234 protein-coding genes, 3 tRNA genes, 1 other RNA gene, 3 pseudogenes and 3 riboswitches (1 of these 244 running past the window's edge) are annotated in these 224,462 nt (G+C 46.6%); of the genes and pseudogenes, 206 read left to right on the top strand and 35 right to left on the bottom strand.

Translation table 11 applies throughout. The annotated features are described in order from the left end of the window. A protein-coding gene (cshA, locus tag KJS57_RS10820; RefSeq protein ID WP_211021081.1) for a degradosome RNA helicase CshA crosses the window boundary here: on the top strand, positions 1–604 show its 3' end. Its footprint begins 974 nt before the window's first position; 604 of the gene's 1,578 nt are visible here — the last part of the coding sequence; the start codon falls outside the window, past its left edge; the stop codon is at positions 602–604. Between the two features lie 73 nt (positions 605–677). Here the strand turns inward: cshA and KJS57_RS10825 are convergent, their stop codons facing one another. Then, a complete protein-coding gene (locus KJS57_RS10825) occupies positions 678–782 on the bottom strand; it encodes a sporulation protein YjcZ (RefSeq protein WP_211021082.1) in 105 nt (34 codons plus the stop codon). Between the two features lie 179 nt (positions 783–961). Here KJS57_RS10825 and KJS57_RS10830 point away from each other — a divergent pair, with 179 nt between their 5' ends. The 3 genes from KJS57_RS10830 (at position 962) to KJS57_RS10840 (ending at position 2,620) form a co-directional block, all read left to right on the top strand. Further along, positions 962–1,762: a YesL family protein gene (locus KJS57_RS10830; protein WP_211021083.1), complete on the top strand. Its 801-nt coding sequence runs from the start codon at positions 962–964 to the stop codon at positions 1,760–1,762. A 79-nt stretch (positions 1,763–1,841) separates the two neighbouring features. Beyond that, positions 1,842–2,032, top strand: a non-coding RNA gene (gene ssrS, locus KJS57_RS10835) — 6S RNA. 195 nt (positions 2,033–2,227) lie between these two features. After that, positions 2,228–2,620, top strand: a complete 393-nt coding sequence (locus KJS57_RS10840; RefSeq protein WP_211021084.1) for a DUF1499 domain-containing protein — start codon at positions 2,228–2,230, stop codon at positions 2,618–2,620. A 92-nt stretch (positions 2,621–2,712) separates the two neighbouring features. Here KJS57_RS10840 and tpx read toward each other — a convergent pair whose 3' ends face one another. Then, positions 2,713–3,234, bottom strand: coding sequence for a thiol peroxidase (tpx, locus tag KJS57_RS10845; RefSeq protein ID WP_213654794.1), 522 nt, complete (start codon positions 3,232–3,234; stop codon positions 2,713–2,715). Between the two features lie 109 nt (positions 3,235–3,343). Here tpx and KJS57_RS10850 point away from each other — a divergent pair, with 109 nt between their 5' ends. Beyond that, entirely contained in the window at positions 3,344–3,958 is a 615-nt protein-coding gene (locus tag KJS57_RS10850) for a rhomboid family intramembrane serine protease (protein WP_213654795.1), read from the top strand. Positions 3,959–4,071: 113 nt separating this feature from the next. Beyond that, positions 4,072–4,983 (top strand): glutamate biosynthesis transcriptional regulator GltC, encoded by a 912-nt coding sequence (gene gltC, locus KJS57_RS10855; protein WP_211021087.1) that lies wholly within the window; start codon positions 4,072–4,074, stop codon positions 4,981–4,983. Between the two features lie 90 nt (positions 4,984–5,073). Here the strand turns inward: gltC and KJS57_RS10860 are convergent, their stop codons facing one another. Together KJS57_RS10860 and KJS57_RS10865 are read right to left on the bottom strand one after the other, a co-directional pair. Next, positions 5,074–5,754 carry a zinc metallopeptidase gene (locus KJS57_RS10860; protein ID WP_213654796.1) on the bottom strand — a complete coding sequence of 227 codons (681 nt, stop codon included), beginning with the start codon at positions 5,752–5,754 and terminating at the stop codon, positions 5,074–5,076. A gap of 45 nt (positions 5,755–5,799) precedes the next feature. Further along, positions 5,800–6,231: a MerR family transcriptional regulator gene (locus KJS57_RS10865; protein ID WP_213654969.1), complete on the bottom strand. Its 432-nt coding sequence runs from the start codon at positions 6,229–6,231 to the stop codon at positions 5,800–5,802. 327 nt (positions 6,232–6,558) lie between these two features. Between KJS57_RS10865 and KJS57_RS10870 the strand changes: the two genes are divergently transcribed. The 3 genes from KJS57_RS10870 to KJS57_RS10880 are packed head-to-tail and all read left to right on the top strand — an operon-like array spanning position 6,559 to position 9,879. After that, entirely contained in the window at positions 6,559–8,010 is a 1,452-nt protein-coding gene (locus tag KJS57_RS10870) for an ammonium transporter (RefSeq protein WP_211021090.1), read from the top strand. Between the two features lie 46 nt (positions 8,011–8,056). Next, entirely contained in the window at positions 8,057–9,148 is a 1,092-nt protein-coding gene (locus KJS57_RS10875; RefSeq protein WP_213654797.1) for a DUF294 nucleotidyltransferase-like domain-containing protein, read from the top strand. Beyond that, complete coding sequence (locus tag KJS57_RS10880) at positions 9,145–9,879, top strand: exonuclease domain-containing protein (protein WP_213654970.1); 735 nt, start codon at positions 9,145–9,147, stop codon at positions 9,877–9,879. The genes KJS57_RS10875 and KJS57_RS10880 overlap by 4 nt, the downstream gene beginning before the upstream one ends. Here the strand turns inward: KJS57_RS10880 and KJS57_RS10885 are convergent. Then, a complete protein-coding gene (locus KJS57_RS10885; RefSeq protein ID WP_213654798.1) occupies positions 9,866–10,363 on the bottom strand; it encodes a M67 family metallopeptidase in 498 nt (165 codons plus the stop codon). The two genes, KJS57_RS10880 and KJS57_RS10885, sit on opposite strands and share 14 nt — an antisense overlap. Positions 10,364–10,479: 116 nt before the next feature. Here KJS57_RS10885 and KJS57_RS10890 point away from each other — a divergent pair, with 116 nt between their 5' ends. Continuing rightward, complete coding sequence (locus tag KJS57_RS10890; protein WP_213654799.1) at positions 10,480–11,070, top strand: TlpA family protein disulfide reductase; 591 nt, start codon at positions 10,480–10,482, stop codon at positions 11,068–11,070. Positions 11,071–11,137: 67 nt separating this feature from the next. Here the strand turns inward: KJS57_RS10890 and cimA are convergent, their stop codons facing one another. Further along, a complete protein-coding gene (cimA, locus tag KJS57_RS10895) occupies positions 11,138–12,757 on the bottom strand; it encodes a citramalate synthase (protein ID WP_211021094.1) in 1,620 nt (539 codons plus the stop codon). Positions 12,758–12,975: 218 nt separating this feature from the next. Here cimA and KJS57_RS10900 point away from each other — a divergent pair, with 218 nt between their 5' ends. The 3 genes from KJS57_RS10900 to KJS57_RS10910 all read left to right on the top strand — a co-directional run bounded on the left by KJS57_RS10900 (position 12,976) and on the right by KJS57_RS10910 (position 16,309). After that, positions 12,976–14,295, top strand: coding sequence for a DNA polymerase IV (locus KJS57_RS10900; RefSeq protein WP_213654971.1), 1,320 nt, complete (start codon positions 12,976–12,978; stop codon positions 14,293–14,295). Between the two features lie 115 nt (positions 14,296–14,410). Next, positions 14,411–14,653 carry a ferredoxin gene (locus KJS57_RS10905; RefSeq protein WP_211021095.1) on the top strand — a complete coding sequence of 81 codons (243 nt, stop codon included), beginning with the start codon at positions 14,411–14,413 and terminating at the stop codon, positions 14,651–14,653. Positions 14,654–14,851: 198 nt separating this feature from the next. Beyond that, entirely contained in the window at positions 14,852–16,309 is a 1,458-nt protein-coding gene (locus KJS57_RS10910) for a L,D-transpeptidase family protein (protein ID WP_213654800.1), read from the top strand. Here KJS57_RS10910 and KJS57_RS10915 read toward each other — a convergent pair. After that, entirely contained in the window at positions 16,306–16,443 is a 138-nt protein-coding gene (locus tag KJS57_RS10915) for a hypothetical protein (protein ID WP_211021096.1), read from the bottom strand. The genes KJS57_RS10910 and KJS57_RS10915 overlap by 4 nt on opposite strands. A 183-nt stretch (positions 16,444–16,626) precedes the next feature. Here KJS57_RS10915 and KJS57_RS10920 point away from each other — a divergent pair, with 183 nt between their 5' ends. From KJS57_RS10920 to KJS57_RS10940, 5 genes are all read left to right on the top strand, one after another. Continuing rightward, positions 16,627–17,721, top strand: a complete 1,095-nt coding sequence (locus KJS57_RS10920) for a quinone-dependent dihydroorotate dehydrogenase (RefSeq protein WP_213654801.1) — start codon at positions 16,627–16,629, stop codon at positions 17,719–17,721. Between the two features lie 27 nt (positions 17,722–17,748). After that, entirely contained in the window at positions 17,749–18,564 is an 816-nt protein-coding gene (gene yjbM, locus KJS57_RS10925) for a GTP diphosphokinase (RefSeq protein ID WP_211021098.1), read from the top strand. Then, complete coding sequence (locus tag KJS57_RS10930) at positions 18,554–19,027, top strand: DUF309 domain-containing protein (protein ID WP_213654802.1); 474 nt, start codon at positions 18,554–18,556, stop codon at positions 19,025–19,027. Before yjbM ends, KJS57_RS10930 begins: the two co-directional genes overlap by 11 nt. Before the next feature lie 100 nt (positions 19,028–19,127). After that, positions 19,128–19,898, top strand: coding sequence for a pseudouridine synthase (locus KJS57_RS10935; RefSeq protein WP_211021100.1), 771 nt, complete (start codon positions 19,128–19,130; stop codon positions 19,896–19,898). Between the two features lie 53 nt (positions 19,899–19,951). Further along, positions 19,952–20,764 carry a Cof-type HAD-IIB family hydrolase gene (locus KJS57_RS10940; protein WP_213654803.1) on the top strand — a complete coding sequence of 271 codons (813 nt, stop codon included), beginning with the start codon at positions 19,952–19,954 and terminating at the stop codon, positions 20,762–20,764. A gap of 77 nt (positions 20,765–20,841) precedes the next feature. Here KJS57_RS10940 and KJS57_RS10945 read toward each other — a convergent pair whose 3' ends face one another. Then, a complete protein-coding gene (locus tag KJS57_RS10945; RefSeq protein WP_213654804.1) occupies positions 20,842–20,934 on the bottom strand; it encodes a YjcZ family sporulation protein in 93 nt (30 codons plus the stop codon). 265 nt (positions 20,935–21,199) lie between these two features. On the opposite strand from KJS57_RS10945, the gene KJS57_RS10950 reads away from it, so the two are divergent. After that, positions 21,200–22,423, top strand: coding sequence for a copper amine oxidase N-terminal domain-containing protein (locus KJS57_RS10950; protein ID WP_213654805.1), 1,224 nt, complete (start codon positions 21,200–21,202; stop codon positions 22,421–22,423). 100 nt (positions 22,424–22,523) lie between these two features. Here KJS57_RS10950 and KJS57_RS10955 read toward each other — a convergent pair whose 3' ends face one another. Continuing rightward, on the bottom strand, positions 22,524–23,969 hold the full coding sequence (locus KJS57_RS10955; protein ID WP_213654806.1) for an RsmB/NOP family class I SAM-dependent RNA methyltransferase: 1,446 nt from the start codon (positions 23,967–23,969) through the stop codon (positions 22,524–22,526). Between the two features lie 341 nt (positions 23,970–24,310). On the opposite strand from KJS57_RS10955, the gene KJS57_RS10960 reads away from it, so the two are divergent. From KJS57_RS10960 to KJS57_RS10970, 3 genes are read left to right on the top strand one after another with little or no spacing between them, the layout of a single operon-like run. Continuing rightward, positions 24,311–25,435, top strand: a complete 1,125-nt coding sequence (locus KJS57_RS10960; protein WP_213654807.1) for a glycosyltransferase family 4 protein — start codon at positions 24,311–24,313, stop codon at positions 25,433–25,435. A gap of 13 nt (positions 25,436–25,448) precedes the next feature. Then, complete coding sequence (locus tag KJS57_RS10965) at positions 25,449–26,765, top strand: metallophosphoesterase family protein (RefSeq protein WP_213654808.1); 1,317 nt, start codon at positions 25,449–25,451, stop codon at positions 26,763–26,765. After that, a complete protein-coding gene (locus KJS57_RS10970; RefSeq protein ID WP_213654809.1) occupies positions 26,765–29,971 on the top strand; it encodes an AAA family ATPase in 3,207 nt (1,068 codons plus the stop codon). Before KJS57_RS10965 ends, KJS57_RS10970 begins: the two co-directional genes overlap by 1 nt. A gap of 32 nt (positions 29,972–30,003) precedes the next feature. Here the strand turns inward: KJS57_RS10970 and KJS57_RS10975 are convergent, their stop codons facing one another. Continuing rightward, positions 30,004–31,044: a YkvI family membrane protein gene (locus tag KJS57_RS10975; protein ID WP_213654810.1), complete on the bottom strand. Its 1,041-nt coding sequence runs from the start codon at positions 31,042–31,044 to the stop codon at positions 30,004–30,006. Positions 31,045–31,147: 103 nt separating this feature from the next. On the opposite strand from KJS57_RS10975, the gene KJS57_RS10980 reads away from it, so the two are divergent. The 4 genes from KJS57_RS10980 (at position 31,148) to KJS57_RS10995 (ending at position 32,948) form a co-directional block, all read left to right on the top strand. After that, positions 31,148–31,720, top strand: coding sequence for a xanthine phosphoribosyltransferase (locus tag KJS57_RS10980; protein ID WP_211021109.1), 573 nt, complete (start codon positions 31,148–31,150; stop codon positions 31,718–31,720). Between the two features lie 103 nt (positions 31,721–31,823). Beyond that, positions 31,824–32,156: a hypothetical protein gene (locus KJS57_RS10985; RefSeq protein WP_211021110.1), complete on the top strand. Its 333-nt coding sequence runs from the start codon at positions 31,824–31,826 to the stop codon at positions 32,154–32,156. A gap of 161 nt (positions 32,157–32,317) precedes the next feature. Continuing rightward, on the top strand, positions 32,318–32,533 hold the full coding sequence (locus KJS57_RS10990) for a hypothetical protein (RefSeq protein ID WP_211021111.1): 216 nt from the start codon (positions 32,318–32,320) through the stop codon (positions 32,531–32,533). A 70-nt stretch (positions 32,534–32,603) separates the two neighbouring features. Beyond that, positions 32,604–32,948 (top strand): carboxymuconolactone decarboxylase family protein, encoded by a 345-nt coding sequence (locus KJS57_RS10995; protein WP_211021112.1) that lies wholly within the window; start codon positions 32,604–32,606, stop codon positions 32,946–32,948. Between the two features lie 138 nt (positions 32,949–33,086). Here the strand turns inward: KJS57_RS10995 and KJS57_RS11000 are convergent, their stop codons facing one another. Continuing rightward, positions 33,087–33,467 (bottom strand): YhjD family protein, encoded by a 381-nt coding sequence (locus tag KJS57_RS11000; protein WP_213654811.1) that lies wholly within the window; start codon positions 33,465–33,467, stop codon positions 33,087–33,089. Positions 33,468–33,644: 177 nt separating this feature from the next. Here KJS57_RS11000 and KJS57_RS11005 point away from each other — a divergent pair. From KJS57_RS11005 to KJS57_RS26840, 3 genes and pseudogenes are all read left to right on the top strand, one after another. Further along, positions 33,645–33,731, top strand: a tRNA-Leu gene (locus KJS57_RS11005). Positions 33,732–34,315: 584 nt separating this feature from the next. Next, a pseudogene (locus KJS57_RS26835) lies at positions 34,316–35,344 on the top strand (alpha-amylase family glycosyl hydrolase); the annotation flags it as partial. After that, complete coding sequence (locus KJS57_RS26840; RefSeq protein WP_505870896.1) at positions 35,327–37,540, top strand: carbohydrate binding domain-containing protein; 2,214 nt, start codon at positions 35,327–35,329, stop codon at positions 37,538–37,540. The pseudogene KJS57_RS26835 and the gene KJS57_RS26840, both read left to right, overlap by 18 nt. Before the next feature lie 32 nt (positions 37,541–37,572). On the opposite strand, the gene KJS57_RS11015 is transcribed toward KJS57_RS26840, so the two are convergent. Both KJS57_RS11015 and KJS57_RS11020 read right to left on the bottom strand, forming a co-directional pair. After that, positions 37,573–38,601, bottom strand: a complete 1,029-nt coding sequence (locus KJS57_RS11015; protein WP_213654812.1) for a LacI family DNA-binding transcriptional regulator — start codon at positions 38,599–38,601, stop codon at positions 37,573–37,575. A 216-nt stretch (positions 38,602–38,817) separates the two neighbouring features. Continuing rightward, complete coding sequence (locus KJS57_RS11020) at positions 38,818–40,008, bottom strand: ROK family protein (RefSeq protein WP_213654813.1); 1,191 nt, start codon at positions 40,006–40,008, stop codon at positions 38,818–38,820. 274 nt (positions 40,009–40,282) lie between these two features. On the opposite strand from KJS57_RS11020, the gene KJS57_RS11025 reads away from it, so the two are divergent. Continuing rightward, the gene (locus KJS57_RS11025) at positions 40,283–40,918 is read left to right on the top strand and encodes a chromate transporter (protein ID WP_211021115.1); all 636 of its coding nucleotides are present in this window, start codon (positions 40,283–40,285) and stop codon (positions 40,916–40,918) included. Between the two features lie 14 nt (positions 40,919–40,932). After that, positions 40,933–41,466, top strand: coding sequence for a chromate transporter (locus tag KJS57_RS11030; protein ID WP_211021116.1), 534 nt, complete (start codon positions 40,933–40,935; stop codon positions 41,464–41,466). A gap of 105 nt (positions 41,467–41,571) precedes the next feature. Here the strand turns inward: KJS57_RS11030 and KJS57_RS11035 are convergent, their stop codons facing one another. Then, positions 41,572–43,110 (bottom strand): sulfatase family protein, encoded by a 1,539-nt coding sequence (locus KJS57_RS11035; RefSeq protein WP_213654814.1) that lies wholly within the window; start codon positions 43,108–43,110, stop codon positions 41,572–41,574. Between the two features lie 103 nt (positions 43,111–43,213). Between KJS57_RS11035 and KJS57_RS11040 the strand changes: the two genes are divergently transcribed. The 18 genes from KJS57_RS11040 (at position 43,214) to KJS57_RS11125 (ending at position 65,379) form a co-directional block, all read left to right on the top strand. Continuing rightward, a complete protein-coding gene (locus KJS57_RS11040) occupies positions 43,214–44,092 on the top strand; it encodes a helix-turn-helix transcriptional regulator (RefSeq protein ID WP_306434217.1) in 879 nt (292 codons plus the stop codon). 72 nt (positions 44,093–44,164) lie between these two features. Then, entirely contained in the window at positions 44,165–45,958 is a 1,794-nt protein-coding gene (locus KJS57_RS11045) for a sensor histidine kinase (protein WP_213654815.1), read from the top strand. Positions 45,959–45,961: 3 nt separating this feature from the next. Further along, positions 45,962–47,572 (top strand): response regulator transcription factor, encoded by a 1,611-nt coding sequence (locus KJS57_RS11050; RefSeq protein ID WP_213654816.1) that lies wholly within the window; start codon positions 45,962–45,964, stop codon positions 47,570–47,572. A gap of 122 nt (positions 47,573–47,694) precedes the next feature. Further along, the gene (locus KJS57_RS11055) at positions 47,695–49,281 is read left to right on the top strand and encodes an extracellular solute-binding protein (RefSeq protein WP_211021119.1); all 1,587 of its coding nucleotides are present in this window, start codon (positions 47,695–47,697) and stop codon (positions 49,279–49,281) included. Positions 49,282–49,314: 33 nt separating this feature from the next. Beyond that, positions 49,315–50,274: an ABC transporter permease gene (locus KJS57_RS11060; protein WP_213654817.1), complete on the top strand. Its 960-nt coding sequence runs from the start codon at positions 49,315–49,317 to the stop codon at positions 50,272–50,274. Positions 50,275–50,292: 18 nt separating this feature from the next. Then, on the top strand, positions 50,293–51,189 hold the full coding sequence (locus KJS57_RS11065) for a carbohydrate ABC transporter permease (RefSeq protein ID WP_211021121.1): 897 nt from the start codon (positions 50,293–50,295) through the stop codon (positions 51,187–51,189). A 26-nt stretch (positions 51,190–51,215) separates the two neighbouring features. Continuing rightward, positions 51,216–53,228, top strand: coding sequence for an alpha-L-arabinofuranosidase family protein (locus KJS57_RS11070; RefSeq protein ID WP_211021122.1), 2,013 nt, complete (start codon positions 51,216–51,218; stop codon positions 53,226–53,228). 17 nt (positions 53,229–53,245) lie between these two features. Beyond that, positions 53,246–55,012 carry a glycoside hydrolase family 2 protein gene (locus KJS57_RS11075; protein ID WP_213654818.1) on the top strand — a complete coding sequence of 589 codons (1,767 nt, stop codon included), beginning with the start codon at positions 53,246–53,248 and terminating at the stop codon, positions 55,010–55,012. 259 nt (positions 55,013–55,271) lie between these two features. Further along, positions 55,272–56,882 (top strand): ABC transporter substrate-binding protein, encoded by a 1,611-nt coding sequence (locus KJS57_RS11080; protein WP_213654819.1) that lies wholly within the window; start codon positions 55,272–55,274, stop codon positions 56,880–56,882. Beyond that, positions 56,879–57,874 (top strand): ABC transporter permease, encoded by a 996-nt coding sequence (locus KJS57_RS11085; RefSeq protein WP_244861489.1) that lies wholly within the window; start codon positions 56,879–56,881, stop codon positions 57,872–57,874. The genes KJS57_RS11080 and KJS57_RS11085 overlap by 4 nt, the downstream gene beginning before the upstream one ends. Then, positions 57,871–58,737, top strand: a complete 867-nt coding sequence (locus tag KJS57_RS11090; protein ID WP_244861490.1) for an ABC transporter permease — start codon at positions 57,871–57,873, stop codon at positions 58,735–58,737. Before KJS57_RS11085 ends, KJS57_RS11090 begins: the two co-directional genes overlap by 4 nt. After that, positions 58,737–59,501, top strand: coding sequence for an ABC transporter ATP-binding protein (locus tag KJS57_RS11095; RefSeq protein ID WP_213654820.1), 765 nt, complete (start codon positions 58,737–58,739; stop codon positions 59,499–59,501). Before KJS57_RS11090 ends, KJS57_RS11095 begins: the two co-directional genes overlap by 1 nt. Then, on the top strand, positions 59,492–60,268 hold the full coding sequence (locus KJS57_RS11100; RefSeq protein ID WP_213654821.1) for an ABC transporter ATP-binding protein: 777 nt from the start codon (positions 59,492–59,494) through the stop codon (positions 60,266–60,268). The genes KJS57_RS11095 and KJS57_RS11100 overlap by 10 nt, the downstream gene beginning before the upstream one ends. Further along, positions 60,265–61,335: an aminotransferase class V-fold PLP-dependent enzyme gene (locus KJS57_RS11105; RefSeq protein ID WP_213654822.1), complete on the top strand. Its 1,071-nt coding sequence runs from the start codon at positions 60,265–60,267 to the stop codon at positions 61,333–61,335. Before KJS57_RS11100 ends, KJS57_RS11105 begins: the two co-directional genes overlap by 4 nt. Then, positions 61,325–62,464: an amidohydrolase family protein gene (locus KJS57_RS11110; protein ID WP_213654823.1), complete on the top strand. Its 1,140-nt coding sequence runs from the start codon at positions 61,325–61,327 to the stop codon at positions 62,462–62,464. The genes KJS57_RS11105 and KJS57_RS11110 overlap by 11 nt, the downstream gene beginning before the upstream one ends. Before the next feature lie 375 nt (positions 62,465–62,839). Then, complete coding sequence (locus KJS57_RS11115) at positions 62,840–63,223, top strand: MerR family transcriptional regulator (protein WP_213654824.1); 384 nt, start codon at positions 62,840–62,842, stop codon at positions 63,221–63,223. A gap of 73 nt (positions 63,224–63,296) precedes the next feature. After that, complete coding sequence (locus KJS57_RS11120; RefSeq protein ID WP_244861502.1) at positions 63,297–64,244, top strand: aldo/keto reductase; 948 nt, start codon at positions 63,297–63,299, stop codon at positions 64,242–64,244. A gap of 106 nt (positions 64,245–64,350) precedes the next feature. After that, positions 64,351–65,379, top strand: coding sequence for an L-rhamnose/proton symporter RhaT (locus KJS57_RS11125; protein WP_213654826.1), 1,029 nt, complete (start codon positions 64,351–64,353; stop codon positions 65,377–65,379). Positions 65,380–65,471: 92 nt separating this feature from the next. On the opposite strand, the gene KJS57_RS11130 is transcribed toward KJS57_RS11125, so the two are convergent. Next, the gene (locus tag KJS57_RS11130) at positions 65,472–67,823 is read right to left on the bottom strand and encodes a helix-turn-helix domain-containing protein (RefSeq protein WP_213654827.1); all 2,352 of its coding nucleotides are present in this window, start codon (positions 67,821–67,823) and stop codon (positions 65,472–65,474) included. 186 nt (positions 67,824–68,009) lie between these two features. Here KJS57_RS11130 and KJS57_RS11135 point away from each other — a divergent pair, with 186 nt between their 5' ends. The 8 genes from KJS57_RS11135 to KJS57_RS11170 all read left to right on the top strand — a co-directional run bounded on the left by KJS57_RS11135 (position 68,010) and on the right by KJS57_RS11170 (position 77,023). Beyond that, positions 68,010–69,524, top strand: a complete 1,515-nt coding sequence (locus KJS57_RS11135) for an extracellular solute-binding protein (protein ID WP_213654828.1) — start codon at positions 68,010–68,012, stop codon at positions 69,522–69,524. Positions 69,525–69,722: 198 nt separating this feature from the next. After that, positions 69,723–71,273, top strand: coding sequence for an extracellular solute-binding protein (locus KJS57_RS11140; protein ID WP_213654829.1), 1,551 nt, complete (start codon positions 69,723–69,725; stop codon positions 71,271–71,273). A 110-nt stretch (positions 71,274–71,383) separates the two neighbouring features. Continuing rightward, on the top strand, positions 71,384–72,352 hold the full coding sequence (locus KJS57_RS11145) for an ABC transporter permease (protein WP_213654830.1): 969 nt from the start codon (positions 71,384–71,386) through the stop codon (positions 72,350–72,352). 19 nt (positions 72,353–72,371) lie between these two features. Continuing rightward, positions 72,372–73,247 (top strand): carbohydrate ABC transporter permease, encoded by an 876-nt coding sequence (locus KJS57_RS11150; protein WP_211021135.1) that lies wholly within the window; start codon positions 72,372–72,374, stop codon positions 73,245–73,247. Positions 73,248–73,313: 66 nt separating this feature from the next. Then, positions 73,314–74,408, top strand: a complete 1,095-nt coding sequence (locus tag KJS57_RS11155) for a glycoside hydrolase family 88/105 protein (protein ID WP_280520377.1) — start codon at positions 73,314–73,316, stop codon at positions 74,406–74,408. A 12-nt stretch (positions 74,409–74,420) separates the two neighbouring features. Next, positions 74,421–75,794: a glycoside hydrolase family 28 protein gene (locus KJS57_RS11160; protein ID WP_213654831.1), complete on the top strand. Its 1,374-nt coding sequence runs from the start codon at positions 74,421–74,423 to the stop codon at positions 75,792–75,794. Positions 75,795–75,836: 42 nt separating this feature from the next. Continuing rightward, entirely contained in the window at positions 75,837–76,820 is a 984-nt protein-coding gene (locus KJS57_RS11165) for a pectinesterase family protein (protein WP_213654832.1), read from the top strand. 119 nt (positions 76,821–76,939) lie between these two features. Then, positions 76,940–77,023, top strand: a tRNA-Leu gene (locus KJS57_RS11170). Positions 77,024–77,095: 72 nt separating this feature from the next. Here the strand turns inward: KJS57_RS11170 and KJS57_RS11175 are convergent. The 3 genes from KJS57_RS11175 to KJS57_RS11185 are packed head-to-tail and all read right to left on the bottom strand — an operon-like array spanning position 77,096 to position 79,361. After that, positions 77,096–77,683, bottom strand: a complete 588-nt coding sequence (locus KJS57_RS11175; protein WP_213654833.1) for a stalk domain-containing protein — start codon at positions 77,681–77,683, stop codon at positions 77,096–77,098. A 17-nt stretch (positions 77,684–77,700) separates the two neighbouring features. Then, positions 77,701–78,984 (bottom strand): M56 family metallopeptidase, encoded by a 1,284-nt coding sequence (locus KJS57_RS11180; protein ID WP_213654834.1) that lies wholly within the window; start codon positions 78,982–78,984, stop codon positions 77,701–77,703. Further along, positions 78,981–79,361, bottom strand: coding sequence for a BlaI/MecI/CopY family transcriptional regulator (locus tag KJS57_RS11185; RefSeq protein WP_211021139.1), 381 nt, complete (start codon positions 79,359–79,361; stop codon positions 78,981–78,983). Before KJS57_RS11185 ends, KJS57_RS11180 begins: the two co-directional genes overlap by 4 nt. A gap of 237 nt (positions 79,362–79,598) precedes the next feature. Between KJS57_RS11185 and KJS57_RS11190 the strand changes: the two genes are divergently transcribed. Next, positions 79,599–81,218 (top strand): glycoside hydrolase family 5 protein, encoded by a 1,620-nt coding sequence (locus KJS57_RS11190; protein WP_213654835.1) that lies wholly within the window; start codon positions 79,599–79,601, stop codon positions 81,216–81,218. A 105-nt stretch (positions 81,219–81,323) separates the two neighbouring features. After that, positions 81,324–81,410, top strand: a tRNA-Leu gene (locus tag KJS57_RS11195). 61 nt (positions 81,411–81,471) lie between these two features. Here KJS57_RS11195 and KJS57_RS11200 read toward each other — a convergent pair. Continuing rightward, the gene (locus tag KJS57_RS11200; protein ID WP_213654836.1) at positions 81,472–81,942 is read right to left on the bottom strand and encodes a hypothetical protein; all 471 of its coding nucleotides are present in this window, start codon (positions 81,940–81,942) and stop codon (positions 81,472–81,474) included. 213 nt (positions 81,943–82,155) lie between these two features. Here KJS57_RS11200 and KJS57_RS11205 point away from each other — a divergent pair, with 213 nt between their 5' ends. Continuing rightward, positions 82,156–82,668: a putative ABC transporter permease gene (locus tag KJS57_RS11205; protein ID WP_244861491.1), complete on the top strand. Its 513-nt coding sequence runs from the start codon at positions 82,156–82,158 to the stop codon at positions 82,666–82,668. Positions 82,669–82,701: 33 nt separating this feature from the next. Further along, on the top strand, positions 82,702–83,613 hold the full coding sequence (locus KJS57_RS11210) for a divergent polysaccharide deacetylase family protein (protein WP_213654838.1): 912 nt from the start codon (positions 82,702–82,704) through the stop codon (positions 83,611–83,613). Here KJS57_RS11210 and KJS57_RS11215 read toward each other — a convergent pair. Then, the gene (locus tag KJS57_RS11215) at positions 83,600–84,250 is read right to left on the bottom strand and encodes an N-acetylmuramoyl-L-alanine amidase family protein (protein WP_244861503.1); all 651 of its coding nucleotides are present in this window, start codon (positions 84,248–84,250) and stop codon (positions 83,600–83,602) included. The genes KJS57_RS11210 and KJS57_RS11215 overlap by 14 nt on opposite strands. Before the next feature lie 210 nt (positions 84,251–84,460). Here KJS57_RS11215 and KJS57_RS11220 point away from each other — a divergent pair, with 210 nt between their 5' ends. Beyond that, the gene (locus KJS57_RS11220; protein WP_211021145.1) at positions 84,461–84,691 is read left to right on the top strand and encodes a YqzE family protein; all 231 of its coding nucleotides are present in this window, start codon (positions 84,461–84,463) and stop codon (positions 84,689–84,691) included. Between the two features lie 32 nt (positions 84,692–84,723). Here KJS57_RS11220 and KJS57_RS11225 read toward each other — a convergent pair whose 3' ends face one another. From KJS57_RS11225 to KJS57_RS11235, 3 genes are all read right to left on the bottom strand, one after another. After that, complete coding sequence (locus KJS57_RS11225; protein WP_213654840.1) at positions 84,724–85,698, bottom strand: hypothetical protein; 975 nt, start codon at positions 85,696–85,698, stop codon at positions 84,724–84,726. 162 nt (positions 85,699–85,860) lie between these two features. Further along, positions 85,861–86,826, bottom strand: a complete 966-nt coding sequence (locus KJS57_RS11230; protein ID WP_213654841.1) for a YqhG family protein — start codon at positions 86,824–86,826, stop codon at positions 85,861–85,863. After that, positions 86,823–88,604: a DEAD/DEAH box helicase gene (locus KJS57_RS11235; RefSeq protein ID WP_213654842.1), complete on the bottom strand. Its 1,782-nt coding sequence runs from the start codon at positions 88,602–88,604 to the stop codon at positions 86,823–86,825. Before KJS57_RS11235 ends, KJS57_RS11230 begins: the two co-directional genes overlap by 4 nt. Positions 88,605–89,395: 791 nt before the next feature. Here KJS57_RS11235 and KJS57_RS11240 point away from each other — a divergent pair. From KJS57_RS11240 to KJS57_RS11335, 20 genes are all read left to right on the top strand, one after another. After that, positions 89,396–92,017 carry an adenosylcobalamin-dependent ribonucleoside-diphosphate reductase gene (locus KJS57_RS11240; protein WP_213654843.1) on the top strand — a complete coding sequence of 874 codons (2,622 nt, stop codon included), beginning with the start codon at positions 89,396–89,398 and terminating at the stop codon, positions 92,015–92,017. Between the two features lie 98 nt (positions 92,018–92,115). Beyond that, entirely contained in the window at positions 92,116–92,421 is a 306-nt protein-coding gene (locus tag KJS57_RS11245) for a hypothetical protein (protein ID WP_213654844.1), read from the top strand. A 12-nt stretch (positions 92,422–92,433) separates the two neighbouring features. Further along, a complete protein-coding gene (locus tag KJS57_RS11250; protein ID WP_213654845.1) occupies positions 92,434–93,357 on the top strand; it encodes a tyrosine-type recombinase/integrase in 924 nt (307 codons plus the stop codon). A 711-nt stretch (positions 93,358–94,068) separates the two neighbouring features. Continuing rightward, a complete protein-coding gene (locus KJS57_RS11255) occupies positions 94,069–94,593 on the top strand; it encodes a hypothetical protein (protein ID WP_213654846.1) in 525 nt (174 codons plus the stop codon). Positions 94,594–94,843: 250 nt separating this feature from the next. Then, positions 94,844–95,044, top strand: a complete 201-nt coding sequence (locus KJS57_RS11260; protein ID WP_213654847.1) for a hypothetical protein — start codon at positions 94,844–94,846, stop codon at positions 95,042–95,044. Continuing rightward, positions 95,034–95,840, top strand: coding sequence for a hypothetical protein (locus tag KJS57_RS11265; protein ID WP_213654848.1), 807 nt, complete (start codon positions 95,034–95,036; stop codon positions 95,838–95,840). The genes KJS57_RS11260 and KJS57_RS11265 overlap by 11 nt, the downstream gene beginning before the upstream one ends. A gap of 260 nt (positions 95,841–96,100) precedes the next feature. Beyond that, complete coding sequence (locus tag KJS57_RS11270; RefSeq protein WP_213654849.1) at positions 96,101–96,436, top strand: DUF3024 domain-containing protein; 336 nt, start codon at positions 96,101–96,103, stop codon at positions 96,434–96,436. A gap of 237 nt (positions 96,437–96,673) precedes the next feature. Further along, a complete protein-coding gene (locus tag KJS57_RS11275) occupies positions 96,674–97,075 on the top strand; it encodes a GNAT family N-acetyltransferase (protein WP_213654850.1) in 402 nt (133 codons plus the stop codon). 252 nt (positions 97,076–97,327) lie between these two features. Continuing rightward, entirely contained in the window at positions 97,328–97,828 is a 501-nt protein-coding gene (locus tag KJS57_RS11280; protein WP_213654851.1) for a GNAT family N-acetyltransferase, read from the top strand. Positions 97,829–97,997: 169 nt separating this feature from the next. Further along, a complete protein-coding gene (locus tag KJS57_RS11285; RefSeq protein ID WP_213654852.1) occupies positions 97,998–98,492 on the top strand; it encodes an NUDIX hydrolase in 495 nt (164 codons plus the stop codon). Positions 98,493–98,728: 236 nt separating this feature from the next. After that, entirely contained in the window at positions 98,729–99,103 is a 375-nt protein-coding gene (locus KJS57_RS11290; RefSeq protein WP_213654853.1) for a hypothetical protein, read from the top strand. Between the two features lie 234 nt (positions 99,104–99,337). Continuing rightward, a complete protein-coding gene (locus KJS57_RS11295) occupies positions 99,338–100,045 on the top strand; it encodes a hypothetical protein (protein WP_213654854.1) in 708 nt (235 codons plus the stop codon). A 220-nt stretch (positions 100,046–100,265) separates the two neighbouring features. Beyond that, on the top strand, positions 100,266–100,742 hold the full coding sequence (locus KJS57_RS11300) for a hypothetical protein (protein ID WP_213654855.1): 477 nt from the start codon (positions 100,266–100,268) through the stop codon (positions 100,740–100,742). Positions 100,743–100,938: 196 nt separating this feature from the next. Then, positions 100,939–101,817, top strand: a complete 879-nt coding sequence (locus KJS57_RS11305) for a hypothetical protein (protein WP_213654856.1) — start codon at positions 100,939–100,941, stop codon at positions 101,815–101,817. A gap of 198 nt (positions 101,818–102,015) precedes the next feature. Beyond that, entirely contained in the window at positions 102,016–102,555 is a 540-nt protein-coding gene (locus tag KJS57_RS11310; RefSeq protein WP_213654857.1) for an SF0329 family protein, read from the top strand. 221 nt (positions 102,556–102,776) lie between these two features. Further along, positions 102,777–103,232, top strand: coding sequence for an NUDIX domain-containing protein (locus KJS57_RS11315; RefSeq protein WP_213654858.1), 456 nt, complete (start codon positions 102,777–102,779; stop codon positions 103,230–103,232). Between the two features lie 215 nt (positions 103,233–103,447). Then, positions 103,448–104,101 (top strand): DUF4279 domain-containing protein, encoded by a 654-nt coding sequence (locus tag KJS57_RS11320; RefSeq protein ID WP_213654859.1) that lies wholly within the window; start codon positions 103,448–103,450, stop codon positions 104,099–104,101. Between the two features lie 172 nt (positions 104,102–104,273). Continuing rightward, positions 104,274–104,768, top strand: a complete 495-nt coding sequence (locus KJS57_RS11325; protein ID WP_213654860.1) for an NUDIX hydrolase — start codon at positions 104,274–104,276, stop codon at positions 104,766–104,768. Between the two features lie 246 nt (positions 104,769–105,014). Continuing rightward, positions 105,015–105,599, top strand: coding sequence for a GNAT family N-acetyltransferase (locus tag KJS57_RS11330; protein WP_213654861.1), 585 nt, complete (start codon positions 105,015–105,017; stop codon positions 105,597–105,599). A 207-nt stretch (positions 105,600–105,806) separates the two neighbouring features. Beyond that, complete coding sequence (locus tag KJS57_RS11335) at positions 105,807–106,178, top strand: hypothetical protein (RefSeq protein WP_244861492.1); 372 nt, start codon at positions 105,807–105,809, stop codon at positions 106,176–106,178. 243 nt (positions 106,179–106,421) lie between these two features. Here the strand turns inward: KJS57_RS11335 and KJS57_RS26795 are convergent, their stop codons facing one another. Beyond that, complete coding sequence (locus tag KJS57_RS26795) at positions 106,422–106,685, bottom strand: type II toxin-antitoxin system RelE family toxin (RefSeq protein ID WP_213654862.1); 264 nt, start codon at positions 106,683–106,685, stop codon at positions 106,422–106,424. Next, positions 106,669–106,905: a hypothetical protein gene (locus KJS57_RS11345; RefSeq protein ID WP_213654863.1), complete on the bottom strand. Its 237-nt coding sequence runs from the start codon at positions 106,903–106,905 to the stop codon at positions 106,669–106,671. Before KJS57_RS11345 ends, KJS57_RS26795 begins: the two co-directional genes overlap by 17 nt. A 396-nt stretch (positions 106,906–107,301) precedes the next feature. Here KJS57_RS11345 and KJS57_RS11350 point away from each other — a divergent pair, with 396 nt between their 5' ends. The 7 genes from KJS57_RS11350 to KJS57_RS11380 all read left to right on the top strand — a co-directional run bounded on the left by KJS57_RS11350 (position 107,302) and on the right by KJS57_RS11380 (position 112,240). Then, the gene (locus KJS57_RS11350; protein ID WP_244861504.1) at positions 107,302–107,589 is read left to right on the top strand and encodes a retropepsin-like aspartic protease family protein; all 288 of its coding nucleotides are present in this window, start codon (positions 107,302–107,304) and stop codon (positions 107,587–107,589) included. Between the two features lie 353 nt (positions 107,590–107,942). After that, complete coding sequence (locus tag KJS57_RS11355) at positions 107,943–108,857, top strand: phosphotransferase (RefSeq protein ID WP_213654864.1); 915 nt, start codon at positions 107,943–107,945, stop codon at positions 108,855–108,857. 158 nt (positions 108,858–109,015) lie between these two features. Further along, positions 109,016–109,432: a GNAT family N-acetyltransferase gene (locus tag KJS57_RS11360; protein WP_213654865.1), complete on the top strand. Its 417-nt coding sequence runs from the start codon at positions 109,016–109,018 to the stop codon at positions 109,430–109,432. A 423-nt stretch (positions 109,433–109,855) separates the two neighbouring features. Continuing rightward, entirely contained in the window at positions 109,856–110,449 is a 594-nt protein-coding gene (locus KJS57_RS11365) for an NUDIX domain-containing protein (protein WP_213654866.1), read from the top strand. A gap of 248 nt (positions 110,450–110,697) precedes the next feature. Beyond that, positions 110,698–111,213 carry a GNAT family N-acetyltransferase gene (locus tag KJS57_RS11370; protein WP_213654867.1) on the top strand — a complete coding sequence of 172 codons (516 nt, stop codon included), beginning with the start codon at positions 110,698–110,700 and terminating at the stop codon, positions 111,211–111,213. A gap of 107 nt (positions 111,214–111,320) precedes the next feature. Then, a complete protein-coding gene (locus KJS57_RS11375) occupies positions 111,321–111,815 on the top strand; it encodes a DUF4362 domain-containing protein (protein ID WP_213654868.1) in 495 nt (164 codons plus the stop codon). Between the two features lie 260 nt (positions 111,816–112,075). After that, positions 112,076–112,240 (top strand): hypothetical protein, encoded by a 165-nt coding sequence (locus KJS57_RS11380; protein ID WP_211021160.1) that lies wholly within the window; start codon positions 112,076–112,078, stop codon positions 112,238–112,240. Positions 112,241–112,644: 404 nt separating this feature from the next. On the opposite strand, the gene KJS57_RS11385 is transcribed toward KJS57_RS11380, so the two are convergent. Then, positions 112,645–113,577, bottom strand: a complete 933-nt coding sequence (locus KJS57_RS11385) for a helix-turn-helix transcriptional regulator (protein ID WP_213654869.1) — start codon at positions 113,575–113,577, stop codon at positions 112,645–112,647. A gap of 118 nt (positions 113,578–113,695) precedes the next feature. Between KJS57_RS11385 and KJS57_RS11390 the strand changes: the two genes are divergently transcribed. From KJS57_RS11390 to KJS57_RS11405, 4 genes are all read left to right on the top strand, one after another. Beyond that, a complete protein-coding gene (locus KJS57_RS11390) occupies positions 113,696–114,187 on the top strand; it encodes a cysteine hydrolase family protein (protein WP_213654870.1) in 492 nt (163 codons plus the stop codon). A gap of 281 nt (positions 114,188–114,468) precedes the next feature. Next, positions 114,469–115,251, top strand: coding sequence for a nucleoside phosphorylase (locus KJS57_RS11395; protein WP_213654871.1), 783 nt, complete (start codon positions 114,469–114,471; stop codon positions 115,249–115,251). A 554-nt stretch (positions 115,252–115,805) separates the two neighbouring features. Beyond that, positions 115,806–116,285, top strand: coding sequence for a DinB family protein (locus tag KJS57_RS11400; protein WP_213654977.1), 480 nt, complete (start codon positions 115,806–115,808; stop codon positions 116,283–116,285). A gap of 21 nt (positions 116,286–116,306) precedes the next feature. Beyond that, a complete protein-coding gene (locus tag KJS57_RS11405) occupies positions 116,307–117,185 on the top strand; it encodes a phosphotransferase (RefSeq protein ID WP_213654872.1) in 879 nt (292 codons plus the stop codon). A gap of 232 nt (positions 117,186–117,417) precedes the next feature. Here the strand turns inward: KJS57_RS11405 and KJS57_RS11410 are convergent, their stop codons facing one another. Then, complete coding sequence (locus KJS57_RS11410; protein WP_213654873.1) at positions 117,418–118,977, bottom strand: histidine kinase N-terminal 7TM domain-containing diguanylate cyclase; 1,560 nt, start codon at positions 118,975–118,977, stop codon at positions 117,418–117,420. 288 nt (positions 118,978–119,265) lie between these two features. Here KJS57_RS11410 and KJS57_RS11415 point away from each other — a divergent pair, with 288 nt between their 5' ends. From KJS57_RS11415 to KJS57_RS11600, 38 genes and pseudogenes are all read left to right on the top strand, one after another. Beyond that, positions 119,266–121,341 (top strand): BglG family transcription antiterminator, encoded by a 2,076-nt coding sequence (locus KJS57_RS11415; RefSeq protein ID WP_213654874.1) that lies wholly within the window; start codon positions 119,266–119,268, stop codon positions 121,339–121,341. Further along, positions 121,338–121,631, top strand: a complete 294-nt coding sequence (locus KJS57_RS11420; protein ID WP_213654875.1) for a PTS sugar transporter subunit IIB — start codon at positions 121,338–121,340, stop codon at positions 121,629–121,631. The genes KJS57_RS11415 and KJS57_RS11420 overlap by 4 nt, the downstream gene beginning before the upstream one ends. A 61-nt stretch (positions 121,632–121,692) precedes the next feature. Next, positions 121,693–122,958: a PTS ascorbate transporter subunit IIC gene (gene ulaA, locus KJS57_RS11425; RefSeq protein WP_213654876.1), complete on the top strand. Its 1,266-nt coding sequence runs from the start codon at positions 121,693–121,695 to the stop codon at positions 122,956–122,958. A gap of 201 nt (positions 122,959–123,159) precedes the next feature. Beyond that, positions 123,160–124,233, top strand: a complete 1,074-nt coding sequence (locus tag KJS57_RS11430) for an ABC transporter substrate-binding protein (protein WP_213654877.1) — start codon at positions 123,160–123,162, stop codon at positions 124,231–124,233. 33 nt (positions 124,234–124,266) lie between these two features. Then, positions 124,267–125,922, top strand: coding sequence for an ABC transporter permease (locus tag KJS57_RS11435; RefSeq protein ID WP_213654878.1), 1,656 nt, complete (start codon positions 124,267–124,269; stop codon positions 125,920–125,922). Between the two features lie 34 nt (positions 125,923–125,956). Beyond that, positions 125,957–127,018, top strand: coding sequence for an ABC transporter ATP-binding protein (locus tag KJS57_RS11440; protein ID WP_213654879.1), 1,062 nt, complete (start codon positions 125,957–125,959; stop codon positions 127,016–127,018). Between the two features lie 51 nt (positions 127,019–127,069). Then, the gene (locus KJS57_RS11445; protein ID WP_213654880.1) at positions 127,070–128,086 is read left to right on the top strand and encodes an ABC transporter substrate-binding protein; all 1,017 of its coding nucleotides are present in this window, start codon (positions 127,070–127,072) and stop codon (positions 128,084–128,086) included. 388 nt (positions 128,087–128,474) lie between these two features. Further along, positions 128,475–128,981 (top strand): nucleoside deaminase, encoded by a 507-nt coding sequence (locus tag KJS57_RS11450; protein ID WP_211021172.1) that lies wholly within the window; start codon positions 128,475–128,477, stop codon positions 128,979–128,981. Between the two features lie 83 nt (positions 128,982–129,064). Continuing rightward, positions 129,065–129,640, top strand: a complete 576-nt coding sequence (locus KJS57_RS11455; RefSeq protein WP_211021173.1) for a histidine phosphatase family protein — start codon at positions 129,065–129,067, stop codon at positions 129,638–129,640. 16 nt (positions 129,641–129,656) lie between these two features. Next, positions 129,657–130,232 carry a dihydrofolate reductase family protein gene (locus tag KJS57_RS11460; protein WP_213654882.1) on the top strand — a complete coding sequence of 192 codons (576 nt, stop codon included), beginning with the start codon at positions 129,657–129,659 and terminating at the stop codon, positions 130,230–130,232. An 86-nt stretch (positions 130,233–130,318) separates the two neighbouring features. Continuing rightward, a complete protein-coding gene (locus KJS57_RS11465) occupies positions 130,319–130,801 on the top strand; it encodes a GNAT family N-acetyltransferase (RefSeq protein WP_213654883.1) in 483 nt (160 codons plus the stop codon). Between the two features lie 62 nt (positions 130,802–130,863). After that, entirely contained in the window at positions 130,864–131,280 is a 417-nt protein-coding gene (locus KJS57_RS11470; protein WP_213654884.1) for an NUDIX hydrolase, read from the top strand. A gap of 61 nt (positions 131,281–131,341) precedes the next feature. Continuing rightward, complete coding sequence (locus tag KJS57_RS11475) at positions 131,342–131,887, top strand: nucleoside/nucleotide kinase family protein (protein WP_213654885.1); 546 nt, start codon at positions 131,342–131,344, stop codon at positions 131,885–131,887. Positions 131,888–131,904: 17 nt separating this feature from the next. Beyond that, positions 131,905–132,267 carry an avidin-fold protein gene (locus KJS57_RS11480; protein ID WP_244861493.1) on the top strand — a complete coding sequence of 121 codons (363 nt, stop codon included), beginning with the start codon at positions 131,905–131,907 and terminating at the stop codon, positions 132,265–132,267. Next, positions 132,242–133,783 (top strand): serine hydrolase domain-containing protein, encoded by a 1,542-nt coding sequence (locus tag KJS57_RS11485; RefSeq protein WP_213654886.1) that lies wholly within the window; start codon positions 132,242–132,244, stop codon positions 133,781–133,783. The genes KJS57_RS11480 and KJS57_RS11485 overlap by 26 nt, the downstream gene beginning before the upstream one ends. Then, on the top strand, positions 133,780–134,280 hold the full coding sequence (locus tag KJS57_RS11490; RefSeq protein ID WP_213654887.1) for a GNAT family N-acetyltransferase: 501 nt from the start codon (positions 133,780–133,782) through the stop codon (positions 134,278–134,280). Before KJS57_RS11485 ends, KJS57_RS11490 begins: the two co-directional genes overlap by 4 nt. Before the next feature lie 26 nt (positions 134,281–134,306). Further along, positions 134,307–135,242, top strand: a complete 936-nt coding sequence (locus KJS57_RS11495) for a P-loop NTPase family protein (RefSeq protein WP_213654888.1) — start codon at positions 134,307–134,309, stop codon at positions 135,240–135,242. A gap of 491 nt (positions 135,243–135,733) precedes the next feature. Then, positions 135,734–136,330, top strand: coding sequence for a chloramphenicol phosphotransferase CPT family protein (locus KJS57_RS11500; protein WP_213654889.1), 597 nt, complete (start codon positions 135,734–135,736; stop codon positions 136,328–136,330). A gap of 31 nt (positions 136,331–136,361) precedes the next feature. Further along, positions 136,362–136,676 carry a hypothetical protein gene (locus KJS57_RS11505; protein WP_213654890.1) on the top strand — a complete coding sequence of 105 codons (315 nt, stop codon included), beginning with the start codon at positions 136,362–136,364 and terminating at the stop codon, positions 136,674–136,676. 201 nt (positions 136,677–136,877) lie between these two features. Continuing rightward, positions 136,878–137,684, top strand: a complete 807-nt coding sequence (locus KJS57_RS11510; RefSeq protein WP_213654891.1) for a P-loop NTPase family protein — start codon at positions 136,878–136,880, stop codon at positions 137,682–137,684. A 427-nt stretch (positions 137,685–138,111) separates the two neighbouring features. Further along, positions 138,112–138,654: pseudogene (locus KJS57_RS11515) on the top strand (helicase). Positions 138,655–138,919: 265 nt separating this feature from the next. Then, a complete protein-coding gene (locus KJS57_RS11520) occupies positions 138,920–139,231 on the top strand; it encodes a hypothetical protein (RefSeq protein ID WP_213654892.1) in 312 nt (103 codons plus the stop codon). 197 nt (positions 139,232–139,428) lie between these two features. Then, a complete protein-coding gene (yqeK, locus tag KJS57_RS11525; RefSeq protein WP_213654893.1) occupies positions 139,429–140,052 on the top strand; it encodes a bis(5'-nucleosyl)-tetraphosphatase (symmetrical) YqeK in 624 nt (207 codons plus the stop codon). A gap of 68 nt (positions 140,053–140,120) precedes the next feature. Then, a complete protein-coding gene (locus tag KJS57_RS11530) occupies positions 140,121–140,705 on the top strand; it encodes a hypothetical protein (protein WP_244861494.1) in 585 nt (194 codons plus the stop codon). A 65-nt stretch (positions 140,706–140,770) separates the two neighbouring features. Continuing rightward, positions 140,771–141,079, top strand: a complete 309-nt coding sequence (locus KJS57_RS11535; protein ID WP_213654894.1) for a hypothetical protein — start codon at positions 140,771–140,773, stop codon at positions 141,077–141,079. A 93-nt stretch (positions 141,080–141,172) separates the two neighbouring features. Further along, positions 141,173–141,919 carry a CPBP family intramembrane glutamic endopeptidase gene (locus KJS57_RS11540; protein WP_213654895.1) on the top strand — a complete coding sequence of 249 codons (747 nt, stop codon included), beginning with the start codon at positions 141,173–141,175 and terminating at the stop codon, positions 141,917–141,919. 135 nt (positions 141,920–142,054) lie between these two features. Further along, on the top strand, positions 142,055–142,330 hold the full coding sequence (locus tag KJS57_RS11545) for a hypothetical protein (RefSeq protein ID WP_211021186.1): 276 nt from the start codon (positions 142,055–142,057) through the stop codon (positions 142,328–142,330). Positions 142,331–142,406: 76 nt separating this feature from the next. Next, positions 142,407–142,877: a hypothetical protein gene (locus tag KJS57_RS11550; RefSeq protein ID WP_213654896.1), complete on the top strand. Its 471-nt coding sequence runs from the start codon at positions 142,407–142,409 to the stop codon at positions 142,875–142,877. Positions 142,878–142,906: 29 nt separating this feature from the next. Then, entirely contained in the window at positions 142,907–143,407 is a 501-nt protein-coding gene (locus tag KJS57_RS11555; protein ID WP_373316819.1) for a GNAT family N-acetyltransferase, read from the top strand. A gap of 38 nt (positions 143,408–143,445) precedes the next feature. Next, entirely contained in the window at positions 143,446–143,898 is a 453-nt protein-coding gene (locus tag KJS57_RS11560) for a hypothetical protein (RefSeq protein WP_213654897.1), read from the top strand. Positions 143,899–143,928: 30 nt separating this feature from the next. Beyond that, positions 143,929–144,315, top strand: coding sequence for a hypothetical protein (locus tag KJS57_RS11565; protein WP_213654898.1), 387 nt, complete (start codon positions 143,929–143,931; stop codon positions 144,313–144,315). 54 nt (positions 144,316–144,369) lie between these two features. After that, positions 144,370–144,795 (top strand): DUF6678 family protein, encoded by a 426-nt coding sequence (locus KJS57_RS11570; RefSeq protein WP_213654899.1) that lies wholly within the window; start codon positions 144,370–144,372, stop codon positions 144,793–144,795. A gap of 86 nt (positions 144,796–144,881) precedes the next feature. Beyond that, positions 144,882–145,409 (top strand): YfiT family bacillithiol transferase, encoded by a 528-nt coding sequence (locus tag KJS57_RS11575; protein ID WP_213654900.1) that lies wholly within the window; start codon positions 144,882–144,884, stop codon positions 145,407–145,409. A 41-nt stretch (positions 145,410–145,450) separates the two neighbouring features. Then, the gene (locus KJS57_RS11580; protein ID WP_213654901.1) at positions 145,451–145,870 is read left to right on the top strand and encodes an HIT family protein; all 420 of its coding nucleotides are present in this window, start codon (positions 145,451–145,453) and stop codon (positions 145,868–145,870) included. A gap of 97 nt (positions 145,871–145,967) precedes the next feature. Continuing rightward, positions 145,968–146,495, top strand: coding sequence for a shikimate kinase (locus KJS57_RS11585; RefSeq protein ID WP_211021193.1), 528 nt, complete (start codon positions 145,968–145,970; stop codon positions 146,493–146,495). A gap of 37 nt (positions 146,496–146,532) precedes the next feature. Further along, the gene (locus KJS57_RS11590; protein WP_213654902.1) at positions 146,533–146,724 is read left to right on the top strand and encodes a S26 family signal peptidase; all 192 of its coding nucleotides are present in this window, start codon (positions 146,533–146,535) and stop codon (positions 146,722–146,724) included. Positions 146,725–146,746: 22 nt separating this feature from the next. Further along, positions 146,747–147,349 carry a DUF5071 domain-containing protein gene (locus tag KJS57_RS11595; RefSeq protein ID WP_213654903.1) on the top strand — a complete coding sequence of 201 codons (603 nt, stop codon included), beginning with the start codon at positions 146,747–146,749 and terminating at the stop codon, positions 147,347–147,349. 363 nt (positions 147,350–147,712) lie between these two features. Beyond that, positions 147,713–148,237, top strand: coding sequence for an NUDIX domain-containing protein (locus KJS57_RS11600; RefSeq protein WP_213654904.1), 525 nt, complete (start codon positions 147,713–147,715; stop codon positions 148,235–148,237). A 136-nt stretch (positions 148,238–148,373) separates the two neighbouring features. Here KJS57_RS11600 and KJS57_RS11605 read toward each other — a convergent pair whose 3' ends face one another. Further along, on the bottom strand, positions 148,374–148,955 hold the full coding sequence (locus tag KJS57_RS11605) for a hypothetical protein (protein WP_213654905.1): 582 nt from the start codon (positions 148,953–148,955) through the stop codon (positions 148,374–148,376). A gap of 310 nt (positions 148,956–149,265) precedes the next feature. Between KJS57_RS11605 and KJS57_RS11610 the strand changes: the two genes are divergently transcribed. The 35 genes from KJS57_RS11610 to KJS57_RS11780 all read left to right on the top strand — a co-directional run bounded on the left by KJS57_RS11610 (position 149,266) and on the right by KJS57_RS11780 (position 174,518). After that, positions 149,266–149,961: a YjjG family noncanonical pyrimidine nucleotidase gene (locus KJS57_RS11610; protein WP_213654906.1), complete on the top strand. Its 696-nt coding sequence runs from the start codon at positions 149,266–149,268 to the stop codon at positions 149,959–149,961. Between the two features lie 152 nt (positions 149,962–150,113). Next, on the top strand, positions 150,114–150,599 hold the full coding sequence (locus KJS57_RS11615) for a hypothetical protein (RefSeq protein ID WP_213654907.1): 486 nt from the start codon (positions 150,114–150,116) through the stop codon (positions 150,597–150,599). 32 nt (positions 150,600–150,631) lie between these two features. Next, positions 150,632–151,414 carry a Cof-type HAD-IIB family hydrolase gene (locus KJS57_RS11620; RefSeq protein WP_213654908.1) on the top strand — a complete coding sequence of 261 codons (783 nt, stop codon included), beginning with the start codon at positions 150,632–150,634 and terminating at the stop codon, positions 151,412–151,414. 11 nt (positions 151,415–151,425) lie between these two features. Further along, positions 151,426–151,884, top strand: coding sequence for a GNAT family N-acetyltransferase (locus KJS57_RS11625; RefSeq protein ID WP_213654909.1), 459 nt, complete (start codon positions 151,426–151,428; stop codon positions 151,882–151,884). 61 nt (positions 151,885–151,945) lie between these two features. Further along, a complete protein-coding gene (locus tag KJS57_RS11630; RefSeq protein ID WP_213654910.1) occupies positions 151,946–152,380 on the top strand; it encodes a YhfM domain-containing protein in 435 nt (144 codons plus the stop codon). Positions 152,381–152,489: 109 nt separating this feature from the next. Further along, positions 152,490–152,960, top strand: coding sequence for a P-loop nucleotide/nucleoside kinase family protein (locus KJS57_RS11635; protein WP_373316821.1), 471 nt, complete (start codon positions 152,490–152,492; stop codon positions 152,958–152,960). A 209-nt stretch (positions 152,961–153,169) separates the two neighbouring features. Beyond that, positions 153,170–154,489, top strand: coding sequence for a uracil/xanthine transporter (locus KJS57_RS11640; RefSeq protein WP_213654912.1), 1,320 nt, complete (start codon positions 153,170–153,172; stop codon positions 154,487–154,489). A 131-nt stretch (positions 154,490–154,620) separates the two neighbouring features. Then, positions 154,621–155,106 carry a tetratricopeptide repeat protein gene (locus tag KJS57_RS11645; protein ID WP_213654913.1) on the top strand — a complete coding sequence of 162 codons (486 nt, stop codon included), beginning with the start codon at positions 154,621–154,623 and terminating at the stop codon, positions 155,104–155,106. A 65-nt stretch (positions 155,107–155,171) separates the two neighbouring features. Then, positions 155,172–155,636 carry a GNAT family N-acetyltransferase gene (locus KJS57_RS11650; protein ID WP_213654914.1) on the top strand — a complete coding sequence of 155 codons (465 nt, stop codon included), beginning with the start codon at positions 155,172–155,174 and terminating at the stop codon, positions 155,634–155,636. A gap of 36 nt (positions 155,637–155,672) precedes the next feature. Next, complete coding sequence (locus KJS57_RS11655) at positions 155,673–156,593, top strand: AraC family transcriptional regulator (RefSeq protein ID WP_213654915.1); 921 nt, start codon at positions 155,673–155,675, stop codon at positions 156,591–156,593. Positions 156,594–156,721: 128 nt separating this feature from the next. Continuing rightward, on the top strand, positions 156,722–157,612 hold the full coding sequence (locus tag KJS57_RS11660) for a PhzF family phenazine biosynthesis protein (RefSeq protein ID WP_213654916.1): 891 nt from the start codon (positions 156,722–156,724) through the stop codon (positions 157,610–157,612). A gap of 423 nt (positions 157,613–158,035) precedes the next feature. After that, on the top strand, positions 158,036–158,500 hold the full coding sequence (locus KJS57_RS11665) for a VOC family protein (RefSeq protein ID WP_213654917.1): 465 nt from the start codon (positions 158,036–158,038) through the stop codon (positions 158,498–158,500). A 17-nt stretch (positions 158,501–158,517) separates the two neighbouring features. Continuing rightward, on the top strand, positions 158,518–159,012 hold the full coding sequence (locus tag KJS57_RS11670) for a DinB family protein (protein WP_213654918.1): 495 nt from the start codon (positions 158,518–158,520) through the stop codon (positions 159,010–159,012). Then, complete coding sequence (locus KJS57_RS11675; RefSeq protein WP_213654919.1) at positions 159,002–160,027, top strand: DUF4339 domain-containing protein; 1,026 nt, start codon at positions 159,002–159,004, stop codon at positions 160,025–160,027. The genes KJS57_RS11670 and KJS57_RS11675 overlap by 11 nt, the downstream gene beginning before the upstream one ends. Before the next feature lie 19 nt (positions 160,028–160,046). Beyond that, positions 160,047–160,547 (top strand): NUDIX domain-containing protein, encoded by a 501-nt coding sequence (locus tag KJS57_RS11680; protein ID WP_244861496.1) that lies wholly within the window; start codon positions 160,047–160,049, stop codon positions 160,545–160,547. Positions 160,548–160,833: 286 nt separating this feature from the next. Further along, positions 160,834–161,538 carry a response regulator transcription factor gene (locus KJS57_RS11685; protein WP_213654920.1) on the top strand — a complete coding sequence of 235 codons (705 nt, stop codon included), beginning with the start codon at positions 160,834–160,836 and terminating at the stop codon, positions 161,536–161,538. After that, the gene (locus KJS57_RS11690; RefSeq protein WP_213654921.1) at positions 161,535–162,518 is read left to right on the top strand and encodes a sensor histidine kinase; all 984 of its coding nucleotides are present in this window, start codon (positions 161,535–161,537) and stop codon (positions 162,516–162,518) included. Before KJS57_RS11685 ends, KJS57_RS11690 begins: the two co-directional genes overlap by 4 nt. Before the next feature lie 206 nt (positions 162,519–162,724). Continuing rightward, positions 162,725–163,495 (top strand): ABC transporter ATP-binding protein, encoded by a 771-nt coding sequence (locus KJS57_RS11695; protein ID WP_211021217.1) that lies wholly within the window; start codon positions 162,725–162,727, stop codon positions 163,493–163,495. Continuing rightward, entirely contained in the window at positions 163,470–165,404 is a 1,935-nt protein-coding gene (locus tag KJS57_RS11700; RefSeq protein ID WP_213654922.1) for an ABC transporter permease, read from the top strand. Before KJS57_RS11695 ends, KJS57_RS11700 begins: the two co-directional genes overlap by 26 nt. An 82-nt stretch (positions 165,405–165,486) precedes the next feature. Next, positions 165,487–165,783 carry a DUF418 domain-containing protein gene (locus KJS57_RS11705; RefSeq protein WP_211021219.1) on the top strand — a complete coding sequence of 99 codons (297 nt, stop codon included), beginning with the start codon at positions 165,487–165,489 and terminating at the stop codon, positions 165,781–165,783. 100 nt (positions 165,784–165,883) lie between these two features. Further along, positions 165,884–166,087 (top strand): zinc ribbon domain-containing protein, encoded by a 204-nt coding sequence (locus KJS57_RS11710; protein ID WP_213654923.1) that lies wholly within the window; start codon positions 165,884–165,886, stop codon positions 166,085–166,087. A gap of 178 nt (positions 166,088–166,265) precedes the next feature. Then, entirely contained in the window at positions 166,266–166,817 is a 552-nt protein-coding gene (locus KJS57_RS11715) for a histidine phosphatase family protein (RefSeq protein WP_306434218.1), read from the top strand. 16 nt (positions 166,818–166,833) lie between these two features. Continuing rightward, positions 166,834–167,289, top strand: coding sequence for a GNAT family N-acetyltransferase (locus tag KJS57_RS11720; protein WP_244861497.1), 456 nt, complete (start codon positions 166,834–166,836; stop codon positions 167,287–167,289). Positions 167,290–167,337: 48 nt separating this feature from the next. After that, on the top strand, positions 167,338–167,859 hold the full coding sequence (locus KJS57_RS11725; RefSeq protein WP_213654924.1) for a DinB family protein: 522 nt from the start codon (positions 167,338–167,340) through the stop codon (positions 167,857–167,859). Positions 167,860–167,898: 39 nt separating this feature from the next. Continuing rightward, complete coding sequence (locus KJS57_RS11730; RefSeq protein ID WP_213654925.1) at positions 167,899–168,516, top strand: nucleotidyltransferase family protein; 618 nt, start codon at positions 167,899–167,901, stop codon at positions 168,514–168,516. A gap of 26 nt (positions 168,517–168,542) precedes the next feature. Continuing rightward, complete coding sequence (locus tag KJS57_RS11735; RefSeq protein ID WP_213654926.1) at positions 168,543–169,049, top strand: GNAT family N-acetyltransferase; 507 nt, start codon at positions 168,543–168,545, stop codon at positions 169,047–169,049. Positions 169,050–169,074: 25 nt separating this feature from the next. Then, positions 169,075–169,503, top strand: a complete 429-nt coding sequence (locus tag KJS57_RS11740) for a DUF1801 domain-containing protein (RefSeq protein ID WP_211021224.1) — start codon at positions 169,075–169,077, stop codon at positions 169,501–169,503. Further along, positions 169,504–170,133 carry a pyridoxamine 5'-phosphate oxidase family protein gene (locus KJS57_RS11745; protein WP_211021225.1) on the top strand — a complete coding sequence of 210 codons (630 nt, stop codon included), beginning with the start codon at positions 169,504–169,506 and terminating at the stop codon, positions 170,131–170,133. Between the two features lie 97 nt (positions 170,134–170,230). Further along, on the top strand, positions 170,231–170,449 hold the full coding sequence (locus tag KJS57_RS11750; protein WP_213654927.1) for a DUF3221 domain-containing protein: 219 nt from the start codon (positions 170,231–170,233) through the stop codon (positions 170,447–170,449). Positions 170,450–170,555: 106 nt separating this feature from the next. Further along, positions 170,556–171,047: a GNAT family N-acetyltransferase gene (locus KJS57_RS11755; protein WP_213654928.1), complete on the top strand. Its 492-nt coding sequence runs from the start codon at positions 170,556–170,558 to the stop codon at positions 171,045–171,047. Continuing rightward, a complete protein-coding gene (locus tag KJS57_RS11760) occupies positions 171,044–171,706 on the top strand; it encodes an HAD family hydrolase (RefSeq protein ID WP_213654929.1) in 663 nt (220 codons plus the stop codon). Before KJS57_RS11755 ends, KJS57_RS11760 begins: the two co-directional genes overlap by 4 nt. A 476-nt stretch (positions 171,707–172,182) precedes the next feature. Continuing rightward, positions 172,183–172,617, top strand: coding sequence for a GNAT family N-acetyltransferase (locus KJS57_RS11765; protein ID WP_213654930.1), 435 nt, complete (start codon positions 172,183–172,185; stop codon positions 172,615–172,617). 38 nt (positions 172,618–172,655) lie between these two features. Further along, a complete protein-coding gene (locus tag KJS57_RS11770; RefSeq protein ID WP_213654931.1) occupies positions 172,656–173,039 on the top strand; it encodes a nuclear transport factor 2 family protein in 384 nt (127 codons plus the stop codon). Positions 173,040–173,056: 17 nt separating this feature from the next. Further along, positions 173,057–173,641, top strand: a complete 585-nt coding sequence (locus KJS57_RS11775; RefSeq protein WP_213654932.1) for an HD domain-containing protein — start codon at positions 173,057–173,059, stop codon at positions 173,639–173,641. Between the two features lie 58 nt (positions 173,642–173,699). After that, positions 173,700–174,518: a hypothetical protein gene (locus KJS57_RS11780; RefSeq protein WP_244861498.1), complete on the top strand. Its 819-nt coding sequence runs from the start codon at positions 173,700–173,702 to the stop codon at positions 174,516–174,518. A gap of 73 nt (positions 174,519–174,591) precedes the next feature. Here KJS57_RS11780 and KJS57_RS11785 read toward each other — a convergent pair whose 3' ends face one another. Beyond that, positions 174,592–174,987 carry a RidA family protein gene (locus KJS57_RS11785; RefSeq protein WP_213654933.1) on the bottom strand — a complete coding sequence of 132 codons (396 nt, stop codon included), beginning with the start codon at positions 174,985–174,987 and terminating at the stop codon, positions 174,592–174,594. Between the two features lie 111 nt (positions 174,988–175,098). Here KJS57_RS11785 and KJS57_RS11790 point away from each other — a divergent pair, with 111 nt between their 5' ends. From KJS57_RS11790 to KJS57_RS11800, 3 genes are all read left to right on the top strand, one after another. After that, positions 175,099–175,434 (top strand): winged helix-turn-helix transcriptional regulator, encoded by a 336-nt coding sequence (locus tag KJS57_RS11790; RefSeq protein WP_247681692.1) that lies wholly within the window; start codon positions 175,099–175,101, stop codon positions 175,432–175,434. An 82-nt stretch (positions 175,435–175,516) separates the two neighbouring features. Beyond that, positions 175,517–176,098 (top strand): hypothetical protein, encoded by a 582-nt coding sequence (locus KJS57_RS11795; RefSeq protein WP_213654934.1) that lies wholly within the window; start codon positions 175,517–175,519, stop codon positions 176,096–176,098. Next, positions 176,095–176,397: a DUF5316 domain-containing protein gene (locus KJS57_RS11800; protein WP_213654935.1), complete on the top strand. Its 303-nt coding sequence runs from the start codon at positions 176,095–176,097 to the stop codon at positions 176,395–176,397. Before KJS57_RS11795 ends, KJS57_RS11800 begins: the two co-directional genes overlap by 4 nt. Before the next feature lie 4 nt (positions 176,398–176,401). On the opposite strand, the gene KJS57_RS11805 is transcribed toward KJS57_RS11800, so the two are convergent. Then, positions 176,402–177,109, bottom strand: coding sequence for a M50 family metallopeptidase (locus KJS57_RS11805; protein ID WP_213654936.1), 708 nt, complete (start codon positions 177,107–177,109; stop codon positions 176,402–176,404). 162 nt (positions 177,110–177,271) lie between these two features. Here KJS57_RS11805 and KJS57_RS11810 point away from each other — a divergent pair, with 162 nt between their 5' ends. The 28 genes from KJS57_RS11810 (at position 177,272) to cysK (ending at position 201,912) form a co-directional block, all read left to right on the top strand. Continuing rightward, positions 177,272–179,032: a TerB N-terminal domain-containing protein gene (locus KJS57_RS11810; RefSeq protein ID WP_213654937.1), complete on the top strand. Its 1,761-nt coding sequence runs from the start codon at positions 177,272–177,274 to the stop codon at positions 179,030–179,032. A 39-nt stretch (positions 179,033–179,071) separates the two neighbouring features. Then, positions 179,072–180,412: an ATP-binding protein gene (locus KJS57_RS11815; RefSeq protein WP_213654938.1), complete on the top strand. Its 1,341-nt coding sequence runs from the start codon at positions 179,072–179,074 to the stop codon at positions 180,410–180,412. Continuing rightward, complete coding sequence (locus KJS57_RS11820) at positions 180,409–182,736, top strand: DEAD/DEAH box helicase (RefSeq protein WP_244861499.1); 2,328 nt, start codon at positions 180,409–180,411, stop codon at positions 182,734–182,736. The genes KJS57_RS11815 and KJS57_RS11820 overlap by 4 nt, the downstream gene beginning before the upstream one ends. After that, positions 182,720–183,367 carry a pentapeptide repeat-containing protein gene (locus tag KJS57_RS11825; protein WP_211021240.1) on the top strand — a complete coding sequence of 216 codons (648 nt, stop codon included), beginning with the start codon at positions 182,720–182,722 and terminating at the stop codon, positions 183,365–183,367. The genes KJS57_RS11820 and KJS57_RS11825 overlap by 17 nt, the downstream gene beginning before the upstream one ends. Positions 183,368–183,615: 248 nt before the next feature. Further along, positions 183,616–185,658 (top strand): alpha/beta hydrolase fold domain-containing protein, encoded by a 2,043-nt coding sequence (locus tag KJS57_RS11830; RefSeq protein ID WP_213654939.1) that lies wholly within the window; start codon positions 183,616–183,618, stop codon positions 185,656–185,658. A gap of 234 nt (positions 185,659–185,892) precedes the next feature. Beyond that, positions 185,893–186,171, top strand: a complete 279-nt coding sequence (locus KJS57_RS11835) for a hypothetical protein (protein ID WP_211021242.1) — start codon at positions 185,893–185,895, stop codon at positions 186,169–186,171. A gap of 29 nt (positions 186,172–186,200) precedes the next feature. Continuing rightward, positions 186,201–186,710, top strand: coding sequence for a hypothetical protein (locus KJS57_RS11840; RefSeq protein WP_213654940.1), 510 nt, complete (start codon positions 186,201–186,203; stop codon positions 186,708–186,710). 57 nt (positions 186,711–186,767) lie between these two features. Then, positions 186,768–187,268: a GNAT family N-acetyltransferase gene (locus KJS57_RS11845; protein ID WP_244861500.1), complete on the top strand. Its 501-nt coding sequence runs from the start codon at positions 186,768–186,770 to the stop codon at positions 187,266–187,268. Positions 187,269–187,579: 311 nt separating this feature from the next. Next, positions 187,580–187,903: a hypothetical protein gene (locus tag KJS57_RS11850; protein WP_213654941.1), complete on the top strand. Its 324-nt coding sequence runs from the start codon at positions 187,580–187,582 to the stop codon at positions 187,901–187,903. A gap of 18 nt (positions 187,904–187,921) precedes the next feature. Next, the gene (locus tag KJS57_RS11855) at positions 187,922–188,287 is read left to right on the top strand and encodes a DUF4180 domain-containing protein (protein WP_211021245.1); all 366 of its coding nucleotides are present in this window, start codon (positions 187,922–187,924) and stop codon (positions 188,285–188,287) included. Positions 188,288–188,335: 48 nt separating this feature from the next. Further along, a complete protein-coding gene (locus KJS57_RS11860; RefSeq protein ID WP_213654942.1) occupies positions 188,336–189,226 on the top strand; it encodes a TIGR01777 family oxidoreductase in 891 nt (296 codons plus the stop codon). A gap of 22 nt (positions 189,227–189,248) precedes the next feature. After that, positions 189,249–189,809, top strand: coding sequence for an ATP-binding protein (locus KJS57_RS11865; RefSeq protein ID WP_213654943.1), 561 nt, complete (start codon positions 189,249–189,251; stop codon positions 189,807–189,809). A 96-nt stretch (positions 189,810–189,905) separates the two neighbouring features. Further along, positions 189,906–190,460, top strand: coding sequence for a GNAT family N-acetyltransferase (locus KJS57_RS11870; RefSeq protein ID WP_213654944.1), 555 nt, complete (start codon positions 189,906–189,908; stop codon positions 190,458–190,460). Positions 190,461–190,464: 4 nt separating this feature from the next. Further along, positions 190,465–191,163 (top strand): HAD family hydrolase, encoded by a 699-nt coding sequence (locus KJS57_RS11875; protein WP_213654945.1) that lies wholly within the window; start codon positions 190,465–190,467, stop codon positions 191,161–191,163. Positions 191,164–191,179: 16 nt separating this feature from the next. Then, positions 191,180–191,635 (top strand): NUDIX domain-containing protein, encoded by a 456-nt coding sequence (locus KJS57_RS11880; RefSeq protein ID WP_213654946.1) that lies wholly within the window; start codon positions 191,180–191,182, stop codon positions 191,633–191,635. Positions 191,636–191,973: 338 nt separating this feature from the next. Further along, entirely contained in the window at positions 191,974–192,750 is a 777-nt protein-coding gene (locus KJS57_RS11885; protein ID WP_213654947.1) for a class I SAM-dependent methyltransferase, read from the top strand. Positions 192,751–192,769: 19 nt separating this feature from the next. Beyond that, the gene (locus KJS57_RS11890; RefSeq protein WP_213654948.1) at positions 192,770–193,369 is read left to right on the top strand and encodes a GNAT family N-acetyltransferase; all 600 of its coding nucleotides are present in this window, start codon (positions 192,770–192,772) and stop codon (positions 193,367–193,369) included. Positions 193,370–193,392: 23 nt separating this feature from the next. Next, positions 193,393–193,734: a hypothetical protein gene (locus KJS57_RS11895; RefSeq protein ID WP_213654949.1), complete on the top strand. Its 342-nt coding sequence runs from the start codon at positions 193,393–193,395 to the stop codon at positions 193,732–193,734. Between the two features lie 37 nt (positions 193,735–193,771). After that, positions 193,772–194,275, top strand: a complete 504-nt coding sequence (locus tag KJS57_RS11900) for a hypothetical protein (RefSeq protein WP_213654950.1) — start codon at positions 193,772–193,774, stop codon at positions 194,273–194,275. 238 nt (positions 194,276–194,513) lie between these two features. Further along, positions 194,514–195,035, top strand: a complete 522-nt coding sequence (locus KJS57_RS11905) for a GNAT family N-acetyltransferase (RefSeq protein ID WP_213654951.1) — start codon at positions 194,514–194,516, stop codon at positions 195,033–195,035. A 26-nt stretch (positions 195,036–195,061) separates the two neighbouring features. Continuing rightward, on the top strand, positions 195,062–195,625 hold the full coding sequence (locus tag KJS57_RS11910; RefSeq protein ID WP_213654952.1) for a GNAT family N-acetyltransferase: 564 nt from the start codon (positions 195,062–195,064) through the stop codon (positions 195,623–195,625). 56 nt (positions 195,626–195,681) lie between these two features. Further along, entirely contained in the window at positions 195,682–196,263 is a 582-nt protein-coding gene (locus KJS57_RS11915; RefSeq protein WP_213654953.1) for a DJ-1/PfpI family protein, read from the top strand. 36 nt (positions 196,264–196,299) lie between these two features. Then, a complete protein-coding gene (locus tag KJS57_RS11920; protein ID WP_213654954.1) occupies positions 196,300–196,869 on the top strand; it encodes a histidine phosphatase family protein in 570 nt (189 codons plus the stop codon). Then, positions 196,866–197,696 carry a class I SAM-dependent methyltransferase gene (locus KJS57_RS11925; protein WP_213654955.1) on the top strand — a complete coding sequence of 277 codons (831 nt, stop codon included), beginning with the start codon at positions 196,866–196,868 and terminating at the stop codon, positions 197,694–197,696. The genes KJS57_RS11920 and KJS57_RS11925 overlap by 4 nt, the downstream gene beginning before the upstream one ends. Further along, a complete protein-coding gene (yqeK, locus tag KJS57_RS11930) occupies positions 197,696–198,811 on the top strand; it encodes a bis(5'-nucleosyl)-tetraphosphatase (symmetrical) YqeK (RefSeq protein ID WP_213654956.1) in 1,116 nt (371 codons plus the stop codon). The genes KJS57_RS11925 and yqeK (KJS57_RS11930) overlap by 1 nt, the downstream gene beginning before the upstream one ends. 29 nt (positions 198,812–198,840) lie before the next feature. After that, positions 198,841–199,455 carry an NUDIX hydrolase gene (locus KJS57_RS11935; protein WP_213654957.1) on the top strand — a complete coding sequence of 205 codons (615 nt, stop codon included), beginning with the start codon at positions 198,841–198,843 and terminating at the stop codon, positions 199,453–199,455. A 42-nt stretch (positions 199,456–199,497) separates the two neighbouring features. Continuing rightward, positions 199,498–200,871: a DUF4269 domain-containing protein gene (locus KJS57_RS11940; RefSeq protein ID WP_213654958.1), complete on the top strand. Its 1,374-nt coding sequence runs from the start codon at positions 199,498–199,500 to the stop codon at positions 200,869–200,871. Between the two features lie 105 nt (positions 200,872–200,976). Then, entirely contained in the window at positions 200,977–201,912 is a 936-nt protein-coding gene (gene cysK / locus KJS57_RS11945; RefSeq protein WP_211021265.1) for a cysteine synthase A, read from the top strand. Positions 201,913–201,965: 53 nt separating this feature from the next. Here cysK and KJS57_RS11950 read toward each other — a convergent pair whose 3' ends face one another. Beyond that, the gene (locus tag KJS57_RS11950) at positions 201,966–202,802 is read right to left on the bottom strand and encodes a helix-turn-helix transcriptional regulator (protein ID WP_213654959.1); all 837 of its coding nucleotides are present in this window, start codon (positions 202,800–202,802) and stop codon (positions 201,966–201,968) included. A 192-nt stretch (positions 202,803–202,994) separates the two neighbouring features. On the opposite strand from KJS57_RS11950, the gene fabF reads away from it, so the two are divergent. Further along, positions 202,995–204,233 (top strand): beta-ketoacyl-ACP synthase II, encoded by a 1,239-nt coding sequence (gene fabF, locus KJS57_RS11955; protein WP_213654960.1) that lies wholly within the window; start codon positions 202,995–202,997, stop codon positions 204,231–204,233. Positions 204,234–204,315: 82 nt separating this feature from the next. On the opposite strand, the gene KJS57_RS11960 is transcribed toward fabF, so the two are convergent. Further along, positions 204,316–205,218, bottom strand: coding sequence for an AraC family transcriptional regulator (locus KJS57_RS11960; RefSeq protein ID WP_213654961.1), 903 nt, complete (start codon positions 205,216–205,218; stop codon positions 204,316–204,318). Positions 205,219–205,380: 162 nt separating this feature from the next. On the opposite strand from KJS57_RS11960, the gene KJS57_RS11965 reads away from it, so the two are divergent. The 3 genes from KJS57_RS11965 (at position 205,381) to KJS57_RS11975 (ending at position 213,865) form a co-directional block, all read left to right on the top strand. Beyond that, positions 205,381–207,159, top strand: coding sequence for an ABC transporter ATP-binding protein (locus KJS57_RS11965; protein WP_211021269.1), 1,779 nt, complete (start codon positions 205,381–205,383; stop codon positions 207,157–207,159). Positions 207,160–207,275: 116 nt separating this feature from the next. Continuing rightward, positions 207,276–208,367 carry a DUF4349 domain-containing protein gene (locus KJS57_RS11970; RefSeq protein ID WP_213654962.1) on the top strand — a complete coding sequence of 364 codons (1,092 nt, stop codon included), beginning with the start codon at positions 207,276–207,278 and terminating at the stop codon, positions 208,365–208,367. 248 nt (positions 208,368–208,615) lie between these two features. Then, a riboswitch (cyclic di-GMP riboswitch) is annotated at positions 208,616–208,704 on the top strand. A 151-nt stretch (positions 208,705–208,855) separates the two neighbouring features. After that, positions 208,856–213,865 carry a MucBP domain-containing protein gene (locus KJS57_RS11975; protein WP_213654963.1) on the top strand — a complete coding sequence of 1,670 codons (5,010 nt, stop codon included), beginning with the start codon at positions 208,856–208,858 and terminating at the stop codon, positions 213,863–213,865. A gap of 55 nt (positions 213,866–213,920) precedes the next feature. Here the strand turns inward: KJS57_RS11975 and KJS57_RS11980 are convergent, their stop codons facing one another. Together KJS57_RS11980 and KJS57_RS11985 are read right to left on the bottom strand one after the other, a co-directional pair. Next, entirely contained in the window at positions 213,921–214,574 is a 654-nt protein-coding gene (locus tag KJS57_RS11980; protein WP_213654964.1) for an anthrax toxin lethal factor-related metalloendopeptidase, read from the bottom strand. A 91-nt stretch (positions 214,575–214,665) separates the two neighbouring features. After that, positions 214,666–214,753: riboswitch (cyclic di-GMP riboswitch) on the bottom strand. A gap of 86 nt (positions 214,754–214,839) precedes the next feature. Continuing rightward, positions 214,840–214,928, bottom strand: a riboswitch (cyclic di-GMP riboswitch). A 320-nt stretch (positions 214,929–215,248) separates the two neighbouring features. Continuing rightward, positions 215,249–215,683: pseudogene (locus KJS57_RS11985) on the bottom strand (transposase); the annotation flags it as partial. A gap of 25 nt (positions 215,684–215,708) precedes the next feature. On the opposite strand from KJS57_RS11985, the gene KJS57_RS11990 reads away from it, so the two are divergent. From KJS57_RS11990 to KJS57_RS12010, 5 genes are all read left to right on the top strand, one after another. Continuing rightward, positions 215,709–217,031, top strand: a complete 1,323-nt coding sequence (locus tag KJS57_RS11990; RefSeq protein WP_444544264.1) for a DUF7601 domain-containing protein — start codon at positions 215,709–215,711, stop codon at positions 217,029–217,031. A 102-nt stretch (positions 217,032–217,133) separates the two neighbouring features. After that, complete coding sequence (gene srtB / locus KJS57_RS11995; RefSeq protein ID WP_213654965.1) at positions 217,134–217,934, top strand: class B sortase; 801 nt, start codon at positions 217,134–217,136, stop codon at positions 217,932–217,934. Between the two features lie 243 nt (positions 217,935–218,177). After that, on the top strand, positions 218,178–221,315 hold the full coding sequence (locus tag KJS57_RS12000) for a hybrid sensor histidine kinase/response regulator (RefSeq protein ID WP_244861501.1): 3,138 nt from the start codon (positions 218,178–218,180) through the stop codon (positions 221,313–221,315). A gap of 38 nt (positions 221,316–221,353) precedes the next feature. Then, positions 221,354–221,983 carry a GGDEF domain-containing protein gene (locus tag KJS57_RS12005; protein WP_213654966.1) on the top strand — a complete coding sequence of 210 codons (630 nt, stop codon included), beginning with the start codon at positions 221,354–221,356 and terminating at the stop codon, positions 221,981–221,983. Between the two features lie 116 nt (positions 221,984–222,099). Continuing rightward, entirely contained in the window at positions 222,100–224,289 is a 2,190-nt protein-coding gene (locus KJS57_RS12010; RefSeq protein WP_213654967.1) for an alpha-galactosidase, read from the top strand. A gap of 88 nt (positions 224,290–224,377) precedes the next feature. Here the strand turns inward: KJS57_RS12010 and KJS57_RS12015 are convergent. After that, positions 224,378–224,462: IS3 family transposase (locus KJS57_RS12015; RefSeq protein WP_211020181.1), on the bottom strand; the 85-nt coding region annotated here is incomplete at its 5' end.

Consider the following 224,462-nt stretch of genomic DNA (forward strand, 5'->3'; position numbering starts at 1 on the left):
TCACCGGATAGGCAGAACCGGACGCGCAGGTAAAGAAGGCGCAGCATGGTCTTTCGTAACGCCGCGTGAAATTGACCACCTGCACTTTATCGAGCGAATCACCCGTCATAAAATTGCCCGCAAACCGTTGCCGAGCATCGCGGAAGCGATTGAAGGCAAGCAACGGATTACCGCGGAACGTATTCTTGAGCTGGTAGAAGCCGGCGAATTGAACGAATACAAAGGTATCGCCATTCAGCTCCTGGAGCAATATGATTCGGTGAACCTGCTGTCTGCAGCCTTCAAGCTGATTACCGGCGAGAAGAACGACAAGGCGAACATTGAGCTTACTCCAGAAGAACCGATCCGCGTAAAACGCCGGAATCCGGATATCCGCTCCAGCGGACGGAAACCGTCTGGCTACGGCAATCGCAGTGGCGGCAGCGGTTATCGCGGTAATAACCGCGATGGCGGAAGTCGCGGCGGATACGGCAGCGGCAAAGGCGGTTACAGCAAGGACGGAGGACGCGATTCTTACCGTTCTTCCGATCGCAAGCCTCGCCCTTCGAACCAAAGCGGAGACCGCAGACCGGTTAAGCGCGACGACAGCTCGTTCGACAAATAAGACCGGGTTTATGAAATAAATCATTGGCAAAGAAGACGAAGCGGGGCTTCGTCTTCTTTGCTTTTTATTTCAATTAATACAGAATCGTCCGGCTGACGATGACAAGCAGAATAAACAAGACCAAAATCGTACCCGTGGATGTCCACAAACCTCCATATCCTCCACCAACTTGGGACATGAGATTACCTCCTTTGAAATTGTGGATGATTGAATTTACTTAATATAGTATGGCTGAGAGGGCGGACCAGACTAGACGCTGACCTATATCAGACAAAATAGGCGCTGGATAGTGATGAAGCAATCGTGCTATAGTAATACTTATAGACAAACTTATCATTTGCGGAGGGAGATCTTTACTTGGAATCTAAAGGTTTAATGGGCGGATTTTATAAAATTACGGAATGGATCATGAGAATATCGGGAAGTAACCTGTTGTGGTTGGTATGTTCCCTGCCTTTCTTGTTTTTCACGTTTGTGGCGTTCTTTACGCCAGGTGCGGATGCCGATTTTACACGACTTAATTTGTGGATTATGGCGATTTTGGCACCGTTTACATTTTTTCCTGCCACGTCGGCTCTGTTTTCGGTAGTACGGAAATGGGTGATGGGGGAAGCGGATGTAAGTATCATCAAGACGTATTTCAAAGGATACAAAGAGAATTATAAGCAAAGCATGCTAGGCGGTATTTTCTATACTTTGCTCACCGTTATTATGGTTGTCGATTATGAAATGTACATGAAGCAGTTTAACAACCTGCAATTTATCGGGATTGTTATCCTGGTTTTCCTGGTACTGCTGCTTGTTTCTTTGTTCCACTTTTTCTCTATGGTGGCTCACTATTATTTAAAGGTGACCCAACTAATCAAAAACGCGATTTTATTGACGATCCTCAAACCGTTCAGAATGTTGTCGACGGTGATTTGTACGGGGGTTTTGGTCTTCCTGACCATAAGATTCCCATGGCTGATCTTTTTCGGATTAGCGAGTCTTACCGCGCTTGTCGCTTTCTTTAACTTCTATGCTGCATATAATAAGGTTCAGGAGAAAGTGGAGAAAATGCGTGCAGCCGAAGATTCGGGCAATGAAGGCAGCACCGATGCGGATGACGACGAATCGCCGCTTGAACTTCCTTCCGGCGGAGAAAAGGAAAAAGATTAAGTGTAACCGGATTGAAAATTGGATGGAATTTCCTTGCTCGTCAAGTTTACATTCAGCTTACAAAGTTCTATAATAGGTTTACGTCCTGCGATGTACGTTTCGGTTCTATGTTGTTTTGAACCAATGACAAAGTCTCGGGAGACTTACATTGCGTCATAGCTGAAAGGCCCTATCCATGTTGATGAGGGGACTTCTAATATGTCGCTGCGGTCACCCACCTGCTAATGCAGGTTCGAGACAATGTAACCGGACGGCATAGGCGGGTCTCTTTTATTAAAAATGCGGCACTTTGAAGACTTTGGGAATATCCGGTCTTTGAAGTGCTTTTTTGTGTATAAGTGAGTGATCTCTTCCCTTTTGTTTGTTACTGAACAATGATAAACTATAGTTATAGAGAAAGTTTATAAAAACCATTATGAAATCGCATTCTTGGTTGTGTCAGTAGGATAAAGGAGGAAGAACAGGTTGTCATTAAAAAGAACATTAACCGGCATATTCCGCAGTCAGGAAGGAACGAGCGACCGCGCCAAAGTGCCCGAATTGAAAACAAGATATTACCAATTATCGAAAGATAAGATTTGGGAGGAAGTATCCTCGACTTTAAAGAAAGTTCCCGGTTATAAAGTGCTGCACGAGGTCCCGTCCGTTGGAGAGATTACGTTGGAAAAACGCAGCGGCTTCGGGCGGACGATGGATATCACGGTTTCGATCGTTTCCACCGGACCAATGCGCAGTGCGGTCGATATTTATTCGGCTACGCGCGGAAGTTTCGGCGACTTGGGGGCCAACTACCGCAACATTATCCACTTGTTCACCATGCTCGATAAGAAGCTGTCATCGTACAAGGTTAAGTCTTAGGAACGGTTGTATGAGAAAAGCGAGCAGGGAGGGGTTCCCTCCTTACTCGCTTTTCGTTTATCGCAATTATTTATATTACTTGTTCGAGGTGATTAAGACAGCAATTCTTTTACGGCGGCTACCGGCTTTTCGTAATCCGGATGCTCGGACATTTCCTTCAGCACTTCGACATAACGGATTTTGTTGTCTTGATCGACAACGAAAACAGCACGTTGGTCAAGCGCGAATTCTTTGATGAGAACGCCGTAAGACTTCCCGAAGGAATTCTCTTTATAATCGGACAAAGTGACAACACGGTCTACGCCTGCAGCACCGCACCAACGGGCTTGGGCGAAAGGAAGATCGGCGCTGACGGTCAAGATCACTACGTTATCGCCTAGGTCTGCGGCTTCTTGGTTGAAGCGGCGAGTTTGCGCGTCGCATACGCCTGTATCCAGGGAGGGCACGACACTGATCAGCTTGATTTTGCCCGCGAAATCCTGCAGGGTAACTTCTTCGAGCAGGTTCTTATTCAACCGGAAATCCGGCGCGGTGTCGCCTACTTTGAGTTCCGGACCCACCAAGGTAATGGGGTTGCCTTTGAATGTTGCCACGCTTGCGCGTTCTTGTGTCATTTGATTCTCCTCCTAAACATGAGATAATGGGATATTCAGTCTTCATTATAGACGTTTTAAAAAGTGATTGTCCAACTTTAGGAAATCCAGCACGAAAAGGAATGGTAAGATGATATTTATCCGCTATGAAAATTGGAAAAGTTATCTCCGTTATTACCCGGTGACCGTACTGATTTTGGCCGCCAACCTGGTTATGTTCTTGCTCGTTATGTTTAACGGAGGTTCGGATAATCCCTATACCCAGCTAAAATACGGGGCGCTCACCAATGTCGAGCCCTATGCAAGCGAATATTGGAGACTTCTGGGATCGATGTTTTTGCATCATGACTTTGGCCACCTGTTCTCCAACAGCTTCGCCATACTGGTATTCGCTCCGCCTCTGGAGCGGCTGTTGGGCCATTGGCGTTATGCGCTGCTATACATCGGCAGCGGCCTTGTCGGTAATCTCATCAGTCTTGAGGTTTATCAGCGCTCAATGGACATCCACCTCTCCGTAGGGGCTTCAGGAGCCGTGTATGGGGTGTACGGCGCATTTTTGTACATCGCACTGCTTCAGCGTCAGCTTATGGACGAAAGCTCGCGAAAAACGTTGTACAGCTTGCTGATCATCGGTGTCGTTTTCTCCGTTATTGTGCCGCAGGTGAACTGGATGGCTCATTTTGGAGGTCTGATCGGAGGCTTCTTCCTGTACGGAATCATCATCAGAGTATTAAAACGGCGTTGAACCCGGAAGGGGTCCATGGTACATTAGAAATGGAAATGGAATGTAAGCCCTTTTATAAATCTCAGCCCTAGTTCGGATTTTATCAGCAGATGCGAAATGGAGCGATCAGATTCGTGGAATTAAGACAATTGCAATATTTTTTGAAAGTGGCAAGGAAAGAGCACGTCACTCAAGCGGCTGAAGAGCTGCATGTGGCCCAATCGGCGGTAAGCCGGCAAATTCACCAACTAGAGCAAGAGCTTGGCGTCAATCTGTTTATGCAAAAAGGAAGAAACCTGCAGCTGACTGCCGTCGGACAGTTGTTCTGCAGCCGGGTCGAGACCATCCTTAAGGATCTGGACCGTGCCGTAAATGAAGTCCATGAATTTCTGGATCCGGAACAGGGAGAGATCCGGCTCGGATTCCCCAACAGTCTTGGGATTCATATCATTCCAAGCGTGGTAGCGGAATTCCGGAAGCTGTATCCTAATGTCAAATTCCGCTTCAGACAAGGGACCTACCCGACATTGATTCGTGACGTCGTGTCTGGCGAGGTGGACTTGGCGTTCATCTCGCCATTTCCGGAAAATCATGATCAAGTAGTAGGAAACGTGGTGCTGACGGAGGATTTGGTCGCGATTATGCCGCCAAGCCACCCGCTGGCCGGAGAGCAAAGCATCAAATTGAATCAATTGAAGGACGATAAGTTTATTTTATTCAGCAAAGGTTATTCGCTTCGACCTATCGTATGGCAGGCTTGCTTGGAGGCCGGATTTACGCCTAAGATAGCTTTTGAGGGCGAAGAAACAGACACCATCCGGGGCTTGGTTGCCGCCGGGATGGGGGTAAGCCTGCTGCCGGAGATGGCCTTGTTCCAGAGCTTTTCCCTCCAGCCTAGCAGGGTCCGCATCTCGGATCCGAAGGTAACCCGAACGGTCGGACTGATTCACCGGGCGGATGAGAAGCTGCCGCTGGTCGCCCAGTCGTTTAGAGTGTTTCTTCTTGAATATTTTGGACTTCAAATCGATACTCCGCCGAGTCAATGAGACCGGCGGTTTTTTTTCGCGAAGATAGTAAACCGGGCTCAACGCCAAAAAAAGCTCCTCCCAGTATAGCTGGGAGGAGCTTTTTGCACTTTAATCGCGGTTACCGACAAAAATGAGAACGTAACGGAGCAGTTCCAGCAAGGAAATCAGAGCAGCCGCTACGTAAGTCAGAGCCGCGGAATTAAGCACTTTGGCTACGCCGCGCTCTTCTTCGTGAGTGACAAAGCCTTGCTGAAGCATGATCTTGCGTGCGCGGTTGCTGGCATTGAATTCGACAGGCAGCGTAACCAGTTGAAACAGGACGGCTGCCGAGAAGAAGATGATGCCCAGACCGACTAAATTGAAAAATCCGAACAAGAAACCGGCCAAGATCAGAAAAGGAGCTACCCCGGACGCAAAATTCACGAAGGGGAACATTCTGTGGCGCAGGACCAGCATCGGATACGCTTCTTTGTGCTGGATGGCGTGCCCGACTTCATGGCAGGCTACGGCAACGGCTGAGATCGAGTTTTCGTAATAAACCGGCTCCGATAAACGGACGACCCGTTTGATCGGATCGTAATGGTCGGATAGCGTACCGCGTACGGGTTCGATCGGAACATCCCATAGACCGTGGGAATCGAGCATGCGTCTTGCTGCATCGTGGCCGGTCAATCCATACATATTCGGTACTTTCGCCCACTTCTTAAAGGTTCCGGAGACCCGGAATTGAGCCCATAACGACAATCCGAAAGCCAACAATATGGGGATGAGCATTAAGTTAGAGTACATGATGAATTCCTCCATAGTCAGATAAGTAAGTTCAGGAAAATCGGTTTAACTGAATGGTCCGTGATTCAATATAATCCGAAGCGCCTCGATACAGGCGAGGCTTTGCGGCATCAGGTTTGAAAATGCCCGGCGTGCCTGCCCCGGCTTCAGACTGGAAATCAGCGGCTCAAGTTCCTTAACTTCGCGTTCAAGCTGCTGCATATGGATTTCGAGCGAATTTAACTTCTCGGTCACATGCTCCTCGGGTGTGACTTTGTTCCATTGCTCCAGCTTTTCGCGAATTTCCTCGAGTGAGTATTTTTCCTGCTTCATCTGATTAATACGGTCCAAACGCAACAAGGTTTCAGAACTGTATAAACGGTAGTTTTTTTGTGTCCGTTTCTCAGCTGAGATCAGCCCAAGCTTGGTGTAGTAGTCGATGGTACGTTCGCTGACATCTGCGGCTTTCGCCAGTTCCCCAATCCGGTAAAGTTTCATTAACTCCAATAGGATCACCTCTCTCCAACGTTTTATCCTTTATAGGAGCGATAAAGCATTCCGTCAAAATGCAATATCTTTGTATAAAATATGATAACTGAACAGCAACTATACAGTCAAACGTCACGCTTTATATTTATTAGTAACTTAAATAAATGTTCATAAATACATAACATATCATGTAAGTTTATTTACACTTTGTGTAAGGTAATTTGCACTTTATGGTATTTTACGAAAAAATGCATTGTAATTTCTGATTAATCGGTCTTATAATCACCTTAACATTTTATTTTGTGTTAGAAAATATGACATTAGGGAGTGGGTTTCATGAAAAAGAAATGGTTGTTCGGATTGTTTAGTGCTATCGCAGCGTTTGCATTTCCTGTATCTGCTTTTGCGGCTGAAGGAGAAATAACCGCGCCCGTGCTCGAAATCGGATTGAATTCCTTGTTCGTATTCGTAGCGGCTATGCTGGTGTTTTTTATGCAAGCTGGCTTTGCACTTTTGGAGGCGGGAACCGTTCGGATGAAAAATGCCGGGCATGTTGCCGGCAAGACGGTACTGACGCTGGGCATTTCCGTCATTGTCTGGTGGGCTGTCGGCTTCGGCTTTGCTTTCGGGGACGGAAACAGTTTCCTGGGAACCACGGGATTTTTGTTCGGCGGGGATCAAGCTATCGGGTCGTTTGGCGTATTCTCTGAAATTGGCGTTCCCTTAAATCTGATGTTTCTTTTCCAAATGGCCTTTGCGGCCGTATCCCTAGCGATTGCTTGCGGCGGTATGGCTGAACGTGCGAAGCTCAGTGTCTACATTATTTTCGGCGCACTGTTCCTTACGATTATTTATCCGATTGTTGCTCACTGGGTATGGGGCGGAGGTTGGCTTGGTTCGCTGGGCATGCAGGACTATGCCGGATCGACGGTTGTCCATCTTACCGGTGCTACGGCAGCGCTCGCAGCTACGATTCTGTTGAAACCCCGGCTAGGAAAATACAATAAGGACGGAAAACCGAACAGTATTCCGGGTCATAATCAAGTGCTGACGGTACTTGGGGTAATTATTCTTTGGATTGGGTGGTTTGGCTTTAACCCGGGTAGTGCTCTGACACCGCTTGGCGACGGATTCTTCGGTTACGTCCTGATGACAACAAACCTCGCGGCAGCAGCGGGGGCGGTAGCAGCTCTTCTTATTTCTTGGGCAGTCATGGGAAAATCCGATATTCCGAGTATGCTTAACGGCGTCCTGGCCGCACTTGTTGCGATTACCGGTTCTTGCGCTTTTGTTGAAGCCTGGGCCTCTATCGTGATCGGTGCAGTAGCCGGGGTACTGACCTTCTTTACGGCAAGATGGTTTGAACGCGCAGGGCTGGACGATCCGATCTATGCCTTCTCCGTACACGGCATTGCCGGGGTATGGGGAGCGATTTCCACTGGTTTGTTCGCTACTCCCGAGCTGGCCGACAAAACCGGAGTAGGTACGGCAGGATTGTTTTATGGCGGCGGCTTAGGACAATTGGGAGTACAGCTCCTGGGGGTTATCGGTACATTCGCATTTGTCCTCGCTATTTCGTTCCTTCTGCTTGGCGGCATGAAGTGGCTGATGGGTCTGCGAGTTACTGAGGAAGAAGAAATGATGGGTCTGGATATCAGTGAGCATGGAACTTATGGATATCCGGAGCAAATGAACATTCTAAATCAACCTGTGTCCGCAGTGCCTGGGACGGGTACGAAAACCGTAACCGACGGGCCGAGAATCGTGAAAAGCGATACGGCTTTGTAATGGGGATTCCCCTTTTGTTAAAAAAGTGAAGAAAGGGAGTCGGCCCATGAGTTACGAAACGGCGGCAGATCATGTCAGCTTTCAAACGATCCGGTCGGCTTCCACTCCGGAATTGCTCCGGTCGGCGCGCTTGGAGGAGCAGTTAAGTCTTTTTGGCAGATTTTCATCTACTAAGATCGAAGAGTGGAACCGGAATGCGGGAGAACTTCAAGATGCCGTAATGTCACAGGCCGCAATTTTATGTCAGCGGCAGCTCATTGAGGAGGGCTTCGGCTCTCCTCCCGCCGCTTATGCGTTTGTTGCCTACGGCAGTGCCGGCAGAAATGAACAAACATTGTGGAGCGACCAGGACAATGGCTTGATTATTGGAAAAGGAGATGGACCGGAGGTAAAAGCCTATTTTGACCGCTTCGGAGTGCGGTTATCACAGTTGCTCGAACAAGCCGGATACCCGCCTTGCCCGGGCAATGTAATGACATCAAATCCTTTATGGAGAAAATCAACTGAGGATTGGATCAGGCAGCTTGAAAGCTGGAGAGAGCAGCTGGGCTGGGAGCAGGTCCGTTACCTGATGATCGCGGCCGATATGCGCCATATTTCCGGCGACTCGAAGCTCACGGGGGAATTGAGGCGGACGACGCATGAGATTTTCGAACAGGATTCCGGTCCTGAAGGGAATTTGGCGGCAGCCGTGCTGCGCAATACCATTCGCCACAAAGCCGCTCTCAATGTGCTGGGCCAGGTGATTACGGAGCAAACCGGCGATCACGCCGGGGATTTCGATGTAAAATACGGGCTCTACCTGCCGCTGGTGAATGCGGTTCGGTACTTGGCCGTAGAATACGGGATCAGCGCATCATCGACGCAGGAGCGGTTGGCCAGGCTGATTAAGCTGGAGGTTGCGCCTTACCGGTGGCTGGAGTCTTGTCAGAACGCATTTTATACCGCACTCAGGTTCAGATCGATGACTTCTTATCTGGAAGAAGACGGTACGCTCTCGGAAACCGGATATTTGCCCCAGTCGATGCTCAAGCAAAAAGAGATCCGACGCGAACTGCGTGAAGCGCTCGGTACGGTAAAGTTGATGTACCGAACCTTACAACGGCAGCAACGATACGCGGAAAGGAAATGGCTATGAAGGAACCGATGAAGGGGAATGGCGGGTTTTGGGATGTCTTGAAAGGCGGAGGGTTGTCCCCGCGGATCGCGTCCATGCTCGGAGCGCCCAGTGCCCAACAGATTGCGTTTGTACGCTCGCTGACCAAGGGACAGCGCCGCCCGGAGACGCTTCACATTCCATTAAGCCAGTTGAGGACAGCGGTATTTGATCTGGAGACGACCGGGTTTCATTATCATTACGGGGACGAGATATTATCATTCGGAGCCGTTAAGGTCGATGGGGAGCAAAGCACGGGAGAATATTATTATTCGCTGTGCAAGCCGGCTTGCAATGTTCCGCAGCGCATTGTTGAACTGACGGGGATTACGCCCGAGATGGTCCAGGACGCGCCGCCCTTGCTTCAAGCCTTGCGGGAATTCATGGCGTTTGTTGATGATCGGGTGCTGATCGCTCATGGGAGCGCTCATGACAAAGCCTTCTTGGATGTGGCGCTTTGGAAAACTACGAAGGCGCATCTTGGCCACAGGGTATTGGACACGATGATGATCGCGCAAAAGCTGGAACCGGGGCGAAAGGTTTCTTCGCTAGATGAGTGGCTCCAAGCGTATGACATTCCGGTCACGCAGCGCCACCATGCGCTGGAGGATGCCAAAATGACCGCCGGATTGTGGAAGGCCATGATCGGGCGTCTGAAGGATCGAAACGTCATCACCTTGGGCGATCTTTACGGATTTCTCAGTAAGACATAATCAGATTCTCCAGAAAGTACGATCCGTTACTCCTTCTGGCAATCGAATAGGCGTTAAGGAGGAAGCCGTCCGGGGTACCGGGCGGCATTTCGTCTTGAATCGCTCCGCCGTTCGCCGGAAATTTGCTTCCGATGAGATACAGCGAGAGCAGACCGCCAAAATGCTGAAGTCCTTCCATATCTGAAATGGAAGGGAGCGGAGGCGATGTCGGATGACTATGAAAAATTCCGATTAAACCGGAAGTGTAGCAGCAGCGAACCCATTCGGCCGGGTCAAATGTGAAGGTGTGTCGTGGATTCTCCGCCATATTCGTAAGAGGCATATAACTGTCGACCGTAATCACTTCAGGGGAGAGGCGGCCAAATAACGCTCCGCAGGCCTCGTCGGGATCGCGGTCAAGACCATCCTTTGCCAGAAGAACCCGGATTGATTCAGGAAGTTCCAATATGCGATTACGGGGCTCAACATCTTTGAAATCATGCATCGGACAATCTCCTTTATTCAATCAATTGTAACTATTCGAGAAATCGGGGTACAATAGTTAGGTAACTGCAAATGACAGCAGTATATATACCACGATAACATAAAGGAAGTTGTAAAATGAACCGGAATAGATGGATTTTGGCCGCACTGCTCGTATTGCTGATTGCGGCAGTATACGATAATTACGGCAATGAACTAAAGACGCTGTTGGGATTTGAGAACAAATCGGCTCCCGCTGCCGGGGAAGAGCAATCCGTCAGTGCGCTGGTCGCTAAAAATGCTCTGAAGCCGGGAACGAAGGCCCCGAAGTTTTCGCTGGTCGGGCTGGACGGACAAACCTATGAGGTTGGAGGGAAGCGGGACAAACCACTCTTAGTCAATTTTTGGGCTTCCTGGTGCGACCCCTGCAAGGAAGAAGCTCCCGACTTGGTTAAGATGGCCGACAAATTCAGTGATCAGCTTGATGTGTATGCGGTCAATGTCACGTTCTATGACAAGCTGGAGGATGCCAAGGGGTTTGTTGAAAATTATGGGTACAAGTTCCCGGTCCTGCTGGATGAGAAGGAAGAACTGTACCGGAAATATAACGGCATCGCTTTTCCGACCAATGTGTTGATCGACGCGGACGGAACCATCCGGGATGTCATCGTCGGCACGCTTTCTCCGGAGGAGCTGGAAGCAAAAATAAAAAAGCTGCTGAATGTTTAGCGGAGTAGACGCAGATATAAAAAAACGTCAGGGATAAAGGCGAGGGCCTTCCCTGACGTTTTTGTTATTAATGATTTACTAAACCCCGCGTTGACGATTGGATTTCTGTATAATCCTCGCGCTTCGTCTGTCCGATCAGGGCGTAACGAAGGCTGTCGACGAGCGCTTCCCAGCTGGCTTCAATCACATTGCCTGAGACGCCCACCGTGCTCCATGAGTTTTCGAAATTTCTGGATTCAATAAGTACGCGGACCTTGGAAGCAGTGGCATCCTTGTCATCCAGTACGCGAACTTTATAATCCGACAAATGTATTTCCTGCAAGCCGGGGTAATAAGTAATAAGCGCTTTGCGAAGCGCATTATCAAGCGCGTTGACCGGGCCGTTTCCTTCGGCGGCCGTATAGATGCTTGCCCCGTCGATTTTCAGCTTGACGAAGGCTTCGGAAATAACCGGTCTTCCCGCAGACTTCTCCACCAGCATTTTAAAAGATTCAAAGACAAACAATTCCTTGAGGTCGCCGTTCGCTTCCCGGAGCAGAAGTTCCAGCGAAGCGTCCGCACCTTCGAATTGGTATCCCTGATGCTCAAGGTCTTTGATTTTTGAAATGACGGCACGGGTACTCTCGTTCTCTGGATCGAACGGAATGCCCATTTCCTGAGCTTTGGACAAGATATTGCTCTGTCCGGCGAGCTCCGAGACAAGAACCCGCTGGCGGTTCCCGACGATTTCGGGAACGATATGCTCGTACGTGCGGGAGTCGCGCAGGATAGCGGATACATGGATGCCGCCTTTGTGAGCAAATGCTGCGGTCCCGACATACGGTTGATTAATCGGCATGTACACATTGGCAATCTCGCTGACATAGCGGGCCGTGTTGGTCAACTGCTTAAGCTGTTCGGGTTCAAGCACTTCATACCCCATTTTAAGCTGGAGATTGGGGATAATAGAGCATAGGTTGGCGTTCCCGCAGCGTTCGCCGTAGCCGTTCATTGTCCCTTGAATTTGCTCCGCACCCGCACGCACGGCGCTAATAGCGTTGGCCACCGCGAGCTCGCAGTCGTTGTGGGTGTGGATGCCAAGACGGGAAGTGGTAACCTGGCCGGCAAGGACGCTGACGATATCATGGACTTCATGCGGCATAGTTCCGCCATTGGTATCGCACATCGTCAGCCAATCGGCCCCGGCCTCTTCCGCTTTGCGCATCACCGCAAGCGCGTACTCGGGATTGTTCTTGTAGCCGTCGAAAAAGTGCTCGGCATCAAAGATGACTTCCATGCCCTGACGTTTCAAATACGCAATGGAATCGTAAATCATCGCCAGGTTCTCTTCCAGTGTTGTCTGGAGAGCCGTGTAGACGTGGAAGTCCCAGGATTTGCCGACCAGTGTCGTCGCTTGGACGCCGGCTTCGAGCATACGCTTCAAATTGGCGTCATGTTCAGCCACGCTGTCCTTTCGGCGGGTGCTTCCAAAGGCCGTAATCTTGGCGGACAGGTTAAGTTCCTGAACGCGCTTGAAAAATTCGATATCTTTGCTGTTGCTTCCCGGGATGCCGCCTTCGATATAATGGACACCCAGCTGATCCAGCTTCTTGGCTATCTTCAACTTATCGTCGGCAGAAAGGCTGATGCCTTCGCCTTGGGTACCGTCACGCAATGTTGTGTCGAAGATGGATAAAGCCTTTGACATGTTGGATGTCTCCCCCTTTTGGATGTCCTCAAATAGAAGCTCCGATTTGGTATAATTTCTTATTATAACATCTGTCTTTAAAATGTAACACGGTTTTTAGTGGATGTTCAATAATCGGAGCGGTGGCATGATGGACGGGTTAAATCGAGCGGGTTATGCGGGATATTGTCCAGGCCTTGTTGACCGGCATTTGGAATAAAGAGTATGCTGGAAGAACAATGTTAAAAGAGGGGACGGTCTTGAAAGTGCCTGGCAATATCGATGAATACTATCCCGCCCGCGGCCGGGTTGTGCTGCATGTCGATATGAACGCATTTTATTGCTCCGTACATGAAGCTGAGGAGCCCGAGAAATACCGCAATCGGCCGACAGCAGTAGCGGGCAGCGTGGAGCTGCGCAAGGGCGTAATCGTAACGTGCTCGTATACAGCCCGGAAGCGTGGCATTTCCACGGGCATGACGGTAAGCCAAGGATTGAAGAAATGTCCCGACCTGATTGTGATCCAGCCGAATTTCCATTTGTACCGGAGATACTCCAGGGCGTTCATGGATATTGCTTACGGGTATACACCCTTGATGCAAGCCGTTTCGATCGATGAATGCTATTTGGATATTACCGGGTCGAAGCAGTTCGGTACTCCACTGGATATCGCGCAAGAAATTCAATCCAGAATTGCCCTTGAGCTAGGACTTCCCTGCTCCATCGGGATCGCTCCCAATAAGCTCCTTGCCAAAATGGCCTCCGATATGAAGAAGCCGAACGGGATTACGGTTTTGCGGATCCGAGACGTCCCCGCGCTATTATGGGATAAACCCTGCAATGAGTTGTTCGGTATCGGGAGCAAAACGGCGGAGAAGCTCAAACGGATGAGGATCTTCACGATCGGTCAGCTTGCGGCAGCCGACGAACGGCAGCTTGTCGAGAAATTTGGCGTAACCGGCCATTGGATGAAGCAGGCGGCCCATGGACTCGATGATTCTCCTGTGATGGAAGACCGCGAGAAGAACAAATCGATCGGCCATACGACGACCCTGCCGCAGGATATCCGAAATTTGGACGAGATCCAGCGGGTATTTCTCAATTTGGCGGATCAGGTAACCCGCCGGCTGCGGCGGCAGAAGATGATGGCGCAAACGGTTCAAATTACGATCCGTACGCCGGATATGAAGACGATCACGCGCTCGCAAACTCTGGAAACGGTCATTGACCGGGCAGAGGAGGTATACCGTGAAGCCTGCAAGCTGTACCAGCGGCATTGGAACGGGGAGAAGCCGGTCCGCTTGCTTGGAATTACGCTGCAAAACCTGGTGATGAAAGAGGAATCTGCTCTGCAGCTTGATCTGTTTGATTATGAGGAGCAGCCCCGTAAAGAATCGTTGACGAAAACCATGGATTTGTTGCGTGATAAATTTGGCGAGAATGCGGTTTTGACCGCGGGAATGCTGACGAACGATCCTTCCGCGCTAATCCGGAACCATAAAATTCGCGGGACGTCGCTCCAGACTGACTTCTTGCGGAAGCCGCAGGACGAATCCTGATTTTCGATTGGTATAATACGGAATTTGAATTGAAATTGCTTTCACTTTATATTATATTGAACTTGGTGACAAACTAAGAACCGGACTTGTACCGTTTATTCAGGAGGCAGAAGAGATGGCTAAATATACTTGGGTTGAAAAAGATACTTGCATCGCTTGCGGCGCATGCGGCGCTACGGCACCCGACATCTACGATTACGACGATGAGGGTCTGGCCGAAGTCATTTACAACAGTGACGCTAACCGAGGCGTAACCGAAATTCCAGACGATTTGTTTGATGATCTGCAGGATGCTTGCGATGGATGCCCGACCGACTCCATCAAGATTGCGGACACTCCTTTCAATAAAGAAGGCTAATTCTCGTCGGCAAATCAAGTTTCCCAAGAAGGCCCCCGCGTTTAAAGCGGGGGCCTTCTTTTTATGATGCTGGCTTTTTAGGTCCTAAGTCGTGATTTTCACTCCGCTGGCTTCATAACTTTGCAACGGCCATTTCTTTGCCGATATAGTTAATAGTGGAAGTAGTAGATTACAATTTTGTCCATGTGGAGGATGACGATGAGCCATTCGGGTTATCTCAAGAAATACGTGGAGAATCACCCTAAAAATAAAATGGCCTGGTATCTGTTGGGAAAGGAATACGAAGCGACCGGCCAAGAAGGCAAAGCGCATTATTGTTACATACAGGCGGGAAGTGTATATGAGGCCTTTGAATCCAGCAAGCTACCGGCCGACCTTTGGAAGGAATACCAGGAGAACCTGCTGCGAGAATCCAGACGTAAGGAAAAACATATTCAGTTGCTGAGAAAAACCGGGTTGGCCTTCGTGCTGCTCTTATTAATCTGGTTGCCTTCCGCGTATGCTCCGGGACATATCATGTCAGCGGGAGGTGCCGTAGATAAACTGGAGGAAGAAGCCGAACCTTTGAGCCAGGATTCCGTCACGCCTTTGAATAGTAAACCGGCAGGGCAATCACAATTGGACAAACCTCCGGCAAAGCTTGCTTATACGGCGGAAACTTATTTCGGCGAAGCCGGGGACAAGCACAAGGCATTGGGAAATGTTTTTGAGGACGGTAAGGCTGAGGAGGCCCTGGAGACCGCGGTGCTTGGAATGAAACGGTCCGGAAAGTGGGCGGTATGGTCCGAAGACATGCCTGTCGTTTACGGGTTGACCCAAAGCCCGGCAAGCGGCATGTTGGAGGTTCAGTCCTACGACGCTAAAGCCTGCGATTGCGAGCCGCCGGATGTATCCAGGCTCCAGAAGGACGCCCCAGCATGGATCGCCCGCCAGGAGTCATTGGCGGTTCTTGCTTCGGCCATACAGCAGTTCAAGCAATCGGAAGGCAAATGGCCTGAAAACCTGAAGGGGTTGACGGGAACTTTTCCGAATAACTGGATTGCAGGCAGCGACCCAATCATGCAGGAAGCGTTCGAGCCGATGCTGGGAATGCTTAAGAAGCAGAGCGTAAACGGGGATAAGGATGTAAGTACTGCCGGCGGTGGTCAAGCGGGAGAAGCTGCGGGAAAACCGCTGAACGGGTATTGGAGTTCGGGGGAAGAACCGTTCTTCACGAAACCGCTGGAGGCAATTGTGGACTCGAAGACCCATACTTTGGCGGTTGTAAGCGGAAATATTATCATTAGAAGTTATAAGGTAGGTCTCGGGGGAGACAAGACGCCGGAAGGAAGTTTCCGAATTTCGGATAAAGTCGTGAATCCGAACGGCCGGGATGACGGCGAATTCGGGAGTCGCGGCATGCAACTTTCGGACACGAATTATGCGATTCATGGGACGAATGAGCCGGATAGCATTGGCAAGGATCAGTCCCTGGGCTGTGTCCGGATGTCGAAGAAGGATGTGGAGGAACTGTTTGATCTGCTTCCAAGGGGTTCGAAAGTAACGATTGGAAAGGGGATTCTTCCGAAGCTGGAATTGGTTCCCGAAGAGCGTTTTGCCCTTAGTGACCGCCAGGATCAGACCAATCCCCATCGTACATACCACTGGCTGGATTAAAGCTGCGCGATCACGATGACGGCGGCAACCACGATAATCAGAGCGGCGATGACCGAGCTTGTCCAGATGAGCGCCTTTTTGTTGACTTCATCCTTCTTTTGCTGCAGTGTTGGAGGTTTGCGTTTCGTTGACATCGGTTAATCCCCTTCCTTAAATTACAGAAGTATATTCTTCATTGTAATGGCTTTCATAACAAATTTCCATATTCATGTTTCCGCATTTTCGGCAGAGATAAACTTTTCTTTTGCGCCGGAAACCGCTAAACTGGATATGGAGTTTTTTTGTGAGGACAGAAATGATCGGAGTGAAATGAAACAGTGTTGTATCGCCATTTGGGGAAACCTATATTTTTTAAATTGGATCCGGAAAAAGCCCATCATCTTGTGATCGGCGGTCTACATACAGCGGCTAAAGTCCCGGGCATGGTTCCGCTGATGCGCGGCATGTACGGAACCTCAAAGGCGCCGGAATTGTCTACGGAATTGTTCGGCGTTCCTTTTCCTTCCCCTGTAGGACTTGCGGCAGGGCTTGATAAAAATGCCGATGCGGTGGAAGGCTTCTCCGCGATCGGATTCGGTTTTATGGAAGTGGGGACGGTTACGCCCAAAGCCCAGCCGGGCAACGAGCAGCCACGGTTGTTCCGGCTTCCGCCGGAGGAGGCTTTAATCAACCGCATGGGCTTCAACAACCGCGGAGCGGAAGGGATGGCGGAGCGGCTTGCAGCACTAAAATCAAGGCCGATTCCGGTTGCGGTCAATATTGGGAAGAATAAGATCACCCCGAATGAAGACGCGCATCTGGACTATAAGCATTGTATCTCTGTGTTATATCCTTACGCCGACTTTTTTGTGGTGAACATCAGTTCACCGAATACCCCGGACTTGCGTAATCTGCAGCATGGGAACGAGTTGTCGGTTCTTCTGGAAGCGGTAAAGGAAGAAATGGCGATCCAGGCCAAGCGTCATGGAAAGAGTAAGGCCGTGCTCGTAAAAATCGCTCCCGATGTTAGCGATGACGAGTTGGAATTTATGGTCGCTACGATTCAAAAGAGCGGAGTATCCGGCTTGATCGCGACGAACACGACGATTTCCCGCGAGGGCTTGACCCACGCGAACGCAAAGGAAACCGGTGGCCTCAGCGGGAAGCCGCTGCGCGAAAGGTCGACCGACATCATTTCACGGGTTTACCGCCAGACCGGAGGCAAGCTGCCGATTATTGGATCGGGCGGCATATTCACCGCGGCCGACGCGTACGAGAAAATCCGTGCCGGCGCCAGTCTGGTGGAAATATATACAGCTTTGATTTATGAAGGACCTGAAATTAACCGCAAACTGCATCGCGGGCTGCGGGAACTGCTGAGACGGGACGGCTTCGCCCATATATCCGAAGCGGTCGGGGCCGACCATCGCTAACGGCAGAGAAGACAGGAGGCACACGCAATGGACAATAGAGATTGGGGAACTTTTTTGCTTCCTTACGAGCAAACGGTTGAGGAACTGAAGGTTAAATTCAAAACGATGCGGTCCGAGTTGAAGAAGCGTGAGGAATACGCTCCGATTGAATTTGTGACCGGCAGGGTCAAGAAGATTTCAAGCATTCTCGATAAGGCTAAAAGATTGGACGTCTCGATGGACGATCTGGAGACGGGGATCGAGGATATCGCGGGTATTCGGATCATGTGCCAGTTCGTGGAGGACATCCGCCGCGTAGCGCAATATATCCGACTGCGCAAGGATCTGACCGTACTGTATGAGAAAGATTACATTACGAATTACAAGGAAAGCGGATATCGCAGCTTCCATATGATCGTGGAATACCCGGTACAGACGGCGCTCGGCCAAAAAAACGTGCTCGCCGAAATCCAAATCCGGACACTGGCGATGAATTTCTGGGCGACGATTGAACATTCCCTGAACTATAAATTTAAAGAGAGTCTGCCAGATGAGATGAGGAAGCGTCTGAAGAAAGCTGCCGAGGCGGCGAATGTGCTGGATAATGAAATGTCCAGCATCCGTCAGGAGATTCTGATCGCGCAGAAGAGCTTCGAGGACAATTCGAATATCGTCTCCCAGTTGCTTGCGGCGATCCATCAGTTGTATTTTTACCATCTCGTTTCCGAAGCGATCGATGCGCAGGAGCGGTTTGACCGCTTGTGGCAAAACCATGATATGGAAGGGATGAAGGATCTGCTCGCCGGGGTCAAAGGCTTGATCAAGGCTTCCAAAAAAGTGGAGGAGCCCGGAGATGAGCTATGAGCCGCTGTACGTGGCTTACCTGATCTATTTTAATCGGGACCGGGATTATTTCGAGTGCCATGAGGTGCTGGAAGAACTCTGGCTTAAGCTGGACAGGGAGCCGCTGTATAAAGGGCTGCTTCAGGTAGCGGTCGGTTTGTATCATTTCCGGAACGGTAACGTCACGGGCGGGAGAAAGATGCTGCGCTCCGCAACGGAACGGCTTGCGCCGTATCCCGCAGACGCGCTTGGGATCGATCTTGGCCGCTTAAGAAGCGAGGCGGAGGTCTATGCGGGCAGGCTGGAGAATTATGACCGGGAGCCGTTTGATTATTATGACCTGAGCATCGAGTTGCGGGACCCCATTCTGATCCAGGCGGTAGAGCAAGCGTCTCAGCATATCGCGCCGAATATTCCGCAGCAGCGCGGCCCCCGCCGGGGAGCCAAGCATGAAGCGCGTGAAGCGAATAAACAACGGAATTGATTCGTGCGGAATCGGAAAGATGCAGCTACTCCCCAGGAGCGGCTGCATTTTGCATGTTTATGTTACAATACATCTGTTGGCTGGAGGTGGAACTAAGTCTATGAGTGAAGGAAAAAAGACGCAACGCATCGATAAGATCCTCGGTAATTTGGGATACGGTTCCCGCTCCGACATTAAGAAAATGGTGAAGCAGGGAAGAATTTCGCTCAATGGGACCGTGGTCAAAGACAGCGGAATCCAGAGCAACCCGAACACGGATGTGATCGAGGTTGACGGAGAGAAGATTTTTTACCGGGAATTTGTCTATATTATGCTGCACAAACCGCCGGGTGTAATCTCGGCGACCGAGGACTTGCGCGAGAGAACGGTATTGGACTTGCTGCCTGTGGATTTTCGGGTGTTTTCGCCCTTCCCCGTCGGACGGTTAGATAAGGATACCGAAGGGTTGCTGCTCCTGACGAACGACGGGCAGCTCGCACATGATTTGCTCTCTCCGAGAAAGCATGTACCCAAAACGTATTTAGCCGACTGTGTAGGCCGGATCGGGGATCGTGAAGCCGAATTGTTCGCCGCAGGCGTTGAACTGGACGACGGATATGTAACGCTGCCGGCCCGGATGGAAGTGGCGGAGCATGGCACCTATGAGGATGGTCAGGCAAGAACGCGAATCTTCCTCACGATCTCGGAGGGGAAATTCCATCAGGTCAAACGGATGCTTGAGGCTGTTGGCTCGAAGGTCACCTATCTGAAGCGGATATCGATGGGCCCGCTCTTGCTGGATGAAGAGCTGCCGATCGGTGAATTCCGCGAGTTGACCGGGCAGGAATTGGAGTCGCTGCGTTCCTATAAAAATAAACAGAACATGATTTGAGCGGCGTGACAGGGGGTGCCCTGCGCTGGGATCATGCACGAAGGAGTTTAGAGATGAAATACAAACTGATTGCTCTGGATGTCGACGGTACTCTTTTGAATGATGATCATGAACTGTCGCCGGGAACGGCGGAAACGATCAAGCGGATTGCGGAGCAAGGGACGGAATTTGTGCTTTGCACCGGGCGCGCTCCGGTCAACTCGATTCCTTTTATGCGGGAAATGGGCTTAAAAGGGTATGTAATAACCCATAACGGAGCTGCAACCGTTGATGTGCAAACCGAGGAGATCGTGCATGAATTCGCCTTGGACCCTAAAGGGCTGGATCGGTATATTGATTATTGCCGCGAGAAAGGCGTGCATTATGACGTCAACACCACATTTTCTTTGTATGTACAGGGGGCGTCGGGTCTCAGCAAGGAAGCGCTCGATATGTACCATCTTTATATGATGGAACCGAAGGATCTTCCGGAATGGGCCGATTTCAAGGAACCGATCGTGAAAATGACGATTACGGCGGAAATGCAGCAACTGGATGCGATACATGCGGACTGGAATCTTTGGCCTCAGGAGTTTAACGTTTTACGGAGCGGCGACTTTTTTATCGATATCATGCATAAAGAAGCGTCAAAGGGCGCAGCTCTGAAAAAACTGGCCGAAAAACGCGGCATCCCGGCGGAAGAAGTGATGGCGATCGGCAATTATTACAACGATTTAACGATGTTGACCTTTGCCGGACTCGGCGTGGCTATGGATAATTCCCCGCTCGAGGTTAAAGCGGCGGCAAATGCAGTTACGGCATCCAACAATGAAGAAGGGGTCAAGCTGGCCTTGGAAAAATATTGCTTTGAGGAGTCCGTTAAATAATCAGCGATAGCCGGTAACTAAAAAAAGACCGCCGAGCCATAAGCTCCGCGGTTTTTCAATCTCAGGTGGTCTGTGCGTTACAGGACCCAAGCGCGGGAAACGATAACCAGCAAAATGAAAAGCACCAGAATAGCTCCTGTCGAAGTGAAGCCGCCGTGAATTTCACCCATTGTTATTCCTCCCCTATTTTACGGTTTAATCCCGTCGTTTGGCGGGATATTGTATTGTATGCAAAGCGTGGTAGACGGTATGGACAGAAGTCCTCTTTGTTACGGAATTAGGATATGGCCTTGCCTCCTGTCCCTCTAATTGCCTAATTGGCTCACTGTCATTCAAGAAAATTGGAGGTTTCCGGAACTTCTTGCGAGGTTGAAACGTCATATTAATGTGTGTATGGGTAGGGTTTCCTAATTTTCATAATGGAGGTATTGCTCGATGGTATTCAAATCAAAAATTCACGCTATGGTGTCCATTGCCGCCCTGGCCGTCACGATCGCCGGTTCGCTTCCGTTCTCATCTCCGGCGTCGGCAAGCGGTTCTCTTGCTCAAGTCTCAAGCGGGATAAAGGTCACTATGAACGGCGATGAATTTCAGCCGAATTCTGCTCCCTACATCAAAAAAGGCACGGTTTATTTGCCATTGCGGGATATTGGAGAGCTGCTCGGGAGCGTTGTATTCTGGAACTCCTCTTCCAAAACAGTGACGATGACTTATCCGGAGTTGACGGTTAAACTGAATTACGGCTCAGAGAAAGCGACTGTGAACGGCAAAGCGAAAACCTTGACGGCGCCGCTCGGTTTGGTCAATGGAAGGATTTATGTTCCGCTGCGCTTTTTGTCCGAAGCGACCGGAGCTGATGTTAAATGGAATGCCAAGACACAAACGGTAAGCATTTCCCAATCGAATGAAATCGTGAAGGGGATTGGGGTCAACAGCAACATTTGGTTGAAGCGGGGAACCGGAGAACTTTATATTGCCCACCCATATGAACAAGCCCCGGTTAAGGTCGGAAAAGTGGATGCGGATTTCAAGGAATTGATATCGCTGAATATGTTTATGACAAGCAATGGAAATATGCTGTTGACGATTATGGATAATCACGGAGAGCCTCATATCAATTACGACGTATATGGAGTTCTCGTGCGTAACAACGCCATCGTGAGCCAAAAGAAAGCAAGCTATTTCCAGCGTTATGAAGAAAATGAGATTTACTATCAATATTTGGACGAGGCAAAGAATGAGTATGTTGAGCGTACTTTGCTGACGGACGGCAGGACGCTGAGCGTGTTCGATTCCGAAGGCAAAGAGGTTGAGAAATATGATCTGCCTACCTTGGCCGGCAAAGATGAGAACTATGCGGTTCTGGGAGCGGGCAAGGATTATCTGGTCGTCAGGCCGAACCGAAGTGGATTTGTTACGGTTATTGACCTGAAAAACAACACGAAGGTGGAAATGTACGATAAGGTGTTGACAGGCGATGATCTGGACTACGCCCGGAACAATGATGTCCCTTACCATGGAGATATCCTGGGGTATCTGGGCGAAGATACTTCGACCGGAAACCTTCTGTTCAGTTACGACAGTCCGTTCGACAATAAGCCGATTAAAGTGTTTACTTATAACCTGAAAACCGGGAAAACGGGTACCCATTCCGAATGACATATGTATAGCGGTATTAAATTCAAATAAAAATGACGGTGCAGAGATGATAAATCTTCGCGCCGTCATTTTTATGTTGAGAATGCGATTCAAAGCCGATTTATCCGGGCCACCGCAGGCCTTTGGGCAGGTGATTTTTGAGCTGGCCACCGCTCGCCTTGCCCCAGCCGAGCGGGAAGCACTCCCCGCCGCAGGCGATGGCGACCAGGCACCAGCCGCGCAAATCTTCAGGTACGGGGAGCGTTTCCCCGTGGAGATAGGCGGTGACGGAAGGTGAGTCCGCCGCGAGTGTCCAGACGCGGACGGCATCGTCACCGGCGGCGCTTGACGCCATGGCCAGTGCGTGTGCGGGCATAAACCGGCCCTTGTGATACTCGCCGAGCTGGAGACCGGCACGCGGAATCTTTAGGCCGGTGAGACGCTCCGCATTCAAGGCGAGCCCCTCGCTGCGGGGCAGCAGGTACAGCGCTTCGCCGAACAGGATCGGCTCGCCGTCCGCGGCGAAGCCGGGAAGCTCGTCCGCGGCAAAGGCGCGGAACGCGTCCAAGGCGGCAGCGGTATCGCGGCCGCCGGCGGACTTGCCGCCTTGTCCGGCGCGATGGCGGCTGCCTGCACGCTCGGAACGCTTCTTGCTGTCCTTGTCTCGCCCAGGCTCCGCCTGCAGCGAGTTCTCGGCCACCGCCCCGTCGGCGGTTCGTTCCAGCAAGGCAACATAATGGCCTTCGCCTTCCTGGAGATGCGGCCAAATTCGTTTCTCGGCGCTCAGCTTGAGGAAGGGATACTCCGTCAGTAAACGGGAGATCGTGTCTTCATTTTCGCGCCGGTTGAAGGTGCAGGTGGAATAAGCCAGCTTGCCGCCCGGCTTCAGCATGGCGACCGCGTCACGCAGGATATCCCATTGACGCGCGGCGCATAGCTCCACTGCGTCCGGAGACCATTCTTCTACGGCATCAGGGTCTTTGCGGAACATACCCTCTCCGGAGCATGGGGCATCCAGCATAATGCGGTCGAACGTGAGCGGAAAGCGGGAGGAAAGCTCTGCCGGGGTTGCGTTGGTAACCACGGTTCCTCGGATCCCCATGCGTTCCACATTCTCGGCGAGAATCCGTGCGCGCTGCGGATGGATTTCATTGCTGATCAGCAGCCCTTCGCCCTTCATTTTGGCGGCGATTTGCGTTGTTTTACCGCCGGGGGCGGCCGCCAGGTCCAATATGGTTTCACCGGGCTGAGGATTTAACAGTTCAACGGCCGACATGGCCGAGGGCTCCTGAATATAATAAAGTCCGGCCGCATGATACGGATGCTTGCCTGGGCGGTTGTTGCCCTCATAATAGTAGCCCGAATCGCACCACGGCACAGGACGAAGCCCGAACAGCTCCGATATTTCTCCGGCTGCGGCCGAATCGGGGCTCAGTTTCAAGGTGTTGAGGCGAAGCCCGTAGGTCCGCTGAGCTTCGTAACTGTGGAAAAACGACTTACTATCGGCTTCCCCCAGCATAGCTGAGACCTGGGCGCGAAATGCGTCAGGCAGGGTTGGCTTGGTCATCGGCGATATGCTCCTTTTTACAGGTTGTTCAAAAAGTCATCTTTCCAGGACGAAGCAGATCATGAAGCGGATTCGACGTCGAATCTTGAATTCAGCCGGGCCTTCCGTTGCTCACGTACCTAATGTACGCTCCGCTACTCAGTCCCTATCTTCTTCCAACCTTCTCGGTCCTGGAAACCTGACTTTTTGAACTTGATCTTTTACAAGAAATGTTACTTTCGCAGTTTAACATAACCTTTTTTATTCTCAAAAGGGGAATGGATGTTCCGTCCTGCCTATGGCATAATGGAGAAGCAAGCGGTTCATCCGCAAACTAGAAAGAGAAGCAAAGGAGAACCCTTATGAAATTGCTGCAAGCTTTGTTTTTTCCTCCGGAACAGCCGGGGGGCGTATCGTCGATGATTCCTTATCTGCAAGAGCGATTCAAGGCTCCCCATTGGGAGATGGAGCTGTTCTCGCTGCCCAAGCGGATTCGCTCCAAAGGCAGCGGCCCCGTGGAATTTCAAACGTTCGATTGGCATGAATTTGAAGAGAGCCCGATCGTGCAAAAATATGTTCAAACGTACCGTGATTATCTCTGGTGGACGAGGCTGCGGCTTCAACGCTCCTATGATCTGATCCATGCCCATCACCCGATCGCGGGTTTGGCGATGAAAGAGGTTTTTCCGGAAACGCCGGTGATTCAGAGCATTCATTCCAGCTATGAGCGGGAATTGATTCTGAACGGACGGATAGAGGAGAACGGCCTCGAACACCGGTTTCTTACTTCCCTATATAAAGAGATGGAGCACAAAACTGACAGAATGTATACGGTCTCCCGCTCTTTTCGCGATTATTTAAGTCCCTATGTGACTCAGCCTGAAAATATTGGCATTATCCCGAACGGTTTCGATGAGAAACGGTTCAAACCGGTGCCGCATGAGAATGAAGTCGCACAATTGGTTACTGTGTGCCGTCTCGTCCCTGCAAAAGGGCTCGATATCCTGCTGCAGGCTTGTTCCGAGCTCAAGTCGAGAGGGCTGAATTATGTCCTGCATATTATCGGCGACGGTCCGATCCGCAAGGAACTGGAAGAATTGGCCCAACGGCTCGGCATTTATGATGAGACGATTTTTTATGGATATACGCTGCATCCCGAAGAATTTATGCCCTTTTTCGATATATTTGTGCTTCCTTCCCGCGCGGAGGCGTTCGGGTCGGTATTTGCGGAGGCTGCGCTTTGCTCGCTGGCCCTCGTAGGCTCTGAGGTCGGCGGGATTGCGGAGCAAATCGTAGACGGCTCGAACGGGCTGCTGGTACCGCCTGAGGATCCCATCCGTTTGGCAGACGCACTGGAGAAGGTCATCGTCGATCCCGCCTATCGCTATGAGTTGGCCCGGTCGGGATCGGATTATGCGAAAAACCATTATTCCCTGAATCGGGTAGTTCACGAGCTGAAAAAACTGTATTTGCAATTTGACCGATGAAAGAGTGAATTATATGCCAGCATTTCGATTTATCCATGCGGCCGATCTGCATCTGGACACCCCGTTCTCGGGAATGACCGGGTTGCCGGACCGGCTGCGCAGCCATCTTCGGGAGTCCACCTTCGCCGCGCTCGGCGATTTGGTGGACCTTGCCGTGTCCGAAGCGGCGGATTTCCTGGTGGTCAGCGGCGATATATATGATGCGTCGGATTCCTCGCTCCGGGCCCAACTGCGGCTTAAGGAAGCATGGGATAAGTTAGAGCGGCACGGAATTCCGGTGTACATCATCCATGGGAACCACGATCCGCTAAGCAGCAGCCGGATGCGCCTCTCCAGCCCGTCTAATGTGACGGTCTTCGGAGGCAGCCGGCCTGAAAGCGTTACGGCACGACGGCGCAGCGACGGACAACCTGTCGCGGTGGTCAGCGGGATATCCTATCCGACGGCATCGGTAACGGAGAATACATCGCTTCTGTTTCGGCGGGATCCCGATTCCGCTCTCTTTCATATTGCGCTTCTGCATGCCAACGTGGACGGACAGGAAGGCCACGATGCCTATTCCCCTTGTTCGCTGAAGGATTTGCGGGACTCTGGCTATGATTACTGGGCGCTTGGGCATATTCACAAGCGTCAGGTACTTAGTATGTCCCCGTGGGTTGTATACCCAGGCAATCTGCAGGGCCGAAGTTTAAAAGAAACCGGGCCGAAGGGCTGTTATATCGTGGATGTCCCGGAGGACGGGAAAGCCGTTCTCCATTTCCGCGAGCTGGACCATGTCCGGTGGACCGAACTGGAAGTGCCGATCGGAGATCTGCCCACGGAAGAGGCCTGGAAGGAGCGGGTGGAAGAACTGCTGGAGGACTCGAGGGATCCGGCGGGCGGCAAAACCGGTATTATCCGGTTTACGTTTACCGGACGCGGACCGCTGCATCATATGCTCCAATCAGGCCGGGAATGCGCTGATTTGCTGCTGGAGCTGCAGCGCCGGGAGAGCATGCGGATGGAGGACGATCCGTCGACCGCTCTACAAGGTGTGGTGTGGCCCGTCGGTTTTAAGGTAAAGACGGGCGTGGATTTTGACAGGAGCCAATTGGTCCAGGAGGACAGCTTCCTCGGCGAACTGCTGAGGCTGGCGGACGAGGCCGAGAAGAAGCCGGAACTGAGGGATTCACTGGTGGATTCCGCGCTTGCGCCTCTCCAGGAGCACCGTTATTTGCGCGGACTGATGAAATCGCTGGGTTCCGAGGAGCGGCTGGATTTGTTGCAGCGGGCCCAGGAGCTGGCCTCCTCCCTGCTGACCGAAGAGGGACCTAAGGGAGGGAACGCCTGATGCGATTGGAGAAGCTGCAAGTTAGCGGATTTGGCCATTTGCATGGCCTTCAGGTGGAGCTCGGTGGTCCGGTAACCGTGCTATACGGCCCGAACGAAGCCGGGAAGAGCACGCTGCTGGGCTTTGTCCGGGCCATGCTATTTGGTATCCCCTCGCGGACGTACGGACCGCAACGGTATGAACCGGTCGGCGGTGGAACGCACGGCGGGATGCTTGCCGTTTCCGGCGACGACGGAACGCGCTGGCTGATCGAGCGCTACGCCCAGCCACCGGAAGGGGCCGGCCTATCGGGCGCACGGGGGGACCGGCTGCGGATTACCCGCACCGGCGCGGACGGGCAGCTCCTTGAGCTGTCTCAGGAGGAGATGCAGCGCGAGCTGCTTGGCGGCATGTCCAAGGAAATGTTCCGCCAGCTGTTCGCGGTCTCCCTTACGGAGCTGCAAGAGGTGTCGGCGCTTCAATCGGAGGAGATGAGCCGCTTCCTGTTCCACGCGGGGATCGGCGGAGGCGCCGCCGTCCTGCGCGGCGAGAAGAAGCTTGTCCAGGAAATGGACAAGCTGTACCGGCCGCGGGGACGGAACCAGGAGATAGCGCAGATCCTGCAAGCCGTGGAACGGCTCGAGCGCCAGGCCGGCGCGGCCAAATCGCTGCTTCCGCGCTATCAGGAGGTGCTCCGGGAGCTGGAGGAGGTTGACGCCGGTTTAGCAACGGTCGAAGCGGCACTGTCCGAACGCGGACGGGCGGCTTCTCTCCTGAAGAAGGCGGCCTCCAGCGGGCCGGATTGGATCAGGCTGGAGGCGCTGCGGGCCGAGCTGGACGGGCTGCCGGAGCGCAGTCCTTTTCCGGAGCAGGGGCTGTCCCGCTGGCAGAGTCTGCAGGAGGAGAAAGAACGCCTGCGGCTCGAGTCAGGCGAGTTGAGAAGGAGAATCGCCGCGCTGCAAGGCGAGGAGAATGCTCTCGCTTTGCAGCCGGATGTGCTTAAACGGGAGGCCGGGCTTCGCGCTTTGGCCGGTCGGCTGCCCTCGTATGAGAGCGGGCTGCAGGACCTCGTCGGGCTCCGAGCGGAAGCGGAGCAGATGCAGGCCAAGCTGGATCAGGTTTTGCGGAGCATTCATGCCGACTGGACCGCGGAGCGGCTGCGGGCTTTTGCGGGAACCGTTGGTGAGCGGGAGACGGTGCGGCAGTATATGAGCCGTTTTCATGCTTATGACAAGGAAATGGACATGCTTCAAAATGAGCGGTACAAGCTCGAACGCGAAGCGGCTGGTCTGAAGTCCGCGTATATTCAGGCTGCGCAGCGGCTTGAGGAGAGCAGGGAGGCCGGACGCCGTCAGTTTGCGGACTTAGTCCCGGCGGAGCGATTGCAGATCCGTGAGTTGTGGAACGAGATCAGCGTGCTGCTTGACCGGTGGCGGGCAGCAGCGGCTTCCCGGCAGGAGGACCGGCGAGCGGCGGAAGCGGAGCAGGCTGCGCAAGCGCGAGTTCGTTCCCTGTACGGCCGGCTACTGGCCGGGACGGCTATCCTGACGATATTGCTCCCCGCTGCGCTGTGGTTCACGACGAAATCCGGCTGGAGCGCTTTGCTCGGCGGAATTGTCCTCTTGGGCTTCGATGTGTATCTGGCATCCGGTTTATTGTCGGGAAGCCGGAATCAAGCGGATGGCAGGAGAATGCGTCGCCGCAGCATTCACGGCGAGGCGCCCCTATCGTCCTCACCGGATGAGCGGAGACTGCGGGAGCTGTTGCCCCGGCTTATCACGCACCCTCTGTCGGCTGCGGGGCGTGTAGATGCCGGCTGGGTCGACGTCGAGCCTCAGGCATTGGAAGAGGAGGAACGCGGGCTCCGCAAGCTGATGGAGAATTGGCAGCTGTGGGATCAGCGGCATGAAGCTTTGGAAACGGCAGCCGAGGATTGCCTGTTTAAGGCGGAAGGAAAAGCGCGGGAACTGGAAGGATTGGAGCGAGAAATGTCTCGAAGGGAATCCCATCTTGCCGGGCTCTCGCAGGAATGGGAAGAATGGCTGCAGGAGCGGCATTTACACGGCGAGCTGTCCCCGGAGGCGGCGCTGGATGTGTTCCGGCTCGCCGAGCAAGGCCGGGATTGGCTCGGACGGCTGGATGCTCTGTCCCTCAAGATGACCGCTTTGCAGGAAGCGGCCGATGCATTCGAAAGGGATTGCCGGGAATGGACCGGAGATCGGAATGGATCCCCTGTCTGGAACGCTTCCTCCGAGCTGCGCAGAGCTCTGGCAGAGCTGGAAATTCAGCTTGACTTGAAGGCAAGGCGCGAGCGGCTTGCGGACAAGCGAATCCCTTTGGAAGAGGAGCTTGGACGAAACATGGATCGGCAGGAAGCGGTTCAGGCCGCCGAGCGCCACCTGCTCGAGGAAAGTGGAGCGGCAGATGGAGAAGCATATTTGCGCTACGGGGCCGAAGCGGAGCGAAAGCAGCAACTTCAGTCCGAGCTGCGACAAGCGGAGCTTGTGCTGTTCAGTTCGATGAGTGAGCCTCAGCGGGTTGAATTGGAGGAGTTGCTGCGCGGTCAGGAGGAGGAAATACTGACACGGTCCGCGGAAGCGGCTAGGATGAAGCTCGAGGAAGCAGAAGCCGAGCGTAGGCAGCTGCAAGAACGGCGAGGCCGGCTGCTGCAAGAGCAAGAGAGCCTGGAGGCAAGGGGCCTTCAGGAGGATCTGCAGCAGCAGCTAGCGGAACAGCAGGCCGCGCTGGACGGGGCGGTTGACCGCTATGCGGTCATGGCGGTATGCAACGAGTTGATTACGCGGGTCCGCAAAATTTACGAGGAAGAGCGCCAGCCTCAGGTTCTTCAAGCCGCGTCAGCCTATTTGGCGGAAATGACCGGCGGGACCTACCGGCGCATCCTTATGAAGATGGGAAGCCAGGAATTGATGGCGGAACACCGGGATCATGGCCCGATCAGCAGCTCGTACTTAAGCCGCGGCACGGCCGAACAATTGTATCTGGCCATGAGGCTGGCTCTCTCTGGAGCTGTGTCCGGCCAAGCCGCGATGCCCGTCCTGCTTGACGATTTGTTCGTGAATTTCGATGCGGCACGCATGGAAGGCACCTTGTCGGTGCTGAAGCGAATTTCGGAGCGGCACCAAGTGATCATGATGACATGCCATGCTCATGTGGTTGATAGCGTTAAAGCCCAGTTTCCGGGAGCGCAGATCATTGAGATGTCTTAATCCGCGTAAAGAGCGCATTGTGCGGCCGGATGCTACGACCTATCGTTTGGCCGATACAATCCTAACATGACCGCCCAGAGCAGGCTGAACAAACCAAACGCGGGATAGAGGATAGACAAGAGCGCGCTGAATCCGAACTGGCTTGTCAGATAGCAGATGATCAGAATACTGATGGAGATCAGTTTCGGAGAGATTTTCAGGCGTTGCTTCAATTGGAGGGTTACCCCGTATACATCGGCGACGAACGTACTGAAGATCTCCATAAAAATGAGAACGATATAAATGAGCTGAATGACGGTGCCTAGCTGTTGGGCGATGCTGCCCATTGGAATTTCGAACTGGACGATGCCGGGCATGTAGGCCGAGAGGGCGAAATGTCCCGCCATCAGCATAAACCCGACGCCCGCACCGCCGAGAATGCCGCCCCAAACGATGGTTCTGCGGCTCTCCGTATGGCTGCCGATCGGGACCAGCACGGCTTGGGCCATCGACAAATTAAAGGCGGTATACATCAGCGGTGAGGCCCAGGCGGCGAGCAAAGGAGCATCTGTGGTAATGGTGAAGAACCGCGACGCCCCCGGGGAGCCCGCGGTATTGAAAATGATGGCCAGCGACAAGGTCAGCATCATGGGAACGACGATGGAATTCAGCTTCATAACGCCCCCGATGCCTCGTCCAAGCAACAGATAGGTACAAATGAGCGTGATCCACAAGCCGATCTGATAATGCATTCCGAAATGCTCCATAAATACCGATCCGGCTCCAGCCAGCATCACGCTGTTGACGCCGATCAGAACAACCATGGTAAACAGGCTTAGACTTTGGCCGATCCGGTCGCCGAATAGCTTGCGGTTGAGATCCTCATACGATTCCGCTTTGATTTGTCTCGCCAGCAGCATCATTTTGGTGCCCAGCCAAATGAACAGAACCGTTGACAGGAGGATGGTCAAGGCCGCCCATTTGCCGTATCGGGTAAAAAACTGGAGTATTTCCTGGCCTGTAGCAAAGCCGGCGCCGACGACGGTGCCGATATAAGTGAAAGCGATTTGCATAACTTTTACGGCATTTTTCATGGTTTTCCCCCCGGCCGATGTGCTATATATAGTACAAGGTATGTTGTCCGGGAACGGGACATGACTCAAACTCTAAATGAGATCTAGTTCGGGAGGAAATGGAATGGAGAAATTGAAACAAGCAATCGTGGAGCAGGGCGTGGTCGTATCGGATCAGGTATTGAAGCTGGATGCGCTGCTGAATCACCAGGTCGATCCGGCGCTGACGATGGAAATGGGCAAACAATTTGCGGAACGGTTCCGGGATGACGGCGTAACCCGGGTAGTTACGGTTGAATCCTCAGGAATTGCCGTCGCTTTTGCTACGGCCTATGAGCTTGGGGTGCCGCTGGTATTTGCCCGCCGCAAAAAAACGCTGCTCGCTGAACCGGACATGCTATGCGAACGGGTTCCTTCGTTTACGAAGGGCATCGTGACGGATATATTGATTTCCCGGGAATTTATTTCGCCGGATGACCGGATTCTGTTCATCGACGACATTATCGCAAATGGAGATGCAGCCAGAGGTCTCGTGAAAATCATTGAACGTTCCGGAGCAACGTTGGTCGGCGCAGGTATCGTGGTCGAAAAATGCTTCCAGCTCGGTGCGAATGCGTTGCGCGAGCAGGGAGTGCGTTTGGAGTCGCTCGCTAAAATCGCTTCGCTTGAGGGCGGAGACATCATTTTCGCGGACTAGAACGAAAACATGAAAATTAATTGGTTCCAATTTTGCAACAGTTCTTTGCAGGCCTCTTTTTTTTCGTTATAATGAGGATTACTAGGGAGAGGAGGCTTACAAAATGGGGAATGAATCTGTAGTGAACGCGGAATTTTTTATTTCAAAATTGTCCGAAGCCAAGGTGACTTTCGAGCGTGCCCTGGATTGCAAACATACGGAATTTGATGACCTTTATCCCTATATGCTTGAGCATCCCCAGTTCTTCTGGTATAAGCGCTACGTGGCCTGGTCACAACTGCTGACGATCGCGGGGCTGTGCGAGGAACTCGGTGTTGCCTGGAAAGAGGAGTTCAGTCCGCAGCAGGTTGTTTACTTGCAGCAACGGGTCATGTCCGCGAAAGTGCTTGATTTCTGGTTTGAGAAGAACGACAGCAAGGAGCATGCTCAGCGTTAAGGGTGTATCACAATTAGCCGCAGGCTGGTCGGTCGGTTCTTGATGAGACTAAGTGATGCCGGATAGAAAGTATGGAATATTCAAGGACTCCGTCAGTTTGCTGCGGAGTCTTTTTTTGTTAAGATAATGAATGTAAGTTTCTTATAAGGCGGTGATTTGCAATGATTTCCGATGAAGAGTTGAATGAATATAGATTGTCCGGGGAAAAGGTGCGCGTTGTGAGGGACGCGATCCCCGAGAACGATATCCGGGGCATTGTCGTCGCGTGGGATGAAACTCATGTATTGATTCGAAGACCGAACCGGAACGTAGTCAAGCTGGACCGGAGCTATAGCTACCGTCCTTCCCGGGAACCGAGGGTTTTGCCGGAGGAATAGCATATTTTTGGCATGGCGGGACAACGTAAGGTAGGAAGTTAATCTCCTGCAGAAAGGAAGCTAATACCTTATGTCACTCGTCAACGACAAAATCAAGGCTTATAAAGATCAGATCAGTCATTACGGAGAAGCGGTTCCCGGTGCGACGGAGGCTTACCATGCCTTTACCGGAGAAAGCTTTGGCGACGGAGTGCTGGATGCAAAGACGAAGCAACTCATTGCCCTAGGCATTGCGTTGTCCACCAACAATGAAGTGTGCACGTATTATCACGCCTCTGAAGCCAAATCCAAAGGAGCGTCCGAAGCGGAGCTTCTGGAGACGGTAGCCGTCGCCTCGGCGGCACTGGCCGGAAATGCTTTGTCTCAGGGCGTGATCCGGGTTCAGGAAGCCTTGGGGGAAACTCCGATTAACTAGCGCCGTGGCAAGATACTAGTGTGTTTACCCAAGGAAACCGTAATGAAAATATAAAAATTACCGGTTCAAGGTGCCCCTGCAGATGAAAGTATTGGTCTGTAGGGGTGTTTTTTTACGATCAGAACGACGACTTGTTGATCACATTGGAAGAGGAACCCCAGCGCTTCCTAAATAGGCTCGGATCCGGAAAGAAGTTTCCCTCTGGAGAGCCTGCCACGATATTTTCATGTGACCCCGATATTCTCTGCAGAGATATTCGGCTTCAACCCCTTGATCGTCCTGGTGTAGTCCGATTAATGTGATTCCGAGTTGTTGGAGCTCCGCCCCAATCTCTTCCTGAATCAAACATGCGCGTTGTTCTGCGATATGGATCATATCTGTATAAAGTTCTGGATTCCTCAAAGCGCTGCATTCTTTTAAAACACGGGCATCACGCTGCAAAATACGACGGGTGATTAGGAGTAGAATTACGCTTCGAATTAGCACCAATTCTTCGTCCGTTATGCCGGGAACCTTCATTTGAACACCACCTTTGTATACATATCATATTTATAAGGGGAACTTGTGTTCCTATTTTAACCCGATTCCCATGAGATTAAAAGTGCTTGAACTAAATTTCTGTTGACTCGCAATAACCGGCGTGGTATATTATATCTTGTCGCTGCGGAAAACACTTTCCTGCAAGTCAGACAACATGCGGTCGTGGCGGAATTGGCAGACGCGCACGGTTCAGGTCCGTGTGGGCTAACCCCCGTGGAGGTTCGAGTCCTCTCGACCGCACCATACATAACATGCTAAACTCCAGAGAAATCTGGAGTTTTTTTGTTTTTCTTCCGCAAGAACGGGCAGGTGAGTTGCCTCTTTTTTTGAAGGAAATGTCTCGACGGATCAAGATATTTATGACATTTACGGAGCGCTGGACGACAAGATCAGAGGAGAAGTTTGGAAAAAGCTTTTAATAATCCATATATTGACAACAACGCAAAATCATGATATTTTCTTGTTGGAAAACCGGTTTCCCTTTGTGGTGAAATTATATGAACCTGGAAGGAGCTGAGCGGAAGCGTAAGGTTCGCGAAAGGAATAAAATCGGCAAGCCGGAGTTCGCAGCCGGACAAACAGTAGCATACAACAGTGGCAGGTTGGCAGATAAGAGTAACGGGAAGAGAGACGAACTACCTTTTGTAAGCGCTTTATAAATCAAAGGAGGGATTAAATTGATGATTAATAAGCGTCGCTTAACTCAAATCTTTATGGTCGCCATCATGTTCCTGTCGATTACCGTGAATGCGTTCATTGTTGCACCGAAACAAGCGCACGCCGCAAGTATTGGCACCGTGGATGAGAACGACACCATCTATCAAATCATGGTGGACAGGTTCCACGACGGTGATAAGTCGAACAATGCCACGGGAACTGCCATCCGGTATGCCGAGAACGGCGAGGAAGATTTCCGCTACATGAAGGGCGGGGATTGGCAGGGAGTTATTGATAAGCTTCCGTATATTCACAACATGGGCTATACGGCAATCTGGATTTCTCCTGTCGCCGAGCCGCAGATGACGAACCGGGACAATAACGGGACCGGCCGCAACACAGCTTATCACGGTTACAACGTGAAGGATCCCAACGCCGCGAATCCATACTTCGGTACGAAGGAAAAGCTGAAGGAACTCGTGGACAGCGCCCACGCGCTCGGCATCAAGGTCATCATCGACGTCGTGCCGAACCATGTCGGAGATTACATGCTCGGAACGCAAGCTTACTATGACATTCCGAGCCTGCAGCCGGCGGCTCCATTCAATAATCCTTCCTGGTATCATCACAACGGGGATATCAACTGGTCGCTCGTTGACGGCAACTACACGCAATGGGCCCAGGACTACATGGAGAATCACGACTTGGCCGGACTCGACGATATTGACTTCGACGTGCCTGCGGCCAAATCCGCCATCTTTAGTTCGATTAAAGGCTGGTTCGATTATACGGGAGCCGACGGAGCCCGCGTGGATGCGGCGAAGCTGATCAAGCCGACGGACATCGGCGAACTGCAGAACCTGCTCGGCGTGAATACGTTCGGGGAAAATTTCGACGGCAACGCGGAATTCGTCTCGCGCTGGGTAGGCCAGAACAAAGAATGGGGAATGCTCGACTTCCCGCTGTTCTTCTCGGTTCTGAACAGCTTTGCTTACGGTCAGTCTTTTGAATCCAACATCAAGAGCACATTGGCTCAGGACTCATACTATAACGGCAACGCCAATCATATGGTAACGTTCATCGACAACCACGACCGTAACCGGTTCTTAACCGAAGCGGGAGGAAGCGTCGAAAAATTACAAAACGCGCTGACCTTTATCTTTACGGTACGCGGTGTACCAGTGGTCTTCCAAGGCACCGAGCAGAACAAGGGGAACGGCAACGGCTCCATTATTACCGGAGGCATCGCCGATACGTGGAACCGCTGGTCGATGGTGAAGCGCGACGCCAACGGCAATGTCATTCAAGACTATTTCAACGAAAATACGAGCACCTATAAATATGTGGCGAAGCTAAATCAGATTCGCAAAAATTACGAGGCTCTGCGCAAAGGCACCCAGCGTGAAATGTGGTCGGCTCAGAACTTGTATGCTTTCTCCCGCCGCATGGATAACGGTGCCAACACGGGTCAAGAAGTCATTTCCGTCTTCAGTAACGCTTCCAGCGGTACGCAGACGGTGACGATCCCGCTTCGCGCCGAAAGCACGCTTGCTGTCGGAACTGTGCTGGTGAATCAGCTCAATACTTCCGACACGGTAACCGTGGCCTCCGGGGGAGTGACGGGCAAGCAGATTACGGTCAGCATCGGAGCCAACTCGTCCAAAATATATGCGAAGGCGCAATCGGATACGACAGCTCCGACAGTGCCGGGTAATGTCACGGCAACCGTTCAAAGCTCTACTAGCGTGAAGCTAACCTGGACGGCATCGAGCGACAATGTCGGGGTTACCGGCTATGAAGTTTACCGGGACGGCGTCAAGGTCGGAACGGCGAACGGCACTTCTTATATCGATAGCGGCCTGTCGGTAAATACGACATACTCCTATACGGTAAAGGCTTATGATGCGGCGGGCAACAAGTCCGTAGCCAGCTCGCCACCGGCAACGGTTAAGACGGGAGCACCGGACACGGAGGCGCCGAGCGTGCCGCAGAACGTGAGCGCTACTGCATCTTCGTCTTCTTCAGCAACCATTACATGGAGCGCGTCGAGTGACAATGTCGCCGTCACAGGCTATGAAGTTTACAGAAATGGGGTCAAGGTTGGAACTACGGCTACAACTTCTTATACGGATACGGGGCTAGCGGCAAGTACGTCTTACTCCTATACGGTGAAGGCTTACGATGCGGCGGGCAACTTGTCGGCGTTCAGTGCAGCAGCGCTTGTTACGACGGCAGCAGGCAATAATGTGACGATCTATTATAAACAAGGCTTTACGACACCGTATATTCATTATCGTCCGGCAGGAGGAACATGGACGACGGCTCCGGGCGTACCGATCCCAGCCTCAGAATATGCGGGCTATAACAAAATCACGATCAACATCGGTACGGCTACCCAGTTGGAAGCCTGCTTCAATAATGGCGCCGGAACGTGGGACAGCAACAATTCGCAAAACTATCTTTTCGGCGTGGGCACATGGACATACACCCCGACCGGCCATATCACAGCGGGAGGGCCAATCGTTGATGGGAACGCCCCGAGCGTGCCGCAAAACGTGAGCGCGACGGCATCCGGTACTTCAGCAACCGTAACGTGGACGGCGTCAACGGACGACGTGGCGGTGACCGGATACGAAGTGTACCGCAACGGAACGAAGGTCGGAACTACGGCTACAACAAGCTATAGTGATACTGGCTTGGCTGGAAACACAACTTACAATTACACGGTGAAGGCCTACGATGCGGCGGGTAATGTATCTGCTGAGAGCGCGGCCGCTACCGTCACGACTCAAGCGGGGAATACGGCTACGATCTACTACAAGAACGATTCGTTCTCCTCCAAATACATTCATTACAAACTGGACGGATCTACGACCTGGACGACGGCACCGGGCGTGCAAATGAGTTCTTCACCGTTCGCCGGCTACAGCGTCGCCGCGATTGATCTTGGCTCAGCTACGGGATTGACGGCAGCGTTCAATAACGGAGCGGGCTCGTGGGACAATAATGGAGGAAATAATTATCACTTTGGAAGCGGACCGTCGAGCCTGGTGAACGGGAATTTGAGCCCGGGCGAACCGCAAGCGGACAGTGTGACGTTCCGGGTATCAGTACCGACGAACACACCGATTGACAGTCCGGTGTATATCTCCGGCAGCTTTAACAGCTGGAATGCGGCCGATCCTGCATATCAGTTGACGAAGGAGAGCGACGGAACTTATAGCATTACGTTGAACTGGCCGACGGGGACGGCGGTTCAATACAAATTTACAAGGGGCTCATGGACAAGCGTAGAAGTTGGAGCCAATGGGGCTGACGTCAATAATCGGACGCTGAGCCCGTCCGGAGGCGCGCAGACCATCCCGGTTACCGTCGCTCGTTGGAAGGATTTATAGTAATAAAGGAAAGAAAGAGCCGGACAGGAGTCTCACTCCAGTCCGGCTTTTCTTTTGAGGGTTGATTCCCTTATATTAAGTTTTGGTTGAAGAAGTAAGGAAGGATAAGGAAGGTCAGGTTGGTTCATTACTTCGATCAGCATTCTGCCCGCCGTAGCGCCCAACTGGAATGTATCGATAAAAAGGCTTGTAAGCGGCGGATTCGTATGCGGCGAGAACGGGTAATCGTCAAAAGTCGCGATACCGATTTCACCGGGGATGGCTATACCCGCTTGTTGAATTGCCTTTAGCGCCCCAAAGGCGGAGTAATTGTTCATGCACACGAGCGAGTCCGGCGGATGATCGCTTCTTAGCAATTCCAGTACGGCTTGATAGCCGTGATTCTCATCGGCTACACCGTGAATGGTGCGGTCTTCCCGATACGGTATTCCGGCTTCCAGCAGGGCTTGCCTGTATCCTTGGTGGCGTTTGGTGAAGATTCTCTCTAACGGTTCCCCTCCGATAAAAGCGATGTCGCGATAGCCTTCATCAAGTAAATGACCGGTAAGCATCCGGCCCCCTTCGGCATTATCATAGTCCGCCCATGGTACAGGAAAGGAATGAAATTCACCGATCGTCACGAAAGGGAAGTCGAGGCTGTTCAATGTCTTGACCATATCTTCGCTCATAATAGCATTGTTAGCAATCAATCCGTCGATGCGGCCGCTACGGACAAGCCGGTTTATTACGTTACGTTCCGGGTCGTCCTGCTGCATATTGGCAATCGTCAATTCGTACTTCATCGGGCCGATGACGCTCTCGATACCGGATATGATATTAAGGAAGAACGGGTTCATATACTCGCTCTCCCGGGCCATATCAATGAGCATCCCTATATTATGACTACTCCGCTTAGCCAAGCGCGTTGCGATGCTGCTGGGTGTGTAGTTCATTTGCTCCATGATCTCCCGTACTCTGGTTTTGGTCTCCTTGGAGATCTTCGGAGAATCGTTAAGTACTTTCGATACGGTGGATTTCGCTACGTTGGCTGCCTTTGCAATATCTTGGATCGTAACTTTCATGAGCATTCCTCCCGGCATTAGGTTAGGGAAACCGGTTTCACAACAAAACATAAAAATTGAACCCGTTTAACCACAATATACCATATCCTGCATGGAACGACCATGAAGTTTCTCATGAAAGACATTTCCGTCCATGCTCAAGCGCCAACCTGGCAGGGCAAGCAGCCGGGTGTATGCACTGCTCGGCTTACCAGTCCAAGTAAATCCTTGATGACCCTAGTTTCCTTCCCATGACTGAAGAATCATAATGGCCGCTCCGGTGGCTACTGCCTCATCGGTAAGCACGCCCTGAGTAAAGATCGGGCTGTATTCCGGAAAGTGGTAAATGTTCTTCTTGGCGACCTCCAGCGAGACATCCAAGACCAGTTGATGCGCGCTGACGAGAGGCCCTCCTAAAATCACGTACTCCGGATGCAGGGCATTAATCAGGTTAGCCAGTCCAATCCCCAAGTAAGCTGCCGTTTCCTTAAATTGTTCCGTGACCAGAAGATCGCCTTGCGAAAGGGCGTCGACCAAGGTGGCAAAGTTGACCTGTTCCGGAGAAAGGCCGGACAGCAGGCTGCTGCGTCCTATTTTTAACTGCGTGCGGACACGCTCCTCAAGGGACGGTACCGACACGAATGCTTCCAATGCCCCGTAGTTGCCTTTGCCGCTAAGTCTTGGCCCGTTAGCCTGAATGATCATTTGGCCGACCGCCCCTTCGGTATCGACAGCACCCCGAAGAATTTGCCCGCCTGACATCATGGCCGAACGAATGGTAACCCCTGCGTGGACGTAGAGGGCGTGCTGGATGTTTTCGGTCCGGAGCGCCCAATGTTCACCGATTAGGGCCGTGTTTGCACCATTGTCGAGTTTGGCCGGAATCCCCAGCGACTCCCCCAGCATTTCGCAAATCGGGACGTTTGTCCAGGATGGAGCCGGGAACAATTCCGGTTCAAGAATGATTCCGTTCTTTTGATCCAGCGGGCCAACCGCGCCGATTCCTATGCCTAGAACGTCGCTAGTCGAAATTCCGTGCTCGGAGAGAAATCCCCGGGCTCCATTCGTGACATGTGAAACTAGCCGCTCGGGCGTCATAGTGCCGTCCATTTTCCAGCGGGTCACGGATATGGTATTGAGGTGCATGTCATATAAGCCGAGCGTGGAGTAAATGCGGGATATTTCCAAACCGAATATATAACGGTATTTCGGATTGGTCTGGAAAAGAATCGGCTTTCTCCCGCCGGTGGAACTGCCCAGTCCGGAGACAACGATCAAACCTTGTGAGGACATTTCATCCAGCAGGCGGGTCATGCTGCTGCTGGTCAAAGAAAAATGAGTCAACAAATCGGCCTTGGAGACGGTCCCGAGATAGGAAATCCGATCGTAAACCTGTTTTTTTATCGAAGAATTGGAATGAGGCATCATATGTACTTTCTCCATTTCCAAGTTAATTAGTCGGGATATCACAAGTATAACGGCATCAATAAGTTATTTCCAGCTAATATCATCAGAATAGTCGACATAATATCAAAATGGAATTTTCTCGGGCTAAAATCTATATTATATAGACCTATTATGAGGTTTTATCGGATTATTTACAATTGTAGGCTAAAACTTTAATCCAAAATGAAATTAATGTGCTATAATGCTAATAGCTTCTTATAGATGAGCATAACGAGACAATAGAGGGTGAAATGGGATGAACCATACGGTTACCCGGCAAATGAAACTAATCTTTAATATTTTTGGTGTCTTTCTGAAAATCGGTCCTTCCACTTTTGGGGGAGGATATGCGATGATCGCCACGATCGAACAGGAGATCGTTTGTAAGAGGCGATGGATGGATGAAAAGGAAATGGGAGACATGGTGTCCGTCTCGGGCTCAGCTCCCGGGGGAGTTGCGGTGAACTGCGCCGCATTTATCGGCTATCGTCTCGGAGGTGTACTGGGGGCGGTGGCTGCTGTAACGGCGATAACGCTGCCTACTTTTTTCATTGTTTTTCTGCTAAGTTTTCTTAGTGTCATTTTTAAAGATAACGCAAAGGTGGAAGCCGCGCTGAAAGGCATTCATGCCGCGGTCATTTCTTTAATTATTTTAGCAGCCTTCAAGATGTGGAAATCATCCGTTCTGGATACCGCCACGCTGATCATTGCGGCCTCTGCGGTAATTCTTCTGTTATTTACGGGAATTCATTCTTTCTATCTAATCCTTGGCGGTCCGATTGCCGGGATAGCTATCGTCTTGTTCAAGCGAAGTAAAGGGATGTTCGTAAAAACGGAAAAGGAGCAGACCGAAGAGAAACGGGAGTTGCATTTCCCGGAATACTACATCTGAAGGGTGATCATCGCATGTTGTGGCAGTTGTTTTTGGTTTTTATCAAGGTTGGGCTCATTTCGTTCGGAGGCGGCTATGCGGTAATGACGCTAATTCAGCGGGAGGTGGCAGGTAAAGGTTGGGTGGAGGCCGGAGAGTTTCAGGAGATCGTATCTTTGGCGGGAATGGCACCCGGCTCCATTGCGACGAATACCGCCACATTGATCGGATACTCGCAAAGCGGTTTTTTGGGGGCCGTGGCGGCCACGGTCGGCATCATTTTGCCATCTTTAATTATCGTAATTATTTTAACGGCTTCCTTCATAAGATTGCAGAACAATGATTTGGTCAAATCGTCGTTTTACGGATTGCGTCCGGTTGTGACGGGGTTAATTATTTACGCCGCGATCCACTTCGGTCTTAGCGGGCGGAGCGAATCTCTGTTGAGCTGGTCTATGGCCGGGACGCTGCTGATCTGTGCCGGGTGCCTCACCTTGGTGACCAAATACAAGGTCCATCCCTTTGGCGTAATTTTGCTGGCCGCTGTGGCAGGTATCGTTATTTTTTAAAAAAGCGTGAGCGTAGGGTCTCCACCCTTACACTCACGCTTTTTGCATTCAAATAGGTTTCCCGGCTTCCACTCGACTTCCACTCAGACGAAACAACCGGTGACATCACGCATGATGAATTCTCGGCATAGGCAACGGTTCTTTGCCGAGTTCGGCCCAAATGTATTTAAGCAGCAGCTCGCTTTTCAAGGATTCACATCCCGGTTCGCTCCATAAGTTATGAAGCTCTGCCGGGTCTTTCTGAAGATCGAAAATTTCCCCATAAGTCTGATTGTAGTAAACCGTAATTTTATACCGATTATCGACGTACGTCTTTTGATGAATTGTCGACGGCTCATGCCTGAATTCGCAAATAGCGTGGTCTCTCGCCAGTTCCTTGCTGCCAAGCCATACGTCTTTTTGGTCGACGCCGGTCATGGACGATGGAATCGGGAGATTGCAAAACGATAAGAAGGTCGGCGCCAAATCCACCAAGGACTGGATTGCGTTTGAGACTTTGCCGGCGGGTACCTGGTCAGGATAGCGGACGATAAACGGCAGCTTGATCAAGTCCTCATAATGGAATCCGCCCTTGGCCTGGAGACCGTGCTGACCGAAGAAGTGGCCATGATCGGTCGTGAAGACGACGAGCGTATTGTCGGACAGCCCCAGTTCATCCAGCTTATCGAGGATTTTGCCGATATATTTGTCCATCATGCTGATCATTCCGTAATAAACGGCGACCAGCTTCTTCTTGTCATATTCGGTTAATCTCGCTTTTTTTCCGTATTCGTAATAATGATGGGAACGGTAGCCGTGAATACCGAACCCCGTCTCCATCAGATGGGAGAAATCCGGATTCTCTTCCTGCGTTAAGCCAAAATGCGGAGGATTCTTGTCGTGCTCTCCAGGCACCAGGGCAGGAATGGTCAGGTTATCCGGATCGTACATCCTATCCCAAGGCTCAGGCACCAAATATTCGGGATGAGGATCGAAGAAGCTGGCCCATAAGAAGAAGGGCTCTCCGGATTTCTTATGCTCCTCAAGACGTGCATTGCTCCGCTCGGCGATCCAGGTGTTGTAGTGGTATTTCTCGGGGATCGGCCATTTGTACGTTTGCGCCGGGTCCATCGTTCCGGTTGGCGGAAGGAAATAATCCCTCCAATTGGTGCAGCCCTGTTCCTCCATCCATAGCGCGTAATGCTGGCCGATATGGGCTTCATTCGTATGGTTGCGGGCAAGCTCCACATGGTCGAAGCCATAGAAAGGCTCATTGAATCCCTTCCAATAATCCAAATCCTGCAAAATCGGATAAGCTTCCTTCGAAGGATATTCCGGCGTGGATTTCAATGGCTGGAAATGAGCTTTGCCGATCAGAGAGGTCTTGTACCCCGCTTCGCTGAAATCCTCTCCGACGGTATGACGGTCCTCCAGAAGCTTCGTCCCCAGCGTCCATGCTCCGTGCTGGCTCGGATACATCCCTGTAACGATGGAGGACCGGCTCGGGGTACAGGTCGGATTCGGGCAATAGGCCCTTCCGAATGTCGTTCCTTGCCGGGCCAGCCGATCCAAGTTCGGCGTGGATATTTCGGGATTGAACGCACCGATCGTATTCCAATGCTGTTGATCGCTTGTGATTAGTAAAATGTTAGGTCTACTGGACAATTTCAATCGCCTCCTATTATGATAATATTGTAATGTAAACGATTTATAAATAGCTTAGTGTTAGATTGAAATTGTCATTTTGTTATATTTAAGGAGGGGGATTATGTCTCAGGCGGTATGGAATGTGCAGGAATATGATTACGAATACGCCGAGTTTATCTATTACACGCCCGGAGATTTGGATCGGGAGGGACAGCTATGGCCTGTTCGAGCGGGCCGTAGTCTCGCTAAGCCTAATTACAAGGTGGGTCCGAAAAGAATTGAATGCTACAGCCTTCATTTTGTACTGGAAGGGAAGATCAGCTTCGAATATGAGGATCAGCAGGTGGAATTGCAGAAGGATGATTTGTTCTGCCTTTTCCCGGGACAGACTTACCATTACTATTTGCTTCCTTCGGAACAGCCTTTGCGTATGAACTGGCTGGCTCTGGACGGAGGCCGGGTCATGCCCCTGCTGAAGCTTGCCGGAATTACACCGGATCGGCCGTTTGTAAACGACAAAATGACGCCGCCGCTTAAGGATGCATTGGACCGCATGCTCGGCGCGATGGCGCGATTCGAGCGGTGGAATCCGGCGGTTTCACTGGAGCTCCAGGGATTGGCCTGCGAATTGTTGGCCGGTCTGATGACGGAATCGCCCGCTATACATGCTTCGGAACCTTCCGGCTGGATTCGCGAATGCATGGATTTTATGGAGCTTCACGCTACCGAGGGGATATCGGTTCAGCAGGTCGCGGCGTTTGCCGGCGTTCATCGTTCCTATTTTTCCTCTGCTTTTACCAATCAGGTCGGTGTCTCCCCGCAAAAATATATTCAGAACATCCGCATGGAGAAGGCCAGGCGACTGTTGGTCGAAACCGATGCGAGCGTGACGGAAATCGCTTTATCGCTCGGTTATCCGAACCTGTATACGTTCACGCGGGCGTTCAAGTCCTTTTACAAGAAGCCGCCGCTATACGTTCGTTCGGCCAGCAGCGGCTGAAGAGTGAATCGCTTTTTTGACAGCGCTTACTTTATGTGATTTTCCCTGAGACTTTATAAAGGAGGAGCTAACTTGAAATTGTCATCTCTATTCAACAAGATTTCGCCGAAGCTTGGCATTCAGGGGAAAATATTTCTTGCCTTCGGGCTGCTCAGCCTTCTCTCCATCGTGACCATTGCCTCGATTGTCTACATGAACATGCGCGAGACGATCAAGCATAACGCCGTCACTTCTGTCGCGGACAGTATCCGCCAAGCCGATGAATCGCTCAACCTCATGCTGGAGGAGATCGATCGTCTGAACACGGTCGCAGTTACGAACAAGAACACGGTGATCGATACGGTGCTAAGCCCCAGTGAAGAAATCAGCTACGAATGGTTTCAGGAGCAGAAGAGGCTTACCGAGTTTCTATCGGGACTGTTCTCTTACAAGCCTTATATATCCCGGATAGCGGTTATCGGATTAAACGGCAAAGTATTCTTTACGGGCAGTCCGTGGATCGACCGCAGTTTTCTGGACACGAAGACGATGGAATTCATGTTGAGCAACGGAGAACGCCATGCCTATTTCAAGCAAAAAGGCACCTCGGACGCCATTTCCGTCGGGCGGGTCATTCGGTATAACCGGGAGACGATCGGCGTGGTGATGGTGGATTTGAAGTATGATTTCATCCGCAATACGTACGGCGTGAAACCGACTGCCGACAGCATCCTCTATGTCCTGGACGAACAAGGGGAGCTTGTGTACCAGTCCGATTCCGCCCCGTCCTCGGTCTCGCCGCAAATGCAGCAAGTCATTGATGGGAATGCGGGAACGTTCCAAGGAGCTAAGGAGCAAAAGATCGATGGAAAATCCTATATCGTCGTAACCCAACGCTCCGAGCATACCGGCTGGGTTACCCGGGCGCTTGTCCCCCTTGACTCACTGCTGAGCGAGTCCGTCCGAATCCGTAACCTGATGATCGAGGTCTCGGTCATTGTCTTCGCCGTGGTTCTGCTCGGGTCGCTGCAAATGTCTTCGCGTACGACCCTGCAAATCAGGCGGTTAAAAACGATGATGATGCGGGTCAAGGACGGAAATCTGTCTTTTCCGAAAACGGAAATCAAAACGAAGGACGAGATCGGCGATCTGTACCGGGTGTTCATTAGCATGATCGATGATTTAAAGCGTTTGATGCAGGACATCCGGATCAGCGAGCAGGCGAAGCACGAGGCGGAGCTGACGGCGCTGCAGGCGCAGATCCGCCCCCATTTTCTCTACAATTCGCTTAATACGATCAAGTACCTGGCCCATTTGAACGGAGTACCGAATATCGAAGAGGTATCCGGCTCCTTAATCGAACTCATGCGAAGCGTGCTTGGCAATTCCAACGAGTTCCTGACAGTCAGGGAGGAGCTGGATTATGTGAACTGTTATGTCTCCATCGTGAAGTATAAGTACATGGAACCGATTCCTGTCCATATCGAGGTTGAGGATGACGCTTTACTGGAATGCCGGGTATTGAAGCTAATGCTTCAGCCGATCGTGGAAAATGCGATCCAGCACGGAATAGGCTTGGCCGCGAAGGGCGGATTCATTCTCATCCGGGTGTACGGGGAAAGAAGGGACTTAATGATTGAAATTGTGGATAACGGGCCGGGAATATCCAAGGAGAAAATCGATTCCATTCTGGGGGATGCCGGCAAGAATGAGAGCCCGTCCCGCTTTAGCGGCATGGGTGTGCGCAACGTGCATGAAAGAATCCGGATCATGTACGGGGAGCCCTACGGAATTCAGCTGTTCAGTGAAGAAGGGCTGTACACCAAGGTTGTAATCCGGTTCCCTCAAATAGATCAGGTCCAACAATCTCCAAGGGAGGCGAGCTAGCAGATGCTTCAAGTAATGTTAGTAGATGACGAACCGCTGGTGCATCACCATTTGGGGGCGATGTCGGATTGGAAGAGCCATGGTTTTGAATTAAGCGGTGAAGCGTACAGCGGGTCTATGGCTCTTCAGGCTATGGAACAATCGCAGCCGGATATTGCCATCATTGATGTAAACATGCCCGGCATGAACGGAGTGGAGCTTCAGCGGACGATCCGGGAACATTATCCGGCCGTAAAGACGATTATGCTCAGCAGCTATGATGACTATGATTATGTGCGCGAATGCCTTAGAAACGGAGCCGTCGATTACTTGCTCAAACACCGCCTGGATGAACAATCCCTGATCACCATTCTGAAAAAAGCGGAGCAGGAGCTGCAGGAAGAAGCCAAGCAGCTTGGTTCCAGGGTGGCAGGCGGAGAAGCGGACGAGGGGAAAGGGATGGAATCTGTGCGCGAATCGGTAGCTCAGATGCTTATCGGCGTGCCGGGCGCTGCGCAAACGCTGGAGGAGGACATCCGGCAGAGTCGGCTATTTGCCAATTCGGTGCGGTTTGCGGCAGCCGCGGTCCAAATCGTCCCGTTCCGGCTTCTGACAGAATCGCGCAGCGATATGCAGATCAACCGTCTGGTCCGCCAAGCCGTGGAACTCGTACAGCAGAGTCTTGGAGATCCCGCTGAGCGGATGGCGGTATATGTGGAGAACGGCCGCCTGGGCGTGGTGTTTGCCTTCAAGGAGCGCAGCGAACAAGCCGCCGCCAGTGAAGCTGCAAGGCTCATGAGCAATGTCAGCCATTCGCTGGAGCTGTTCCTGAATTTGAAATGTATTTATGCAGTCGGGCATATTTGCGGCAGTATGTCCAAGCTCGAAGCCAGTTACCGCGGGGCGGAGCGGTCCATCGATGCGTCCTCCTCCTCCTTGAAGGAGGAGGACCGCGGTTCAAGCAGCCCGCGTCTTTCGTTGACCATTGAGGAACAGAAGCAGCTTCTTCTATCTATTGAAAGACTTGATAAGGAAGAGGTACATCGGTTGATCTCCGCCGTCTTTACCTCCATTCGGAAGCTGCCGCTTCATTCGCAAAGCGTCCAGATGGTCGTCAGCGAATTACTCTCGATCGGAGAGAAGACCGTGCCTATGGACGATGCCGCGGCGGTCGGATTACCTTCCCGGGAAGAGTTGGAGAATATCGGAAGCATGGCGGAAATCGAACAATGGCTCCTTACTTACTTTGAGAGCTTACTGGACCGGCTTCGCGAGCGTCAGGCATCCGGTCCATATTCAAGGCATGTCTCCCAAGCGATCATGCTCATTCTGGAACGGTATCAAAGCTACATTACGCTGGAGCTGGCAGCGGGGGCAATCGGGCTGAATACTTCTTATTTGAGCCGGATTTTCAAGGAAGAGACCCGGATGACCTTCTCCGAATATGTGAATCGGGTTCGCATTGACGCAAGCTGCAAGCTGCTGGAGAGCGGGCGGTTTACAGTTAAACAAATCAGCAGCCAGGTAGGCTTCACCACATATAACTACTTTTTCAAAGTGTTCAAGGAATCCACCGGCATGACGCCGCATGCTTATATGAGCCGGCCGGCCCGGGTGAGTAAATCCGTAAAATAAGTATAGTAAATAGTCAAATATGTAGAATTTGCAGTTCGAGCGGCTGAACTATAATGGGAACACATCAAAGGAAACGCTTACAACACGAGGCAAGGAACTAGATGAAGGAGGTCGTATTCGTAATGCAAAGACAATGGAGAAGAACGGCGATGAGCTTGATGATTATTGCCGCTCTGGCGCTCGGGGGCTGCAGCTCGGGCAACAATGGCAACAATGGCAACAAAGCTGCTGAGCCATCCAAGGGGACGGGAAATCAGACGGTAAGTAAAGATGGGTTCCCGATTGTACAGGAGCCGGTGAAGCTGAAAATGTTCACCCGGATCGCTCCGGTCAACGGACCTTTCAAGGAGATGCCGGTATTTCAGGATTACGAAAAAATGAGCAACGTCCAGATGGAATTCATTGAAGCGCCGACAGACGGATTCCCGGAGAAGAAAAACTTGCTCTTCGCATCCAATGAGTTGCCTGACATCATGTACCGCTCGAATATTACTCCATTGGAAGCCGTGCGTTACGGAGCCGGCGGGCAACTGATTCCATTGGAAGATTTGATTAAGGACTATGCACCGAATCTTAACAAACTGATGGAAGAGTATCCTGAAATTCGCGCATCGATCACTACGCCAGAAGGTCACATTTATACGATTCCCGGCATTGTTACGCTGGATTCGGCCCGGACAGACAAGAGATGGATTAATACGGCCTGGCTGGAAAAGTTGAACCTGAAGGTGCCCGAAACTCTTGATGAGTTGTATGATGTGCTGGTTGCTTTCCGCGATCAGGATCCGAACGGAAACGGACAGAAGGATGAAATTCCTATGACCTCTCGTGTGGTTGGACTTCCTATTGTGGCTGCTTTCAGCGGATCGTTCGGTCTTGACCTTCAATTCGGCTATAACGTCAACATTGCAGACGACAAGGTCGAAATCTGGATGGGAAGCGAGCGCAACAAAGAACTGCTTATGTACCTGAACAAGCTGTATGCGGAAAATCTGCTGGATCATGAAGTATTCTCTCAAACCGAAGCCCAATATTTGGCGAAACAAGGTTCCGGCAATACAGGGATATTCTTTGACCAGACGAATAATAACTTCCTGCCGATTTCCGATCAATATACCGGTATCGCACCGTTTGAAGGACCGCATGGCGATCGACTGCAAAGCCAAAACGCTCCGGTTCCGCGCGACCAAGGTGCATTTGCCATCACTTCGGTCAATAAATATCCTGAAGTGTCCATGCGTTGGATCGACTATTTCTTTAGCGACGAAGGCTCGACCCTGCTTAGATTCGGCCGGGAAGGCGAGCACTACGAGCTGGTAGATGGAATTCCAACCTACAAGCCTGAGTTCTCGACGGCTGAGACTCAACCGAAGCTTACGCCATATGCCGGCGGAGGCGCGCCTCACCTGATCAGTGAATACGTCGGTTCGTACATCAATCCTCCGCAAGTTCAGGAAGCGCAAAAGGCGCTGGACCCGTACATGCCGAAAATCCGTTATGCGGCTCCGATGTTTGACGAAGCAACAGCTCAAAAGGTGAATATGCTCCGCAATGATATCGACAAGTATTATGAAGAACAAAGCACAAAATTCATTGCAGGTTCATTGAGCTTCGACAAGTGGGATGAATTCCAGTCCACTTTGAAAAAGATGAACATTGAAGAGCTTCAGCAAATTTATCAAGACGCATATGACAAGATGGCTAAATAAGGCAGATCCTCTATGGGATAGGAGTGGATGTTCATGAAGAACGCAGAAATCCATGAGACTGCCGCGGCGCCCCAGTTCCGACCGGAACGGGGCAGCCGCCTTATCCGGCAGATCGCCAAGAGATACGATTTGTATCTCATGCTGCTTTTGCCGATCGCATGGTATTTGCTGTTTCATTACGGCCCGCTTTACGGGCTGCAGATTGCATTTAAAAATTTCGCCCCGGGCAAGGGAATCCTTGGCAGTAGTTGGGTGGGGCTCGAGCATTTCAAGCGTTTTTTCGATTCTTACTATTTCGGGCGATTGCTCTGGAACACACTGTCCATCAATCTGATTTCTTTACTGGTTGCTTTCCCGATCCCGATTATGCTGGCATTACTCATTAACGAGATTCGCAGCAAAACATACAGCAAATTGCTGCAAAACATTACCTACATCCCGCACTTTATTTCGGTTGTAGTTATCGTAGGAATTTTAACCGTGTTCCTCTCGCCTACCGGCCCGATCAATACACTGATTCAGGCTTTGGGAGGATCGCCGACCCGCTTCATGGAATCGGCAGGCTGGTTCAAGACGATTTTTATCGGCTCGAACATTTGGCAAAACATGGGCTGGCAATCGATCATTTACATCGCGGGGCTTAGCGGTATCAATCCGCAGCTGTACGAAGCGGCCAAGATGGACGGAGCTTCCCGCATGCGGCGCATTTGGCACGTCTCTCTGCCAGGGATCGTTCCTGTCATCGTCATTTTGCTCATTCTGGACATCGGCCAATTCATGAACATCGGCTTCGAGAAAATATTACTCATGCAAAACAACTTGAACCTCGAAGCGAGCGACGTCATTTCCACCTTCGTGTACACCACCGGGATTTTGAAGGGAGAATACAGTTACACCGCTGCAATTGGGCTATTCAACTCCTTGATTAACCTGACGCTGCTGCTGATGGTGAACCGGTTCGCACGGAAAACGTCGGAGACGAGCCTTTGGTAATGGAGGAGGAGACGAATAATGCCTAAAGAAGCAATCGTGAAAGGTCCATCGGATGAACGCTGGTTCGATGTTCTCGTATATTTCATCGCAGCGGTGATTATTATCATCGTGCTCTATCCTTTGGTATTTGTAGTCAGCGCTTCGTTCAGCGACCCGGCGAGGGTGTTGAACGGGGAGGTGTGGCTGCTTCCGAAGGGAATCACACTGGATGCCTACAATAACATTTTGCACAACGACAAGATCTGGATTGGTTACCGGAATTCGATCTTTTACACCGTCGTCGGTACGCTGATCAATATTACTATGACACTGTTGGCGGCTTACCCTTTATCAAGACCGGATTTACCGGGGCGTAAGGGACTCATGCTAATTATTACACTAACTATGTTCTTCAGCGGTGGCTTGATTCCGAGTTACCTGCTCGTCAAAAACCTGGGTATGGTCGATACAATGTGGGCACTCATTATTCCCGGGGCCATCTCCACGTACAATCTGATCGTTATGAGAACGTATTTCCAATCCAGCATCCCTTGGGAGCTGCAGGAGGCGGCCCATATCGACGGCTGCTCCAACTGGCGGCTACTGATCAGCATTATTCTGCCGCTGTCGAAGCCGATTTTGGCGGTCATGGTTCTGTTCTATGCGGTCGGCCACTGGAACTCCTTCTTTAATGCGCTGATTTATATCCGCACGGAAGATCTGTATCCACTTCAATTGGTGCTGCGGGAAATCTTGATGATCAGCCAGTCTGCGGGCGTGGACGGCGGCAACGTCGGAATGGAGGAGAAGATTCTTCTTTCCGAGAGCATTAAATATGCGGTTATTATCGTATCCAGTCTGCCGGTACTGATTATGTATCCTTTCGTGCAGCGTCATTTTGTTAAGGGCGTCATGATCGGATCGATTAAAGGATAATGGCAAATGGCAATGGAGGGTGAAAATTGAACAATAAAGCGACGATTACAATCGATTGCAGCCGGGTAAGCGAACATACGATCAATCCATACTTATTCGGTCATTTCGTGGAGGATATACGCGATCATATGGAGGCCATGCTGGCCTTTCCGTTGAAAGACATGGATTTTGAGAGCGAGGCGGATAGCAAGACGGAGGTGTCGGGAAGCTGGTATGCCTTTACGAACGGACGGAATACCAAGTACGCGCTGGAGGCATCCGCACCGAAGCATTCGGGACGCGCCCAGCGGGTCCACATTCTGAGCGATGATGAGGCCTATGCAGGGATAGCTCAGAAGACTGCATTCAAAGGGCCGATGAAATATACGGTCAAGCTGGTGGCCAGAGCCTCGATCGAGCTTAACTATGTGATCGTTGAGGCTGTGGATCGGCTCAGCCAGGAGCGGCTGGGGTTGGAGCGCATCGAGCTGAATAGCCACAATTGGCAAGAGTATGAAGCGGTGCTGGCGGTCAGCCGGGACTGCGCTGATGCGGAGTTCCGGGTATACGTGCCGGCTGAACATCCGAGATGGCGAGACAGTGTATCTACCGGCATGCTGTGGATCGATCACGTGTCCCTCCTCCCCGAGGATCATATCGGACTCGTGAAGCGGGAAGTCGTTGAAATGTCGAGAGATTTGAATGCCGGCATGATGAGGTTAGCCGGTAACTATATTAGCGCCTACCACTTCGAGCATGGCATCGGACCTGTGCTTGAGCGCCCTGTCATGTTCAATGAGGCATGGGGAGGATGGACCAGTAAATACTTCGGGACGGATGAGTTCATCCATTTCTGCCGGGAGTTGAACGTAGAACCGCTGATTTGCGTGAATGACGGCTCGGGCACTCCGGAGGAAGCTGCGCAGTGGATTGAATATTGCAACGGCGGCATCGACACGCCGATGGGGGCGAAGCGTGCCGCGAACGGACATCCTGAACCGTACGACGTCAAGTATTGGGAAATCGGCAACGAGGTATGGGGAGCCTGGCAGGTAGGGACCTGTACGGGCGAGCAGTTCGCACGGCGAACCTTATCCTTCATCGAAGCGATGAAAGCGGCGGATCCTTCGATTGTGATTCTTGCCTGCGGACATACCGATCAGGCCTGGAACAAGGCGGTGCTGGACATCGCGGGGGAAAGAATCGACTATCTGACCCTGCATTTGTATCACGGCTACAATCGTTTTGCGATGGACCGGAGTACGCCTGCGGAGGAGCGCTATAAAGCAATCACGGCCTTCCCGGAATGGACGCGGCTCAACATTGAAGAGACACGGGAACAAATCCTCGCCAACCCGAAGCACTGCCATGTGAAGCTGGCGATTACTGAATACAATACGATGTACTATCCGAATAATGTCCGAAAAGGATTGCCGGATGAGCATACGCTGGGCGCGGCGGTCGCTAACGCCGCCAATCTTAACGAAATGCTGCGTTCAAGCGATTTAGTACACATCGGCAGCTTTTCCGATCTGGTGAACGGATGGCTCGGGGGCTGCATCCGGGTAGGCGATTATTATGCCGATCAATACTGCGGGAAAGCTCCCGGCTGGAGCGGGCATCCGCTCAAGGTATACGGAACGCCTACTTACGAAGTTATGAAGCTGTACGCGGGACGTGATATTTCCAGCATGCTTCCGGCAAAGGTAGAGGGCGGCACCTTCGCTGTTCAATCCAACAAACCGGCACCGATTGATTTGGACGCCTTGCCGGATCTGGATGTCGCTGCATGCACAAATAAAGACAGAAGCACGATCACTTTGTTTATCGTCAACCGGAGTCTGCAAGAGGTAAGGGCTGCTTTGGATCTTGGAGAGCTTCAAGCCGCTAAAGACACTGTGCTTTATGAAATCACTGGAGAATCCGAGTGGGATATTAATTCCGTCTTTGCCCCGGATTACATCTCCTGCAAGTCCAACTCCATTCCGTTCGAAGTCTGGAAGGCGGGTTATCCATTGCGTCCGGCATCGGTCTATGCACTGGAGATTAGAACTAAATAACTTTCTGGAGGAGCAAGATGACAACCAAGGGCTATATCAAAGATTATCCAAGACCCCAATTCGTGCGCGACAAATGGATGAACCTGAACGGCGAATGGGACTTCCGCTTCGACGACGATAACGTCGGGGAAATCGAAAAATGGCAGGAACAGCTGGCAGGAAGTCATAAGATTACTGTTCCATTTACGTATGAAACCCAGGCCAGCGGTATCGGTACCCCGGAATTTCATTCGCGGGTATGGTACAGCAAGAACGTGTCGATTCCGAAGGAAGCGGAAGGAAAACGGGTAATCCTGCATTTTCAGGCCGTGGATTATATCGCCAAGGTATGGGTAAACGGTGTGCTTGCCGGCAGCCATCAAGGGGCCTATGCATCATTTTCCTTCGATATTACGCCTTACCTGATATTTGGCGAGGATAACATTATCACGTTAAAAGCGGAGGACAGCGACGACTGCACCCAGCCACGGGGCAAGCAGCGGTGGACGAAGGACAATTTCGAATGCTTCTATGTACAGACCACCGGCATTTGGCAGACGGTATGGCTGGAATATGTGGATGAGCAGCGGCTTGATAGGGTGAAAATTACACCTGATCTCGATCATGCCAGAGTAGCCTTCGATTACCGGGTACACGGCCTGGAAACGGCAAAGGGAACCTTAAGACTGGAAGCCATCGTGACGATGAAGGACCGCCATGTAAAGACGGTAAGCCTGGTGATCGACCGGCCTCGCCAGAGCGTGGAAGTGGACCTGGTGCATGAAGTGAACGGTCCTTGGAAAAGAATCTTTTGGTCGCCGCAACAGCCGAATCTCTATGATGTAGAATTTGTGTTGTATCACGATGATATCGTAGTGGATCGCGTACTATCCTATTTCGGAATGAGAAAGGTATCCATCGAAAAGGGCAAGGTACTTCTCAACAATGTACCGATCTATCAAAGACTGATGCTGGACCAGGGTTACTGGACAGAGAGCCATTTGACGCCGCCGAGCGAGGAAGCGCTTATAGCCGACATCGACTATATGCTGGAAATGGGATATAACGGCGTACGCAAGCACATGAAGGTTGAAGATGCCCGCTTCCTGTACTGGTGCGACGTTAAGGGCCTCCTGGTATGGTCGGAAATGGCCGCAACGTTCGAATTTCATGATGATGCGGTGGAGAACTTCACCAAAGAATGGTTGGAAATACTTCATCAGCAATATAACCATCCGAGCATTATCACCTGGGTGCCGTTCAATGAGTCCTGGGGAATTCCGTACATTCTGCATGATCAAAGACAGCAGAAATTTACGGAGAGCATTTACCATCTCACCAAGTCGTATGACCCTTACCGTCCGGTCATTACGAATGACGGTTGGGAGCACACGGTCTCCGATATTATAACTTTGCACGACTATGTGGAGACCGGGGAGAAATTCCTGAAGCGGTATGCAGGTAACAAGGATGCAATCGTCAACAAGGAGATCACCTGCAATCAATGGAAGTACGCGCTCGCCGACGGCTACGAGTATAAAGGCCAGCCGATCATGATCACCGAATTCGGCGGGATCGCTTTCCAGTCGGATAAAGGCTGGGGCTACGGGCATCAGGTACAGACGGATGAAGAGTTCCTTGAGCGCTTTGACGGCTTAGTACAGGCGATCAAGAGTGTGGATTATATTTGCGGATTCTGCTACACCCAGCTTACCGATGTTCAGCAGGAAATCAACGGCCTTCTGACGGAGGACCGCAAGCCGAAATTCCCGCTCGCCAAGATCAAGGAGATTAACTTGAAATAACTCGCAATTGAAGAGAAAGAGCCGAAACTGATAATTTCAGTTTGGGCTCTTTTTTTGTGCAAGACGAATGATGTAAAGAGAGACGCAGTCAGAATTTGATTGCTGATGAAATGGGAAAGCGGATACAATTCCTGCATTGGATAAAATTAGTCAAATCCTTGTTGCAGCGCGGATTTTTTTGTTTGACAGATCTAAGTAATTCACCCATAATACAATTCATACTAAATTTATCCGCTTTATTGGAATAGGGGGAGTAAGCATGTTGAAGTTAAAAGGGTCTTTTAAAAAATCGGCTTGGATTGGCGCATTATCAGTTCTTATTTTGGTTCTGGTTGCCGGCTGCTCCGGTTCCAACAATAAACCCGCTGAAAATAACGGCGCTCAAAGTCAAAGCACTAATCAGAACGCGGAAGCGGGCAAGCCTGCAGTAGGAGGTACCTTCGTTTACGGGCGGCCTGCTGCGGTAACATCGCTCGACCTACATAACCAGATCACGGCAAACAACGCTTTTGCCATTGATAAAGTATTCGAATCACTGGTCTCTTTCAACAGCGAAGGGGAAATCGTAGATTGGCTGGCCGAGTCTCACAACATCAGCGAGGATGGCTTGAAATATACGTTCGTGCTGCGCGAAGGCTTGAAATTTTCAAACGGTAACGAAGTTACGGCGGAGGATGCCGTATTCTCTCTGGAGCGGCATTTGAAGGTAGGGGGACCATTAGCGATTGCGGCAAAAGTGGATTCCGTCAAAGCTACGGATAACCGCACGCTTGAAATTGTTCTCCAGGAGCCGTATACGCCTTTCATTTCCGAGCTGTCCAACTTCTCTAACGGGATTATCCCGAAAGATTTCGGGGGGGTTTCCGAAGAAGAATTTTTCAAAAATCCAGTGGGTACAGGGCCGTTCGTGGTTGAAAAGTGGGACCCGGCAGGCGATCTGACATTTGTTAAGAATTCGAATTATTGGCAGGAAGGGAAGCCGTACATCGACAAGCTTGTTTACAAGCTGATCGAAGATGACAGTCAGGCGATTAACCAGCTCAAGGCGGGAGAAGTGAACGGAATTGAATCCTTGGCGCTGCAAAACGCGAATGAGATCAAGCAAGGTCCCGATACAGCTGTCGTTACTAACGGAAGCTGGGTGACGGAGCAACTGTTCTTCAATACCCTGGATAAGCATTTTTCCGACGTGCATGTTCGCCGCGCTTTAGCGCTGGCTATCGACCGTGAAGGTTTGACCAATGCGCTGACCTTCGGTTATGCAAAGCCTGCAATTTCCTTGCTGCCGACAGCAATCCCGTACAACTCACACGATCAGGTCAAAGCGCTTGATTTTAATATCGATGCCGCCAAGGAGGAGCTTGCCAAATCCGCCTTCCCTGACGGTTTCAGCACCAAATTGCTGGTCGCTTCCGGCAACAGCACAAGAGCTCAAGAGGCGCAAATTATTCAGGCAGCGGGCAAGGAGATCGGGATTAATATCGAAATTGAATCGATTGAACTCGCTACGTTCCGCGAAAGATTCTTTGCTTACGATTTCTCGGCCATGCTGAACAGCGGCCAAGCCGATGCTCCGGAAGCGAATTCGATCATCGCTTTCCAAACCGATCCGGAAGGCTTCAGCAAATCGTACTGGACGCATTATACCAATGACGAAGTGACCAAGCTGCTGCGCGAAGGACAGAAGTCGCAGGACGGACCGGAACGGGCCGAAATTTATTCCAAGCTGCTTCAAACCTTGGCGGACGAAGTGCCTTACATTCCGCTTTTCTATCCGGATATTTTGAAAGGCGTGTCTTCTTCCGTGGATGGCATCGTTGTTTTGCCGAACGGCAGTATCCGCTTCGAAGAAGTTCAATTTAAAAAATGATGAAACTAAGCAAAACGTTTAGTGCATCGGCCGGAATCAAATCCAGGGGATCCTCCCTTTGGCTGGTGATAGTTCTGGTAAGAGCGCTGGTCGTCATTCTCTGCGTGACTACAGCTGTGTTTTTCTTGATCCGAATTGTCCCTGGGGACCCCGCGAAAATGATCCTGGGCGAATACAGTACACCCGAGGCGCTCGAGAGCATGCATCATGCTCTCGGGCTCGACCTCTCTTTAGGGGAGCAGTTCCTCCGATTTCTCAAGATTCTGTTTACGCAAGGGGATACGGGGAATTCCATCATCTCGGGAACCTCCACAAGGGAGCTGATTGCGGACCGGGCGCCAGTTACCTTGCTGCTTATCGGATTGGCCAGTGTTTTTGCGATCATCATCGCCCTTTTGCTGGCTACGCTTGCGGCTACGAATAAAGATAAGCTGCCGGACCATTTGATCCGTATTTTTCCAACAATTACTTTAGGTATGCCCGTTTTTTGGGTTGGTTTGCTTCTAATTTTACTGTTTAGCGTCAGGTTGGGTTGGTTTCCCGTCGGAGGGGTCAAAGAAGGCTGGGTCGGTACCGTGCATAGCCTCGCGCTTCCGGCGATCACCGTAGCTTTTTCGCAAATTCCCACCCTGGTTCGTTCGTTACGAGCTCAAATGCTGGATGTATTGGAATCCGATTTCGTGGTCACGTTGAAGGCGGCCCGTATTCCAAGAGCGATCATTCTGTTCAAGCATGTGATGCGGAATGCGGCGCTTCCTACGCTGATGCTGTTCGGGGTAAATCTGTCGTACCTGATCGGAGGTACCTTAGTCGTTGAACAAGTATTCGGCATCAAGGGAATCGGCAGCTTGCTGTTCTCCTCCATTGCCAAGCGGGATTTCCCGGTCATCCAAGGAATAGCGCTTTATTGTGCGATCTCTGTCGTGATCATCAGCCTCCTCGTTGAAATCATTTCCTGGTGGCTTGATCCCAGAACGAAAGGAAAATCATGAAACAGATGAGAATAGACCCCAGGTTGAATAGATACGGGAATAGGACAAGTATTTTCGGCAGAATTTGGAGCACTCCGACCCTGCTGGTGGGAACCTTTATGTTTGCGGTGCTTGTCCTCCTGGCCGTATTCATTCCGTTTATAAGTCCTTATCAGCCTTCCGAGCAAAACCTGAGCGCTTTTTTGCAGCCCCCGTCCGCCAAACATTGGATGGGGACGGACCAATTGGGACGCGATCTGTTTACGAGACTGATTTATGCGGCCCGGACGGATTTGAAAATCATGGTTCTGGCCGAGATCATTCCGTTTTGTACCGGCCTATTTCTGGGCATGGTTGCCGGGTATTACGGGAAATGGCTTGATACCGTCATTACGCTGCTCACGGATACGTTTATCGCGTTTCCGTTTTATTTGATCGTTATCATCGTTGCTTTTGCCAGCGGGGCAGGGGAACGCGGCATTTATATCACTTTTATACTCGTAGGCTGGATCGTGTTTGCCCGGGTAACTCGCGGGCTTACCGCCTCGTTTCGCCAGCAGGAATGGGTAGCGTCCGCTCAAACGCTGGGGCTGCCCGGCATAAGAATTATTTTGCGCCATATTCTGCCGAATGTATTGCCGCAAGCGATCGTGGTCCTCATGACCGATATGGTCGGGCTGCTGGTAGCGATTGTGACGCTAGGGTATCTTGGCATCGGGATTACGCCGCCAACGCCGGATTGGGGAACGATGATTTCCGACGGGCAGTCTTTTATCACCACGGCCTGGTGGCTCTCTGCAGTTCCGGGTTTCGCGGTGGTGTATACGGGAATTGCGTTGTCCCTTGTAGGTGACGGTTTGGCGGATCTATGGAGGAAAAAATAATGTCTTACAATATCATTCTGGAAGTAGAGGATCTGTCGCTGGAGACAAAGCAGCATCATAGATTGGTGAACCGGGTCAGCTTTGCGCTGGGCAAAGGCGAGACTATAGGCTTGGTGGGCGAATCGGGATCCGGGAAATCGTTGACACTGCGTGCGATTCTCGGACTTCTTCCGCGCGGTGTGGAGAAAGTGGACGGAACTATCAAAAGCGATGAGCGCACCGCCATGGTCTTTCAGGATCCCCGAGGGGCGCTCGACCCGCTTTGTCCGGTCGTGAAGCAGCTTTCTGAAGTTGTACGTTTCAGGCAACAGGTAAGCAAAAAAGCGGCTCGCGAAATTGCGCTTGAGCTGCTCGAAAGGCTCGGGCTGCCGGATTCTCTAAAGACGGCCGACCGGTATCCGAGCCAGCTTTCGGGCGGACAATGCCAGCGCGTGGTCATCGCGATTGCACTGGCATGTAAGCCGAGCATTCTGCTCTGCGACGAGCCTACGACGGCGCTTGACGTCACCGTTCAGAAACAAATCATAGAGACGATTTCAGCTTTGCAAAAGGAACTGGGCTTTGCCATGGTATTTGTTACGCATAACCTTGCGGTAGCTGCGGCCATGTGTTCCAAACTGTGCGTGATGAAGAACGGGGAGATTGTGGAACAGGGAGATACCCTTGACCTTCTGCAAAACCCGCAGGATCCCTATACGCAAATGTTGATCAACTCGGTGCTTCCCGTGCCGGAGCTGGAAGGGAGCGAGCGGATATGGAATTAGCTCTCCAGGTGAAAAATGTTTCAGTCCATTATGGCGGGTTTACAGCCCTGGATGATATCAGTTTGGATTTGCAGCAGCATAAAGTGCTGGGGCTTGTCGGAGAGTCGGGCTCGGGCAAATCCACGCTCGCCCGGGTGATTGCCGGGTTAATCACACCCGATGGCGGCGAGATTACTCTGAATTCGCAGCCCTTGCTCAAGAAGAGAAGCCGCGCTCAGCGCAAACAAATTCAGATGATCTTCCAGAACCCGGATGCTTCACTGAATCCAAAGCATTCGGTCCGGCAAATTCTGTCCGAGGCGTTATTGTTTCACCGAATCGTGGACCGCGCCCAGGTCGAAAAGAGATGCAAAGAGCTTCTGGCCAAGGTTCATATTGAAGAAAGCGGGTTGGACCGGTTTCCCCATGAATTTTCCGGTGGCCAGCGACAACGGATTGCGATCGCTCGCGCTTTGAGCGTGGAGCCGAGCCTGCTGATTGCGGACGAACCGACAAGTGCCCTCGATGTCTCGGTGCAACGAAGCGTACTGGAGCTGTTCGGCAAGCTTAAGGAGGAATTGAATCTGACCATGCTGTTCATTTCCCATGACTTGGGAGTCATCCATGAGATTAGCGATACGGTTGCGGTAATGCGTCAGGGACGGCTGGTGGAGCTGAATCCCAAGGACCGGTTCTTCGCCAACCCTGAATCGGAATATAGTCTCGAACTATTATCTGCAGTGCCGAGAATGCCGAAACCAAGCACTCCAGGAGGTTTAACAACATGAGCCAACAATATGCGGGATATGTACCGTTGTCCTTATCCGAATATGAAATACTTAACGTTTTGTTTTCCCGGCTGTTGTCCACAAAGCATGCTCCGGTAATCATTCCCGGGGAGGCGATCCTGGGCATAGAAGCGGTGGCTGCCGGGATCTCGGCTCCGGGCCGTACGATTTTGAATGTAGTGACGGGGCCTTACGGTAGCTTGTTCGGGACATGGCTGGAACGCGGCGGAGCAACGGTCGCCGAAGTGAGAGTCCCTTTTGATGAAGTGGTGACGGTAAAAGAAATTCATGAAGCAATCGACCGGTTCCGTCCGGTCGCGATTTCTTTTGTCCATGCGGAAGTGGTTACGGGGGGATCCAATCCGGCCCGGGAGATCTTAAAGCTTGCCCGGGACTATGATCTCGTAACGGTGATGGACTCGGTTTCGGCTGTCGGGGGAGAGAGCCTGCCGGTGGATGAATGGACAGCCGATTTCGTAGCGATCGGTGCGCAAAAGGCGTTGGCCGGTCCCAATGGCGTTAGCGCCGTAAGCGTCTCCCCGCGAGGCTGGGAGTTTCTTGAATCCAACAAGAACGCGCCGCGCAACTCCATCCTGTCTTTACTGGATTTGAAGCCGGTCAAAGACGGTGCGGCACCGCTTCGAGTTCCTCCCAACATCCCTGCCCTGGAGGCCAGAGCTTTGACTGCTGCTTTGTTGCTTGTCGAAGAGGAGGGGCTGGAACAGGTGATCAAGCGTCATGAGCTTGCCGCGGCATCAACCCTGGAAGGTATTAAGGCATTGGGAATCGAGCCTTGGCAAAAGAATAGCAGACATTATTCAACGCTTACTACGACGGTAAGAATCTCCGGGGATAAAAGCTTGCTGATCGACCGTCCTATCGGGATCGTAGCTCCTGGAGACGGCGAATTATTCGGGCAACTGCTGCGAATTAACCACTTCGGGGCGAACGCTTGCCGCCGGAGCGTTGAAGAGGCTATCAAGACACTTGCGCAGTTGTTAAACCGGGAGCCGGATCAGGCGATTGAAGCGATTTTGCAGGTTTGGGGGGAGAAGCATGAACAATAATAGTTCCCAAGCTCAATCATTTAATCGAGTTTATATTGCGGGTATTCAGGGAAGACGCTTCGATATTTCTATCCGGGACGGACGGTTCCATTCGATTGCCGAATCGGGTCCGGTTCCTGACGAGGGAGCCGTTCCAGCCCAAGACTTGTGGATTAGCCCGGGAATCATCGATCTCCATACCCATTTGGCATGGACCGATTTCGATCATGCCGATCAATTGAAACGCGGCGGTCAGGAAATCGAAGAGATGCAGGCTCGAGCCTTTGAAGCTACCCTTCGCACCGGCGTGACCACGGCGAGGGATGCGGGCGGGCTGTTGCCCGGCACGGCTCAACACCTGGTTGAGACTTATCAGGTGCCGTTGCGGGTTCAAACCAGCAGTGAGATGCTTGGAGCCGCGGACGCCAAGGGTACTCACCATTTGGAGCGGCGTCTGAAGCAGATTTACGATAGCGGTGCGGGCTGGGTCAAGATTATGGCCACCGGCGGCCTTGGGGCACCGACGGAAAAGGTGCTGGATCCGGTGTTTTCGGAGGAAGAGTTCTCCTTCATTGTGTGCCATGCTCATAAACATGGCAAAAGGGTGCTGGTTCATACCTGGGGCGGTGTGACCGTGGACTGGTCCGTCGATGCCGGCGTGGAGTCGATTGAACACGGCATGTTCCTGACGGAGGACCAAGCCGGAAGACTGGCCGAATCCGGTGTAGCCTTTGTGCCGACGACGTCGATATACAGGATTGCCGCCGATCCCAAGGGTGTATTGGCTTTGAATCCGGTCATTTGTGACCGGGCCGCCCGCGCCGCCGAAGCTCATCCTAATGCGATTGCCTATGCCAGGAGAGCCGGTGTGCAAATCGGGTTCGGAACGGATTATGCGACGCCAGCGCTTCATGGCTATAATTTGCAGGAGCTCGACACCCTGATGGATTACGGATTAACCCGCGCGGAAGCCTGGCAGTCAGCCACCGGAAATGCGGCCGAAATTTTGGGTTGGGGTGGCCGATTGGGACGCATTGCTGAAGGATATATAGCGGATGCCGTAATTTTCGATGCGGATCCGTTTTTGGCGGATAATGCAAATAGCCTTCGTAAACATATCGTTACCGTCCTTACCGGATCAAAGGAGTAGTATATAAGATGAATAAAGAATGAGATGCAGGCAAGGGAGTAAAATGATTCCGAAGAAAACGACATGGTCGCATTTGGTTCCGGATTTCAACCGATTCAGATTCTATAAGATCATGAAATCTGGAACCAACAGCGATCGCAGGAACATTTTACGTACTTGCCACACATCCATTTCAATAGTTCATCTTATATCGCAAGATTTACAGATGGAATTGGGGAAAATAGGTTAAGCATGAGAGCCGGACTGTTAAATCAGCCCTGGCTCTTTTTGCATTGAGCATGGGAGTGACTCTGCACAGCTTCAAGCTATTGACTTGGAGTGCACTCTAAGTTGTACATTAGTTGCATTAGAAGGATTTGGAAAGGAGATCCATAGATGACGGATAAGGATTTGACGATTCAACAGGTCGCAGGCCTGACGGGATTGAGTGTGCATACGCTTCGCTATTATGAAAAAATCGGACTGATGGATCCGATCCGACGGGCGAAAAACGGACATCGAGCCTATCATATGGACGATATGGAATGGATCCGGTTGATCGTTCGTTTACGCTCCACCGGAATGCCGATCGTAGAAATGCAGCGCTTTGCGGATATGATGCGGATGGGGGATGCGGGTATTAGCCGGCGGAGAGCGCTCCTTGAGGAGCACGAACAAAAGCTGATGTTACAGGCGAAGGAACTGGAGGATACGCTGGTGGTTTTGCGTGACAAGATCGCTTATTACCGGGCTTGGGAAAGCGGAGAACATTCGGGTTAGAGTCGGTGTTTTCTGGACTATCTGACGGACCGGATTCAAATTTAATGTTAAGGGGATGTTTTCAGTGCAGCAGATGAAATTAGGTGCCACAAGTCTAAGAGTCAGTGCATTGGCTTTAGGATGTTTAAATTTCGGATCCCGGACTAGTCAGCGCGACTCTTATCGTCTGTTGGATCAATATGTGGATGCGGGAGGGTCTTTCCTGGACACGGCGAACAATTACGCTTTTTGGAATGAAGGATGTATAGGCGGGGAAAGCGAGTTGTTATTGAGCCGATGGATGAAAGAACGCGGCAACCGTGATCAAATGTTTATAGCGACGAAGACGGGAGCCAAGCCTGCGTATCCCGGAGCGGTGTTCGAGAATATGGAAGGTTTGGGCCGGAAGGCGATTGAAGCCGCCATCGATGAAAGCCTGCGGCGGCTTGGCACGGATTATGTGGATTTGTATTACGCTCACATTGACGATACATCCACCCCGCTCGAAGAGACGCTTGAGGCTTTGGACGAACTTGTTCGGAAGGGAAAGGTAAGGGCGATCGGCTGCAGTAACTACTCTCTCTCACGGTTGAAAGAGGCTCAAAGAATCAGCGAAGCGGGGAATTTGACCCCATACTCCTGTGTTCAGCAGCGCTATACCTATCTGCAGCCTCGACGCGATGCCGATTTCGGCATTCAAGTCAGCGCCGACGAGGAACTGCTGACTTATTGCCGGAACCGGGGCGATCTTTCCCTCTTGGCGTATTCCCCATTGCTAAACGGCGCGTATACGAGGAAAGATGTGTCCATCCCGGAATCGTATGGAGGATCGGAATCGTTATCCAGATTACAGATGTTAAAAGAGGTCGCCGCCGAAACCGGAGGGACGATGAATCAAATCGTTCTGGCCTGGATGTTGCATAGCGATCCGGCAGTAATTCCGGTCATTGCGGCCAGCACTCCGGAGCAGCTCGGAGAGAATTTGGGCTCACTGGATATCAAGTTGAGCAGGGAACAGTTAGAACGATTAAATCAAGCCTAAACAGAGATATTTTTTACGTTGTCATTTTCCCGTTTCCTCATTATAGTTAGTTTATTGCGCTTACATAGATTCGGCACCTTAGATGAGGGCCATGGGGAGAGAGAACATGATTTACGGGTTTTTGTTGTTATTGGTAGCTTGTTTTTTTCAAGGAAGCTTCGGGCTCGGGATGAAGAAATATCAGCCTTTTTCCTGGGAAGCGTTTTGGGTGGTCTTCTCGGTCATCGGTATTTTGCTGATTCCGATCGGTTGGACATGGCTGGAAGTGCCGGAATTTATGACATATGTGCGGGAGACTCCGCCGCAAGTTCTGTGGTTGGCTTCATTTTGCGGTCTGCTGTGGGGGATCAGCTCGATCCTGTTTGGCAAAGCGGTGGACTCGATCGGGGTATCTCTCACCTATGGCGTGAATATGGGGATATCCGCTTCGGCGGGCTCGTTAATTCCTTTGCTTATCTTCGGAAATATTCCGGTAGCCCGTTCCTTTATTCTGCTGCTGGCCGGAATGATGATCATGCTGGTCGGGGTGGTTGTCATTACGAAGGCGGGGCTTGATAAAGAAAAAAGCCTCAAGAAGCAATTGCAGCAGGGACAAAAGAGTGGAGCCAAAGCAAGTGATAAGCCGTTGTCCAAGGGACTGATTATGGCTTCCATTGCCGGGTTGGGTTCGGCAGCGATGAACATCGGGTTTTCTTACGCCAACCAGACACTGGACATTGCGGCCGGGCACGGCGTATCCGAGATGAGCGCCAGCCTGATTCCCTGGGTAATTACGTTGTCCGGCGGTTTCGTAGCCAATTTCGTATATGCGTTTATTATGCTGATCAAAAACCGGACCTACCGCGATTATATTGCACCGGGGTCGGGCAAGGCTTATGCCAAAGCGATCGTTACCTCTTTTGTGTGGTTTTTTGCCCTTGGATTTTATGCAAAAGCTACGGTGATGCTTGGGCCGATCGGCTCCAGCGTCGGTTGGCTGGCCTTTAACGGTCTGGCTTTGATCGTTAGCAATGCATGGGGGCTCAAAGACGGGGAGTGGAAGGGATTTGCCAAGCCGAAAAAACTGTTGTTGGCGGGTAACGTGATCCTGATCGCTTCCTGGATCGTGGTGGGCATCGCCAATGGATTGGCATAACTCGAGCTTCGGAGATTAGAATGCAAAATGACGATGCAGGGATTATTCCACAGCATCGTCATTTTTTTATTGCTCATAAGTCTTATCCAATATCATCCTTGCGCCGAAGTGCCCGGCTTCTGATTTGATTTGGAGGCGGTGTGGCTGTCCCGGTATTGGCCTGGCGTCATGCCTTCCTGTTTGCGGAAGGAACGGATAAAGTTCTGCGAGTTGTTGTACCGCAATTTCGCCGCGATATCCTTAATCGGCATATCGGTCTCTTCCAACCACTTTTTGGCCATTTTGAACCGGTACATCGTGAGGTATTCGCTGAAATAATACTGGGTCTCCTTCTTAAAAATGCTGCTGATATAGTTGGCGTTGTAATGCAAGCGGGATGCGCATTCCTCGAGTGTCAGGTCGGTATCGTAACCATGCTGCACCAGATCGATGATTTTCTCGGAAATGTTATGGTATTGCGCGTTTTGCCTGCTGTTGAATATTTTGATCATCGGGTAAATAACCATGCTCCAGAACCAGTCTTCGATCTCCGCGACGGTATGAAGCTCCAACAGCTCTTCATATAAAGATCCGTTCGCATGGTAAATTTGATTCATGCTGATCCCCGATTCCTGCATCATAATCAGTAAATTGTTCAGCAGGCGTGTCAGCGGAATTTGATATTCCTGCGGCGTAAGCTCCTGGGCAAAGATCGTAGTAAAGAGTTGGGATACCAGTTCTTTCGCTTTTTCGGTTTCCGCCAGTTTGATGGCGTCCATTAGATCGTTCTCTTTATGACTCGGATAATTCAAATTCAGATAGTGCTTGCCGGAGTTTATGTTCTCGTATTGGATGATGACGCCCTTGCCGAGCTTGATCCGGTATTTCAACGCTTCAAGACCTTCCCTGTAAGCGATCGATATCTTATGTAAGGATTGGAATGGAAGGCTTAGACCGATGCTGACCTGAAGCTTCAGGCAGCGGTTGATTTCCTGTTGCAGCATCTCCGTCAAAGAATACAAGCGCTGGTGAAAAGCCACGGCATCGTCATCTTCGCTTCCGAGCAATACGACAATGACCTGGTCCATAATGACGGGGGCCAGACGGTGATCGGGCTCGACCAGTTCTTCGATCATATTGTGGGCGGCAAACAGCAACAGATTCAAATCCTTCTTCTCATAGTCGGTGTCGTCGGAGAAATCGATGGCCAAAGTAATGACTGCCATGGTGTTCCATTTTTCGATCTGATTCCGGTAACCGAATTGCTCCAAATTTTCGAGCAGCTCGCGCTTTCTGTAATTTCCCTGAAAAGCCTGGATCAGCGAAAAAGTGCGGACCTGCCGGATATGCTGGCGGATTTCTTTTTCAAGCTGAGATTTGGATTGGAACAGATGATGCATCTGTTCTCCGATCATTTGAAATTCGCTCACATGTCTTGATTTGAAGTCGGTCTTGCGCTGCCCGATCTGGTTCAGCAGTCTTTCAATCGGGGTGTACATCCGCCGGGAACCGATCCAGGCCAGCAGAATAGAGAGCACCAGCATCAGCAGGCAGACCATCGCGGTATAAATACCGATCTTATTGGATTCCTTCGTCAGGCTGTCGATGGAAGTCACGGATAAATACACCCAACCGTTCAACTGGGAACGTAAATAGGTGACCGAATAATCCTCTTTATTCATCTGTGTCTCGAATTGTCCGGAGGGCCTTGCATCATCGGAAATCAGGGAGACTCCCGAAAATCCGCTCTCCTCGATAGGCTTGCCGATCAGCTCAAGATCAGGATGAAGCAGGATGCGGTTCTTCTCGTCAATGACGATGATGTTATCCAGCGGCGGGGCATCCGAATTAATTACGTCCTGCAGACTGCAGGCGGGAATATTGGCCATGGCGAGTCCGTATTTATGGAGCTTGGAGGTCGGCAGCTTCTTTATAAGACTGATACTGTAGCTGCACTTTGCGCCATTCATGCTTTCCTCGCTGTAAAACCATGAAGAAGGGTTTAAAACCCATGAGGTGTTGTCGGAAATATTAAGCAAATTGGTCAGCTGCGCATGATCCTTGTATTCATTCAGCCTGTACAGTCCCGAATTTTTGACCATCCAGTTCTGCTGCTGGTTGAGCAAGATGACGTCCTCCAGTTTTGTATCGAAAGACTGCATGTTGCGGATTTCGTTTCTCAATTCATTATATAAAATGAAATCGTTTTCATTTAAAGGGCTGTTAAGGGCTCTTTTTAACACGCTGGAGTTGACGACCTGGTTTAATGTTTGATTGACAGTGGTCAGCTTTCGCTCTACATTTGTATTGATTTGTGAGATCAGTTCCATTTTATTTTGATTTACGTTTTTTTGGATTTCTCTGGATGAGGTCAGATACGAAAAGGAACCGATGAACAGCACGGGGAGCGTGCTGATGACAAAGGTAAATATGGTTAGTTTGCTTAAGAAGCTTAATGGTCTCAATGATCTCAGCACCTTACCTTTTGTAAAAGTAATCATCTTATCTTAGTGTATTCAACTTGTCAGATAATAACAATAATCATCTTCCCGCGCGATAATCATTTCATCGACTCATGGCTTTAGATGGTTAATTCTTCCGATAACTGAATGTATGATGGAGAGAACAAGAATTGTAGGAGGAACGTAAGCATGTCCAGAGCATCCAAGGGAATAAGGGCTCTTCATTATTGCTGTATTCTGATCCTTGTTTCATTCGCCCCACTAAGCGCCTGCAGCAGCCGCGATACACTCCATACCGGTTCCGGCGAACCGCGTCCGTACATCACCATTCTGGCGCCGCTTCATTTTCCTCAGCAGCCTTCCAAGAAAATTATGAGCGAGATCGAAAGCTTGACCGGGGTGCAGCTTGATATCCGTTGGGTTCCCGAGGGCGTTTATACCGATAAAATGAACACCGGATTGACGACCAATTCCTTGGCGAAGGTCACGTTCGTGAAATTTTCAGACTACAATCTGGTGAAGAACGCGATTCGTTCGGATGCTTTTTGGGAAATCGGTCCTTATCTCCAGAATTACGGCAATTTAAAAGGCCTGGACAACTCCATTCTTGACCAGACCGCGGTTGACGGCAAAATCTACGGATTATATACCGAACGGCCCTCTTCCAGGCAGGGCGTAATTATTCGCAAGGATTGGCTGGATCACCTTCAATTAAAAGAACCGGGTACTCTGGAAGAGCTGTACGAGGTGATGAGGCAATTTACTTATCAAGATCCTGACGGAAACGGAAAGCAGGACACGATCGGAGTCGTGGACCGCAATGATCTCGTGTACGGAGTATTCAAGACGCTGAGTTCTTATTTTGGAACCCCGAACAATTGGAAGATTGAGAATAACCGGCTGATTCCCGACTTTATGACGGATGAATACATAGACACGATGAATTTTATGAGAAAATTGTACGTCGAAGGGATCATTAACAAGGATTTTGCGCTAACGAGCAAGGAAATCCAGCGGGACAGGTTTATTCATGGCGAGGCGGGAGTGTATATCGGCAGTATGACCGACGTTCAACGGCTATCGATTGAAGCCCAGGCGTTAAACCCGAAGGCCGAATTTACGCTGGTCAACCGCATTCAAGGTCCTGAAGGCTTCAAGGTATGGTCGATCCCGAACTATAATGGACTGTTCCTTTTCTCCAAGAAGGCGATTCCGACGGAGCAGGAACTGAAGCAGGTACTTGGTTTTTTTGACCGGACGATGGATAAAGATGTCGCCAATCTAATGATGTACGGGGTTGAAGGAAGACATTACGAGCTCGCAAACGGAAAAGTCATCCTTCCGGAAGAGACTTCACAGCTGCGGGTGAATGAAGTGAACCCGTTATACTCCCTTATGATCGCGGATATTGGAAATACAAACATTATGCAAGTGGCCCAAAAAGAGCAGTTGACCGATCTGGCTGATCAATTGAGCAAGGACAATGAGCAATTCGTGGTTGACGACCCTACGGTACAGCTCAGTTCCCCGACATTTGACGAGAAGAATGTAGAGCTGTCTTCTATGATTGCCGATGCCACATATAACTACATCCTGGGTAAAATCGATACCGATGGCTTCAAGGATGTGATTGAGCGTTGGAAGAACAGCGGCGGGGATCAGATTATGGAGGAATATAATGAAGCGCTGGCAAGTGAACATTGATTGATGAGTTTAACGGAATGGAATCCGTCGTGCAGATGCACGGCGGATTTTTTGCATTCCGAGAGATTATCACGATAATCATTTATCCAGATTGCTGAACTGAAGGGCGTTTATGAGTAAATGATTGTATTCGTAATCCGGCGGAGCAGGTAGTGTGGACCTTGTAATCAATCCAAGTCAAATGGAGGTCAAAATGGTATGAAGAAACGATCTTTCACCATCTTGCTGACTGCGCTGCTCACATTCAGTGTTATGCTCGCCGGCTGCTCGGGCGGTAACAACAGCAATAAAGCGACAGGCGATCCTGCTCCTACTCAAACGGCTAAAGCGGAGGACAAAACTCCAGCTGCGGAAGAACCGACCGCAATTACGATCATGCTTCCATTGAATACGTCGGAAACACCGCCGGACACGATCAAGAAGGAAATCGAGAAATTGACGAACACGAAATTGACTTATCAATTTTTCCCTGCGGATTCTTATGAAGAAAAGCTGAATACCGCATTTGCCACCGGATCTTTGCCTCAGGTCACCTATTTAAAAAATCAGAGCACCTTCGTGCAGATGAAAGAGGCGATCAAGGACGGCCAATTTTGGGAGATCGGACCCTACTTAAGCGAGTATCCGAACCTGAACAAGCTGAAGCCTGAAATTTTAAACAATACCAAGGTGGAAGGCAAGCCGTACTCGCTATACATCGGCAGACCGCTCGCCCGCCAAGGCATGATTTACCGCAAAGATTGGGCGGACAAATTGGGGTTGAAAGCGCCGGCCAATGTGGATGAATTGTTTGCGATGGCAAAAGCGTTCACCGAACAGGATCCGGACGGGAACGGACAGAAGGACACAACGGGAATTGCCGACCGGAATGAATTGGTATACGGCGCTTTCAAAACTGTATCCTCGTGGTTCGGCACGCCGAACACCTGGGGAACCAAGGATGGGCAGTTGCAGCCGGAGTTCACGTTCCCGCAGTATATCGATACGATGGATTTCTTTAAAGAGCTGCGCAGCGGGGGTTACATGAACCAGGATTTCGCGGCTACGAGCAAGACGGATGCCGTAAATATGTTTACCAGCGGCAAGGCCGGGATGTATATCGGCGGTTCCATGCAGGATATCGATTCGCTGAATAAGGACTTGATCAAAAACTTCCCGGACGCCGTTCTGGATACGCACAGTATGGTTGCCGGACCGGACGGGAAGTTTGCCCAATGGATGATTCCGGGATACAACAATCTCGTCTTGTTCCCGAAATCCGCGGTGAAGGACGAAGCCGAACTGAAGAAAATTCTTGCCTTCTTTGACAAGATGATGACTCCGGAACTGGCCAATATGATGTTCTGGGGCATTGAGGGTACGCACTACACGGTAGTAGAAGGAAAGGCGAAGGTTGGGGACAACAAGGAATTGATCGAGCGCGAAGTGAAGCCGTTCAAAGACAGCGTCATCGGCGAGTCCGAGACAAACGGCATGTACGAGAGTTACAACACGCTGCCCGGCAGAATTCATGCCGAAGAGCTGCTCAAGGAAAATGTGAAGGTAGGCGTTCCTGATCCGACGGCCGCTTTGGACTCGGCGACTTATACGGAAAAAGGCGTGGAGCTTCAACAACTCATTACGGACGCCACTTACAAGTATATGTATGGCCAGATTGACAAAGCAGCTTTCGAGAAAGCGGTTGAGGATTGGAAGAGCCGGGGCGGATCGAAAATTATCGAGGAATACAACGCCGCTGCCGCAAAGTAGCACGGTAACCGAAAAGGCTATTGGAGATGTTCATTCAATAGCCTTTTCCATTCATATTCCTTGGTTAATGGCCAGGTTTTCGCAATTTTGAAGCAGAGAGGAAGAGACTCATGCAGGAAGCCACCGCTCCGTCCAGTACAACTCCGAAATTTCAGCCTAAAAAACAGAAGCGAAACAGTGAATTAAAAAAACGGCTGTGGAGGAACAAATGGCTCTATGTCATGCTGCTGCCGGGAGTCCTTTATTTTATTATTTTCAAATATTTGCCCATGTACGGACTCGTCATCTCCTTTCAGGACTACAAGCCTTATCAAGGGATCACGGGCAGCGAATGGGTAGGCATGGAGCATTTCAAACGGCTGTTTGCCGAGCCGGAGTTCTTCAATATTCTTAAAAACACCCTGATCTTGTTCGGACTCAATCTGTTTATATATTTTCCCGTTCCGATCATCCTCGCTCTGATGTTGAATGAGCTGCGCGGCCATTTTTTCAAGAGACTGTTTCAGACGCTCGTTTATTTGCCGCACTTTATGTCCTGGGTCATCATCGTATCGATCACCTATGTCATGGTCACGATGGACGGGGGAATTATCAACGAATTACTTGTCTATTTCGGATTTAACAAAATCAATTTCCTGCTCAGTCCAGGCTGGTTCCGGCCGATGTATATCCTTCAGGTTATCTGGAGAGAAGCGGGCTGGGGGACGATTATTTATCTCGCTTCGATTGCGGCGATCGATCCGGGACTTTACGAAGCCGCTCGCATGGACGGTGCCGGTCGGCTGCGGCAAGTCTGGCATATTACACTTCCGGCCATCCGGGGCGTTATTATCACGCTGTTTATTTTGAAAATCGGTCATGTCCTGGATCTAGGATTTGAACACGTATATCTGCTGCTGAACTCGATGAACCGCGAAGTGGCGGAAATTATCGATACTTACGTGTACACCGCAGGTTTGAGGCAGGGACAATACAGCTATAGTACGGCGATCGGATTCTTTAAATCCGTGATCGGTCTGATTATGGTCATGCTGGTCAATCGAATCTCCAAGAAAATGGGAGAAGAAGGCGTTTATTGAGATTGCGGGAGGAATTGCAATGGTAGAAGACAGATCCATAAGCGGCAGAATCTATGCCGCGATCAACTTTACGCTGCTTGCCATTATCGCATTGATTACGGTGCTTCCTTTTATCCACGTCGTGGCGGGCTCGTTTACGACGAATGCGGAGCTGGCGGCCAATAAATTCGTCCTGATTCCGAAAGTTTGGAGCTTGGATGCTTACAAGTTTATTTTCTCGACAAATACGATTTTTAGAGCCATGGGTGTATCCATCGGCGTTACTCTCATCGGCACGCTGTTCAGCATGCTGGTGACCGCCCTGATGGCCTACGGCCTTTCCCGAAAAGATTTGGATGGACGTAAAGCCGTCAACTTTCTCGTTGTATTCACCATGCTGTTTAACGGCGGGCTGATTCCGACCTTTCTGGTCGTAAAGGAACTGGGACTCATCGATTCGTACGCGGCCCTGATCCTTCCGTCGGCCATCAGCGCGTTTAATATGATCATCCTCAAAAATTTTTTCCAGAACATCCCCGAAGGCCTTGAAGAGTCCGCCAAAATCGACGGCTGCAATGACTTCGGCATCCTGTTTAGGATCGTCTTGCCGCTGTCGATGCCCGCGATCGCCACGATCTCGCTGTTTTATGCGGTCACGTACTGGAATACCTATCTGACGGCGATTTTGTACCTGAACGATAGTATTAGATGGCCGATTCAGGTGCTGTTGAGACAAATCGTCGTTCTGGCCAGCGGTCTCGATCACAGCTCGACGCTGGACGGTACGGTGCCTCCGCCCGATCAGACGATCAAAATGGCTGTTATCGTCGTAGCCACCCTTCCGATTCTCATGGTTTACCCGTATTTGCAGAAGCATTTTGCCAAAGGAGCCATGCTGGGATCGATGAAGGGATAACGCGGTATGCAGCCTGCGGTATAAGGAGACTAGATACGTGAGCCTACAATTGGAAGGAGCTTAGAAATGACTATTCCTCGTCCGGGCACACCGGTGGAATGGGCCAAGAAGGCCTGCGATTCTTTAATGGACACATATGCGGCGGGCGGACTGCCCCCCGCGCACCGCTGGCACTATCATCAAGGCGTGTTTCTATGCGGGATGGAACTGTTATGGGAGGTTGTTCAGGAGGACCGTTATCTGGATTATATCCAGGAATACGTTGATGATCTGGTGGATGAACAAGGCAATTTCTATTTCGCCAGAGATGAGCTGGATGCGATTCAGGCAGGTCTTCTCCTGTTCAGGCTGTATGAGCGAAGCGGGAAATCCAAGTACCGGATCGCCGCGGATAAACTGCGGAACCTGCTCCTGACGCTCAACAAAACCTCTGAGGGCGGATATTGGCACAAGGATAAGTACCCGTATCAAATGTGGCTGGATGGGCTGTATATGGCGGGGGTATTTACACTGAAGTATGCCAATGTCTTCGGGGAAGAAGGCCTGCGCGACAATGTGCTGCTTCAGGAACAGCTTATGCGAAAGCATATGAAGGATGAAGCTACGGGTTTACTGTATCATGCCTGGGACGAAAGCCGCCGGATGCCTTGGGCGAATCCGCAGACGGGGTGCTCTCCGGAATTCTGGAGCCGCTCCTTGGGGTGGTACGGCCTCGCCTTATCCCAGTTCCTTGATCTGCTGCCAACGGACCATGCCGGACGGGAAGAGCTGGCGGGGGCGCTGCAAGACTTCGTGGGTTCGCTGGTCCGCTATCAGGATGACGCCAGCGGGCTCTGGTACCAAGTCGTCGATAAAGGAAGCCGCCCGGAAAACTGGCTCGAGACATCCGGTTCCTGCTTGTTCGTCTACACGATCGCCAAGGCGGTGAAGCTGGGAATCGCCGGGGAGGAAGCATGGACCGCCGCCAAGAAAGGGTATCAGGGTCTGGTTTCGGTGATTGAATGGGATGAACGGGGACGACTGGTTCTCCCTGACATTTGCATCGGCACATCGGCAGGCGATTACGAGAATTATGTGACCCGGCCCAAGGTGAAAAATGATTTGCACGGGGTTGGAGCTTTCGTGATGGCCTGCGTGGAAATGGAATCCTTATACAGATAGGAGGAAGAGACGGTGCAGGTGTATAACATTATTGATTTCGGTGCGCTTAAGGACAGCGGCGTCCCCGCCACGGAGGCCATCGCGGCAGCGATTGAAGCGGCGAGCTGGGCCGGGGGCGGTACAGTTTTTGTGCCGGCGGGATTTTTTTTGACAGGGTCTATCCGGATGAAAAGCCATATTGAGCTTCGGCTCGGCCCCGGAGCCGTCCTGTCATTCAGCACAAGTCCCGAGGATTATCCGGTTGTGGAATCGAGATGGGAAGGCGTAAAGCGCCCGGTCCATGCTTCTTGCATTTACGGAGAGGACCTGGAGCAGGTATCAGTGACGGGAAGCGGTTGTCTGAACGGAAACGGACAGCTTTGGTGGGAGAAGTACCGCGACCGTCCCGAGGAGCTTACATATCCGAGGCCGAAGCTGATCAGCTTTGACCGCTGCAAGCGGGTAACGATCCGGGATGTGATGCTCGTCAATTCCCCAAGCTGGACGGTGAACCCGATCGCCTGCCGCGATGTAACGATCGACAATCTTTCGATATACAATCCGCCGGATTCCCCCAATACGGACGGCATCAATCCGGAGTCGTGCAGCAATGTGAGGATCAGTAACTGCCATATCGATGTGGGGGATGATTGTATTGCGATAAAGGCGGGTACCGAGGATACTGCGGAGAGAATTCCGTGCGAAAATATTACGATTACGAACTGTACGATGATTCACGGGCACGGTGCGGTCGTACTCGGCAGCGAAATGAGCGGGGATATCCGCAATGTGACGATCAGCAATTGCGTCTTTAAGCAGACGGACCGGGGCATCCGTTTGAAGTCCCGGCGCGGGCGCGGGGGAACGGTCGAGGATATCCGGATCAGCAACATCGTGATGGAGGATGTCATTTGCCCGTTCATCATGAATCTCTATTATTTCTGCGGGCCTCGCGGCAAGGATAAGTATGTTTGGGATAAGAATCCTTATCCGGTCACGGAAGAGACCCCGCAGTTCAGACGTATTCATTTTGCCAATATTACAGCGAGGCGTGTTCATGCGGCCGCCGGGTTCATTTACGGTCTGGCGGAGCGTTACGTATCGGAGATCACGTTCGATTGCATCGACATCTCCATGGCCGAGAATGCGGTTCCCGGCCGTCCGGCGATGATGGCGGGAATACAGGACATGAATAACCGCGGCTTCTACCTGGGTAATGTGAGGGATATCCGGTTCCGGCAGGTGACGATCGAAAATCATGAAGGCCCTGCCTTTTACATCGAGAACGGCGAGCAAGTTGAGGTGGAGCAGTGCCGATCCAGGAACACGCGAAGACCCGAAAGACTGGTGGAACAGGTCACGCTCGGTCCTTTGGAACTGAGCTTTGCCGAGCAACAAGGCGAGTAAAATCATATTTCACAGTTTATCCGGAAAGGACCGTTGCGAAGAATGCTGGTAGGGAAACAATCCTTTTGCGATTATCATTCTGTTCAGGCAGCGGTTGACGCGCTGGAACGGTCTGGTTCCGCGAAACCGGAAACTTTGTTTATTTTAGCGGGCCGTTATGAGGAAGCCGTGACAATATACCGTTCCGATCTTCGCATTGTGGGGATCGGGAATGTCGAGATTACGATGAACCGTTATGCTAAAGAACGGGATGAGCATGGCGAAGAAATCGGAACCTTTGCGACTCCGACTTTATTTTTGGGAGGCAGCCGCCTTGTTCTCGACAATCTGGTGATTGTCAATACGGCAGGGCAAGGGCCGGACATCGGCCAGGCGGTCGCAGTATATGCCCATTGCGATCAAACGGTGTTCAGGAATTGTTCCTTCAAGGGACATCAGGATACCCTGTTCACGGGACCGTTACCGCCCGCTCCCCGGGAACGCCAGTCCTTCGGCGGAATTCCGCTCCGTGAGCACCATGCTCATTATCGCCAGTATTACATGAATTGTTATATTGAAGGAACAGTCGATTTTATATTTGGCGGAGCCACCGCTTATTTCGAAGGCTGCCAGATTCACAGCCTGAACCATGCAGGCGAGGGCGGAGGGTATATTACAGCAGCTTCCACCCCGAAAGGGCAAGAGCATGGCTATGTGTTTGATGCCTGTTACTTGACTGCGGAACCGGGAGTGTCGGGGGTATATCTGGGACGTCCGTGGCGGGAATTCGCCAAGACCGCATTCCTCCATTGCCGGATGGGCGGGCATATCCACCCTCTTGGTTGGGATAACTGGAACGATCCCGCCAATGAGGCCACCGTTAGCTACAAGGAATACGTACGGAAGGATGCCGCAATTGTACGACAGGAACGTGTACCGTGGGCGGAATGCTCGGAGACCGGCCACGAAGAGGAACGGTTCCGGAAGGAGATTGTATTTGCAGGAACGGATTTCTGGAAGCTTATAAACTGCGTTACAGATTCATAGTAGGAGAAGGCTTTAAATATGGGCTAGTTTCAAAAGAGATTCATTTTGCTTGTTGACTCGCTATAAAAAAGGTGATAATATATATTTCGTTGCTGCAAAACATTGCATCGGCGAAATTTGCGGTCGTGGCGGAATTGGCAGACGCGCACGGTTCAGGTCCGTGTGGGCTAACCCCCGTGGAGGTTCGAGTCCTCTCGACCGCATCCCTTCATTAAAAACAGGTTTCTGATCTGCTAATTTCAGCAGAACAGAAACCTTTTTGCTGTTTAAAATACTTAATCCGGTACCGTAAACGTTGCTGTTCTGGTTGCGTTATTCCAATCGACTTTAACCCCAAGTACTTCAGCAAGCTGTCTAATGGGTAAGAAAGTTACCCCGTTTTTTACCGTAGGCACGGCATCTTCCAAATTCACCTTCTTACCGTCAACCCACATTTCCGATTTTCCTACATGCAAAATGATGCTTTTTTGATCATGTTTTAATGTGATCTGCTGGTTCTTTTGATCCCAGTCCACTTCAAACCCGAATCCGTCGGCAAGCGCTCGAAGCGGGATCATCGTCCGCCCGTTATCACTAAACGGCTCGGCTCCGCTTCCGGCATAGACATTAAGATACTTGCCATTCAAGAGAACTAACACACGATTGTTTTTAGCTTCCTTACATGAGGAAATATCAAGGTTCACCTTTTTGCCGTCTTTAATAATTCCAAGCTCGCCGGCTTCTCCGTCACGGTTATCGTAGCACGTAAGAGCAGGCTCGACATCCGACCAAAAGAATTCTTCAGCGGCATGCGCTACATTCCCGCCGAACAGCGCAATCAGCAAACTAAAGGTAGATATTAATTTCCATCTTGTTTTAAACAAATATATCATCCCCGGATTTAATTCTTATTTGTTTTTTGAAGCTTCAAATGATAACGCTCGTTAAGTGCATCCAAGTTTTTTTGCGGGAGTTCCTCGATATATCCTTGCGGAACCGTAATTCCCTTTTCAATATGTTTTGTAACCCGGTCCACGATTTCTCCCGTGGTTAATTTCTTTGGTGCGCGGCTATCTTTTGATTTCCCTGGCACCAGATTTCCGTCTTTGTCAAAAGATTGAGTGGTTCCGTCCGGGTTTTGCACGGTAACATTGGCACCGGCAACTACTTGTTTGTCGGTTGGGATTTTGGAAGCTGATCCAGCGGCATAAGCAGCAGCTCCGCCTCCGCCAACCAAGGCGATCGCCACAACGAGCGACAACAGGAACACCGGTTTTTTCATCTTTTTCTCATTCATAAGATGGGTGAGCCTCCTTTTCATATGTTTTTTCGGGTTGCACAGACTGCTTGTGCAAATAACGTTCCTTCTCATAACCCCATATTCCAGCATAGATAATAAAGTTTCACCGTAGGTTCTTCTGCCCGCCGCATCCATGTGCCGAACGACCTGTTCATCACAGGAGAGTTCACAATACATGGAAACCTGTTTGTTCATTGCATAGGAGGCCGGATTGAACCAATGTATTGCATTTGTAGCAAAAACAATCAGCTTTACAAACAAATCTCCGCGTTTTAAGTGAACGAGCTCATGGGAGAGGATCATAGCAAGCTTGTTTTCCTCAATAGGGACATCAGGCAATACAACTATCGGATTCCACAGCCCGATAATGAACGGGGTGGGGGCATGCGGGCTTACAATTACTTGTACAGGGCATTGTACATCGTTATTGGCCCGGCTTCCTCGCAAGATGGAATGCTTAAATGCATGGTACCGTTGGATGTTTACAACTGTAAATGCAAGGGCTCCCACCACCCAAATGACCGTCGCGATGAGCGTAAATTCTTTTGAGCTGCTGATACGGATCAGATTGTCAAATAGTTGGGTGATCCATAACCGGACGTGGGCCGCAGTTTGCTCTACGGTTGAGACTTGAGCATATGTCTCCGCAATCGCTCCCGATCCCGGAATAGGGTTAGCTTCTCTATGAGCGGGGGCCATAAATGAGAGAAGTCTGCTGATGATCTCAGAACCGCCAAGCAGGAAAAATACGGGAACCAAGCCGGTGTAATAATGCCAGGACTGAGAAAAATATTTCCGCGTAACGGGAGTCAGCATATTCTGTATCATCCAGAGGATCGTACCAACAAATGACGCCAGGAGGAGGAACGTTATAAAGTCTGTCATTGTTCTTCATCCTTGCGGGCAAACCAATCCTTCAGTTCCGCAATGTCTTCCTGATTCAGTTCATCGTCATCTACCAGAGCGGCAATAAAGTTCTTTGCTTTCCCGTTGTACAGACGGCTGAGGAAGGAGCGGGTTTCGTACTTCTTGTACTCGTCAAACGTTAATGCCGGATTGTAATAATTCGTCTTGCCATTTAAAGATTTGGTTAAAAATCCTTTCTCGATCAGCCGGTTCAAAATGGTCGATAACGTGGATGTCTTCCAGTCTTTGCTTTTGAAAATATCCAGAAGCTGGTTCACCGTTACGGCAGTGGACAGGTTCCAAATCACCTCCATGACTTCCAATTCGGTCTCGGACAACCTTCCTAATTTGTTCATTGGGTGCGCACCTCAATTTCTTCTTACTGCGACAACTTGTCGTAGTTTGAATATACGACAAGTTGTCGCAGGTGTCAATGCCTTCATTTCCGGGAAGGTGACCAAGGTTCTACCCGCAACCCAAAGGGCCGGAATTTCGGATTATAGGCTCCAAATGTCGGGACCGCCGCTTGTCTTAAATTGATAATGCTATAATGGTCGCGACATAATCGGTTCAGCCGGGGAGGAGAAAAACTCATGTTTGAAAAATGTGATCGTTCGCGGGTCAAAGGCTTCTTGCGGGCGGAAGGAAAAAAGGTAGTGAACGAAGACGGCGAGGAAATCGTCCTAACAGGCTGGGGATTAGGGAACTGGCTGTTGTGCGAAGGATATATGTGGTTGTCCCACAACAGCCGGTTCGATCGCCCGCGTCGAATTGAAGCGGTGATCCGCGAACTGGCGGGAAATGAATATGCAGAATATTTTTGGAAGCGGTTTCGTGATGATTACGTTACCCGAGAGGATATCCGGCTCATGGCTGAGCAGGGATATAATTCGGTACGCATCCCGATCGGATGGCGGGTTTTGATGGAAGACGAGCCCGGCATCCATTGGAAGGAAGATGGCTTCCAATTGATCGACCGCTGTCTGGATTGGTGTGAGGAGTTTGGAATTTACGCCTTCCTGGACTTGCACGGTGCACCCGGCGGTCAGACCGGAGCGAATATCGATGATTCGGTCGATGATTTCCCCCGGCTGCTGACCGATGAGGATAGCTGGAACAAAGGGATCGAGCTATGGAAGGAGCTTGCCCGGAGGTACCGCGACCGCTGGATCGTGGGCGGCTATGATCTGCTGAACGAGCCCGTTCGCCCGGGAATTATGGAAGGAAAGCATGAGCACTATCTCGTACGAAAATTGGTGGCTTTTTATGAGGAGGCCATCGCCGCGATCCGCGAGATCGATTCCAGGCATATGCTGTCGGTGGAGGGGCATCATTGGGCCACGAATACGGCTGTATTCTATAAGCCATACGACCCTAACATGGTCATTCATTTCCACCGTTACGCCTGTATGCCCGGCAAAGAGGCGTATGACGAATATCTGGAGCTGTCCGAATCCCTGAATCAGCCGCTATGGCTGGGAGAAACGGGGGAAAACGATCTGGAATGGTTTGCCGCGATGTATCCGCTGGCCGTGTCGCTCGGGATCGGTTATAATTTATGGCCATGGAAGAAGATGGAGCGTCCGAACTCCCCTTACACCGTAAATAAGCCTGAAGGCTGGGATGAATTCCTTGCCTATACGGAAGGCGGGCCGCGGCCGGACTATGAACGGACCAAACAGATTCTGGACGGTTACCTCGAAAATATCAAGGTGGAGAACTGCACCGCTCATCCGGCGGTTACGGCTTCAGCCTTCCGGCTGCCCGGCTGCCGCGTACGTGGGACGGATTTCGACGAGCTTCCGGGTAAAGGAATATCCTTTAGCGGCAAGCGCCAGGAAGGTAATCTCTATAAGTATCGGGCCGCTACCGGCATGGGAATACTTCCGATTTCCGACGAGCCTCAAACGAAAAGGTTCGGCTTTGACAGCGGGTGGAAAAACCTCGCGCTCGAACTAACCGCGGACGAGTTCGCTACTTATAGTTTTTGCTCCATCGAACAAGATAACACGGTCACATTGGAACTGATTTGCAAAGAAGAGGCGCTGGTTACCGTATTGCAGGACGGGGTGGAGACATTTAAGGCTAAGCTGTCCCCGAGCGATGAAATATCCACGGTGGTTATTACCGAGCTGGTTCCGGCAGCCGATGCAAACATCACGGTGAAGGTTCAGAGCGGCATAATCGAACTGCACTCCTTAAGGTTTGACTAAACCTGCAAAGGTAGATGAAGATAAAAATTAGTTGACTCTTTTTATTCCGCGTGATATTTTATATCTTGTCGCTGCGGAAAACATTTCCGCGGATAACGACGCCAAGCGGTCGTGGCGGAATTGGCAGACGCGCACGGTTCAGGTCCGTGTGGGCTAACCCCCGTGGAGGTTCGAGTCCTCTCGACCGCACCATATTTTAATAAACAAAGGCTCGCATTCTGCTCTTAAGCAGGCTGCGAGCCTTTCTTGTGTTTTATGATTTTGAAGCATGAATGTCCGCATACACCCTCCAGCTGTTTATAAAGTGGCCGACGGCGAAGAGAAGCGCGGGAATAACGAACAGATAAGATTTCATCCAAAATCCGAGAAGCATGAAGTAAAGGATCGGGAACAGGGCCATCGGAATGGGAATAGGACCTAAAGGCTTATACAGCAATGCGAATGAATTTCCGCCCGCGAAATAACGGATCCAGCAAGCGTAGTAGATGAGCAGGCAGATTCCCATGAGAACAGGAATGGAATTCATGGGCTGCTCCGCGATAAGATTGCCGAACAGCAGAGGCATCGCAAAACAGGATATTTGGCCGACCCGTTCCAGAAACGTGATAATGAGAGGCGCGGGTGAAAGGGATTTGGGCATATTTTGTGGTCCGCGGAACAAAAATAGAAGATTCGGCAGCATGACCAGTAACGAGATCAGGATTCCGATGAGGTGAAGTCCCATCTTCAGCTGCTCCTTTCCATATACTACATATTCTTTAGTCATCTTATCATCATATCGAGTTTTAAAATGAGGCAAAAAAAGGAAAGTTTCCGACTCGTAATTCCATGGGATTCGGGAGCCAGTCTTTACTACGCGCATAATCGGACAGGAGATAGTCATAATAGGAAAGACGTTTGCTGGATAACTTTATGGAAAGGCGGAGGTGATACGTCGGTGACGGAATCGCTTTTTTATTTTCTGGCCTACTCGGTTAGCGGTTGGATTCTGGAAAATGTATATAGCCTGGCAACGAGGGGCGTATTCTGGAAGGAAGGATTTATGAAAGGGCCCTACAAGCCAATGTACGGTTTTGCTCCTTTACTGCTGCTTTATTTCGCTGGGGAGGATCCAAATCCGCTCCTGATGCTTGTGTTGTGTTTTGTCGTCCCGACGGCGGTTGAATATGCAAGCGGGATTCTGCTTCAAGGTCTGTTCGGACGCCAGTGGTGGGACTACTCCAATAATCGGTGGCAGCTGCAAGGGCATATTTGCCTCCGGTTTTCTCTCTACTGGGGAGTGCTGTCCCTGGGATTGATCACCTTTATACATCCTTTTATGGAAAAAGTGTATGAAGGCCTGAGTCCGGCTTGGGAAACTGCTGGTCCGTTGCTGCTGTTTCTATTTCTGGCCGATTTGGCTTGGACGAGCACGGCTCGGCGCAGGGATTGGAAGCAAAGCCTCGTTTAGAAAGAAGCTGACTATAAAAAAAGGGGAGTGTTTATGAAAGCCAGTAAAAAAAATATTGTAAAACGAATCGGCTTGCTATTGTGCTTGCTGCTATTAAACCCGATAGGCGGGATTACGAACGTTCAAGCGGACCAGTCTGTCTTATTCGCCCCTCCTGCTCCATCCACCCCATCCGCCCCACTTTCGCAAGACGGTCGTACTCAGGACCCCGTTTCGAAGAAAGATTCTGAACGACGGCTGGCGATCATTATCGATGATCTGGGCAATTCAATGGGCGGTACGGAGGAGATTCTGAATCTGCCGGTAAAAGTAACCGTCGCCGTCATGCCGTTTATGAGGTCGACGGAGCAGGATGCAAGAAGGGCGCATGAGCTCGGGCACGATGTTCTGATCCATATGCCGATGGAGCCGAAGCAGGGCAAACCTGAGTGGCTCGGGCCGGGCGCGATTCTGTCGGCTATGACGGATGAAGAGGTCCGGAAGAAGGTGGAGGAAGCCATTGACAATGTTCCTTTTGCGAAAGGAATCAATAATCATATGGGCTCCAAAATAACGGGGGATGACCGGATCATGGCGGTTATTCTTCAGGTCTGTCGGGAGCGGGGCCTGTTTTTTGTCGACAGTAAAACGAATTATTGGTCGGTTACATCGCAAATCAGCGAAAAAATGGGGATGCCGCGGCTGTCCAATGATATATTCCTCGATGACGTCCACAATACGCGCCATATTGCCGGCCAACTGCGTAAGATTCAGGATCTCTTGGATCAGAAAGGGAAATGCGTGGCAATCGGACATGTCGGGGTGAAGGGGACCATTACGGCAGCGACCCTAAAGCAGTACATTCCTGAATTTCAAGCCCGAGGAGTAAAGTTCATCGGGATTTCGGAATTAGCGAAGGAGCAAAAAGGCCCCGGAGCACCGGGGCGGGGAGTTACATCACCGTAAAATATTCGGCGATGCCTGCGTAAATCGCTTCAGCAATTTTTTGTTGACCGCGCGTGCTGATCAGCATGGCGCGGTCTTCGGCATTACTGATGAATCCGGTTTCTACGATGACGGCCGGCGAATCGACATGCTTAAGTAAATAAAACGGCTTGCCCAGTTCGGGTTGGGTGAATCTATTCAAATCATAAAGATCTTCCAATGCGTGCTGAAGAGAGCTCGCCAGCAGCGCGCTGCGCGCTTCATCCTGGTGAAGGACCAGCGGCCCCCGTTTAGCTTTGTTTCTCCCCCAGTTCACATGCAGGCTCACGACGATCGAGGAGGGCACCTGCTCGCTGAGTTCTTTGCGTTGAGCCAAATCCCTTATATGCCTTGATCGGCTGTTCAGCCAGCGGTTATCATCGCTTAGCGCATAGTCTCCGGTCCGGTTCAGGATGGTTCTGTATCCGTGGCTTCTCAGGATCATATACAACCGGCGGCTGATGGCTAAGTTGATGTCTTTTTCAAGAATATCGCCATAGGAGGTTCCCCCGTCAATGCCTCCGTGACCCGCATCGATCAAGATGACCGGCTCCGGAAAGGCGTGGCGGAATTCATTGTTCCCGTCTTCCGCAAACGCCTTAACGGGATTCCCCGCCATGGTCAAAGCCATGATCACGGAGGCGAAAAGAACCCCAACTGTTTTTATTTGCATTCATATCACCCTTTACGGCTTCATAATCTGCACTTTCTTATCCGTCCATAGCTTGAGCCGATCATAGAAAAAACATGCATTCGTGTTTGGTGTTTATGAAGCGTGATTACGGTGCACAATACGAATAGAACTTAAGTGTCAAAAGGAGGCGGCAGCATGGCCAAAGGCGATGAACTGGTAAAATATATTACGGAGCGGGTCGTGGATTATGTCGAGACGCCCAAGGAGGTGCGGCGGGAGCGTTCGAAAGGAAGGGAACCCTGGGCAAACAGGTGGTTCGGGATGATTCCGTTCTCGATATCACTCTGGATCGGGCAGATTCCGCGGAAACGTAAAAAGGACAAGAGGGCATCGCATTTGATGCAGCATACAAAAGGCAGCCGGTAGGTATAACTACATCGGCTGCCTTTTGTTATCTATTAATCCGTGTATGCGACAAATTTGCCGCTTTGTTTCAATGCGTCAAGAGCGATCCATCGCTGGGCGGTGTCAGAGCCTGTGAGCACATAAATGGCGTCTTCGCCGGAAGATTGAGACTCAGCGCTCCATTTTTGATAGCCGATGATAGGTAAAGGAATGGAATAAGTACGTTCCTGGCCGTTGGTGACAAAGACAAGGCGCTTGTAGTTAGCGAGGAGTTCCTCAAACCGGTCTGCTCCGGTCTGGATCGGTTCCCCGGCCATCCATAAGATGTTGTCGTACGGGTCAAAGAGATCGGCGTGACGGGTAGTCGCCGCTACGGCCAGCGACTTCTGGTCGCTTCCGGCTGCCGAAGAAGGCGGCACATAGCTTGCGGCCTGTTTGTTCCAGCTTTGCAGGCTCTCCGGAAGCTGTTCCCCGGTGAGGGCATCAATGAAATGGACAGGGCCGGACTTACCTGCGGCCCGGACCATCCACTCCGCCAGAACCGGCCCCGCATAAACCGGCGTGACGGTAGGGAGAGACTTTGTCTTCTTGGCTAAGCCGAGCCCGGCGAGTCCGGATTCCAGCGTCGGCTTCGCATAAAGCGAGTTTTCCCCCAAACCGTACTCGACCAGCTTATAGTCGCCATCCGGGGTAGCGGAGATAATGAGATACCCCAAGGGAGCGCTGCTCGTGGAGGTGCCGCTGCTTAATGTAACAAGCCAGCTATGCGTCCCGGGGCCAAGCGGCTCGATGATCTGCTTCGCTGCGCTCCAGCCTGTAAATGGAGCGTTTGCCGACAATTGCTTTATAGTATCGGCCGCAAACCGCCGCAGCGGCTCGGGAGCCGGCGCATCCGGGTTGACTGTCGCCGCGGCGGATGCATAGGAGATCACGGTAGGCTGGCCTGAGACTTGAAATGCCCCGAGCCAGATGATGCCCGCGCAAAGTATTATTTTGGCGAACCGGTGAGTCTTTGTAAGGTGGGTCATGTTTATATCACCTGCACTTCATTGAATTTAAGGAAGAGGCTTATGCTTCAGATGTCATGACATAGGGCTGCTTGTCCATCCATTGTAGCCAAGCAGGGCTGAAAAGGATGCTGCAATCTGTCGCGTGCACAAGCCTTCGTCAACTTCTATTTTTGAACTTTTTTAGCGAGAACGGTCAATGTCTGTACCCAGCGGCGAACGCAGGTGAAAGATGCCGCTGCCAAGGGCGGATACGACAATTCTCGGCTCGTATTGCCAGCGTATTTCTCCCCGCCTGGATTCGTACTGTTCCATGACGGCCTGTTTGCGTTCTTCATCGGGATCTTGAAGAAGATCCTTATAATATGCATCGATCAAGGCCAGCTCTTCGTTTAAGCGCTCTCGTGCTTCATCGGCCCAAGTGGTATCGCAAGCTTGCACTTTCTCGTTAATGGTTTGCTCCACCAACTGCCGTCCCTGATCCAGTGACAGGCGGGTCGGTGAAATGTGCATATTCTCCGGCATCCGGGGAACCAGGATTTTACCGTCTACTCTGGTATGAAACTCTGTGTCTATTTGCCCGGTACGCAAGGATACTCCGATAAAGTGCAGCTCCTCTCGCTTCATATCGCAGCTGAACTCAACCTTGAGGCGCACGCCGAGCCACGGCTCGTACGCCGCCGGGAGCAAGGTCGACCGCTGCCTGGGCCCGGGATCTTCAAACAGGTAGACGCTGCGTCCTCCTTGCCTCGCTGCGGCAAAGATCTGTTTGAGCCGTGGGCTGCCGAAATGCATCTCCTCCCGCTGAATCCGGCCCGGCCCGAGAATAGGGAGCGGCCGCACCGCGCCGAAATGACGGCCGAGGATCGTATCCTCTTGCGGCGACGGCTCTCGCTGCGATGATGCCTTTTGATCTTCAAGCTGTTTATGCCGCTCGGCGTCAAAAATGAAGGAGAAGGTCATCGTCTCCGGCTCGACGCCCGTTCGTTCAATAAATCCCCAATAATAAGGACGGTTCGTCAGATCCTTGTCGGCGCGGGGAGAGAGCTTCACCGTGACATGGTACGGCGACTTTTCGAGAAACTGGCACTCCGTCGTCTCCAAATACGTCAGTACATACTGGCGAATTTGATCCTGCGTCATCGTCATGCTTCATCCACCTCCAGAAGCTGCTGCAACCGGGAATTTTGTGCCGAATTCTCGCCGCTCTCATCCAGTTCGGTACGGATCGAGTGCAGCGATTGGCCCAAAGAATCGACCCGGCTGGCGATTTCGTCGTTACTGCCGGATTCCAGCAATATTTTGTAGAGGCTTTTTTCCAGGGAGTCGCTCTTCTCAAACCGCTCCAGAATGACATCGAGCTGGCCGATGACCATTTCGAACATATTGATTTTTTCATGCAAAAGATTCAGGATATGCTCTTCGATCGTTCCTTTGGTTGAAAGGTTGTAAATCTGAACGTCATTCTGCTGGCCCAGCCGGTGCACACGGCCGATCCGCTGCTCAACCCTCATCGGGTTCCACGGCAAATCAAAATTGATCATCTGATGGCAAAATTGCAGGTTGATTCCTTCCCCGCCGGCTTCGGTTGCAATCATAACCTGGGCGCGGCCGCGGAACAGATCCATCATCCAGTCTTTTTTGCCCCGGTTCATCCCTCCGCGGTAAGGCACTGCGGTCATATTCCGGTCCCGAAAATAATTCAGTAAGTATTCCTGGGTGGCGCGGTATTCGGTGAATACGATTACCTTGTCATCCATGCCGCGGATGAGCTCCATCGCTTTCTCGGCTTTGCTGTTGGCCTTAATCGTCTTGATGATGCCGACGAGGTCCCATATTTTATCGCGCAGCGGCGAATCCGGCGCCAGTTTCTTCGATAAATTGACGAGGGTCACGAACACCGCGTCCCGGCTGCTGCATACTTCCCGCTGCAAAGTAACGAGCGAGAGCATGCTGTTCAAGTCGCCGCCGGCTGCATGATATTGGTCTTTGACAAAGGAAGTGACGCCGTCGTATAATTTCATTTCTTCGGGTGAAAGCTCGACATGAATATTTTTGACGATGCGTTTGGTGAACTCCAGTTCACCGTCGCCGCGCCGGTTGCGGATCATAATTTTAGCTAGCTCGCCTTTGAGCTGGCTTTCGTTTTTTGGAATTCGTTTATCGAATACAAAGTTGGATGCAAAATCGTTTTGCCCGCCCAATTGTCCCGGTTTGAGCAGGGTAATCAGGTTAAACAGCTCGCTCAGGTCGTTCTGGACCGGGGTGGCGGTGAGAAGCAGGCAATATTTTTTTCGCAGCTTCAACATGAATTGGTAATTGGTCGTCTTCTTGTTCTTTAGCTTGTGCGCTTCGTCCACGATGACCATATCGTATTCGTTGCCGAGCAGTATCTCCTTATGCGGATCGCGCTTGGCGGTATCCATCGATGCTACGACGACGTCATTTTGCCAGGAGTATTCTTTTTTTTGGGCTACTGCCGGGATGGCGAATTTCTGATTCAGCTCCCGAACCCATTGCAGTACCAGGGATGCGGGAACAAGGATAAGAACTTTGCGGACAAGGCCGCGCACGATGTACTCTTTCAGGATCAGTCCGGCTTCAATGGTCTTGCCCAGTCCGACTTCATCGGCAAGGATGGCGCGCCCGCGCATTTCGAACAGCACCTTTCGGGCCGTCTCGGTTTGGTGCGGCAGCGGGGTGACTTGCTCTTCGGGCAGGTGCTTCAGGCACAGCATGTCTTCGAAGCTCGTAACGAGCGAAGCCGCTTCGGCCTGCCCGGCGAGGTTGAACAGCTTCCAATCGTCCCACGGGCCGCCCTTGTTCAGTTTGGCTTCCAGGTCATCGTACCAGCTGCGGTCGAATTGGACCGGAACGGCGGGGAGCTTGGCGGAATTACCGGCGGAGCCTGGGGGATGCGGATTCAAGATGTAAAACCTCCCTTGTGCGTGACGGCCTGGCGGCCATCAGCCTTTTCTTGGTGCAATATTAAGTCTCTTGCAGAGATAGGTGTAGTATGGACGAAAAAGAGTAACTTCATAACCTGTACGGAATGCAGAAGTAGGGACGTTTATACAGAGCAGAGATAGGGATGTTAGTCATAATCGGGGCGTTTAGGTCACGGAATCCCAAGGGAGCGCTTGGGGCGCGGAGTTGGAAATTTTTTCAGCGGGTTTCATAGAAGGAAGTCGAAAAAAAGAGCAATTCGGAGCAAAATGATGATCGATTGGGCTTGACCCATTTTTATGGCTAAAATTTCATCCTTCGTTGCTGTGACAACGAGATATTGTATAGTATAATGGTATTCGCACACAATATGTTGTGATTTTTACATATTATATACCGTTTCTAATGTGTGCGTTCCGGTTATAGGTTGGTAGGGAAAAGCCCAGAAATCGCGTTATTATGGCCGATTTGAGGGAGGGCCCGTCAACCGGTGACCGATATTTTTTTGTGATTTGGCTGGAAATGGCGAACACTAGGTGAAGCCGATACATTTATAGCGTGTGTTTCCGAAGCGGGTTTGATTCGAAGACTGTTTCTGAAGCCTGCGCTCAAGAAAACTTAGGCGTATGCTTCCGAAGCAAGTTTTGTTTCGAAGCTTGTTCCGAAAGCATATGCTCAACAAAACTTAAGCGTATGCTTCCGAAGCAAGTTTTGTTTTCGAAGCTTGTTCCGAAAGCATATGCTCAACAAAACTTTTAGGAGGGTGTTTTCTTTGAAAACCGAGCAAAAACAGCGCCTGGAAGGGCTAAGCGAGAAAATCTTTTTGGACCGTTATGCATGGAAAGATGCTGATCCAAGTCATGCCAAGGTCGGCGACGTGGTTCTGGTCCTGACGAAAGATGATCCGAAATTCCCGACCAAGGAAGTCGGCGAAATCGTTGCCCGCGAAGGCCGTACCGTTACGGTTAAGACACGCAAGGGCGAGTTGGTCCAGTCCGATGTAGAGAAGCTGACGCTGAATATTGAGAAAACCCCTGAAGAAATGTGGGACCGGCTCGCCGGCGCAATGGCTTCGGTAGAAGCAACACCGGAGCTGCAAGCGGAGTGGGCCGAGAAGTTCCGTTATATATTGGATGACTGGAAGCTGGTACCGGGCGGACGGATTGCAGCCGGGGCCGGGGCAAGCGATGAGCTGACCCTGTTCAACTGCTATGTCATCCCGTCGCCAAAAGACAGCCGCGGCGGCATTATGGAAACTCTGTCCGAGATGACGGAAATTATGGCTCGCGGCGGCGGTGTAGGTATTAACCTGAGCTCGCTGCGTCCGCGCCGTGCCGTGGTTAAAGGCGTAAACGGCTCGTCCAGCGGTGCCGTAAGCTGGGGCGGTCTGTTCAGCTACACGACCGGTTTGATCGAACAAGGCGGAAGCCGCCGCGGCGCGCTGATGCTGATGATCAACGATTGGCATCCGGACCTGCTTGATTTTATCACCGTCAAACAAACGATGGGCCAAGTCACCAACGCCAACCTGTCGGTTTGCGTCAGCAACGACTTCATGAAGGCCGTTAAGGAAGACCTGGATTGGGATTTGGTATTCCCGGACACGACGGAAGAGAATTACAACGAAATTTGGGACGGGGATCTCGATAAATGGAAAGCCGCAGGTCGCAGAGTGGTCCATTTTAAGACCGTCAAGGCCCGCGATGTTTGGCACACGATCATGGAATCGGCATGGAAATCGGCCGAGCCGGGCGTTGTATTCATGGAGTACTACAACCAAATGTCCAACAGCTGGTATTTTAACCCGATCATTTGTACGAATCCGTGCGGTGAGCAAGGACTGCCGGCTTGGGGCGTCTGCAATCTGTCTGCGATGAACTTGTCCAAGTTCTATGATGAAGAAAACCATGATGTGGCATGGGACGAATTGGCTACTACGACCCGTTATTCGGTCCGGTTCCTGGACAACGTCATTAACAAAACGCCATATCATTTCGAAGAAAACGAGAAAAACCAGAAGAACGAGCGCCGCGTAGGTCTCGGTACGATGGGCTTGGCCGAATTGATGATCAAACTGAACATACGTTACGGCAGTCCGGAATCGCTGGTCTTCCTTGATAAATTGTATGGATTCATCGCGAAGGAAGCTTACCTGGCTTCAGCGGATATCGCGGAAGAAAAGGGTTCGTTCCCGGCATTTGAAGCGGATAAATATTTGCAAAGCGGATTTATGAAGGTTATGACGGAAGTGTATCCTGAAGTAGGCGAAGCCGTCCGTGAAAAAGGGGTCCGCAACGTTACGATCATCACCCAGGCGCCAACCGGCAGCACTGGGACGATGGTAGGAACCTCGACAGGCATCGAGCCGTACTTTGCATTCAAATATTACCGTCAGAGCCGTCTCGGCTTCGACGAGCAATTCGTTCCGATCGCTCAAGAGTGGATCGATGCGCATCCTGGCGAATCGCTGCCTGACTATTTTATTACAGCGATGGATTTGTCGGCGGAGGATCATATCCGCGTTCAGGCTGCGATCCAGCGTTGGGTCGACAGCTCGATCTCCAAAACGGCGAACTGTCCTTCGGACTTCACGATCGAAGAGACGAAACGTCTGTACGAGCTGGCGTTCGATCTCGGCTGCAAAGGCGTAACGATCTACCGCGACGGCAGCCGCGACGTGCAAGTGCTTCAAACGGAGAAGAAGGAAGACAAAGCCGAGGCAAAAGAGACGGTATCGGCTGATAACGAAGCGGCATCGGCGGCGGAAAAGCAATCGCTTGACGGCTTGAATCAAACGCTTGCGGTCACTCCGGAAGCTGAGAAAACGCCGGTCGTCGACAAGCAGTACAAAAAACGTCCACAAGTGCTTCACGGCGCAACGTACAAAATCAATACGCCATTCGGCATGGCTTATATTACGATTAACGATCTGAACGGCATTCCGAGCGAGATCTTCCTGAATGTAGGTAAAGCCGGATCCGACGTGTTCGCCATGGCGGAAGCCTTGGGCCGCGTCTGCTCCTTGTTCCTCCGTTACGGAGATCATGGACAGAAGGTAGAGCTGCTCATCAAGCACTTGAAAGGCATCGGAGGCTCCGGCGCGATCGGCTTCGGTCCGAACCGTGTGGAATCCATTGCCGACGCGGTAGCGAAAGCACTGGAAACCCATGTGCAAAACGGTCCTTATGATGACCACGATCCGGCTCCAGTAGCTGCAACCGTAGCACATCATGATGAGCATGCAGAAGCCAGCAGTTCGGCGGGCGGCCACGACCACAACCATGGGGCTGTTGCCACTTCCCGTGACCTGTGCCCATCCTGCGGATCCGCTTCGCTGATCAACATCGAGGGCTGCAAAACCTGCAGCAACTGTGGATACAGCAAGTGCTCGTAAGCTGCGGCTTATAATGAAGAAACAGAAAAATTAAATAAACAGAGATAGATAAAACAGATAGAGAAACAAAAGTTGAGATAACGAAAAAGGTTAGAAATATGATACCGGGTTATAAAGAGAATAAGTTACTTCCAAAAGAATTGGAGACTACTGCTTTGGCAGTGGTCTCCTTTTTTGTTTTACGAAACGAAGGTGTGAGAAGGTGGAAGACAAAGGGGATCCGTGAAGCGGGTTTTGTTGAAGTAGAAAGTGAGGGGGATGCGTGGCTCAGAGTTAGAGTGCCCTATATTTCGGAATGGATTGTTCAAATTCGCAAAGTACCTGGACGGAAATGGGATGGTTCGAAAAAATGCTGGATGATCTCTGCGGATGAAAAGATTGTGATCATACTATGTTCTGTTTAAAAAGAGATTCCGGTGAAAATCAGTGATTCCAAGTTGTATAAGGAATTTCCGTTATTCAGTACTTTATGTGGACCGGAGGATTACCATGCCAAACAATTGCTGAATCAGTTATTGCTAAGAAAAGGCTACAGCATGAAGACGCGTAAAGCTTATCGTGGTCATGCAGAACGATTTTTGCGACAATCTATAGTTTCCGTTAATGAAGTGAGTCGTGAGCATTTGAATAAGTACCTATTGGAATTGATTGAGACAGGACACTCAAATTCGTATATTAATCAAGCAATAAGCGCATTGCGTTTTTTGTTTAAGAACACGCTGAAACGTTACGATCTTCCAAAACATTGGATTCGCCCAAAAGGTAACAAAACACTTCCTTCCGTGTTATCTGAACAAGAAGTATTATCCTTGCTTGATTCGCTCGCCAATCCTAAACACCGACTATTGCTCACCCTCGCCTACTCCTCCGGTCTTCGCGTAAGCGAAGTGGTCCGATTACGAAGGGAAGACCTCGATTTTTCACGTAACTTGATTCATATTCGGCAAGCCAAAGGAGGCAAAGACCGTTACACTTTGCTCTCCAATACAGTGATCGATTTATTGCAGACTTACATGATGACCCATGCGGTGATCGACTACCTTTTTCCTGGCGTACAGTCTGGTTCCCACTTGTCCGAACGGGCAGCACAAGCTGTCTTCGATCGAGCTAAACATAAGGCAGGAATTCTGAAAAAGGCATCCATCCACACTTTACGGCATTCTTTTGCAACTCATTTATTAGAAGGCGGTACGGATCTTAGGCATATCCAGGAACTCCTAGGCCATGCTGACGTAAAAACGACCCAGATCTACACCCACGTAAGCAAAAAGGACCTAGCTCATATTCGCAGTCCTCTCGATCCCATTATGGAAAACCCACCCGAACGGAAGAAGGAGTAGCGGAGTTATGCGTCTAATATACTTATCAAGGATATAAAGTGAAATCGTGGATATAGCCGAATTAGGCAGATGGGTGAATTCGGGGAAAGGGAGTTATAAGAAATCCGGGGGAAGGACATTTGTTATTGCTTAGGATATTTCAAAGAAGTAGATTTGAAGTGACATGTTACTAGGTTTTATCGAGGATGCAAATTTGAAATGACATGGTATTGAAGCGTTTCGAAGAAGTAGATTTGAAGTGACGTTTTACTTAGGCATCTCGAAGAAGTAGATTTGAAGTGACGTTTTATTGAGGTATTTCGAAGAGGTAGTTTTGAAGTGACGTTTTACTGAGGCATTTCGAAGAGGTAGATTTGAAGTGACGTTTTATTGAGGTATTTCGAAGAGGTAGATTTGAAGTGACGTTTTACTGAGGCATTTCGAGGAAGTAAATTTGAAGTGATATTTTTGCTTGGGTTTATCGGTGAAGTGAATTAAAGAATTAGTGAGAATATTCAGTGAAGCCCCGGACATCTCATAACACCACATTCCTACTGCGGGCATTCGCCCTTGATCGCCAAGGGGGATTTCAGAGAAGTCAATTCAGGCGATACATTCAACCAGCTAAGTCTGACGACCCGTTCCCTATGGTCACTTTAGCTGCTTGAACGTCAGGAATGCCAAACGTTATCGGAAAGATATGCAAATGATATTAGAAAGTATGGTGATTCAATGAAGCAGATTAAAGGAATTGTAGATAGCACTGCGATTGCTTATTTTTTGTCATACAAATGTTTAATAGATAAGCACATTGAGGTATGCGATTTTTATAGTGACTTTTATTCAGCATATTTTGTACCAGCAATTACTACAGCAGCTTTTTCGTGTGAATTAGCATTGAAAAACATCATAGAGAAAGAAATAGGTAAATCTAAATCAGGTCATGATTTAAATAAGCTATTCTCACAATTAAAACAAGATACACAAAGAATAATTATAGATCGCACTGTTAGTGCATATAACTTGAAATCAAAAATACTGAAAGTTACTAGTGTAATTTCAGAATCGGATTTTATTAATTTGCTATTGAATCATAAAGACACATTTGCTATTTGGAGATATTTCTACGAGAAAGATAAGTTATCCAGCTTAGATCTAGACTTTTTAGAAGCGTTTTTGTTCTCAGTTAACGGTGTACAAGAGGATTATAAAGATTATGTTATTCATCAATTAAATTTACGGAATCTCAAATCATAGTAAAAGATATATTGTAGTAGATTCAAAGAGGGCATATCCATCCGATAACAACATATCTATGCTGCGGGACTTTCGTCCCTTGGTCTGCCAGAGGTTTTTCGAAGAAGAGGAATCAGGCAGACAACCCTGCGAGGCTAAGTGGCTACGCCACCCGGCAGCAAGCTGCCTTAAGCCTCTCGGGTTCGTAGATACACAAACGTTATAAGAAATTGGCGCGAGATTATTTAAAACATATTTTGGAGGTTAATTCATGGAAGCTATTATTGATTTACTTAACCCATCAACTACCACAGGATCTCTGCTAATTGGTATTATTTCAGGCTTGATTTCTGGATTAATTCTGGGATTTTTTACAGGAAAGAAGTATGAATCTAATAAATTCACTACGAAAGGAAATCAAAGTCCAATAATTCATAGTTCAGATATAAAGGTGAACACACATGACAAATAAATACAGCACTTCAGGTGATCGAAGCCCAATTATGGAGAATTGTAATATTACTGTTTACAATCAGTTAAAATTTGAAACTGTTATTGCAAGAAAAAATGAGTTGTATATTCCTTTAATTGAAGAAAGTTTTAAGTTGATTGACAAATGTAAGAGTGGGGACTTATTTTCCAGATTAGAGATTTCATTTATGAAAGAAATATTGCAGAAGCAGTACAAATATAGAGTAGACGATATACTATTATCTAAATTGAATGATATAGATAGTCTAGTAAATTCGTTTAATAAAATCGATGTAATTAATATTTGTGGCAATATCGTTGTAGATTTATTTACTAAGGGTTTTATTCAACTATACGGTGACATTATAGATGGTGAAGCTCCGATTTATTACGATGGAGAAATTGTTCATTATGAAACTGTATTTCCAGAAGAATATGAGAACATCAGGATGATAGCATACGATAAAAGATTAGTTATGGGTGTAGTGCAGCAATCAGATGACTATGTCATATACGAGGATGAATTTTATAACAGGTCGTTGGTGACAATGTTAGAATTTGCTTTGGCTGATAGAAATAAGAGATATAGTTCTAGTAGAACTCCAATAATTGATTGGGCGGGAGCACCCGAATATTACATAGCGTCATTATGTAACTTTGATGAAGAATATTCAAAAAACAAAGAAATAATCAAAAAAAGAGATATTCTTAAGGATATTTCTGTTTTATGTAAAGACATATCATCCTTAATTGATCAAAAACTTAAAGACATATTTGAAAGATATGAGAAGGAATAAGGGATTTGGTTGTATTTCATAGAAGGCGCCAACATCTTATAACACTGTATTCACGCGGCGGGCCTACCGGCCCTAGGTCCGCAGTGGCATTTCGGGGAAGTGAAAGCAGCGGACAACCCTGCACTGGCAAAGTTCGTCGGACCCGGGGCTCTGCCCCTTAAGCCAGTGAGGGTTCGTGAATACAAGAACGTTAACTGAAATCATTGCGGACAAAGACAGAAGAAGAAAAACAAGAAAGAGAAAACGATGGAGTGATCATTATGGCCTTCGATGCTTTTACTAAGAAAAGACTTAAAAAAATATTAAATAACTACATAGAACAGAAGATCCCCGAACATCTGAAAACAGAATATAAGATATTGTATAAGTTTCGAGGTGAAACAATTACTCTTTCACAAGATAGACCTTCATATAGACCTGGGCATCGAGTCGAATTGTCGGTTGCTCAATTCAGATATGTATATAGCAAATGGGAAGTATATTGGAAAGACAGTAGGGATAAGTGGCATTTCGTAGAAGACATTAAACCGATAGATGACTTTGCAAAACAGTTGAATACTATTGATAGAAATGAATATGGATATCTGTGGATGTAGCTCGAAGAGGGCAATGACATCAGTTAACACAGTATTCACGCGGCGGGGCTATCGCCCCTTGGTCCGCTCGAGGATTTTCGAGGGAGTGGGATCAGGCGGACAACCCTGCACTGGCTAAGTCTTCGACACGGCGGACCGATCGCTGCGCTTAATCGGTCGGCAGCTTAAGTCAGTGAGGGTTCCTGAATACGACAACGTTATCTGAAACTTCCGCTTGGGATGAGAGAGGGTAAATCAATGAAGATCACATATAGTGAATGCAAAGAGATTTCTAGAGAACAGCTACAAAACTTGTTTAAATCTCTCGATTGGAAATCAGGCGACTTTCCAGATGAATTACAAGAAGTAATGAAGAATTCACACTCTGTGGTAACGGCTTGGTACCAAGGTGAATTAATTGGATTGGTGAACGCATTATCTGACGGCGTGATGACAGTTTATTTTCATTACATGCTTGTACATCCAAATTATCAGAATAAGGGCATAGGTAAGAACATATTAGAAATGATTTTAAGTAGATATGAAGGCTACAAGAATAAATTGCTAATTTCTTACGAGAATGCTGAATCATTTTATAGGAAAGCTGGATTTAAACCTGAAGAAGGAACGATTGCAATGTTTATAACTGACATGGTCTAATTCAAAAGCGGTGTGTGAGTAATTCGAGGATGGCGGAAGCATCCGATAACAATATGTTCACGCATCGGGGCATACGCCCCTCGGTCCCAGAAGATAAGTCGAAGAAGTGATTGCTTGGCCACATCCGCACCGACTAACTGCGCAAGCGCAGCCGCCCTACGGGCTTAAGTCGGTGGGACGTCGTGAACACGGAAACGTTAGGCGAAATACTTGAGGATACGAATTAAAAGCAAATACACAGGAGTTGAATAAATGATCGAAACCGAGAGGCTTGTTTTTCGAAAGTATACTACTAATGATTTGGCTTTGCTTTTTGGTATGACTAACGATCCGGATGTTATGAGATATATAAGACATGGTAGGCCTTGGACTAAGGAGGAGACAATTGAAAGTTTGAATCGTTTTATAGGTTGGAATGAAGACGGAATTGGCTTGCAGCTCGCATTCAGCAAGGAAGATGGAAAATTAATTGGACATTCTGGACTTATCCCCCAAACCGTAGAAGGAAACCAGGAAATTGAAGTTGGTTACTGGGTGATTAAGGAAGCATGGGGTAAGGGATATGGATTTGAACAAGCAAAAGCTTGGAAAGAATATGGATTAAGCCAATTGGGACTATCTAGATTAGTGTCCCTCATACATCATGGGAATATCAGATCGATGAAAGTTGCGGAGAAGAACGGGATGAAACACGAGAAGGATATTGATTTTAATAATAAGAATATAGCCTTATTTTCAATAGATATTTTATAAGTGAGTTTATTCGAAGAGGTCAGGTACATCGCCTAACAATATGTTCTCGCATCGGGGGACAAGCCCCCTCGGTCCCGGAAGGAAAGTCGAAGAAGCGATTGCCGGGACACATCCGCACCACCTAACCGCATCGCAGCCGGTCCTACGGACCTTAGGTTGGTGGGACGTCGTGAACACGGAAACGTTAGGCGAAATCGTCAAAAATCTCATTACTAACACTAGAAAGTTGGTTTCGAAGATGAGCATACAGATTAAATGCGTTGCAGGAGTAATTATGCTAGACGGAATGAATAAAGTGTTACTACAAAGAAGAGGGGATGATTACAACTGGTGTATACCTGGTGGTGGAATGGATCTAGGAGAGACAGTTGAAGAGACTGCAAAACGAGAGGTTTACGAAGAGACAGGACTCGTTATTGATGAGATGAAGCTATTTAATGTGTATTCTGGTGAAAGTCAGCATCATATATATCCTGATGGAAATGAATTTTATTTTGTGAATGTCGTTTATGTAAGCAGAGCATATAAGGGAGAGGTATTAATAGATGGGGAGGAAACAAAGGAGTTAAAATATTTTGATATATACGAACTTCCTCAAACTCTTTCAAAGACGAATGTACCTGTTTTTGAAGATTTAAGAAGAAGATTAAGTGAAATTAAGTAATACATATTACATACATGATTATTCAATGAAGTTGACGACATCGCCTAACACCACATTCCTACTGCGGGCATTCGCCCTTGATCGCCAAGAGGGATAACAGAGAAGTTAGTTCAGGCGATACATTCAACCAGCTAAGTCTGACGACCCGTTCCCTGCGGTCACTTAAGCTGCTTGAACGTCAGGAATGCCAAACGTTATACGAAATACTCGAAGAGCGATACTAAAGGAAGTGAAAAATGAAAAGTAGAGTTCTTTTTTTATTAATAGTAATGTTTCTCTTAGCAGGATGCTCACAAGACAAAGCGATAACCTTGAAGGGTAATTGGATAGCCGAATATGCCGATCAAAAAGTTCAAACAAATGAAGAACTAAGTCAATTCAACTATTTGGAAGTGAACTCCAACAGTATTAATATGAAGAACTTTATATATCAGATTCATGATAACAATTCTACAAGAGTATTTAATGATATTGATAAGGAAGTGAAGTATGAACTGAAAGAAGCTAACCAAATTGAAATAGGAAATAAGCAATATGAAATTGTAATTAAGAAAAATACTATGATAATTAAAAACGAAAATATTGAAGTTCATTATATAAAAGAAGAATAAAAGAATGTAGTTGAAGTTATTTCAGGGAGTCGAGTACATCGCATAACACCGTATTCACGCTGCGGGACTTCCGTCCCTTGGTTGTCAGATGTATAATCATGGTAGATACAGCAGACAACAAACGACCCAGCCTAAGATAAGAGCTATCTAAGGCTGGGTCGTTTCGTGAATACAAGAACGTTATCCGAAATACTCGAAAATTCTAAGTAAAATAAATAATCTAAGGAGAATATTATGAAAGAAGTAATTGTAGGGCATGGCGGAGACTATTTGTCATTTAAAGAAATTGATTTTTCAATTATTGCTAATGATTTCAGATTCCTTCCATTTTACAGAGATGATTTATTTCTTGGAATGCAAGCAATGAATATTGGTATTATTGATCCCAACATTACTCAATATGAATATATTTTATTGGAAACGTATATTGAGAAAGAGAAAACTCCATCATTCGAAGCCATGACTGTAGGGGCATTCTCCCAGATGTGGATATTCGCATTGTATGAAATTCTACGCTTATGGCGAGATAGAAGGTATGAATTTAGTAAGCTCTTTAAAAACGGTGGTATAGAGTTAAAGTTAAAGAAATTAAGTACCGATGATGAAATGAACATAACTTTACTTGATAGAAGGAAACAATTAGAGAAATATGGAGAGGATCAGTCATTCAGGAATGAGATTGAATATTGTTGGGAGCAGTTAGAACCCGTATACCGAATGGTTGAGTTATTTAGAATGAATATGGCCAAACATGCAGCACCTGGAAAGAGTAATGCTATTCCAATGGCGCCAGGATATGGGCGGATTAACATGCTGTGTGGTGCATTGGATTATGAATTAATTATAGATAGAAATAGTTATGAATTGTTAAATCGAAGAGATGTTGCAGATAATTTAAGAAATGTACTACTAAATATTAGAGCAAACAAAAAAACTCCTTAGTCTATTCGAGATGTCGAGTGCTTCGGATAACAACGTATTCACGCTGCGGAACTGACGTTCCTTGGTCTGCAGAGGCAATGGCATAGAAGTAAATTCAGCAGACAACCCTGCACTGGCTAAGTCCATCGGACCCGGGGCTACGCCCCTTAAGCCAGTTAGGGTTCGTGAATACAAAACGTTATATGAAAGATAGGCAAATACAATAATGAAGGAGTTAATAATGGAACCCCAATTAAAAGAAATTGCTGAAAAAACATTAAAATTTCTTTGTGTTGGATCTCAAGTAGAAGGAATCAAATTCTACGGAACGCAATTATTGTTTTCGGAAACAGATTCCAATAAAGATAGGATAGATGGGCAAATATATTTAAATATAGAGAGTCGCTTCGTGCTAAGCAAGTCAGAAAAATTTGAGTTTCCAATAAGAGAAGAAGAAGTACCTGATTTAGATTGGATTGAGGGGTATAAATTATTGTGTGAGTTAAGATTGAAGAAAGTATCTAATGTAACTTTAGGTGAAGATATACCTCATTTATTTATAAGTTTCGAATCAGGTGAAATACTTTCTGTGTATGGTCATCATGACAAATATGAGCCTTGGCAACTGGGGGTTTGGGGTAATTCAAATATAGATGAACACTGGGAAGTGATAGTTGTACCTGGTGATGAGATCGCAATATTTGCACCAAATATATGAGAGTAACTCAAGAAGGCCTATCCTTCATATAACACAGTATTCACGCAGCGGGGCTATCACCCCTTGGTTGTCAGATGTATAATCATGGGAGTAGCTCAGACAACAAATGACCCAGCCTAAGATAAGAGCTATCTAAGGCTGGGTCGTTTCGTGAATACAAGAACGTTATATGAAATAATACGAAAAGAGGATAACAATGAAAGAAGAGAAATATTTTTCAGAACTTGATAGGAAAATTAAGAATTTGCCGAAGCCAAAAATAGTGCCAGCAATCTGTTGTTGGTCCGATTTATTGGGTTTTGGAGGAAAATTCACAGAAAACAATTGGATTCTTGGTGAGAGACAATGGAGTGAGGTTATAAATCGTTTAGTGAATGTTCAAACAATATTAGCAAGGTTTTTACAGCCTGGCTACGAGTATTCATTGGTTCTTAATGATGGAATTGTAAGAAGTTATTTAATGGATAATGGTATAGATCATATACAAATGTTGAGTTTATGGCTTCGAAGTTGTGTTTTTTTCCACAATGAAGTATTGGAAAGTGAAAGAAAAAATAAATTACCTGGACTTAGAACAATAATTGCTGCCGGGGATAGGGCCATACATAACTGGGATGATATCAAATTTAGTGATTATGTGTATAACTATTCAAAGGTGCACCCTAGTGGGTTAAGTTCTTTTGAAAGAAGCGGAAATAATCCAACAATTATGATTAATCCTAGTCCATTACAAATGAACACTGCCTTTTCTAAAGCATTTATACTAGATGAAGCGGGATCAAAAAGCGGCGTGGGTGGTGCAAGTTTTTACCTGGATGAATCTTTTTTAAAATTATTAATGTATTTATCGCAAGAAGTGGACCATTGCGAAGGATATATTTGGGATGAGTATAATGATAAAGTTGTGTTTGCTATTCCAATAAAAGGTTACGGGCATTTATATCACTTAGGTTTTGAATTGGAACTGCCCGAAATAAATATTGATTTAAATGCATTAAAAACAAAAGTATATAAAGTTGTCTCGTTTTTTCCACATGATGAAGATCCAAAGGAATTTAAAATTGAAATATTTTGATAGTTAGTGCCTAGATGTCATGTTACTTCATATAACAAAGCATCTTCGCTGCGGGGCATTAGCCCCTTGGTTGTCAGATGTTTAATCATGGAAGTAAATCAGACAACACACGACCCGGCCTAAGATAAGAGCTATCTATGGCCGGGTCGCGTCGCAGATGCGGAAACGTTAGGCGAAACTTCCTTAAGGAGCAATATAATGATTATTCGATGGAGTAGGATGAAAAAACAACTTGAATCACGACTTTGTGATTCATTAAAAGGGAGAGTCTCGTATAATAACACCCGCTATCGAGGGACACATGACCAGGAAGGAAGGGCCTGGGTAACTTTTGATAATGTGATAATACATGATTTCTGCACGATTAATAGGGAGTACAAATTTAATACGTTAGCTTATAATATTAGGTCCGAAAATGATTGTCTTGATTATCGTAAACCTGAACAAAAGGACGGATATTGGAAGGCATACAGAGAAGCAGATCAAGAAATGATAAATCAAGGCATCTATTCTCAGTACGAGTTTTATAATGCTGTTCAAGACTATTTAAACCTTTCAATTGAGGATGGGATCTCAAGTGAGGATCCTATCATAAGAGCTATTTCAATGTTTGATTATCGTTTTGGGAGGAGAAGACTTTTGGAGATAGAGGCCGACACGGATTTTGTCGTTAATAAATTCTTAAAAATAAGATTAGAGGCTGAGGGATTATTCAAAGATGAAGGAAGCTTCGCCTAACAATGTGTTCACGCTTCGGGGCATACGCCCCTCGGTCGCCAGAGGATTTTCGGAGAAGTTGATTCAGGCGACACATCCATTCACCCAACCGCATCGCGGCCGACCGAGATCGTGCTAGACGCACGACTCGTGCAGCTTAGGGTGAACGGACGTCGTGAACACGGAAACGTTATATGAAACTAGCGCAAAATTAAATATTCAACCAGTGAGGGAAATCAAAGATGAGAATTATAGTGACGGGCGGAGCTATCATAAGAGATCACCAAAATAGAATATTGTTACAGAGAAGATCCGATTATGGTGATTGGGGTCTTCCAGGTGGTGGGATGAACGCAGGTGAATCCGTTGAGGAAACAATGATTCGTGAAGTGTTTGAAGAAACAGGATTAGAAATAAAGGAATATGATTTATATACCGTTTATAGTGGCCCGCGCATGAAGTATAGGTATCCCGATGGTAATGAAGTTATTTTTGTAATGTTCATATTTAACGTTAAAGCAGATATTGAAGGGGGAATTCTTGAGGATAAAACACTTATTTATCATGATGAAAACCATGAATCTTTAAAGCTTGAATTTAAACCCCTTGAAGAAATAGATATTGAAGAAATAAGTATAGTACAAAGACCTATATTTGAAGATTTGAAAAACGATATAAAAACAATATTAAGAACGTAATGTTGGAATAAGCAAGGAAGGCACTAGCTTCATATAACACAGTATTCACGCTACGGGGCTATCGCCCCTTGGTTGTCAGATGTATAATCATGGAAGAAGCTCAGACAACAAACGCCTCAGACTAAGATAAGAGCTATCTAAGTCTGGGGCGTTTCGTGAATACAACAACGTTATCGGAAATCGTCTTAGAGAGTTTTATTTTAGGAGGTTCGAAGGTGATTGAAAAATTAAAGATCGTTGCCTTAAAGGAAATAGAAGAACAAACTTTTGAACTAACTAAATCCTATCTAACTGTAAATAAACTGGTATACAAGAATAATGAACCTCAAATTGACGACGTAATTGTTAATGAGGAAGAAGGTACAGCAGCTGTATATTTTCCTATTGAGAATGAAGAATATTACTTTGTTATTTATTTAGACATTTCGCCTCAAATCAGGGTGCGGTTTATGGGTATGAGTGCCGGAAGTCGAGTATATTTCTCTGTTTCGTCTGAAGATATTGAGTTAGAAAAACTGGTTGATGAGATCGACATAATGCCAATACGCACTTGGCAAAAGGGCACTAAAATTCCTAATCTAAAAATTGATAGATTCTATGAAGATAGTGGATTTATCTTGGAATATGATAGTAGGAGAACCGGAGAAGTAGAAGATAAATTGTTAAATATACTTGATAAGTTAGAATGCTTAAACCTTATTTCAATCGTTAAATCAGATAATATCAATCGAGTTCTTCAGGTTGTTTATTATGGATATAAAGATGAAATGTGGGGAATAAACCTTAATCCAATAATTATTAAGAAATTATCAATGCTTAATACATACTTAGATATAGATTTATATGCTAGTGGACCTAATTTGGAGTAATTCAATGAAGAAAGACGACATCCGATAACATCATATCCACGCATCGGAGCCTGACGGCTCCTCGGTCCGCCCGAAGGGGAGTAGGCAGGGAGATGGAATCAGGCGGACACATCCGCACCGACTAACCGCATTGCGGCCGGCTCCTGGCGGAGCCTTAAGTCGGTGGGACGTCGTGGATACAGGAACGTTAGGCGAAATCGTCAAAAATCTCATTACTAACACTAGAAAGTTGGTATCGAAGATGAGCATACAGATTAAATGCGTTGCAGGAGTAATTATGCTAGACGGAATGAATAAAGTGTTACTACAAAGAAGAGGGGATGATAACAACTGGTGTATACCTGGTGGTGGAATGGATCTAGGAGAGACAGTTGAAGAGACTGCAAAACGAGAGGTTTACGAAGAGACAGGACTCGTTATTGATGAGATGAAGCTATTTAATGTGTATTCTGGTGAAAGTCAGCATCATATATATCCTGATGGAAATGAATTTTATTTTGTGAATGTCGTTTATGTAAGCAGAGCATATAAGGGAGAGGTATTAATAGATGGGGAGGAAACAAAGGAGTTAAAATATTTTGATATATACGAACTTCCTCAAACCCTTTCAAAGACGAATGTACCTGTTTTTGAAGATTTAAGAAGAAGATTAAGTGAAATTAAGTAATACATATTACATACATGATTATTCAATGAAGTTGACGACATCGCCTAACACCACATTCCTACTGCGGGCATTCGCCCTTGATCGCCAAGAGGGATAACAGAGAAGTTAGTTCAGGCGATACATTCAACCAGCTAAGTCTGACGACCCGTTCCCTGCGGTCACTTAAGCTGCTTGAACGTCAGGAATGCCAAACGTTATGCGAAACCAACGAGATATTTAAACAATAATACTACTGGAGGGATCTCAATGAAAGATATCATGCTCAATAATTATTTCTGGCAAGATGGAGTAATTAGATTACGTGCAGTACAACTTGAGGACTGGGAAGAGCATTATTACAATCGTTTTGATACACCAGCACGAAGGCTAGTTGATTATCAAGTAGAATTACCTCCAACAAAGCTTGAAGCTAAAAATTTTGCAGAGGAATTCGTAGATTTTACAAATAAACATGTCAGGATCATGTTCACAATTGAAAATTTAAGTGGCGATAATTTAGGAGGAATCAACCTAAGTGGCATTGATGAAAGAAATGGTACCTTTGGTATTGGTATTCAGATTAATCAGGACCGCAGAGGTAATGGTTATGGAGCTAGGGCAATGAGAATTGTATTAAGATACGCATTTTTCGAACGAAGGCTTCATAAGTTTAATGTCTCTGTTCTTGAAGGCAACGATGCTTCTTCGAAGATGATGAGGAAATTAGGATGTAAACAAGAAGGTGTACGTCGACAAGTTGTCTATACTAGTGGCCGGTATCATAATGAAATTTTATATGGAATGACTAGAGAAGAATTTGAGGAAGCGGAAGGCAAAGATATACTTAGCTAATTCAGAGAAGTCGTTGGCATCGCATAACACCATATTAACGTTGCAGGGCTTTCACCCTTGTGTTGTCAGGATGTATAATCATGGAAGAAGCTCAGACAACAAACGTCCCAGCCTAAGATATAAGAGCTATCTAAGGCTGGGGCGTTTCGTGAATATAAGAACGTTAGGCGAAACCGCCAAGTAGATAAATATGAGAGGTGAATTAGTTTGAAAAACAAAAGAATTCTTTTGTGTTTTATACTTCTATTTATTATGATTTCAGGATGTAGATCTCAAGAAAGTCCAAGCTCTGAGGGGAGTTCAGCCGACTGGGCATATTACTTTGTTGTCTGGAACGGGGACATATATGAAGTGCTAAATGAAGAAGTAAATAATAGTGAAATTGAGGAAGCGATAGGGGAAGTTAAACAGTACTCTGATTATGAGGGCATTTACTCAGATGGATTTTCAAATAAATATCAGGTAGGAACAAAACTATATAAAATTAAGGGACTAGAAACATCAGAGAATATTGCAATTGAAACAAAAGAAGGACATTATATAAAAGCTAAAGGCAAAGGAAAATACAACAGTAAATAAGTAATGTGGGTATATTCAAGGCGGCATCGCCTAACACCGTATCTACGCTGTGGGCTACGCCCTTGGTTCGCAAGAAATGTAGGCATAGTAGTGGACTCTGCGAACAACCCTGCGAGGGTAAGTCCGTCGGACCCGGTCGCATATGCTCCCTTAAGCTTCTCGGGTTCATAGATACAAGAACGTTATACGCAATTACTCGAAAGACAAAAATAACCCATAATAGATCCAAGATCAAAGTAAGGGTTATTTGTACACATCGCCTCTTGGTCCTACCGTAACTACAAATACAACCAAGATATCGTCTTTAATTGTGTATAAGATTCGATAAGTTCCTACTCTTAAGCGGTAAAGGTTAGGTCTACCTTGCATCTTTTTTATATCAAGTTCAGGATGCCTGGGATTCTCTGTGAGTATTGTCAAGTGGTTCAGAATTCTAATTTTGGTTGGCTTGTCTAGTTTGCGAAGATACTTCTCTGAATCTGTACTTAACTCAATTTTGTAATTCATGCTTGATATCCTTTAGGCTGATGGTTCGTCCCGCCTTAAATTCTAACTCCGCCTTATCAATAGCCTTCAGGTCGTCTTCAGTAAGTTCCTCATCATCGTAAGGGATATGAGCATCAAGCGGGTTACTTAGGAGACGTTTTAAGAAATCAGTGACTAGCGGAATGTCTTTGTCAGATAATTGCTGTATTAAATTTGCAAGTTCTTTCTTAGAAACAGCCATGTAGACAGCTCCTTTCAATACGAATGTACCCAAAGAAAATCAGGGATATACATTTATAATAACATAATTAGGTGCGGGGGTTAATTCGAAGATGCGAGTAACTGCGTATAACACCATATTCACGCGTCGGGCATTCGCCCTCGGTTGCTGGGGTGGATTTCGGGGAAGCTGGATCAGGCGACTACCCTGCACTGGCTAAGTCCGTCGGACCCGGCGCATTCGCACCTTAAGCCAGTGAGGGTTCGTGTCAAATCAAGAATTTGTGATCCATCTTCGCCGGGACCCATTAATAAGAGTGAGACGTAGTAGTAATGAAAATTAACTATGATGGACAGTTAATTACGACGTCGCTTACCGTTACATTCAGAGGAAGAGTGTTTTAAGATAGATGATGTGATGATAGATACAGGGTCCTCACATACTATAATTAGTCCTGATATTTTGGAGGAAATAGGTGTGATCTACGAAACAGGGGATTTTATATATGAAGCATACGGGATTGGGGGAAGCGTTCCTTTCTATACAAAAATTATGGACAGGGTTGAGATAGGTAAAAGAAGCATTGAAAATATAGAAATAGATGTTGGTATACTGCCGAAGGACCATAAAGGGTTGCTCGGATTGGATATTCTTAAACAACACAGCTTTATTATTGACTTGAAAACATTAGAATTACGAACTTAACCAATAGAATGAATGACATTAATAAGAGGAATCGGAGAAGTCGCCGACATCATATAACAATACATCTACGCTGCGGGGCATTCGCCCCTTGGTTGTTAGGTGTGACAGCATAGAAGAATATTCAGACAACACACGACCCGACCTAAGATAAGAGTTATCTAAGGTCGGGTCGCGTCGTGGATACGGAATGTTATAAGAAATCAGCGTAAAAACTTGAAAGAACAAAAGACAAGCCCTTAAATAATTAAACTAGCGGGCGGGATAATAGTGATTAAACCCATGGTATGATGTGGTAAATGGGTCAAGGTCAGGTGAGTAGATTTTCTATTTTGCAAGGGAGTCGATAAAGGGATATGGGAAGTTCGAATCAATGGGATGCAGAATGGGAAGTATCAGAAGAATTGGCGAATAAATTAATAAGCAATCAATTCCCGCAGTTAGCTTCAAAAAGCGTACAAAAACTAGGTCATGGCTGGGATAATACGGTTTATCTTGTCGGGACCGAATATGTATTTAGATTTCCAAGAAGAAAAGTTGCAATTAATTCTTTAAGGATGGAAGGGAAGATACTGCCTAAGCTTAAAGACTATTGTTCGATTGCATATTCGATACCGTTATTTTTTGGTGTTGGGGATTATGGCTATCCAGCACCCTTCCTAGGCTACCCTTATTTATCCGGAGAGTTTCCAATCGGATTAACTGACAAGCAACGTGCGCTTTCAGCAAGAACGCTCGCGATATTTCTTAAAAGCTTACATGCATTCCCTGTGCAAATTGCTCAAAAAAATGGAGTTCAACATGATCATAGAAATCTGACTGATATTGCAATGCGTAAAGAAAAGATGCATAAATTCCTTTCCGACATTGCCCTTCATTTTAGTGAAGAGGAGTATCGTGCATTATCGAATTATTTGGAACAGCTTAGAACTGAAAAAGTGAAGCGAAAGTATACGTTCCTTCATGGAGACCTTCATTTTAAAAATATGCTGGTAGATGAGAAAGGAAAAGTTTCGGGGATTATCGACTGGGGGGATATCAACATAGGACATCCTGCTTGTGACTTGAATGTTGTATATAGCTTTTTACCCCCGGATGCGCGTACAAACTTTTTCAAAGTATATGGGGAAGTTGATGAAGAAACGAAGATTTTAGCTCGATTGATTGCCGTATATATCCCCATTTTAATCATGATGCAAGCAATTGATCATAATGATGAGAGGTTAATTGATGAAGCAAAGGCGAACATAAATCGTGCTCTCTCTGATTAAGATATTACGGGAGTTCGTGAATATACGAGGAACGTTATGTACAATTACTGCAAACCTAAAGAAAGAAATAAGTGAAATATATATTACAACAATGAAATGTAAAGCAAATTACTAAGATTAGAATGGATGATAAATAATTATTAGGGTGGGTGAAATCCTTGAGTATTGTTTTTAACGACTCAATTAAAGATTTACCATCCGACCAGTTGCATGGACTATTTATGTCGGTCGGCTGGTCAGACGGTAGGGAAACTATTGAAATGCTGAAGTGTTTTAATTTACCGTTTAAAAATTCAACTTTAGTAATCTCTGCATGGAATGATGATAGATTAATTGGTTTTGTAAGAGTACTGAGTGATAAAATTTTCAGATCAATAATTTATGATTTGGCTATTGATCCGGAATTTCAAGACCAAGGAATAGGACGTGAATTAATAAAGCGATGTGTTGAACATTTTCCGGATTCGGAATGGTTGGTTCAAACAACAGAAAAGATCTCTGGTTATTATGAAAAGATAGGATTCAAAAGACAAAATGATGTTTTTTTGAGTATTCCTTCTAAGTGGTTTGAATAACATCGACTAAGGATGAAAAAGAGTAGTTTAAGAGAGAGGCATTAACTAGTTTCCGCCTTATTTCTGAGCAATCTAGTCCCGTAAGCAGAAAACATTGATGATGATGTGGTTGCCGGGACCACTGTGCCTGATTGGTAGGATGCTTAAGTGCGTATTTTTTTATAAGGAAGTGTAAGAAGAGTAATAAATAAACCTGGCTAGATTATTCGAAGAAGGCAGTAACTGCAGATAACACAGTATTCACGCTGCTGGCCTAATTGCCCTTGGTCTCCAAGAGGCATTTCGTAGAAGCGGATTCAGCAGACAACCCTGCGAGACTAAGTGGCGGTGCCACCCGGCCTTAAGGCCTTAAGCCTCTCGGGTTCGTGAATACAAAACGTTATAGGAAATTATCGCTAACAATATATTTTGAAGGGGGTTTCTATGAAGACATTAGACTACATTTCCGCTAATGCTGAAGTTGGAGTTGGTTTAGAACTACGTTTAAGAACAGGTCAGTATGTTTTCTTTTTACCAGGGAAAAGGCATATGAGGGACGAGGCAATCAATGAAGTATTTTATGCGGGAATCGGAGGGCATCTAGAGCCAGGGGAGGACTTATTAGAATGTGGAAAGCGGGAAGCTCAAGAAGAAATTGGGCTGTCAATTGAATATGAAGGCAGTAAAAGTACGGTATATATTGATTCAAATAAAAATATCCGAACGATCGAAGTTGATGATTCGATAAAACCGTTGGCAATATTCGAGATGATTCATCCCGACGGCAGTCCCAAACCGGGGGGAATATACCATATTGTAGTTTTTAAAGCTCTAATTGATATTGAGCCACATAGATTTCAATTCGAAGAGGTTTCTGGATTGATTTTACTCAATAAAGAACAAATGCTAAACGGGAATCGGAGAGCCACTATACAACAGTTATTAGACGAAGGCGCTAAAGTAATAGGCTCTAACATCAGCATGGGAACAGTCATATATCCGATTGGGACAGCAGAAGCGTTGACACTTATTAGGTGAAATAATTTGAATAAATGATCGAAGAAGGCGATAACATCCCATAACACCGTATTCACGCCGTGTTGCTAACGCTCCTTGATTCACCCGAAGTGGAATGCTGGAAGTCGATCAGGCGAATACCCTGAGAGGCTAAGTCTTCGACCCGGAGCTGACGCGCCTTAAGCCTCTTGGGTTCGTGAATACAAGAACGTTAGGAGAAATTAATGCAGTGTTAATAAAATCGAATGATACATGAATGGAGTTTTGAAATGATAATAAGAACTGAAAATGAGCGGGATCTCAAGGAAGTGTTTGACTTAAACTTTCAAGCTTTTGGAAATAGAGAAGATGAATCGAAATTAGTTGAAAGAGTAAGAGAGTCTGAAGGATTTATACCCGAATTATCACTTGTGGCGGAAATGAATAATAAAATTGTTGGTCATTTATTATTAAGTAAAGCAAAAATAGAAGATCAAAATGAAGAACATACTGTAATCGTGTTAGCCCCAATAGCAGTGAAGCCAGATCTACAAAAACAAGGAATTGGAAGTAGTTTGATTAAAGAGGGTATAAAGAGATGTAAGGAATTAGGATACGACCTTATATTATTGATAGGACACCCTAGTTATTATCCACGCTTAGGATTTCAACCTGCAAGAAAATTTGAACTTGAATTGAAACAATTTGAAGTACCTGATGAAGTATTTATGGTTTGTGAAGTTAGGGAAGGGGCACTTCATAAAATCAAAGGAGAGTTGAAATATCCTAAAGCCTTTTTTAGTTGATTCGAAGATGGCATTAGCATCACCTAACATAGTATTCATGCGGCGGGACGGCTGGGACAACCCGCAATACAGTTATTTATTATTCTTTTTTTGGTGGTGAAAAAGATATGAACCGAATTATATTTTTGATGACCATATTAATACTTCTGTCATCTTGTAGTTCGCAACCTAACCTAAATGAACCTAAATCCCAACATACTGATTTATCATATCCTGAAGCAGAGAAGAGAGGTTATGTTGTTGCTGGACCATCAGGAGTAGCGAATGTTGACTTGTTAGAAAACTTCTTTCAAGATTACCAGAACAAAAAAACTAACAAAGTAACAATTGCTCGTTACACTGATGAAGGGGATCCGATTTATGTGGATCTTGTTTATGATGGGAAGAAGATATTGTTTACTTACGACAATACCTGGGATGCATTTGGTGGAGGACAGAGAATTAGGAAAACAAGTTGTACTAACTTAGGGAAAAGAACTGGTTCTCGGGGGGACCAGTATGGAACGGAATACTTTTTAACTTCATGCAAAGATGATATTGGATTCAGTGATGAAGATAATAAGGAATATTACATACTATTTATAGAAGAAGTCAAGAAATAATGTAGTGTATACATTTCAAAGAAGGCGGTAACATCATCTAACACTGTGTTCACGTATCGGGCCGGCTTCGCCGTCCCTCGGTCGCCAGATGGATTCAGAGGAACTGATTCTGGCGACACATCCGCACCAGCCAACCGCATCGCGGCCAGTCACTTCGTTCCTTTAGGGTGGTGGGACGTCGTGAACACGGAACCGTTATGCAATACCCCTGAAATACTGATTGAGAAGAGCGAATCAAATTAATGAAGGGAGAGTTTGTAGTGGAATTTGTTTTTCCAGTATTAATTGGACTAGCCTTTCTTTTTACACTTGTAAGAATTGAAATTAATACTAAGAAAAAACTAGATAACGATGAACGAATAATTGAGCGGCTTGATTTGATCATAAATGAGTTTAGAAAAACAAAAAACTCTGAAGATAATTGAGATAAGTTGGAAGTTTTTTGTGAATATAGGTCTAGATTCTTTTGGTTTTTTTCTTCCTGAACGAATGCCAATAAGACAAAGAAAATAATGCTATGATGTATGGTTTCGAAGAGGTCATCGGCATCGCATAACACCGTATTCACTCTAGAGGTCTATCGCCCTTTGGTTGCCAGTTGTCTAATCGTGGAAGAAGCTCAAACAACAAACGCCCCAGCCTAAGATATATCTAAGGCTGGGGCGTTTCGTGAATACAACAACGTTATACGCAAACCTAGCAAGAACAAGTTAAAGACAGAACCGGAACAACCGGAACAACCGGAACAACTCTTTGAGCAGTTTGAAGGTGTTTCACTGAATGAAAAGGGCAAGGCAACTCGTTTGTCTTTTTTGTCTTATTCCATGTATTAACTTTCGTATATGGTAGCTATGTCATGTATTCTACGCTTCACTTCTGTGCGGATATGTAACGGCTCTAAACACTCGCATTTATCCCCAAAACTGAAAAGAATATTGTAGTAGTATTCGTTCTCTATGAAAGGAAAACTAACAATGTAATGCTCAGCACCGTCTGGTGAAAAGTGTTCATAAGTGCAATAATCAAGTACCCTGTCCATGACAGATTTATGAATACGAATTTTGATTTTTGTTTGCATAGTTGCCAAAATTTCAGTGAAATCTAACTGCGGTTTTTGATAATCTCGTGGCGTAAACGATTCCTCTTGTATTTGTAGGTTTGATGTGCGGGATAGCCTGAATAAGCGAAAATCATTTCTTTTATGGCAATACCCTTGCCAATACCAATGACTACTTTTCAATACAAGCTGATACGGCTCGGCTGTTCGTGCGGTTTGATTTCCGTAGCGGTCTGCATATTCAAACGAAAGTAGCTTGCTTTCCTGTAAAGCTGTTTTGATAATTTCTAAATACGGTTGTATGTTCCTGTTGCCCATCCACAGACTTAAATCTATATATATTTGATTTGCTTTTAATTCAATGTCTTTCGCTCTGTCGGCGGGGATAAAACTCTTGACTTTCGCAAGGGCGTTTACCAGTTCATCACCCCGGATCATGTTGGAAAGACTGGAAAGTCCCATCAAGATAGCGGAAAGGTCGGCAGTCGAAAAAACCTTTCTATCCATCTTGTATTTTTGCATGATTTCAAAGCCGCCGCCCACTCCCGATGTTGAACGAACAGGAATACCCGCCATGTTGATAGTGTCTATGTCGCGGTAGATTGTGCGGGGTGAAACTTCAAACATATCTGCTAACTCCTGTGCGCCTATACGCTTTTTATCTAGGAGTATCATAATAATGCTAACAAGCCTGTCAACTTTCATCTGATAGCCGCCTTCCAAAGTCTCTTGTTGGCATTATGAATTGTTGCCATACTGTTGTCAACAATTGCAAAGTACAATAAAAAAAGAAAACAAATCAACTATCAGGAGGAAACACACTATGCAGAATAAAGCCTTAGTAATAATCGATATTCAAAATGACATAACTAAGAATTACAAGGATGTTATTGGCAATATCAATAAAGCTATTGATTGGGCAGTCAATAATAATATTCATGTTATTTATATAAGGCATGAAAATTTATCAGCCGGCACAAGGACTTTTAAACCCAATACATATGGGTCTGAATTAGCTTCAGACTTGAAAATAGTATCAAAAAATGTTTTTACAAAATTCAAAGGAAACGCATTAAGCTGTGAAGAATTTACAGACTATATTAGTGAAAATGAAATATGTGATTTCTACATAGCAGGAGCAGATGCTGTTGCTTGTGTTAAATCAACCTGTTACAACTTACGCAAAGCAAATTATGGCGTTACTGTGCTATCAGATAGCGTTACTAGTTATGATAAAAGGAAAATTGACGAAATGCTACGTTATTATGAAAGTAAGGGTAGTAAAATTATTTGTTTGAATGACCTATTAATTTAAGCTCTTTCCATATTAATTGCATAGCGCGGCGGGCGGTTTATCGCCCGCCGCTTTCTCATTTATCGGTGGTCAATGTCGTGCGACCTGCGTGGTTGCTGTTCGCACTGTTCCTGTCGTATGATACTGTAAACGCTTTTAGCCTGCATATTGTCTTGTCAGGCTACAATCTATTGTTTGGGGAAAATATCCAGACGCTGCGACAACGTTTTTTTTTCTGCTAAGGACCTAGTAGCCGCAAAGAAATAATAAAAAAATTTAAATTACTTTGGAGGTAAGTGGAGATGGAGAGCAAAAAAATTGATAGCAAAGAATTCCCGATATTGGAATTTGATGAAACACGTGTTGCAATAATAGAGGCAACTAATTTTATCCAACCAAAAGAAGAATTTGAATACTGTGTAATAACTTTTTTTAGAGATGTAATTGAAAAAATGAAAACGGAGGAAAAGTTGAAAGAAGTTGCGTGTTTACATTGCGAGACGGTAGATTTGCCAATATATGAAGCATATTATCAAGGAAAAAAAGTACATATTACTTTGGGGTATTTAGGAGCTGCAGGTTCAGCAGGATTCTTAGAAGAACTGATAGCCTATGGTTTTCAGAAATTTATAGTTTGTGGTGGTGCAGGTGTATTAAAAAAAGACATTGCTGTTGGGCATGTAATAGTACCAGTTTCTGCAGTGAGAGATGAAGGTGTCTCATACCATTACATTAAGCCATCAAGAGAAATTGAATGTAATCTAGACGTATTAAAAATCATAGAGGACGATTTTAATATACATAATATTAGGTATATAAAGGCAAAAACTTGGACGACCGATTCATTTTATAGAGAGACTAAAGAAAAGGTTGAGTTACGGAAAGCAGAAGGGTGTGTAACTGTAGAAATGGAAGCAGCAGCATTTATGGCTGTTTCACAATTTAGAAATGTAAAATTAGGTATTATCTTGTATGGCGGTGATGATTTAAGTGGTGTCGAATGGGACAGTCGAAGTTGGAATAGCAGATCAGAAATAAGAGAAAACCTTGTAGAAATATCATTACGTATATGTTGTTCTTTATAATGAAACCACCCGATAGCAAAGGAATGATTATATGATCCATGATGAAGAAATTAAAGAACCAATTAGAATTATAGTAGGGGCATCTAGAATAATGAATTAGGTTTTGTGCCACTCATTGTAGATGCAGTAAAGGAATAGTACGAGTAGTTGGAACAATGATGAACCAATAGAAAAACTAAATTCAAACAGTTATATGATTCTAAAACAATTAGAATATGTAAGGAATTGGTGAGCGACTAATCATAGTAGCCTGTGACATCATATAACGCCTTATTCACGCTTTAGAGCTACCGCCCCTTGGTTGTCAGATGTATAATCATGAAAGCAGCTCAGACAACAAACGACCCAGCCCAAGATAAGAGCTATCTAAGGCTGGGTCATTTCGTGAATACAAGAACGTTTTGCGAAACTTCCGAAGAGCTGATGTGAAAGCATTCTAAAAGGAGCATTTATATAAATATTATTCAGATTAGTTTGGGAGCTAAACTAAAGAGCAGGAGAACACAATTATCGTGAATAGTATGATCATCAACGAAGTTTTAGGGGGCTACTGCATGTTAAAATTATTCAAGTATAACTGGAAAATTCGCAGAGATTGGTTTGATTGGTGTGAAACTGTGAGTGAGGAAGAATTGCTAAAAAAACGCACCGGCGGTATTGGATACATCCTTCCCACGCTATATCATGTTGTGGCAGTCGAGTATGGATGGATATGCGGTGGAATACAAGGAAAAGCGATTGATATCCCTCCATTCAAGGAAGTGGCCAGCTTACAGCAGGTAAAAGATTTTTCCGCCCGTTGTCACAAGGAACTTGCTCCATTTGTGTATGATTGGGATGACAGCTTGGAAGACTGCATAATGATAGATATCACGGATGAAGGGGAGAGAGAGCCCCATAAATACGGTGAAGTTATGCGGCATGTGATAGCACACGAGATTCACCACAGCGGCCAATTATCTATATGGTCACGAGAGATTGGAAAGAAACCGGTTAATGCAAATTTGATTGGCAGAGGGTTATTCGATATTTAACGTAAAGTAAGGGAGCCTACAATGATTGAGCCAACTATCGAATCAATTAATTTTCTATTTCAGAAACATAAAATTAATGATCAGATTGTAAGTTTTCAAAGACTATCAGGAACAACCTCAGGATTAGTTTTAAGATTAGAATCAAAGAATGAATATAAATATATCTTAAAGTTTGATAATCCAAGCCAAATTGGATTAGTTGAACAACTGCTTCATACCTATGAGCACTCAGTATTATTGCCAAAAGTCCTTTTTTCAGCCGAAGACAGTTCGTATTTTGTTTATACATTTCTTGATGGAACAACTCATATTAATCGTGGTCCAAAGAGTAGTTGGTTGAAAATATTGATAATGGAATTACTCAATAAATACGTGGAACATAAAGAAACAAGTACATGGGGAAGGATAGAATACCCACGAAAGACATGGAACGAATTTAATGAAATAAGTATTGATGAAGCAAGGATGAATCTGAGGAATGTATTATCAACAGAAGACTATAATTACGTTAAATTAAAAGCTAGCAAACTATTTTTTGATGATTCAAAGCAAGGAAACAAATATTTGCTACACGGTGATACTGGAGTTCATAACTTCGTCTATAATAATGAAACATTAATTGGTGTGATTGATCCATCACTAATGGTGGGACCCATCGTATATGATTTTCTATATGCATTTTGTTCTTCGCCGGACGATATTAATTCTGACACATTGTTTGCCGCAGCGGATTTACTTGAACATGGAAATATTGAAAGAACGAGATTGATTGAGGAAACTTTGATCCAGCTTTATTGTCGAATAGGGCTTAGTGTGCGTCATCATCCGAATGATTTAAAGGAATATATACAGGCATGGGAATATTGGAAACAATTATGTATAGATGTTGGTACGTCGTGAACACGGAGACGTTAGCTGAGAAAGGGAGAAAGGAGTAAGATCATGAAAACCATATATGAATCTAAAGTCTATAAAGGGACTAAGCAATCATCAATATATGCTGATATTTATTACCCTGGAACTCAAACTCCAGTAATCTATGATTTGAGTTATAGAGGACGAAAAAGGACACTGAACTGAAGTCAGTGTCCTTTTAGTTGATTCTTTATTATTGTGAATGAGTAGATGAGTTCTATGTAATGGTCGATGTGGCTTTTTCAGTAAAAACCTGTACTTGATTTCGACCAGCTCTTTTGGCAGCATAAAGTGCTTCATCAGCTTTTCGAAGAAGTTGATAGATTGTTTCCTCCATAGCTCCTGTCGTTTCAGATACTCCAAAACTGGAGGTAACCTGTACAACTTGTTCATTATTAACTAGAGGCTTTTGTTCGATGCAAAATCTTAGATGATTAGCGAAATTCTCCCCTTCTACTAGGGTATAACCAGTTAAAGCGAGTACAAATTCTTCACCGCCATATCTAGCAAATAGCATATGTTCTCTCAGCTCAGCCTTACATATTTGAGCCACATGTACTAGTACTTGATCTCCGATTTGATGTCCATAAGTGTCATTCACTTGTTTGAAATAATCAATATCAAATAGAATAATCGTAAAGGATGCTTTTGCTGTCATTAAACTTTGCTCACTTTGTTGAAAAAAGGCACGACGATTGAATAATTGTGTTAGCTCATCATAATAGGCTTGGTGCTCTAACTTTTGTTGTAAAGTATGTAGCGCAGTTATATCCGTAAATATAATTAGAAAGCCAGAGTTACTATTTGATTGCTGAAGTTTCGAAATACGTAGTTGATAAACAAAACTAGCTTGATGAATCGTAGTATTCAATTTATCTGATATCGTATCTAGTTGAACAGGAAATGGTTGACCCGTTAGCATATACCAAACTTGATCAAAAGGTTTCCCTATCATGGATTGATCCAATTTACTAAACATATCTTTACATGCTTGATTATCTTCGATTAATTGATAGCTACCATTAAGTACAAAAACACCATCACTCATATTATTAAAAATGGTATCCTTCGCAATTGGCATAATGGATAACATTCGAGAAGAAGTAATAGACCAGAGGTACAAAGCAGAAGAGAACCATAAAACCATGGGTACAGGATCGATACCATCGGGTGTCACTCCAATGAATAATAAAAATGCAGTCACTATTGGAAGCAATTGACCACAGATGAGGGCCAATAATTGAGGTTTATATACACTAACCGTTTCCTTCCAGCGTGAACACAACAATAATAACGCAGCTAACATACAGCAACAAATGTAAATATTATGTACAGCAAACCATGTTCCACGTTCAATCTCACTAAATGGAACTCCAAGCACCGAATGTATATCATATACTCTATAGTAAAAATGATGGTATTTATTTGTTACATTGATTATTAAAGTTAGAAGAGGAAATGCAAGTAAAGCGATGGTTCTTTTTCTCTCTAATTTGTAACCTAAATACTGCATGACAAACAATAACCCTAACGGAGGGAAAAATGGCAACCCTAAATACTGTACAATATTCCAAAATCTAAGCTGTTCTAATGATGTGGATGTTAAGCTAAAGGCATAACCCAAGCAATAAATCAAGGAAGTTAATGTATACCACATGAACAATTTCGATATATTCGTATAATAATGTCTCTTCCAATATGTATAGGCTAGTATAGACAAGTTCAATACAACCGAAGTGCAAACTAATGTTACATATGCCTCTACTTTCGGTTCCAATAGTGCTACCCTCTTTTCATATCATTTGTCTATATCATATTAACATTTTTATTAAAAAAGTTAATGTATTCCTTGAATTATGTACAGATTTCACCGGGCGCTCGGATGAACGGCCGTTTTTTTTCGCGCTTGCTCTATATCTAGCTTTTTAAATATGCAATAATTATATATATTGAACTACTTGACCCTTTCATCCATTCAATAGTTCATCCTATATAGTTATGATAGCGCATACAAATTTACTAAATACTCGGGTGATCATAGATGATATCAAGCAGGCAACAGCGAATGGTCAAGCATCTGATGGAGAGCGACAAGTACATTCCGCTGCAGCAGATGGCCGATGAATACGGGATCTCTCTGCGGACGGTGCGGGCGGATTTGCTGCAGTTGGAAGAATGGCTACGGGAACGCGGTGTGAGCCTGGTGCGAGACCGCTCCGCCGGCGTTTCTCTGCGGCTTGCGACCGGGCAATCGGAACAGCTGGCTCTCCAGATGGGAGAGCGGCCGGATTACATGGATGCCGAACAGAGGGTCAGCCTGCTTATGAAGCAGCTGCTCCAGGAGACGAGCTTGTCCGTAAAGACGGTCATGGAAGAGCTTAAGGTCAGCAAGAATACACTGTTGCAGGATTTGAACGAAATCAGGGAGCGACTGACCGGCTGGGATTTGACCCTGATCAGAGACCGCGGGCAGCTGCATATCGAAGGCTCGGAGAAGCGGAAGCGAAGGGCCTATTTGCATCTGCTGCGGTCGGAAATTACGGACGACAAGCTGCTCCGATATATTCTAGATCAACGGGGAGCGAATTACTCTCCTATGACGCCGTGGAAGGACTGGTTCGAAGCCGACGATGCGGCGATGCTGTTCGACACGATTCAGCGGCTTGAGGAGAAAATGGGCGTGCAATTTACGGATGCCGGTTACTCCACGCTGATTCTGCATTTGCTGATGGCGATGGAGCGGCTGAGGGGCACGCATTCGATCGAGATGGACCGCGAATCGCTGTCCGAGCTACAGGACCATGAGGCGTATGAACTCGTCAAGACCGAGGTCGTCCCTCGAATTGAGCGGCATTTCCAAGTGAAGCTGCCCGCCACGGAGATCGGGTATATCACGCAGCATATTCTGGGCGCACAGAAGCAGAGCCTTCCGGCAGAGGACCTCGTTATTGCCGATCTCGCCAAGCAGATCATTGTGCGCACCGAGCAAGAGCTCGGTCGGCCGCTGCAAATGATCGACCAGATCGTTCAAGGGCTCGTAATTCATCTGAAGCCGGCGATTTATCGGGCCAAATTCGGACTGCAGTCCAAGAACCCGCTCATGGAACAGCTCGAAGCCCAGTACGGCTCGCTCTTGAATGTGCTGGAGCGGATTGTCAACGAGGTGATGGCTTCTTGGTCCGTCACGTTCGATCGGGACGAAGTCGGCTATATCATGTTCCATATCGGCAGCGGGCTCATTCCGCCGAAGGCTCCGACGCGCAAGCGCGTAGCGATCGTGTGCGGCTCGGGGCTCGGCACCTCCGCGATGCTGAAGCGGCGGGTTGCGGCGATTTTTACGCAGGTAGATATTGTAGGCACTTATTCGTATAAGGAATCGGCGGAGATTACGTTACAGACAGCGGATGCCATCCTAAGCACGATGGAGATCAGCCATGCCCTGCAGGTGCCGTGGATGAAAGTATCGCCGCTGCTGAACCAGGATGATCAAAAGCAGATCACGAGCTTTCTGGGCGTATCGCCTTCGGGCGAATCGGCGGCGGCTGCGGCGGCGGCGCAGGCGGTGAACGATATTTTTCAGGTAGTCGAAAGAAACGCGCATATCCACAACCGGAACCGGCTGCTGGAAGAACTGCTGCATTTGTTCCAAGGCGGCAGCCGATTAGAGGAACTCCGCGAAGAAGATTACGGCCTGACCGCACTGCTGGCCCCGGAATCGATCTCGCTCGGATCGGAGGGTATGCCTTGGGAGAACGCGGTGCGCGAGGGGAACCGGCTGCTTATGCAGCAAGGCGTCACGGACATCAGTTATGGAGAGAAGCTGATTGAGATCATCTCCACCAACAATCATCCGTTCATCATCCGTGCGGGCGTGGCTTTTCCTCACGTATACATGCCGGAGTGCGTGAAGCGCACGGGCTTCAGCATCATGACCTTTCAAGAGGAATTGGCCTTCGGGCCGTCCGGTCAGCCGGTCTGGTTTGTCATCACGCTGGCTGCGGTGGACAAGGAGCGGCATGTTGCCGCGCTCGGCACGCTGCTGGATGCGCTGAACGATGATGCGTTCATGGCGGAACTTAAGAGTTCGCGCGACGGTCGGGAGATTTGGCAGAGACTGCGGGAGAAGGAGGGCTTCGAATGAAAAGAATCATCGTAGCTTGCAACAGCGGGCTCGGCACCAGCCTGATGATTCGGCTGAACGTGGAGGCACTCCTGAAAGAGTGGGGTCTCAAGGCCTGGGTCGAGCATACTGACATTTCGTCGGTCGACACCTTTGATGCCGATCTGATCATCGGCTCCAATTATATTATGGAATCGCTTCAACTGATCAGCAGGGTCGAGATCATCGGCCTGGACGATATTACGGACCGGCAATATTTGAAAGCGAAGCTGCTGGACAGCGAAACGTTCAGACAGTGGCTGGCCGGTTAGGCTTGTTAGAGTCATTGAGCGGATTACGAATATAACTTACAGACAAAAGCGGGGGTTGCCCATGAACGCAACGCAATTGGTCAGCAAGGGTTTGCTTGGGGAGCCTGCCCTGCTGCTCGGGTTAATCGCGTTTCTCGGATTGCTGCTGCAGAAGCAGCCGTTCCAGCGGTTGATCCACGGCACGATCAAGACGATGCTCGGCTACACGCTGCTTCAGATCGGTGCGAACGCCGCCGGCTCGTCTCTATCCAATTTATCGGCGGTGATCCAGAAGGGATTTCAAATCATCGGGATCATTCCGCATAACGAGACGATTACGGCCCTCGCACAGATTAATTACGGCGAGGAGATCGCGCTCATTATGCTGGCTGGGATGATCGTCCACTTGATGATCGCCCGTTTTACGCGGATCAAATATATTTTTCTAACGGGACACCATATGCTGTTCATGGCTTCGCTCCTCGCGGGAGTGCTCGTGTCGATGTCGATGCCGCTATGGAAGGTGGCCATTGCCGGAGGGATCGTCTTGGCTTTGTGCATGTCCTTTGCGCCCATGATCTCTCAGCCATATATTCGGCGGGTAACGGGAAACAATGACTTTGCGGTGGGACATTTCAACAGTATCGGCTATGTGCTGAGCGGGTTCGTCGCTTCCTGGTTCAAAAAGGGACCGGAGCCGCCGGAGTCGAAGGGGCTGCAGAAGCTGCGCTCTTTTTTTCAGGATCATATGGTTGTCATTACGGTGTTTACCTTCGTGCTGTTCCTCTTCTCCGGGTTGTTCATTTCCCCCGGGGGGATCGAAGAGATGTTCTCGGGACGGCATATTCTCGTCGTGTCCTTGATACAGGCGACCTGGTTCGCAGGGGGCTGCTACGTTATCTTGGCAGGGGTGCGCATGCTGTTGTCCGAAATCGTGCCCGCCTTCAAAGGAATTGCCGACCGGGTCGTACCGGGCGCGATTCCTGCGCTGGATTGCCCGGTGCTGTTTAAATTTTCGCCGTTCGCCGCGATGATCGGATTCCTGCTCAGTTTCACCGGTGGCTTGGCGGCGATGGTCGTGCTGCTGCAGGTGCAGTATACCGTCATTATTCCTGGAGTCATCCCGCATTTCTTCGCTGGCGGCGCGGCGGGCGTTATCGCTTATCAAATCGGCGGCCGCAAAGGGCTGATCGTATCCTCCTTGATCCACGGATTCATCATTACGATTCTGCCGGCATTCCTCATTCCGCTGCTGACGAACCTCGGATATTTGCGCGCGACTTTTGCCGACAGCGATTTCTCGGTTATCGGGGTGCTAGTGCATCAGCTGTTCAGCTGGTTTCAATAACGCCGGTACCCGTCCCGGAAAACATATGCTACACCTCAAAAACAATAGTAGTACGAGAGCCTGATCTCATCCTCATCAGAGGGTGAAATCGGGCTGTTTTGTGTGTCTGTTTTATTGCCGTGAGAAGTGGCAGAGACTTGGACTCACAGGTTTGTAAGCGCAACCAATATAATTAAGCCATAAACACGGGGGATATAACAGATGGGAAAGAAAAAATGGATCAGCTCAATCTCCGCTTTAACGATGGCCGCGTTGCTGTTTACGGGCTGCGGATCTTCGGGCGGCAACACGGCTGCACCAGCAGCTAACGGAGGCGGGGATGCCGCTCCGGCGAAGCCGCAAGGCAAGCTGACCGTATACATCGGTTTCCAGGAAGATCACGCGGTCGCGGCGATCAAGAAGTTCACCGAGGACACGGGCATTGAAGCCAGCATGATCCGGATGTCGGCAGGCGAGATCCTCGCCAAGGTCCGGGCGGAGAAGGATAACCCGCAGGCGGACGTCTGGTACGGCGGACCGGCCGACACCTTCGTGCAAGCGACTTCGGAAGGACTGCTTCAGCCGTACAAGTCGCCGGTTGCAGAGAAGATCGATGCGAAGTATAAAGATGCGGACGGCAATTGGACAGGCGTCTATGTCGGCGCGGTCGGCTTTGCTTCCAATAAAGAATTTTTGGCCAAAAAAGGCGTAGAAGCCCCGAAGACATGGGAAGATCTGCTGAACCCGGCGTTTAAAGGCGAAATCGTCATGGCGGACCCGGCTTCCTCCGGAACCGCGTACACCGCAATGTACACGGTGCTGAAAGTAATGGGCAGCGAAGAGAAGGGCTTCGAATACCTCAAGAAGCTGCATCCGCAGGTTCAGCAGTATACGACGAGCGGCGCCGCACCGGGCCGGATGGTCGGTATGGGCGAAGCCGGCGTAGGCATTCTGTTCGCGCACGACATTATCAAGTACCAGGAAGAAGGCTTTAGCAGCCTTGAAATGACGATCCCAGAGGACGGAACAGGCTATGAGACCGGCTCGATCGGCATTATCAAGAACACGAAGAACGAAGAGCTGGCGCAAAAATTTGTAGACTGGGCACTGTCCCCGGCCGCTCAAGAGCTGGGTAAAACCGTAGGCAGCTTCCAGAACCTGACGAACCCGGATGCGGTCGGACCTGAGCAAGCCGTTAATCTGTCTGAAATTAATACGATCGATTACGACGTCGTTGAAGCCGGTAAAGAGCGTCAGCGCCTGATCGACAAATGGAGTGCCGAAGTTAAGAAATAATATCAGTTTGAACTCAGAGAGGAGAGAGCTTGAATGAGCGCCATGTTCAAGAGATTCAAGCGCGAGCCGCTCCTGCCGATTCTCATCGTGTTGGTCATGCTCTGCTTACTCGTTTTTATCGTCTATCCGCTATTCCAAATTGCAAAATCCAGCTTCGTCGGGTCCACCGGCGAAGTTGGCTTACAAGGATATCAGCGGGTGCTGTCCGGGGGCGGATTATTCCACGCCCTGGTCAACTCCCTCGTGCTGGCCGTCCTGACGGCGACGTTGTCCACCGTGATTGCGTATGTTTTTGCATATACGTTCGCTTATGTAAAAGTACCGTTCAAAAAGCTCTTTAACGGCATTGCCATTCTGCCGGTCATTTCACCGCCGTTTGTCATTGCCTTATCCGCCATGCTGCTTCTCGGGAAGCAGGGGCTGATTACGAAAAACTTGCTGGGACTTGAAAATGCGAATATTTACGGGCTGCATGGCCTGGTTCTTGTACAGACGCTTTCTTTTTTCCCGATAGCCTTCCTGACATTGTCCGGACTACTGCGTTCGATTAGCCCCTCGCTGGAGGAGGCCAGTCAGAACATGGGGGCCAGCCGGCTGAAGACGTTCATTAGCGTCACGCTGCCGCTGTCCGTCCCTGGAATCGCTAACGCGTTCCTGCTCGTGTTCGTTCAGTCGCTTGCGGACTTCGGGAACCCGATGACGATCGGCGGGAACTACTCCACCGTAGCCAGAGAGATCTACTTACAGGCCGTCGGAAGCTACAACTTGCAGGCCGGGGCTGCCTTGGCGATGGTGCTGCTGACGGTGACGATCATCGTCTATATTCTGCAAAATTTCTGGGTCGGCAAAAAAAGCTACGTTACTGTCACAGGTAAGCCTACCGGACAACGGAGAATGATCGAGTCCGGGGCGATTAAACATGGACTATTCACATTTTGTATGATCATGTCGTTCGTCGTTATTGCCTTCTATGCCCTTGTACCGATCGGTTCGTTCATCAAGCTGTGGGGCATCAACAACAGCCTGACGCTGGATCATTACAAATATGTTTTCTCTATAGGACAGAAGGCGATCAAGGATACGCTGACGCTCGCCATTGTCGCCACGCCGATTGCAGGATTGCTGGGTATGATTATCGCATTCCTGATTGTCCGCAAACGTTTCTTCGGTAAAAGAGCCTTGGAAGTCATCAGTATGCTCTCGATCGCCGTACCGGGTACGGTCATCGGGATCGGGTACATTCTCGCGTTCAACAAAGCGCCGTTAGCGCTGACCGGAACCGGCATCATTATCGTTGCGGCATTCGTAGTTCGCTCTATGCCGGTGGGCATCCGCTCCGGGGTCGCGGCCCTGCAGCAGATCGATCCGAGCATCGAGGAAGCCGCGACGAATCTCGGCGCCAGTGGAAGCAAAGTGTTCACGAGCGTCGTGCTGCCGCTCATCAAGTCCGCTTTTTTCAGCGGTCTCGTGAACAGCTTCGTTAAAAGCATGACCGCGATGAGCGCCGTCATTTTCCTCATCTCGGCCAAGTACAATCTAATTACCGCGTCGATTCTGGCGCAGGTTGAGGCCGGCCGGATCGGTGTAGCAAGCGCCTACTGTACGATTCTGATTCTGATCATGATCGTGGCGCTCATTCTGTTAAACTTGCTCGTGAGATGGATGGGCGGCAAAGAGCGGTCCGCATAAGCGACCGCGCCCATCCTTAAGGAGGTATGTTAAAATGGCTAAATCCGTCACACTGAAAAATATATCGAAAGCCTTCATGAACGATAGAGGCGAGAAGTCCTACGCCGTCTCCGGGGTGAACCTGGAGATCGGAGAAGGAGAGTTCGTCACCCTCCTCGGTCCGTCCGGTTGCGGGAAAACGACGACGCTGCGCATGATTGCCGGTTTTGAAGACATCACCGAAGGTCACATCTACTTCGGAAATGAGGCGGTGGACCAAATTCCGCCGAACCGCCGGGACTGCACGATGGTGTTCCAATCGTATGCGCTGTTTCCGCATCTGAATGTATTTGACAACATTGCTTACGGTCTCAAAATCAAGAAAATGGGCAAATCCGAAATGATCTCGAAAATTGAATCCGTCTTAGATATAATGAATCTACAGGATTACCGGGATCGGATGCCGAACCAGCTGTCGGGCGGTCAGCAGCAGCGGGTGGCACTGGCCAGAGCGCTCGTCATGGAGCCGGGCGTGCTGCTGTTCGATGAGCCGCTGTCCAACCTCGACGCGAAGCTGCGCCTCGTGATGCGGGATGAAATCCGCCGTATTCAACAGCAGATCGGTATCACCGCCGTGTATGTAACGCATGATCAGAGCGAAGCGATGAGCATGAGCGATAAGGTCATCGTCATGAATAAAGGAAAGATCGAGCAGGTCGGCACGCCGATGGAAATTTATCAGCGTCCGAAGAGTAAGTTCGTGGCTGATTTCATCGGAACCGCCAACTTCCTGGAAGGCACCGTCAAGGGAACGGAAGACGGCCGGCTGCTCGTGGAGACAGCTTCGGGTGTGCTGCGGATTCGCCGTGATGGGTTTAAAGCAGGGGACCGCGTGACGGTGGTAATCCGCCCGGAAGCCGTCACTTTAGCTAAAGGCACAAGCCATCAGGGCATCGTGCAGAAAAGCGTGTTCATGGGCCAGACCCAGGAATACGAGGTTCTGTTCGAGGGCCAGATGTTCCAGATTACCGAGCATAACCCGATTCAGGAGAAGGTGTACTCGGTCGGCTCTTCCGTATCGCTGCAGTTTGCGGAGGACGCCCTTCATGTAATTTAACTTCTGCACACCATCTGAAGAAATGACATCACACCAGAAAGAAGGGATTGCATGAAAAAAATAGCGCTATCCGCGTTGCTGCTCTCCCTGCTGATGTCATTTCTTCTTTCTGCCTGCGGTAAGGAGAGCAAAGGCACGCTGACCGTGTATGCCGGATTGTATGAGGATCATGCGATCAAGGCGATGGAGACCTTTCAGAAGCAGACCGGTATCAAAGTAAATTATGTGCGCATGTCGAACGGAGAGATTCTGTCGAGAATTCGGGCGGAGCGGAATTCCCCCAAAGCGAGCATCTGGTTCGGCGGGCCGGCTGATACGTTCATCCAGGCCAAATCGGAAGGTCTGTTAGAGCCGTATGTATCCAAGAATGTAGAGGCCATTCCGCCGGAATATCGCGACCCGGAAGGGTATTGGACCGGCATATATGTCGGAGCGATCGCCTTTGTCTCCAACAAAACCTGGCTGCAGGAGGTCGGTCTGCAGGCTCCGCAATCGTGGTATGATCTGTTGAAGCCGGAATACCGGGGCATGATTTCGATGGCGGATCCACGCTCCTCGGGAACCGCCTATACCATGCTAGCGACTCTCGTGCAGCTGTTCGGCGAAGACGAAGCGTTTGACTTCTTGCGTAAGCTGCATCAGCAGAATGTCATTTACACCACCTCCGGCAGTGTCCCTGGACGCACCGTAGGAATGGGAGAGGTCGGGACAGCGGTCATGTTCTCACATGACGCGCTGAAGTTCTACAAGGAGGGCTTCCAAAACCTTATCATCGGATTCCCGACGGAAGGCACGGGCTACGAGATCGGTGCCGTCGGTATCATCAAGGGCGGCCCGCACCAGGAGGAAGCCCGCCGATTTGTCGACTGGGCGCTGACCAAGCAAGCCCAGGAGCTCGGCAAGCAGGTCGGCAACTACCAGCAGCTTACCAATCGCGATGCCGTCGCGCCCGAGGAAGCCATTCCGCTGGAGAAGCTGAACGTCATCCCCTACGACCTCGACTGGGCCGGCCAAAACCGTGAGCGTTTGATTAACAAATGGACAACCGAGGTGCTGGGGGCGCGGTAATCGTTTTACTCAATGTGCCTCAAGCTCCATCTTCCAGATAAGAAAATAAGCTCAAGATAAACGTCCCAGCCAAAGATTTATCTAAGGTTGGGGCGTTTTTGTAAACCTGATTTGGAGTGAATTGAAGGATAATATATGAGTGGAAAATTGAATGTAATGCTTATTGGTAGAGATTGATCGTGAGCCTGGCTGTCATTGTGAGCTAGGCTCTTTTTGCGGTTTCCTCAAATTTACGTATGGTGTATATTGGGTATAAATGGGACTGTTTAGCAAGGTTGATGGCTTAAACGTGTTGCATTTATTCCCACAAGACCGGATCGTGTCTCAGATGCGGGAACGTTATCTGAGAGTACTGCAATGCAATAAAAACAAAGGACGGATAATTGTCATGATTAAGGATCATCTCAAATTTTTAGAATTAGCATTTGAAGAAGCAACGTTAGCAGAGAGTGAAGGGACATACCCAATTGGGGCTGTAATTGTTGATAACGAAGGCAAAGTAGTTAGTAGAGGGAGAAATAGAGTATTCACGCAGGAGGACTGCACCGCACATGCAGAGGTGGATGCAATTAGAAAGGCCGGACACATCTTGTTAGATACAACTAATAAAAGATTCAAGAAAAACGACTTGACTCTATATACAACTTGCGAGCCGTGTCCCATGTGTACGTGTACTATTTTGCTATCAGGGATTAAACAAGTCGTTTGGGCAGCGGATGATGATGAATATGGAGCAATAAGACGTATGAAAGAAGGCCCTCATTTCATAAATCAATTTAATACAATCAATTACATAGCATCACCAAGTCTGGATTTAGAGAATAAACAAAGGAAAATGCTGAAAGAATGGAATATTAGACGTGGAATAGTAAATACAGAATGGGAAGCGAAATAAGGAAGAATAAGAATAGTATGAATTCGATTTGTAGCAGGTGAAATCACGGTCTATTTTAATGAATCTTCTCAAGGAGGCCTGGTATGAAGACAATTATCTATATGGTTAGGCATGGAGAATCACCATACAATGAAGGAAATGAAAGAACAAGAGGGCTTACCCCAAAAGGAAAGGCCGATATTGAAAAGGTAACGAAGTTACTTGTAGGTGAAGGAATAGACATGATTATATCAAGTCCTTATACACGGGCAATTCTTAGTGTTGAGGGATTGGCCAAGCATTTAAACAAAGAGGTTCAGATATTTGAAGATCTTAGAGAGCGTCATTTTGCCGCAGATCTTATTGAAAATGCAGAGTTAATGTCTAGTATCCGAGAGAGTTTTAATGACCCTGACTATACCTTAATGGGTGGAGAGTCTAATGCTGAGTGTCAGAATAGAGCAATCGCAATTCTAAAACCGATACTAAATGAGCATAGAGGGAAGAAAATAGCTGTCGGAACCCACGGTCTTGTAATGACTTTGATGATGAATCATTTTGATCCGGCTTATGGCTTGGATTTTTTGAATCAATTAACGAAACCGGATATCTATAAAATGCAATTTGAGGATTTAGCATTAAAAGAAGTAACCAGATTGTGGAATGATGATCTTTCATAAAAAAGGAGAATTGAACATGAGAAAACTCGTTTTATTTCTGCATTCATCGCTTGATGGCTTTGTTGAAGGGCCGAACGGTGAAATGGACATTGGTTGGGTTTCCTACGATGCTGACTTGGAAAAACACGCTAAGGAAATTCTGAGTACTGCCGACACGGTCCTTTGGGGACGCGGGACTTATCAGATGATGTACAGTTACTGGCCTTCCGTGCCTTCGAATCCAGCAGCTTCGGAGCATGAACGCAATCATGCCGAGTGGATCGAGAAGACAGACAAAGTCATTTTTTCCACGACGCTGGAGAACGTAGAATGGAACAATTCCAGACTGGTGAAAGAAGATGTTGAGGAAGAGATCAAGAATCTCAAACAGCAGCCAGGCAAGGATATGGTCATTCTCGGCAGTCCAAGGTTTGCACACTACCTTATGCAGCTTGATTTAATAGATGAGTATAAAATTACGGTTTCTCCCGTCTTGATCGGCAGCGGTTTGCCGTTATTCCAAGGTCTCAAGGAGAAGATCAATCTTAAACTTATCGAAAACAAGACCTTTGATTCTGGTGCCATAGGTCTCGTTTACCAGACGATAAGATGAGCTCAGACAACAACACGACCCAGCCTATGATAGGAGCTATCTAAGGCTGGGTCGAGTCGTAGAAACCGTCTAAAGGAGTTGATATTATGTATCTACACAGAAGTCTTGAAATAGGAGATTTAGAGACGATTTGTTTATTTCCTCAGTCACAAGAAGAATTATTTTATATGAGTCCGAGATTTGTTTATCCTCTAACTCCAGACCAAATTATGAATTTAGCTAAAGATAGATTTGAACCGACTGTCATTTTAGAGGATGCAAAGAATGAAGTAGTGGCCTACGCTAATATTTATGCGGATGAGCTTGAAGAGAATAGTTTTTGGCTAGGAAACGTAATTGTTTCACCAGAAAGCAGGGGGAAGGGAGCATCTCAATATTTATTAAATGTAATGAGCGAAAAAGCCAAAAATACATTGAAAACTGAGAAGCTGAAATTAGCCTGTCATAGTACGAATTCACGAGGGCTGGCCTTTTATTCAAAAAGCGGCTTCAAACCATTCGATATGAAAATTCATGATATAGGTTCAAAGAAATTCATAACCATCCATATGATAAAAAATTTAGTTTGAGCGTTCCTTTTTTACAGCCTATGGGGAAGAAATATCCATTAGAAATGCATGTGGGGGAAATGATGGAGAACAAAATTGTAGTAGCTTTGAAAGCTGTCATAGTAAATCAAGGAAAGATTTTGATTTTGAGACGTTCTGGAACGGATGAAGTTGGTCCAGGGGAATGGGAGACGGTTGGGGGAAAAGTGGAATTTGGTGAGGACTTAGAAACTGCTTTAGTTCGCGAGATTCAAGAGGAAGCTGGAATTGAGGTGAGTGTTGAAAAATTAATATACGCTGTAACTTTTCTAACCGATCCGAATAGACAAATTGTTCTACTATCTTATCTTTGCAGAACAAATCAAAGTGCAGTGACTCTCTCGACTGAACATAGTGAATATATGTGGGCTACAAAATCTGAAGTAACTCAGTATCTTCCAAAGGCAATAATTGAAGATTTTAATAAACACAATGTTTTGAAGATGCCTGATTTAATTTAATAATACTTTCTAAGGATGTCGGATTTGCGCTAAAATATCTGTCTTGCGGGAGGATTATATAATGATTGATTCAAAACCAAAAATAATTGCTATTGCTGCGGTTTCTGGTGGAGGAAAAACTACGATTACTTCGCGTTTAAATCAAGTGTTGAACAATTCAAAAGCTCTTTATTTCGATGATTATAATGTTGAAGGACCAGAGGATATTATAGATTGGGTTGAGCGGGGAGCAGATTGTAACGAGTGGAGCATCGAACCGATCGTAACTGATGTAAATAGCCTAATAAACTCCAGTGATGTGAGGTACATATTAATAGATTATCCTTTTTCAAGACTACACCATGATTTGAAGACCATTGATTTGACTGTCTTTGTAGATACACCTCTAGATATAGCTATGGCAAGAAGGTTATTAAGAGATTTTAGAAACATAAATACAGAAGTAATAATGGATGAATTAAGTAATTATCTATCCCGGGGAAGAATCGGGTATGAAAGTATGTTAAAGACAACAAAACCTAATTCAGACGTTGTTATTGATGGGGCTTTACATACAGACGAGATTATTAAGCTTATTTTGGATGAAATAAATAAGACCGAAAGTTAAATCAAAGAAAATAGGTGATGAATGTGGAAACCATAAATTATGACGGTAAAACTTTTAGAACCATAAAAAACACTAAAAACGGAGAAGTTACTCAAGAAACGATTTTTCACTACAAACAGGAAGGAAATCGAGTATTGGCAGAATATGCCGGGGGCGGGATACTAGTAGGTCATTTAATTGCCTTGGTAGATGAGGATGGAAATCTGGACATGAGATATCAACATATTAATGATAAGAATGAGTTGATGACGGGGATATGTAAATCGAGACCAGAGAAACAAGAGGATGGAAGATTGAGAATGCATGAAGAATGGGAATGGACTTGCAAGGAACATTCTAAGGGATGGTCAATTATTGAAGAGATCCAAGATCGAGATTGAGGTGAAGAAAATCCTAAGTAAAACAGGCACATCAACAATATATGTCATCCTACTTATCGCAATCATTACTACTATAGTGAGTTGGGATGAACTTGGAGGTTTGGTAAGGGCGGGTAATTATAATACTACGGATGATATGGTGGAAACCATAATGGCCAAAACAGCGACTCCAGGGGTCGCTATGGTAGTATCAGAACAGGGGAAAACAGAATATAGGAATTACGGATATGCAGATTTTAATAATGAAAAAAGGGTAACTGAAGAGTCATTATTTGAGTTGGGATCGACTACAAAGGCATTTACGGCTCTGGCCGTTATTTTATTGGAAAATGAGGGCTCCTTATCTCTTTCAGATTCTATTACAGATTATATTCCATCGTTTGAGCCAACCATGAAGGGTGAGAAGGTTAATATTTCGATTCATCAATTGTTAGCACATACAAGCGGAATTCCACCATGGAGTATTCGGTTAATTCCTGAGGGTACCACAGAGGATATGCTTGAAAAAACGATACATAATGTGTCAGACATTGCATTAGATACGGACCCTGGAACAGTATATAATTACGCTACAGTTAATTATGATATTTTAGCGATGGTTGTTGAAAAAGTTACAGGCAAACGTTATCAGGATTACATGACTGAAAACATACTGGTTCCTTTAGGAATGACTAATAGTTATTTTTCAACAGGTCAAGAAAAGGTATCTGATGAACTTACCAAAGGATATCGTGTATTTTTTGGAAGAAGCTTAGAATATGATGCTCCTAGATATTATGGGAATATCGCTGCAGGATATTTGGTAACGAATTCAAAAGATCTAGAACGCTGGATTAATGCCCAATTGGGGGTAGGCGATATACCGGATCATTTATTGAAAGCGATACAACAATCTCATCAAGTGGACATCAAAACGGCGGGGCACGAAGATGAAAATCAATACTATTCATTCGGATGGAGTGTCGATACGAAAAATAGTGTTGTTAGTCATAATGGATCCAATCCTAATTACTCTTCACAGGTTCTTATTGATTTAAAAAAGCAGCAGGCTGTTTTTGTTCTGGCTAATTTGAATTCAACTGCACCATCGCTAATTGCTAATAACATTTATGAGAATATGAATGGAAATCAAATGGATAAATTTCATTATGATGACGTGTATCTATTAATTGATTTGGTATTTTCATTTTTAGTAATAATAGCCATCATTATCTTATGTGTCCAAGCAAATAAGCTCATTAGAGGTATAAAACTTAATATTAAAGATGAAAAGACAAGGTTCAGAAAAATGACAGAAAGTAGTATCGCACTAATCTTAAGCATTATGCTTTTGATATTGGTAATGATCTGGCCTTATCTATTAGACAATAATTATATGATGATAAAGGTGTGGATGTCGTATTCAATATTTATTTGGATGGGGCTAACTTCTATCAATTGCATTTTATCGATAATAATTAATATGAAGAAAATCGGAATGATTAGACGAAAGTTAAAATGGAAGGAGAACATATGATAGTAAGAGTGTTACAAGAATCAGATGCTAAATCGTATCAAGAAGTTCGATTGAGTGGACTTAGAAACGATCCGGACGCATTTGGATCAGCCTTTGAAAGAGAGAAAGAATTCTCCCTGGAAACAGTAATTAGTCGAATAAGTCCTACTCAAGATAAATTTGTTCTCGGAGCTTTTGTTGAAGGTGAATTAGTTGGAATCGTTGCTTTTGTACGTGAAGTAGGGATGAAAATAGCCCATAAAGGAAATATATTCGGCATGTACGTAGCACCTGAAATGAGAGGAACTGGTGTAGGACGAGAGTTATTACTTGAGTTGATAAAAAAAGCTAAAGACATGGAAGATCTGGAACAAATAAATTTAACTGTTATTTCCGGCAATAGTAATGCCAAGAAGTTATATGCATCACTCGGATTTGAGATTTATGGGACAGAAAGAAATGCAATTAAATATAAGGGGCAATATTTTGATGAGGATTTAATGGCTCTTAAATTATGAAGAACTGCAGTAAGAGGGAGGGCTCAATGAAAAGAGTGGTATTAGTCGAAGGAATTCCTGGATCGGGTAAATCGACATTCGCTAGATTTCTTGCTAATCAATTTGAGAGAAATGGCCACACATGCAACTTGTTTTTCGAGACTACCTATAACCATCCGATCATTCATTCTGTATCCTTTGACGATTACAATATGTTTATTGAGTCGTATTTAGATAGATGGAACAAGTTCCTTTCTAATCAATCTGGTGGCGATGTGGTTGTTATGGAATCTGCTTTATTCCAAAGTCCCATTGTTCACTTGTTACATAAAGATGTCGATCGAAACTTAATTAAATCTGTAATTGTTAATGCGAGCGAGCTTTTAGGAGATATTGATTGCAAATTGATATATTTCTATCAAGAAGATGCTGAAGCCGCAATTCATCAGATGATTGACGTTAGAGGCAAAGAAGACTTTTTACTAAAGAAACATAATGAGTATAAACATGAGATGTATTTCATAAATCGGATGGAGATGGGCCATAATTCACATATCAGTTTTTTTCTTGATTATGCTGCACTTGCTAATGAAATTATTAAAGAAGTATCCCTCGAAACAATATCTATTGAAAATTCAAAACAAGATTATTCGTTATACGAGCAGCAATTGATCAATGAATTTGACTTGGAATATTTTCCTGATCCTTATGTCGATAGAACTATACTTACTAAGTATAAAGGAACCTACTACAATCAGGATTTAAACTTTAGTTTAAATATCGAACTGATAGATAATCAATTAATTATATTTGGAAATAAAAAGCTGAAACCTAAAGATAATAGTCAATTCTATCTTGATGACATGAGCGTAACTGCAAATTTTATTAAAGAAGGCGATAGCGTTAATCGTGTGGTCATAACTGAGAAGGATTTATATGCAAATAGAAATGACAATGGAACTATTTTTGAAAGAATCTCCTAGTAGTACCCGAACATCTGCTAAACACCCTATACACGGTGGTGATTTTTTATGGGAGTCGCTTGTACTTTGAGTTGTGGTCAATGCTCATACAACAAGAATGTTTTTTTGGGGATTGGATTTAGATATATTAGTTTGCAGGCTATTTTAGAATGGTACGAAGAGGAAGAAGGAAGAAAGCAAATAATCGAATATATTAATAAGAAGGAACCGATTTATGAGTGCTATGATGGGCTTTATTTATGCCAGAATTGTAATTATATATTGAACAAGACTTATTTGCATTTAGAAGCCGGGTCTCAATCGTACATGAATAGTTATTCTTGTCCTCGTTGTAGGGACAAAATGCCCTCAAAGCCTTTGGAAAATGAAACTGAGATCAACAGGCTGAAATGTCCGGAGTGTAAGTGCAGTAATCTAAAAGTTGAATTTTATATGGATTGGGATTAGGTACATAATCAGATACGCAAATCTTATATGTGAGGGTGATTTGCTTGAAGCAAGGAATCATTGTGTTGTTGAATGGAACTTCAAGTTCAGGAAAGACTAGTATTTCTAATGAACTGGTAAATCAGAAAGAGATTCTTTTTCATCACCTATCAATAGATGACTTTTTTAATAATTTCAATGAATTTGTTGATAAAAAATTTCCGGACCTTAAACCTACAAGAGAAGTAGATGATCAAGTTGTCGCGCAAATCATTTTTGATCCCATAGCCTCAATGTTCTATTCGACGATTAAATTGTTTTCTGAAATGGGTTTGAATGTAATCGCAGATACGGTAATCGATAATGATAAGAGATTTAATGAGTGTCTTGATGTGTTTTTTGATCAGCCTACAATATTCATAGGTGTAATATGCTCAAAAGAAGAACTCATGAGAAGAGAGCAAATAAGAGGAGATCGGCAGATTGGACTAGCAAATTCTCAGTTTGACAAAGTATATTGCTTTAATGAATATGACCTCGAAGTAAACACGGAAGAGTTGAGTCCAATAGAATGCGCCGAGAAGATATTAAGTTTTATTCATTCCGATAAGGATTACTCGGTGTTTAAGAAATTAAGTAAAAGGGAAATTAGTGTTTCTTAGAAGGCGAATCCGTTAGGGGAAGTGTTTTCAAGTGAAGAAAATAGCGGTAGTTAGTTTGTATTTTTTAAGTGAAGAAGAGGGCGGACAAAAAAACTTAATTAATGGAGATTTCTCAACCCCCATTGTTTTTGATTCGGATAAAGATCTGGATTATGGTCTTTGGAGTGCGGTTGTTGAAATACATAATAAACCTAATGAATATAGAGAAGCCAAAGCAGATCTATACTTTCTATGTCATGACATAAATGAAGTCCCAAATCATTTATTAGAACCCGGAAACAGCTTTATTTTAAGAAATAATAAGATAATAGCAAGCGGGAAGATAGAATACATAAAAGATCGATGAATTAATTAGAAAAAAAATATCTACTTGAGAGTTAATTCATAGAGCGTACGTAGAGATAGCACCATCACACTCCGGGGCTACCGCCCCTTGGTTATCAGATGTATAATCGTGGAAGAAGCTCAGACAACAAACGACCCAGCCTAAGATAAGAGTTATCTAGGACTGGGTCGTTTTCGTAGGTACAGGAAAAGGGTGGGGACATTGAAAAATACTAAATTGATTCTATTCGAAGGAATTCCGGGGTCTGGAAAAACAACTACCTCTCAGCAACTATTTAATCACCTTTTAGAAGACGGTGTACCTGCAAAACTTTATATTGAAGGCAGTGAACATCCAATTGACTTGCCCTTTTTTGCTTATCTTACTCAATATGAATACAATGATCTCTTATTTAAATTCCCACAACAAGCAGAATGGATTAAAGTCAATTCTATTATTGAACTTGATTATGTATTAATACCCTATAAAGAACCTGTGCCGAAACCATGGAACGATGAACTAATTGAGTATTTGAAATCGAAGGAATTTTGTTATTCGGATAAGCCGGTAGTCCCTTTTAAGATTTTTAAAAGAGTATTTAATAAACGCTTCGAACGATATGTTGCCAGTATGGTTAATACGGATACAGTAACCATTTTTGAGAGTATCCTATTCCAACATCAAATTCATGATATCCATCGATTGTATCCTGAGATAACTGAAAACGAAATCATCAAATACTTAGGAGAATTAGCGGTATTATTTTGTCCTTTAAATCCTGTTTTATTTTATATTACTCAAGATAGTGTAAAAGAATCATTAGAACATACAGCTGCTATTCGTTCAAAACCCAAATGGGCAAGCAGTAAAACAATAGATTACTACATATACCGCAAAAATATCGAACTAGAAGCAGTTAAGTACTTACCGTTTAATACGTATATTTTGAATAACAGTGATAGGGATTGGAAAGAGATGTTTGATGTAATTAGAACCACACTTTCGTTGGAGAACTCGATGATGTCATAAACTCAATATAACAACGGGTTAATGTTGCTTCGCAGCCGGCCTTTTGGGCGGTAAGGTTCTTGGGTTCGGTAATACCTAAACGTTAAAAGAAACCCCAGTAAAGGAGTGTAAGAATGAATGAACAATGAGGCCTTTAGTGAAACATTCCTAAAAATCACATTGTATCGAATGTGTGATCTCTACTTTGAAAAAATGAAGGTTACGCTAAATTCATCAACTTTATCACCTTGTAGAACATACGGGGTATCATTTAGGTCAAATCATAGATAGAGTTCAAGGAAATACAAAGAAGAAGTTTGAATTTTGTAATAACGGATTAAATGAATCATATTTAAGAAACAAGATAGAATCGGATAATATCATGTAGGCATAGCTCCTTGATTCATCCGAAACTTAAGAGCTTTATTGAAGGTTGGGAGGACCATGAATGCATCGCGAAAATGAGGATGTTTACCCTAATCGTCTTATTGGTATAAGAACCGTGGAGATTGGCGGACTTACTAAATCACAGCTTATTCAGAAAATGCAAGAGCACTCTATCATGATTAATGAGTATGGAGAGCAATTATTAACTGATAATAGATTTACAACTTCTGATAAAAAGTATAGCTTGCAGACCGTTGAACTAACTGTTAGTGATCTTGGTTTTCGAGATGGGGCTACTACGGATCAGATTTTTATAAGAGCAACTGAACTCGGTTTGGAATTATGTCCGCTCGAGCTAGGCCCTTACTTAAGACTGCAATACTTGGATCAGCCCGAAGGTTATTCGGGCGATGCTTTACAACGACATCAAGCTCCAACCGGCTCTATTACTATAGCATCGGAAATACTAACCTAAGATGACGAATTCCCCAAAGGCTTTTATCTTAGACGAATTAGCGATGCGTTATGGCTGCGGGGATACTGCGCTGATGATCTGCACGTCTGGAATCCTTATGATCATTTTATTTTTGTCAAACCAATATAACATTAACGTTAGAAATTTGGGGGTATCTCATGAAGAGGGCAAGAGAAGAAGTAGACCTTTTCGTCTTCGCTCCGAAAGTAATGTATGAGAATAACAATAACCTCGACATAAGCAATCCGTACATTAAGATAAATGGTTATTTAAATGAACTCGAGCGAATAAACCATTTTCATAGGGGCGGAGACTACCAAGCTATGAATGAGTTCTGACAAAAATTAATAACATCACTTCAAAAAATCAATTATAAAACTTAAGGTGAAAACTTATGAATTTTATTACACCTTTGTACAATGACAATGGAAGTGAATGGGATCCATCGATTCTAGGAACGATTTCAATTCCGCTTGCGTTATTTGGTGTATTCTTATTTTGTTTTCCTGATTTAGTATGTAAGTTTTTGAGCTTTAATGCTTATAGAACAATGAAACCAAATTATGAATTCGAAGAGTATATAGAATACAAGGAACCTAGGAAAATAACGTTAGTGTTAATCAAAGCAATAGGATTAATCATAATTCTGTTTGGAATTTATCTGTTTTGGAACGCAGAAGGATTTTATCGATTTTGGTTTTTATGATGAAATCCTATTAGTAGTTTTTTCTTGAAAGGACAATTACGTCATATAACACATATTCACTCAGCAGAGTTTTCACCCCTAGGGAGTCAGGTGGAACAGATAATAAACGACCTATCACAATGAAAAGTAATCTAAAAGAAAGATTAAGGAAGGTTGTTCATGTTTCATCGTAAATTGGATTGGAGGAGGACTCTAGGATGCATGATATTTTCAAACCAATAACTGCTTCTATCGCATTTACTGGTGATTTAAAGACAGATATTAAGTCGTTTTTAGAGGTGAGTAATTGTTTAGATACAGCAACTCACTGTATTGATGTTGGCACCGAATGTAGAAGAATTGCACTGATGTTTAATGCCAATCCGACTAAAGCTGAGCTCGCTGGTTGGTTGCATGATATTAGTGCTGTATTTCCAAATAACGTGAGATTGGATGTAGCAAGACAATTGGAACTAGAGGTGTTACCAGAAGAAACAGTATTCCCAATGATTATTCACCAGAAGATATCGAGAGTAATGGCAAAAGAAATATTTGATATTACTGATCAGGATGTATTGGATGCGGTCGGTTGCCATACTACTTTGAGATCAAACTCTTCCTTGCTTGATAAGGTGCTCTTTGTTGCTGATAAGATATCCTGGGATCAAAAGGGGACACCGCCCTATTTAGAGGATCTTAATAGAAATTTACAAATATCATTAACACATGGGGCATTTGCATACATCAATTTTTTATGGGAAAAGAGAGATACTTTGAAAGTAATTCATCCTTGGTTAAGGGATGCATATGAAGAATTGAAAGACAAAGTACATTTAGTGTAGTGGTTCGAGGGCGTCATTGAATTATAGGAATTAACTTAAATCACGTACATATATTCAGGAGATTGATGATGAAGAAAAGTAAAATGATATTGTTATTGGTATTCTTAATAATTCTATTGTCTTTAGTTATAACATGGCGAACTGGCCTACTTGAACTTTGGAGTAAGGGGATATCCTCTATCGCAAACAACACAGAAAAGTATAGTGATGAGGCAGGTTATGTTCTTGATGGTAGCTATACTATCCAAATTGACCTTGCGGATATTCAAAGCAATATTGGCAAAGAGCTATATAATGATGGAAGACATAAGATCATAGTTGAAGAGATAAATAATAGTGGTGTTAGTGCAGAAGGTATAAACATTGGGTTTAGATCATTTGGTGACTACTCAACGGATGGAGCAACATTGATTTCCGGCGTGCATCATAAAACAAATAATGATCGGACATTTAGTACACTAATGACTGCACAATTGATAGCCAAATATAAAAATAAACAATATGGTGGTGCCATTTCTGGGGTTTCAGGGTTGAACTATAAATCGGGAGATGACTTCTCATTTAATATTAATCCAGTAGAAGCATTAAGGGATAAAGGTAAAGTAGAGCTTACAGTTTCAAATCTGTATTTGAATATTTGGAAAAAGAAATAGCGCGTTGCCCCCATAACAACATATTTACTCATTCGGGCAAACCAAGGGGATCGGAGATCAAACACATGAGTAAAGCAAGATCACAGAATTGTAATTTAAATATATGGTATTATCTACCTGATGAAGAATGGAATAAAGTTTCGCTTCTATATGAGAGGATGCCTGGGTGGATAGGTTATACAAACGGAAACCCGTATTGGTTTGGTCAGGAAGATGATGAAATTTTTATTGCGGCATCAGTTGAACCAAGTGGATTATCTTTTCAAGGACAGATGAATAATAGCGATTGGAATTCATGGATCAATAAGTTTAAATCAGAAGCTACAAAATTATTAGGTTTTGAGGTTGGTGAGCCTGAGGATGGATTTGTGTAATAGAGGTAACTGAAATTAATTTTGGTGGGAAGTACTATTGGTTTTAAGAAAGAAACCAACCTATACTCGTTATTGAAATGAGGGCCCCCTTTAGTGATAAAACTAATAAAAATTAGCTTAACATTCATTTGTTTAGCAGCATATGTTCAATTTATTAGTTTGTTCTCGTTTGATATTGGGAAGAGATTTTATCCTTTTTTTAAAGAAATAGATCCAGATAATGTTTTCATGGTACTAGTCATTCACCATATATTGCAGGCAATAATAACGTTGTTGGCTATTATTATTATTTCCAAGTTGTTGAATATACGTTTTAAGGATTTTGGATTTAATTTAAATAAACTAAGGTACTCTATTGTATTTGTTTCTGTATTCCTGGGTGTATGGATCCTAATCCAGGCTGTTATTGGCATTTATCTAATAAAAGAGCTTGGAGTTTCCCCCGGCTTCACATTCCCGCTCAACTTCAGAAATTACATTGGCTATTATTTATTTGAGGTTCTTTTATCCGGAACAAGTGAAGAAATCATGTTTAGATCATTAGTAATACCTCTAATGTTGAGTTTGTGGGGAAAGTATTTTTCCAATAGTAAAAGATTCTCGATCGTAGTTATATCTGCCTCTACATTCATATTTATGATAGCGCATATTAATTTAAATTTATTTCCATTTAAAATAACTCATTTTGACATTCTCCAACAACTAACCTGTTTAGCGTCCGGTTTATGTTTTGGGTATTTGTTTTTAAAAACAAAAAGCATAGTAGGGTGCATGATTGCCCATAATCTGTTAAATGGTATTATTACTTTGATGACATTGCTGTTTGTTTTATCATTTTAATGATGCTCGGACAACAAACGACCCAGCCTAAGATTAGAGCTATCTAGGGCTGGGTTGTTTCGTGATTGTAATAGAGTCATTAACTGATTTGGAGGCAATTTTGTAGATAATTCATAGAGAGAAGAGGTTTTTCAAATGGCTATTTGTGTTGAATTTGAGTTGATTGAAATTGAAAACACTATTGCAAGATATCGTTTCGGTGATTGCCTAGGGGATTTGAACGGAGAATTTGAAACAGATTTATATAGATTTATATCAGGAGAATTTCCGGGAGACACCTCGATGTCTGAAATAGTGGTATTACTAAATGATAAACAGAGCCAATGGAAAGCCATAAAAGCGTTTACTAAAATATATAGGCACTTTAAAGTACACAAAGAATATTTATCTAAAGGCGGATACTATGCATAGATTGCCTTAAATGACATGTGAAATATGTTGATCGTATAATCCCAGCAATTAAAAAACGAGTAAGGTCGTGATTTGTATGGGACTTGAGGAATTTTATAATTACACAAGTGGAGATGAGCGACACCTATTTAACGAAATAGCTGATCAATTGGAGGAACTGGGATATAAATCTAAAAGGGCGAAGACCAAAGATGTGAATTATGTATTCACCAATTCTAAGACCCCGAAAAACGTTCTTAAGTTCTCAATTGAGAAGGGGAAACCAATATTAAAAATGAAGTTTTTCGCTTCCAGTGATTACTCTAATTTTTTTCATGAATGTATAAGAAAAACTGTTGAAGAATTTAACTTCAGATATACGGGGTGTTACAACTGTGGGAGATGTAAGGATAAATTAGAGGGTTACGAGTACACATATGCGGATGGACGAAAGTATTTTAGATGTGGAACAGAGTTAATTAGTATATATGGGATCTCTTTATCAGAAGTTGATGAAGTTATAAGACTATTCAAAGCGCAACATGAGTATTACTTATCCAAGAGATAATAAATCAGATACCAAAAGGCGGTAATATAGTGAATTACCCGAATATTGAAACCGAAAGATTATTAATTAGAGAACTAACCTTAGATGATGCTGAAGCGGTTTTCAAACATTTTTCGTATCCAGAAGTTACGAAATTTATGGATATTGAGGTATGTAAAGATCTACGAGAGGCAGAAGAGATTATTGCATTCCATATACACGATTCAGGCTGTAGATATGGCCTGTTTAATAAAGAAAATAATGAACTTATCGGGACATGCGGTTTTCATTGCTGGTCAACTGAGAATCAAGAGACAAAAGCTGAAATTGGTTTTGATTTGTCCCCGAATAACTGGGGAAAGGGACTGATGCAAGAAGCATTGTTGAAGGTTATCCGAATCGGATTCGATTTAATGAAGCTAGACTATATTGAGGCGACAACAGAAAAAGAAAATTTCCAATCGCAAAGACTTTTGAAGAAAATGGGATTTAAGCAGGAGAGTGAACTAAAGGAAGATTTAATGTATTTTACATTGAGAGAAACTGTTTGAAAGTAGAGGTACCATATTTATACCTGGTGGGTGATTCAATGAATATTGATGAGGTTATGAAGCCGGGTGTGACTGGCTTTTCAGAAGAAGAATTGAGTAAACAAGAAATCAAGGATTTTGAAGCTTATCTATACCATGCAATTAGGTGTGAAAATGGAAAGCTAATAAAAACAGAGCTACTGATAAACAATAGAAATTTCTATACCTACCAAATTGGAATAAGGACCAAGGTATTTCATATTCTCTTACATTCTAATTTCCCCTTCGTGGCATTTGCTTCAGTAGTTGACTATAGCGGCATAGTCTTTATAGATGCACCCGAACAAGTAAAAACAATACTAACGGAAAACTATATAGTGCTGGAGTCAAAATTATTAAATCAAACATTCACAAGTGAAGACACTAGAACACTAGGAAGACATGAACAAGAAATGATCAAATATTGGAAACCAGAAACAATCGGGGAAGTCATATTTAATTATTGGGATTGAGGACAGACATTAACAAGGAGCTGAAGCATTTTGTTTAAGGATTCTGATCATGCCTGGAACCCTACCGCAGAAGAAATTAGAATATGGGCATATAGTGATGCTTTAATTCCCGAACAAGATTGGGAGTTAGCTGTGAATTCTTTTGAAAACATACCTATGATTTGTTCATTTGTTGATGATGAAGAATGCAAACATATATCATTTTTTCTTAGTTGCCTATATGTGTTTACAGGAGATTTTGTAAGGTCAAGGAAAAACGAAGAGTATAATAAATTGATTGAGTTATTAAACAGAATAGAAGTAATAGCAAAATCAGAAGAGCTAAAAGATTGGATAAAACGTTCAAAGGATTTAATTCTAAATCCGGATAAATATGATTATAGGTTTTGGGGGCTTGGGTCCGAGTATGTGTATTAGGTAAAAGATTAAGAAAGATAAGAACACTTTTGATCCTAGAAGGTGGTTATATGAGTGGAACGTGATCGCTACAAAGAAAAAGTTATGAATACTGTCTCAGAAAGGCAATTAGTCTCAATAATGAATAATACGAAGTGGAGAGTGTTACAAACGGCTGTTCTTAATACCTTGCCATTTCCACCGCCTTTTCAAGCAAAGTATGTATTGGGCGAATCTCCGTCTCCAAATGAGTTTGAAGACGATGTGTGGTATTTGGGAGATTGGGTCGAAGGACTGATGCCTTTTTATAAAGTTGAATGGATAAGAGTTAGACCGAGACGGATTGTAAATACAGGGAGATTGATACCACCTGAGATTATTGATATTACTGAAGAGTTTAAAGGGATACTCAAAGAGTATTCAATCCCATATTATTGTGACAATGAATCGATCTACATTTATGGATATACTTCCGAAACAGACAAAATAATCAAAGATTAGAAGATGCTCAGACAACAAACGACCCAGCCAAAGATAAGAGCTATCTAGGTTTGGGTCGTTTTCATTTGAAAGAAGGTTATTCATAGATGATTGATGAAACAAGATACCCTATTGGTCAATTTGAGCCGACTCCCATTTTCTTTGAAGAGGACAGGATTAAGCTTATTAATCAAATTTTATTAATTGTTCCTAGGCTTCGAGCACTGATAGTTCGCTTAACACCCGAACAACTCCAAACGCCATATCGGGATGGTGGTTGGTCAATCCAGCAAATTATCCACCATATGGCCGATAATGATATGAACGCTTATTTAAGATTTAAAAGGGCATTAACTGAAATAGAACCCATGGCTTCATCCTATCGAGAAGATCTTTGGGGTGAACTTCATGATTATGTTGAAACCGATATTGAAACCTCTTTAATACTCCTAGAATCTCTCCATAAACGTTTTTACATATTACTCTACAAGTTAGATTCACATCACTTCTCCAGGACACTCAGAACTCAAGCGTTAGGAATAATTAACTTGGACGCTGCACTGCAAAGATTTATTTGGCATAATCATCACCATAAATCTCAGATCGAATCATTAATAGTTAGAAGAGCCTGGTAAACTGAGATACTCTGATAAAAAAATAGAACGGATGAATAATGATGGATTGTCTCGGATGCCGAATCGCAAATCAAATTGAACCGGATGTTAATGTGATTTATGAGAACGAATTTGTAGTTTGTATTTTAGATATTGCACCGTTCAATGATGGCCATATACTGATTTTGCCTAGAAAGCATTACTTGGATGTTGAAGAAATAGACGAACTAACGTTAAGTGCCATAATGAGCACATCGGCAAAGATGTCTATTTTATTAAAAAAGACATTTAATCCGGATGGAATTACATTTTTTCAGAATGGCGGAACTTTCAATGACTTACAACATTATCACATGCATGCAATCCCAAGATTTATTGGTGACGGATTCAGTTGGTCCGAGCCAAAAGAGGAGTTCAAGACAGAAAGATCATTAAAAGAGATAAAACTCTTATTGCTTAAGGAATTAAACAGCAACTCATGAAGTCAATAACTCCAGCCAACACTGTATTTACACATCTCAGCCACGACGGCTGCTCGATCCGTGAGAACCAAAGTTTATAGAAATAGTGAGGTGCTTAATGAAAAACTTAGTTCTTGTAGGTATGTCTGGGGCTGGAAAAAGCACCTTAGGAGTGTTGCTTGCGAAAGCCTTAGGTATGGGTTACGTGGACACCGATATTTTAATCCAAGAACATGAAGGTAGACTGTTGCAAGAAATCATAGATAGTGATGGTATCGAGAAGTTCCTTGAGATTGAAGAAGCGATGGTATCGCGTCTGCAAGTTGTTAACAGCATTATTTCAACAGGGGGAAGTGTGGTTTATTCTGAGCAAGCCATGAACTCACTTAAACAGAATGGACAGATTATATATTTACATGTTCCATTTGAGGAAATTAATAAGAGACTAACAAACATATCAAACAGAGGAATTGTAATAAAGGAAGGAAATAGTCTTCAAGACGTTTATGAGGAAAGAGCTCCTTTATATATTAAGCATAGTGATATTACTATTGATTTAGCTAATAAGGATATAGAACAATGTGTTAGTGAAATTATCGAAGCAAGAAAACTTGAGTTACCCAGGGAGGGGAGAGCCTCCTTATGAAATTCATATTATTATTTGTATTTTTAAAGGGATCTTTGTGAATAACAAATTATTCAAAGAAACAAGTGGTTTAGGATTACCAGACTCAAAAATAATAATAAAAGATAATGAGTATTATGTTGTAGGGGATAATACAGGCAACAGTATTGATAGTAGATTTTTGGGGCCGATATCTGACACTCAAATTATAGGTAAGGTAGTAAAGATTTTTCACGCGAATAAAAAATGAAGAATGATTCTAAGGAGCTCTTATGATTGAGGATGAAAGATTAGAACAGATTATAAGGTCAAAGAATTATATCGAGCACGTACCAGAATTGTTAGAAGGTATCCAAGATTTGAATTGGCCCAACGCAAGTAGAATCGTTGATTTTCTTAAACCACGGGCTAGGGAAGTATATCCATTTGTAAAGAATGTACTTACCACAAACGACGAAATGTGGATCTATTGGGTTCTATCGAAGTTAGTTAGTTCGTGGCCTAATGAAATAGTTATATTCCTAGAGGAGGATTTGATAGTTCTTGCGGAAAATTTAGATATTTTTTTAGAAACAGATTTATTATCTATCGAAATACTTTTAAATAACAATTTAATAAGTCATCAATATACTAGAGAGTTATTAGAAAACAAGGAAGCCTATATAAGGGGTGAAATAGGCAAATTTCAACCTGAATTAATAGACGAATTTATAGAATTAGAGAATATAAGAATAGAGATCCTTCTAACAGATGTGAGTCAAATTGTAGATTATGTTAAAGAGAACAGTAAGAAATTACATATTAAAGATAAATATGAAGCGCTCCATCGATTTTTAAAATCAGTTCAAGATATATTAATGAAGCTTGATAATTAATACGAAAAGTGGTGTAACCAAATATGGAGATCTATCTTGTAAGACATGCAATAAAAGAAAAAACCATCGGCGATGTTCCAATAACTAAAGATGGAGTTAAGCAAGCTCAATTAATTGCTCAATACTTTAAAAACATCCTTTATCTTCTATATTCTCAAGCCCGCTAAGGCGAGCACGGGAAACATGATTACTTGGCGAATACGTTCCAAGAGAATGTTCTTAATCGATTTCATCCCCAATTTATTATTGAACAAAGTAAACTGATTCCGGAATGTTCAATAACAAAATTGAGATATGATAATAAGAGTTTTTCAATCGAACAATTTGCTTATACCGAACATCTGGAAACCATGGAGGTAGGTCATGGAGCTTCTATCCGAGATATCTGACAAAGATTTTGGTTTTGAAAGTTCTTCATCCAATGTCAAGTATTGTGTCAGAAGAGCATCCAGAGCTGTAGTAATTAACCGGAACAATCAGATTGCTATTTTGTTTGTATCGAAGCATAACTATCATAAGCTACCTGGCGGTGGAATCGAAGAGGGCGAAGAAATGGCCAATGCCCTGATTCGTGAGGTTGTCGAGGAGGTTGGAGCAGAGATAGACATAGTCTCCGAAGTAGGGACAATAATTGAATATCGTGATAAGTTCGAATTAATTCAACTATCGTATTGCTATCTAGCTAAGGTCAAGACATTACTGGATCACCAATTCTTAACTGATGACGAAAAAGCTAATGGTTTTGTTTTGAAATGGGTATCACTTGAAGAAGCAATAGCTCTAGTTCAAGCCGATAAGCCATTTGATTATATGGGAAACTTCATTCGGAAGAGGGATTATACTTTTTTGGCTAAGGCTAAGAAAATACTTAAGGATTTCGAGGGATAACTAGAAGAAGGACGGAAAAATCATCTAACCATGAGTGTCCCCGGGGTGTTGGAGAAGGCTAGAATTGCGGCGTTGGGCTAGATGAACAAGGGGGGGGGTTATCCCCCTTATTCGATGAACTTTTTTGTGGAAGGGATTATTCTTTAACAGATGTGTAGGCTTGGCCGCTCTTTACCTGATTGACATCCGTCTCTAATGTGATTTGATTCGCGCTTGAAATGGTGAATACAATTTCGGACAATTCTTTGGCCGATGGCGTAGGAATTCGATCCACCTGGAGCGTAATTTGATTGCTTGATATGGAATAAGTCCCCAGATATTTGCTCGATCCTTTCGGCAAGCGATCCAGAAAGACGAAGTCGCCGTTTGTCTTTAAGACCAGCTTTGAAAACTGAGTATGGTCTTCCTTCTCCGATGTCAGATAGACGGCTTCTTCGTTCTTCAGCATAGCTGTCAGAGCATTTCCGGCATCGGCTGCTTCCTCAGCCTCATTTGCATTCCCGGTGGTGATGGCTTCGGAATTGCTGGATTCATGATCTTCATTCGTTTCGGTTGTAGCTTGGGCTGGCTCATTAATGGTTTGTTCAGTGTTAGTGGGTGCGGCCGACTCGGACTTGATTCCCGTTCCGGCGGATTCGGCCGGAGAAGTACAACCTTGCAATAAGGCAGAAGCAAGAAATAAGAGTAAAACAGTTTGCAGCAAAGAAAATCGTTTCATAAGTCCTCCTGGTGTATTAATCTTGACAGCTTGTTTATTATAACAAATGAATGGTAAGAAATTAATAGAACTAAAGGCTTCCGGTCCGGCTCGTACCCATGATACGAGTTTTTTTGGTTAAGGGTGAGGATTTTGGAATCCTCGCTGACGCTTTTCCCGGCCTTCACCGAGTTGTATACTGAGTATAGAGAATAAAAACTTGGCGGATGCCTAAGTGGGCCCTACCGGATGAATAGATCCCTGCGAGGGTCTTCCTTTCCTGGCATTCCAGCCGTAAACCTTATTGGATAAGGAGATAGGAGGAGCTTGTTTGCAATATGAAGTGATTCTTTTTGACCTCGACGATACGCTGTATGATTTTGCAAAAACCGAAGATTTCGCTTTACGTCAAGCTTTCCGTCATTTCAGAATGGAGGATACGGAGGAGCTGATGGGTCAGTACCGTGACATTAATCGTCAGCTATGGAAGGAGCTTGAGCAAGGGCTTATTTATCTGGATGTGCTGCGGGTGGAGCGATTTAGAAGACTGCTTGAATTACGTGAGTTTTCACAAGAACTCGACGCCGCAGAGTTTAGCCAAACGTATGTGGGGTATTTGTCTGAGGCATCCTTCTTGATGGAAGGGTCTGCGGAAACCTGCAATCGATTATTGGATGCGGGATACCGGGTTGCGGTGATTACGAATGGAATCAGGGAGGTACAGCTTGGAAGAATAAGCCGCTCTGAGCTGTCCGGCAAGTTTGAGCAGGTGATCATTTCCGAGGATGCCGGTTCGCAAAAGCCTGACCCGGCTATTTTCGATTACGCATTTGAAAAGTTAGGGCATCCGGACAAAAGCAATGTGCTGATTGTCGGGGATTCGCTGACATCGGATATTTACGGCGGAAATCAATACGGAATCGACACGTGCTGGTTCAATCCGAAACAAGCCGACAATACTTCCGAGGCAAAGCCTGATTACGAAATTCGGAGTCTGACGGAGCTCCTGGAGCTTTTGAAGGTGTAGCCCGCTGCTTAAACATACAAAAATATGGAGACTACTGCTTTGACGGTAGTCTTTTTTTATTTATTTATTTATTTATTTATTTAGGTAAGTCCCGAAATTATTAGACGGTTCCGCTGAAAATGAGGTTGACTCAACATATCAGATGTATAATCATGGAAGAAGCATACCCTAACGATGAATTGGAGTACAGAATGAATACATATAAGTGGATACCTATCATAATTTGTTTTCTTCTGCTTTTGGCAGGGTGCAGTACTACCCACAGTATAGATACCAGTTCAACCAGAACCTTAAAAAAAGACTTAAAGGATCTATCGCCGTCGATCAAAAGAGTACAATTTACATTCACTCGTCCAAACCTTTTTTGTAGAATTGATATGAGAAATGAACCGAGTACAGAAGAACTGGAATCGATTCTTGCGGAATTCAAGGAATTTTCAACAATGGATAACATGAATGAGATCGCTCGTAGTGTCAAATGGGGATTGGAAATATCGGAAATTCATGTTGATATCAATACGGATCAAGATAAAAAAACAATTGAACATGCGTATTACGCCAGGTATTTCAAAACATTCGATGCTAGTGATCACTCGGAAGCAAACATTGAGGGGTACAGAATTTGGTATGAAATATAACATAACTGTATAACTGGGAGGTGTTTAGTAAAATGAAAATTCCATTAATCGTCTTAGATTTAGATGGTACACTCCTCAACTCAAGCAAAGAAATAACCAATCGTAATTCTAAAGCTATTGCAGATTGCGCAGGATTAGGAATTAAATTCATCTTTGCGACAGCGCGTCCTCCAAGGGCAGTCAGATCATTTATGAATGATGAGTTATTCAGATTAGGTTCTTTTATTTATTACAATGGCGCCTATATCGATTGCAAACACACGGGAATCCAGGATCATATATCGATTGAATCCAACATTACGGCTGAAGTTCTAGATTACTGCCTTCAATGCAACCCGGATCTTGATTTAAGTCTGGAAGTGAAGGATGAATGGATGAGTTTAAGGGAATATGACTACACCACACTCATTAAGGTCAAAGATAATCCTGCTGTAAAGTCACTGGAAGAACTCAAACGACATGATGCATCAAAGATTCTTTTTTCAGGGAGAATGAATTTGGATTTATTTATGGATAAGTTTAATACGAGATTAAATATTTTAACTACAGACAATGGAGAGCTTGTTCAGCTTTCATCCCTAAGAGCTTCGAAAGAAAGTGCGGTATCGGTTTTGTGTAAGGCGATGAACATCCCGCTCGAAAAGGTCATGGTCTTTGGTGATGATTTTAATGATATCGGACTATTTAAATCTTGTGGATGGCCCGTGGCAATGGGGAATGCAATTGAAGAATTGAAACAGATATCTAAAGAGATTACCGAAACTAATGATAATGATGGAGTAGCCATGGTTTTAGAAAAACTTTGCAGATCATAGGAGAATGATTCATGGATGTAGAGATTAGATTATTAGGCCCTAATGAAGCTGTGCCAATAGAGTTATTACTGTTAGCTGATCCTTCGGAAGAAATCATCTTAAATTACATAGATAGAGGGGAGTGTTTCATAGCTACCAACAATAATGAAATTATCGGTGCATTGGTAATTATTAAAACTCGCCCTGAAACCATTGAAATTGTAAATATTGCAGTAAAAGAAGATTTTCAAGGTAAAGGAATCGGAAAGCAATTAATTAATTTCGCTATCATCTATGCAAAAGAGCAATGTGAAAAAACGATGGAAATCGGTACGGGAAATAGCAGTATATTTCAGCTGTTTCTATATCAAAAATGTGGTTTTCGAATTGTCGGCGTAGATCACGATTTTTTTATTAGACACTATAAAGATGAAATTTATGAGAATGGAATACAGTGTAGGGATATGATTAGATTAAGACTTGAACTTTGATAGTTTTCGCTACCGACTGCTGACTAAGCCAGTTGGATGTACAAGGAGGTGTAAAAGACACTTGCTGAAGTTTAAACTACTCTTTTTACTGTTATTAGTTCTAATGTCTACAGGATGTTCGTTTTCGAGTGAAGACACATGGAAAGAACGAAGCCGTATTAAGCAGGGTGATGTAAAGCAAATTTTAATAGAAAACTCAGAAGGGGTAAGTGCCAGTTTGACCGATCGGGTTAAAATTTCTGCAGTTATTAATGCATTGAAATCGGGCGTGTTTGATCCTGGAGTTTTTGATATAAGAGTGCAGGATTTCACTGTGACTATTGAATTAAACAACAGTGATAAAAAGAAAATTCATCTTTGGCTTTTATCCGGTGCGAACCTCTTCACCGATTCTGAGGATGATGGTCATTTTACATTAAATGAAGATGCACAAGAAAAATTGGTTGAAATCATCAAAGAAAATGAATTATGGAATGAAGATTCGGCGGCTAATTAAATAAGCCCCCATGATTCTCAAGAAGATGAAAGGAGAATATCAGTTGCATGACGATTATGAAATAGATGATTACATTATCCAAGCAGGTGTTTCCGCTCCATTAGTAGTAATGATGTGCGGAGTAGCCGGATCAGGAAAAACAACATTTGCTCAAAGATTAGAGAAAAGAGGTTTTGTGCGTCTTTCCATTGATGAAGAAATATGGGCTACACATGGACGTTACGGGATTGACTATCCAATTGAAATGTATGAGCAATTAAAAGGTGAAGCCGAGTTAAAGTTGCGCAATGAATTAGTAAAACTTATAAATGAAAAGCGTAACGTGGTAATCGATTTCAGCTTTTGGCAACGAAAGAGACGGAATGAATATAAGAAATTAATTGAAGATGGAGGAGGGGGATGGAAGCTTATATATTTGAAAGTTCATCCTAATGAATTACGTGAACGACTCCGTATTCGGAGTCAGCGGTTCGATGCAAATGCAGCATTTACAATAACAGAAGAAATACTAACTTCATTTCTAGAGGGTTTTGAAGTGCCTTCCGGAGAAGGAGAAATTATCATTGAAGCAAACGATTGAACATCTTTGAGTGGAACTTAAACAAAGACCAGGTGTTATCGACACTTGGTCTTTGTTACATTAAAGAGCCATTTCTCAAGATGCATCCGTTCTCGATGATACTTATCATTCATTAAGAAGGAAATGGGTAATAACAAAGAATGTGTGTTTGCATTACGGAGTGCTGGCTGAGTCGGTTAGCATGTACATCATGTAGGAGGATAATACGAATGGTAGAATTGAAAAAAACAGAAAATTGGGTTGCAGGGCTGCAGTGGCTATTTTTCATATTTGCGAATATTGTGATTATCCCGGTCACCGTAGGACAAGCCTTTCAATTATCAGATAGCTCTATTATGACGACCCTGCAGCTATCCTTCATCGTGACGGGGTGCGCGTGCATATGCCAAGCATTATGGGGACATCGCCGGGCCATTTTGGAAGGGCAATCGGGTTTATGGTGGGGAATGATCCTAACTACCGTAAGCATTGCTGCTTCTCAAGGGATTTCCTTGCCTGAAATAGGGGGCAGCCTCGCCGTTGGGATTCTAATCTCTGCTGCTATCACCGTGCTTGTGGGCCTATTCGGCTGGGGCAATGCGCTTGCAAAACTATTCAAGCCAGGCGTGATGGGAGTGTTCATGCTTCTGTTCGGCTTCCAGTTAATTCAGATTTTTCTCAAAGGCATGTTGGGAATCCCTATGGGCAACACGCCAGACCATGTGTCGATTCAAGGGAATATTGCTCTTCTTTCCATCATCTTGATGTTGCTTATGGTTATTGTTAATGTGACGCTGCCGAACAAGATCAGTAAATATTCTCTGCTCATCGGCATTGTCATTGGGTGGGCTGCATTCGCTATATTTTTGGGCGAGGAAGAGACTGTTAAGGAGAGTGCGTCGCTAACCTTCGATTTCTTTTTGTTAGGAAAGCCTGAATTCAATGTCGGCATTATTATTGTGGCTGTGGTAACAGGCATTTTGAATTTGGCGAACACCTTTGGCGCATTGAAGGGAATCGAAGATTTATACGACAGCGAGACCAGCAAAAAGCAGTTCAGCGCTAGCCTGATCATATCCGGCATATTCACCGGAATAAGCGGATTAATTGGACTGGTTCCTTACGCTCCGTTTGTATCATCCATCGGTTTTTTAAAACAATCCGGCATTATTCATCGAACGCCTTTTTTGATTGGCGGGGCGTTATTTCTCATGATGGGTGTATTTCCGCCGGTCACTCTATTTTTCTCCAATATCCCGTTAAGCATTGGCAGTACGGTGTTGTTCGTATCTTATTTGCAGTTGCTGCTGTCTTCACTGGATTTCTTGAAAAAGGTCGAATTCAATAAACGCAATGTCTATCGATCCGCTATCCCGATCTTTGTAGCCGTAGTGATCATGACGTTCCCGGACTCCTATTTTGCCGGCGTCCCAACTTATATTCAACCTTTTATTCAAAATGGCCTGCTGGTTGGAATTACGCTGGCCTTGGTGTTGGAAAATATCATTCCATGGGACAAAATCGTAGAACCGGGTCAAAGTAACAATTAATGTATAAATGACGAAATGGGGGGGGGAGCTTTGACCTCTTTCGGGTACCCAATGCCATTTCTTTTTTAGCAAATAATGGATCACTAAGGTTATAATGATCTTGAATAGATAGTAAAAGGAATGATATAGACATGGAACAACAATTAGAAGTTGCCATTCAATTAAGAGAATCAGGGAAAGTGGAAGAGGCACGATCTTTATTACTTGAATTACTGGATCAACAACCATTAGATCCCTCTGTCTGGTACCAATGCGCTTGGATTCATGACGCTCTGGGATTAGAAAGTGATGCCGTGCCTTATTATAAAAAGTCTCTTGAGCTTGGATTAAGGGGAGAGGAGAGACAAGGTGCATTATTAGGTCTGGGAAGTACATATAGAACTTTGGGGATGTATGAGGAAGCCAAAACCATATTTGAGACGGCCATGAAAGAATTTCCGGACCGAAGAGAATATCAAGTTTTCTATGCTATGGTTCTATATAATCAGCAGGCATTCAGCGAGTCAATGTCCATATTACTAAAGCAACTGGCGGAAACAAGTAACGATGAGGGGATCCGAAGCTATAAGAACGCAATTTTATTTTACTCGGATAAGTTGGATCAGATTTGGGATTAAAGTTATTTTCGCCAATGATAGGGGCGATGCTTTCGACGATTGATGAAAAATAGTGAGGTGAAAAGGTGCATATTCGACTTGCTCACAAAAATGATATTGAACAGCTTATAAGGATGAGATGGGATTTTACAAATGAATATAGAAATACCAAAATTGAAGAAGATCAGTATCAAGAATTTCATTTGGAATGCAAATCATTTCTTGAAGATATTCTTGAGGGAGATCGTTGGTTTGTTTGGATCGCTGAAAGTAATGGTCGTATTCTATCCCACATTTACATAGAACTTATTTTTAAAGTGCCCAGACCCGGAAAGAAGACCTCTCCATTTACTTACATGACTAATGTTTATACAGTACCGGATCATAGGGGGAAGGGGATTGGAAGCCGTTTGCTTAAGAATATTGAAGAGTGGGCAAAAACAAATGAATACGAGTTTATTATCGTCTGGCCTAGTGAATGGAGCGTTGATTTTTATGAACGTAATGGTTATAAACACTGTAAAGAACCTATGGAACTAATAACAGAATAAAAGTTTCCAGAGAGTGCCGAAAGGACAATCAAACCGATGAATCATTATTCTGAAAGAATTGATGATGTAATTAATTATATGGATGATAATTTTTCAAGGAAGATAAGTCTGGAGGAACTTGCGGAGGTCTCCAACTTTTCCAAGTATCACTTTTCGCGGGTGTTCTCGTCGATTGTTGGAATGACTCCCTATGCCTTTTTGAAAAAAAGAAGATTGATCGCGTCCGTTGAATATCTTTTAAATACAGATAAGACTATACTGGAAATATCTATGTTATGTGGATTTGATTCTGCGTCGAGTTTTAACCAAGCCTTCAAACAGCTTTACGGTAATACTCCTGGAGATGTAAGAAGAGATCCAACAATTATTAGCAATATTCCCTTATATCATGGCAACAAACAGGCAGAAACAGTACAACCTTCTCGTTATTCTGAAAGTGGGATTACAAATAACTTTCTGAGGAGGATCTGGGAAATGAATATTACCGTTAAGGAGCTGCCGGATTACGAGGTTGCGTATGTTAGGCACGTTGGAAGCTATCTTGAAACCCGTAAAGCATGGGAGGTATTGGGTGAATGGGCAGCTAAGAAAGGCTTCTATCCACCCGAGCACTCATATATTGGGATCTCTCTCGATGACGCAAGTTTAACTGATGAATATGCATGTCGTTATGATGCATGTTTAACGATCAAGGGTGATCACAACAAGGATTTTGATCCTAATATTAAGTATAAGACTTTAAATGGTGGCCTGTATGCATTGTATCAGTTCTACGATACGATTGATAAATTCGCTATCGCATACCAAGTTGTATACGGACAATGGTTGCCAAATAGCGGGTACGATCCTGATGATAAACACTGCCTGGAGTTTTGTATGAATAATCCATTTGAGGATCCCGATGGAAAAGCTAAGGTTGATTTATATATACCTATAAAGAAAAGAGCAGAAGAGTAACCACAATTTAATCCCGGCAACTCACGACCCAGCCTATGATAAGAGCTATCTAGGGCTGGGTTGTTTCATAAATACTATAATGTTGTCCTGTCTTAGGGTTAATAAAATAAGGTTAAGGGGGATGTTTGGTGCCTAAAAGAAAAGTACTCCATTATGATGCATTTTCATCGGTCGCCAATATGGGAAATCCGGCTGGCGTCGTCCTGGAAGCTGATGACTTAGATGAAAAAGCAATGCAGGCCATTGCTGAAAAGGTTGGATTTAACGAAACCGTTTTTTTAACTGGTTCGAAAAAGGCAGATCTTAGACTGAGGTACTTTACGCCAGGACATGAAATTAATCTTTGTGGTCATGCTACGATTGCGTCAATGTATTGCTTGAAGACTTTAGGATTGTTACAAAATAAAGATTCGATAACGATCGAGACGAATGTTGGTAATTTACCCATTTCCTTTGCAGATAGAAAAGGAGATTTATTTATAACCATGAAGCAGGATCACCCCCGATTTATTCCGTATCATGGTTCAGTCTCGGCCCTAGCCGAATGTATGGGGCTTTCGGAAGAAACGATCGATATATCCAAGCCTATTGTTTATGGAAGCACAGGTACCTGGACGCTGTTAATACCTATTAAAGGGTTGGATCTATTCGCAAGAATTTGTCCCAACAACCAGATGTTTCCTGAAGTATTGCTCGAAAATCAAAGATCATCCATACATCCGTTCTGTATGGAAACCATGGATAAGAATGCTTTTATGCACGCGAGGCACTTTTCATCCCCGTACTCAGGGACGAAAGAAGATGCGATTACAGGTACTGCATCGGGCGTGATGGGGGCCTATTATCTGACGTACTTGAATGAAAATAGTGAGGCTGCAGATTTTTTTGTTGAACAAGGTCAAGAAATTGGCAGGGATGGAAGAGTACATGTCCAAGTTATACGTAATGAAAGTAAAATGGATGTTTATATTTCCGGAACAGGAGTTTTCGTTCAAGAATTTGAAGTTCAGTATCCTTAAGGAGCGGGATAAAATGAAATCTCCAGGTGGCTCGATATTCCTTATTATTATAAGGGTGGCGAAATTCATTGCTTGAAGTATGGTAGTAAGTATAAGAATGAAGAAATGCTGTTTGAACTAATGAGAAAGGAAGAAGAATTTATTTTTAAAACCAATAAGAAACTTAAAATATGGATAGATATGTATAAGACATCGGTAACAAGTGCGGTTCTTAATGAATTAATAAACAATCTGACTAATTTAGATCCCTATATAGAAAAACTAGCGTTCGTTGGCTTTTCTAGAATAAATCAATGGAGATTCAAGCGATGCGTTAATAAAGCAGGAATCAAGAAACCCGTTTCGTATTTTTCGGACCCGGAAGATGCTAAAACCTGGTTAGTATATGAAAGATAGAATCTATTTTAATAGGGAGGAACGGATATGCGGGAAAGCGAGGAAATCAAGGTGGAGGAAAGTCTGGAGGACATTACGGGTGTAACTTGTATTTACGTACCAGTAAATGATGTTTACGAGTCTATTAAATGGTACCAAATGAATTTGGGGTACCAACCCGCACACCGCGATCGTGTTGAGCCTGGGATGGAGACGGCAGTTTTGAATTTACCTGATAGGAACGGAGACATGCCTTCGCCTGGTTTACGGCAAGTTGTGCCTGCTCTTTTCCTGCACAAATCGGATGAGGAAGGCGGTCGATTACGCTTTGCCTGGACATTGGATAACGGAAGACCCCATGCCATGGCCTGTTTCATAATTCCACGGATCGAAGAGCTATATGAACGTTTTAAGGAAAACGGTGTGAATATCATTGGAGAACGGATGACAAGCGGACCAAACATCACGTTCGCAGACCCGGACGGCAACATTTGGGAAGTATGGCAACCTTAGAGGAAGGGGCACTCAAGATGATAGATTTGTTTAAATACAACTGGATGGTTAGGGAAGATTGGTTTAGTCAATGTTCAAAATTATCGGAAAATGAACTTGTTCAGGAGCGCCAAGGGGGGCATGGATCCATACTTAGAACTTTCTTTCATATTATTGATGTGGAATGCAGTTGGATACAAGCTATACACGGTGATGTAGTTTCCGAACCGAATTATGAACATTACAAGTCGTTGGAACTGATTCGACAATTATCAAGGGAAAGTCAAGAGATAGTGAATAAACACCTATTGAAATGGTCTCCAACAGAAGAATTTAAGACTGTAACCGTGCCATGGTCAGCTCATACTTATTATTATGGTGAAGTCATAAAGCATGTGATCGTACACGAAATACATCACATGGGTCAATTATCCATATGGGCGAAGGATGTAGGGCTTGATGCGGTCAATGTAAACTATATAGGTAGAGGAATCATGGATGGTCATAAGGGGTGTTCGAAATATGTTTTGTAGTAGATGCGGGGAGGAGCAGAAGAAACAGAAGAATTCAGTCTGTCCTAATTGCGGGAATAATGTTTTTACCCCCTATAAACTTAAGGGTTTAAATTGGAAGAAGCCCAAAGAAAGTGATAGAAAATTTGAAGATATAACTTTTTACCCGAATATTAAAGTAAACCCCGAACACGAAGCCGAAAAATGGTTCTATGTGTTTAATGGGGAGAGGTACGGCCCTGTTTCAAGGCTTGAGCTGCTTCATCTTTATAACGCTGAAAGAGTATTTTTAAGCACTAAGGTATGGAAATCAGGAATGTCAGATTGGGCCGATATAGGCCAGACAGATTTAATTGATAGAAGTATTGTACCGCCGCCTTTGAAGGGTGAAGATATTAACAATACACTAGTATGGATAATGGCGTTCACACCCATTTTAGGGACTTTGTTAGAGTTTATACTATCTGGAGCAATTGGTGTGGCTAGCGGCTCATTATGGTTCATTACGCCAATACTCAATGCCATACTGGGTGTAATTGATCAAATAAAGTTAAAAAGAGCAGGTCATAACACTAAAGAAATGTTGCTTTGGGCCTTATTTATTATCCCCGTTTATCTTTTTAGAAGAGCACATATATTGAAACAGAAAAGTGCATACGCCATTGTTTGGTGTATTACGTTTGCAATTTTAATCTTCGCCCCCACGTTGATTTCCGGAATTATCGGCATTGCCGATCCAAGTGCTGTTGATATGGTTAAAGAGGGGACCATGAATTCGTATCCTGATAAAACCATAAGTCAGATGGTAGATAACTATTTTCTAAATCCAAAATGGAAAGCCATTGTAGCGGACGATAATAATACATATGTTAATGTGATAGGCGAGATTACATATCTAGGAGACGACACCAAAGTACTGATTCAATACAAACTGATTAATGATAGTTCATTTGAGTTTTATGCCTTGGAATTTAATGGGGTACCGCAAGATATGACAACTTATATTGCATTAATGAATAGCATGTATGCCGAGTGAAGAAAAGGAATGATGAAGGATGGAAGTTAGACAAATGTCTACGGCCTTTCTATTTAATGAAAACAAAGTAATTATGATGAAGAAGGATTCAAGCAGAATTACGGATACTGTGTTTTGGACAGGACTCGGTGGGCATTTGGAGGCGGATGAACTGAATTCTCCGAAAAGAGCCTGCATTCGAGAAATTTACGAAGAATCCGGAATACAAGAGGAAGAGATCGAAGAACTGAAATTACGATACATATTGTTACGAATCAAAGAGGAAGAAATAAGACAGCAATTTGTATATTTCGGAAAAACCAAGAGTCTTAGCTATATAAATTCAGATGAAGGAGAATTACACTGGATTGATAAGGATAAGATTTTAGAGCTGAGACTATCAAAAATTGTAAGCTTCATGATGGAACATTATTTGGAGAACCCAGATAAAAACGAAATCTTTGTAGGAACCATTACAATGAATCATGAAGAACAACCAGAAATACAGTGGGCGGAACTTAAAGATCCAAAGATATTTTAGATAATCGGGAGACTAATTCGAATTTTCCAACCGCGCATGAAAAGACAGTAATATGGTATAACAGATTTTAAGGCACGGACATCCTACATATATTTTTCGCGATTTAGAAAAGGAAAATAAAATGGATTTGACGGAACAATATAATAGGTTATTAACTATTGCAGAAATTTTTCTTAATGGAAATTTGAAGGTACATGAAAACGTTAAGGAATGCGCGACGTATTTTACTGAAAATGTCTGTTACTGAATAAGACAGAGTGTTTCGCGGAAAGGAGATGGATCAAGGATGTATAGGATCCTCGTTGTTGAGGATGACGTAAAGATCGCGGACAAACTTCGTTCATCCATGATGAAATACGATTTCAGCGTGACGGTTGTCGAGGATTTTAGTCAGGTGCTTGATATGTTTCTGGAAACGGAGCCTCATTTGGTGTTGCTGGACGTGAATCTTCCGAAGTTTGACGGTTTCTACTGGTGCCGGCAAATCCGGGCGAAGTCGCTTTGCCCGATTATTTTTATCTCAGCGCGCGATGGACAGATGGATCAGGTTATGGCTCTGGAGAACGGGGCTGATGATTATATAACGAAGCCTTTTGACATGGAGATTGTGATGGCCAAAATCCGCAGCCAGCTTCGTCGTGCCGTCGGGGCGTACTCATCCGGGCGGGAGCAGGAGCGGAGTATCGAATATGCGGGGCTCGTGTTGTATCCCGAGCGCTTTATGGCGTCATACCGAGGGACTTCGACTGATTTTACGCAAAAAGAAACCGATCTGCTGACGATGCTGATGGAAAAGGGCGGCCGGGTCGTCAGCCGGGAACGATTGCTGGATATGATGTGGGAGGATCAGCACTTTATCGATGACAATACGCTAAACGTCTATATCACGAGAGTACGCAAGAAGCTTAGAGAGCTGGGAGCGGAAGCCGGGATCGAAACGGTCCGTGGCGCCGGCTACCGGATTGCCGCGGAAGAAGAGCCTCCGGTATGAAGCTATTCTGGAAGGAACAGTTGCCGCTGATTCTGTTTTTTACCGCTCAAATGCTGCTTGTCCCTTTCGTTTACGGGTTGACGGGCGAAGGACGTCCGGTACGGATCATCCTGTACGGGATTCTGCTGAGCGTCTCGGTGCTGGGGATCTATCTCGGTTACCGGTATTTTACGCATCGTGCGATGTATAAATCGCTTTCCTCCGAGGAGCCGCCTGGCGAGTTGTTCAATCCGCCGCTGGGAGACGCTGCGCTGCCCGAGGCTTTTCACGAGCGGCTCGCCCAATTCGAGGGGCTGTACCGCGAACAGCTTCACCGGCATCAGAGCCGGACCGAGCAGCATCTGACTTTCATGAACCGTTGGGTCCATCAGATGAAAACGCCGCTCTCGGTCATCCAGTTGACACTCTCCGACGTGGAGGAAGAACACGCCGAGAGTATCCGCGAGGAGCTTGAACGAATCCGGAAAGGATTGGATATGGTTCTCTATTCCGCCCGCCTTGAGCATTTCGAACAGGATTTTGCGGTTGAGGCCATCGGACTGCTCGGGGCGACAAGGGAAGCCGTCGTGGAGAACCGCGCGCTGTTCATCCGTAAAGGAATCACGCCAAAGTTCGAGATCGACCCAGAGGCGCGCGTGTTTACGGATGCCAAATGGTTTCGCTTTATGCTGGGCCAGATTTTAACCAATGCGCTGAACTATTCCGGCGGTCCCGGGAAAGAAGTGGTTCTTACTGCGGAGGACGCCGGAGAGCACATCAGGCTCCATATCCGTGACGAAGGCATCGGGATTGCACCGGAGGATATCGACCGGGTGTTTCGTCCCTATTTCACGGGGGAGCGGGGAAGGCAATACCTCGAATCGACCGGCATGGGGCTTTATCTCGTACGGGAAATCGCCGGAATGTTAGGCCATAATGTTGAGCTGGAATCCACGCCCGGGAAAGGGACGACGATCAGCTTATCGCTTCGCAAAGTGTAGAGCAACAATGAAGGCACATCCTGAGGGGGTGTGTCTTTTTTGGCTCTGATTTTTTTAGCCTTAACACGCAAAGCGAACAAAAAAGCGAACATAACCTTATCGCAAATGTAAGCTTCGGTTCACCTAAACCGATGGCAGCCCAAAGATGAACTGTCGTAAAGTTAGTGTATAATTTGAACACAGAACAGAAAGGAGCTGCTTCAGCTTTGGATATTCTCGAAGTGAAGGCATTAAACAAAGTCTACTCGGGCAAGGTGGCCACACAAGCCCTGACTGATATTCATTTGACGATCCGCGAAGGGGAATTTGTCGGCATCATGGGACCGTCGGGCAGCGGGAAGACCACCCTGCTGAACATGGTATCCACCATCGACCGTCCCAGCTCGGGCGAAGTCAGAATTGGGGGACAGAATCCATACAACATGAGAAAAAGGGAACTGGCCCTTTTTCGCCGCCAACAGCTCGGCTTCGTCTTTCAGGATTTTAATCTGCTTGATACGCTTACCGTCGCCGAGAATATCGTACTACCGCTCACGCTGGACAGACGTCCGTTAAAAGAAATGGATGGCCTGCTTAAGCAAACAGCCTCTAAGCTTGGAATCGAAGGCATTTTGAACAAACGCATCTATGAAATTTCGGGAGGCCAGCGGCAGAGGACAGCGATTGCCCGGGCCATTATCGGATCGCCCCTGCTGCTGCTGGCGGACGAGCCGACCGGTGCGCTGGATTCCCAATCCTCGCGGGCGGTCATGGAGTCGATGGCTGAGATCAACGAGAAGGACGGGACGACGCTGATGCTGGTCACGCATGACCCGGTGGCCGCCAGCTATTGCAACCGCATCGTTTTTATCAAAGACGGAAAACTGGCGGCGGAAATTCACCGCGGCGAGAACCGTCAGGCTTTTTTCCAAAAAATCATCGATATGCTGTCGTTCTGGGGAGGGAATACGAGTGAACTTTCCTCAATTCGCGTTTAACAACGTCCGCCGCAATGCGCGAGCTTATGTCGCCTATTTGCTGAGCAGCTCGTTTATGGTCATGATATTTTTCACTTATGCCGTATTCGTGTATCACCCGAAAATCGCCAACTCCGAAATGGGCAACATGACCCGGGTTGGCATGAGTATCGCGACTGCCATCGTCTATGTGTTTGCCTTCTTTTTCGTGATGTATTCCATCAGCGTGTTTCTGAAATCGCGTAACCGCGAATTCGGCATTCTGACAATTCTGGGCGCGGAATCCCGCCAAATCAACCTGTTAATCTTCCTTGAGAATATACTGATCGGAGCCGTGGCCATCGTGACGGGAATCGCGGCTGGCTTGATATTGTCCAAAGTGTTTCTGCTCGTTAGCACCAAAGTGATCGATTTGGACGACTTGCCCTTTTACTGGCCCGCCAAAGCGATCCTGCTGACTGCCGGAGCATTTATTCTGCTGTTTCTGTTTATTTCCTTGTTTACATTAATGTTTATCCGGAAACGCCAAGTGCTGGACCTGCTTACGGGAAGCAGCAAGCCGAAAAAAGAACCGAAAGCGAACGTTTTTACTTTCCTGCTCGGCATCGCTCTGCTAGCGACCGGGTATTGGGCGCTCCATGGGAAGAAACTCGATGAGCTCGGTCTTTTGATCGCTGCCGTCACCGGGATCGCCGGAACGTATTTTTTCTACTCCCAGCTATCCGTCTGGATTGTAAAAAAGCTGCAGCGCAGACGTAGTGCCGCCTGGAAAGGCACGAATCTGCTGTGGATCTCCGAGATGAGCTATAAGTTGAAGGATAACGCACGAATGCTTTTTCTCGTGACTGTCGTCGTTGCTTTGGCATGCATGAGCACCGGATTTGTTTTGGCTTCCCAGCAGGCGATCAGGGATTCCTATATGAGCAACCCGTTCAATTTCAGATACACGACTTACAGCGATGGGGATCAAAAGAAGGCGGAGAAAGACCTTGCCTACATCGAGAAATCTCTCGGCGCGGAAGGCATGGAATATCGCGTAGCGAAGGTGGATTTGATCCCAGACAACAGCTACGCGGCGGGGAAAGAGAAGACCGTGCTGATCTCGCAAAGTCAGTTTAACCACTTGGCATCGGTCATGACAATCGACCCGGTGGAACAACTCGGGCAAACCGAATCGGTACTGGTACAAACTCCGGAAAGGGAACGTAAATACCCCCCTCAAGGGAATAACATGGATGTTCGAATTGCTGACTCGACGTATGCGTTCCGGTTTGTTTCCCGTACGGAAAAAGTCGCTTCTCTATCCTATACGGGGAAGCTGCTGGTCATCCAGGATGAGGAGTTTGAGCGGCTGAAGCGGGAACATCAGGCCTGGGGAGATTACATTCAAAATACCACCGTCTATATGGCTCCCGATTCCGGGAAGTTTCCCGGCAAGGAGGATCCGGAAACGAAGCTGGGTCTTGAGCTGGCCGAGTGGAACCGAAGCGGAGATCATGGAGGTTTTCTTCAATCCCGGGCGGAAAATTACTATTCCTTTAAACAAACCTTCTCCCTCTTTAGTTTTATCGGTGTATTTATCGCGCTGATATTCTCGGTCTCCTCGGCAAGCTTTCTCTACTTCAAATTGCACACGGAGCTGTCAGGCGATGCGGTGATGTATCGCTCCTTGTCGAAAATCGGGCTAAGCAGCCGGGAAATGAACGTTTCGGCGACCATTCAGATAGCCGTTTTGTTCTTTATTCCGATCGCGGTGGCGACGCTTCAGTCGCTGGTTGTACTCGGGCCGGTCATGGAGATGATGAATTCGATGAGTCCCGTCTATGTCCCTGTGATAACCGCCTCGGCGGCCTTTCTCGCCGTTCAGACCGTGTATTTCCTTGTTGTAAGAGCCCGCTATATCAAAGCGGTCGATAAAACGATGGTTTAAAGCCCGCTTTTCGTGAGAGGAAAATAGAAATGAACCAGTCTACCGCTATCAACGATAGATTTCCGTTTTTGGACCTCTCTTATTGCTGAACGGGACCCGTGCGGGAGCACGGCTGCTTCAGCCGCTTCAAGCCTACGGCCGAATGGCGCTGAGCAATTATATCGGACAAACCGTGCTTCTGCTTGCCATTCAGTCTATTTTCCTGAAAACAGACACGACGACCTATGTTGTATCTACGCTGGTGAGTCTTGGAATCGTAGCGGTACAAATTATTGCGAGCAACCTTTGGATGCGGCGATTTCGATTTGGACCGTTGGAATGGTTGTGGAGATGCGGGACTTATTGGAGTATTGTGCCGATAAAAAAGGAGAAGAATTAACGTAGAGCTAGGAGATCAGAACCTAAGGGAGTGTCATTGATGCAACTTAACATACGGTACTAACGTATTACCATTTATCATACACAGGGAGTGAAAGATGATGAATGACAAAGGGTGCATCAAATGCGGAAGCAGAGATGCTAAGACGAAAGAAGTCGCCATGACCGGGACGGGCCTCTCCAAAATGTTCGATATCCAGCACAATCAATTTATCGTTGTATATTGCGGAAATTGCGGATACTCGGAGTTCTACAATAAACAATCTTCGGCAGGATCGAACATTCTTGATTTATTCTTTGGATAACCCTAATTAATGGTTCGGCGGACTATCGCCCGTTTGCTGACCGATGTATAATCGTGGAAGGAAGCTCACACACAACTATTGCCTCAGCCTAAGATAAGAGTTATCTAGGTTGGGGCATTTCTTTTATCCAGAAAGTTAATACAACACAAAAAATTCAGATGGAAAATAGGTGTGGGGAATGTTGAAGTCAATATATCTCGTTAGACATTGCCAAGCAAGTGGCCAAGATCCGCAAGCCCAACTAACCGATGAGGGGGTTCATCAAGCAGGGCAGTTAGCTGAGTTTTTTAAACATAAACCAATCGAATATATAGTATCAAGTCCATTTGTTAGGGCGATAAATACGATTCAACCTTTAAGTGAATTAATTAAAGTGGAAATTCATAGGGACGAGCGGCTGCAAGAACGGATTTTAAGTGCAACCCCCTTAGCAAATTGGATGGAGAAACTCGAAGAAACCTTTTATGATTTCGAGTTGAAGTTTGATGGCGGTGAATCTTCAAACGAGGCGTTAGGAAGGGGATTGGAAGTTATAGCAGAACTGTTGGACAGACCGGAAAAGACTTTTCTAATCGTAACTCATGGAGCATTACTTTCCCTAATTATTAAACAGTACAACAAGGATTTTGGATTCGAGGACTGGAGGCGGCTCTCTAATCCAGATGTATATAGATTAGAAATTCAAGATCATATAACTGAAATAAATCGAGTTTGGCCAGATCATATATGAAGCGGGGTGCGTCGAAATGACCGTCGAAATGACTACGTGTAGACTTGTTCATGAAGAAGAACTGGAGGATCTCCTTCTGTTATATAAATTTTTGCAACCAAGTGACCCTGAATTAGTCAGAGACCAAAAATTGTACGGGCATTGGCATGAAATCTTAGCTGATAAGAATATGAAGATAATTGTTGTAGAACACCATGGAGTTATCGTGGCGTCATGCGTTTTAGTGGTCATAAAAAACCTAACCCGAAATGCTCGACCTTACGGATTAATTGAGAATGTTGTGACGCATGAAGCTTACAGAAGGATGGGGTTTGGACGAATGGTATTAGAGAAAGCCAGGGAGATTGCTAGAGAACACGATTGCTATAAAATCATGCTTATGACAAGTTCCAAGAGTGATGAAGTACATACATTCTATGAGAGTGCGGGCTTGATGAAGGGGAAGAAGATGGGCTTCATTTCATATATGTAGAGAACTATCAAATATCCTATTTGATAAGTGTAAAGGAGGAAGACAGCAATGCTTTATGATTTACAAGGTGAAGCCAATATGGCGCCTATTGTTGGAATGCTATGGTCCGCTGTGAGAGAAAACAACCAGAGATTAAAACTTATTACGGAAGGCATGACCCTGGAAGAAGTAGATTATAAAGGTCCTGACGGCAGCTATAACAGCACCGCTCAATTAATCAGACATCTTCTGTATGTGGATCTCAATTGGGTGTATAGGATAAAGGGCGAGTCGCTTCCTAAAACATTAAAAGAGCAATTTGGTCCCATGATCGATGAGAATAATCGGCTTCCGATGATTGAAGGCAAGTCTGTAGTTACTCTTATGACAAACTATGAAGAAGTAATTAAATTGTTGGAAGATGTCTGTATACAATTATCAGATAGTGAGCTTGAGAAAATCGTCTATTTCGGACATGAAAATGAAAAGCAAGCAACCATCCGATGGGGAATTTGGCATATGGCCGACCATAGCAGGTATCATCAAGCCCAAATCAATCAGCTTAGAAAATGGTACAGAAACGTTATCTGATAATTGTCGAATAACAATAAAGAAAAAAGGAGCTACATCATGACTTGGAAGCAAGCTCTCACCACTTTTTGCGATCTTTATTCGGAATCCGGCCTAACGACTAAGTGGATTATTGTAGGTTCGGTCGGTTCAGTACTTCAGCACGCCGTCATGACTCCAAATGATTTAGATATTTATGTGCGGAATAGCGAAGATGTTGCTCAGATCGCTGAACTTTTGAGTCCATTCCATATAAAGAATAAAACTGAACTTTCATATTTTGATCCGGAATGGCTCTCCTCGGATGAAGAACCATTCTTTACTCAATCCTTCCCTTCCGGGTTTACATGGACAAAAGGGAAATGGAAGATTCATGATTTTCATGTGGAAGTGGTGCAAATTTCGAATTCCGTGGGAATACCCGATTCTGAGACGGGGGAAGGGATATGGGAAGGCGGACAGCATATTTGGAATTTAACGAAGTATGTTGAGTTAGAGAACCGCCTGATTCCGGTCGTTCCCTTAGAAATCCAGCTTGAATCCAATATTAGAAGAGGAAGACAAGATCGGGTGGATGCCATTTTGCAAGCATTAATAACTCATGGTTACGACAAATCGTTGTTAAGTAAAGCCCTATCAAATACAAACAAAGAGCAATATAAAGATCTGATTACGTAAATCGATCATTAAGGAAGTGAGATTGCATGAACTTAAAGATTCGGAAATTAGCAGAACATGATCCATGGATCATTTCAAATGCTTTTAAGGAACAGGGTTGGGAAAAACCGGCTGCTCAATTCGAAAGGTATGTTTCCGAACAGAGTAATGGAGATAGAACGACACTAATAGCCGAAATCGATGGTGTATTCGCTGGCCATGTGAATGTTATTTGGGAATCCTATTATCCAGCATTCAAGGAAAGAAATATTCCTGAAGTAAACGACTTTAATGTTCTATTGAAGTTTCAGCGGTTAGGAATAGGATCAAAGTTAATGGATAAAGCAGAAGAAGTCATCAGGGAAAGATCATCCCTTGCCGGTATCGGGGTGGGCGTCTTTGGTGACTATGGTAATGCCCAAGTGCTATATGTAAAGCGAGGATATGTCCCGGATGGGAAAGGGATACACGATGGTCAACATTATATTAAATATGGGGATAGCGTCGTCATAAATGATGACATTGTCCTCTATCTCATAAAGACATTGGATTAGTACTCTCTAGAAGGGAGCTGAACTTATGACTATTAATAAGAACCCATCCAGTAATAAATCAAAAAAGCTATCAGGAGAACAACAAGTCGCTAATTTTCTGGCAAACCTTGAACATCCCCTAAAGGCGGAAATCGAAGAAGTTCGAACCATCATATTAAGTGCGAATGACGAAATAACAGAACATATTAAATGGAATGCACCAAGTTTTTGTATTAACAATCAGGATCGGGTGACTTTTAATCTCCATGGTAAGGATGGTTTCCGTCTTATTTTCCATTGTGGATCTAAAGTTACAGGTAACGAAGCGAAAGAACCGTTTTTCGAAGACACCACCAAACTATTGGAATGGGTAACGGGGGACAGGGCAATTGTAAAGTTCACCAGCATGAACGATGTAGTAACCAACAAAGAGAACCTGAAGGAAATCGTTAAGAAATGGATTGGAGCGAATTAGATGCTCGGATTTGAGGATATTGTTCAATCGGAGGAAGAAATTCGGGAGTTAATCGGTTACCCGAGTGAACTTGTAAATAATAAAGTTATCGATTCTCTGGACGCACATTGTAAGGAGTTTATTTCCTTGTCTCCATTATTGTTTATATCTTCGTCAGATAACCTGGGATTTTGTGATGTTTCCCCACGTGGAGATGAGCCGGGATTTGTATATGTTTTGGACGAAAAGAGGATTGTCATTCCCGAAAGGCCCGGTAATCGAAGGATCGACTCTATGAGAAATATTTTGAACAATCCAAGAGTTGGTTTGATATTTGTTATACCTGGACTTGAAGAGACATTACGGGTAAACGGCAGAGCACAGATTATTAAAGATAAGCAATTATTAAACCGTATGCAAGCCAAGGGGAAGACGCCTTTACTTGGGATAGGCATCATTATTGAAGAATGTTACGTCCATTGTGCAAAAGCCTTTAAAAGATCGAAACTATGGAGCCCGGATTCCTGGACAGATAAACAGGAGTTGCCGAATATACCCCAAATGATATCCAAGCATGCCAATAAACTAGGATTATCAGAAAGCGAGGTATCTGATGCTATGCATGAGAGTTATACAAAAAGGCTTTATTAGCAGCATACTATTAATTCTGATGATTGTCTTGCTCGCGGGTTGCAACTCCGAGGAAGGGTCTTTGAACCAGTCACGATATGATGGAGAAGGATATATTTTGGAAGTAACCGGAGATCGTATTTTAGTGATTGACCAACCCTATATAAACAAAACTTGGAAAGATATTATGGATGTTTATACCGGTGAAGCAATATGGTTAAGCACGAATACAAGAAATTTGAAACCCGGTCAAAAGATCCATTACAAGATTAGGGGCGGAATCGATGATTCCTACCCATCTCAAGCAGAAGCTAAAGAGATTGTTATTTCAAAATAAAATCCATAGATTTCTCTATTTCCAGCGAAAGCTTAAAATATAAAGTATACGCACCTGAAGGCCATTGTAAGTTTTAAGCATCAGCGCTAAGAAAGGAAGGACTCTTATGATGCGAATTGTAAAAGCTGATCGACAAGACCTGAAAGAGATTCTGGAACTGCAGTATATGGCATATAGAAGCGAAGCGGAAATTTATAACAATTATAACATACAGCCGCTTAGACAAACCTTAAAGCAATTGGAAGAAGAGTTCGATCAACAAGTTATACTTAAAGCGGAAATGGATGGAATGATCGTTGGTTCGGTGAGAGCATTTGTGGATCAAGGAACCTGTAAAATCGGCAAATTGATCGTTCACCCTGACTATCAGAACAAAGGAATCGGAACGACTCTCATGAATGAAGTGGAGAATTACTTTAAAGGATGCTTGAAATTTCAATTGTTCACCGGTGATAAGAGTCTGAGGAATTTACACTTGTATACTAAATTAGGATATAAGGAGTTTGAATCAGAAGAAATCAACCCAAAGCTGAAGATTATTTATTTAGAAAAGGAGGCGTCTAGGGACAATATTTTGAAGGGCGGCAAGCATCTATGATTAGATCCGTTATTTTTGATCTGGACGGGACTTTATTGGATCGTAATAATTCCTTATACTGCTTCGTGGTCGATCAGTATGATAGGATCATTAAGAACACTAAGAATATAGACAAGGAGAGCTATATCCATCGTTTTATTGAACTGGATCATCGCGGATATGTTTGGAAGGATAGAGTCTACCAGGAACTAATCAAGGAATTTGACCTGCCGTTGGATTGGAATGAATTATTAACGGATTATAAAGATGGATTTTGTAAGCATGCCACACCATTTTCCAACACCACTGAATTATTGGAAAATCTCATAAGCAACGGGTACAAACTTGGGATGATTACAAATGGATTTGGTGACTTTCAATCCAGCAATATTCAAGCTTTAGGGATACAGGAATATTTTGAAGTGATATTGATTTCGGAAATAGAGGGTATTCGGAAACCGGATCCAGCTATCTTTAATAGAGCAAGTGATTTGCTGGGCGTAAGACCTGAAGAGTGTGTTTATGTTGGTGATCATCCTATCAACGATGTTACGGCCAGCAAAAGTGTGGGAATGAAGGGGATCTGGAAGGAAGACACCTTTTATAACGATGACTTTGAATATGATGGAATTGTAAGAGACTTACTGGATATAGAAAAGTTAATTGAACAATGGAGCTGAAATGTGAAGGGGGTTGGTGACCTATCGTTAAGCAATTCATAAGGATGAATATGGTCAGCATACTCTACGCTTTATTTTTATTCGTGCCGATCGAGCTTATGGTGAATGTGTATAGAATTAGCAGGCTGACCGGTTGGGAGCTCAATTCAACCAACATATTAAATATGGTCATCATATGTGCTGACATTGTATTTGGCACAGCTATATTATACTTATTGACCACAAAATGGTTGGGCAGAAGAAAACTCAATTATCTGACGATCGTCTTTTGGGTGCCTTACTTTATTTTATTTGTATATATCTTTGCTAGATTATTTCCTATTACTTATGGCGGAGACGATCCAAATCCAGTAACAGGTTTACTAGCCATTGGAATGCTGTTGTTATATCCGGTTTATATTTTTTTTATGAATCTGATTCATTCATTGAAATGATTTCATATCCATAATCTACATAAGAAATAAGGAGGCGCATTAATGATAGCACTTAAGAAAATAGATCGGAACAATTTTTTTGATGTCATTAAGCTAAGTGTGGCCGAGGAGCAAAAGGAGTTTGTAGCGACAAATTTATTTTCGCTCGCCCAGGCTAAAGCTTTTCCGGAATGTATTTGTTTAGCCATTTATGATGATGAGGTTCTGGTTGGATTTACGATGTACTGCTTAGACGAGGACGATCATGAATACTGGATTTACCGGCTAATGATAGACGCCAAGCACCAGTCAAAAGGCTATGGGAAGGCAGCCATGGAGCTGCTTATAGGAAGGATTAAAGAAGATGAACAACATCGGGTTATCTACATAAGCTTTGAACCAAATAATGTGCAGGCTAAACATTTATACGAAAAATTAGGCTTTGAAGCGGATGGCCGCGTGATTGATGGGGAAGTCGTTTACAAGCTGGAATATTGATCGATCATTATAAGATTTCTTCAGGGAGGGAATGAATCATGGAAGAGGCGGAAATCCAATCTCTCATTAAACGCTACATCCAGGCGTATAATTCTTTTGATGTTAATGGGATGGTTGATCTCTTGCACGAGGATATTGAGTTTCGAAACATTTCCCATGGTGAAGTGGATACAGAAACTAAAGGAATGGATCAATTTCGTAATTTAGCCGAGCAATCGGTGACGATCTTTTCGCAAAGGGAACAAACGATAACACAGATGATAGTTAATGGGGATAAGGCAGAGGTAGAAATTAATTATGAAGGTAAATTGGCGGCGGATCTGCCTAACGGATTGAAGGCTGGGGACTCCATAGAACTTAAGGGGAAAACCATCTTTCTTGTAAGAGATCAAAAGATAGCTGTGATCGAAGACTATAGTTAAACAAGGAGCTGGGCTTGATGGAGAATATGCTAAAGCAATTTAACTTCATCGTTGAAATAGATAAATTAAAAACCATTGAAAGAAGAACGAAAATCATACATGGTTCCAGATTAGAAAACGATGCAGAACATTCATGGCATCTTGCAATGATGGCGATGATTTTGCAACATCACGCAAATGAAAACATCGATTTGCTCAAGGTGATAAAAATGCTTTTGATACACGACTTAGTGGAGATTGATGCAGGCGATACATTTGCATACGATACGGATGGGCAAGTTGATAAATTTGATCGTGAAACTAAAGCTGCCAAAAGATTGTTTGGAATGTTACCCGCAGAGCAAGAGGAAGAATTTACTCAATTGTGGCTTGAGTTTGAAAATAAAGAGACGGAAGAAGCGAAATTCGCTTCCTCACTGGATAGACTACAGCCGCTCGTACATAATTCGTTGAATCAAGGCGATACATGGCAAAAATACGGAATTACCAGCGAACAAGTTATCAACCGAAATAAGGAGATTCATCATGGATCGGAGAAGCTGTGGGAGTATGCTCAAACGATTATTAAGAGTTCTGTAGAGCAAGGGATTCTGACTAAGTAATGAACATTCCGGCACGGTACTTGGGAGGAAGATCTATAACATTAATAGGACGGTTATGATGTCAAAGAAAAAAGCAGCTATATGGATAAGCCTAGTCATTATTATGCTTTTAATAGGTTGGCTCAATTTCAAAACCCCATCGAATCCAGTATGGTTAGAGAGCGGGACTGAAGATAACACCTCATTTTTATCGGATGAATATTTTATAGGGCTCAATGATTTATTCGAGAAAGTAAGAGATGATCACAAGAAGTGGTACATTGTGGATGGATCTAGTGAAATAGCAGCCCGAGCCGTCATTGTGAAAATGATGCAAGATCTGGAGAGCAATCCAGGCGCTTTAACAAATCATGAGAACTCCGTTCGTTATTTTGAGACATTTGACAGAAACATTAGAAAGGCAGGAAGCATTACAGAGGAAGTACATTTTTTTAGAAACACATTGAACTCGTATAGTGGCGCACCTGTAAGTCTGGATGACATGATCACTTTAGCGGCAGAAGGGAAATGGAAGTTATTCAGTGCGAAATACCATAGATATAATCATGAGGGAGTAAAAGGAGCACTTAATCTTAAGTTTATTTCCAAAGACGGCAGATTTGAAGCTGTTTATAATTCGGAAACAGGAGAAATGGTTACGGATCCATTTAACATGGGGACCTATAACTATGCCCCGGGATCAATAAATCCGCTGAAATACTACAAGCACTATACGTTTGATAAACAACCTTGGAAAAAGTGGGGGAATGAAAGCGGAGTCTCTTTTGAGGATATCATGAGCCTGGAGTCGGGACATGGTTCATCCGAAGAGAAGAATAATTCAAAGGAAATTAAAAGGTGGATAAAGCAAAGAAAAGAAGAATTGAAACTGGAATAAGTAAGCGCCCAAAGCGGTCGAGCTTTATCGTAGCCAGCCCCACCGCTCGGAGCGTCTTGTCGCGATAGCTAAATTAGTCGGTATGTGCAACGGCGCGGATTTCAATCAGTTGATGAGGAAACGCCAGCCCTGATACGCCAACGAGGGTACCGGCAGGCCGATGGTCGCCTACATATTCTTTGAACAGTTCTACGCACTTCTCAAAATGCTCTTGCGGATTTGTCAGAAAGATTTCCATCTCCGCGATGTTCGATCTTGTGACTCCAAAACCCGCCAGCACACGATCAAGATTCTCCAGCGTCTGCCGGGTCTGTGTTTCGATATCGCCCTCCCCTACAAAAGTGCCTTGCATGTCATGCGAAAATTGTCCTGAAATGTAGATGGTCCCATTGACGCTGTATCCTTGTGAAAGGCCGAACTCTTCCTCCCATGCAACGCCGTGACCGTAGGTAGCAATTGTTTTAGTCATTTATAACTCCCCTTTCAATCAAAGTAAGGCTAGTATAAACTGAGCATAATATAAAGAGTAGTACGCACTTTTTGGATAGGTACTACCCGAAAGGATAGTGTTAATGTGGGAATGGGTGAATTTATAGGTAAAGTCAAAACGATTCAAGATACACCTTTTGGCTATACAGTTTCAGTGATTGGCGGTAAATGGAAAATGGTCATTCTTTATCTTTTGGCAGAAAACCACCCGGTTCGATTTAATGATTTGAAAAGACAAATAGGTGCCATTACGTATAAAACATTAAGTGCGCAACTAAAAGAATTGGAAGCGGATGGTTTGGTTAAACGGAAAGAGTATCCTCAAATACCTCCTAAAGTGGAGTACAGTCTCACGGTCAAAGGAGAGAGTTTACTGCCTGTATTGGAGAATTTATGCGAGTGGGGAGCAACAAACCGGGATCGTTAAATCCGGCTATAGTTCGTCAACACTAACCGCTCCGGTCTAGGATTTAGAACTATTGTGTTGGGGCGTTAAACAAGGAGAGACTATGAAAAAGCTGACGTTTTTTTTGAGCATACTCATTCTGATAGCCATAGCGGTTTTTGTTGGAATTAACTTATCTCCTAAGGACGTCCATATAAATGCTCAAGGTCTTAAATATAGATTAGGAAACGACAACACAGAGTCCGAGAAGGCTGTAAATGTAAATATTGAGGGGAAACTGCACACAAGTATTACCGGGAAAAGGTCATTTAAAGGGACCATTAACATAGAGGGCGAGAATATCCCTGTTCCCGTAGAACAGAGACAACTTAATATGCCCATTTCACAAGATGGATGGGGCGTGATCAGTTATCCTTATTTTGAATACAAAAAAGCGAGTGATGGGTCACCAGGAGCAGTAAACAATACACATATATATCAGTATGGCTCTCTATTCATAAATAGTGATTTCAGTAAGGTAACGATTTTAGTCTCGGATCAAAAAGAATCGGATGGTACGGGAGCATCATCTTGGAGCGCAGAAGATGGTCAAATGATCACTGTACCGGCCAGTAGCAGGTCCGAAGCAATTCGCCTCTCAAATGAGCTGATGAGGGATTTTTTGAAGGGATTTGAATTGAAATGAGGAATTTCGCGATAAGAGCTTTCCTTGTCGGAACGGTTTTGGGTATCGTTACAGCCTTAACTGCCGGACTCTTGAGTCATTGGGAAATGGCCATTAAAATTACCGGGGGAATCGGAGTCGTGTCCTGGCTGTTAGCGGGATTATTATCTGGGGCGTTTATTAGCGGTGACCGGACAAGGGCCAACGAGAGCATCGAAACGGCAGAGGATAAAAGGTTTAGAAGTAAGTTTTCTTCCGTATTGTTTCTGTTTGGCCTGCCGTTTCTAACTGTCGCGTTACTTATTTATTTGCTGACTTAAGAGGTTATCTGACCGCCGCATCATTTATGCTTTTGGCATGACGGCTTTGCCCCCTGTCTTTCCAATACAGTTGTAAAGCGGACATGGCGCAGAAAATCGAAATGACAAAGAAAAGAAGAGACCAGGCTAAAGCCGGCATGATCGTGATGTGCGCCAGATTGGATGCATCCCCGGCTTGACTCGGATCCGTGAGGGATCGCAGCAACAGCGTGAACGGCCCCATTACCGATTCCTCCAGACACAGGAATGCCAGCAATAAATAATAGAAATTTAGAATCCGTCCTCCAAGAAGCAAAAACACAAAATTCACCACGATGAAAATGATCAGCCACCACAGCCCGTATCCCGACCGCACGAACAGGAGAATCATTGCCAGTGCAATGACACTAATGATCATAATCCCTGCCCGTTGTTGATGCTTGTAACGGACATAAAACAAGGCGATCGCAAACAAGGATGCTGAAATGTATCCGGCGAGTGACACGGCAACCTGGCTCCAGCCCGACGTGGCCAGCACGGAGTAAGTTACACCGCTGTGATCGGGATTCAACTCAATGCGCAGCACGCGGCCTGACATCAACAAGGTCATCACGGCATGACCGAGCTCATGGATCATCGTGTCCAGTATACGGAACCAGTCGGAAAATGGAATCAGCCTCGTAAGGATAGCGGCCCCCGCAAGAAACAGGAATGCCTTAAGCCATTTATTCATATTTAATCCCCTTTAAATCCATCTTCGATTACAACTCTTCTACAGCATAATATGAAATCTGGCTGGATGCCAGTCGTGAAAAAGGAATACAATTTGCCTTCAAAAAAGCGAACAAATTTTCGGTTCAATGATATAATGGAGTCGTGATGGAGGTCTGGAGTCATGAACGATAAAACGGACAAACACGACATTCATATAGAGCAGAGCGGACAACAGAATAGACGCGAGCAGCAGTTGAGGTTTGCCGAATTGGAACTCGGGGCGCCGGAACCGCAGGAGCGGGAGACCGTCAGCCTGGTCGTTACGCCGGATGGCTGGGAGCGGAGCCTGGATTGGCAGCAGGATTTTCGGTATGTTTCGCGCGAAGGGCAATTTGTTCAGAAAGCGCGGGAACTTGAATCACAAACTGAGGATCATGCAGAGTTCGTCCCTTTTCAAACTTACTGGCCGACCTATGATCAAATGCAGCCGGGACAGCTTAAATGGTATTTGTACTGGAGGGGAGAGGTCCGTTCGGAACGTTATCATGATACTGACCTATCTTATCTGTTTGTGTACTTGTATGAGCTGATTCACGGAATCGGCTGGAGCGAGCCGGTGCAGGGGGTCCAGTTGATGGACAGGGTATGGCACGCCTACCGGAAAAGGTATCCGAAGCTGGATCAATATGTACGGGAATGGAAGTATGATTTTGCGCTGGTATTCGGGTTGGATCTGCCGCCTTTCGAGCCGCTTGCAAAGCTTCCCAGAAGTCTGTCGCCCGAGCTTAGGGAGCTGGAATGGAAACGGAGATTTTCCGCCGAGCCGGTGGAATTGACTTGGGATTTGGTTTTGCAGCTGTGCGACTATGAAATTGAAAAAAGCCGTTATTACAATGAACAGGGTCGAAAGGACCTGCGGGAATATATCCCGAAAGTGATAGTGCTGGTAGATGGGTACCTGGCAAAGACTACGGGAAACAAGCTGATTAATCATTTTATGCCCCGTGAAAAGAAGGTTACCCGCTACTTGTTCCGCAGCGCCGTCTACGACTACGAGCAATACGGGCGCACAGCGACGGTTTCTATATTGGCGATTAGTGAGCATCTCCCGCTCCGCGCTTATTTGACACAACTGGTCAGGTTTACGGAAAACAAGCTGCGGGAGCTGTCCGGCTTTAAAGGGAAGCTGCGCGGGATCACCCTTGAAGCTGAGGTGGAGGAGCTTGTTTCCCGCTTTCTGCATAAGGAGTTTGAGCTCCGCAAAGCGGAAGAAGCCAAAGCCCGCGCTCCTAAAGTGAAGATCAACACCGCCAAGCTCCGCAAACTGCAGCATGAATCGGATGAAGTACGGGACATGCTGTTGACCGAACAGTTACCGGTGATTCCGGAGAATCAAGGTTCGTCGGTGGAGCATCCGGTTTCATCGGGTTTGCCGGCCATGGAGATATCCCTTGGCCACCTCGTTACGCAGGCCAAGCAGGAGCTAGGTTCATTGCGCAGCCGGAACCGGAATCGGAAAGATACCGACGGCCCCCAGCAGGCAGAGATGGATTTCGAACGCGGCTGGCAGACTTTTGAGGAAGAGTCGCCTGCAAACGTAGCGTTGGAAACAATGAAGAGTGAAGCACCGAAAGGTGATCAGCGTCCAGAATTGTCAGACGATGATAATTGTGCTGATGGGATGGAATTACCGGAGGAGTGGCGAGAGCTGTGGGGCCGATTGTCCGAGTCCCACAAGAAGATGCTGTCCGCATTGGTCAATGGCGATGGGGATGCGGTGCGATATGACATCGCCGAGCAAGCCGGTTCGATGCCTGAGCTGCTTCTTGATGAGATCAACGGACTGTCCATGGAGTGGATCGGCGATTTGCTGATCGACGGAGATGAGATTACGGAGGAGTACCGGCAGGAGCTCTCGGAAATGCTTCGAAGCCGCTGTTGATGTAAATATAGTGTTTAGATTTCAAGAGGTGATAACGAGATGAAACAGATGCAAATCCCTAAACGGCTGACTACGGCACTGGTGAATTCCTTGACGGCGGGAGTGGTGCCGCGGGTCGGACTGGAGCATATCGCGGTCGGAAGAAAAGCCGAGGTGGCGTCGATTCTCCAAGATATGGACAATATCGCAGAGGGCGGAGCGGCGTTTCGGCTAATTACCGGGCGGTACGGGAGCGGGAAAAGCTTTTTGCTGCAAATGATCCGTAATTATGCGATGGACCGGGAATTTGTGGTGGCGGATGCCGATTTGTCCCCCGAGCGAAGACTTGTTGGCACGAAAGGACAGGGGCTGGGCACATACCGGGAGCTGATGATGCATTTATCTACCCGGACAAGACCGGACGGCGGAGCCTTGGAGAGCATGCTGCAAAAATGGATTGCCGGACTCCAGCAGGAACAAATGCAGGCCACCGGTCTGCGTCCGGGTGATCCGCAATTGTATGAAGCGGTGGAACTCCAAATCTATGCGGTCAGCAATGAATTACAGAGTCTGGTGCACGGGTTTGATTTTGCCAAGGTGCTGGCCGCATACTGGTCGGGCTACAAGCTGGGGGACGATGACCGGAAAGCGGCGGCGCTGCGCTGGCTGCGCGGGGAATTTCCGACCAAGACGGAGGCGCGCAAAGAGCTGGGGGTCGGCGTTATTATCGATGATGACAATTGGTACGACTACATGAAGCTGTGGTCCGAATTTGCGGTGCGCATCGGCTATAAGGGATTGCTGCTGTTTATCGACGAGGGCGTGAATTTGTACAAAATTACGAACAGCGTGTCCCGACAAAGCAATTACGAAAAGCTGCTGACGATGTTCAATGACACGATGCAGGGAAAAGCTCAATACCTGGGCATTTACCTGGGCGGAACACCACAGTTTGTGGAGGATGAACGCAGAGGCCTGTTCAGCTATGAGGCGCTTCGGTCGCGATTAATGGATGGCCGTTACAGCAGCGGTTCGCGACGGACATATACTTCGCCGATTCTGAGACTGGACATGCTGTCGCATGAGGAGATTCTGATCCTGCTGCAAAAGCTGCGCAATATTCATGCGATGCACTCCGGTTATGAGCCTCGCTTGAGCGATGGGCAGCTGATTGCTTTCATGCAGGCGGCGGTGGGCCGACTTGGAGCCGAGGAACTGCTGACAACCCGGGAAGTAGTCCGGGATTTCATGGATGTGCTGCATATGCTGCACCAGCATAAAGAACTGACTTTTGAGGAACTGATGGGCGAGCGTGAGCAAGAATATTTGGCATCCGGCTCTCCCGGTAATTCCGGCAGCAAAGACGAACTCGATGACTTTTTGGCGGAGTTTGACCTATGAGCGGATCCGATCGGCATTACGATAACCGAGGCCGAGGCCAAGGGGCGGATCGGGGGCAACAGGGGAATCCTTTTGCCCGGCTGGCCCCGTTCATTCAGGAATACATTTACCGCAAGAAATGGGACACCCTCCGCGAAGCCCAGGTTGAAGCGTGCAGAGTGTTGTTCGATACGCAGCATCATCTGCTGATCGCATCTGGGACGGCATCGGGAAAGACGGAGGCGGCTTTCTTTCCGGCGCTTACCGAGCTGTATCATCGGCCATCGGAATCGGTGGGCATCCTTTATATCGGACCGCTGAAGGCGCTGATCAATGATCAATTCGAGCGGATTAGCGAACTGCTAAGGGAAGGGGAAGTGCCTGTCTGGCATTGGCATGGAGACGTATCCCAAGCGGAGAAAACGAAGCTCATGCAACGGCCTTGCGGTGTGCTGCAGATTACTCCAGAGTCGCTGGAGGGGCTGCTCATGAACCGTCCGAATGCGATTCCTGCGCTGTTCCATGATCTACGGTATATTATGATCGATGAGGTGCATGCTTTCATGGGTGCGGACCGGGGCATTCAGGTACTGAGCCAGTTGACCCGGCTGGAGCGGATGGCCTCTTGTACACCGCAGCGGATAGGGCTGTCGGCCACGCTTAGCGATTATGATACCGCCGCCCGCTGGCTTGGGGCCGGAACCCAGCAACCGGTGGAGGTGGTATCGCCGCAGGGCGGACGGAAGCTGAAGCTGTCGGTTGAGCATTTCTCGTTCCCGGATGCCCGGGATGAACGGGAGGCTGAGCATCTGGAACTCGCCAAGCAGAATTATTACAATTTCATCTATGACCATACCCACCAAAAAAAAGCGCTCGTCTTCACCAACAGCCGCTCGGACGCCGAGCTCACCACGCTCGAGATGCGCCGAATCGCCGAGAAGCGGGAGGAGCGCGATGTGTTCCATGTGCATCACGGAAGCATTTCCGCGATGCTGCGGGAGGAGACCGAGGCCGCGCTGAAGTCCGGCCCGGGTCCTGCAGTGGCCGCCGCGACAGTGACGCTGGAGCTCGGCATCAACCTCGGCGAGCTGGAGCGGGTCATCCAGCTCGGAGCGCCGTACAGCTGCTCCAGCTTTGTGCAGCGGCTCGGCCGTTCCGGACGCCGGGGCGATGCGGCGTCGGAGATGATGTTCCTCTGTGCGGAGGAAGAGGACGAGGAGGCGCAGTTGCCCGCGCGGATGCCGTGGACGCTGCTGCGGGCGATCGCCGTGATCGAGCTGTACGTCCGCGAGCGCTGGGTGGAGCCGCTAGATCTGCGGCGGAAGCCGGTCGGGGTGCTCTATCATCAGACGATGAGCACTCTGAAGAGTATCGGCGAAGCCGAGCCCGCCGAGTTGGCGCGGGCGGTCCTGACTCTGCCGGCTTTTCGCGGCATTGAGCCGGACGAATATAAGAAGCTGCTGCAATATTTGCTGCAGACCGACCATATCCAGCAGACGGAGGAAGGTTCGCTGATCATTGGACTCGGCGGGGAGAAAGTGGTGAACAACTACCGATTCTATGCCGTGTTCAAGGATGATGAGGAACATGTGGTGTATAACGGTTCGGAGGAGATCGGAAGCATTACCACCGTACCGCCGCCGGGCTACTGCTTCTCGCTTGCCGGCAAGCTCTGGAAGGTCGAGGAAGTGGACGGCAAGCATAAGGCGGTCTACGTGAAATCTTCCAAGGGCAAGGTAGACACCCTTTGGCTAGGAGCCGGCGGCGACGTTCATACCCGGGTAATGCAAAAAATGCGCCAGGTGTTGGAGGAACAGACGCTGTATCCCTATCTGGCGCCCGGAGCGGTAAACCGTCTGGAGCGGGCGCGCAGGCTGGCCCGGGAAAGCGGGTTATTGCGCAGTCCGGTGATTCCGGCGGGCGGAAATTCGCTGTTCATTTTACCCTGGGCGGGAAGCAAGCAGTTCCGTACGCTGGAGCGTTTGCTGAAGCATAATCTTACGGAACCGATGGGACTGCGCCAAGTCGTCCCGATGGAACCGTATTATATGGTCGTGGCCGGAACAGCTGACGCAGAAAGTCTGCTGGCCAGCATCCGGGACGGGCTGTCCGGGGCACATGACCCTGAAGCTTTGCTCGATGCAGCGGAGGCTCCATACCTCGGCAAGTATGACGAGTATGTGCCGCCCGAGCTGGTTCGGCGCGCTTTTGCCGTGGATGGTCTGGATGTGAAAGGACTGGCCGAAGTACTTCGAAAACAATCGGGCGAAAGACCGGTAATCGCAGAGAGAAACGGGCTGGTAACCCGACAACAGAAAGGTGATCAGGATGGCTTCAAAAATTAAAATGATGTCCCCGCAGCTCCCTGCGGATTTATATGAGGTTGATTTGGAAACATTGCTTGAGGACGCGGATCATGAGCTGGTAAACAGTATGATGAACGGTGCCCAGTATGAACATGAAGTTATGGAGAAATGCATTTTGTCCAAGGTGCTGCTTCGCGGCTGTTCCTTCTCGCATACCACCTTTGATCGGATGGATATGACCGATACGGTGCTGGAAAATTGCGATTTCTCCAATGCCGTTCTGCAAAGGGGCATTATTCACCGCGTTCATTTCAAGGATTGTAAACTGACCGGGGTGAATCTGTCCAAGGCTAACCTGGGGTTCGTGACCTTCGAGAATTGCTTGATGAATCTGAGCGATCTGGTGGAGGGTTCTTTGAAGCAAGTGAGGTTTAGTGGTTGTTCCCTGCAGAATGCTAATTTTTACGGATGTAAGTTTAAGGATGTCGAGCTGCAGGAATGCGATCTAAATGAGGCGGATTTTACGGACACTTCGCTTAAAGGTATGGATATCAGCACCTGTACTTTTGATCGGGTCGATATTCCCGTCTCCGCGTTGCCGGGATGCACCGTGTCTCCCGAGCAGGCGACCGGCTTTGCCAAGCTTCTTGGATTGAAGGTAAAGGAATAACAGGAATGAAAAGGTCAGAATAATTAAAACACCGGGATTTCCCGGTGTTTTTTTGTTTTCCCTTTTGCGTATGATTACACCCAATTTACGATGGAATGCATTATTGTTTATCCGAGATCCGGGTCATAAAATGAATTTGAATTTTTATAACAAAGGACAAATTCATTTCTTATGGGGGTATTGGTTTGAAAAGGTGGACGATTTATGTTATTACGGGCTTATTGCTTATTTTGGGAGTCGGGTTGTTTATGAATAGACAGATTGACAAGAGAATAAACACGCCTGATGCAAGTTTGGAGCAACCCATGATCGGCAGCACTACAAACGTAAATAAGGATGTTTCAATGAAGGCGGTCCTAAGCCACGAGCAACGAGAAGTCAGATATCTGTCGCCTGCGTTCCATGTAAACACGAAGAGCAATATCGTCTATGCGAGCAAGAAGAATGAAGCACAGAACGAAGAACCGCTGAGTCTGGATTTGTACGAGCCGATAGGCGATAACAATAAGCAAAGGCCGGTTTTTATTTTTATTCATGGTGGCGGATACAAGGAGGGGAGCAAGGAGGATGCGGTGGATATATCCAACAAATTGGCGGAACGCGGGTATGTTGTATTATCCATGAATTACAGATTAAAGACCGATCCGTTCTTGAATTTTGAGCTAACCCTTTCCGACGCCTACGAGGATATTGCCGATGTGATCGGGTGGATTTATGACCATGCGGAAATGTACGGACTGGATTCCAAAAAAATCGTGATCGGCGGGGACTCAGCCGGAGGCTACCTGGCGATGAATTTTACCAATGAGTATTTGCGTAGCGACCCTTCCCTCGTTAAACCGGTATTTGCCGTTGTGGATATTTACGGCGGTTTGCTCGGGAAAACCGTTCATGAGAATATGCCCCCCGTCCTGATTATACATGGAACGATCGATGCGATGATCCCTTACCGGCAAAGCCTGGATTTAAAAGACGCATTGGAACAACAAGGAATTCATCATGATCTGTTCACGATAGAGGGAGCCGGTCATGATTATAAGAACGTAAAATACATCGATGATGTCGTTGAGACGATTACGCATTTTTTGTGGAACGTGATGAATGGGCCCAAGAGCGATGAACTCCCGGCGAACGCGGGGCTAACCGCCGCTTCTGGTGATCCCGTGAGCATAAAGCTGCCGGAAAGCTTTATCCGTAATTCAAGCGTAGGAATTCTTCGGATTATTGTACCGGAGGGTTGGGAGCTTGCGGAGAATGATGTGGGTGAAAATGTTACACTCCTAGTCCCTGCCGGTTTAACACCCGGGAATTACACCGTATTCGCAAGTATGGAACCGGATGATCAGAAGACCGCTTCGGTTCCGGGGTACGTCTCCCATGTTAAAGTTTTGAGCCCGCTGCAAGAGAGCTTCGAAACGTATTTTGATGACACCGACCAAAAAGCAAAAACGCTGATATCCATAACGAACCAATCAAAGCATATTTTCAATGGTTCCCTTCAAGTTACTTACGAAACGAAGCAAGGGAATCAGACCTTCACTAACGAGTTGAAACAACTGGGGCCGGGGGAAAGTACCGCAATCACGATTCCGGAATTGATTAACGGGAAGTCAATGGTGCGGGGATATGATGCTTCGGGAAAACTGCTGCATAGCAGCGAGGATGTTTTCCATGCGTTGCAAATTGACAAGCCACAAAGCAATATCCAAATTGATGGGGACCTTAAGGAATGGAGTAGTCAGGCCAGTTTTGAAGTAGAAGACGTTAAAATGAAGGATTGGCGTGGGAGAGACGATGCCGGCGCGACAGGTTTTTTAAGCTGGGATTCCGCCAATCTATATATTGCCCTGGAAGTTACCGACGATGAGCATTTCCAAACGTCAAGCGGAAGCGAGATTTGGAGCGGGGATGGAGTACAGTTCGCGATTGGCCTAGCGGATGAGAATGGCGGCAACCCGTCCGAATACCACGAATTGGGTATGGCTATGGACAACAAGGGACGATTGATCAAGTGGCGCTGGATAACACCGCAAGGTTTCAATATCGATGATTATTTTGAGACGGAGCTTGCTATCACCAGAAAGGAACAAACAACGGTTTATGAAGCCGCTATTCCATGGAACGAGCTGACGCTGGACACAACGTTGGTAAAACCGGGGCTGAAGCTCAAATTTTCATTGCTGGTAAACGACAATGATGGAGAAGGACGTAAAGGATGGCTGGAATTCAATAGCGGTATCGGCACGGCTAAAGATATCAACGCCTTCGGCGATATTTACCTGACGGATTGACAACAGACTTGCTAGCAGGCATGAACAAACTCCCCATTTAGTAACAGGTTGTATGATTTAACTTGTCTACTAATTGGGGAGTATTTTTGTTGTTGGAGTGAATAATCCGTGCTTCCAGATTTATGGAATTGAGTTATAATCAAGGTTAAATGATGAGATCCAAAAATATCCACGAAAATCTGCTATCCTATCATAAATATTGAATTCTAATCGATTCAAGTCTGGAGGGGAGTTATGAATACTAATACTAAATCTAGTTTAATTTTAGGAGTTTCGATCATTATAGGATTCATTCTTTTGGGGCTTATGCAAGGATTGTTTCGTGAGGAAGGAACCGTAATTACCGAAAAAGTTAGTAGTCATGAAGGAAGATATGAATTTATAAGGGCAAATGATAGTAATGTGATCATCTTTGACAAAGAAACGGGAGAGTATTGGAGAAAGTTTATCCCTGTTTCTGAGGGACCGACGGATTGGACGAAAGAAGAATCACCCGTGACATCATCCAAATAATCTAAACGAATCAAAGAAGGGAGCATGCAATGCTGACAAGAATGAAGCAAGAGCTTTTACAAAGTGAAAACCTTAGCTGGTTGTGCATCGAACCCATGTTACTTGCAGTTCGAGGGAAGAGTCCTGGTGCGAAAGTGGAAATGTTCAATCAATTAAACGAAGGACAGCAAGCTTTGTATTTATTTTATGCCTTCCATAATCATGCCAATACGATGGCTGAATTTTATTGGTTTACGACCTATTTTATAGGTGACCTAAAGGCTTGGACAGGTTTAAAGACAGGAATACTTTTCTTTCGGGGAAATGAATTAATAAAGGTATTGGAACAAATGGAAAGCGTGATACATCTCAAAAACAAATTAGCTGATGGAAGTTGGAAAGAGGCATCCCCGGCTGATCTCGAACGGGATACGGAATTGAATGAATTAATATCACCAATCTTCAAAGAGTACCAGATAAACGCACGGAAATTTATTGAGAGTACGAACACGTACATTCAAGACAATCCGCAAGAGTTTATAGAAATCGAAATTATATAACGAATCAGTAAATATAGGCGTTTAACGTAATACATATGTCGTTAGGGGGAAACAAGATTGTCTTATACAATTAGACCTTTATCTCAAAATGATATCCCTTTTATGTGGGAAATGCTGTATGAATCCTTATTTGTTCCGGAAGGCCAGGAACCTTTTAATAAAGAGATCTTAAAGGATCCCCTCATTTCCAAGTATGTTGAAGGCTGGGGGCGGGAAGGAGATTTTGGATTTATCGCGACTAATAAGGACGGTAAGCCGATAGGGTCGATCACAGCACGTAACTTCAATGAAAGTAATAAAGGATTTGGATATATAGATGCGGATGTACCGGAGTTAGGAATGGCACTGCTGGAGGATTACAGAGGTAAAGGAATAGGTAAAGCATTACTGGAACATTTATTTAATGAAGCGAAGCAGAGGGGAATAAAGAGACTGTCCTTAAGTGTCGATCCAGGCAATGTGGCCGCTGTGAAACTGTACCAACGATTTGGATTTGAAGATGTAGGAATGGTTGGAACATCCATAACTATGGTGGCGCGCGTAAACGGGGGGAGATAGTCATGAAATTGAAGTTGCGATTTTTTCTCGAATCCATCATTGTGTCAGTAACCTTGTTGCTATTTTATTATGGCTTTCAGATGTTTCGAGGATTATTGCTTACAAAAAATTATGAACCTGCCATAGTACTAAGTCATGAAACAAATGATCAACTTCAATCGAGCGTTTCTTTTGGGTCGATCTACGAGTATGAGTGGGTAGTTGGATTAGTAAGTTTTGTGCTGATGTCAGTAGTCTATTATGGGGTTCGAAACGGGATGTATCGTTTTATACAGGCAGGCAGACGAAACTAGAAAAGGGATGGTTATAAAATGTTGTTCATCGGAATGGTTATCGGAGCCATTATTTTATTTCTATCCTTTTATATTGTAGGTCCATATGGAGCGGGCATCTTCCTTATTGTCTTATTCGGACTGGTATTCAGCACGTATCAGAAAAATAAAGAGATCTATGAAGACGTGAAAATAATAAGAGAAAAACTGGGACTCTTGCGCGAAGAGGAGAAATTTCAACAAGAAATCGAAATGAACCAAAAAGAATACGATAACAACAAAGACGAACCAAAGTTTATTTCCAAATTAGATGAAGAGATCGAGGAAGAATTAGTAAAGTATATGAAAGAGAATAAAGAGTAAGGAATGTGGGAGGACAACATGAATATCACTACAGTTTCTAAGAACGGTGTGGAAATAGCTTCAGTTCATAGCGATGAAATATTAATTAGCGATGTTCAATCTGCTTTGGATCTTATAGCGACGGTAAGCTATGAAGTTGGATGTCATCGAATTATTTTACAGAAGTCTGTCGTTAGTGAGGAGTTCTTTGATTTGAAAACGCGACTTGCCGGAGATATCATTCAGAAGTTCATTAACTATCAAGCTAAAATTGTCATTGTTGGTGACTTCTCCGTGTATTCAAGCAAGAGTCTTAGGGATTTCATATACGAGAGCAATAAAGGAAAAGATTTATTCTTCTTACCCAATGAAGAGCAGGCTATCGACAAATTGAGCTTAGTTTAGTTGAAGTTATCATCTTATCGCTCAAGGCGGGGAAGAGAGTGGATACCCATGACCAAAAAAATAGTATTAGCCGGCGGCACCGGGTTTGTCGGAAAATATCTCGAAGAAAAGTTTCAGAATTCCGGGTACGAAGTGATCCTCATTTCAAGGAAAGAAGGTCATGTTTCTTGGAATAATCAAGCGGGAATTTTAGAAGCAATCGATAATTCGGAAATGTTGATCAATCTTGCGGGAAAATCCGTGAACTGTCGTTATAATGCGAAGAACAAGGAAGAGATTTTTAATTCCAGAACAGAGACAACCCGAATACTCGGAGACGCCATTCTGGAGTGTGAAAATCCGCCCAGCCTTTGGATTAATTCCAGTACGGCAACGATTTATAGACATGCTGAAGATAGACCCATGACCGAAGAAGGCGGGGACATCGGATCCGGTTTTTCGGTTGATGTGGCTAAAGCATGGGAGAAGTCCTTCTTTGCTTTTACGTTGCCAGAAACAAGGAAGGTCGCTCTAAGGATGGCTATTGTATTAGGGAAGGACGGGGGTGTCATTCCGACCTACAAGAACTTAGTCAGATTTGGACTCGGAGGGATTCAAGGTTCAGGGAATCAAAAATTCAGTTGGATTCATATAGAAGATCTATATCAGATTATTCTCTTTTTTAGAGAGAAGAAAGAGCTGAGCGGGGTCTTTAATTGTTCTTCTCCTAATCCGGTAACCAATCGTGAGTTAATGAGTCATTTGCGAAAAGCATTGAATACGAAAATCGGATTGCCTTCACCAAAATGGATGCTAGAAATGGGAGCTATCTTAATTAATACAGAAACTGAATTAATTTTAAAGAGCCGTTGGGTTATTCCGGAACGCTTAGAAAAAGCAGGTTATAAATTTAAATATAGCAGCCTTGATGAGGCGCTCCGGCAAATATTTACGAAATAAAGAAACTATGGGGGCGGCGAGTATGAAGTTTGTAATTATTTTTGGGCCGCAGGCCGTGGGGAAAATGACGGTTGGACAAAGCTTGGCGGCAATGACCGGCTTTAAGCTTTTTCATAACCATATGTCCATTGATTTTGTATCGCAGTTTTTTGATTACGGCACGCCTGCCGGCAAACGATTAGTAGGCATGATTCGCCATGGGATTTTTGAAGAGGTATCCAAAAGCGATTTGGATGGCCTTATATTTACTTATGTTTGGGGATTTGATCTTCAAGAGGATTGGAATTATGTCGAACAAATCTCGGAGATCTTTGAAGCTAAAGGCGGGACCGTCTATTTGGTAGAGCTCGAAGCCGACTATGAAGAACGCTTAAGGCGAAACAAAACGGAGAACCGTCTGCGAAACAAACCAACGAAGAGAGACACCGAAAAATCGGAAAGAGATCTGATTCACTCATATGAAAAACACCGACTGAATTCGAATGCGGGTGAAATCAAAAGTGAAAATTACTTGAAAATAAATAATACAAGCTTGGAACCCGAGATGACTGCTAAAATGATAAAAGAATATTTTAACTTTTAGTCTTTAGCATATCGCCGCGGTCATTGTGCTGGTTCTTGGCGTTATTATGGTTTATTTTTGGATTTAACAATGCGACCTTATTAAGGAGGGATAATCATGGTTATCGAAGAGGTTTACGGGAATCTCCCCGTATTGGAAACGGAAAGACTGATATTGCGCAAGCTTAGACCGGAAGATGAGGATGCTGTGTTTGAATATTGTTCCGATGCAGAAATTTCGAAATACACGGTATGGAGCTCTCATCAGTCTATAGAAGATACAAGAGGGTTTTTGAATTTTGTATTCGATAAATATCAACAAAATACGGTCGCACCATGGGGAGTGGAGGATAAGGCGTCGGGCCGGATTATTGGGACAACCGGTTATATTACATGGGATACCCATAATTCAAAGGCGGAAATCGGTTATGCCTTAGCGCGGACACATTGGGGAAAAGGGTATATGTCGGAGGCGGTAAAAAGCGTAATCGACTTCGGATTTGATGTGATGAAACTGGTCCGGATCGAGGCTAGATGCCACCCAAACAATACCGGATCGAGCAGAGTAATGGAGAAGTCCGGTATGACATTCGAAGGAATATTGCGGAAGCATATTTTGGTTAAGGGAGTCCACGAAGACGTTAAGATGTATTCTATTCTCTCCGAGGAGTGATTACATGGCTTTTAAAGCCGTATTTCTAGACTTCTACGGTACACTGGTTCATGAAGACGAGGAGATTATCCCGCTCATTTGCGATGAAATCAGAGCAAGCAGTTCTGTTTCCTGCGAAAACGGACATATTGGCGGGTATTGGTGGCAGCGGTTTTCGAGTATTTTCAGGCAGAGCTATGGGGATTCATTCCTTCCTCAGCGGGAAATCGGGATTCGATCCTTAACTGATACAATCAACAACTTTCAGGCGAATGGAGTGGCCGAACAGCTCATCCAGAAGCAGTTTGACCATTGGATCAAGCCGGAGATTTACGAAGATACAATACCGTTTTTGCAATTCCTTCAGGAGACCCCGGTGTATATACTTTCTAATATTGATACCGAGGACATTAAGGAGGCCATCGCCTACCATGAGCTTCGGGTGACCGGGGTCATTACAAGTGAAGACGTGAGAGCCTATAAGCCCAGACCGGAGTTGTTTGAGGAAGGATTGCGAAGAAGCGGGTTAAGCGCGAAGGATGTTATACATATCGGGGATTCGCTCTCAAGCGATGTGGAAGGGGCTCAGAACCTTGGCATTGCGACAGTATGGCTTAACCGGTTAAACAAGCGGATACCGGAGAATATCAAGCCGGATTTTATTTGCAAAGATTTGAATGAAGTAAGAAACCGGGTGTTTAAGGAATTTAGCCCCCTTCACTAAAGTTAAGAGGTGTCTTATGTCATATCATATCAGAGTCAGGCCAACCGCTTTAATTATCGAAAATGCACAGGTTTTGCTTATTGAATACAGCGATGATCACGGGGTGCATTATAATCTTCCCGGCGGCGGAGCGGAACCTGGCGAGACCCTTGTTGACGGTGTACTAAGAGAGTTATATGAAGAGACGATGGCGGAAGCTGAAGTCGGTCCTTTGGCATTCGTTTACGAGTTTGCGCCCCATAAGCAATCCGGTGACTATCAATCGGAGATTCACACTTTAAATATAGTGTTTGAGTGTTTTCTTAAGGAGGGTTCCACTCCCAAGCTTCCCGATACACCGGACCCCGATCAGACGGCGGTAAAATGGATTCCTATAGCCGACTTGAACTCCATCATTCTATACCCCAACATTAAAGATCACATCAAACGCTATATCCAGGAACGAAAAAATATAGAGATCATCGAGGACTAGGCAACACGGAGCCGGTTCCGCCGGATTTTTTGAGAAAATATTTTGAAGCGCTGGAACAGAAGTATGGATTTAACCCGAAAGTCATAAGAACCGATTATGCATTTGATTCAGCCGAGCAAGCGGAGCAGTTATGCCGTGATTTTTTCGGGGATGAGTTGGGTGATGTAATCAGGGAAGAGAAAACGAATATCGTTCCCGAGTGTACCGGGATTTGGTGGCGGAACGCTCTAAAAGGCTGACACAAGCAGCAGCTCCGGGGAATTCTAACATTAACTTTCAATAATACAGCTTATAGAAACGCAAAAATCGGACCGCCTAGAGCGCAAGTGGAGGACATCATGGAATCAAACGAAAAGAACAAGCAAGCATGGGATACGGGGGCTTTCGAGGCATGGATCAAGAGATTCGGAACCCCGGGTGAAGCCGCTCAAAAACTGCAGACCAACCCGCAAAAGAAAATCGGCGAAATCTATCCCTATTTTGGAGAGGTAGCCGGCAAGAAAATGATCAATTTACTAGGTTCCAATGGAATGAAGGCCGTTGCCCTATCGCTGCTTGGCGCAAACGTCACGGTTGTGGATTTTTCCGCCGACAACGAAAAATATGCGAAGGAATTGGCGGAAGCGGCTGGCACTCAAATCCGCTATATCCAATCCGATGTATTGCAGTTGCCGCAGAATGAACTTACGTCAGAATATGATGTCGTGTTCATGGAAAAGGGAGTTCTCCACTATTTCCTGGACCTTCAGCCGCTGTTCGAGGTGGTTGCCAAGCTCTTAAAACCGGGAGGTCGTTTCGTATTACAGGATTTCCACCCGGTAACGACGAAGTTGATCTCATCCAGAGGAACTACCGCCAACATTAGAAAACATAAAGTAACCGGCAATTACTTTGACGATTCGGTCGTCGAACGTGAGGTGGCTTATTCGAAATATAGTGATGAGGATTCCGCCAAGAAGGTTTACCAGAGATATTGGACTTTGGGGGAAGTCATTACTTCGATTGCTACTACGGGGCTATTTATAAAGGAATTAAGGGAGCTGCCCAACCTGTCTTCGGAAGTGTTCGATGCCGGCATCCCCAAGAGTTTTATTGTTGTTGCAGAAAAGCTTTAAGGATTTGAAGGAGCCAGGTATGGATAACAAGCATTTTAGAATTGAATGTAAGGACATCGTATTAATCGAGTTCAGAGCCGAGGATTTTGAAGAAATGCAGCGTCTGACCTGGCAGCCGGAAATCTATGAATTTTTACCTGATTGGAATGTTGCCCCGGAACAACGGAAGGAATGGCTGATTAACTATGAAATTCCTGAGAACCAACGTTTTTTGGAATCGGTGGCTAACGGGGGACGGATCGGTGATTTGCGCCTTCGCCTGGGTATTATTTTAAAAGAGACAGGGGAATTCATCGGTTGGTGCTGTACCGGCCCTAAAGACGAATTGCCTGAGCCGAACAGAGAGATTATGTATGCGATATCGAAGGACTACCGCGGCAAGGGTTACACGACGCAAGCGGCCCAAGGACTCATCCGGTATTTATTCGAGAATACGGAAGTCGAGGTACTGAATGCTTTGGCGCTCACCGAAAATCTGCCCTCCAACAAGGTGATTTTGAAATGCGGATTTAAGCAGATCAACGATATCATAATAGACGAGGAGCAGTACCATTTATACAAACTTCACAAAAGCGACTGGGTAAGCAGACTGCAGGGGAAAGAAGTCAGCCTTACATAAAATCGCAAGGGGGTATGCCTGCTTTGGAGAGAAGGATTGTAAAAAGCGGAATTTATAGTTTTATACTCGGCCTGTTAATCGGAATCGTTTTTTTGAAAGATACTGAAGTGATCCGATACGACGGGTCCACGGTTAAAGAAATCGTTCAGCTTCCAGTAAGAGTGTACCTGTTTAAGCTGCTTCGGTTCTCGTCCGTTTTATCGCTGGTTTCTATGGTGGTTGCCTGGATATCGGGTTACTTTGTGATTACCGGAGAAAAGACGAAGTTCAGCGTTCTTGTGAAAAGTTACTTTAAAGCTTTGATTCTTGGCTTGCTGATTATCCTTGTAGCTGTCTTTATTCAATCTTTGCTGTATCGCAATTGATCGAACGATACGACTCTCATGAGGAGTGATCATGTTAATGAAAGATATCGAAGCATTGTTTCAAGAATTGTTCCCTGAGCGCATGAACAGTAAAACATTGCGATTAAAGAGGGCTTTACAGGAGCATTTGCTAAATTCGATCAAAGAGCTGTCCAAGCAAGGAATTTCCCCGGACAAAGCATTGGAAATGACTTTGAAGAAGCTCGGAGGCATAGATAAAGTAAGGAAGCAAATCAAGAAATCTAACCGAAAATGGCCTCTTCTTACGTCCCCTTACGTAGTGATTACCATTTCCTTGCTGCTGGGTTATCCACTGGTTCTCTTGATCGTCTTCGGAATATTTATAATCTCAAACTTTTCTTTAATCCTCTTGCTTCCCTTGCTAATCGGCGTAGGCATGTTTATGTCTAAAGTGTATGTTGCGGTGTTCGAGATCCAATCAAACCGGTTTGGCACGTCTCTCGAGCTTAATAACGCGTCTGTATTGGCTGGCGCAGGATTGAAGTATAAGGAACCGGAGATACAGGACGAACACAGATGATAAAACATGATGGTTCACTGGGCAACGTTTGTCTTATTATTAATTAAAAGAATTCGTGAGAAACCGCCTGTGGCGGGAAGGCCGCAGCCTTTCCTCTGGCCGAGGCGGTTTTTTTCGTTGGTTTCTTTTAACAAAAAAATCTCTTGAATTCATGCCGGATACAGGATATGGTCTTGATAAATAAACCTAGGCTGGAAAAAATCTTTAATTTTAATCTTATTAACCGAAGGGGGATTACATGGAAATCCGACTATCTGTCATATCGAATAGTGATCAAGAAAGATTCTTCAATCTCTTTAATTTATATCTATATGAATTATCCCAGTTTACCGGGGAAGATGTTCGTGAGGACGGAAGCTTCGATCAAGGCAATAACCATCTATACTTGGAGAAGCAAGCGCTTCATCCTTATTTGATTCGGGCCGATGACCGGATCGCCGGATTCGTGCTGGTATGTTCGCCACCCTACACCCCTGAGGGAGTGGAGTTTTCGATTCAGGAATTATTCCTGCTAAAAAAGTTCAGGGGTCTGAACTTGGCGGCTGAGGCGGTAAACGAAGTATTCAAGATGCACCCGGGCATCTATCATGTGGAGCAGCTAGCTAATAATCAGCCGGCCGTTCGTTTTTGGAAAAAGCTGTACGCTGATCTGAATATTCAATTTACCGAAGAACGGGACTTGATTAAAATCGACGGGCTTCCGGGGGAACATGAGATATTGTCTCAAACCTTCTCAGTAGCCGGAGTAAGAGTTCAATAATAACTTCTGTGGAAAGGAAGATGTGTATGGGATGGTTTGAACCTATCAAAATCGTGGATAAATACAATCAAATCATTGAGATCAGAACGGCGGTCGGTGCGGATGCCGAGGTGATCCTCGCTTATAATCGAGCGATCCTTTCATCCGAATCTTCTTACTTGCTCACCGTACCGGAAGAATATGATATGACGGTCGAGATGGAACGGGAATGGATAGAAGAAACTTTGAACAAAGAAAACAGCCTCATTTTGATCGCCGAGGAGCATGGAAAAGTCGTCGGTTTTCTTGATTTCCACAGCGGGAATAAACTGAGGATCTCCCATACCGGATATTTCGGTATGAGCGTTCGCAGCGATTACCAGGGAGGCGGCATCGGAAAAGCCCTGCTGCAGGCGCTCATTGATTGGGCGGAAAAACATCGTCAAATCGAAAAAATTACCCTCGAGGTATTCGCCAATAACAGCAAGGCGATAGAATTATATCGCAAAATGGGTTTTGTGCAGGAGAGCCTGATGCGTAAACAAATCAAATTGCAAGATGGAAAATATGTAGATGTCATTGGCATGGGGCTGCTGCTCAATCCATCCTGAAATGGGATGATCAAGCTTGATGTCAGCGGAAAAATCGTTTCATAGGAGGGACAGTATTGAAGATTGCCTTTGTTGTATTTAATGGGCTGACTTTTTTGGACTTGATCGGCTTTTATGACGTTATTTATCGGCTCAATATGTTTGAACAAACAAAGGGAGTGACCTGGGACTTTTGCGGACCTGCGGATGAAGTGACGAATGAATTGGGTTTGACGATCAAAGTAAACAAGGTAAATCCTGATCTGTCCCAGTACGATATGATTTTTGTGCCCGGTGGTATGGGAACGAGAACGTTGCGGTTTAACGAAGACTTTGTATCCTGGCTCCAACAAGGAGAAAATTGCCCCTACATCGTATCGGTGTGCACGGGTTCACTGCTGCTCGGAGCGGCGGGATTCCTGGAAGGGAAAAAGGCGACGACGCATCCGAATGCCTATGATCTGCTCGAGCCCTATTGCGGCGAAGTCATCCGGACAAGAATCGTCAAAGATGGAAAGCTTATTACGGCAGGAGGGGTGGCTACCTCGATTGACCTGGCATTGTACATCGTCAAATGGCTTGCCGGTGAAGAAGCGTTACGGCAGGTGAAATCGTCAATTGACTACCCTTACGACATGGAGGGCGTCATTGAATTTTAAAAGAAAAGATTCATTCGGAAGCAGGGTGAAATCGGGATGGAAACGGTCGTTTATTTTGTCAGACATGCGGATTCCGCCTTTGTAGAAGGGCAGGAAAGAGAAAGAGGACTGTCGGAACAAGGTGCCCGGGATGCAAAGATAATCAAGGAGCTGCTGCAAGATGAGCCATTGGACGTCTTTGTGTCCAGCCCTTATGTGAGATCCGTTGAAACCATTCAGGAGTTGGCGGATTGGAAAGGGAAGCCAATCGAGCAGTTTGAAGATTTAAGAGAACGAAATATCGGGCAGTTTGCTCCTATGAGTTTTGCCGATGCAAAGCGGAAAGTGTACGAAGAACCTCAGTTTGCTTTTCCGGAGGGGGAATCCAGCCTGGAAGCAGCGGACAGGGCGGCCCAAGCGTTATTGTCCCTGTTGGTGCAATATGAGGGACTGACCCTGCTGCTTGGAACGCACGGAGATATCATGACTCTCATGTTACAGACCTTTGACCCAAGGTATGGCTTCGAATTTTGGAGGTCGACAACGATGCCGGATATATACCGGGTTCATTTTGACGGCACCGCCTTAAAGCAAGTATCCAGAATAATGGGAGGCGTTGAAGCATGAGCCAAATCGTTAGGGACTATTACGATAGCCATGCGGAGCAGGAGTGGTACCGGTTGAACGATCCGTACAGTCAGGTGGAATGGCTTTCAACCCTGCGGCTGATGGACAGGTACCTGCCGGATTCGGGACATATCTGCGATATTGGCTGCGGGCCGGGGCGGTACGCGATCGAGCTGCTGCAACGAAGGTACCAGGTCACTTTATTTGACCTATCCGCAAAGGAGCTTTCCTTAGCGGAGGAACGGATCGGGGAACTCGGACTGCAAGCGGAGGCTTACATATGTGAGGATGCAAGAAATCTGCAGGTTTTGGATGCGGAAATTTACGATGGCGTTCTCCTCCTGGGGCCGTTGTATCATGTGCAAGATCGTCAGGAGCGCATAAACATCATCCGTAACGCCTTCAGAGTGTTGAAACCGGGCGGGATCGCCATGTTTTCCTATCTCAATTCCTGGGGTGTTCTGAAGGCGGGGGTGACGGAATTTAGCGACTCTTACAGAGACCCGGAACATATTTATATGTATTTGCAGGAGCAGGCTCTGGATGAGAATCAGGGGTTTACCGAATGTTACTTTTCGATTCCGGCGCGCGCGTTGGAGGAAATTGAACTAGGCGGTTTTGATGTCGTCTCGTATGCCGGGGCGGAGAGCTTCCTGGCGGGGATGAGAGCCGAAGTAACCCGGCATTACAATGAGGATCGGCAAGTCTACGATCATCTGGTGCAAGCGGCCAGCGAAACGAGCGAAGCTCCCCAATACCGGGATGCCACGGAGCATTTATTGATTATCGCGCAAAAAAAACCGGAATCAGAACAGGAGCGGGCATGATGGAGAATACAAACGATGAACAAGTACTGGGCAAATATGCCGCTGGTTTTGAGCTGACGGGAAGTCTGTTACAAGATGTCGGCACGTTTTTCAAACTGCATCAGGATACCGATACTTGGGAACATACCCTAAAAGTGACGAGCCATGCGGTCCGTATTGCCCGGCTTTATGGCGCCGATCCGCAAAAGGCCGAGCAGGCTGCGCTGCTGCATGATGTCAGCAACGTCATCCCTGTGAGTCGAATGCTTGAAACGGCAGAGGAGATCGGCATTAAGATCGAGGATGAAGAACGGACCTACCCTCGGATTCTGCATCAGAAATTGTCGCGGGCGATGGCGGAGAAGTTGTTTTATATCTCGGACGAAGAGATTTTGCGGGCCATCGAATGCCACACGACTTTGAAGCCGCATGCTGCTTTGTTTGATAAGGTGGTTTTCATTGCCGATAAAGTATCCTGGGATTTGCCTGGCGACCATCCTTATTTGAACGAAGTTCGCAGACAGGTTGATGAACACCAGCTCGACAAGGCGGTATTTGCTTATCTGGATCATGTATGGAGTCAACGGGGTAAAATGAAGCTCGTCCATTCCTGGCTGATTCAAGCCAGAGAGGAGCTTCTGGAATTGGCGGAAAACGAAACCGATCCCGTGAAGCGGCATTTGATGCGCGTCTATGATCATATGTCTTGGGCCAATCGCGAGATTATTAATCGTCTGCAAGAAGAGCAAAACGTGCCTGAACGGCCGCTTTCGCTCTTTGCTCATATTTTATCGGCCGAAGCGGTCTGGCTGTCCCGTCTGAATGGCTCCGTGCAGACAATGCGGGAGATTTGGCCGTCGGAGGGCTTGAATTTGCAGTATTGCATCGATTTGGCCTTGGCAAACGCGGAGGGCTATCGGCAGTATTTTGCAAACCTGAGGGCGGGCCAGTTAAAAGGTGAGGTTTCCTATCGGAGCAGCAAAGGGGAACCGTTTACGTCAGCTATTCTGGATATTTTAACGCACGTCTCACTCCATGGAAGCTATCATCGGGGACAAATCGCAACCCATTTGAGAATGGAAAATATAACGCCGCCAATGACCGATTACATTCTTTATGCGAGGAATGAAGGATAATCTTCATAGTCACGGAAGGGGAGCGGGTCATGCAACTGAAATGGTTGGAATGGGCCAAGCAGATCCAGGCGATTAGCCAGGCCGGGTTTGCCTATTCAAAAGATATTTATGATCTGGAGCGATTTGAGATGCTGCGGGATTTAAGCGTAGAGATCATGAATCAGTATACAGAGGTAGAGAGTGATAAGATTAAGACGCTCTTTGCCAGCGAAACCGGATATGCGACGCCTAAAGTGGATGTCCGCGGGGTTATATTTGAGCAGGACAAGATTTTGCTGGTCCGCGAAAAGCTGGATGGAGACTGGGCGCTCCCGGGCGGTTGGGCCGATATCGGACTGTCTCCGAAAGAAGTGGTTGTCAAAGAAGTTAAAGAGGAGGCCGGGCTTGAGGTGCAACCGGTCAGGCTGCTGGGCGTATTGGACAAGAAGTTCCATGATCATCCTCCGGCGGCATCCCATGTATACAAGATGTTCATCCTATGCGAGGTGACGGGCGGAGAGGCGCAAGCCGGGCTGGAGACGCTTCAGGTCGGATATTTCAGCGAGGATGAATTGCCCCCGCTTTCGGCGGAAAGAGTCACGTTAAAGCAGATTCAGTGGCTGTTTCAAACAAGGAATTCGGCTCATGAAGTATGGCTGGATTAGCAGGTAAACTGCGAATTGTCATAAAGAAAGGTAACAAACACCATGACCTGTAAATTAGTATTGATCGAAGGGCTGCCCGGTGCGGGCAAGTCAACCCATGCGAGATGGGCAAGTGAAATTCTAGCCGAATTGGGACTAGAGACAAAGCTGTTTCTGGAAGGGAATCTGGAGCATCCGGCGGATTATGACGGCGTCGCCTGCTTCCCCGAAGAGGAGTACCGCAATCTGCTCTCGGATTACAGCACCTTTGCGCCTATTTTTGAGCAAAATTCGGTACGGAGAGGCAGTCACTTTTTTCTGTCGTACCGCAAGCTAAGAGAAGTCGATGGCTTGGATTTTCCCGAGGAGCTCGCCAATTTAATGTTCCGGAATGATATCTACGAATTGCCTTTTGAGCAAAATGCGGAATGGATTGTGCAGAAATGGACCGAATTTGCGGAGATAGCCGAACGGCAGGAAGCGATCTATATTTTTGAATGCTGTTTTATCCAAAATCCCCTTACCGTAGGGCTGGTCAAGCACAATGTTCCGAAAGAGGCAATTCTCCGGTATGTGAAGCGTCTGGAACAAGCGGTTCAAAAGCTGGATCCTGTAGTCATCTACGTTGATCAAGAGGATGTAGATCGTACTTTCCGGAAGGCGGTAGAGGAGCGGCCACAAACCTGGTCAGAAGGCTTTATCGAATATTATACCGGGCAGGGCTATGGAAAAAGCTGCGGTTTGACCGGCGTGGATGGCACCATCGAGGTGCTTCGTTGCAAAAGAGAACTGGCGCTCGAAATCGTTGATACTTTGGAAAGCACCACAACGATTTTGAACAATACGGCGTACGATTCGGTAAAGGGAAAGAGGGAACTGGCAGAATTCCTAAGCTCGTCAGTCGTACCGCATCATTTCCGCAAAATTGATTCGCTGATGAAGCGACACTTCTTTATGGACATACTGCAATCCTTCGATCCGATACTGGTGGGCACCTTTCCTATTGATATCCAGGTACAAGGAAGTGATTTGGATATTGCTTGTGAGGTCCATGATTTTGAATGGTTTGAGGACCTTGTGCAGCGAAGCTTCGGTCACATGGACGGGTTCACCATGGTTAGGCGCGAAGTCGGCGGGATTGAAAGATGCAAAGTGAATTTTCGGTGTGAAGGATGGCCGGTGGAATTGTTCGCCCAACCTGTGCCTACCCGGTCGCAAAACGGATACCGCCATATGATGGTGGAGGCTCGGTTGTTGAAGCTGTTCGGGGAAAGTTTTAAGCGGAGTGTTATCGAATTAAAGCAAAACGGAGTCAAAACCGAGCCGGCGTTTGCCCGTTTGCTTAACTTGGAAGGCGATCCGTATTCGCAACTGCTGGATTTGGAGACATGGTCCGATGATGCTTTGCTGAACTTGCTGAAGAAATCAAGCGATTGATTTCTCCGTCTGGGTTGGCCGTTATTTTACTTCCGCTCCGGACGGTGTTAGAGTGAAAGAAGGCCGACTTATTACGTCGGAATTTAGTAAAGTGAGGGATTTTTCTTGGGTAATATAGCTAACAATTTAACGGATCTGATCGGAAATACTCCGATGCTGGAGCTTAACAATTTTGGAGAGAAAACGGAAGCTGGGGCCAGACTGGTGGCTAAGCTGGAATATTTCAATCCGGCGGGCAGCGTCAAGGACCGAATCGGCTTTGCGATGATCAAGGACGCCGAGTCCAAGGGCCTGCTGCATCCGGATTCCATCATCATTGAACCGACCAGCGGCAACACCGGAGTAGGTCTTGCGTTTGCAGCGGCTGCGCTGGGATATCGCCTGATTATTACGCTGCCGGAGAGCTTTACGATTGAACGCAGAAAGCTCCTCTTGGCGTTGGGCGCTGAATTGGTGCTGACACCTGCCGCGGAAGGAATGGGCGGAGCCATTCGCAAAGCGGAAGAATTGGCTGCGGAGACGCCGAATTCGTTCATCCCCCAGCAATTTGAGAACCCGGCCAATCCGGATGTACATAAGGAGACGACCGCGGAAGAAATTTGGAGAGACATGGACGGCAAGGTTGACATCTTCGTGGCCGGTGTCGGAACCGGCGGTACGATTTCCGGGGTCGGCGCGGTTTTGAAGGAACGCAATCCTTCGGTACAAATCGTGGCGGTGGAACCTCATGAATCGCCTGTTTTGTCCGGAGGAAAACGCGGCGTTCACAAAATCCAAGGCATCGGTGCGGGCTTCGTCCCGAGAAACTTTGACGGCAGCCTTGTGGATGAAATCATGCCGGTGAAGGATGAAGACGCCTTTAGCACATCGCGCCTGCTTGCGAGAACCGAAGGATTGTTGGTCGGGATTTCATCCGGTGCCGCGGCCTTTGCGGCACTTCAACTGTCTAAACGGCCGGAGAATGCGGGCAAGAACATCGTTGTGCTGCTGCCGGATACGGCTGAGCGCTACTTGTCTACACCTTTATTCCCGGAAGAATAAAACATGATATGAGTTTTAAAGGCGGCACCTTTTACAGGGTGCCGCCTTTAAATTTATCCCTCGATCAATTTCTTGAGTTTAATTTCCGTTGCCGTTTGCGGTGCCGGCGTATAGATGCTCAGACGTAAATCCGCTTCCCCCTGGACTTGAAGAGAGGATAGATTGAACAGCATTTTCCCGGCTTTGGCATGACGAAACTCAATCATAACCTCGGGAGCGGCACTGACCTCGCTTTGATTCCAGAGCTCCTGGAAATCGGGAAAGGTTGCTGCCATATGTTCGATGAAATTCGAATACCACGGATCGGCGACATACTGGCCGTAATAGGCCCGGAAGATCGACAGAAAGCCTTTGACGAAGTGAGCCCAATTGACGGCGAGACTGCGCAGCTCTTTTTTGCTGAACAACAGGGAAATCAGGTTCCTCTCCGGCTCAGGAATCTGTTCGAAATTTAAGAAAACGTGGGTGGCCGCGGGATTCCAGCCGACGATATGGCAGTGCCGGTCCGAAATCAGGGTCGGACAATATTTCAGCTCTTCCAGGATTTTATGCAGCGAAGGGCTGATTACGGCTTCTTTCTCGCCGCCCAGCTCAGGATGAAATCCGTTGTCGAGCGCCAGATCAAACAAGTATTTCCGCTCATCGCCATTCAGGCGCAGCGCCCCCGCGATGGCATCGAGTACGGAAGCGGACACTTTGATATCGCGGCCTTGCTCCAGCCAGGTGTACCAAGTTGTGCTGACGCCGGCTAACTGGGCGACCTCTTCACGGCGCAATCCGGGCGTCCGGCGGCGCGAACCCGACGGCAAACCTACGCTGTTCGGGTGGAGCTTGGAGCGTTGGCTTTTTAAGAATTCGGAAAGTGCTTTCAAACGGGGATCGGCTTGCATTGTTCTGCCTCCAGTCCTGCTTGGCTTGAGTTGATTTGGTTGATTTAAGGTTAGGTTGTTATTGTATTATACATTATACTAGGATAACTACAAACTTGTAATAGGATAAGGAAGGGATACAATAGGAACAAAGACGGCTGAAATGGTGACAAGGCCGGATGGAACACAAGGAGATTACAAGGAGGTCTTGTTATGGATAGAGTTGTAGTTACGGGAATGGGTATCGTTTCGCCGCTTGGCAATGAAGTGGAGACGTTTTGGAGCAACCTGAAGGAAGGGAAATCCGGAATATCCTATATTGATTTGTTTGATGCATCGGCTTTCGGGACACGGATTGCGGGGCAGGTTCGGGATTTTGATCCGGAAGCGCTGTTCGGCCGTAAAGAGGCTCGAAAAATGGACCGGTTCGTACAGTTTGGTCTGTATGCCGCAGAGCAGGCGGTAAAGCAAGCCAACCTCGACGTGAGCATGATCGATCGGGAGAGGTTTGGGGTCTATGTCGGGACCGGAATCGGGGGAATCCAGACGTTGACGGACAATATGGAAGCCTACCAGAACCGGGGGCCCGGCCGTGTAAGTCCGAGCCTGGTCCCGATGATGATTTCCAATATGGCCGCTGCGCAAATCAGCATTCGCTTCGGAGCGATGGGGCCAACACTGTCGCCGGTGACTGCTTGCTCGATCGGCAATACCGCGATTGGCGAAGCGTTCCGCTTAATTCGAAGCGGCGATGCGGATGTGATCCTTGCCGGCGGGACGGAGGCGGCGATCCACCCGCTGTCGCTGGCCAGCTTCGGTAACGCCACGGCGTTGTCCAAGCGCGGCGATGATCCGGAGAAGGCCAGCCGTCCGTTCGATGGGGATCGCGACGGATTTGTCATGGCCGAGGGCGCCGGTATTCTTGTCTTGGAGTCAATGGACCATGCACTTCGCAGAGGGGCTCCGATCTACGCAGAAGTGATCGGATATGGAGCGAGCTCGGACGCCTATCATGTCGTTGCCTCCCATCCGGAAGGCGAGGGAGCCTTCCTGGCCATGAAGCGGGCTCTCCAATCGGCTGGGGTTACACCGACAGAGGTCGACGTGGTGAGCGCGCATGCGACAAGCACCCAGGTCGGAGATTTGGCGGAAACAAAGGCGCTAAAGAAGTTGTTCGGTGAACAGGCCAAAGATATTCCTGTAACAGCGAACAAATCGATGACCGGCCACATGTTTGGCGCTGCGGGAGGGGCGGAGGCGATTGCGTTAATTCGGAGTCTGAATGACGGCATCATCCCTCCTACGATCAATCTGGATCACTCCGATCCGGCTTGCGACCTGGACTACGTTCCGAATCAAGCTCGGGAAGCGGACCTGTCGATCGGCCTGTCCAATTCGTTCGGGTTCGGCGGCCATAACGCCGCAATTCTGCTTGCGCGATATCAAGCTTAAGCCCATGGAAATAGGAAGCTAACAATAAAAATAAGACAGCGGCGTGGATGGACTCCACGTCAGCTGTCTTTTTCACGTTTACTTATGATCCAACATCAATCAGCGTTAAATGGAAACATTGATCCATGTTATTTTTCCGGAAAACACTTGGCGTGCACCCGGCCCAGGCCGCAAATTGGCGGCTAAAGCTCTGTACATTCTCATAGCCGACCCGGTACGCGATTTGCTCGATCGATTCGTTGCTGGTGACCAGCATATGCATCGCTTCCTGCTGTTTAAGCACCATGAGATATTCACGGGGAGGCATTCCGAACGCCTGCGTGAAGATACGGTGACAATGTCTGCGGCTCATTCCGAAGCGACGGGAAATTTCCTCCAGCCAATCTCCGGTTGAGCTCGATTCGTCCTCATCCCGCCGCAGCACCCTTCCTTGTATTTCCCGGGCGATTCTCGTAGGGAGCTCGCTCTGGAAGGCGGTTTCTTGCTTATCTTTGGCAGCGGCAAAATAATCCTGCATATGTCCCAGTATGGTATAGAGCTCCCGCAGGAGCGGTATCCGCGGACTATTTTCCTGATACAGGGTATTCATGATTCGTCGCATGGAAGGAACGAGGTTATCGTTTAACGGGTGACCCTGCGGATAGTAACTATGGTTGAGTGCGCCGATCAAATGGAGAAACGCGGTATCTTCAAGATCAAGATGGATATGCATCGTAAAAAAAGAGGCGTTGTCCGCCTGCCGCACTTGAAAATCATGCACCTGCATCGGAGATACAATGATAAGATCACCCGCTTGCTGCTCATATTCCTTTGATCCGAGGATCGCCGTTTGGCTTCCGTCCAGCACCAGCAGCATTTCAAGCATCATGTGATGCACATGCCGCCCGCAGATCCAACCTTTTTCCACGTGACGGGTATGAGGCGAGAACAGGCATATTTCTGATCGGAAATGCGGGAACACTTTTTCGGGATAAATCGTGCTCATGTTGACTATCAGCTCCTTTATGTCCGATTTGGTTAAATGTTATGTAATAACGGGGCCGAATATGTTATAGAGAAAGCCGGGCAGGAGCCTTATACTAAACTCTGTCGTTCGACGGGATACACATACATATTACTATCATAAGGGATAAAGCGGGTGAAACCTATGGCAAAAACAGAATCAAATTTGGATTATTCCAAAGCATTTGAAACGGAGCAAGGAACCAGGATCAAACCGTTCAGCCTCCTCACCAGATTGTACAGGGACCATGTGAGCAAAGTGGCCTTATCGGCGCTTTATTATACAATCAAGCATTCGCCGACCTGGGTATTGTCGATCATTACCGCCAATATCATTAACATCGTAAGCTATCCGGATCGTCATTCGATGAGCGAGTTCTGGATCAACCTGGCGGTCATCGTCGTGCTGATCGTGCAGAACATTCCCATGCATACGCTGCACATCAGTTACATCAGCAAAGCTGTCCGGCATGTAGAGGCGGGCCTCCGCAGCACGCTCGTTCGCAAAATGCAGCAACTGTCGCTCAGTTATCACGGAGACATGAATGCAGGGCGGCTTCAATCCAAAATACTGCGGGATGTCGAGGCTATCGATTTTCTTTCCCGGCAGATGCTGATGTCCATCATCCCGGCGGCCATCAATTTAATTATTGTGATCGGGCTGACCCTGTACAATAGCTGGATCGTCGCGCTGTTCTTCTTGTTTATGGCGCCGACCTCGATTTTTCTGGTTCGTTTCTTCCGATCCAAAATGGCGCAGCGTAACCGGGATGTCCGCCAGAATATCGAGGAGATGTCCGGTAAAGTATCGGAGACCGTTGAAATGATTCCGGTTACCCGGGCTCACGGGCTGGAGGATGTGGAAATCCGCAAAGTTGATATGGCGCTGCAAAATATCCGGGAACGCGGCCATCAACTCGACGTTGTCGAAGCCTATTTCGGTTCTTCCAGTTGGGTCGTTTTCCAGCTGTTCCAGGTCGGGTGTCTGTTCTTTACCGCCTTCCTGGCTCATCTGGGCTATATGGAAATCGGGGATATCGTGATGTATCAGGGATTTTTTAATATGATTACGGGCTCTGTGAGTTCGATACTGAACGTGTACCCTAACTTGGTCAAGGGATTTGAGTCCCTGCATTCGGTAACGGAAGTGCTGCTGTCTCAAGAGACGGAAGAGTACAAAGGACGGCAGAAGCCCGACCAAATCGCCGGGGCGTATCGCTTCAAGGGCGTTAGCTTCCAGTATAAAGGCTCTGACCGCCATGTGCTCGATGACTTCTCGCTGGATGTGAAGCCGGGTGAAACCGTGGCCTTTGTCGGGGAATCGGGCTCTGGCAAGTCGACGATATTGAATCTGATTATAGGTTTTTATAAACCGCAGTCAGGTACAATTATGATCGACGGCATTCCGATGAGCGACCTCAGCATGACGAGATACCGGCAGTCCTTGGCGATCGTGCTCCAGAACAATATCTTGTTCTCAGGCACCATCCGGGAGAATATTACGTACGGGCTGCCACATATATCCGAGGAAAAGATCCGGGAAGCGATCTGGATGGCCAACCTGCAGGATGTAATCGACGGCCTGCCGGACGGTCTGGAGACCTCGGTCGGTGAGCATGGCGGACGGCTGTCCGGCGGCCAGCGCCAGCGGATCGCCATCGCCCGCGCATTGATCCGCGATCCGCAGATCATCATTCTGGACGAAGCCACGTCCGCGCTCGATAATTTGTCGGAGCGCCATGTCCAGCAGGCGATGGAGCAGCTCATGCGGGGCAGAACGACGTTCATCGTCGCTCACCGTTTGTCGACCGTCAAGAACGCCGACCGGATCGTCGTCATGAAGAAAGGAAAAGTGGTGGAATCCGGCACGTATGATGAGCTATTAGCCTTGAAAGGCGAATTCTATAAACTGAAAAACTTATAAGCATTTCGATGTTCTGATCGGATTGAAGATTTAATATTTTCGGCAACTTTCCAGACCTTGGAAGCGTCTTTGATTTTGAATAGAGCCAATATAGATCTAAACAGGGGGCGATTCAAATGAAAAGATGGGGAATCCGTGAAATTGTTTTAACCATGGCATTAGCTTTACTGCTCGGCGGGTGCAGCAGCGCCGACAGGTCCAGCAGCAATGATGCGGGGGCTTATGAAAGCTCGGCGACCAGCACTTCGAATCAGGCTGCGTCCGACTCTAAGGAGAGTCTGACGTCCGAAAGTCCGGCCGCCGATACGGGAGGAAATGTCCCATCCGGAGAGACGGCGGCCGAATCGGAGCGCGCATCATCCGGTTTTCAGGGGACGGATTCGGCAGCCGGCCTGAATAAAAAACTGATTTACCGGGCCAATGTAGTGATGGAAGTCAAGGACTACGGGAAGACGCAGTCGGAAATCCGCAATCTGATCACGCTGGCCGGCGGATACATTGTGGAATTTTCGGAAAATCAATCCCAGCATGAGCGTGGCGGCAATTTTATAATCAAAGTTCCGTCATCCGGATTTTCTTCTTTTCTGGACCGGTTGGAGCAGTTGAAGCCGGAATCTTTACAGCAGGGCATCCAGGGACAGGACGTTTCTGAAGAATATGTGGATTTGGAATCGCGTCTTAAAGTAAAACAGGCCATGGAGGCAAGATACCTCAAATTCGTGGAAGAGGCCACAAAAACGGCCCAACTGGTCGAATTCGTCAACGAACTGGAACGGATTCAGACGGAAATCGAGCAGATTAAAGGGAGAATGCGTTATATTGATAACAATGTTTCCTTCTCTACTATTGAAATCCGTTTGTATCAACCAATGGAGAAATCGATTATTAAACAGGACGAAGATAAAGAGCCTCTCTTCAAACGGGCTCAAAATGCTTTAAACGGAAGCATCGACGCCATCTCGGTTGTTCTTCAATGGCTTGTAGTCGTACTGTCCGGTGCTCTGCCATTATTGTTGATGGCCGCGCTGATTCTGGCCATCGTCTGGCCGATACGGAGAAGAAACCGGAGTCGCCGCAACCGCGCAAACTGGACCTCGGGACAATCGATAGATAGAACCCCTTCTCTGCCTGGAGATACTGAAAGCAGAGAATCAACGGTTTCGTCACCGGAAACCACCGAAGAAGAGGATGGGCAGGAACCGAAGTGATGAAACGGAACGAAAGGGCATCCTTTCGTTCCGTTTTTTTCATTTGTATTAATTTGTGCTTTATTGAAAAATGATAGAATATAGAATGTCGGAATTTATCGAAGGAAAGATTGTTTGAAATAATATGATATATTTCTCATATTCGTTAGTTGACAAGCTTTTTTTTTTGAAATATATTGAAACCATCATAGGAATGATTAATCTACATAATTCGGATTAACTAGAGCTTGGGACCTTTTAACTAGAAATTGAATATTTGGCACACTAATCGAAAGATTAGGTCGCAAAGCCTTGGAGTCTAACAATCTTTGGGATTAATGACCGTCCGGCTGCATAACAATGAATTAATCATTGTCTGTGTAGCCGGTTTTTTTATTTTCCTATGTTCTCAGCGGTTCCAATCCGTGAGAAATAGATGCTCCACAGTAAGGAGGGTAGAAACTAGTGTCTGAAAGGGAGGAATTCCATGAAAAATTGAGGAGGAACCTATGAAACGCGGGTTAAAGATTGTAGTATCTTGGTTATGTTTGTTTTCACTTTTAATTAGTCCTTTGACAGCTTCTGGAGCAGGGACGACTTCGGGCGATCCGGTCTGGCCTAATCCCGGTGCAATTCAATTAAGCAAAACGGCAGAACCTACAGGCAAGTCGGGCGAGTGGAAAATCACGCTCAAAGCCGAGGGGAAAAACCTCAGAACGAGTTCTGACGTGGTGCTGGTGATTGATAAGTCGGGAAGCATGAATGAAAAAGAAAACAAAAAAAGCCCGACAAGGTTGGAAAAAGCCAAAGAAGCGGCTAATAAGTTCGTCGAGAACCTGCTTCAGAAAGATGCCGAAACTAGAATCGCCGTGGTTTCCTTTAATAGTGAGGCTAAACTGAATGCTGACTTTTATGGTCCTAATAATAAGACCAAAGTAAATGATGCTATTAATAGCATCACCGCTAGTGGCGGAACTAACATTCAGGCTGGATTGCAAATGGCTAGAAACCAATTGTCGACCAGCACAGCTAAGAATAAGTTGATCGTTCTCCTCAGTGATGGGAAACCGACTTATAGCTTTAAAGGAACCAGTGCCACAAAATTTAATTGGTCCGAAAATAGTTATGGATTCGCCATCAATGCCTTTGACTATGGGAAGAGACTAGGCAGTGGTGGAGATTTTACCTTTGAAGACTATGATTGTTATTGGGATTGGTTCGTTCAAAAGTGTAAGAATGATTCCTACAAAATTAACAACTATAAAATTTCTGATAACGGAATTGGCACGATTTCCGAAGCGAAAATTGCTAAAGACAAAGGACTTAAAATCTTTTCCGTAGGACTCGACGTGTCTAATGACAGCAGCGCGATTAAAGTGTTAAAAGACATTCAGAGCGAGGGCTATTATTCAGGAAGTAGTGAGGACCTAGTCAAAATCTTCCGTGAGATGGCCGGAAAAATTTCTTTTGCGGCTCAAGACGCAAAAGTCATTGATCCTATGGGTGATATGTTCAACCTCAAGCTGAAGGGTGCGGTTATCAGCCCTGATGATTACTCAGTATCTCAGGGTACGGTTACTTGGGACTCTTTGACTGAGAAGTTTACTTGGAACGTAGGGAATATCGCGGAAGGCGATCCTGCAATATTTACCTACACAGTTGTAATGGATCAATCTAAAAACCCGGTTTCTGATGTCCTCTATCCTACGAACGGGACGACCACGATTGAGTACAAGGACGTAAATAATCGGAACGTTTCGAAGGAATTTGAGGTGCCGAAAGTAAGTATCGGTAAAGGTTCCATCCTCATGAAGGGCTATAAAGTCAATGCGAACGGCAAACCAATCAATGCCGAAGGCGTTGAAGTGGAGGCTCCGGAATTCGCAGAAGCACTATATAGCGAGTATTACAAGGATCAAAATGGCAAGGAAGCTTTCCCAATGGGCTCAACACATTCTGTAACGGCAAAAGTGGTTGAGAAATTCCGGCATAAAGTGGGAGAGAGTCCAAGTAGTATCACTCTTACTGTAACAAATCCTAACCCAGTCATTTGGTTCGGTTACGAGAAAGCCGTTGAACAGAATCTTTCGATAAAGTATCTGGAAAAATATTCAGGTAAGCAACTGAAGGATCCAGATACTACTAAACAAGGCTATCCTGGATCAAAAGTATCGTTGGAAGCTTTAACCGTTGAAGGCTACAGCGTAGTTGGACCGGATAAAGTGGACTATACTTTTACAGCTGAACCGAATCAGGAGTACATTTTCTACTACACGGCGAACGAGCAAAGCGTGCAAGTGCAGTACCTGGAAGAAGGAACGAACAAGGAATTGGCCGGGCCTGATACCAAACCAGGCAAGACTGGACAAACGCTGAAGCTGGAAGCCAAAACGATTGCGGGCTACACCGTAGTCGGCGAAACGACGGTGGACTACAAGCTGGGCGTAGAAAACGCGCCGCACATCTTCTACTACACGGCGAACGAGCAAGACATCACCGTGAAGTACTTAGACCGTGCGACGGGTGACAAACTTGCCGAACCAAGTAATATGCCAGGAGTTACCGGTAAAAAGGTAACACTCGAAGCGGTAGAGGTAACGGGCTACACCCCGGAAAACGAAACGTTCGAGTACACGGTACAACCTGAAGGTAACGAGTATATTTTCTACTACACAGCCAATGAGCAAAGCGTGCAAGTGCAGTACCTGGAAGAAGGAACGAACAAGGAATTGGCCGGGCCTGATACCAAACCAGGCAAGACTGGACAAACGCTGAAGCTGGAAGCCAAAACGATTGCGGGCTATACCGTAGTCGGCGAAACGACGGTGGACTACAAGCTGGGCGTAGAAAACGCACCGCACATCTTCTACTACACGGCGAACGAGCAAGACATCACCGTGAAGTACGTAGACCGTGCGACAGGCGACAAACTTGCCGAACCAAGTAATGTGCCAGGAGTTACCGGTAAAAAGGTAACACTCGAAGCGGTAGAGGTAACGGGCTACACCCCGGAAAACGAAACGTTCGAGTACACGGTACAACCTGAAGGTAACGAGTACATTTTCTACTACACGGCGAACGAGCAAAGCGTGCAAGTGAAGTACCTGGAAGAAGGAACGAACAAGGAATTGGCCGGGCCTGATACCAAACCAGGCAAGACTGGACAAACGCTGAAGCTGGAAGCCAAAACGATTGCGGGCTACACCGTAGTCGGCGAAACGACGGTGGACTACAAGCTGGGCGTAGAAAACGCGCCGCACATCTTCTACTACACGGCGAACGAGCAAGACATCACCGTGAAGTACGTAGACCGTGCGACGGGTGACAAACTTGCCGAACCAAGTAATGTGCCAGGAGTTACCGGTAAAAAGGTAACACTCGAAGCGGTAGAGGTAACGGGCTACACCCCGGAAAACGAAACGTTCGAGTACACGGTACAACCTGAAGGTAACGAATATATTTTCTACTACACAGCCAATGAGCAAAGCGTGCAAGTGCAGTACCTGGAAGAAGGAACGAACAAGGAATTGGCCGGGCCTGATACCAAACCAGGCAAGACTGGACAAACGCTGAAGCTGGAAGCCAAAACGATTGCGGGCTATACCGTAGTCGGCGAAACGACGGTGGACTACAAGCTGGGCGTAGAAAACGCACCGCACATCTTCTACTACACAGCGAACGAGCAAGATATCACCGTGAAGTACGTAGACCGTGCGACAGGTGACAAACTTGCCGAACCAAGTAATGTGCCAGGAGTCACCGGTAAAAAGGTAATACTCGAAGCGGTAGAGGTAACGGGCTACACCCCGGAAAACGAAACGTTCCAGTACATGGTACAACCTGAAGGAAACGAGTACATTTTCTACTACAAGGCTAACGAGCCGGATAACAACAGAACCTTGACCGTAAGATATGTTGATTTGATTACGGGCAATGATTTGTTAGATCCGACCGAGCATTCGGGTAAAGTGGGTGAAGAAATCACGCTCACCGCGAATGATTATACGGATTCGGTAACTGGTGCGGTTTATAAACCACACGATTACAGCGTTCCTTATACATTCAAAAACGAGCCGCTTCACGACGTATTCACTTTCACTTACACGCAAGACGTTTCAAGCCTGGAACGGACGGTTCTCGTTCATCATGTTGACAGAGAATCCAATCTGCCGCTTATGGAACCAACTCCTGCCAGTGGAAAAGTCGGTGAGACAATTATTCTGAAAGCAGGTCCGATTTCCGTAGCAGATGCGGTTTATATGCCGGAAGAATTCTCTTATAACTATACGGTAACCCTTGATTTGGAGCAGGAATTTACGATTTACTATAACCTTGGCGAGCCTTCCGGTGACGTAGTGAAACTCACTATTTCGTACCTCGACAGAGAAACGAATGGGGAAATTGCTTCACAGGAAGTCATCGAAGGAAAAGCAGGAACCCAATTTACGCTGAATGCGAAAAACGTTCCAGGTTATACTCCTGAAATTCCAAGCTTCGAATATCGTTATAGCGACGAACCAAACCAAAATTACGTGTTCTACTATACGAAAAACGCACCAACGGATCAGCAACTCACCGTCAAGTATTTGTTGAACGGAACAAACGAGCAGCTTGCAAGTCCAAGCGTATTTACAGGCAAACCAGGCGAGACGAAAACTCTGACGGCCGTATCGATCTCCGGCTACACTCCGGTGAAATCGACCGATGCCTACACATTTACAACGCAGGCAGGCCAAGAGTATATTTTCTACTACACTAGAAATTCGTCTAACCCGGGTGGATCCGGAGGTTCGGATACCTCGAGCGGATCGACCGTAACTCCGCTGCCGGCCTTGCCGCCGCTGCCAGCTGTTCCGCCAACCCTTGAAATGGAGAATCACTACGACTATATTAACGGGTATCCTGACGGCTCGGTGAAGCCGCTTAACAACATTACCCGCGAAGAAGTAGCAGCGATTTTCTACAGGTTGCTGGATGATGAAAGCCGTTCTGAATACCTGAAAACCGGCAATTCCTTCTCCGACGTAGGGGCTACGCGTTGGTCCAACAAGCATATTTCCACGATGGAAAATGCAGGAGTCATTACCGGATATCCAGACGGTACCTTTAAACCGGGACAATACATTACCAGAGCCGAGTTCGCGGCGATCGCTTCCCGTTTTGACAAGCTTGATGAGCGGGCAAACGATAGTTTCACGGATATTACAGGACACTGGGCAGAAAAGTATATTGCCTCCGCAGCCAATAATGGCTGGATCAAAGGCTACACGGACGGAACCTTCAAACCGAATCAATACATTACTCGGGCTGAAGCCGCCGCGTTCATCAACAGCGTGCTGAACAGAAAAGTCGATAAGGACGGAATTCATGAAGATGCCAAGATGTGGCCGGATAATGTCTACGGTAAGTGGTATTACTACGACATCCTTGAAGCCACGAATCATCATGACTACTCCAGAGAAGAAGAAGCTGAAGTAGAGGTTTGGGAAGAAGTACTTCCTAACCGTGTCTATCCTTAAAAACCCAAAAGGCTCCCTTTCGGTTAGAATCCTTAACCGGAAGGGAGCTTTTTATTTATTGTGCACTCGAGAACAGCTTGTCCAAGAATTCATAGGTTAAAGGCATGTCCTCTTTCAGGTGGTTCCGTGTTTTGTCGCTGTAGAAATACAGCGTTGCGGTTTCCGCAAAATACTCGGTCGAGTAAACCGATACATAGCCGTCGCCTTCATAATCGTTGTTCGCTTCTTTCTTCCAGATCTCAAGAAAATCGGAAGAGGAGCTTACGTTGTTCAGAACGATCCGGTCGATCGCATGGAAAGTTTCATGAAGTTCGAGGTTTTGTCCATTGTGTCCTTTACCTTTGTTGCTGTATCCGATTCTTGCGATAACGACATTGGAGCTGACACCCGGAACATCGTCCCATGTAAGTCCAGTGTTTTCCCAGCCTCTAGGCGTAACACCTTTGTATTGGGCGAACTCTGGTTCATCGGTAATCTTTCCATTAACGAGTTTGACCTTAACGCCGTTGTCTTTCAAACCTTGCAACAGAGAAGAGGGAATCAAGGATAGTCGGTTTATCATTTTATTCGCATCAGTTTTGTTATATTCACCTTGAGGCAATACGACTATATCATCTATCAGTTTGTTGGTAGAATTGGCGTATGCCGGAACAGCAGCTAAATTTAAAGTGAAAATGATAGCGATTGCCAAATAAAAAACACGTTTCATTTCGGTTCCTCCCAAATTGCACCAAAAAATTGATGCATACTAACCGAATCAGGAAGTAACGAAATAACATGTATTTACGTTTGGCTTCCATATCGGCAACTGGCTGGCGTTACGGCTTGTCCGTGGTAGCCCCTATAGCTTTGCGTCCCCATCTTTCGATGGATTTGCCTTTATCAATATGAAAATATGAAGTTGGTTTACGATAACAAAAAACCTTCTTACCGAATAAGAAGGTTGAGATCAACAAAAGAGTTGAGCTTCTTCAATCGGTAACTGGCTGGTTTAGCGGAAAATTCCGCCTTAACCCCTATAGTTTTGCGTCCCCACTTTTCAATGGGTTTGCCTTTATCAAATCAAGAAGTATGTAATTAGGTAAAAATATGAATCTAGCTACCATTAGAATAAGTCTAATAGACTATATAGTCAAGCATTCTTTTGGAAACGTTGTGTAGCTTTGAAAAAGTTGAAATTGCTGTTGTATTTCAAGTGAAGTGCGATACCATATAGCTGGTTTTTTTGTTCTTATGAGGCACCTAAGTCCTATATTGTTTATGACATTAAGAGCTTGGCTCAGAGTTTTCGATTTTGTTTTTCTTTCGAAAGAGGCTGTCCCAAAAGTAACTTTGGAACAACCAAAGCACCGAATAGGGGCAGCTTTGAAAGGAAACAAGGAGCTAAGCGGCATGTTCTCGCTTAGCTCCTTTGCATTTGGCATCCACTTTGGCTTTTTTTATCAGGTTGTGGGCAAGGGAAAGCCATCCGACCTCTAGACTTACTTTGGGTAAGCCTCGAAGCAGGAACCGCTTAAAGTTACGGTTGTTTTTAATATCACCAAACACGGGCTCAGGCTCGATCATACGCTTCACAGCTAGGGCATATCCTTCTTCGCTCCGGAGCTTTTGCTGGGCTTGGTTCTTTAGCCGCATATACTTCATGCTGACTTTGATCTCGCGATCACCTTGGGCTTTTGTACACTGCGTCTTTAGCGGACATTCGTCACAACTGGCACTTCGGTAATGTCGGTATACGATTTCGTAGCCACTTTCCGTCTTTTCTTTGCTCTCTCGGTGGAAGTGGAGCGTTCGTCCGGCCGCGCATGTCTACGTATCTTGCTCGCTGTTATACGTCCAGTACATTGGAACCGGCGGCGCAACCAATGGTAACATCAGCAGCGGAGGTACGATTGCTCTGGCACATGGGGAAGGCATTATCATTACCGGCCTGCCTAAGGATGCGGAATATACGGTAACGGAAGCCGATTATTCCTCCGAAGGGTATATCACTGCAAGTATTGACGCTGCTGGCAGCATTGTTGCGGATGATACGCAGTCGGCTTCATTTACGAATACGAAGGATAAGCCGGGCAGTCTGGTCATCAGCAAAACAGTAGCCGGCAATGCGGGAGACCAAAGCAAAAAATTTGATTTTACGATTACTTTTAGCGCAGCAGGAACTTATAATTATACCGGAGCAGGCGGTGCGGCTGACGGTACGGTCAGCAGCGGCGATACCGTCTCGCTGGCCCACGGAGAAAGCATTGCTATCACGGGTCTGCCGAAGGATTCGACTTATTCGGTAACCGAGGCGGACTATGCCGCGGATGGATATGTAACTGCAAGCACGGGCGATGCCGGAACGATCGTGACAGACGATGTCCAGACGGCCGCATTCGTTAATACGAAAAATGTTTCTATACCGCCGGGCCCTGGGCCGGGTCCCGGACCGGGTCCTGGACCTTCTGAGCCGAATACGCCTTCCGAGACAGGTAACCTGTCTATAGGGAAGACCGTTGCCGGAAACGCAGGCGACCGCGTGAAGAAATTCAGCTTCACCATTGTCTTTAGCGGCGCGCCGGGCTTCTACAGCTATTCAGGAAACGGCGGAAGCGGGGTTATTCAAAGTGGGGGCACCGTTTCGCTGGCTCACGGGGAGAGCATAACAGTTTACGGGCTACCTAAGGGAGCAAGCTATACGGTTAGCGAAGCTGATTATACTGCGGAAGGATATGTGTCGGTCAGCACAGGACCATCCGGTGTGATTCAAGGCAATACGACGCAGAGCGCAGCTTTCATCAATACCAAGAATGTCAATGAGCCTGAACAACCATCGCCTGAGGAGCCGCAACCGGGAGATAACGGTGGCGACAACGGAAACAATGGCAACAACGGCAACAACGGCAACATCGATAATAACGGAAATAACGGAAATAACGGAAATAACGGCAGTAACGAAGACGGAGGATCAGCCGGCGGCGATGGCTCTATCGGTGGCAATAAGGATACCGGAAATCACGGCGGTAAAGATCAGGGAGGATCTGACGGTGTTCAAGGCGGCACTCCGAAAACGGGGGATAACTCCCTCAAGCAGATGGCTCAATTAGGACTGATATTCTTCCTATTGGCATTGGCCTCGCTGTTCTCTACGGATTTCGTCCTGCGGAGAAGAAGCTCGAAGTGATTGAAGAATGAAGCAATAGATTAAGCAGACTATTAAAGAGACAGAAAAGGGCCTGTCCAAAGGAAACCATTCCGTTACAGGCCCTTTTCATAAGGAAGAGATATGAAAAAGAACAGAAGCATGACAAAAACACGCAGGTCCGGTACGCATTTGCTGCTGCGTTTGCTGATGGGAGTATGCCTGCTTGGCGTGTTGAGCTCGGTGTATATTCTCTTTGTATCTCAGCGGGAATATACCCGGGGGGACGCGGCTTATGCACAGGTCCGAACATTACTGGAAGAGCAGCATGAAACCGAGTTGCGCCCGGACAGCGTTTCAGAAGCTTCTGTCGTGGCGGAGGCCAAACAGGTGGATTTCACCGTCTTGAGGCAAATCAATGCGGACGCAGTGGCCTGGATTACGGCGGAGGAAAGTGTTATCGACTACCCCGTAGTGCAAGGCAAAGATAACGATTATTATCTGAACCATCTGTTTACGGGACAAAAGAACAAGCTGGGCAGTCTGTTCGTCGATTATCGGACACCGGGCGATTTTTCCGGGAAAAGCACCGTCATATACGGGCATAACATGAAAGACGGTTCCATGTTCGCGTCATTAACGGATTACAGGGATCAAGCCTATTATGACGAACATTCTGTCATGCAACTGTACATGCCCGACGGTTCGTATTCCATTGAGTTCTTTGCAGGGATCCTCGCAGACGGAGATTATGAGTTTCTTCGGCTGGAGTTTGATGATGACCATGATTTTCTTGAGTACATCGGCGAGCTGAAGGCGGAATCTACCTTTCAGAGCGAGGTGGAGGTGCTGGCGGAAGATCGGATTGTAGTATTGTGCACCTGCTCTTATGAATTCAACAATGCCAGGTATGCCTTGTTCGGGAAGCTAATTCCCGTTGACTAGTTTTCGCGCGTAATTATATTGACAAGCGGATGACCTCTGGATTCTTCAGGGGTCATCTTTTTAATGGAAGTCGAGATTTTGTAGAGTTCGTTACATTATACTTAATCAAATAGACAAGGATATCCAGCTTGAACGAAGTTCAGATAGACGATAAGATCACCATAAAGAACCATAACGGGAGAGTACATAGATAAGGTTTATAAGCGGCGGCACCTAATTGCCAAGAGAGGATGAAATTTTCCTTTGTCCAACAATAATAAGAATGTCATCTCCAAGAAAAAAATGTTTCTATATTTAGGTTTGTTCCTGCTTATCCTTCTAAGTCTACGTTTGCTTTGGTTCCAGTTTAGGACGGTTCCGCCGCATCCCCATGCACATCAAGGGGTTATCGATTTGCGAGATTGGAAATTTAACGATAAGCAGGTTGTATATTTAAACGGAGAATGGGAGTTTATACCGGGAGTTCTTTGGGAGCCGGCGGAAGACGGCGGCTTTATTCCAAATGCGGAACAGAAGGAGAAATGGATCAAGGTACCGGGAAAATGGAACCAGGCGGTGGGCAATAAATCCGGTTATGGATACGGAACCTACCGGCTTAGAGTTCTTGTAGAGGACGCCGGGCAAATCTTCGGACTGAGGATTCAGAACATACAGAGTGCCTCAAAATTATACGTAAACGGCGAGTTGCTGAAGCAAACCGGAAACCCGGCGGCTAACCGGGCTCTTTACCAGGCCCAGAATATCCCGTATACTGTTCAATTCAAGCCTGATGGTAATGAATTCGAGATCGTAATCCAAGCTGCCAACTATAAGATGTATAGCACCGGAGGCATCACCCAATCGATCAAATTCGGTACGGCTGAAGCCGTGTCGAGAGAAGTGTTTTTCACCCAAAGTATGCAGATAATCGTATGCGTGGTTCTTCTGCTGCACGCGCTATACGCAGGCATCCTATACTTGCTTGGTCATCGCGGCAGAGAACTCGCTTATTTTTCCGTAACCCTCTTTTTTGCCATTATTTCGATACTGATTGACGACGATAAGATGCTTTTAGTATGGCTGCCGATAGATTTTGATTGGTCCTTGAAAATTAGAATCGCCGTCTATACCGCAATTCCGGCTTTTTTGACTTTATGTATTCGTGCGCTGCTAGGAAGTCGCGGTTTTAAGAAAGGGACGGCTGCATTTGTCGGGCTTTGTGCGGTCAATCTGCTGCTGATTATCTGTTTGCCTGTGCAGTATATCATTTTTTGCCGTTATGTACTTTTGATCATCATGTTGTCGGTAGCGGTGCTTGTTCCTTCACTCATTTTTGAAACCATTCGCAAGGGCGAACGAACGGCATTCTTCATTCTTCTATCAGCGGTCGCTCTTTCGACCAATATTTTGATAGGCGGCGTGTTCAAAAGCAGAGTGTGGCCCGACATGCCTTATTACCCGTTTGATTTCATTATTGCTTTCCTCAGCTTTTGCTGTTTCTGGTTCATTCGTTTCTCTCAAATGACGATCCGGTCTCGGAAGCTAGCGGATGAACTCCAGAAAGCGGACAAACTGAAGGATGACTTTCTGGCGAATACTTCGCATGAGCTCAGAAACCCGTTGCACGGGATGATCAATATGGCTCAGGGCGTATTGGAGAACGAAACTCGCACGTTATCAGAGTCAAGCCGCGGGAATTTGCAGCTGATTGTTACTGTAGGCCAGAGGATGTCACTATTGTTGAATGATCTGATAGATGTAACCTTGCTGCGCGAACGAAATGTCCGCTTGAATAAACGGAGCGTTCATCTTCAGGGCGTGATTGTCGGGGTATTCGATATGCTCCGTTATTTGACGGACGGCAAAGCGGTGGAATTGGTACATATGGTTCCGGACTCCTTTCCAAAGGTGATCGCTGACGAGAACCGGCTGGTCCAGATTTTATTCAATCTGATCCATAATAGTATTAAGTTTACGGAAAAAGGAATCATCTCAGTCGAAGCCGAACTCCAGGACGGGCTGGCAATCATTAGAGTCAAGGATTCGGGAATCGGGATGGATGAAGAGACCCGGCGGATCATTTTCAGGCCCTATGAACAAGCGGAAACCGTAATGTCGGGGGCCGGCGGAATCGGACTAGGGCTAAGCATTTGCAAGCAATTGGTCGAACTGCATGGCGGAACATTGGAGGTACAATCGTCACCGGGCGAAGGATCGGTATTTGAGTTCAGGCTCGAAGTGGATAACGACCTGGAGAGACTGCCGGAGAGCGAAATCCGGCACGAAATCCGGGGGATTAGCGATTTGCCCCCAGTCGCTGAGGGAGTTATAAGAGCGGCGGAGAATGATGTGGCTACAGCTGTGACTAGCGAATGGAGACAAGACTCCCCGGTTCATTTTATAAGCAAGCCGCGCATTTTGGCCGTCGATGATGATCCCATTAACTTAAAGATTCTAGGGAATATTCTTTCTGCGGAGCAATACGATCTTTCCACGGCTTCCGGCGGGAGGGATGCGTTGAAATATTTAGAGCAAGGGGATTGGGACCTCGTCATATCGGATGTCATGATGCCGCAAATGTCAGGATATGAGTTGACGCGAATGATTCGTACTCAATATGGGATGACGGAGCTGCCGGTTTTACTGCTGACGGCCAGAAGCCGTCAGGAGGATATTTATACCGGTTTTGCGGCGGGAGCCAACGATTATGTGACTAAACCCGTAGGATCGCTCGATTTAAAGGCAAGGGTCCAAGCCTTGATCCATCTCAGACATTCGGTAGGTGAACGTCTGCGCATGGAGGCCGCCTGGCTTCAAGCTCAAATCCAGCCGCACTTCCTGTTCAACACGCTTAATTCCATCGCCTCCTTAAGCGAGAGTGATCATGGCAGGATGGTGGGTCTGCTGGAAGAGTTCGGAAACTACTTGCAGATGAGCTTTAATCCGAGAAATTTGCAGCGTTTGGTCTCATTGGAGTTCGAACTGGAATTGACCCGTTCTTATATGTATATTGAGAAAGAAAGGTTTGGAGACCGGTTGCAAATTCAGTGGGACATCTCGGGATCGTTAGCTGCTGAAGTCCCGCCGCTCTCTCTTCAGACCCTGGTTGAGAATGCGGTTCGGCACGGGATTTTGACACGGGCCAGCGGTGGTACGGTTACAATTCGCATTGCCGAGGAAGAACACGGCTGGCTTATCGCGGTGATAGATGACGGCGTGGGTATCGAGAAGGAGAAACTGGATCAACTGTTGGCGGGGACGGAACAGGTTCATCGCGGGATCGGATTGATCAACACGGACCGGAGATTGAAGCAAATTTACGGCCGGGGACTAAGCATCACCAGTATAAGCGGCCAAGGCACGACGGTATCTTTCAAGATCCCCAAACAGACAGGGAATTAGCGTCAGGAAAATGACAACAGTACGGGTTGGTGATACAGATGAATTTGACAAGTCCTTATGTGCACTATTTTATATATGGATTACTTTTGATTGTCTTCTTGGGCGGAGCGCTCTACATACGTGCTTTGCGGGCGGAAAGAAATGCTTTAAGGGAATTGGTGTACCGGGATCCCGTGACGGGTTTGCTGAATCGAAGCGGGTTCGATGATTTTTGGGAGCATTATCGGAAGAAAGAAAATTTGGCCTTGCTAAGTCTGGATCTGGACGGTTTTAAGGAAATCAATGATACTTATGGCCACTCGGCGGGAGATGCGCTGCTTAAAGAAGTAAGTCAAGGCTTGATGCAGGTCACGAACAAAAACCAGCTGGCGTTCCGGATGGGAGGCGACGAGTTCCTGTTCATTATGAAAAACTACGATCCTAACCAGGTTGAAATTATGGCCTCGTTAATCTTGAAAAAGATTAGCAGGCCGTATTTTATCCAGGACCGGGATATATCCGTAACGGGAAGCATCGGCATCAGCATGTGCGAAGCATCCAAGGCGGACCGGGCCCGTTTGTTGGAAGAAGCCGATAGCGCAATGTACCGGGCCAAGCGGAAGGGGAAAAACGGATACCATGTGTTTTCGCATACTTCAACTAACGGTATCATGAGTTCTGATTCATGAAGAAGATAACACAAAAGTCCATATAGAAAATCACTTTATTATCGTTACTCCTTCTGGATAACATAGTAGAATGAAGGATATCATTCCAGAATTCAGAACATTTCAGGAGGATTCCAATGCCTATCTTTTTCGACGAAGCTCAAAATCTGTTCCATTTACAATCGCAAAACTCCAGCTACATCATACAACTGGTTCGCGGGTATGCCGCCCATGTTTATTACGGACGCAAACTTAGACAGGACAGTAATCTGAAGGGAATGTTGAGTTTTAATGAGCGGGCCTCCTTCAGCCCGAATCCGATACCGGATGACAAGTCGATTTCATTGGATACGCTGCCGCAAGAATACCCTCAATATGGGAGCAGCGATTTCAGAAGCCCGGCTTATCAAGTGAAGCTGGCGAATGGTACGCGGGTAACCGAGCTTGCCTACCGGACGCATCGGATCCTTCAGGGTAAGCCGGAGTTAAAAGGACTGCCGGCCGTGTATACGGAGCACGAGAGCGAAGCCGAAACGCTGGAGCTGGAACTCAGCGATGCGGTTTCCGGTCTGACCGTCATTTTGAGTTATACGGTATTTGCGGATTCCGCTGCGATCACCAGATCGGCAAGGATCGTGAACGAGAGCGGGGCCCCGTTAGAATTGGAGCGGGCATTGAGCGCCTCGCTGGATTTTGCCGATTCCGATTACGATGCCTTGTATTTGTCGGGAGCGTGGGCACGGGAGCGTCATGTTCAGAGAAGAAGGCTTGCACCGGGCGTTACGGGAATCGGAAGCCGTAGAGGTTCCAGCTCGCATCAGCAAAATCCGTTCTTTGCCTTGCTTCGCCCGGATGCGAACGAGCGGCAGGGAGAAGTGTACGGCGTGAGTTTGGTATACAGCGGTAACTTTATCGCTGAAGCTGAAGTGGAGCAGTTCGGCATGACCCGTCTGCAAATTGGCTTGAATCCGTTTGATTTCTCCTGGCATCTGGAGCCGGGTGAATCTTTTCAAACGCCGGAAGCGGTGCTTGTATACTCGAACGAAGGCCTCGGAGGCATGTCCCGGGAATATCACCGCTTATACCGGACAAGACTTTGCCGGGGACAGCACCGTGACCGTGAGCGTCCGATTCTGGTCAACAACTGGGAAGCGACTTACTTCGATTTCAATGCCGACAAAATCGAGGCGATCGCTCAAGCGGGCAGCAAGCTGGGAATCGAGCTGTTTGTGCTTGATGACGGCTGGTTTGGGCGGCGTGACCGTGACAACAGCTCGCTCGGGGATTGGTTTGAGGACCGGCGCAAGTTGCCGGGCGGCCTGAAAGATCTGGCGAACCGGGTGAAGGCAACCGGGTTGCAATTCGGGTTATGGTTCGAGCCGGAAATGGTATCGCCCGACAGCGATCTCTACCGCAGCCACCCGGACTGGTGTTTGCATGTGCCGGACCGCCGCCGGACGGAAGCCCGGGAGCAGCTTGTGCTCGATATGTCGAGAAGTGATGTCCGTGAGTATCTGTACGAGCGTTTAAGTGATATTTTCAGCACGGTTCCGGTTACCTATGTGAAATGGGACATGAATCGCAATATGACGGAAATCGGTTCGTCCGAAATTCCGGCTGATCGTCAGAAGGAAATTGCGCACCGTTACATTCTAGGTTTGTACGAACTGCTCGAACGCCTTACCGGAGAATTCCCGCACATTTTGTTCGAGAGCTGTTCGGGCGGTGGCGGCCGGTTTGACCCGGGGATGCTGTATTATATGCCACAGACGTGGACCAGCGATGATACCGATGCTGTCGAGCGGTTGAAGATCCAGTACGGAACCAGCCTTGTATATCCCGTGTCGACGATGGGAGCGCATGTCTCGGCCGTACCGAACCATCAAGTGGAACGTACAACCTCGCTTACGTTCCGCGGCGATGTGGCCATGTCCGGAAACTTCGGATACGAGCTTGATTTGACTAAATTTACGGCAGAGGAACAAGAAACCGCTAAACAGCAAATTGAAACTTACAAGGAGATTCGCGGATTGGTTCAGCAGGGTGAGCTGTACCGGCTCCTTAGCCCGTTTGAAGGCAACGAGACCTCCTGGATGTTCGTTAGCCGCGACCGTAATGAAGCCTTGCTGTTCTATTTTAAAGTTTTGGCGGAACCGAATGCGCCGCTTCGTAATGTGAAGCTGGAAGGTTTGGATCCGGAGAAGAACTATTGTTTGGAAGCGAGTGGAGAAATTTACGGCGGTGATCGTTTGATGGCCTTAGGGCTGCCGGTATCTTCATTAAGGGGCGATTTTGCAAGTATGTGGGTCCGGTTGAAGGCCGTATAATACGCTTCATCGTTTTGTTTCATAAAAGAAAGAGCCTGGGGCCATTTAAACTGGTACCCTTGTCAAGGACACTTAAAAAAGAGAAGGCTTAGGCAACAGACAATAGATGATTCCTGTACTGAACAGGGGTCATCTTTTTTAATCCCCATTGATACCTGTGATGGTTGTAATAT

Source organism: Paenibacillus vini (assembly GCF_018403325.1).
Lineage (GTDB): Bacteria > Bacillota > Bacilli > Paenibacillales > Paenibacillaceae > Fontibacillus > Fontibacillus vini.

Excerpts from the sequence above, each read along its gene's own strand:
- KJS57_RS10825 (WP_211021082.1), bottom strand. The coding sequence starts at position 782 with ATGTCCCAAGTTGGTGGAGGATATGGAGGTTTGTGGACATCCACGGGT.
- tpx (WP_213654794.1), bottom strand. The coding sequence starts at position 3,234 with ATGACACAAGAACGCGCAAGCGTGGCAACATTCAAAGGCAACCCCATT.
- KJS57_RS10850 (WP_213654795.1), top strand. The coding sequence starts at position 3,344 with ATGATATTTATCCGCTATGAAAATTGGAAAAGTTATCTCCGTTATTAC.
- KJS57_RS10860 (WP_213654796.1), bottom strand. The coding sequence starts at position 5,754 with ATGTACTCTAACTTAATGCTCATCCCCATATTGTTGGCTTTCGGATTG.
- KJS57_RS10865 (WP_213654969.1), bottom strand. The coding sequence starts at position 6,231 with ATGAAACTTTACCGGATTGGGGAACTGGCGAAAGCCGCAGATGTCAGC.
- KJS57_RS10870 (WP_211021090.1), top strand. The coding sequence starts at position 6,559 with ATGAAAAAGAAATGGTTGTTCGGATTGTTTAGTGCTATCGCAGCGTTT.
- KJS57_RS10875 (WP_213654797.1), top strand. The coding sequence starts at position 8,057 with ATGAGTTACGAAACGGCGGCAGATCATGTCAGCTTTCAAACGATCCGG.
- KJS57_RS10880 (WP_213654970.1), top strand. The coding sequence starts at position 9,145 with ATGAAGGAACCGATGAAGGGGAATGGCGGGTTTTGGGATGTCTTGAAA.
- KJS57_RS10885 (WP_213654798.1), bottom strand. The coding sequence starts at position 10,363 with ATGCATGATTTCAAAGATGTTGAGCCCCGTAATCGCATATTGGAACTT.
- KJS57_RS10890 (WP_213654799.1), top strand. The coding sequence starts at position 10,480 with ATGAACCGGAATAGATGGATTTTGGCCGCACTGCTCGTATTGCTGATT.
- cimA (WP_211021094.1), bottom strand. The coding sequence starts at position 12,757 with ATGTCAAAGGCTTTATCCATCTTCGACACAACATTGCGTGACGGTACC.
- KJS57_RS10900 (WP_213654971.1), top strand. The coding sequence starts at position 12,976 with ATGTTAAAAGAGGGGACGGTCTTGAAAGTGCCTGGCAATATCGATGAA.
- KJS57_RS10905 (WP_211021095.1), top strand. The coding sequence starts at position 14,411 with ATGGCTAAATATACTTGGGTTGAAAAAGATACTTGCATCGCTTGCGGC.
- KJS57_RS10910 (WP_213654800.1), top strand. The coding sequence starts at position 14,852 with ATGAGCCATTCGGGTTATCTCAAGAAATACGTGGAGAATCACCCTAAA.
- KJS57_RS10915 (WP_211021096.1), bottom strand. The coding sequence starts at position 16,443 with ATGTCAACGAAACGCAAACCTCCAACACTGCAGCAAAAGAAGGATGAA.
- yjbM (WP_211021098.1), top strand. The coding sequence starts at position 17,749 with ATGGACAATAGAGATTGGGGAACTTTTTTGCTTCCTTACGAGCAAACG.
- KJS57_RS10930 (WP_213654802.1), top strand. The coding sequence starts at position 18,554 with ATGAGCTATGAGCCGCTGTACGTGGCTTACCTGATCTATTTTAATCGG.
- KJS57_RS10935 (WP_211021100.1), top strand. The coding sequence starts at position 19,128 with ATGAGTGAAGGAAAAAAGACGCAACGCATCGATAAGATCCTCGGTAAT.
- KJS57_RS10940 (WP_213654803.1), top strand. The coding sequence starts at position 19,952 with ATGAAATACAAACTGATTGCTCTGGATGTCGACGGTACTCTTTTGAAT.
- KJS57_RS10945 (WP_213654804.1), bottom strand. The coding sequence starts at position 20,934 with ATGGGTGAAATTCACGGCGGCTTCACTTCGACAGGAGCTATTCTGGTG.
- KJS57_RS10950 (WP_213654805.1), top strand. The coding sequence starts at position 21,200 with ATGGTATTCAAATCAAAAATTCACGCTATGGTGTCCATTGCCGCCCTG.
- KJS57_RS10955 (WP_213654806.1), bottom strand. The coding sequence starts at position 23,969 with ATGACCAAGCCAACCCTGCCTGACGCATTTCGCGCCCAGGTCTCAGCT.
- KJS57_RS10960 (WP_213654807.1), top strand. The coding sequence starts at position 24,311 with ATGAAATTGCTGCAAGCTTTGTTTTTTCCTCCGGAACAGCCGGGGGGC.
- KJS57_RS10965 (WP_213654808.1), top strand. The coding sequence starts at position 25,449 with ATGCCAGCATTTCGATTTATCCATGCGGCCGATCTGCATCTGGACACC.
- KJS57_RS10970 (WP_213654809.1), top strand. The coding sequence starts at position 26,765 with ATGCGATTGGAGAAGCTGCAAGTTAGCGGATTTGGCCATTTGCATGGC.
- KJS57_RS10975 (WP_213654810.1), bottom strand. The coding sequence starts at position 31,044 with ATGAAAAATGCCGTAAAAGTTATGCAAATCGCTTTCACTTATATCGGC.
- KJS57_RS10980 (WP_211021109.1), top strand. The coding sequence starts at position 31,148 with ATGGAGAAATTGAAACAAGCAATCGTGGAGCAGGGCGTGGTCGTATCG.
- KJS57_RS10985 (WP_211021110.1), top strand. The coding sequence starts at position 31,824 with ATGGGGAATGAATCTGTAGTGAACGCGGAATTTTTTATTTCAAAATTG.
- KJS57_RS10990 (WP_211021111.1), top strand. The coding sequence starts at position 32,318 with ATGATTTCCGATGAAGAGTTGAATGAATATAGATTGTCCGGGGAAAAG.
- KJS57_RS10995 (WP_211021112.1), top strand. The coding sequence starts at position 32,604 with ATGTCACTCGTCAACGACAAAATCAAGGCTTATAAAGATCAGATCAGT.
- KJS57_RS11000 (WP_213654811.1), bottom strand. The coding sequence starts at position 33,467 with ATGAAGGTTCCCGGCATAACGGACGAAGAATTGGTGCTAATTCGAAGC.
- KJS57_RS11015 (WP_213654812.1), bottom strand. The coding sequence starts at position 38,601 with ATGAAAGTTACGATCCAAGATATTGCAAAGGCAGCCAACGTAGCGAAA.
- KJS57_RS11020 (WP_213654813.1), bottom strand. The coding sequence starts at position 40,008 with ATGATGCCTCATTCCAATTCTTCGATAAAAAAACAGGTTTACGATCGG.
- KJS57_RS11025 (WP_211021115.1), top strand. The coding sequence starts at position 40,283 with ATGAACCATACGGTTACCCGGCAAATGAAACTAATCTTTAATATTTTT.
- KJS57_RS11030 (WP_211021116.1), top strand. The coding sequence starts at position 40,933 with ATGTTGTGGCAGTTGTTTTTGGTTTTTATCAAGGTTGGGCTCATTTCG.
- KJS57_RS11040 (WP_306434217.1), top strand. The coding sequence starts at position 43,214 with ATGTCTCAGGCGGTATGGAATGTGCAGGAATATGATTACGAATACGCC.
- KJS57_RS11050 (WP_213654816.1), top strand. The coding sequence starts at position 45,962 with ATGCTTCAAGTAATGTTAGTAGATGACGAACCGCTGGTGCATCACCAT.
- KJS57_RS11055 (WP_211021119.1), top strand. The coding sequence starts at position 47,695 with ATGCAAAGACAATGGAGAAGAACGGCGATGAGCTTGATGATTATTGCC.
- KJS57_RS11060 (WP_213654817.1), top strand. The coding sequence starts at position 49,315 with ATGAAGAACGCAGAAATCCATGAGACTGCCGCGGCGCCCCAGTTCCGA.
- KJS57_RS11065 (WP_211021121.1), top strand. The coding sequence starts at position 50,293 with ATGCCTAAAGAAGCAATCGTGAAAGGTCCATCGGATGAACGCTGGTTC.
- KJS57_RS11075 (WP_213654818.1), top strand. The coding sequence starts at position 53,246 with ATGACAACCAAGGGCTATATCAAAGATTATCCAAGACCCCAATTCGTG.
- KJS57_RS11080 (WP_213654819.1), top strand. The coding sequence starts at position 55,272 with ATGTTGAAGTTAAAAGGGTCTTTTAAAAAATCGGCTTGGATTGGCGCA.
- KJS57_RS11085 (WP_244861489.1), top strand. The coding sequence starts at position 56,879 with ATGATGAAACTAAGCAAAACGTTTAGTGCATCGGCCGGAATCAAATCC.
- KJS57_RS11090 (WP_244861490.1), top strand. The coding sequence starts at position 57,871 with ATGAAACAGATGAGAATAGACCCCAGGTTGAATAGATACGGGAATAGG.
- KJS57_RS11095 (WP_213654820.1), top strand. The coding sequence starts at position 58,737 with ATGTCTTACAATATCATTCTGGAAGTAGAGGATCTGTCGCTGGAGACA.
- KJS57_RS11100 (WP_213654821.1), top strand. The coding sequence starts at position 59,492 with ATGGAATTAGCTCTCCAGGTGAAAAATGTTTCAGTCCATTATGGCGGG.
- KJS57_RS11105 (WP_213654822.1), top strand. The coding sequence starts at position 60,265 with ATGAGCCAACAATATGCGGGATATGTACCGTTGTCCTTATCCGAATAT.
- KJS57_RS11110 (WP_213654823.1), top strand. The coding sequence starts at position 61,325 with ATGAACAATAATAGTTCCCAAGCTCAATCATTTAATCGAGTTTATATT.
- KJS57_RS11115 (WP_213654824.1), top strand. The coding sequence starts at position 62,840 with ATGACGGATAAGGATTTGACGATTCAACAGGTCGCAGGCCTGACGGGA.
- KJS57_RS11120 (WP_244861502.1), top strand. The coding sequence starts at position 63,297 with ATGAAATTAGGTGCCACAAGTCTAAGAGTCAGTGCATTGGCTTTAGGA.
- KJS57_RS11125 (WP_213654826.1), top strand. The coding sequence starts at position 64,351 with ATGATTTACGGGTTTTTGTTGTTATTGGTAGCTTGTTTTTTTCAAGGA.
- KJS57_RS11135 (WP_213654828.1), top strand. The coding sequence starts at position 68,010 with ATGTCCAGAGCATCCAAGGGAATAAGGGCTCTTCATTATTGCTGTATT.
- KJS57_RS11140 (WP_213654829.1), top strand. The coding sequence starts at position 69,723 with ATGAAGAAACGATCTTTCACCATCTTGCTGACTGCGCTGCTCACATTC.
- KJS57_RS11145 (WP_213654830.1), top strand. The coding sequence starts at position 71,384 with ATGCAGGAAGCCACCGCTCCGTCCAGTACAACTCCGAAATTTCAGCCT.
- KJS57_RS11150 (WP_211021135.1), top strand. The coding sequence starts at position 72,372 with ATGGTAGAAGACAGATCCATAAGCGGCAGAATCTATGCCGCGATCAAC.
- KJS57_RS11155 (WP_280520377.1), top strand. The coding sequence starts at position 73,314 with ATGACTATTCCTCGTCCGGGCACACCGGTGGAATGGGCCAAGAAGGCC.
- KJS57_RS11165 (WP_213654832.1), top strand. The coding sequence starts at position 75,837 with ATGCTGGTAGGGAAACAATCCTTTTGCGATTATCATTCTGTTCAGGCA.
- KJS57_RS11180 (WP_213654834.1), bottom strand. The coding sequence starts at position 78,984 with ATGACAGACTTTATAACGTTCCTCCTCCTGGCGTCATTTGTTGGTACG.
- KJS57_RS11185 (WP_211021139.1), bottom strand. The coding sequence starts at position 79,361 with ATGAACAAATTAGGAAGGTTGTCCGAGACCGAATTGGAAGTCATGGAG.
- KJS57_RS11190 (WP_213654835.1), top strand. The coding sequence starts at position 79,599 with ATGTTTGAAAAATGTGATCGTTCGCGGGTCAAAGGCTTCTTGCGGGCG.
- KJS57_RS11200 (WP_213654836.1), bottom strand. The coding sequence starts at position 81,942 with ATGGGACTTCACCTCATCGGAATCCTGATCTCGTTACTGGTCATGCTG.
- KJS57_RS11210 (WP_213654838.1), top strand. The coding sequence starts at position 82,702 with ATGAAAGCCAGTAAAAAAAATATTGTAAAACGAATCGGCTTGCTATTG.
- KJS57_RS11215 (WP_244861503.1), bottom strand. The coding sequence starts at position 84,250 with ATGGCGGGGAATCCCGTTAAGGCGTTTGCGGAAGACGGGAACAATGAA.
- KJS57_RS11220 (WP_211021145.1), top strand. The coding sequence starts at position 84,461 with ATGGCCAAAGGCGATGAACTGGTAAAATATATTACGGAGCGGGTCGTG.
- KJS57_RS11225 (WP_213654840.1), bottom strand. The coding sequence starts at position 85,698 with ATGACCCACCTTACAAAGACTCACCGGTTCGCCAAAATAATACTTTGC.
- KJS57_RS11230 (WP_213654841.1), bottom strand. The coding sequence starts at position 86,826 with ATGACGATGACGCAGGATCAAATTCGCCAGTATGTACTGACGTATTTG.
- KJS57_RS11245 (WP_213654844.1), top strand. The coding sequence starts at position 92,116 with ATGATACCGGGTTATAAAGAGAATAAGTTACTTCCAAAAGAATTGGAG.
- KJS57_RS11255 (WP_213654846.1), top strand. The coding sequence starts at position 94,069 with ATGAAGCAGATTAAAGGAATTGTAGATAGCACTGCGATTGCTTATTTT.
- KJS57_RS11260 (WP_213654847.1), top strand. The coding sequence starts at position 94,844 with ATGGAAGCTATTATTGATTTACTTAACCCATCAACTACCACAGGATCT.
- KJS57_RS11265 (WP_213654848.1), top strand. The coding sequence starts at position 95,034 with ATGACAAATAAATACAGCACTTCAGGTGATCGAAGCCCAATTATGGAG.
- KJS57_RS11270 (WP_213654849.1), top strand. The coding sequence starts at position 96,101 with ATGGCCTTCGATGCTTTTACTAAGAAAAGACTTAAAAAAATATTAAAT.
- KJS57_RS11275 (WP_213654850.1), top strand. The coding sequence starts at position 96,674 with ATGAAGATCACATATAGTGAATGCAAAGAGATTTCTAGAGAACAGCTA.
- KJS57_RS11280 (WP_213654851.1), top strand. The coding sequence starts at position 97,328 with ATGATCGAAACCGAGAGGCTTGTTTTTCGAAAGTATACTACTAATGAT.
- KJS57_RS11290 (WP_213654853.1), top strand. The coding sequence starts at position 98,729 with ATGAAAAGTAGAGTTCTTTTTTTATTAATAGTAATGTTTCTCTTAGCA.
- KJS57_RS11295 (WP_213654854.1), top strand. The coding sequence starts at position 99,338 with ATGAAAGAAGTAATTGTAGGGCATGGCGGAGACTATTTGTCATTTAAA.
- KJS57_RS11300 (WP_213654855.1), top strand. The coding sequence starts at position 100,266 with ATGGAACCCCAATTAAAAGAAATTGCTGAAAAAACATTAAAATTTCTT.
- KJS57_RS11305 (WP_213654856.1), top strand. The coding sequence starts at position 100,939 with ATGAAAGAAGAGAAATATTTTTCAGAACTTGATAGGAAAATTAAGAAT.
- KJS57_RS11310 (WP_213654857.1), top strand. The coding sequence starts at position 102,016 with ATGATTATTCGATGGAGTAGGATGAAAAAACAACTTGAATCACGACTT.
- KJS57_RS11315 (WP_213654858.1), top strand. The coding sequence starts at position 102,777 with ATGAGAATTATAGTGACGGGCGGAGCTATCATAAGAGATCACCAAAAT.
- KJS57_RS11330 (WP_213654861.1), top strand. The coding sequence starts at position 105,015 with ATGAAAGATATCATGCTCAATAATTATTTCTGGCAAGATGGAGTAATT.
- KJS57_RS26795 (WP_213654862.1), bottom strand. The coding sequence starts at position 106,685 with ATGAATTACAAAATTGAGTTAAGTACAGATTCAGAGAAGTATCTTCGC.
- KJS57_RS11345 (WP_213654863.1), bottom strand. The coding sequence starts at position 106,905 with ATGGCTGTTTCTAAGAAAGAACTTGCAAATTTAATACAGCAATTATCT.
- KJS57_RS11350 (WP_244861504.1), top strand. The coding sequence starts at position 107,302 with ATGATAGATACAGGGTCCTCACATACTATAATTAGTCCTGATATTTTG.
- KJS57_RS11355 (WP_213654864.1), top strand. The coding sequence starts at position 107,943 with ATGGGAAGTTCGAATCAATGGGATGCAGAATGGGAAGTATCAGAAGAA.
- KJS57_RS11365 (WP_213654866.1), top strand. The coding sequence starts at position 109,856 with ATGAAGACATTAGACTACATTTCCGCTAATGCTGAAGTTGGAGTTGGT.
- KJS57_RS11370 (WP_213654867.1), top strand. The coding sequence starts at position 110,698 with ATGATAATAAGAACTGAAAATGAGCGGGATCTCAAGGAAGTGTTTGAC.
- KJS57_RS11375 (WP_213654868.1), top strand. The coding sequence starts at position 111,321 with ATGAACCGAATTATATTTTTGATGACCATATTAATACTTCTGTCATCT.
- KJS57_RS11385 (WP_213654869.1), bottom strand. The coding sequence starts at position 113,577 with ATGAAAGTTGACAGGCTTGTTAGCATTATTATGATACTCCTAGATAAA.
- KJS57_RS11390 (WP_213654870.1), top strand. The coding sequence starts at position 113,696 with ATGCAGAATAAAGCCTTAGTAATAATCGATATTCAAAATGACATAACT.
- KJS57_RS11395 (WP_213654871.1), top strand. The coding sequence starts at position 114,469 with ATGGAGAGCAAAAAAATTGATAGCAAAGAATTCCCGATATTGGAATTT.
- KJS57_RS11400 (WP_213654977.1), top strand. The coding sequence starts at position 115,806 with ATGTTAAAATTATTCAAGTATAACTGGAAAATTCGCAGAGATTGGTTT.
- KJS57_RS11405 (WP_213654872.1), top strand. The coding sequence starts at position 116,307 with ATGATTGAGCCAACTATCGAATCAATTAATTTTCTATTTCAGAAACAT.
- KJS57_RS11415 (WP_213654874.1), top strand. The coding sequence starts at position 119,266 with ATGGTCAAGCATCTGATGGAGAGCGACAAGTACATTCCGCTGCAGCAG.
- KJS57_RS11420 (WP_213654875.1), top strand. The coding sequence starts at position 121,338 with ATGAAAAGAATCATCGTAGCTTGCAACAGCGGGCTCGGCACCAGCCTG.
- ulaA (WP_213654876.1), top strand. The coding sequence starts at position 121,693 with ATGAACGCAACGCAATTGGTCAGCAAGGGTTTGCTTGGGGAGCCTGCC.
- KJS57_RS11430 (WP_213654877.1), top strand. The coding sequence starts at position 123,160 with ATGGGAAAGAAAAAATGGATCAGCTCAATCTCCGCTTTAACGATGGCC.
- KJS57_RS11435 (WP_213654878.1), top strand. The coding sequence starts at position 124,267 with ATGAGCGCCATGTTCAAGAGATTCAAGCGCGAGCCGCTCCTGCCGATT.
- KJS57_RS11440 (WP_213654879.1), top strand. The coding sequence starts at position 125,957 with ATGGCTAAATCCGTCACACTGAAAAATATATCGAAAGCCTTCATGAAC.
- KJS57_RS11445 (WP_213654880.1), top strand. The coding sequence starts at position 127,070 with ATGAAAAAAATAGCGCTATCCGCGTTGCTGCTCTCCCTGCTGATGTCA.
- KJS57_RS11450 (WP_211021172.1), top strand. The coding sequence starts at position 128,475 with ATGATTAAGGATCATCTCAAATTTTTAGAATTAGCATTTGAAGAAGCA.
- KJS57_RS11455 (WP_211021173.1), top strand. The coding sequence starts at position 129,065 with ATGAAGACAATTATCTATATGGTTAGGCATGGAGAATCACCATACAAT.
- KJS57_RS11460 (WP_213654882.1), top strand. The coding sequence starts at position 129,657 with ATGAGAAAACTCGTTTTATTTCTGCATTCATCGCTTGATGGCTTTGTT.
- KJS57_RS11465 (WP_213654883.1), top strand. The coding sequence starts at position 130,319 with ATGTATCTACACAGAAGTCTTGAAATAGGAGATTTAGAGACGATTTGT.
- KJS57_RS11470 (WP_213654884.1), top strand. The coding sequence starts at position 130,864 with ATGGAGAACAAAATTGTAGTAGCTTTGAAAGCTGTCATAGTAAATCAA.
- KJS57_RS11475 (WP_213654885.1), top strand. The coding sequence starts at position 131,342 with ATGATTGATTCAAAACCAAAAATAATTGCTATTGCTGCGGTTTCTGGT.
- KJS57_RS11480 (WP_244861493.1), top strand. The coding sequence starts at position 131,905 with ATGAATGTGGAAACCATAAATTATGACGGTAAAACTTTTAGAACCATA.
- KJS57_RS11490 (WP_213654887.1), top strand. The coding sequence starts at position 133,780 with ATGATAGTAAGAGTGTTACAAGAATCAGATGCTAAATCGTATCAAGAA.
- KJS57_RS11495 (WP_213654888.1), top strand. The coding sequence starts at position 134,307 with ATGAAAAGAGTGGTATTAGTCGAAGGAATTCCTGGATCGGGTAAATCG.
- KJS57_RS11520 (WP_213654892.1), top strand. The coding sequence starts at position 138,920 with ATGAATTTTATTACACCTTTGTACAATGACAATGGAAGTGAATGGGAT.
- yqeK (WP_213654893.1), top strand. The coding sequence starts at position 139,429 with ATGCATGATATTTTCAAACCAATAACTGCTTCTATCGCATTTACTGGT.
- KJS57_RS11530 (WP_244861494.1), top strand. The coding sequence starts at position 140,121 with ATGAAGAAAAGTAAAATGATATTGTTATTGGTATTCTTAATAATTCTA.
- KJS57_RS11535 (WP_213654894.1), top strand. The coding sequence starts at position 140,771 with ATGAGTAAAGCAAGATCACAGAATTGTAATTTAAATATATGGTATTAT.
- KJS57_RS11545 (WP_211021186.1), top strand. The coding sequence starts at position 142,055 with ATGGCTATTTGTGTTGAATTTGAGTTGATTGAAATTGAAAACACTATT.
- KJS57_RS11550 (WP_213654896.1), top strand. The coding sequence starts at position 142,407 with ATGGGACTTGAGGAATTTTATAATTACACAAGTGGAGATGAGCGACAC.
- KJS57_RS11560 (WP_213654897.1), top strand. The coding sequence starts at position 143,446 with ATGAATATTGATGAGGTTATGAAGCCGGGTGTGACTGGCTTTTCAGAA.
- KJS57_RS11575 (WP_213654900.1), top strand. The coding sequence starts at position 144,882 with ATGATTGATGAAACAAGATACCCTATTGGTCAATTTGAGCCGACTCCC.
- KJS57_RS11580 (WP_213654901.1), top strand. The coding sequence starts at position 145,451 with ATGGATTGTCTCGGATGCCGAATCGCAAATCAAATTGAACCGGATGTT.
- KJS57_RS11585 (WP_211021193.1), top strand. The coding sequence starts at position 145,968 with ATGAAAAACTTAGTTCTTGTAGGTATGTCTGGGGCTGGAAAAAGCACC.
- KJS57_RS11595 (WP_213654903.1), top strand. The coding sequence starts at position 146,747 with ATGATTGAGGATGAAAGATTAGAACAGATTATAAGGTCAAAGAATTAT.
- KJS57_RS11600 (WP_213654904.1), top strand. The coding sequence starts at position 147,713 with ATGGAGCTTCTATCCGAGATATCTGACAAAGATTTTGGTTTTGAAAGT.
- KJS57_RS11605 (WP_213654905.1), bottom strand. The coding sequence starts at position 148,955 with ATGAAACGATTTTCTTTGCTGCAAACTGTTTTACTCTTATTTCTTGCT.
- KJS57_RS11615 (WP_213654907.1), top strand. The coding sequence starts at position 150,114 with ATGGAAGAAGCATACCCTAACGATGAATTGGAGTACAGAATGAATACA.
- KJS57_RS11620 (WP_213654908.1), top strand. The coding sequence starts at position 150,632 with ATGAAAATTCCATTAATCGTCTTAGATTTAGATGGTACACTCCTCAAC.
- KJS57_RS11625 (WP_213654909.1), top strand. The coding sequence starts at position 151,426 with ATGGATGTAGAGATTAGATTATTAGGCCCTAATGAAGCTGTGCCAATA.
- KJS57_RS11635 (WP_373316821.1), top strand. The coding sequence starts at position 152,490 with ATGATGTGCGGAGTAGCCGGATCAGGAAAAACAACATTTGCTCAAAGA.
- KJS57_RS11640 (WP_213654912.1), top strand. The coding sequence starts at position 153,170 with ATGGTAGAATTGAAAAAAACAGAAAATTGGGTTGCAGGGCTGCAGTGG.
- KJS57_RS11645 (WP_213654913.1), top strand. The coding sequence starts at position 154,621 with ATGGAACAACAATTAGAAGTTGCCATTCAATTAAGAGAATCAGGGAAA.
- KJS57_RS11655 (WP_213654915.1), top strand. The coding sequence starts at position 155,673 with ATGAATCATTATTCTGAAAGAATTGATGATGTAATTAATTATATGGAT.
- KJS57_RS11665 (WP_213654917.1), top strand. The coding sequence starts at position 158,036 with ATGCGGGAAAGCGAGGAAATCAAGGTGGAGGAAAGTCTGGAGGACATT.
- KJS57_RS11670 (WP_213654918.1), top strand. The coding sequence starts at position 158,518 with ATGATAGATTTGTTTAAATACAACTGGATGGTTAGGGAAGATTGGTTT.
- KJS57_RS11675 (WP_213654919.1), top strand. The coding sequence starts at position 159,002 with ATGTTTTGTAGTAGATGCGGGGAGGAGCAGAAGAAACAGAAGAATTCA.
- KJS57_RS11680 (WP_244861496.1), top strand. The coding sequence starts at position 160,047 with ATGGAAGTTAGACAAATGTCTACGGCCTTTCTATTTAATGAAAACAAA.
- KJS57_RS11685 (WP_213654920.1), top strand. The coding sequence starts at position 160,834 with ATGTATAGGATCCTCGTTGTTGAGGATGACGTAAAGATCGCGGACAAA.
- KJS57_RS11690 (WP_213654921.1), top strand. The coding sequence starts at position 161,535 with ATGAAGCTATTCTGGAAGGAACAGTTGCCGCTGATTCTGTTTTTTACC.
- KJS57_RS11710 (WP_213654923.1), top strand. The coding sequence starts at position 165,884 with ATGAATGACAAAGGGTGCATCAAATGCGGAAGCAGAGATGCTAAGACG.
- KJS57_RS11715 (WP_306434218.1), top strand. The coding sequence starts at position 166,266 with ATGTTGAAGTCAATATATCTCGTTAGACATTGCCAAGCAAGTGGCCAA.
- KJS57_RS11720 (WP_244861497.1), top strand. The coding sequence starts at position 166,834 with ATGACCGTCGAAATGACTACGTGTAGACTTGTTCATGAAGAAGAACTG.
- KJS57_RS11725 (WP_213654924.1), top strand. The coding sequence starts at position 167,338 with ATGCTTTATGATTTACAAGGTGAAGCCAATATGGCGCCTATTGTTGGA.
- KJS57_RS11730 (WP_213654925.1), top strand. The coding sequence starts at position 167,899 with ATGACTTGGAAGCAAGCTCTCACCACTTTTTGCGATCTTTATTCGGAA.
- KJS57_RS11735 (WP_213654926.1), top strand. The coding sequence starts at position 168,543 with ATGAACTTAAAGATTCGGAAATTAGCAGAACATGATCCATGGATCATT.
- KJS57_RS11740 (WP_211021224.1), top strand. The coding sequence starts at position 169,075 with ATGACTATTAATAAGAACCCATCCAGTAATAAATCAAAAAAGCTATCA.
- KJS57_RS11745 (WP_211021225.1), top strand. The coding sequence starts at position 169,504 with ATGCTCGGATTTGAGGATATTGTTCAATCGGAGGAAGAAATTCGGGAG.
- KJS57_RS11755 (WP_213654928.1), top strand. The coding sequence starts at position 170,556 with ATGATGCGAATTGTAAAAGCTGATCGACAAGACCTGAAAGAGATTCTG.
- KJS57_RS11760 (WP_213654929.1), top strand. The coding sequence starts at position 171,044 with ATGATTAGATCCGTTATTTTTGATCTGGACGGGACTTTATTGGATCGT.
- KJS57_RS11765 (WP_213654930.1), top strand. The coding sequence starts at position 172,183 with ATGATAGCACTTAAGAAAATAGATCGGAACAATTTTTTTGATGTCATT.
- KJS57_RS11770 (WP_213654931.1), top strand. The coding sequence starts at position 172,656 with ATGGAAGAGGCGGAAATCCAATCTCTCATTAAACGCTACATCCAGGCG.
- KJS57_RS11775 (WP_213654932.1), top strand. The coding sequence starts at position 173,057 with ATGGAGAATATGCTAAAGCAATTTAACTTCATCGTTGAAATAGATAAA.
- KJS57_RS11780 (WP_244861498.1), top strand. The coding sequence starts at position 173,700 with ATGTCAAAGAAAAAAGCAGCTATATGGATAAGCCTAGTCATTATTATG.
- KJS57_RS11785 (WP_213654933.1), bottom strand. The coding sequence starts at position 174,987 with ATGACTAAAACAATTGCTACCTACGGTCACGGCGTTGCATGGGAGGAA.
- KJS57_RS11790 (WP_247681692.1), top strand. The coding sequence starts at position 175,099 with ATGGGTGAATTTATAGGTAAAGTCAAAACGATTCAAGATACACCTTTT.
- KJS57_RS11795 (WP_213654934.1), top strand. The coding sequence starts at position 175,517 with ATGAAAAAGCTGACGTTTTTTTTGAGCATACTCATTCTGATAGCCATA.
- KJS57_RS11800 (WP_213654935.1), top strand. The coding sequence starts at position 176,095 with ATGAGGAATTTCGCGATAAGAGCTTTCCTTGTCGGAACGGTTTTGGGT.
- KJS57_RS11805 (WP_213654936.1), bottom strand. The coding sequence starts at position 177,109 with ATGAATAAATGGCTTAAGGCATTCCTGTTTCTTGCGGGGGCCGCTATC.
- KJS57_RS11810 (WP_213654937.1), top strand. The coding sequence starts at position 177,272 with ATGAACGATAAAACGGACAAACACGACATTCATATAGAGCAGAGCGGA.
- KJS57_RS11815 (WP_213654938.1), top strand. The coding sequence starts at position 179,072 with ATGAAACAGATGCAAATCCCTAAACGGCTGACTACGGCACTGGTGAAT.
- KJS57_RS11820 (WP_244861499.1), top strand. The coding sequence starts at position 180,409 with ATGAGCGGATCCGATCGGCATTACGATAACCGAGGCCGAGGCCAAGGG.
- KJS57_RS11825 (WP_211021240.1), top strand. The coding sequence starts at position 182,720 with ATGGCTTCAAAAATTAAAATGATGTCCCCGCAGCTCCCTGCGGATTTA.
- KJS57_RS11830 (WP_213654939.1), top strand. The coding sequence starts at position 183,616 with ATGAATAGACAGATTGACAAGAGAATAAACACGCCTGATGCAAGTTTG.
- KJS57_RS11835 (WP_211021242.1), top strand. The coding sequence starts at position 185,893 with ATGAATACTAATACTAAATCTAGTTTAATTTTAGGAGTTTCGATCATT.
- KJS57_RS11840 (WP_213654940.1), top strand. The coding sequence starts at position 186,201 with ATGCTGACAAGAATGAAGCAAGAGCTTTTACAAAGTGAAAACCTTAGC.
- KJS57_RS11850 (WP_213654941.1), top strand. The coding sequence starts at position 187,580 with ATGTTGTTCATCGGAATGGTTATCGGAGCCATTATTTTATTTCTATCC.
- KJS57_RS11855 (WP_211021245.1), top strand. The coding sequence starts at position 187,922 with ATGAATATCACTACAGTTTCTAAGAACGGTGTGGAAATAGCTTCAGTT.
- KJS57_RS11860 (WP_213654942.1), top strand. The coding sequence starts at position 188,336 with ATGACCAAAAAAATAGTATTAGCCGGCGGCACCGGGTTTGTCGGAAAA.
- KJS57_RS11865 (WP_213654943.1), top strand. The coding sequence starts at position 189,249 with ATGAAGTTTGTAATTATTTTTGGGCCGCAGGCCGTGGGGAAAATGACG.
- KJS57_RS11870 (WP_213654944.1), top strand. The coding sequence starts at position 189,906 with ATGGTTATCGAAGAGGTTTACGGGAATCTCCCCGTATTGGAAACGGAA.
- KJS57_RS11875 (WP_213654945.1), top strand. The coding sequence starts at position 190,465 with ATGGCTTTTAAAGCCGTATTTCTAGACTTCTACGGTACACTGGTTCAT.
- KJS57_RS11880 (WP_213654946.1), top strand. The coding sequence starts at position 191,180 with ATGTCATATCATATCAGAGTCAGGCCAACCGCTTTAATTATCGAAAAT.
- KJS57_RS11885 (WP_213654947.1), top strand. The coding sequence starts at position 191,974 with ATGGAATCAAACGAAAAGAACAAGCAAGCATGGGATACGGGGGCTTTC.
- KJS57_RS11890 (WP_213654948.1), top strand. The coding sequence starts at position 192,770 with ATGGATAACAAGCATTTTAGAATTGAATGTAAGGACATCGTATTAATC.
- KJS57_RS11900 (WP_213654950.1), top strand. The coding sequence starts at position 193,772 with ATGAAAGATATCGAAGCATTGTTTCAAGAATTGTTCCCTGAGCGCATG.
- KJS57_RS11905 (WP_213654951.1), top strand. The coding sequence starts at position 194,514 with ATGGAAATCCGACTATCTGTCATATCGAATAGTGATCAAGAAAGATTC.
- KJS57_RS11910 (WP_213654952.1), top strand. The coding sequence starts at position 195,062 with ATGGGATGGTTTGAACCTATCAAAATCGTGGATAAATACAATCAAATC.
- KJS57_RS11920 (WP_213654954.1), top strand. The coding sequence starts at position 196,300 with ATGGAAACGGTCGTTTATTTTGTCAGACATGCGGATTCCGCCTTTGTA.
- KJS57_RS11925 (WP_213654955.1), top strand. The coding sequence starts at position 196,866 with ATGAGCCAAATCGTTAGGGACTATTACGATAGCCATGCGGAGCAGGAG.
- yqeK (WP_213654956.1), top strand. The coding sequence starts at position 197,696 with ATGGAGAATACAAACGATGAACAAGTACTGGGCAAATATGCCGCTGGT.
- KJS57_RS11935 (WP_213654957.1), top strand. The coding sequence starts at position 198,841 with ATGCAACTGAAATGGTTGGAATGGGCCAAGCAGATCCAGGCGATTAGC.
- KJS57_RS11940 (WP_213654958.1), top strand. The coding sequence starts at position 199,498 with ATGACCTGTAAATTAGTATTGATCGAAGGGCTGCCCGGTGCGGGCAAG.
- KJS57_RS11950 (WP_213654959.1), bottom strand. The coding sequence starts at position 202,802 with ATGCAAGCCGATCCCCGTTTGAAAGCACTTTCCGAATTCTTAAAAAGC.
- fabF (WP_213654960.1), top strand. The coding sequence starts at position 202,995 with ATGGATAGAGTTGTAGTTACGGGAATGGGTATCGTTTCGCCGCTTGGC.
- KJS57_RS11960 (WP_213654961.1), bottom strand. The coding sequence starts at position 205,218 with ATGAGCACGATTTATCCCGAAAAAGTGTTCCCGCATTTCCGATCAGAA.
- KJS57_RS11965 (WP_211021269.1), top strand. The coding sequence starts at position 205,381 with ATGGCAAAAACAGAATCAAATTTGGATTATTCCAAAGCATTTGAAACG.
- KJS57_RS11970 (WP_213654962.1), top strand. The coding sequence starts at position 207,276 with ATGAAAAGATGGGGAATCCGTGAAATTGTTTTAACCATGGCATTAGCT.
- KJS57_RS11975 (WP_213654963.1), top strand. The coding sequence starts at position 208,856 with ATGAAACGCGGGTTAAAGATTGTAGTATCTTGGTTATGTTTGTTTTCA.
- KJS57_RS11980 (WP_213654964.1), bottom strand. The coding sequence starts at position 214,574 with ATGAAACGTGTTTTTTATTTGGCAATCGCTATCATTTTCACTTTAAAT.
- srtB (WP_213654965.1), top strand. The coding sequence starts at position 217,134 with ATGAAAAAGAACAGAAGCATGACAAAAACACGCAGGTCCGGTACGCAT.
- KJS57_RS12005 (WP_213654966.1), top strand. The coding sequence starts at position 221,354 with ATGAATTTGACAAGTCCTTATGTGCACTATTTTATATATGGATTACTT.
- KJS57_RS12010 (WP_213654967.1), top strand. The coding sequence starts at position 222,100 with ATGCCTATCTTTTTCGACGAAGCTCAAAATCTGTTCCATTTACAATCG.